This window comes from Methyloferula stellata AR4 (assembly GCF_000385335.1).
GTDB classification, from domain to species: Bacteria; Pseudomonadota; Alphaproteobacteria; order Rhizobiales; family Beijerinckiaceae; genus Methyloferula; species Methyloferula stellata.
Genome location: NZ_ARWA01000001.1, coordinates 3,738,150 through 3,965,063, shown reverse-complemented (window position 1 = coordinate 3,965,063; position 226,914 = coordinate 3,738,150). Strand labels below are relative to the sequence as shown.

The window sequence follows — 226,914 nt, the reverse complement described above, 5'->3', positions numbered from 1 at the left end:
CGCGCCATTCGCTTTTACCAGCGCGAGGGTTTTGTGCGAACCGGCGAAGGCGTAAATGCCTTGTCGGGCCTGAAGACTTTAAGGATGCAATGGCGGCTTGGCCCTACGACTTAGGGCTGGATGCTAAAATTTGCTACTCTTTATGGAGTATGTAAATAGCTGTGCTCGTCGCCAAGCTGCGGGACGTTACATTGCCCTGCGCGGCAGACCAATCGACGGGACGTCATTTCTTGGACTGGCATGCGATCAATTTCGCCTATTCGATCTCGGGTTTCTTCGTCGGAATGCTCGTCGGGCTGACAGGCGTCGGCGGCGGCTCGCTCATGACGCCGCTCTTGGTTTTGTTTTTCGGCATAGCGCCGGCAACCGCCGTCGGCACGGACCTGCTCTATGCATCGATTACCAAATGCGGCGGCACGCTTGTCCATGCGTGGAACCGCACGATCGAATGGGGCGTCGTCGGCAGGCTCGCGGCGGGCAGCGTGCCTGCGACGATCGCAACTCTACTGTTCCTCAATTATCTTGGCACCAAGAGTCATGGCGCGCATGGCTTGATCACCAATGTCCTTGGCTTCGCGCTGATTCTGACGGCCATTACGTTGATCTTTCGCAAATGGATGCTGTCGCATCTCGCGCGCTATTCGGAAGGGCTTTCCGACTGGCACAGGACAGCGCTGACCGTTTTGCTGGGCGTGTTCCTCGGCGTGCTTGTTTCGATCTCATCGGTCGGCGCGGGCGCAATCGGCGTCACCGTGCTGATCTCGCTTTATCCGAACATGCGCATCGCGCATATCGTCGGCTCGGACATCGTCCATGCGGTGCCCTTGGCCTTCATCGCTGGCATCGGCCATTGGTGGTTTTTAGGCTCCGTCGATTGGGCGATGCTGATCTCGCTTCTGATCGGCTCCTTGCCCGGCATTGTCATTGGCAGCCTTTTGGCGGCGCATGTGCCAGACCGCATCCTGCGGCCGCTGCTCGCCGGCACGCTCGCAGTGGTGGGGATCAAACTGTCTTTTTGACCGCCGCAGGGAGCAACCATAGGGGATGTCTGTCAGCGGTTTCGCGCCGATAGGTTAGCCCCGCTCGCGCTGCGACGCTGAACACGCCAGGCAATTAGGGGCTGGCATCCCTTACAATTGGCGCTAAGCGCCGCCATATGAGATTATACTTATCGATCGTCGCCTCCAGTCATCACGCCTGAGATGAAGCAACGACAACGATCATGACCGAGAGCATGATCGCGGACTTGCGCAAGGAAGTCCCCGCCATTGCCGTGGGCGGCATGGATTACTAGACCGGCGTCTCATCCGAGAGCCTGAACCCGTTACGGCCACCGGAGAGGATCGCATGCCCACCCATCGCTTCAAGATCGGATCGGTCGTGACGCTATCTGCCGAAGGGCAGCCAGCCTCCACGGCCAGCCGCTATATCGTCGAAGCGCAGATGCCGCCCGTCGGCACGCAGCTTCAATATCGCATCAAGAGCGAGACGGAGAATTTTCGGCGGGTAGTCGTCGAACATCAGCTGACGTCCTTCTCGCTGTCACCCGTCACGGCGCCGACCGTTGGCCCCGGCTCGGAGGGTGCCTCCTGGCCCAGCGCCGCCGAAGAAAGCTGATCCTTCACCCTTCTTCCTCAGGAGCATTTCACATGGCCCAACTCATGCGCTTCGGGCGCCGAATCGCGCTTCCGTCCGCCCGCCAGATCAGGCACGAGCTTCTCATGATGATGCAGGACGATCAGCGGCGGCTCGCCGTGAAGACGCCCGACGTCGCGGCGCCGATGCCGTTACCCGGTGTGGAACCGCTAGCAGTCGCAGTTTGACGGCCAGTCAGTCCATGCTCATCCGCTACGGTTACGAGATCGCCATCACCTGCGCGCAACCGACGCCGATCATCTGCATGATGTCCGTCCAGGCCGACCGCCTGCAGGATCTCGTGGCGCCGGAAGTCGCGACGACGACGCCGTTCGTGCCGGTCGCCACCTACCATGACAGCTACGGCAACCTCTGCCGGCGCCTCGTAGCGCCGGCAGGCGATTTCGTGCTGATGGGCGATGCCACGATCAACGACTGCGGCGGCAGGGATCCTGTTTACGCCGATGCCAAGGAAATTGCTGTCGCGGAGCTGCCGAACGAGGTGCTGATGTTCCTCATGGGCAGCCGCTACTGTGAGACGGACCTGCTGAACCAGCCCGCCTGGGACCTGTTCGGCGGCCTCGCGCCGGGCTGGGGGCGCGTGCAGGCGATCTGCGACTTCGTTCACAATCACATCGTCTTCGACTATCAGAAGGCCTCCGCGACGCGCTCGGCCTTCGAGGTCTTCGAGGGGCGCGTCGGCGTCTGTCGTGATTTCGCCCATCTCGCGGTCGCTCTGTGCCGTTGCATGAGCATCCCCGCTCGCTACGTGAACGGTCACCTCGGCGATATCGGCGTGCCGGTCGTCGACCCGATGGATTTTAGCGCCTGGATCGAGGTCTATATCGGCGGCGAATGGCGGACCTTCGACCCTCGCAATAATGTGCCGAGAATAGGTCGCGTGGTCGTCGCGCGCGGCCGCGATGCGGCCGACGTCGCTATGATCACGAGTTTCGGGCCTCATCTGTTGAAATCGTTCCGCGTGTGGACCTACGAGGTAGACTCCGCGGCGGGATGAATGTTGCGCCCAAAGCGGACGACACTTCGACCGGCCTCGGCGATTCGGCCGTCTCAAGCAGCCGCCGTGCGCCCATCCTGCAAGGCAACCGCGCCCGTCTCGAATTGCAGCCGCGCGAGTTTCGCGTAAAGCCCGTCTTTGGCAACCAGCGTCTGATGCGTGCCTTCCTCGACGATCTTGCCATTGTCGATGACGAGGATGCGATGCGCTTTGAGCACAGTTGCGAGCCGATGCGCGATGACGAGCGTTGTCCGCTCGGCCATCAGCTTTTCGAGCGCCGCTTGTACGAGGATCTCGTTTTCGGCATCGAGAGCGGAGGTCGCCTCGTCGAGCAGAAGGATCGGTGCATGCTGCAAGATCGCCCGGGCAATCGCGAGCCTTTGCCGCTGGCCGCCCGACAAAGTGATGCCGCGCTCGCCGACCTGCGTGGCATAGCCTTCGGGCAAAGCCCGGATGAATTGATCGGCGGCGGCGCGTTCTGCTGCATCGCGCACGGCGGCTTCGCTCGCCTCCGGCATGCCGTAGCGGATGTTGTCCAAGATACTGATGCCGAAAATCACCGGATCCTGCGGCACGCTGCGGATATGGCGGCGCAGATCGGCCGGATCGACCGTCTTGATATCGACTCCGTCGATCAGAATCCGGCCGGAGGTCGGATCGTAGAAGCGCAGCAGGAGTTGGAAGAGCGTCGATTTGCCGGCGCCCGAAGGACCGACGATCGCGACCGTCTCGCCGCGTGCGACCTCAAAGCTCAGCCCGCGCAAAGCAGCGTCCCGCAGCCGCGACGGGTAGGAGAAACCGACGTCTTCGAAAGTGATCGTTCCCACCGATGGCACGGGCAAGACGGCTGCTGGAACCGGCGCGACGATCTTCGGCTCTATTTTGAGGATTTCGGCGATCCGCTCGGCTGCGCCAGCGGCGGCGGCGAGCTCGCTGCCGACCTCGCTCAATTGCCCGAGCGAGCTTGCGCCCAAAATGGCGTAAAGCACGAATTGCGACAGAAGGCCGCCGGTCATGCGGCCGGCCAACACATCTTGCGAGCCGAGCCACAGCACGGCGACGACGCTCGAAAAGGCCAGGAACAGGATAACGCCGGTCAGAATAGCGCGGGCACCGATGGCTGCACGCGCCGTCTCGAAGGCGTAATCGACGGCGCCTGCGAAACGCTTATTGGTGTCGGCTTGCGCGCCGAAGGATTGCATGACGCGAACCGCGCCGAGATTTTCGGTCGCATAGGCGGTCGCATCGGCCAGAGCATCCTGAGCCGCGCGTGAGCGCTTGCGCACCGTGCGTCCCGAGGCGACGAGCGGCAGCACGATGACCGGGATGGCGACCAGGACCAAGGCGGACAGTTTCGGGCTCGAATAGATCATGAGCCCGATGGCGCCGATAAACAGGAAGAAATTGCGCAGCGCCACGGAAGCTGAAGACCCAAACGCGGATTTCATCTGCGTCGTATCGGCGGTGAGGCGGGAGATAAGTTCGCCGGTACGCACGCTGTCGAAAAAGGTCGCGTCGAGCTTCGTCAGATGCGCGAACACATCGGTGCGCAGATCGGTGACCACCTGTTCGCCAAGCGTCATGACGAAGAAATAACGGAAGGCCGATGACAAAGCCAAAACGGCGACGACAGCGATAAGCGCGAAGAAATATGTATTTATGAGCTTGTCGCTTTGGGCGGAAAAGCCGAAATCGATCATGCGCCGGATTGCGAAAGGCACGACAAGCGTGGCAGCCGACGCAAAGGTCAAAGAGATGAAGGCGCCTGCGATGCGTGACTTGTACCGCAGGACATAGGGTAAAAGCGGAGCCAGGGCGCGGAGCGGCGGCTTGCGGGCGGGTTTTGCAGGTTCGGTCAAAGCTTCGGTTTCTTCGGTCATGGCTGCTTATACAGGCTCTCTTGCGCGGGCTCGATAGGAATTCGGTTTGCTTTGAGGCTTATCTCTCGAACATAAATAGCCCTTTGAGCGCCGAATACCGTCCCCTGGCGATGGGATCGGCCATAGATTTCGGGCGAATTTGAGAAGGTGCTCCCACATTCGCGTGATGGGGCCGGTCTAATTTGCCATCTGCGGGCTGGCCGGTTGCCCAAATCTGAGCAGAAATGATATGCCCATCCGGCGAGGGGGCAATATTTCCCAATTTACGGGTCCGGGGGCGAGGCGGCGTGGCAGGTGACAAGGTATTGGTCACGGGAGCCTCAGGCTTCGTCGGGTCCGCGGTCGTCAAGGCTTTGCTAGCCGCAGATTATTCGGTTCGCGTCTTCTTACGGCGGACGAGCCCGCGCATCAACCTCGCAAATCTCGATGTCGAAATCGCCGAAGGCGACATGTGCGACGCCGTATCCGTCGCGCAGGCGGTGGCTGGCACGAAATTTCTCTTTCATCTGGCCGCCGATTACCGGCTCTGGACCCGCAGGCCCGAAGAGCTGATACAGACTAATCGCGAAGGCACGCGCAATGTGATGAAGGCCGCGCTGGATGCCGGGCTGGAGCGCGTCGTCTATACGAGCAGCGTCGCGACCCTCGCATTGCCGGTTTGCGGCAGCCCCGCGGATGAGACGATGCGGCACACGGAGACCACGGCGATCGGCGCCTATAAGCGCAGCAAGGTGGCGGCCGAGCGGGTTGTCGAGGAGATGATCGCGAACGAGCGCCTGCCGGCGGTGATCGTGCATCCCTCGACCCCCATAGGTCCACGCGATGTCAAACCGACGCCGACCGGCCGCATCATCGTCGAGACGGCATTGGGACATGTGCCGGGCTATGTCGACTCGGGCCTCAATCTCGTCCATGTCGACGACGTGGCGGAAGGGCATATTGCAGCGCTTCGCCGCGGCAAGACGGGCGAGCATTATATCCTCGGTGGACAGAACGTGCCGCTTGCGACCATGCTGTCGGAGATCGCCTGCCTGAGCGACCGCAAGCCGCCGCGGGTCCGTCTGCCGCGGCCTCTCCTTTATCCCTTTGCATTGGTGTCGGAAGCCGCAGCCCATATAACCGGCCGCGAGCCTTTCTTGACCGTGGATGGATTGCGCATGTCGAAGCATCGGATGTTTTTCAGCTCGGCCAAAGCCGAACGGGATCTCGGCTATAGCGCGCGGCCTTATGGCGAGGCGCTGGCTGAAGCCGTGAGCTGGTTTCGCGAACATGGGTATGTGCGATGAGCTTCGTGCCGCCGCCGCCTTCGAAGACGCACAAGGATGAAAATTTCCCTGTTGCCTCGGTTTTGATCGCGCCGGCGCATCGTGCCACGATCATGGCCTTCTATCGCTTCGCTCGCAGCGCCGATGACGTCGCCGACGATCCCGTGCTGACGGCGAAAGAAAAACTATTCGCCCTCGACGATTTCGAGTCGACTTTGAAGGGCAGAACGGATGTCATCTCTGACGCCGTGCCTTTGCGGCTGGCGCTCGCCGAACACAATCTTTCGCCCCACCACGCACTCGATCTCTTGCAGGCGTTCCGCATGGATGCCGTCAAGAAGCGCTACGAGACCTGGGACGAGTTGATGCTTTATTGCGCCTATTCGGCCGCGCCCGTCGGGCGTTTCGTGCTCGACGTCCATGGTGAAAGCGAATCGACCTGGCCGGCGTCGGACGCGCTTTGCGCGGCTCTGCAAATCATCAACCATCTGCAGGATTGCGTCGCCGATTACCATAATATCGATCGCGTCTATATCCCGCTCGATGGCCTGACCCAGGCCGGCTTCGGCGTCGAGGCTTTGGATCTGCCGGCGGCACCTCCGGCGCTGCGCGCCTATCTCAAAAGCCTCGCGGAAAAAACCAACGGGCTCGTGGCGCAAGGCGCCGCTTTGCCGGGGCAGGTGAGGGATTTCCGGCTTTGCCTTGAAACCGCGATCATCGTAAAGCTCGCGCAGACGCTGACGCAGCGTCTCATTGCCTATGATCCATTGAGCGAGCCCGTGCGTTTGACGAAACCCGGTTTCTTGATCTGGACTCTCGCCGGCGTCGCGTCCGGCTTGAGAACCTTCGCGCGCCGCAAGCCGCGCAGCGCGGAGGGCGATCCGTCATGAGCGACGTCGCGGTTTCATCGCCGCCTGATGCGGCGCAGCGCGCCAGCAAAAGCTCGTTTTACACGGCGATGCGCATTCTGCCGAAGGCGGAGCGCGAGGCCATGTTCGAGATCTATTCGTTCTGCCGCGCGGTCGATGATATCGCCGACGATGGCGGGCCGAGGCCGGAGCGCGCGGAGCAATTGAACGTCTGGCGCACGGACATTGACGCGCTGTATGCCGGCACGACACCTCCAGCCCACCTCGCGGCCTTGGCTGAGGCGATCCGGGCGTTCGATCTTCAGCGCGAGGATTTCCATGCCGTCATCGACGGTATGGACATGGATGTCGCTGCCGATATCCAAGCACCGGACTTTGCGACGCTCGATCTTTATTGCGACCGTGTGGCAAGCGCGGTCGGGCGTCTTTCGGTCAATGTCTTCGGGGTGCCCCGCGCGCATGGACGCGATCTTGCGCACCATTTGGGCCGGGCCTTCCAATTGACCAATATTTTGCGCGATGTCGATGAGGATGCCGAAATCGACCGGCTTTATCTGCCGCGCGAAGCGCTCGAAGCTGCCGGCATTCATTCCACATCGCCGAAGGAGGTCGTGGCGGATCCGGCGCTGGGTGCTGCCTGCCAACCCGTCATCGAAAAAGCCAAGGCGCATTTCGCGACGGCCTATGAGGTGATGGCGCTGTGTCCCCGGGTGAGCGTCAAAGCGCCGCGCATCATGGGGATCGGCTATCACGGCATTCTCGACAATCTGATCGCGCGCGGTTTCGCAGCGCCGCGCAAGCGCGTCTCCGTGTCGAAGCTCCGCCTCCTGCTCGCAATAGTGCGATACGGCTTTCTTTGATGCCGCGTCCCAAGGTTCATATTATCGGTGCCGGCCTCGCGGGTCTGGCCGCGGCGGTGCGGCTTGCCGACGGCACCCGCGACATCGTGGTTTATGAAGCCGCGCGCCAAGCCGGTGGCCGCTGCCGGTCTTATTACGAACCGGCGCTCGATCTCACCATCGACAATGGCAATCATCTGCTGTTGTCGGGCAATTATGCGGTGCGCGATTTCTTAAAGCGCATCGGCAGCGAGAACGCGCTCGAGGGGCCGAAGGACGCGCGTTTTCCTTTTGTGGATCTCGCGACCGGCGAAAGCTGGGTCCTGCATCCGAATGCCGGCCCCATCCCATGGTGGATTTTCGTGCCGGGACGGCGCGTGCCGGGCACCAGGGCCAAGGATTATCTCGGCCTGCTTCGCCTCCTCATGGCTCGCGACGGGCAATCGCTCGGCGAAGCGATGACCTGCGAAGGGCTTCTCTATGAGCGCCTGTGGCAGCCTTTTTTCTTGGCCGTGCTCAACACGGAACCGAAGGAGGGGGCGGCTGTATTGGCGGCGGCTGTCACGCGCGAGACCTTGATGAAAGGGGCTGGCGCTTGCCGCCCGCTGGTCGCGGTCAAGGGCCTGACCGCGGCCTTCATAGAGCCCGCCTTGCGCCATCTTGCCGCTCACAAAGCGGACGTCAGGTTCGAACACCGCCTGCGCGCCTTTGCTTTCGCGGACGCTCGTGTGTCGGCGCTGGAACTCGACGAGAAACACATCGCCGTTGAGGCGGAAGACGCGATCATCCTCGCCGTGCCGGCACCCGTCGCAGAAGACCTTATGCCCGGCCTTGTGGTACCTCAGTCCTTCCGGGCCATCGTCAATGCGCATTTCAAGATCGCGCCGCCGCCGTCGCTGCCGCCGATTCTGGGCGTCATCAATGGTCTGACGGAATGGCTTTTTACCTATCCGGACCGGCTTTCGGTAACGATCAGCGGGGCGGACCGGCTGCTCGACGTGGGGCGCGAAGAGCTCGCCGAAAGAATCTGGGCCGACGTGACACAATTGACACATATTGCGGGGCCGCTTCCCGCGTGGCAGATCATCAAGGAAAAACGGGCGACTTTCGCGGCGACGCCGGAGGAAGAAGCCAGGCGACCGGGACCAATAAGCAACTATGCCAATCTTTTCCTTGCCGGGGATTGGACAGCGAATGGTTTGCCAGCCACAATTGAAGGCGCTATCCGCTCGGGAAACCGGGCGGCGGATGAATATCTTCGTACGCGATAGGAATGCCCGTTAACGGGAAACAGCACAGCTCGCCACGTGTTTGTAGAAGCGTTAAGAACCTGTCTGAGGACATGTCGATGTCGGGTGACATTGAACGTCTTCAGAGAACCTAGGCAATGATCGTGAGAGACACGCGTTTTTCGGACATAGCCACAATCGAAGAGGCGCCGGAACCGCGCTTGAGCGATCTCGATCAGAGTATCGCGCAGGCGACGCATGCACTTCTCTCCGAGCAGCGTCCGGACGGGCATTTCGTGTTCGAGCTCGAAGCCGATGTTTCGATTTCGGCCGAATATATTCTCTTCAAACATTATTTCGGCGACGAGCTGGACGCGGCTCTCGAAGCCAAGATCGGTCACTACCTGCGGCGCGAACAGGCAGCGCATGGCGGCTGGCCTTTGTTCAAGGACGGTGGCTTCAATACCAGTTCCAGCGTCAAAGCCTATTTCGCTTTGAAGGTGATCGGCGACGCGCCGGACGCGCCGCATATGGCGCGGGCCCGCGAAGCCATTCTCGCGCATGGCGGCGCCGCCATGACCAATGTATTCACCCGCGCGCTGCTTGCGCTGTTTGGCGAAGTGCCATGGCGCGGCATTCCGGTCATGCCGATCGAAATCATGCATTTGCCGCGCTGGTTTCCGTTTCACCTGACGAAAGTGTCCTATTGGGCGCGCACTGTTCTCGTGCCGCTGATGGTGGTGAACAGCTTGAGGCCCAAGGCGCGCAATCCGCGGGGCATCACCATCTCGGAATTGTTTGTCGAGCCGCCGGAGCTTGTGCGCCATTGGCCGGCGGGGCCGCATCGGACATTTCCCTGGACGGCGATCTTCGCTGCGATCGACAAAGTCTTGCAGCGCGCCGAACCTTATTTTCCGAAGCGCTTGCGCAAGAGCGCCGTCGATAAGGCCGTGGCCTTCGTGGACGAGCGTTTGAACGGAGAGGAGGGGCTTGGCGCCATCTATCCGGCCATGGCCTATTCGGCCATGATGTATGATGCGCTTGGCTTTCCGGCGGACGAGCCGCGCCTTGTCCAGGTCAAGAAGGCGATCGATCGCCTCTTGGTGATCAAGGCGGACGAAGCCTATTGCCAGCCTTGCGTCTCGCCCGTGTGGGATACGGCTCTCGCCTGCCACGCGCTGATCGAAGCCGATGCGGAAAAGACCGCGGCGCCGGTTCGCGCCGGGCTCGACTGGCTGCTGCCTTTGCAGGTTCTTGATGTCGCTGGCGACTGGGCTGCGCAAAAGCCGAAAACCCGTCCGGGCGGCTGGGCGTTTCAATATGCCAATGCCTATTATCCCGATCTCGACGATACCGCTGTCGTCGTGCTCGCCATGGATCGCGCACGTACCCGCCTGCCGGCGCAAACGCACTATGATCAGGCGATCGCACGCGGCCGTGAATGGGTCGAAGGCATGGCCAGCGCCAATGGCGGCTTCGGTGCTTTCGACGCCGACAACGATCACGAATATCTGAACAATATTCCATTCGCCGATCATGGCGCCCTGCTCGATCCGCCGACGGCCGACGTGACCGCACGGTGCATCTCCATGCTGAGTCAGCTCGGTCAGACGCCCGATCGGAACGCGATCGCTGCAAGGGCTGTTGATTACCTGTTGCGGACTCAGGAAAAAGATGGAAGCTGGTACGGCCGTTGGGGCATGAATTACATCTATGGCACTTGGTCGGTGCTTTGCGCCTTGAATGCCGCTGGAGTCGAGGCGCAGCATCCGGCCATATGCAAGGCCGTGTCTTGGTTGAAGTCCATTCAAAACACGGATGGCGGTTGGGGAGAGAGCGGCGAAAGCTATGCTCTCGGCTATGCGGGTTACCAGGTGTCTCCCAGCACGTCGTCACAAACGGCATGGGCGTTGCTTGGATTGATGGCTGCCGGAGAGGTCGATGATTCGGCGGTTGCGCGAGGGGTGTCTTATTTAGCGCGCACACAAGGGGGCGATGGGTTTTGGCAAGAGCAGCTTTTTACAGCGACAGGCTTTCCAAGGGTCTTTTATCTGCGTTACCACGGGTATTCGAAATTCTTCCCGCTCTGGGCTCTGGCACGGTTTCGAAATTTGAAACGCGCCAACCATCGCTCGGTCCCGGTCGGGATGTAACGGCACCTGTGATCGCAGTAACGGGCCTCATTGCGGAAGCGCGGGCCGCCTACGGTCCTGATATCCGCGTGCTGTCGGGGGGCGGCGACGCGGTGCAGCTGGCGTCGGATCTCGAAGAAGCGGTCGCAGGCGAAGCGGCGGCCATCATCAGTTTCGGCATTGCCGGCGGCCTTGCGCCCGGCCTCAAGCCCGGAACCTGCCTCATCGCGCGTTCGGTCCTGACGGCCGAAGGCGAGCGTTATTACGCAGATGCCGCCTGGGCCCGGAAATTATCGCTGGCGGTTGGCGGAGCGCCGATCGTCGATTTCGCCGGTGTCGATACGCCGGTCGTCGGGCCTGCCGCGAAACGCGCGCTGCATGTCAGCACGGGTGCCGTCGCAGTCGACATGGAATCCCATATCGCCGCGCGTATGGCGTCGAAGCATAATCTGCCCTTCGTCGCTTTTCGCGTGGTCGCCGATCCGGCCGAGCGGCAATTGCCGCATGCGGCGCTTGTCGGCATGCGCCGCGACGGCTCGGTGGCGATAGGCGCTGTCTTGAGTTCGATCATTCGCCAGCCGCGGCAGATCCCGCTGCTGGTGCGCACGGCGCTCGATGCGCGGACGGCCTTTTCGGCTCTATTCCGCGGCCGAGAGATGCTGACGGGAAGCTTCGGTTTCGGAGATTTCCGCGAGCTTCTCCTCGACGTGCCGAGAGAAAACATATTCAGCGGGTCTTTGCCCGTCTAACGGAATATCGGGCGCCATCGGACCTTCGGTCCTGATGCCGCCGATCGCGACCGCGAGAGCATGCAGAGGATGCGCGAAAGCATCCTCGACGGCGCTAGCCTCGAAGCCACAATGGACCATGCAGTCGGCGCATTTCTCGTAATTGCCGGTGCCGTATGTGTCCCAATCGGTATCGTCCATCAGCTCCCTGAAGGTCTTCACATAGCCTTCGCCGAGGAGATAGCAGGGGCGCTGCCAGCCGAAAACCGTGCGCGCCGGATTGCCCCAAGGGGTGCATTGATAGGTCTTGTTGCCGGCGAGGAAATCGAGAAAGAGCTGCGACTGGAAAAACGGCCAGGCCTTGCCGCGGCGGCCGAGCCGGAAGATGTCGCGGAACAGATCCTTGACCTTGGTCCGGTTGAGGAAATGCTGCTGGTCGGGCGCCCGCTCATAGGCATAGCCGGGCGAAACCGTGATGCCTTCGATGCCGAGCTTGGTGACGTCGTCGAAGAAGGCTGCGACCCGCGCCGGCTGGGCATCGCTGAAGAGCGTGCAATTCACGGTGACCCGGAAGCCAAGCTCCTTGGCTTTCTTCAACACGGCAATGGCGCGGTCATAGACGCCGGCCTGACAGACCGAACGGTCGTGCATGTCCATGTCGCCGTCGAGATGGATCGACCAGTTGAAATAACGGTTCGGCTTGTAGAGATGCAGGTTCTTCTCAAGCAGAAGCGCATTGGTGCAGACGGTGACGAATTTGCGCCGGGCGATCGCGCCTTCGACGATCTGCGGCAATTCACGATGCAGCAGGGGCTCGCCGCCCGCGATGACCACGACGGGCGCGCCGCATTCGTCGATCGCACCGAGGCAATCTGCAAGCGGCAACCTTTGGTTGAGAATCTCGTCGGGATAGTCGATCTTGCCGCAGCCGGCGCAGGCGAGGTTGCAGCGGAACAAGGGCTCGAGCATGAGGACGAGCGGAAACCGCCTGCGCCCCAATAGTTTCTGCCCCAAGACATAGGCGCCGATCTGCGCCATTTGCAGTAGTGGAATACCCAATACTCGGCCCCCGAGTGAAGATCAGTGCCCGCGACTCATGCTTCGATGAGTTCGGGGGGCAATCTGAATTCTATGTCTTCTTCGACGCCAGGCAACATCGAAACTTCGATGGGCCCGAGGTCACGCAAGGCTTCTATAACATCGTGAACCAGCACCTCCGGTGCCGAGGCGCCGGCCGTGATCCCAATGGCTTTTGCGCCTTTCACCAGACCGAGATCAAGTTCATTTTTATCCGCGATGAGATAGCTCGGTATGTCGGATTCCGCGCCGATTTCGCGCAGGCGATTGGAATTGGAGCTGTTTTTCGCGCCGACCACGAGGATCACATCGACGAGCTTCGACAGTTCACGGACCGCCGACTGGCGGTTTTGCGTCGCATAGCAGATATCTTTTGTATTGGGCCCGATTATGTCCGAAAAACGCCGCTCCAGCGCCGTGATCACGGATTTTGTGTCGTCGACGCTCAGTGTGGTCTGTGTCACGTAAGCCAGGGGCGTATCCTGCCGCAAGGCTAGTTTTTCGACGTCGGCTTCGGATTGGACCAGATGAACGGGACCTGGAATGCGGCCCATCGTGCCTTCGACCTCCGGATGGCCGGCATGGCCGATGAGCACGACGGTGCGGCCTTCCTGGACGTAACGTTCGCCTTGGCCATGCACCTTGGCGACGAGCGGGCAGGTCGCATCGAGGATTGGCAAGCCAAGTTCGGCCGCTTCCTCTTCCACGGAGCGTGCAACGCCGTGAGCGCTGAAAATCGTCCGGGCGCCGCGCGGGACTTCGGAGAGATTCTCGACGAAGCGAGCGCCCTTGGCCTTCAAGGTTTCAACGACATAACCGTTATGAACGATCTCGTGGCGCACGTAGATCGGTGCGCCGTATTTTTCGAGCGCCCGTTCCACGATCTCGATGGCACGGACGACTCCGGCGCAAAACCCCCGCGGCTGAGCCAAGATGACCTTCATCGAAAAGTCCTAGTTAGACCGCTAGTTAAACCGTAGGTGGCCTTTTTCTCTTGCCCCAAGCTTGTAGTGATGACAATGACATTGTCAAACAACAAGGTATGTCGCGCCGCAGGGTTGGTTAAAGGCCCTCCTTGATGGGATGGCGTCGAAAAATTTTTCTTGGAAAAGCCAATAAAACCCTCAACCGGCTACGGTTTTAACAAAGCTTAACTTTGGTGCCACGGCATATGCAGATATCGGACGAAAGCAACAGTGACATTTCTCACGGCGCGCCACGTGGCCCGATTACGCGGGCGATCGTCGCGATCGTCCACGCGAGCAGCCACCACGCCAAGCTTGTCCTGCTTCTGGGCGTTCTGCTTTCCGTGGCCGCGGCCTGGTATGCCGGAAACCATTTCCAGATCACGACCGATACCAATGAATTCATCTCGGCGTCCTTGCCTTGGCGCCAGAGGCTTGCGGCTTTCGATAAGCTGTTTCCGCAACTGACCGACAATATCGTCGTCGTGATCGATGGCAAGTCGCCCGAACTCGCCGAGGCCGCAGCCGCCCAGATCGCCGAAAAGATGCGCGGCAAGCCGGATCTCTACTCTTCGGTCGAGCGGCCGGACGGCGGACCCTATTTCAACAAGAACGGCCTTTTGTTCCTGCCGCCCGAAGAGCTTCAGCAAACCGTCGAGGGGCTCATGCGCGCGCAGCCCTTCCTCGCGGTGATCGCCTCCGATCGCAGCCTGCGCGGGATCATGGATGCGTTTTCCTTCGTCAACCGCGGTGTTCGCGCCAAGGCGGGCACGCTTGACGATTTCGACAGGCCTATGGTTGCCCTTTCAGGCGCTCTGGAAAAAATTCTCGCCGGACAGAATCCTTTCTTTTCATGGCGCGGGCTTTTTACCGGTCAGGCGCCGGATAAGCGCGAGCTGCGGCGCTTCATCAATGCGAAGCCCATTCTTGACTATTCGGCGCTCGAGCCCGGAGAAGTGCCGTCGGAATTCATAAGGCAGACCGCGCACGATCTCGGCTTTACGCCCGCCGATGGCGTGCGCGTGCGGCTGACCGGATTGGTGCCTTTGGCGGATGAGGAATTTGCGACTGTCGCCGATGGTGCTGGCCTCAATGGCGCGATTACCGCGCTGATCGTGCTCTTCATCATCTGGCGCGCCTTGAAATCCATGCGCATCGTGGTGGCCGTCGCGGTCAGCGTCGTCGTCGGCCTTTGCATCACAGCTGCAATCGGCCTGATGATGGTCAGCGCCTTGAATCTGATCTCCGTCGCTTTCGCTGTCCTCTTTGTCGGCATAGGCGTCGATTTCGGGATTCAATTCAGCGTCCGCTATCGCGCCGAACGTTATGAAGAGCCGGATTTTTTCAAAGCCATCGACCTCGCTGCTTCAAAAGCCGGACGTCCGCTGGCGTTGGCCGCCGCCGCGACGACGGCGGGGTTTTATTCCTTCTTGCCGACCGATTACCGCGGCGTCTCGGAATTGGGCCTCATCGCGGGCACCGGCATGATCATCGCCTTTTTCAGCGCGATCACCGTTTTGCCGGCGCTTTTGTCTTTGCTTCGGCCGCCGGCCGAACGCGAGCCGGTTGGTTACACGTTCTTGGCGCCTGTCGATGCGTTTTTATCGAACCATCGCTATGCGATCGTCTTCGGCACTTTGGCGATCGCGCTCGCCGGGACGCCGCTTTTGCGCAACCTCCATTTCGATTTCAATCCGCTCAACTTGCGCAGCAGTAAGGTCGAGTCGGTTGCGACTTTGCTCGATCTCGAAAAGGATCCAAACGGCGATACGAACACGATCAACCTCTTGGCCCCGAATTTCGCGGCGGCGAAGCCGATCGTCGAACGGCTCGAAAAATTGCCCGAGGTCTCGCGCGTCACGACTCTCGAAGATCTGGTCCCGGCGGATCAGGACGCGAAGCTTCCGATCATCCAACATGCCGCTGCGATCTTGTCGCCGCTCTTCGATCCGCAGCGGCGCCTCGATCCGCCGACCGACGCGGATGATGTCGCGGCGATGAACAAGGCGGCCGAGGCTTTCACGACGACTGCCGCCGGTGAGTCTGGGAAGGGCGCCGATGACGCGCGCCATCTTGCCGATCTCATCCGCCAGCTGGCCGCGGCACCGCCGGCGACGCGGGCGGCGGCGCGCACCGATCTGTTGCCGAGCCTGAATGTCACGCTCGATCTGATGGCGGATTCGCTGCAGCCACAAAAGACGACGGTCGATTCTATTCCCGCGGGGCTGCGCGCCGATTGGGTCGCACGTGACGGGCAGGTCCGTATCGAAGCCGTGCCGAAGGGCAATCCCAACGACAATGAGGTGCTCGCCAAATTCACCAAGGCCGTGCAATTGATCGACCCCAATGCGACCGGCGAGCCTGTCGCCATTCAGGAGTCCGGAGCGACCATCGTCAAAGCCTTTGTCGAGGCGGGGCTTTGGGCGCTTCTGTCGATCAGCGTGCTTTTGCTGATCGTCCTGCGGCGGATCAGCGACGTGCTCTTGACGCTCGTGCCCCTGCTGCTCGCAGGGCTTGTGACGCTCGAAATCACCGTCTTGATCGGCTTGCCGCTCAATTTCGCGAATATCATCGCTTTGCCGCTGCTGCTCGGATTGGGCGTCGCCTTCAAGATCTATTTCGTCATGGCTTGGCGCGGCGGCACGACCAATCTGCTCCAATCGAGCCTGACCCGCGCCGTCTTCTTCAGCGCGCTCACGACGGCGACGGCTTTCGGCAGCCTCTGGCTGTCGAACCATCCGGGCACGTCGAGCATGGGCAAGCTGCTGGCGCTGTCGCTCTGCTGCACGCTCGCGGCAGCCGTGCTCTTTCAGCCGGCCTTGATGGGGCCGCCCCGGGTCAAGGAAAAAGACCTAGACGTACATTGACCTCCGAAGCGGGCTTCGGAGGTCATGAGAGCGGGGTCGTTTAGCTGGTAGGCTGGCTGCGGACTGCTTGAGCCTCAGGAGCCGAAACCGGCGCTGCCTTCTTCCAGGCTGATATATTTTTGACCGTAGAGCTGGACGCCGAGCTGCTTGATCAGCTCTTGCTGGGTCTCGAGGAAATCGATGTGTCTTTCCTCGTCCTTCAGGAGATCGTCATAGAGCTCTTTGGACACGCGGTCATGCACCGAGTTGCAATATTCGGCGGCTTCCGTGTAGAGCGCGCGCGCCTCATATTCCGAGGCGAGATCGCAGGCGATGATCTCCTCGACCGTCTGTCCGATCTTCAAGGGATCGAGGACCTGCAGGTTGGGGAAGCCTTCGAGGAAGAGGATGCGATCGGTGAACCGGTCGGCATGGCGCATCTCTTCGATCGATTCCTCGCGCCACTTCTTGCCTAATTCCTTGTAGCCCCAATTGCTCAGGATGCGGAAATGCAGCCAATATTGGTTAATCGTCGTCAATTCACTGCGCAGGCTTCGATTTAAATATTCGAGAACCTTTTCATCACCCTGCATCGGGGAGACTCCAACATTTGAGAGAAAGAGGCAGCCATGAGACCGCCGAATCGGAGACTGGCTATCTAGTTTAGATCAGTTTTAAACAGGATAGGGCGGTGGGGCAAGAAATCAGCCCCGGATGACCATTACCAGACAAATTCACGAAGAAAAGCTGGTCGCACCATTGTTGCCAGCCAAATCACACATGTTGGAATCGAGCACGTTTGCTTCGGCGAGCGCCTGAATAATGATGGTCTGAACCGTCGAAAAGCAACGTCCGCAGTTAGGGCTGCAGCCCATGCATTTATAGAGGGCGCCAGGCGTCTTGGGACAGGTCCCGCCGTTGATGGAAGCGCGGATTTTCGTGTCGGAAAGAACGTTGCAGGAGCATACGATCATCGGGGCACCGAAAGTACGATCCGCGCAGCGAATCGGTGTGAAAGGGTGAGCGCTTAGAACAAAAGCAAAGGCCATGCCATTAGTGTGATCGCGGTCGAGTTGGGCTGTTTGAGAAAACCTGCCGCATCGCAACCGTTGAAGAAGCGATACATCCAATACTTTTATCGGGCAAGTGCAGCCAAGAAAATTACAATCATTCAAAACTAAAAGCTGAGCACTGCTAGATTAAAACAGTTCAAGAATAGATTTGTCTAAAAGGTAAGCAGCCGAGCTAAATGCGATGCAGTCGCAAGTCAGCGGTCGACCTTGAACAATTTCGCACTGACCGAGAGCTGCTGATTGGCTCTCTCCGCCTCCGACAGAATCTGCGGGAGGAGCTTGTCGGCATTGGCGAGCTTGGCGGCATGGAGCGCCGCTACGGGCCTCGTGCTGGCGACGGCCAAGAGGAATTGTGGCTTTCCATCCGCGAGCTCGGGTCCGGGGTGGAGCGAAAACGACAGCTTATCCTCGCCTGTTGTCGGCACCGCGTGCACCGATCCGTCGTCGGCGACCAGCAGAAGATCGACTTGACGGCCATCGAGTTCGGTCAATGTCCCGGAGAGAGGTTGCCCGGATTTCAGCGTCGCGGAGGCAAGCTCGAGGCGCGGCGCTGTTGCCGCATGGGCGCGTAGCTTACCGAGAAACGCGACGACCGGACATTCTCCGCTTGCGACTTGCCGCACGCCGATGTCGGCTTCGAACCCTTGGGTCCGGCGGAACGCGTCGTCCATCACTTGAAACGGCGCTGCCGACGTGGCGTAGCCTTCGAGGACGGCGCCTGACTCGGCCACCTGAACCGGCTTTACGAAGAAGCAATCCCCGCCGTCATATTGATTGATATATTGCGTCACGGCACTGATCTTCTGGCGCCGCGCCGGATCGCCGGATTGATCCAAGAGCGTCTGGATGTCGGCGCCGGGTTGGGTGCCGAGCACCAGCTTGCCGATATCCGCGGGTGCGGCGAGGCCGAACCCGACATGGCTGACCTCGGGTTCGCCGGGAAGGGCCTGCGGGGGTGTCTCCGAATTGGTCAAGGCGGGTGCCTGGTCGGCCTGCAAGACCGGCGCTGCGGGAGGCGCCACATTCGCCGAAGGCCGCAAGACCAGATAGAGCCCGATCGCGACAAGGGTCGCCGCGGCGAAGGCGCCGCCGCCGATCAGCATGGCGCGCTGCGGACCGGCGGTGCCGGGCTCCTGCCTCAGCTTCTGCTTTGGCTTGAACTGCGTGGCAGATTTTTGCCGCAGCTTGAGACCAGTATGCCGCACCGTCGTGCCGGGGCCGGCCACCCACTCGGCGACCTCCGCCATCGAGGCCGGACGGTCATCCGGGTTGGGCTGCAGCATCTGTTCGATGAGCGGCCGCAGACGCGAGTCGATCGGGCCGATGTCAGGAACGGAGCGGCGCTTTTCGATGACGTCGACATGGCTGCCGCCCATATCGACCGGCCCGTGGCGCAAGGCTTCCGCGAGCACGAGGCCGAGACTGTAGATATCTGAGCGCGGCGTCACGTCGCCGCCGAAGAGTCCGAGCTGTTCGGGCGAGACATAATTATATTTGCCGGCAAAGCCGCTGCCGATGACGGTGCCGTCGTCGCCGAGGCGCGTCGAGCGGGCGATGCCGAAATCGATGATCTTCGCGCGGCTCATATCGCCGGCGGGGATGATGATATTGTCGGGCGACACGTCGCGGTGGACGATGCCGCGTTCATGCGCCGCGTTAAGGCCGGCGGCAATCCGCTGCATGAGCCGATAGACGGCCTCGAAGGCCAGGGGGCCGCCGCGCAACATGGCCGACAGGCTCTGCCCGTCGACATATTCCATCGCGAGGTAAGGGCGGTTGAGATTGGGATCGATCGTGAAGACGTAATAGCGCACGATCGCTTCGTGATAGAGATTGTGAAGCGCCGAAGCTTCCTTACGGAACAAGGCGAGGGCCGCTTCGGCCTCGGCCATATCGGAGCGGATCAGTTTGATGGCGACGATGTCGCCCGTCTGAATCGCGTGGCCCTTATAGATTTCGCCCATGCCGCCGGCCGCGATCGGCTCGTCGATCTCGTAGATGCCATTCAGCTGAGTCCCCGGAGGGATGATCGGCCGTGTGGCTCCAAACGAGGCGGCCTGGTTCATTTCTGACCCCATTGCGCGATCGGACCCGTCGTCGCGGGAAAGACCACGGTAGAGCCGCGCGGTGCATAGCGGATGACGACAACCGTGACATTGTCGAGCGCACCGCGCTCCATCGTCAGGGCGACCAGCGCATCTGTCGCGCTTTGCGGCGCGTGAAAGCGCGCGATCTGGAAGATTTCCTCGTCGCTCACATGCGCGGTGAGGCCGTCGCTGCAGATCACGAACGTGTCGCCTTTCTGCAAAACGCCTTGCGTTATTTCGACATCGATCTCGTCGTGAACTCCGATCGCCCGCGTAATGACATTGCGGCGCGGCCAGTTCTGCGCTTCTTCCTGGGTGAGCACGCCTTCGGCGATCAATTCCGCGACTTCGGTATGATCGCGCGAAATTTGCGACATCTGATCGCCGCGCACGAGATAAATGCGGCTGTCGCCCGACCAAAGACAGGCATAATAGCCGTCATGCGCGAGGAAGGCCGCGACCGTCGCGCCGATCACGATGCCGCCTTTCTCGTCGGCGATCTGCAAAAGCTTATGGTTGGCCTGCGACAGTCGATCGTAACAGAGTGTGACGAGATCGGTCACCGAGGTCGGCGTTCTGATCGTCTGCAAGGCATTGACGACCGTTGCGCTGGCGAGCGCGCCCGCCTCATGTCCGCCCATCCCATCGGCGACGGCCCAAACGCCGCTTTCGGGCAAAACGAGAAAAGCATCCTCGTTTTCGTCCCGGACCTTGCCGACGTCGGTCGTTGCCCCGCTATCGAATATACGGACCATTTGACTCATAACGGCTTTACCCCGATCGCAATCGTTTCTGCCCCGCGGGGGTCGAAATGTCCTGTGAGCATATCCGTAAAGACCCGCGTTTCGGGAAAGTGTTTACGCATCAAGCCGACAGGTCTGAAACCTTCGCCGCCGGCCGTCCACCAGAAGGTCGTCGCCGCGACGCTACAATCTTGATAGGCCAGTCTGCAAACCGCGAAAAGCTCGGCCAGCGGCAGAGCCGGCCTATCATTGAGCGGCGTGCCGAATTTCGGTTCTGCAACAGGCTCATGCGCCACCTCGGCGCCGGCATTTTTCAAATTGCCGATTTCTTCCAGAACCGTGTCGAGCGACGTATCCGGTGCGAGCGCTGACAGGAGAATGTCTTCTATTTTTTCAAACCAGGCATGACGCGGATCGACATTCGGCGGCCTGACGACGTCACCGTCAGGCATGGCGATCAGGGTCAAAGGAAAATACCGGCCGACCGCATCCATGGACGGCATGAAGGCGCCGAGAATGGCTTGCCCACAGACGTCCGCGCCGAGCCAGAAACGCCAGATCGGCGCGGACCTGAAGGTCTCTTCCCATGCGCCCGCGCCGAGTTTGGCGCGGCTTTCCGACATGCTCTTTTCCAGCCAGGTCTCCCAAAAGCGCAGAAAGCTCCGTGGCACGGCGTGAGCGATGAAGTCGCGCCTTGCGGGGAGCTTTCCGAAAAGGCCGTATTGCATCGCCGGTCAGGTCCCGCTCGGACAGTGGAATGATCGCAGCAGCGATAAAGCCAGAGGTTTGGTCCCGTTGTTGGGCGTGAAGCGGAATTTGAACTCGCGGCCGGCGAGGGTGAAGCTCGCGAGCGTGCCGTCGGGGGTCACTTGTCCGGTGTCGAGGACGCGGTAAAGCGCCCAAACGCCTGTCTTTTCGATGGTCAGCGGCGGCCGGCCGCCGGGCATTTCGACGCCGAGAACGGCGCGATGCGGCTCGCTCGAGCCCGGCCATTGAACCGTCGTGGAGGCGGTATTGCCTCTTGCGTAAATGGCGGTGCTGTCGATTTCGAGCTTGACGCCGGTCGTCGTCGGCGGTGTCACGGCGACGGTAAAGCCGGGCGTGGGGCCGTCAGCGAAGAATGAATCGCGGATCGCCGCGGCCTTCTGGAAATCAGACAGCGCCGTCGGCGACAATTGCCGCGAGATCGGGGCATCCTCATGCCATTTCCAGTCGCTGCCGGAGGTGTCCGCGGCGGGAATGATGGTCTCGGTCGCGAATTGATCGAGCAATCCCTTCGGCCCGAACATGCGGCGGAAATCGGCCAGCGTGACCTCCTGCTCGGCATTGGCCGAGAAAGGATAACGGCTCGCGATGGTCTCCTGGCATGAGAAGGTCACCTTGTCGCGCAGAACCTGAACGCGGCGTGCCGATGCCGAGTCGGCGATTTCACGCGTCACGTCGTTTGCCGTCGTGTCCATCATCATCGCAAAAGGCGGCGGCATGCGGTCCGTGTCGTTTTTGAGTTTGCCGACTTCCGCATCGAGCCGCGACGAAAGCTGATCCGCCTGCGACGTATTGGTGGCAAGCCGGTTGAGATTCGATCTGATGTCGTTCAGGTCCGACAAAATGAGATCGATCGGCCGGCGGCCGGAATTGCCTTCGACGAGCAATTGGTAGGGACGCAGCGCCTTATCGACCATTTTGGCCGGCGACTCGCCCGAACTGCCGACAAGTGAGGCCGCGGCGCCATTCGGTGTATTGGAGGCGCTGTCGCCGAGACTCTGCGGGACGTCGTGCAGGGAGGTTTCGTCGTGGATCGCTTCAAGCAGGCGCGCGATCGGAGACGTCACGGCGGCGGCGGCCGTCAGCAGCGGATAGGTCGGCCGGTCCTCGGTTAGGCGGCGGATCTGCACCTTGGCGATATTCTCCTGCCAGGCCGCGACGAAGTTCTTTGTGTAGATGTCGACGAGATCGGGCAGCAGCCGCTCGTATTGATCGGCGACGACCGGCTGCTCGCCGAAGCGGCCGAGGATCCAGCGATTGCGATTCATCTCGGTCTGCATGGCCATCAATTGCCCGACGAAGGCATGTTCGAAACCGGCATGCGTGAAGAAATAAGGAATGTGGAACCGGTCGAGGGAATCGTCGAAGACGACGAGTGCGCCGGCGCCTGCGTTTTTCGACGCGATCCAATCGTCGATGAGAGCCGACTTGGCTCTGTCTTCGAGCAGTTCGTAGGCGCGTTGCGCCGGATCAATGCGCGCCAAGGTTGCTTGCGACCGTTCGACAAGCGGTCCGTTCAGCGAGACGAAAGAATTGCGGCCATTGTCGAGGTCGAGCATCGCGACGAGATGCTGCTCGAGTTCTTTGCGTCCATCGGCATTTTTCGGGCCGGCATAGAGATTTTCCGACCAGTCGCGCTCCATCCAGCCGATCAGCAAGGGCCGGTCGACGGTCTTGAGGCCGCCGAGCATCAGATAGACCTTCAGCGCCTCATAGAGGAACTTCGGATCGTTGGCATTGGCTTCGAGCTGTTCTTCGAGGCGATAGATGAGCCTCGGCCGCAAAAGCCGTTCGAGCCCGATCTGATAGGCGGTCTCGGCCGCCGAGCGAAGCCTTGCACTTTGAGCAAGGCCGAAGCCGGCATAGGAAATCACCGGCGTCGTATGGTCCTGATAGCCGCCGGGCATGAAGCGAAGCGCATGCAGGGGCGGCAGGATCTTGCCGAAATCGCGGTCCGAGACGGTGTTCGTCTGGCTGAGACCCGAGGCGAGCGTCTTATACCGGCTGCTCGCATCCTGGCTTTGCGTGATCATGTCGTTGTTATGCGCATAGCTCACCCACCAGGCGCCGACGATGAGCGGCACGACGGCAAGGAGCGCGGCATAGGCCGCGGCCGTCATCAGGCTGTTGGCGCGGACGCGCGTGACCCATCCGGCTTCGCCGATGATGACGATCTTGATGAGATCGGTCAGGAAGAAGCTCTTGCCTTGTCCGGAGAAGGTCGGCGCGGCGACGCCTTGCGCGCCGAAATTCTTTGACAGCGCGCCGAGCAATTGGTCGATCGGCGTGCCTTGCTGCGTGCCCGACGTGAAATAGAGGCCGCGCAGCGCGGCATTTATGGGATAGCGGACCGGATCGAAGATCTGGTCGAGGAAATTCGCGATCGGTTGGCGTAGCGCCGCCATCTGCGCAGGGAAGCCGAAGAGAAGGACCCGGCTCGTCGGGTCTTTCTCGTTTTCGAGCTTTTCCGGCAGGCTCTGGTTGAGGCGCGTGATCAGCGCGTCGAACTCGCCCGGCACTGTGCCGATCATGTTGCGCGTCTTGTCGGCGGTTGGAAATGTCGCGCCCCAGACCTGGCGTCGCGCGCCTTCGCCGAGATCGTTGAAATATTCCATGAAGCCGATCACGAGATCGGCCTTGGTGAAAAGCGCGTAGACGGGAAAGTCGACCTTCAGCCGGTTGTGCAATTCGAGCAGGCGGGCGCGGATCGCGTCGGCGTGCGCGGCGAGTTCCTTGGCGTTCGAGGTCAGGATATCTTCGAGGCTGATCGCGACGATGACGCCGTTGATCGGCTGCCGCGGCCGGCTGCGTTTCAACAAGTCAAGAAAAGCGAACCAGCTTTTCTGATCGGCTTTTGCATCCGAATCCTGCGTCGTATAGCGACCGGCCGTATCGATGAGCACGGCATCGTCGGTAAACCACCAATCGCAGTAGCGCGTGCCGCCGACGCCGGAGACGGCGCCGGGCGTAGCCCCTTGCGCCAGCGGAAATTCGAGGCCGGAATTGACGAGCGCGGTGGTTTTGCCTGAGCCCGGCGGCCCGATCAGGACATACCAGGGCAGATCATAGAGGTAATTGCCGCTGCCGCCGCTGACATCGCGCAAGGTCGCAAGCGCTTCCTTCATGCGCTCGGCCAAAACCGGCGCGTCGCTGTCGTCGGCGCCCATCGTGCGCGCGATCTGCTCCGCGCCTTGCTTGCGTATGTAGAAACGATAGGCCTCGGCACCGCCGACGGCCAGGAAGATCAAAAGAATGATGGTAAGGCGCGGGCCCGCATCCTCGAACGGCTGAAACGAACCGAAGCTCAAAAGCGGTGCGGCGAACCAGATCAAGAGGGCGAGCAGGAAGGCGCTGCCGAAACTGATCGCCAGACGAATCCAGAGTCTCGTTTTGATCAGGCGAATGCCCGATTTAAACCAAGGCTGCCAGCCTTCGCTTTGCCGCTTCATGGGTCGCATCTAACTGTCCCAAACTATACAGAGCCTGATCGCTCGTCTGACTTGCGAATCACGCTCCAATCTTTCGTTTCGACGCATGATCTATTCCGAAGGTCGAGCCGACTTTTCGGGATCACGCTTTAGTCGCTGCGGGCGATGACCATATCGATTCTGCGATTCTTCTCGCGCCCTTGCGGAGTATCGTTGCTGGCAATCGGCGCGTCGCTGCCCTTGCCTTCCGCTTCGACGCGGTCGGGCTGCGACAGCGATTGCCTCAAGACGCTCGCGACAGTGTTGGCAAAGGCCTGAGACACTTCGAAATTCGAGGCAAAGCGCGCGTTCGATACCGGCGTGTTGTCGGAATGGCCGATGACCTTGATTTGTCCTTTCTCATCATCGAGTGCCGAGATGATGGACATCAAGAGCGCTCGCCCGTCTTCGGACAGAGAGGTCTTGCCCGGCTGGAACAGGCCCTTCTCAGGCGCGCGGATGATGATCTGATTGGGAGTCGTCTCGATGCTGATGAGGCCTGCCGCTATATTCGGCTGCAGCACCTTGCGAATATGTTCGAGCTGCGAGATCTGGGTGGCGCTTTGCGGCGCAGGCGCGGGCGGCGGCACGGAACTCCGCCGCGCGAGCGTCACGGGTGACGGCGGATTGAGCGAGACCATGGTCTGCGCCGCTTGTTCCGCGTTGTGCCCGAGCAGAGTTCGAAGCACGATGAACAGGATGAAGAGGCTGAGCGCGACCGCGCCCGCGACGGCCCAAAAAGGCACGTAGAGCCGCACGGCCTGACTCGGAAGCGATTGGCCTTCCCAATGCGGCGAAAGATAACGTGATTGCCTGGCTTTCGCCTTTCCGATGATCTCATAAAGATCGTGCTGGACGTCGCGTTCCAAAGCGTCGGCCGTCGTCGAGGTGCGCGGCGCGCCTTGAAAGCCGAGCGCGAGACAGGCATGCGCCAGTTCGACGACGGGATAGAAGCCAGGCTCCAACTTCACGCGTTCAATTTCGGAGAAGACTTTCTGCCCGGTCATGGCCTCGCCGAAAAAACGGCTCATCAGGCTGCCGCGCGCGGCGGGCGGGCGATCGTCGCCGGGGAGATTGGCGAGAACCTTATCGGCTGTGGCGCATAGAATATATTTGGCCGCGTTAGCCTGTTCCGAAGAAATGCCGGCCTCTTTGAGATGGGTCTCGAATGTCTGGACGGCCTCGGTGATCTGCGGCGTCAGGCTTGAGGCAGGCGCGCGCACGAGCGATGTGCGCAGTCGCCCGAGCAGAAGCAGCAAGGGCAAGGCAGCGCGCAGGATCGGATTGTCGTTCGGCGCCTGAAGTTCGGCGCTCTGTTGGACGGCCTGGCGCGGCGCCGCTTGGAGAGGCGCTGCGGAGGGTTCGGCTATTGGCGGCGGCGCGACGGGCCGGCGGCCGCCGGGATTGGGACGGAAGACCGTCCGATCGTCGTGAATAGCAGGCCCAGCCTTATCGTTTGCCGGCGGTGGCGGCGGAGGCGCCGGTGCCTGCCCTGGCGTCCGGGGTGGCGGCGGCGACCGGAAAACCGTGTTGTCGTCATGCGGCGGAGGCGGCGGTGCGCCGGGCGTGGGCGCCGGAGCGACGGCAACCTTGCGCGGCGCCGGGCTCGGCCGGAAGACAGTGCGGTCGTCCCCACCGGGAACGTTCGGCATCTTGTCCTTGTCGCTCATGGCCTCGGGTCCCGCGCTTTCCGCAAAATCACGCTCAATCCTATTCGCATGGGGAAGGCTGCCGCGTCCAGTTGCGCACATCCCGGATACATGAGCCCGAAAAGTGGAGATTTTCGGATAAGATCATGTGTTGAAAAAGCAAAACCGGAAGCACGCCTCGATTTAGGTCGCCGCGGATCGGCGCTAATCTTTTGTGCGATCGTAACATTCCGCGAAATACAGCATGAAAGCATCGACGAGACCGTCTTCGTGCCGCAATGTCTTGGCCTGCCACCTTGCAAGATAAAGATCCCAAAGCCGCGCCTTGCGCGAGCTGAGCCGAGACATCAGCCCTTGATCGGGGCCCATGGCCGCGTCGATCTCGTCGGGATCGAGATCTTCGACCAGCATTTTGACCGCGTTCTGCATCGCGGAGAAGGTCTTGACCTGATGCGTCTTGAGATCGCCGAAAGCGCCTTCGAGCGTGCGCCGCGCGTCGAGATAGCCGCTGGTCTTAGGACCGAACATGATTTTCAACGCATCTTCCGGCGTCGGCGCAAATTTCAACGGATTATTGTCGAAGGCCTGCACCACGGTCCGGTTCGCGGTACGTGCGAATCGTTTGGCGCTGTCGCGGGCGCTCAGCAATTGCTTCAGGCTCGCGACGACGAAATGAATGAAGAAGCCAAGGTCTTCGGCGGTTTTCAACTTGTCCTGACGGTCGAAGAGCTGCACCGGAATGCCGGCCGCCGTCGCGAATTGCTGAAGAAAATCGTCAAGCGTTACATCGGACTTGCCCTGAGCGGCCGGGGCCGCAGGCGGCAAGTCGGGTGCCTCGGCCTTGGGCATGCGGGGTGATGCTGCGATGCTCTCGGCAAAGACGGGTGCTCGGGCAGGCTCGCGCACAGGTTCGCGGGCCGGCTCGGGTGCAGGTTCCCGGGCTGGTTCATGCACGGGCTCGGTGAAATAGGGCGTTTCCGACACTCGGGGCATGCTGACGAGCGGAGCCGCCGGCTCGAAATCCGCAGCCGGCTGCGCATCCTCGACAGGCTCGCAGGTTGGAATTTCGAACGGAGCCTCGCGCGAGGCCTCATGCGCCTGTTCAGCCTGTGGCACGCCGAAGTCCGCGGCTTCGGCCGCTTCCGGCCGTTCGGCGACGAAAGGGTCTTCGGCAGGGATTGCATGCTCTTCCGCGGGCTCGGGCTCCGCCTCGGCATGCGCCGGTTCCTCGGCTTCGGAGGCCGGCTCGGAATGAACGTCCGCCGCATTGGCCTCGGCTATGAGTTCCGCGATCTCGAACGCGCCCGGCTCGGCAGCGGCGTGCTCTGCGGGAGCGCCCTGCGTCTCAGCCTCGGCGCCTTCCGTCTCGGGCCTCTGCGCGTCTTCTTCGATCGTGACGGCGATAATATAGGATCCGATCGCGAGCCGATCGCCGTCCTGCAGCTTGTGCGGGGTCTGGATCCGCCGCGAATTGTCGTTGAGAAAAGTGCCGTTGGTCGAGACATCGTAGAGCCAATAGGCCTCGTCGCGATAGCGGACCTCGCAATGTTTTCCGGAAATGAAACGCGAGGGATCGGGTAGGGTCCAGTCGAGATGGGCGCCACGCCCGATGTCGAGGTTCCGCTTATCCGTAATTTTGACGCTCACGGGAGCGCCGTTCGGCAAGCTCGTCTCGTTTTCGATCGTCAAGATCAGCGTCATAAAACAACTCCGGTACGCTCATACAGTTTGCCTTATCCCGAGGCCGTCGTCACCGTCTGTGTGAACGGCATGACGCCAAAAGCTTTGCCTACGCTGCAAATCGTCTTGTCGGAAGCCGGCAGGAACGGTTTTACGCTTTCTGTCTCGGGCTCAATTTCAATCGTGATCACATAAATACCGACGGCGATCATATCGCCATGATTGAGAGGCTGCGGGCTTTTGATGCGCGAGGCCATCCCATTCATAAACGTGCCATTGGTCGAAATGTCATAAAGCCAGTAGGTCCCTGCCCGATAGTGTATTTCGCAATGTTTGCCCGAAATAAAGCGCCTTGGATCGGGCAAGGTCCAATCAAGGTTACTGTTGCGGCCTATGTCGAGGCGGCCATGTTTCGGCATGCGAACGGTGGCTGGAACGCCTTTCGGCAGGTTTTCCGTGTTTTCAATTCTGAGGATTAATGTCATCGGACCGCTCCTCTTCCTACAAAAGAACTGTCCCCATAAGAAAGTTTTCGTTCCCGGTTTACCGTGTGAAAGCGCACGAGACATTGGTCCCGACGTCCTAAGACTACGTTGCGCGGTGCTTGGACTTGGGCCTATATTGGCGGCGTGATAATTGATCTGCGCAGCAAGGTCTTTCCGCCGGGAGCAGGTTCGGATCGAAACCGCCCGGCCTGCGAAGACCGCCGGGCCGATGCGGCTCGAACCGCGATAGACATCGGGTCGATCCGGTGCCCAAACCGCTGAAAACGTGATCAAACCTGTAGAGCCGCTTGACCGATGAAGCACTCGCTCTCCATTCTGGGCTTGCTGATCTGGAGCGCCGTCGCGCTGCTTCTCCAGACGGATCTGGCTGCCGCCGAGCGGCGCGTGGCGCTTGTTCTCGGCAATTCCGCCTACCAAAGCGCTTCGCTCAACCTCACCAATCCGAAGAACGATGCCGAGGACGTCGCCGCGGCCTTGAAAGGCTTGGGGTTCGAGGTCGTCGTCGAGACGGACGTGAGTTTGAGCGACACCAATCGCGCTCTGCAAAAATTCGCCCGCATGGCCGCGGAGGCCGACACGGCGCTCTTCTTTTACGCTGGTCACGCTCTGCAATATCAAGGGCATAACTATTTGATGCCCGTCGATGCCGACGTGAAGGACGAGATCAGCCTGCCTTTCGAGACGGTCGCCGTCGAGAATGTGCGGGCGGCGCTCGACCGCTCGAATGGCATCAAGATCATGATCCTCGATGCCTGCCGCAACAATCCCATTGCCGAGAAGCTTGCAAAGCTCGCCGGGTCCGCCACGTCTTCGCCCATGCCGGCGAACGAACGCTCGCGCGGTCTCGAGCGAATCGACAAGACCCAAGGGCTGATCGTCGCCTATGCGACTGGCGCCGACGAGGTCGCGCTCGACGGGCAAGCCCGCAACAGCCCGTTCACCACGGCCTTCCTGAAGCGCTTGAACGAGCCGGGGCTCGAAATCGAGATGATGTTCCGGCGCATCGCCAATGATGTGAATGTCGCAACCGACGGGCGCCAGCGGCCGGAGACCTATGTGTCTTTGGTGAGCGAATATTATCTCAATCAAAATGACCGCGTCGCCTGGGAGCAGATCAAGGAGTCGAACGATCCCGCGGCGTTTCGGGATTTCCTGGCGCATTACCCGTCATCTTATTATTCGATCGAAGCCCGTTATCGCCTGGATGCGCTGTACCGCGCCCTGGAAGAGAGCAAGAAGCGCGCTTTGCAGGAAGCGGAAGACAAACGCCGCGAAACCGAAAAGGCCGAGGAGGAAGCAGCCCTCAAACTCAAGGCAGAGAAAGCCTGTCAGGCCAATCGCACGGCGCTCGATGCGATCGGCGCGCGGGATCAAAACGGTCTTAAGAGCTTCATCGAGGGCAACCCTTGCGACGAGGCGAAACAGGCCGCGCAAAAGCGTCTCGCGACCCTGCAGGATACGCTCGCTGCGGAAGCCGAGGCCTGCCACCGCGACGCCGACGCCTTGGCGGCTTTGGGCCCGCGCGATCTCGCAGGCGTCAAGGCTTTGAACCAGAAAACCACGTGCGCCGACGTCAAGGCCGCAGCACAGGGGAAGATCGCGGCGATCGAAGCCGAGATCAACGCGGAACGGGAGACCTGCAAGCGCGAAGACACTGATCTGAAAGCCTTTACCAAAGCGGGCAACCGGGTGGAAATCGACAATCTGCGCCAGCACGGCCAATGCCCGGCGACGGCCGCCGCCGCCGAGCGGGCGATGCGCGACGTCATTGCCGCCGCGGAGGCGGAAACCTGCAAGCACGAGGACGCCGAGCTGAAGTCGCTCACGAAATCCGCCAATCGCGCGGAGATCGAAAACCTGCGCCAGCGCGCCAAATGTCCGGCGACGGCGGCCGCCGCCGAACAGGCGGTGCGCGATATCATCGCGGCGGCGGATGCCGCTTGTGCCAAGGACAATGCGGCGCTCGCCGCGATTGGGCCGCGCGACGCCGACGCCTTGCGCAATATGGCCAACAAAGCCTCTTGCGACGTGGTCAAGACCTCCGCCCAGCAGCGCTTGGCGGCGCTTGAGCACGACAAGGAAATCTGCAAACGCGACGAAGACCAATGGAAGGGCCTGGCGAAGTCCACCAATCGCGGCGAGGTCGAGGCGCTGCGCCAGCATGTCGAATGTCCGGCGGTGGCGAGCGCCATCGATCAGAAGATCGCCGAGCTTAAAGCCGCCTGCGATCGTGACACTGCGTCTTTGTCTTCGATCGGCGCGAGCGATGCCAGCGCTTTGCGCAGCTTCATCGGCAAAGCGACTTGCGACGATGCCAAGACGAACGCCCAGACACGCCTTGCCACGCTCGAAGCCGACGCGCTTACCCGGGCCAACCATGAAAAAGACATTTGCCGCCGGGACGAAGACAATTGGAAGCAGGCGGGCTCATTCGGCAAACCGGCGGACATCGAAGCTTTGCGTCAGAGGCTTGAATGCCCGGCCATCGTCGCTCTTGCCGATAAGGCGCTCGCCGACCTCAAGGCAGCCTGCGCGCGCGAGACCGCGAGTCTGAATGGATTGGCGGCAGGCGACACGAATGGCGCCCGAGCGCTCGCCGACAAGGCCATTTGCGACGACGTCAGGACGGCTGCCGGGTTGAAACTTGCGGCCATGGAAGCCGATTTCGCGCGCAAAGAAGAAATCTGCCGCAAGGAAGATTTTGAGGCGACGGCATTGGAAATGAAAGGCCCCGACGGGCGCGACGATTTGGCGGCCCTCGAACACAACATGACATGCGATCGTCTGCGTCCGTCCGTCCATGCGGCTCTCGACCGCCTCGCGGCCTTGCCGCCGGCGGACACAGCCAAGCAGGAGCAGCCGAAGCCAGCGAAGGAAAAAGAGATCAACACGCCGGAACTGGTCACTGCCGCGCAAGCCGAATTGCATCGTCTCGGCTGCCTTGATGACAGGCGCGACGGCAAGCTCGATAAGATGACGCGCGTCGGGCTCGACAAATATTACGAAGCCCATAACAAGCCGGTGCCGAACAAGGTCGACATCAAGATCAACGATGAATTTCTGGCGGAGCTCAAAGCCGAAAAAGGCCCCGCCTGCGTGGTTGCTTCGCTGCCGCCGCAACAAGAGGAAAAACATAAGACGCACCCGCCGCTCGATCAACAGCCGGTCGCACGGCATCCGCCGCGCGAGGAGCATCCCCCGGCGCGGGCCGAACGCGCTCCGCCGCCGAGAGAGCATTATACGCCGCATCAATCCGCCGGTGGCGGCGGTGGCTATGGCGGCGGCGGAGGGGGCGGAGGCAGTGGTGGCGGAGGTGGCGGCGGCGGTGCCAGCATGGGCGGCGTCGGCTTCTAAACTTTTCCGTTTGGGTCCAGCCGATGGGCGCGACCTTCCTCCCGTGGAAGAGAGTGCAAGACCCTCAATGCCCGTCCGGCTCGTTGTTTTCCGGCGGGGTGGCGGATTTGGGCCGCAGCCGCGTGACGCGAAGCTCGCCCAGATCCTCAAGGACCGGATAGGCCGCGCCGGTGACGAGCCGGTCGTTGACGCTTTTCAGGTTGCGGATGAGATCGAGATAAAGCGTGCGGGTTTCGACGCCGTCGGTTTTATTGTTCCGCAGATGCTGGAAATGCACGTCCATCGCTTTGGCTTCGATATCGCGAAAGATGGTTTTTTCGCTGGCGAGAACGCGGGCGGCGCGTACGTCTCCCGTCATGAAGATCGTTGCCGCGGCGCGCAGGTTTTGCGACAGCCGGTCGAGCACAGTATCGATCGATGCCTTTCCCTCGGCAGAAAGCGTCTGGCCGCGTTTGAACTGTTTATGCGCCGTCGCCAGCATATTGCGGTCGAGCGTATTGCCGGCGTGATCGAGATTGGTCGTGAAGGCCAGAATGGACGCGAGCTTCTTGTCGTCGTCTTCGGTGAGAGATTCGGGATCGATCACGGTCAGATAGGATTGGATGGCCGTGTTCAGACTGTCGAGATGATCGCCCATGCGCCGTGTTTCGGCGATTTTCTGCCGGTCGTTTTTTTGCAGCGCCGCGCGAGTCTCCTGCAGCATCTCGTCCAGAATATCGACCATGCGCAATGTCTCGCGGGTGGCGCATCCGAGCGCGATGGGCGCCATATCGCGCGCAGCCGGGTCGAGATAGATGGGACGCGATGGGTCCGGCACTTCGAAATAGGCCGGCATCCAATGGCGCAAAAGGCTGGCGAAAGGCGATAGCAGGGGCATGAAAAGCAGGGCCAATGCGAGATTGAAAAATGTATGAAAATTGGCGACGCCGCGTCCGAGGCTCGGTTCGAGATTGACGAGGAGCGGGCCGATCTTCGGGATGAGTGGCAAAACGATGGCAGCCCCGACCAGACGGTTCAGCAAATTGCCGATCGCCGCCTGCTTGCCGGTGCGGTCGCCGCCGCTCGGCGCTTCGAGTACCGGGTTGAATGCGGAGCCGACATTGGCGCCGATGACAAGCGCCAGGGCCGTGTCATAGGAAACGACGCCCTTCGCCGCAAACGACATGATGAGAAGAACGATCGCGACGCTCGAATGCGCCGCCCAGCTCAAAGCGGCGCCAAAGAGAAGTGCGATGAAAGGCGTCGTCGCGATGGCGCCGAGCAGAAGGCGCAGGCTCGGAACATCCTCATAAGGCGTGATGATGACGAGGAGCCGGCCGAGAGCGAGAAGGATCAGGCCGAGACCGATCGCGACGCGTCCGAGATCGCGGGTGCGATTTGCGCCCTGCCGCCGGAACATCATGAAGCCTATCAGGATGAAGATCGGCGAAATCCGCGCCACATCGAATGACAGAAGCTGCACGACCAATGTCGAACCGACATTCGCACCGAGCATCACCGCGAGCGCGGGGACGAGATCGACCCAACCCTCGGCCGCGAAGGCCGAAACCATGAGGCCGGTCGCCGTGCTGCTTTGCAAAAGCGCGGTGACGCCAAGGCCCGCGGCGAATGCCTTCAGGCGATTGTCGAGGGCCCGTGCCAGTCCACGCCTGAGGTTGGGGCCATAGGCGCGCTGGATACCGCTTTGCACCATATGCACGCCCCAAAGGAGCAGAGCGATGGTGCCCAGAAGATCGATCAAGGTCAGTGTCGCGTCATCCATGGGCGCGCATCCTCGAGTAGGACCTGTAGCCCTTCAAGTATAGGCATAAAGCCGTGCTTGTCGCGATCACGTTTTAAGGCGAAATCAAATTTCGGAGGATGCTTTGGCTTCCGATGCGTTGGCTTGGGCCGCCGCGTCTGTCTCCGATACCGCGGCGCGATCGACGAACCAAAGGACCGGGGCGTCCGTCTTGAGACGCGCGGCGGGCAAAGCGAGGTCCTTCGCGAGCACCCCGGCCAGAGCCGCGCGCTTTTCTTCGCCCGCGACGAGAAAGAGAATGGCCGCGCTTGCCTCAATGGCCGGATAGGTCAGCGACACGCGCGCTTCGTCTTTGACGCCGATGACGGCTATCGTCCAGCTCTCGCGTTCGTCGAGCGCTTTGGTGCCGGGAAAGAGCGAGGCCGTGTGGCCGTCGGTGCCGAGGCCAAGCAGCGTGACATCGAACAAGGGCCGCGCCGGATCGAGGCTCTTGGCACCGCCATATCTGGTACCGTAAAAGCGCTGCAAATCCTCTTCGTAAAGCGCCGCGGCTTTCTCCGGTGTCCCGGCCTCGACCGGGACCCGATGGATATGGTCCGGCGGGATCGGAACATGCGCGATCATCGCCTCATGCACCATGCGATAATTGCTGTCTTTATGATCGATGGGCACGAAACGCTCGTCGCCCCAAAAGAGGTGGACCTTGTTCCAGTCGATGTAAGGTTTGAAGGCTGCGCTCGCGAGGAGCTCGTAGACGCGTTTCGGGGTTGAGCCGCCGGCCAGATTGAGGGCGAAAGGCTCCGAGGCCACAACGATACGCGTCGCAAGCCAGAGCGCCGCCCGCATGGCCATGTCTTCCGCGTCGGCGGCAATATCGATGATCGGCTCATGCGTCATGGCCAGCGTGCTATCGTCACTGCAAGGAAAGCCACTCGCGGCCGTCTCTCAATAAGAGCATGTCCGCTGCCGCAGGGCCATTGCTGCCGGCCGGATAGAGGTGCAAGTCGCCCGGCTTGATCGCCCAGGCATCGAGGATCGGCTGCACGCCGGCCCAGCCGGCTTCGACATTGTCGGCACGCTGAAACAGGGTCGCGTCGCCGACGAGACAATCGTAGATCAAGGTCTCATAGCCGGTGCTGGGCGAGGTCTTGAAATAATCGGCGTAGCGGAAATCCATATTCACGTCGGCGAACTGCACTTTCCGGCCAGGCTGCTTGGCGGCGAATTGCAGAGTGATCCCTTCCTCCGGCTGAATATGGAAGATCAGCCGGCAGGACGATAATTTCGAATCGTCTATGTCTCGGAAGAGAACGCCGGGCGCTTTCTTGAACTGGATGACGATCTCGGTGCGCCGCAGGCTCATGGCCTTGCCTGTCCTTATATAGAAGGGCACGTCCATCCAGCGCCAATTGTCGATCCAGAGTTTGAGCGCGATATAGGTTTCGGTCAGGCTGCGCGGGTCGACATTATGCGCGTCGCGATAGGCCGCGACTTTCTCCCCGCCGATGAATCCCGCCACATATTGCCCGCGCACGACGTTCTTCAGTGCGTCCTCCGGCGACAGACGCCGGATCGCCTCGATCACTTTGGCCTTTTCCGCGCGGATCGCATCGGCGTGAAAGGAATTCGGCGCTTCCATCGTCATCATGGCAAGAAGCTGGAACATGTGGTTCGGGACCATGTCGCGCAGAGCGCCGGTCTCGTCGTAGAACCGGCCGCGCTGTTCGACGCCGACTGTTTCCGCCGCGGTGATCTGGACGTGATCGATATGCTGGCGGTTCCAGATCGGCTCGAACATGAAATTCGCAAACCGCAGAACCATGATGTTCTGGACGGTTTCCTTGCCGAGAAAATGGTCGATGCGGTAGATCTGGCTTTCATCGGCAATCTGCAGAACGCGTCTATTCAGCGCTCTGGCAGAAGCAAGATCGTGGCCAAACGGCTTTTCGATCACGACGCGCCGCCAGCCATTGTCGCCTTCCTGTAAGAGCCCGGCTGCCCCCAGCCTCTCAATGATGTCGCCGAAATAATTGGGCGCCGTCGCGAGGTAGAAGATCGCATTGCCGACACCGCCGCCTTCCTTCGACCAGGCTGCGAGCCGTTCTGCGACATGCTCATAGGTTTTCGGGTCGTCGAACTCGCTTGCGATATAGGTGAGACTGTTCATCAATTCATTTAAGGTATTGTCGTCGATCTCGGCCTTGGCGTTTTTGACCCGCGCCCGCAAGGCTTCGGCGATTGAGCCGCGAAATTCCTCGTCGCTGCGTGGATGGTGGCCGATGCCGACAATCGAGAAGCGGCGCGCCAGCAGGCCTTCACTGGCAAGGTTATAGAGCGCCGGCATCAAGAGCCGTTGCGTCAGGTCGCCGGATGCGCCGAAAATGACGAGCATGCAATCGGGCGCCACGGCGGTTTTCGATAGCCGGTCGAAGAAGGGCTGATTCATCACTTGCTCTCTTTCGCTCGTGGTTCTGCATCTGCGTGCGGTTCGATATGACCCCCGAATTTATGGCGCATGGCCGATAGAAGCTTGTCGCCGAACGTATGCTCTTGGCGCGATCGGAAGCGCGCGAAAAGCGAAGCAGCGAGAACATTGGCCGGAACGGCTTCCTCGATCGCAGCCTCGATCGTCCAACGTCCTTCGCCCGAATCATCGACGATGCCGCTGAAATTGGACAGCGTTGCGTTTTCGGCGAGCGCCGTGGCGGTCAGATCGAGAAGCCAGGAGGAGATGACGCTGCCGCGCCGCCAGACCTCGGCAATATCGGTCAAATCGAGTGTGAAACGCTCCGCCTCTGGAAGGTGTTCCGAGGCCTTGGATTTCAGAATGTCGAAGCCTTCGGCATAGGCCTGCATCAGGCCATATTCGATGCCGTTATGGACCATCTTGACGAAATGCCCGGCACCCGCGGGGCCTGCATGAATATAGCCTTGCTCGGCACGCGGATCATGACCGTTGCGGGCAGGCGTCCGCTCTATGTTGCCAGGGCCCGGCGCGAGCGCGCGGAAGATCGGATCGAGATGTTCGACGGCCGCTTTGGCGCCGCCGATCATCATGCAATAGCCGCGCTCCAAACCCCAGATTCCGCCGGACGTACCGACATCGACATAAGTGATGCCGTGCTGGGCCAAGGCAGCGGCGCGGCGGATATCGTCCTTATAAAACGTATTGCCGCCGTCGATCAGAATATCGCCGCCCTTCAGGAGCCCGGCGAATTCGGTGACGGCGGTCTCGGTGACCTGGCCTGCCGGCAGCATGAGCCAGATCGCCCGCGGTGCGTCGAGCTTCGCAACGAGATCGGCGAGGCCCGATGCGCCCGCTATGCCCTCTGCGCCAAGCTCCGCGACGGTTTTCGCATTGGTGTCATAGGCCACGGCTTGATGGCCAAAGCGGTGGAGACGCCGGGCAATGTTGCCACCCATGCGGCCGAGGCCGACAACACCCAATTGCATGAAGTTCTCCTGCGTGATGCAAATCCGCGTAACGCGAACCCTCAGTCTGTCGCAGGCGTGTCATTCAGCCTACGCCAGCCAGCCTGCCCTCGGAAGGTAGAACTCTCGATGGCGCATGCCAGAGCTTTGCCAAAAATGATTTACGCGGACTCGGCCTCGATCGGGACCACCATGCGTAGATGGAACCCCTCGGGTGGAAAGTCGACACTGATGGCCGCGCCGATCTGCTGCGACAGGACGCGGTGCAGGAGGATGGAGCCGAAGCCTTGCCGGGCCGGCGGTATGACGAGCGGACCGTTGCGCTCGCGCCATTCGCAAGAGAGCGCCCGCCGGCCGTCCTTCGCGGCGACAATGTCCCAATTGACCTTGAGGCTGCCGCCTTCCTTGCCCAAGGCGCCATATTTGACGGCATTGGTCGTCAGTTCATGAATTGTCATGCCGAGCGGAACGGCGATTTGCGACGGAAGCTCGACCGCCGGACCGTCAAGCACGATGCTGAATTCCTCCGCATCCGAATAAGGGCCGAGTTCTTGCGTCAAAAGATGGGCGAAGGAGACGAATTGCTGGATCTCCTCGGTCAAGATCGCGTGGGTTCGTGCCAAGGATGCGATGCGGCCTGCGAACGCGTCCTGGTATTCCTCGATCGTCTGCGCTGTCCGTGCAGTGGAATTCATGACGCCCTGAACGGTTGCCAGCGTATTCCTGACGCGATGATGCAATTCGCGGATGAGCAACACTTGCCGTTGCTCGGTTTGAACATGTTCGGTGACGTCGCTGCCTTCGACGAAAATGCCCGTCACCTCGCCTTGCGGATCGAAGATCGGCTGCAGAACGAAATCGAGATAGAGCTCGGTGGGAGGGCTGTTTGGTTCCGCTTGTATGAACAGGCGCATCTTACGGCCGACGAAAGGCTCGCCGGTTTGATAGACCGTGTCGAGCAGTGTCAAAAATTCCTGGTTGGCGCTTTCGGGAACGCCGTCCTTGAAGGTTTTGCCGAGAACGTCGCGATTGCCGATGAGTTTCCAAAATGACAGGTTTAAATATTCGAAGACATGTTGCGGCCCGCTCAATACGCTCATGAAGCTCGGCGCCTTCATGAACAGGCCATGCAGGAGTTTGGTTTCGGCGAGCAGCGTCTGATTCAGGGCCTGGACCGATTCGACCCGCCGCAAGACGTCCCCTTTGAGCGTGGCCTCGACGGCGGCCGGCACCTTTGGCTGGTTCGGTTTGACGCCCTTCAGGTCGGAGACGTCCTGGGCATTCTGGACGATGAAGGTGACCTCGCCTTGTGCATTGTGGATCGGCACATGGGTGCAGCTCCAATAGCGCTCCTCGAATTTGTGTCCGACCGGAATGGCATAGGGCAATAAAGGCAGGACATCGGTCACGCCGCCGTCGCGCACCCGTTCGAAAGAGGCTTGCAGACGTTGGCGGCTTTCGCCTTCGGCCGGAAAGGCTTCGAAAATATAGCGGCCCTTCAGATCCTCGCGCGTGCGTTTCGTGGCGGCGAGATAGGCCTTGTTCATTTCGGCGATTTCGAGATTGGAATTCAGCACTACCAGCGGCATAGGGAGCGAGTCGAAGAGGACTTGGAAGTCGATCGGGTCTTTCGGCTTCAGCATGACATGTCCCAGCCGCAAACATTTCGTGAACACAGGGCCTGCGGAGCCCTGGATGACCTCATCGAAGGTGGAACCTGTCGCGCCGGCTTGCCCGGGCAAGAGAGGTGCATGCGAAAAAGCAGCGGCATTTGGCTTAGGCGATTCTGAGACCAATGCCTATGGATAGGTTTTGATCCAGAATCAATCATGTTAAGCCCCGGACCTGATAAGTTTTGATCGATTCATATCCTTTCCAATGTGGATTGTGGGACAAACCTTGATGAACCGCGCGAATCCGAGTGTGTCTGGAACAGATGATGGCTGCTGAGCTGAGCCGTGTGGCGCGGGCGCTGATCTCCGTGTCCGATAAAACGGGCCTTGTCGAATTCGCGCGGGGCCTCGCGCAATTCGGCATCGAGCTCATTTCGACGGGCGGCACGCGCAAGGCGCTTGCCGAGGCAGGGCTCGCTGTCAAGGACGTCGCCGACCTTACGGGTTTTCCGGAAATGATGGATGGAAGGGTCAAAACCCTGCATCCCAAGGTGCATGGCGGCCTTCTCGCCATCCGGGGAAACCCGGAGCACGAAGCGGCGATGCTCGCGCATGATATCGCGCCGATCGATCTTCTCATCGTCAATCTCTATCCGTTCGAGGCGACGCTCGCAAAAGGCGCCACATTTGAAGAATGTGTCGAGACGATCGATATTGGCGGCCCGGCGATGATCCGTGCCGCCTCGAAGAATTTCAACGATGTAGCCGTAGTTGTGGCGGTCGAGGACTATGCGCTGATTTTGGCGGAATTGCAGGAAAATCATGGCGCGACGCGCCTCACTTTGCGCCGGGCGCTGGCTCAGAAGGCTTATGCGCGGACGGCTGCCTATGATGCGGCGATCTCGAATTGGCTCGCAGACGCCATCGGGGAGCAGGCGCCGCCCTTCCGTGCTTTTGGCGGCCGCTATGCCGGCGATCTGCGCTATGGCGAAAATCCGCACCAGCCCGCCGCGCTTTATGTATCGCCGCCGGCACGCGCGGGCGTTGCCACCGCCCGCCAGCTGCAGGGCAAGCAGTTATCTTATAATAATCTGAACGATACGGACGCGGCCTTCGAGCTCGCCGCAGAATTCGATCCGGCGCAGAGCGCCGCCGTCGCGATCATCAAACATGCCAATCCATGCGGCGTGGCGATGGGCGGCGATTTGCGCGAGGCCTATCTGCGCGCGCTGCGCTGCGATCCGACATCGGCCTTCGGCGGGATCGTCGCCTTGAACCGCAGGCTCGATGCGGCGGCGGCCGAGGAAATCGTCAAGATCTTCACCGAAGTCATTATTGCGCCCGACGCGGACGAGGACGCCATCGCGCTCGTCGCGGCGAAGAAGAATCTGCGGCTTCTCGTGACGGGCAGTTTGCCAGATCCGCGCGCGCCGGGGCTTGCGTTCAAATCGATCGCCGGCGGCTTTCTTGTGCAAGGGCGCGACAATGCCGTCGTCGACGACATGGACCTGAAGGTTGTGACGAAGCGGCAGCCAAGTGAAGCGGAGTTGCGCGATCTCAAATTCGCCTTTCGCGTCGCGAAATATGTGAAGTCGAATGCAATCGTCTATGCCAAGGATGGCGCAACGGTGGGCATCGGCGCGGGCCAGATGAGCCGTGTCGATTCAACTCGCATCGCCGCACGCAAGGCGGAAGACGCCGCTAAAGCCGAGGGCCTGCCGGAGTCGCTCGCCAAAGGCTCGGTCGTTGCTTCCGACGCCTTCTTTCCTTTCGCCGACGGGTTGCTGGTGGCGGTCGAGGCCGGCGCAACGGCGATCATCCAACCGGGCGGTTCGGTGCGCGACGAAGAGGTCATCAGGGCAGCCGACGAGGCCGGCCTCGCCATGGTCTTCACCGGCGTCCGGCATTTCCGGCATTGAACCCTCGCGTTCGAACGCTCATTTATTTCCCGGCTTGGACGAAGGATCGCGTGCGCTGTGACGCAAGGCGATAATGACGATTTCACCTTCGTCTTCGGCGACTTCATAGAAAATAAGATAAGGATATGGTGTCGTCACAATATACCGCAGGCCTGGATCCTCAGTAAGCGGTCCGGCATATGGATGTTGCGAAAGCAACGTAATGATTGTCTTGATCCTTGCCTGGACCTTTCGCGCGCCCGGCGGCGAGTGCTGGGCAATATAATCGAGCAGTTCAGCTAATTCTGCGGTGGCTGTTGGGGTATAACGTACCTCACAGCCCATGCTTCGCCCAGATGGCCCGCACCTGTTCGTCAGTCGCAAAATCTCCGCGAGCCGCTTCTCCGCGCGATTTCGTAAGGGAGGCTTTTTCCTCAGCTGTTAATGTCATAACTGGCTGCTCGTCGCCGGCCAATTGCAGCATCACGCGGGCAATCTCGTCTTGTATTTCGGGTGAGAGGGCCCGAGCCGTTTCGATTGCCTGCTCAAATAGCTTGGTCATGTCGTCACCACCGTGAGGCTTTAAACAATAGGAGCGAATGCGTTTCCAAACAATATCCTTTGTAAGAACCCGGTTTTCGCGGAGGGAGGTAGCTGCTGCACGTATCGCCAAGGCAGCAGCCAGCAAAGATTTTGGCACTGTGTGCTCAATGTCACAGGCCGTCGCACGCGCCCCAATATGAGCCCTGTTCCCCGTGTGCGAAAGCACTTATTCACCAATTAAGATCTGCGACATCTTCAACCGTCAAAGGATCACGGCGCCAGCACAATGCGCCCCAGGTTCGGCCATTAAGTTTGGCGAAACCTTCGATCCCTAAAATTCGAGCGGTTGAGGAGCAAAACAATGCTGATCAGTTCGACAGAGACGATCGAAGGCGGGAAGGTCCTTTATTCGATCGGCACGATCAAGGCGGCCTCTGCGTGGCATGCGCAAGGATCAGTGCCGCACCAGAGCGATTGGCGGGAAGGCGTCATGGCCGATCTGATCCGCAAGGCGGAGGACCTCTTTGCTGACGCCATCATCGAAGTGAACTACCAGGTCGACGGCATTGCCTGCCTGGACGAGGGGTTCGGCGTGAAGCGCCAGCGCATCCTGGCAACCGCCGTCGCCGTCAAGTTATCCTCACAAGCCTGATCCCGGGAAGCCAACGCTTCCCGGATGAGATCATGCCGACGAAGGCATGATCCGCGGTCTCTCAGCCGCTCCCTCTCATCCTTATCGCCGAGATCTTTCGCTTACGCGCTGCGGCGCGCCAGCTCCTCGAGCGTCGCCTGATCGACCTCATCGGTCCAGACGCGGAATTGCGCGAGCCGATGCGGTCCGAACGAGCTCGCAAGCGGGATATCGGTCGCATCTCGGCCGCGCGCGACGGTGATACGTCCGATGCGCGGCTGATTGTGGCGGGCATCGAAGGTGAACCAGCGCCCGTCCAGAAACACTTCGAACCAGGCATTGTAATCCATGGGCGCGGGATCAGGCGGCACGCCGATATCGCCCAAAAACCCGTTGGCATAGCGCGCGGGAATATTCATGCAGCGGCAGAAGGCGACGGCGAGATGAGCGAAATCGCGGCAAACGCCGACCTTCTCTTCGAAGGTCTCATAGGCCGTGCGGGTCGCACGCGCATATTCATAGCCGAACGTCACATGCGCATTGACGAAATCGCAGATGGCCTGAACCCGCCGCCACCCACGCGGCGTCGCGCCGAACAGATCCCAGGCAATCTGGCTCAGCTTATCGGTTTCGCAATAGCGGCTGCCAAGCAGGTAGATAAGATAGCTATCAGGCACGCGATCGAGGGGCATTTCTTGCGCGTCTTCGATGATCGGATCGGGCAGGCCATCGTCCTTGATGATGGAATCGCGATGGATCGTCAGTAGACCCGCAGGCGCCATGAATTTCCGGACCTGATTGCCGAATGTGTCCGTATAGCTCGAAGACCCAATGGCCGGCCATGTCTTGAAGCCGGAATCATGGACGACATGATGCGCGCGGTCTTCATGCGCATCGAGCAGGCACACCATCAAGGTCGGCGCGGGACATTCGAAACTCAGTTCATACCCGTAGCGAATCAGCATCGTTCAAAAATCCACGTGATCGTTTGAAAAGCTCACCGCCTGCCACCCATGCGACGGGCGTCGTGTGTGAGACCTGATTTCAGGAGGATAGCTATGGGGGTTAATGGCTAAGCAATGCTTTGTGTTCCCTCAACCCGGCCAATTTTTCTTTTAAATCAAAAGGCCACGAGGATAGCGCCCAAGGCGATCAAGCCGATTCCGGCCCAGTTCACGCTCGATAGTCTTTCGCCGAGAAAAAGCGCTGCGAAAACAGTGACTAGGTCCACGCTTAATTTGTCGATCGGCGCGACGCGGGAGGCTTCGCCGAGCAAAGCCAGGGATCGGCGGAGAGTTTCAGGAGCGCATCATCCATCATTCGCGGCGAGCTGCGCCGCTTGATAATCGGTCGTGAGCGCGTCGACGACTTCGTCCAGTGCTTCGCCGATCATCACCTTGTCGAGCTTATAGAGCGTCAGATTGATGCGATGATCGGTAAGGCGGCCTTGCGGGAAATTATAGGTGCGGATGCGCTCGGAGCGATCGCCTGAGCCCACTTGCGAGCGGCGGTCCGCGGCGCGTTCCGCATCGAGCTTCTGGCGTTCGGCGTCGTAAATGCGCGAACGCAGCAGAGCCATGGCGCGCGCGCGGTTCTTGTGCTGCGACCGCTCGTCCTGCACGAAGACGATCGTGCCGGTCGGCAGATGCGTGATGCGGATCGCCGATTCCGTCTTGTTGACGTGCTGGCCGCCGGCGCCTTGCGCGCGCATCAGGTCGATCTTCAAATCCCTTTCGTTGATATCGACATCGACGTCTTCGGCCTGCGGCAGCACGGCGACGGTCGCCGCCGACGTATGGATGCGCCCCTGCGTTTCCGTGTCCGGCACACGCTGGACACGGTGAACGCCGGACTCGAACTTCAATTTGGCGAAGACGCCGCGGCCTGTGATCTCGGCAATGACTTCCTTGAAACCGCCGGCTGTGCCTTCGCTCGCTGAAATGATTTCGACGGTCCAGCCTTTCTGCTCCGCATAGCGCTGATACATGCGGAAGAGATCGCCGGCAAAAAGCGCGGCTTCGTCGCCGCCCGTTCCAGCGCGGATCTCGAGTATGGCGCTTTTTTCGTCCGCCGCATCCTTGGGCAAAAGCGCGAGGCGCAATTGATGTTCGAGACCTTCGAGCCGGTCTCGCGCGTCGCGGAGTTCGTCCTCGGCGAGATCGCGCATCTCGCTGTCGGTTGCAGGGTCGACCAGCATGGCCTCAAGGCCGCCGACTTCGTCGACCTGGGTGCGGTAGTCGCGAATGGCGGCGGCGACATCTTCGAGCCCCGCGAGCTCGCGCGACAAGGCCGAATCATGGCCCGCGGCAAGGCGAGCCGAGATTTCCGCATGGCGGCGCAGGATGAGATCGAGTTTATCTTGAGGCAACATGGAGGTCAGGCAAAAGGCCACTGAAAACGAATCTTCCAACTTATATTGGAATGCCGTGGGTTTTCGCAAAGGCGGTCAAATCCCCGCGCAGGGAATGGCCGCCGTCGATGCGGGTGATCAGGTCGATCACATAGGCCTGCGTCTTAGCGAAATCCATGGCCAGGATCGCGGCCTTGACCGGGCCGATCGAGGCGGGCGACATGGAAAGCCCGCGATAGCCGAGCGCGACCAGCACGATGGCCTCGAGCGGCCTGCCGCCCATTTCGCCGCACAGCGTCAGCGGCTTCTTCGCTTCGGCGGCCTTGTCCGCGATCGATTTCAGGGCCCGCAGGATGGGAGCGGACAGATTGTCGAAACGTTTGGCCACGCGGGGATTATCCCGATCCGCCGCGAACATATATTGGACCAGGTCGTTCGAGCCGACCGAGAGAAAATCGGCGCGCGCGCAGATCTCGTCGAGCTGCCAGAGGAGCGACGGCACTTCGACCATGACGCCGATCTTGAGATCCGATGGCGGCTCGTATTTGTGCCGGGTCAGATGCGCGATCTCGCGATCGACGAGGCGCTTCGCCGCTATGAACTCCTCGACGGTCGCGATCATCGGGAACATGATGCGCAATTGGCGCCCGGCACCGGCACGCAGCATGGCACGCAACTGCGAGCGCAACAGGCCGGGGCGATCGAGACCGAGGCGGATCGCGCGCCAGCCGAGCGCCGGATTTTCCTCCTCCACCTTGTCCATATAGGGCAGGACCTTATCCGAGCCTATGTCGAGGGTGCGGAAGGTGATGGGCTTATCCGGGATCGCATCGAAGACGGAGCGGTAGAGCACGATCTGCTCATTCATGCGCGGAAATTGCGAGGCCACCATGAATTGGATTTCGGTGCGAAACAGCCCGATCGACGCGGCGCCGGTCTCAGCCACATGCTGCAGGTCGATGATGAGGCCGGCGTTCATCTGCAGCTCGATCGTTACGCCGTCTTTTGTCGTGGCGGGCAGATCACGCAGCTTATGATATTGCGCCTGGCGGCTGGCCCGCAGGCGCGCCTTTTCGGCGTAGGAATTCTCGACATCGGTCGATGGCCGCACATGGACGTCGCCGGTGCCGCCGTCGATGATGATCGCGTCGCCCTGTTCGACGAAATCGATGATATTGGCAATGTCGCTGACGACCGGGATACCGATCGCGCGCGCAACGATCGCGACATGGCTCGACGCGCCGCCATCTTCGAGCACGAGACCGCGCAGCTTGGTGCGGTCATATTCGAGCAGCGCCGCGGGCCCCATGGCGCGGGCGACGATGATCGAATTGTCGGGCAGGTCCTCGTGCGAGGTGACGAGGCTGCGGCCGGTCAATTGGTGCAGGAGCCGGTTCGCCAATTCGTCGAGATCGTGCCAGCGCTCGCGCATGAAAGGATCGGTTTGGCGATGCAGGCGCGCGCGCGCATCGTTTTGCACGCGCTCGACGGCGGCTTCGGCCGTGAGGCCAGAGCTCACGGCTTCGCGCAGGCGGCGCAGCCAGCCGCGGTCATGCGCGAAGAGGCGGAAGGTCTCAAGCACTTCGCGATGCTCGCCCTGGCCCATGTCACCGCGTTCGATCAGAAGGTCGATCGAATCGCGCATGGCGCGGATCGCCGTGTCGAGCCGTTCGATCTCGTAATTCACGTCTTCGGCGACGATCTGCGTAACGATGACGCGCGACTCGTGCAAGACGACATGGCCAAGCCCTACGCCATCGGCGATGGGCGTGCCCTTGAGATCGATCGGCTGACGGACGGCGATATCGTTTCCGGGCAGCACGAGGGATTGCAACTCGCCGGACGCGATCATTTCGGCAAGCAGCATCGCCGTCGTTTGCAGCGCCTCCATTTCCTCTTCGGAATAGGTGCGCCGCGCCTTGTTCTGAACGACGAGCACGCCGAGCGTATTGCCGCCGCGCAAAATCGGCACGCCGAGGAAGGATGTATAGATTTCTTCGCCCGTTTCAGGCCGGTAGGAGAAGGCCGGATGATGCTGCGCGTCGGACAGCGCCAAAGGTTCCGCGGTTGCCGCGATGAGGCCGACGAGGCCTTCTCCGCTGCGCATCGTGGTCAAATGGACCGCTTCGCGATTGAGACCTTCGGTTGCGTAAAGTTCGAGCCGTCCGTCGGCGCGCAGCACATAGACCGAGCACACTTCGGCGACCATATTGGCCGCGATATGGATGACGATTTTATCGAGACGAACCTGAGGACTGACCGGCTCGGCCATGACCTCGCGCAGACGCCGCAGCAGAAGACGCGGCCCGCCGCCCAGCGTTCCGCGCGTCACCGTGTCTTTGTCTGGGGGCCCAAAGACCTCGAACTCGTGCATCGGCAAGCCTAGTCAATCGAAGGTGGGTGCTTTGCGGCCCGATGCCATCCTTCCCCGCGTCCTTCGGCTCTAAAACTGCCCTTGCTCTATAACTAAAGCAAAGTCCGGGCCGCAAGCTGGGGAAACGACTCTATCAGCAACTGTACGCAGGGTCCGCAGCTTGGATAAATCTCTTTTCTCCAATCTGCCGCGACTCAGAGCAACGGACTGAATTATAAGCAATTTTAGAAAGGCAAAAATTTGTCCAGCGGGCGATTTGGAACGGCTAAAAGAAACGCGCGAAGCGCTTGTCCGATACATTAAAGTTTATAGCGATTCCGTAAAATTTATCCGCGCATTCCGCTCTAAATCATAAGAATCGATCACCTTCACGACTTTCATGGATTAAATCCAAATTCATCGCGATCTTGCGTGCAGTGCAAGACGGCGCTTCAGACTTTGTCGAGACCATAAAGCGAATGCAGCGTGCGGACCGCCAATTCGGTATAGGCCGCCTCTATCAATACCGAGAACTTGATCTCGGATGTGGTAATCGCGCGAATATTAATGCCTTTTTCGGCGAGGGCTTTGAAAGCCCGCGCGGCGACGCCTGGATGGCTGCGCATGCCGACGCCGATCGCCGAAATTTTCACGACGTCGCTTGCGCCTTGCAGCGTGCCATAGCCGATCTGCGGCTGCGCCTTTTCGAGGATCGCTCGTGCCCGCTCGAAATCGACGACGGGCACCGTGAAGGTAATATCGGTCGCAACCGTATTATCCGAGACGACCTGAATGATCATGTCGACGTTGATATTGGCCTCGGCGAGCGGCATGAAGATCGCGGCGGCGACGCCGGGATTATCGGCGACGCGGCGCAAGGTGATCTGCGCTTCTTCCCGGGAAAAGGCGATCCCGGTGACGACCTGCTGTTCCAAGATATCCTCCTCGTCGCAAATCAGAGTGCCGGGCTTCGGATCCAAAGGATCGTCGAAGGATGAGCGCACGAATGTCTTGACCTTATAGACCATGGCGAGTTCGACCGAACGCACCTGCAGGACCTTGGCGCCGAGCGAGGCCATTTCCAGCATTTCCTCGAAGGCGACGCGATCGAGCCGCCTTGCCTTGGCGACGATGCGCGGATCGGTCGTGTAGACGCCGTCGACATCCGTATAAATATCGCAGCGCTCGGCCTTGATGGCCGCGGCAATAGCCACGGCGCTCGTGTCGGACCCGCCGCGCCCCAGGGTCGAGATGCGGCCGGTTTCCTGGTGCAGGCCCTGGAAGCCGGCGATGACTGCCACCTCCTTGCGCTCCTCGAAGGCCTTGAAGATCGCCGAACCGTCGATATCGGCGATGCGGGCCGATCCATGCGCGTCGGAGGTCAGGATCGGCACCTGCCAGCCCTGCCAGGAGCGCGCCGGAATGCCCATATCCTGCAATACGATCGCCAAAAGCCCGGCGGTCACCTGTTCGCCGGCCGCGACCACCGCATCATATTCGCGCGGATCGTAAAAGCGCGAGGCGACTCGGCACCAATCCACCAGTTCATTGGTCTTGCCGGACATGGCGGAGACGACGACGGCTATGTCATAGCCCGCTTCGACCTCGCGCTGCACATGCCTCGCCACATTGCGGATGCGATCGACGTCGGCGACTGAGGTGCCGCCAAATTTCATCACGAGACGGGCCATTGGGTCCGGACAGGTCTTTCGGGGTTGCGGGGAGGGCGTGGCGCGCCTCGCGCCGAGCTGCAAGGGCGGCTATACATGACGAGGGCCGAAAGTGAAGTCAATCTTGGCCGTTCGGCACCATATAGGATCTTGAAAACATGGTTGAACCGGGTGCAGGCTCCAAACCGGCGATTCCCAGGGGCCGGTCCGTCGATGAGGCCGAGGTTTCGAACTTCGACCGGCTGGGCGCCGACTGGTGGCGCCCGGACGGGCCGATGCGGGCCTTGCATAAGTTCAACCCCGCCCGCGTCGCCTGGCTGAAAAGCGTGCTGACGCGGGAATTACTCGCCGATACGGCGGCCGACCCGGAAAAGCCGCTCGCCGGCCTCAAGCTCCTCGATATCGGCTGCGGCGGCGGCGTTTTGTCGGAAGCGCTGGCCGGACTCGGCGCCGATGTGACGGCGATCGACCCGGCGCCGCGCAATATCGAGATCGCAAAAGCGCATGCCGAAAAATCCGGCCTCACGATCGATTATCGCTGCGCGAGCGTCGAGGCGCTGGCAGCCGGCGAGACAAAATTCGACGCCGTTCTGGCCATGGAGGTCATCGAACATGTGCGCGATCTGCGCGGCTTCATGAAGGCCTCGGCAAGTCTGGTGCGGCCGGGCGGGCTTTTATTCGCCGCCACATTGAACCGGACCTTGAAAAGTTATGCGCTGGCCATTGTCGGCGCCGAATATGTGCTGCGCTGGGTCGCGCGCGGCACGCATGATTGGCAGAAATTCGTGACGCCGGCCGAATTGACCGAGGCGCTGCATCGCAGCGGCCTTGAGGTCTTCGACAGGACCGGGATCGCCTATGATCTCATTTCGGATCATTGGAAGCTCAGCGCGGACATGGACGTGAATTACATGCTGGCGGCGCGGCGGAATATAGTCGGCGGAGCAAAACCTAATTATTGCAGAAGTGGATCGGAAAGAAATTTAGCGGCTTTGACTCGAAAGTTTTGCGGCCCTGCCTCGTTCATTTCACAGCCGAGGAGTGTCGTAGCGTTCAAAGGATAGAGCGTAGCGGCGACGTCGCTTGTGTGGTTCACTTTTACTTCGACCTGAATCACTCTATTCGGATTGAAACTGACGAGTCGTACATTACGACCACTTTGTCCTTGTGGACACGCGGTTGAGTAGTCCAGCAGAAATCCGACATTGTCGACGGCTTGCTCCATGGCGTGCTCAACCGAAAGTCCCTTATATCGGTTTATGCTAGAAATATAGCGAGCAGAAATCAGGCTAAAATTAAGCTCCGAATACTGCTGTGCTTTTGGTATCTTTTGACTAACCCAATTCCTTGTGCATCCGAGAACCTCAGACTCACCCTTATCGAGAGAAATGTACTTTTGCCGGGCGATATCGTAGGTTCGATAATTTCCGTTATTATTGATGTAGTAAAATGTGCTTCCAGATAGAGGCTCAATGCGGAAATTCGCAGTGACCGGTTGAGATTCGTTTTTATTTTGCAAGGTGACAAGCTTCGCGCCGTCTGGTGCTGAACCTACATTTTCCGGAGATGAAAAGCATGCGCCTTCTATTTTGATGACCAAATCGGGTTTGGCGTCCTTTTCGTCGGCGATGGCGGCTAAAGGGCAGATCAAGGCAACGATCACAACCGCGGTCGCTCGCACCTTGAGATTTTTAAGCCATCGCTGCTGAGGGAAAGTCATAGGCCTACTCGTTTGGCGCCGGCTTCGCGACAGATCGGTTCCAAATCCATTCGGTCGTTCCGGGTATGCGCGCAACGACCACGTCTTGTGTCATAGGCGCATCGCCTGAGTTGAACGAAGCTTGCAATGAAATGTGTTCGTTATCGATCCATTTAACGAAGGACCAGTTTTCTTCGTCGGGCCAGTAAGCGCATGCTGTCTCATGGGACTCCTTGCCAATATAGCCGATCGTGATGTTGCAGATGACAAGATTTTCTACATCCTCGTCGATCGCTACAAAAGTGGACTGATCTGGGGAGAAACGAGGGATACCTCTGAAAGAAATTGTCTTTCCGTCGCGTCCGTCTACGAATTGCGAAGAGAAACCCTCATAATGGTATTCGATTATAAAAAAGCCGTGAACCTGTGATTGATAGCTTGCTAGACGATAAGTAATGCACTTATCCGCATTGTCGTCGCATGCTTTTTGATTGTCCTTGTAAATCTTTTTATGGCCGTTTTCGAGATTGATCACTAGGGACAGGCCTGTCCGCTTCACTTGGCTCGAAAGCTCCGACAGACAAGCTTTTTCATATTTGAGGGTTTTGTCATCAAACGGATCCGCTTTAAAGTCGGCATCTATGCAGGTTTTTGGCGATTTGGGCAGCGAGGTTGAATCTTGCGCTGCTGCGATCTGGGAGACGAACAGGCTTGCTATGAGAACTGTAAGAAAACGCCACATGCCATCGCCATAAGAGACATAAATTTACGAGCTAAGAATTCAGTTGAATGTATTTTAACACCGGGAAGCGTCAAAGACCACTGCTGGCCCTTAATTCAACTCTTTAGGCGCTGTCTGCACGGCAATGCTCGTGCGGCCGTCCCCGGCCATCGGCTTTGCCTCTACGACCGGATAGGCCAGCTTCGACAGCGCTGGCTGCCGGGAAATGAACATCATTTGGTTTCGATAGGAAATCCATAATTTGTGGGTTTTGAAATAGTCCAATCCGAGATTGGCGGTGCCTGTCGAAAGATCGACATCGACGATACCGATCGTCTTTTTGTAAAAGGTTTCGTCGCCGATCTTGAATGTATCGAATGTATAGTTCCTGATGGGCTTGGATGTTCCGCCATTCAATGGGCTTGTTGAAACTGCCTTTGTATTTACGAATTGGTCATCCGGCACGTTCCATAGAGCCGACGATTTGCGCGAAACGAATGAAACATTGTTTCCCGTATCGACAATGGCCCGCGTTCTTTCATCGTTGAGAACAATATCGACGACAATTTTTACGTCATGATGATCGAAAGGCACTTTCGCATAAGGCCCGGTCCATGGCAGGAAAGTGTCGTAGCAATTTTGCGCGCGGTAAAAGCTCAGCTGCTTAGACGCAAAGTCAAACTCAACATCATATTGGGAGAGAATGTCATCGCCGATCAGACCGATGGATGCGCTTTCCCGGAGTTTCTGTTCAAAGCCCATATCGGCGACGGCGGTGCTGCGGTTGCGATAGACGAGATCGCCAAGCCCGAACATGGCGGGAATAACGTTCAGATATAATTTGGCTGCCGTCTGACCGATGCCGACCACGGGTCTCAAATGACCAATTGACGCCATATCCGGCGTCAGATCGAGCTTATCTGCCGCGCTTGCGTTAAGCGTCGTGATTTCCGCTCCGGTGTCCACGATCATGGGACGCATGACATCGTTGATTTTGACCATCACGGCATAATGATTGCCGAGCTCGACCAAAGGCATTTGCGTGATTTTCAGCAGGCTGCAATCGGCAAAGGCCGGCGCGCCGAGGGTGATCGAAAAACAGAGATGGAGAGCGACGAGAATCGCAAGTTTCATCGAAGGTCTGCGTCAAAAAATTTGAGAAAGGCAACGCGGCGAAGAACGAGCCGGCGCATGACCGAGCCGGGGCTCCGAATGAAACGATCTTGCCTTGCCAAGCTGGTTCGGAGCTGGCCGCAGCGGCAGCGATTGGATGCCGCCGTGTCATTGCGAGCAAAGCGAAGCAATCCAGGGGCAGCAGCTCAAACGGTGGCATGGATTGCTTCGGAGCATAGCTCCTCGCAATGACGGCTTATCGATTGAATCGCAACCTTAATTCAGCTCATCCGGCGCGGCCGGCACGGCCATGATCTTGATGCCGTCTTCGATCAGGGCGTGAGCTTCCTCGACCGTGGCTTCGCCGCGGATCGGACGCTCGGGGCTTTCGCCCTCGTGCATCTTGCGGGCTTCTTCGGGGAAGTCTTTGCCGACGTCGATCGTGTCAGTAAGAATTTTCGCCCGCATGGCGCCGATCATCGCGCGGACGGCGTGCTGCTGTTCATCGAGCAAAGCGGGCGGCAGGGCATTCGTCCCCGCGGGCTGCGGCGGAATGATTTCGCCCTCGATCACGCGGCTTTCGGCGGCGCGGGTTTCGAATCCTCGCCCGAGATGGCTCGCGATCGCCGGCGCCATGATCGCCTTCGTCACTCTGGCGGAGCCGCAGATCGGGCAATGCACAAAGCCGCCCTCGGCCTGCTGGTCATAGGCCGCGCCATTGGCAAACCAGCTTTCGAAGCTGTGGCCGCTGTCACAAACGAGGGAGAATTTGATCATCGCTCCGCAAGATCGGCGAGCAGGAGATCGAGCTTGCCGCCCCAATGCAATTCCTGAAGATCGTCGCAACCGCCGATATGCGTCTCGTTGAAGAAGATCTGCGGCACGGTGGTGCGGCCATTGGCGCGCTCGGTCATTTTCTGGCGGCCGTCCGGATCGCCATCGACGGAAATCTCGTTAAAGGCGAGATTCTTCTTCTTCAGAAGGTCTTTGGCGGCGCGGCAATAGGGGCAGGTGCTTGTCGTATAGATCGTGATTTCGACTGGCGTGGACATTTAGTTTCCCTCTGGACCTTGCCCGCGGCGCAGCGCCGGGCCGATCCGAACCGGCTATTCGCCCGTTTATATGGGCATTTAGGCGCCCGTCACAACCCGGGCAAAGACGAGCGCATCGACGCGGGCGGCACCCGCCCGCAAAAGCACCCGCGCCGCAGCGTTGAGCGTCGCGCCGGAGGTAAGCACGTCGTCGATCAGGACAAGGGCGCGGCCCTCGATCTTGATCTTTTCCGCCTCCGGCACGGCGAAGGCGCCATGCATGTTTTCGGCCCGTTGCACCTTGGTCAGCCCGACTTGCGAGGGCGTCGCCTTGGTCCTTTCGAGGACGAAGGGATCGTTTTGGACTTTGCTCGCCTTGGAGATCACCTCGGCAAGCGCATTGGCCTGGTTGAAGCGCCGCCAGAAGAGCCTGCCCCGGTGGAGCGGGATTGGCACGAGCAGATCGGCCTCGGCCAAAAGCTCGCGTCCGGCCCGCGCCATCTGCCGGCCGAGCGGCAAAGCCAGTTCGAGCCTGTCGCCATATTTCAGCCGGTGGATCAAATGGCGCACCGGCCCATCCTCGAATCTCGCGACCGCGCGGGCGCGTGCATAGACGGGCGGATGGGCGATGGCTTCCGGCGACAGCAGGCCCTCGGCGCCGAGATCGGCGGCAAAGGGGGTGCCGAGCCGGTCGCAAAAAGGCCGCTCGATGAAGCGCACCTGGCCCCAGCAGGCGGGGCAAAGCGCGCCATGCGCCGCGATCGCCTCGCGGCAGGAGATGCAGGCCGGCGGGAAGATGAGATCGAGCGCGGCGCGGCTCAGATGCCTCGCCGCCGCGCCCAAATGCGTGGCGGCGCGCAAGGCCGCATGGGGTTTGGAGGTTTCGGTTAGGTCATCGCCGTGCATGGGGCGAGCTTAGCTGGGATTGCTGTACCCGCAAGGCTTGCCTCACTGCTAGGCCACCTTATAGCTCATCGTGTTTTGCTCGAAAGCATAATGGGCAAGGTCAGGTTTCGCCATTCATCCAACGGCGGCATTATCGGCGAGTCGGGTCTGCTTTTGTCAATGATCGCTTCGCGACCGCCTTACGGCGGCGACCCGGAGGGTCGTCATTGACTAAAGTGACCCGCTCGCCATGCTCGCCGCCAAGAGATGAATGGCCTTTATATGAACGGAAAGCCAAAAGTGGGCGACGGCTCCCCCCAAGCGCCGATCCGCATCTTCGAGCGTGGCTTGCAGCGCCGCAGGCTCTTGCGCGCGCTCGCCAAAAGCCCTGCCGATTTTCTGCTCACCCGCGCGGCCGAGGATTTGGTCGAGCGGCTGGCGACGGTCAACCGCAGCTTTGCGGCATGCCTCGATCTCGGCACGCCGGGACCAGAGCTGGCACAAAGGCTGGCCGCCGTCCCCAATATACACGTGGTTCGGCTCGCGCCTTTGCCTCAAACCATAGCGCCTATTCCGATCCTCAATCTGATCGGCGATGAAGAGGCACTGCCTTTCGCGCCGGGGAGTTTCGATCTTGTTGTTTCGGCCTTGGCGCTGCATGCGGTCAACGATCTGCCCGGCGCTCTGGTGCAGATCCGCCAGGCCCTGAAACCCGACGGGCTCTTGCTGGCCTGCCTCGCAGGCGGCCGGACGCTGCATGAGCTGCGCACGGCTTTCGCCCTGGCCGAGACCGAGATCTTGGGAGGCATCAGCCCGCGCATTGCGCCCTTCGTCGATGTGCGCGACATGGGCGGTCTTTTGCAGCGCGCCGGCTTTGCGCTGCCGGTCGCGGATATCGAACCTCTGACCGTGCGCTACGATACGATGTTCGATCTTATGGCGGATCTTCGCGCCATGGGTGCGACGAACACGATGAGCGAGCGGGCGCGCCGGCCCTTGCGGCCCGCGATCCTGATCCGCGCGGCGGAAGTCTATGCCGAGCGGTTCAGCGATCCCGACGGCCGGGTGCGCGCCACTTTCGAATTGCTCTTTATCTCCGGCTGGGCGCCGCATGAGAGCCAGCAAAAGCCCTTGCCGCCCGGCTCGGCAAAAATAAGTCTCGCCGAGGCCTTGGGCACGACCGAGACCAAATTGAAACCGTGACGCCTCTTGGGTTAAAAAGCATGAAAGCGAGTCGGCTGGCCGTTTTGGAGAGATGTGATGAGGATCGTCTTGGTGAGCTTGATGACCGCGGCTTCGCTGCTGATTGCTTCGCAGGTCATGGCTCAAAGCCCGCCGCATTCCGAGGGACAATGCGGCGGCGCGATGCGGGGTTATGACGGCCGCGAATATCCATGCGGACCGATTCGCAAACCCGCTTGCGACACGAACAACACTCGGTGTGTCTGCGTCGAAAGGACGGAGTGCGGCGGCAGGACGAACGAGCCTTATTAGCGCGAGGCGCGTAAACCCTCTTCCTGTGGGAGAGGGTGGCTGCGCAGCAGCCGGGTGAAGGGTTACGTGCCATCATTGAATGATCGTAACCCCTCATCCGCCGCCTCCGGCGGCACCTTCTCCCACAGGGAGAAGGTTGTCGAGCGCCGTTACTGCACCAGTTCCCAAGTCACGCTGACCGAGGTCGCCAAAGTCTCGAAGCCGGGTTCGATCGGGATCGCGGCAGCAGCGCCAGCTTCGGGCGGGGCGGGCATAGCTGCTGCGAATTTCGCGCGCGGCGCGGCCGGATAAGGCGTTCCTTCACCTGGCGGCGCGATTTCGATGACACGCCCGAGCTTCAAACCGAGCGCATCGACATAGCTCTGGGCGCGGGCCAAGGCATCTTTCGTTGCCTCCGTTTGCAGCGATCGGAGTTTCGGCTCCGGATGTTCGACTTCGAAACTGATGCCGCCGAAATTATTCGCGCCCTTTTCGATCAATTGCCGGGCGAGCGCCCCGGCCTTGTCGATCGCATGCACGCGGACTTCCAAGCCGTTGCGGGCGGAATAAGCGCGCAAGGTACGCTTGACGAGGTGCCCGCTGGCATCGCGGCTTTCGTCATAGACGGGCGAGAGAGTCACCGACACCGTGCGGATATCCTTGGGGTCGATCCCTTGCGCCTTGACCTCGCCGACGACGGCCTGCGCAGCTGCTGCATTATCGCTCGAAGCCGCCGAAGCCGTGGGTCGCTCCGTCACGACGGCGAAAGAGATGATGGCGAGGTCGGGCATCACATTGGCATGGGCGGAGCCTGTCGTGGTGATATGCGGAAGCTGGTCTCTGAGGGGGACATCCTGGGCATGGGCCGCGATGGGCAGCATGACGAGACAAGCGAGGGATAGACGGAGGAATGACATTAATAAGATCCTAAAGCGCTGAAGAACCGGCTCGAACAGGTCGGGATAAACAACAAAGTAAGTTCACGAATTCATGATGACGATTTCGCGGCGCTTCTCCGCTCAATTCAAGGCCTGTTCGAGCGTCTCGAAGGCGCGGTCGACGACCACGGCAAGCAGCGAGACGACGATGGCACCCTCGATGACATAGGCCGGATTCGACGCCGACAGGCCTTCGAGAATGGGCGAGCCGAGCGACAAAGCCCCGACGCTCGAACCGATGGTCGCCGTCCCGATATTGATGATCGTGGCGTTGCGCAGCCCGGCGAAAATGAAGGGGGCGGCGAGCGGAAGCTCGATGTGAAACAAAAGCCCGCCCGGCGAAAAGCCCAGGCCCAAAGCGGCATCGCGCGCAGAACCCGGTACGGCATAGAGGCCTGCGATCGTCGCTTCCAAAATCGGCAGGGTCGAATAGAGGACCAGAGCCAGAACGGTTGGCGCCGCGCCATAGCCGAGCAGGGGAATGGCCAGCGCCAGGACCGCGACCGGCGGAAAGGTCTGGCCGATCGCGGCGAGCGCGCTGACCAGGGGCAGAAATTCTTTCCCGCTTTGGCGCGTGACGTAAACCGCGGTGCCTATGCCGATCAAAGCGGCGACCGCCGTCGAGGCGAAGACCAATTCGCAATGCGCCAATGTCAGTTCGAAAAAACTTGCCCGCGTATAAACCGGACGCAGCAGGTCCGGAAAAAGCCAGCGAAACAGCGGCGCCGTCAAAGGCATGAGAAAGACGGTTGCCAGGAAAACTGCCAACAGCAGAAGCAAAGGCCGATAGGACAGGGCGCGGGTTTGGCGCAATTGCACTTCAGCTTCCATGCGGCGGCTCGATTAGATCGGCGATCGTCAGCGTGCCGACGCGCTGGCCATTGCGGTCTTGGACCGCAAGCGTGGTGCAGCTCTCGCTTAGCATCAGGTTCAAGGCATCTTTCAGGCTCGCATCGGCGAAGATCAATGGTGCTTGCCCGGTGGTTTCGGGCCGCATGCGGCTTGCGACCTGCTCCAGATCGAGCAATCGCAAGCGCGGCGCCGTGCCGCCGATGAAATTTTCCACGAATTCGTCTTTGGGCCGCGCCAGGATCTCTTGCGGCGTGCCTGTCTGCGCGATCCGGCCTTTGTTCAGAAGGGTGATCTGCGTGCCGAGCTTCAAGGCTTCGTCTATGTCATGGGTGACGAAGATGATGGTCTTTTTGCTTTGCGCATGAATGCGCCGCATGGAGGCCTGCAGGCTCGCGCGGCTCGGCGGATCGAGCGCGGAGAAGGGCTCGTCCATGAGGATAATGTCGGGGTCGGCCGCGAGCGCGCGGGCGACGCCGACGCGCTGCTGCTGGCCGCCCGACAATTGCCGCGGATAGCGGGGGAGCCAGCTTGGATCGACTTCGGTCAAAGCGACGATCTCGTCGAGCCGCTTGGCGTATTTTTCCTTGGGCCAGTGCAACAGGCGCGGCACGGTCAGAATATTGTCGGCGACGGTCCAATGCGGAAACAGCCCGACCGATTGGATGACGTAGCCGATGCCGCGCCGCAATTGATCGGGCGGCAACGTGCCGATATCGGTGCCGCGCAAACAAATGCGCCCCGCGTCGGGGGCGATCATCGCATTGATCATGCGCAGCAAAGTGGATTTGCCGCAGCCGGACGGTCCGACCAGCGTGCAGAAGACGCCTTCTTCGACCCTGAGCGACAGATCGTCGATCGCTTTAAGCGCGCCGAAGCTTTTGCTGATGCCTTCGAGGTCGATCACACGCGTGCCCTCACCATCGAGAGGAGAAGCTGGAAGGTGAGATCGGCGCCAAGCGCCAGCAGAATGATCGGGATCGCGCCGACGAGCACGAGATCGAGCGCATATTGGCCAATGCCCTGAAAGACGAACGTGCCAAGGCCGCCCGCGCCGATCAAGGCGGCCACGGCGGCAAGGCCGATCGCCTGCACCGTGACGACCCTCATGCCGGAGAGGAGCGCCGGCATGGCAAGCGGCAGATCGACCTTCAAGACGCGCGCTCCGGCGCTGAAGCCAAGGCCTTTTGCTGCGTCTCTCACGTCGGGCGACACGGCATCGAGGCCGGTCATGCCGTTTCGCACGAGCGGCAGCAATGCGTAGAGCACGAGCGCGATGATCGCCGGCGTCCGCCCCGTGCCGCTGATGCCGAATTGCGCGAGGACAGGCACATGCGCCACGAGCGCCGAAAGCGGCGCGATCAAAAGCCCGAAAAGCGCGATCGACGGCACGGCTTGAATGACGCCAAGGCTGGCATAGACGAGGTTTTGCAGGCCCGATTTCTGCCTTATCGCGAATATGATCGGGATCGCGATGAGAAGCGCCACGCCGAGCGACAGGACGACCAAGAGCAGATGATCGACGAGCGCCTGAATGAAAACGGCCTGGTGATTTTCGAATTCCTTCGCGAGCGAGAGAGAGTCGAAAAACCCGGCGCCCGCCAAAAGCGCGAAGGGCAGACACAGAAGAATAAAGCAGCCGGCGCGCGAGACGAGGCCGAATTGCATCCTCTGCATGGCATCAAGAAAGGCGAAGAGCGCGCAGGCTGTCGGAATCCAGAAGGCGCTACCGAGCGAGAGACGCAAGGCTGGCGTCTCGGGCGAGGCGAGAGATCTCGCTAAAAGCCCGGCGTCGATGAGGCAGGCGTAGAAAAGCAGGGACGCGGAGACCAAAGTTGCAATTGATCGCAGGTTTACGGACCGCCCTCGTCCTTCGAGACGCTTGCTTTGCGATCTCGCTGTTGCGATAGATCGCCAGCGATGCAAGTTCCTCAGGATGAGGGCTAATTTAGGCCAAGTCTTCAATCCCCTCATCCTGAGGAGACGCATCAAGTCGCGCCAGCGCGACTTGGAATGCGGTGTCTCGAAGGACGAGGGATTATCTAGCTCGCTGCTTCGACTTCCCTCGGAAGGCCCAGTGACAAAAGCAAGGAGAATGAAAGCTGCGAGCGGCGCGGCGAGGGCAAGCCCCGCGCCAAGCGACTGGCCGAAGACCGGCAAATCCACGCCGCGCGCAAGCCGGTTCGGCGCCATGTCGAGGAAGCCGCCGAAAGCCAGTGCGATTGCGCCAGCGATGCCGAGGAGCAGCAGCACGCGATTATGGATCTGCGGCAAGCGACGCCCTTTCACTTCAAAAGCCTCTCATTTCAAAAGACCTTGGCTTTCGAGATAGGTCTCCGCCACTTTCGCCGCTTCTTGCCCGTCGACGGCGATCTTCGCATTCAAACGCCGCAAGGTCGAAAGATCGAGACCTGCGAAGACCGGTGCGAGCAAAGGCGCGATCTGCGGATATTGCGCCAAGGTGCTTTCGCGTACGACCGGGGCAGGGGCATAGACCGGCTGCACATGCTTATCGTCGTCGAGCGCGATCAGATCGAGCGCTATGAGTGCGCCGTCGGTGCCATAGGCCATGGCGGCGTTGACGCCGGAAATGCCGTCGGCCGCGGCTTTGCACGTCGCCGAAGTCTCGCCGCCCGAGAGAACCAAAAGCTGCATTGCGTTCAGCTTGAATCCATAGGCCTCCTCGAAAGCCGGCAGACCGGCCGGGCTTTCGACGAATTCGGCGCTGGCCGCGAGCTTGATCGGGCCGTCTGCGTTCACCCAGCGCGCGAAATCGGCCAATGAGGTGAGATGCAGCGATGCCGCGAGGGCGCGCGGCATGGCGATCACCCAATTATTGTCGGCGGGCGCCGGCGTCAGCCAGACGAGATGGTTTCGGGCAAGATCGAGGCTGGCGGCGCGCTCATAGCCCTTCTTGGCGTTGCGCCAGACCGGATCGGCGTCATCGTTGAAGAAGAAGGCGGCGTTGCCGGTATATTCGGGATAGAGGTCGATCGCGCCTGACAAAAGCGCCTGCCGCAAGATGGCGGTCGGGCCGAGCAGCAGCCGGTTCTCGACCGGGAGGCCGGCGCGCGACAGCGCGATGAGGATCATCCGGCCGAGCAGCGCGCCTTCGATGTCGAGCTTCGAACTGACGATGATCGGGGTCTCCGCCCGCGCCGACGCCACCAATGCGCAGACCGCCGCGCCGGTGAGAAAGCTGCGGCGTGTCGTGCGAAAGGCGGCCTCCATCACATCACGACCGTGATGGCCTCGGCCGCGCGGGTGAGGCCCGTATAGAGCCAGCGGGCGCGATAGTCGGGAAAGGCGCCGCTCTCATCGAAGAGCACGACATTGTCCCATTGCGAGCCTTGGGCTTTGTGCACGGTCAGCGCATAGCCGTAATCGAAAGCATCCGAGTCGAGCCGCTGTTTCATGGAGAGGCTGTCCTCCGTGCCTTCGAAAAATTCCGGCAGAATGCCGATCCGCAGCGGCTTGCGGGCAGAATCTTCCTCCGGCACGACGGTGAATTTCAGCTTGCGGCCGCGGCCCGTGGCCTTGGTGCGGACGATCCAGAGGCCGCCGTTCAAAAGCCCCTTGGTCTTATCGTTGCGCAGGCAGACGAGCTTGTCGCCGACCTCCGGAAACGGGTCTTCATAGCCGAAGAGTTCGCGCATCCGTCTATTATAAGAGCGCCGCGTCTTGTTGAGCCCGACCAGAACCTGATCGGCCTTGGTCACGAGCCCGGCATCGATCTCATGGCGCGAGATGATCCGGCTCTCGCCATAGCTGCCTGGCGAAAGCCTTCCGCCTTCGCGCACCTGCATGGAGAGCCTTATGATCGGATTATCCGCCGCCTGCCGGTGGACTTCGGTGAGCATCATGTCGGGCTCGCCGTCCGTGAAAAACCCGCCGCCCTTGATCGGCGGAAGCTGCGCCGGATCGCCCAGGACGAGCACCGGCTTGCCGAAGGACAAGAGATCGCGACCAAGATCGGCGTCGACCATCGAACATTCGTCGATAATGATGAGAGCCGCGCGTGCCGCCGCGGCATCCTCATTCAAGGTAAAGGACGGTTCCTCGGTGTCGGTGTCGCGGGCTTTATAGATGGTGCTGTGGATCGTCCTTGCGTTCTTGCAGCCCTTCGAGCGGAGAACGAGGGCGGCTTTGCCGGTAAAGGCGGCAAAGGCGACTTCGCCGTCGGCGTCCTCGGCCAGCTTTTTCGCAAGCGTCGTCTTGCCGGTGCCGGCATAGCCGAACAGGCGGAACACCTGCCGGTCCTTTTCGTTCAGCCATCGCGCGACAGCTTTGAGTGCGGCATCTTGCTGCGGCGACCAGGCCATGAATCACACGATTGGAGGCGCATTTGACATGCGAGGGAAGGGACGACATGTCGCTCATGCGAGGGAGCCAATGCAACAGGTTCTTTGTTGCACGGGGGTCCAAGGGCGTTTTAGACCCTTTCCAAACGGCTAAAATGGCCGTTTGCGCTATGTCCGGGTTGCGACGAACAACGGACATAGCCTTGGATCAGAGTCTGATTTTGGAACCAAGAAGGGCCGCCGGGCTTGATTGATGGTAAGGATAATGACGCTACCTTGCTCAGTTGCAGGTATTCATCGGAAGAATTGGAGCGTATAGTTACGTTCACTTCCAATCATAGCGAAGCAAAATGCCTTAAATCAGGCAGTTTGGACTTTTGACAGGCAAGATGCCGAGAAGTTTCGCAAGTGAATGCACAAATTTTATCAGCGACAGTTCCAAGGGGGAAGCATAGAGTGGTTACGTCAGATTTTCGACATACCGCCCTGTTTGGAAAACGACATTTTCTTCCCGCCACCAGCACTCAATCGGAGGCCGCGTAATGGATGATCGCGCCGCAACTGAGGCTGACACTGTAGCTGTGGGCAAACAGAATCCTGCCCATCGCGTGCAGTTGAGCGAAATCGCCCTGATAGGCGTCTATGAAATCTCCAAAATCCTGACGGCGCCGACGAAGCTCGAAACGACGCTGGCGAGTGTCGTCAATCTTCTCTCGTCCTTCTTGCAGATGCGGCACGGGACCATCGTGCTCGTCGATGATGACGGCGTGCCGGAAGTGTCCGTCGATGCGGATTGGAGCGAGGGCGCGCCGGAGCGGGCACATCGGTTTCCCGATCGCGCGATCCGTCAGATCATCGCGACCGCTGTTCCGCTCGTCGTTCAAAATATCGCCGATCATGAGCTTTTCGATGCGGCGGATCTGACAGCGCTTGGTGCCGATGGCGTCAATGGCGCCAAAGTTTCCTTCATCGGCGTGCCGATCCGTGCCGGCGACCGCGTGGTGGGCACGCTCACGGTCGACCGCATCTGGGACGGCGACAGCGTGTTTCGCTTCGATTCCGACGTCCGTTTCCTGGTGATGATTGCCAATCTCATCGGCCAGACGGTGAAATTGCATCGCGTCGTCGCCCGCGACCGCGACCGGCTGATCGAAGAAAGCCACCGCCTGCAGAAGGAGGTTGCGAAGCTGCAGCCTTCGTCACCGGCCAAAGCCAAGATCTCCGGCATCATCGGAGAAAGCCCGCAGATCCGTGCGGTCATGGACAAGATCGCGATCGTCGCGCGCTCCAACGCCACCATGCTTTTGCGCGGCGAGTCCGGCACCGGCAAGGAGCTCTTCGCCCGCGCCCTGCATGAAATGTCGCCGCGCGCGGCGCATCCCTTTATCAAGGTCAATTGCGCGGCGCTCGCCGAAAGCGTGCTTGAATCGGAATTGTTCGGCCACGAGAAGGGCGCCTTTACCGGAGCCATCGGCCTGCGCAAGGGCCGTTTCGAACTGGCCGACGGGGGGACTTTGTTCCTCGACGAAATCGGCGAAATCTCGCTCGCTTTCCAGGCCAAGCTTCTGCGCGTTCTGCAAAATGGCGAGTTCGAGCGCGTCGGCGGCGTGCGCACGCTGAAGGCCGATGTACGGCTCATCACGGCCACCAATAAAAACCTCGAAGAGGCGGTGCGCAAAGGCGAGTTCCGCGCCGATCTCTATTACCGCATCAGCGTAGTGCCGGTGTTGCTGCCGCCCTTGCGCGACCGCTCCAGCGACATTCCGCTGCTGGCCGCGCATTTCCTCGAGCAGTTTAACGAGGAAAACGGCCGCCAGCTTTCGTTCTCGAAGCAGGCGACGCAGATTCTGAAATCCTGCTATTTCCCCGGCAATGTGCGCGAGCTCGAAAATTGCGTGCAGCGCACGGCGACTTTCGCAACCGGCGACACGGTCGCGGCTGCCGATTTCGCCTGCGAACAGGATCAATGCCTCTCCGCGACGCTGTGGAAGGGCAAGACGGCCGGCGGCGATGGCTGGGGCAGCCATAATCATAGTAAGGCCACCGGTGGGCTTGGGTCTTTGCCGGGCGTGCCGCCGGAAGCCACCCGCGCCGAGGCGCGCCGGCCGGCGGAGGCGCCGGTCTGGAGCCGGGAGCCAGAGCGGCCGGCGCCGACCGCGCCGGCGGAGTCTTCCACAGCTCCAGCCGAGGATTATGAGCCCCAATCGTCGGCCGATGACGCAAGCGAACGGGCGAGACTGCTCGACGCCATGGAAAAGACCGGGTGGGTCCAGGCCAAGGCTGCCCGGATGATGGGGCTGACGCCGCGCCAGATCGGTTATGCGCTGCGCAAACACGCCATCGAGATCAAAAAATTCTGAAACTTTTCGCTCACCGGCTGTACCGGGGATGACGGTCTGCGGGCGAGCAGGCCCTCATTCATGCGTCAACTTGTCCGTGAGCGGGTGCGTTGCAGCAAACCTGCCTGCCACATTGTCAGAGGTACGACATTATTGGCGTGGTTTTGCACGGTTGACGCTTGAAGTCCCCTCGGTAGATCAACCTGTTACCCCGTTGGTATAGGATTTGCTCCCATCACGCGAGACATTCATTGGCGGATGGCCGTGTCCCATCCTTCCAATCGATTGGTTCCGCTTGTGATCGACAGGCCGGGACCGGCGGTGGCGGATGTCTGAGGTTTTTTGCGGTTGGTCTGGAGACACGAGACCGGTCTCTCTGGACCCTTTGTTAGGGAACGCTACCATGGCCTATAAGATCATCGCTTCTCAGTGCACTGTTTGCGGTGCTTGCGAATTCGAATGCCCCACGGCTTCGATTTCGTTCAAGAACGAGACCTACGTCATTAATGCCAAAACGTGCACGGAATGCGCAGATCAATTCGAGCATCCGCAATGCGATACGGTTTGCCCGGTTCCTCAGACCTGCGTTCCCGCTGCCTAATGAGGTAAGCGGTAAGATGGCGAGGTATCCATTGGCAGGGCGGTGATGTTCAAACCCTTCCATCTGTTGATCTAAGCTTAGAGAACATAAAGGTCTCTCCGGCTGTTTCTATAAGGGAGCGCTATCATGTCCTACAAAATCATCGCTTCTCAGTGCACAGTTTGCGGCGCTTGCGAATTCGAATGCCCGAACACGGCGATCTCGTTCAAGAACGAGACCTATGTGATCGACCCCAAGAAGTGCACCGAATGCGAAGGTGATTTCGATCATCCGCAATGCGACACCGTCTGCCCGGTTCCGCAGACCTGCGTTCCGGCCTAATCGGCAGATCGCAAAAGGCGCCGTCCGATGGACGATGTGGGCGATGTTTACGATTGGCAAGGACAGCTCGTCGATTGCAAACAATGCCCGCATGAGCCGCTTCTAAGCGACGGTCGATGCCGCAAGGGCTATGCCTGCGCACTCGATCGTCGCATTAAACATATGGACCGGTTTTTTCGCGCCAATCCCGAATTGGCCGATGCCCACCTCGAGCATCCCTATTTCGAGCTGCGGGCCGTCGCGGTCAAATATGCCAGCCTCTTTCGCATAGCCTCGATGATCAACGATCCCGAACCCGAGGTTCGGTCGATGGCGGTCACGCGTCTGCCGCCGGAGCGCGTCAAAGGGCTCGCCAAGGATCCCGACCGCCGGGTGCGGATCGGCGTCGCCTGCAAAATGGAAGGCCAGGCGCTGGTCGCCATGCTCGACGATGCCGATCATCATGTGCGGGTCGTCGTCATCCGCCGCATGCCTGCCGATATCGTCTTCATGGCCATGCACGATCCGGAGCCCGTCGTGCGCCGCTGGGTGGCGCGCCGGCTCGATCCTTCCCGCCTTCCCGATATGTGCCAGGACAAAGACCCGATGGTGCGCGTCGAAGTCGCTGAACGGCTGGCGCCCGAGCGGCTCGACGTTTTCGCGGCCGACCCGGATTTGCGGGTGCGCTTTACTGCCGCCGAACGGATCGATCCCGAGCATCTGCCCCTCTTCCAAGAGGATGCGGACGCGCTGGTACGTGACATGGCGACGCAGCGCATGCTGGAATTGGGCATTGCGGCCCAGCCGCGCGAGCCCGAGCCAGGGCCGCTGCCGTCCAGCAATGTCATCTCTCTTTTCGGCAGGCCGCATTCGGCGCAGTAGATCACGATGATTTTGGGCTCGTCAAAGTCGGGCCTGCCCGACTTTGACCTTTCAAATGCCCAACTGGGGCTTGCCCGAGTTGGGTTAGTCCAAAATCATGAAACGTGGTCGATTCAATAAATTAGAGCGGGATAGCGCAGATAAGTATACGCAATCTGCGTAAACTGGATTGCGCCGCAAAACCGCTTACACTTTTGCTCATCCCGCTCTAGCGCCGGGGCATCATCCGGAAAAAGCCGCCAAGGTTTCGGGTCGGGCGTCGCGGTGAGCCGCAAGCATTGGCGAAGATCAAGCGCGGCTTTCCTCGCAAGGCAAATCGCGGGCTTGTCCGACACCAAAGTTAAATGCGGGATCACGAAATATCGTTATGAATTTTGAAGTCATAACGGTGGGCCAAGGCTCAGCAATTGCCGAGGTTGGTTGCTCTATATTTAGCGTCGGCTCCTGTCTCTGCTGCAAGTGTCGTATTTCGAACAGCCTGATGCGGGTTTTAGCGGAGGGGTTGTCGGCATCGTGACAGCCGGTTCAATTTAGAAATCTTCTTCGATTCAATGAATTAGAAGTCCGTTTATTTTGGCATGGGAGTTGCTCTCCCCTTGCCAGGCGATCTTGCCTCAACGGGATCGTAATTGAGCTTATCGGCGGGTGGCGTGCAGACGCTTCCTTAAAACCAATAGGTTCCAGCCATAAAGCGAGGATCGAACATGGAATTGACAGAACGCGAAGTCGCGGAAGCGGCTGTGGCCGCCGGCAAGAACGCCGACGAAATCATGAAGATGATGGCCGAGCACAAAGGCTGCGAAACCGACAGCGACGGCGGCAAGAAAGCCAGCTGCGGTACGGCTGCTGCCGAGAACGATCTTCCCCCGGAAATCTGGGAAAAGGTCAAGAACCACCCCTGCTACAGCGAAGAGGCGCATCACCACTACGCCCGTATGCACGTCGCGGTGGCCCCGGCTTGCAACATTCAGTGCAATTACTGCAATCGCAAATATGATTGCGCCAACGAATCTCGTCCGGGCGTCGTCTCGGAGCGTCTGACGCCTGAGCAGGCTGCGAAGAAGGTTCTGGCGGTCGCCTCAACCATCCCGCAAATGACCGTGCTCGGCATTGCCGGCCCTGGCGATCCGCTCGCCAACCCGGAGAAGACCTTCAAGACCTTCGAGCTCATCGCCAAGACCGCCCCGGACATCAAGCTCTGCTTGTCGACCAACGGCCTGACGCTTCCCGACCACGTCGACACCATTGCCAAGTACAATGTCGACCACGTCACGATCACTGTGAACATGGTTGATCCGGAAGTCGGCGCGAAGATCTATCCCTGGATCTTCTACAAGCATAAACGCTACACCGGCCTCGAAGGCGCCAAGATCCTGACCGAGCGTCAGATGCAAGGCCTCGAGATGCTCACCGAGCGTGGCATTCTCTCCAAGATCAACTCGGTCATGATCCCCGGTGTCAACGACAAGCATCTTGTCGAAGTCAACAAGGCTGTTAAGGGCCGCGGTGCGTTCCTTCACAACATCATGCCGCTGATCTCGGCTGCTGAGCACGGCACCGTGTTCGGTCTGACCGGCCAGCGTGGCCCGACGGCTCAGGAACTGAAGAAGCTTCAGGATTCCTGCGAAGGTGAAATGAACATGATGCGTCACTGCCGTCAGTGCCGCGCCGACGCCGTTGGTCTTCTTGGTGAAGATCGTTCGGCCGAGTTCACCACCGAAAAGATCATGGAAATGGACGTCAACTACGATCTGGCTACCCGCCAGGCCTACCAGGCCAAGGTCGAAGACGAGCGTAATGCGGTTGCCGGCGCCAAGGCCAGCGAGCTGCAGATCCTCGCCGGCGTCGACAGCGAGATCAAGATCCTCGCCGCTGTCGCCACGAAGGGTTCGGGCCGCATCAACGAGCATTTCGGTCATGCTTCCGAATTCCAGATCTACGAACTGAGCACGGGTAAGGGCGCTCACTTCATCGGCCATCGTCGCGTCGACCTGTACTGCCAGGGCGGCTACGGCGAGGAAGATGCTCTTGAGACCGTCATCCGCGCCATCAAGGATTGCCATGCGGTCTTCGTTGCGAAGATCGGTGGTTGCCCGAAGAACACCCTCAAGGAAGCCGGTATCGAGCCGATCGACGAATTCGCTCACGAGTTCATCGAGAAGTCCGCGATCACCTACTTCAAGCGCTATCTCGAAGGCGTGAAGGATGGTTCCATCATCCACGTCGAAAAGGGTGACGCTGAAATTCGCCCCGGCGAAATTGCCAACTCCTTGGACGCCGTGACCGAACCTGCTGAATAATCTTTCAGCGATCTGGTCATAGAATAAATGATCGGGGCGCGAGAAGTTCGCGCCCCGATTTCGTAAATAGAACCTCTCTATCCAGGAGCAGGCAAATGGCACTACTCATCGCAGCCTCTTGTGTGAACTGCTCGGCCTGTGAGGCTGAGTGTCCCAATGAAGCCATCAGCGCAGGCGAAGGCATTTATGTCATCGACCCTGCCAAGTGCACCGAATGCATTGGTTTCCATGACGATCCGCAATGTGCTCTGATCTGCCCGGTCGAAGAGACCTGCGTCGTTGACGAGAGTTATCCGCGCTATCAGGCGGCTTGAGCATGAACGACTTGAATCTGACGATCACGCCTGCAGCGGACAAGTTTGTCCGCCGCTTGCTGCGCTTCGATGGTGGCCCGACGAGCGGTTTGCGTCTGTCGGTATCGCCTGGCGGCAGTTCCGGCCTTGCGGCGGAATTCGTGATCGCAGATTCACCCGCGGCGGGTGAAACCACGCTTGACCTGAATGGCTTGCGCTTCTTCCTGCCGGCTCAAAGCCGTCTGCTGCTGCAAGGCGTGACGATGGATTTCCAGGAAACGGCGACGACCTCGGGTTTCGAGTTCCACGATCCGAGCCACGTATCCACACGCGGCACGCACAGCCATGATGCGGCGAGCTTGCCAGAACACGTGCGCGAGCATTAAATCGGCTCAGGCGTTCATGCCTCAGCACGGAGAGTAAAATGGGGGTCCCGGCAACCGGAACCGGATTGAGCACCGGCGGCGGCATACAGGATGTCGAAGTCCTTTTGGGCGCTGGGCTGCCGCTGGAGGCGAAAAAGTGCCTCGATCAAGCAGCGACGGTCTATGCCGACGGCGATCTCGCCTTACAGCTTTTGCGTGAAGCCGAGACCATTGCTCCAGCTCATCCGGCTGTCCTGATCGGCCTTTACCGGTTCTTTTTTTACAAAGGCCGGCTCGAAGAATGTCTCGAGGTCTGCCACGTCTGCCTCGCAGAAGCCGCGTATCATAATAATCTGCCGGACGATTGGCACCAGGTCCAAAGCTCGGACGCGGATTTCAGCTCTTATGAGATGATGCCGCGTTTCTTCCTGTTTGTGCTCAAGGGCTATGCTTACCTGCAGATGCGCCTGGGCAATCTGGAAGAGGGCCTCTCGGCAACGATGAAGCTTCTCGAACTCGACGCAAGCGACAAGATTGGCGCGACCCTGCTGCTCGAAGTCTATCAGCGCAAGAAGGAGAGGGACGCCGACAATGCGTAACGACATTGACGAGGCGCGGGACTGGCAAGGCCAGGAGCTCAGCTGCGAAGGATGTCGCTATGAGGTCTTCCTGGCCGAAGGCAAGTGCCAGCTCAAGCAGGCCTGCGTCTTCGACCGCTACGCGCGCCGTATCGACCGGTTCTTCTATTGGAACCCGACGCTCGCCAACGAGCATCTGAACGATCCCTATTTCGAGACGCGGGCGGTCGCGGCCAAGCATGCCGATGTCTTCCGGCTGCCGCCCTTGCTCGAAGATCCCGACGAGACCGTGCGCTGGGCGGCGGCGGCGCGCCTGCCGCAGAATTATCTTTTGAAGCTCATTAACGACCCGCATCGCGAGGTTCGCATTCGCGTCGCCTCGCATCTCGATGACGCAAATCTCGTCTCGATGATCAAGGATCCTGATTATTATGTGCGCACCATGGTCGCGCGGCGGCTGTCGCCCTCGACCTTGCCGTTAATGATTCACGATCCCGAGCCGGAGGTGCGGCGTACGATTGTGCGGCGGATCGATCCGGCATGGTTGATGCGTCTGGCTCAGGACAAGGACCCGAGCGTCCGGCTCGAAGTGGTGCAAAGACTGACGAACGAGCAGCTCGTTGCCTTGTATTCGGACGCGGATTGGCGGGTTCGCTATGAAGTGGCGGGGCGGATCGACGATCTGCAGCGCTTGACGCAGATGACTGTGGACGAGGACCCCTTGGTCCGCGAGCTGGCGGTGCAGCGGCTTGGCGACTTGCAGGCCAGTGGCAGCGGGGCGCCGGAGGCAAGAATTAGTTGAGCGGGCAACGCCGGCGTAGCTAGAGATGTGATGATTGTGATGAATGAACCGAGTGATCGGGCCGACGTCACGAAGATTGCTGAGGAGAGACGGAAATGACCAGTATCAGCCGGGAAGACCCATCGGTATGCGAGCTCAATGAGCCGCCGCGTTTCCTTTATGGCCAGCGCGTTCGCACCAAGCGCACCATTCGTAACGATGGAACGTTCTGCGGCAAGGATGTCGGCGACGTCTTGGCGAAGAAGGGCGAAGAAGGCTACGTCTGCAACATCGGCACGTTTTTGCAGCAATATTATATCTTTGGCGTCGAATTTATGCTCACCGGCAACAAAGTCGGCATGAAGGCCAAGGAACTCGAGGCCGTGGACGGCGACGAGGATGAAGACGCCAAGAAGAAAAAGAAGGCGGCACCCAAGGGAGACGAGGAATGATCGATCCAGACGGGGGAGCGCGGCCGCCCAAATATCAATGGGGTCAGCGCGTCCAGGTTGTCGAAGATCTCTTCAATGATGGATCCTACCCAGATCAACCCGTCGATGCCTTGCTGGCCAAATCGGGCGAGATGGGCGAAATCGTCAATATAGGAACCATCGAAGAGACGAAGAAGCCGCTTTATCTGGTCGAATTCGAGGGCAGCCGCTTCGTCGTCGGCTGCCTGGAAGAAGAGCTGCTTCCAGTCTGATTTCCGAGAACGCCCGTGGTATTGCCGCGCTGATCGCAGGCTTGCAAGCCGCGGGTTTCAATCGTAAAAGAAATCGCGTGCGGCGCGCGCGGTTTGGCCCGCCGAAACGAATGGAAGTCAAGTCTTCGCAGATTGGACTTCCACAGGGGCGACAGCGATCGGGCTTGGCCTGATCGTTTTCACGGCTTTGTTGACAATTGAACGGCACGGCTTTCGCTGCCCCATTCGCCTGGATGGACGCACCGAAACATATGCCTTTGCATGAATTTTGCTGTGCCCGGTTCACGGCCCGCGCCCTCAGGCAAAGCGGGGCGCGCTGGCTGGCAAACGAGAGTGAAACACATGATCTATCTCGATAATAATGCGACGACGGCAGTTGCATTGGAAGCGATAGAGGCGATGACCTCTTGCATGCAGAGCGGCCCGACCAATCCGTCGAGCAAGCACAAGGCGGGCGAATGCAGCAAGGAAACCGTGATGCAGGCGCGTGGCGAACTTGCCCGCCTGCTCAACTGCACGCCGCCTGAAATCGTCTATACGAGCTGCGGCACGGAATCGAACCATCTCGCCGTCTATGGCGCTCTGGCCGCGGCGCCCGAGCGCAAGCACATCGTCGCCAGCAGCGTCGAGCACCCGTCCTGCATGGAATTGTACAAGCACCTCGCGACGCAAGGCTATAGCGTCACCTATCTGCCGGTTGACGCAAAGGGCACGCTCGATCCGGCGACGGTCGAGGCCGCGATCCGGCCGGATACGGCGCTCGTCTCCGTAATGTGGGCGAATAATGAAACCGGCGTGATTTTCCCGATCGAAGCGATCGCCGCTTTGACGCGCGGCAAGGGGCTCTTGTTCCATACCGATGCCGTGCAGGCGGTCGGCAAGATCGCCGTCGATCTGAAAAAAATCCCGGTCGATCTTCTTTCTTTGTCCGGCCATAAGATTCACGCGCCGACAGGCATTGGTGCTCTTTTCGTGCGCAAGGGCGTGAAGATCCCGCCGCAATTGTTCGGGCATCAGGAACGCGCGCGGCGCGGCGGTACTGAAAACGTTCCTGGCATCGTCGGCCTAGGCAAGGCCGCGCTCGTCGCGCAAAAGGAATTGCAAGCCGAGACCGAACGCCTGGCCGCTTTGCGCGACAAGCTTGAAGCCGGGGTGCTGTCTCGGGTTTCCTTGGCGAGCGTCCATAGCGCCGGCGCCGAGCGCGTCAGCAATACGACGATGATCAGGTTCGGTGATCTTGAGGCCGAGTTGATCCTGGAGCGGCTCGATCGCGCCGGGATTTGCGCCTCGGCCGGTGCCGCCTGCACGTCCTCGAAGACGGAGCCGTCGCACGTGCTTCTGGCGATGGGCGTCGACGAGCGCGGTGCCTTGTCGTCGGTTCGCTTTTCTCTCGGCCGTGAAAATACGGCCGCCGATATTGACACGCTCCTTGATGTTCTGCCCGGGATCGTGAATGAAGCGGCGGCAATCGCCGCTTGATGAGGGCGCTAGGATTTTGGGTACATCAGTGGGGTCTCGATGAGAATTATGATACGCAAGGACGGCGCGGGCATTTTGACGGTCTACGTGCCGAAGAAGGACCTCGAAGAGCCCATCGTCTCGATGGAAAAAGAGAATATGTGGGGCGGGATCGTCACCCTCGCCAACGGTTGGCAATTGGAATTGCCGCCGGAGAGCGCCGCGACAGTGTTGCCTTGCACGGTTGAAGCGCGGAAATTGAACGAAGAATGAGATTTCAGCCATGAGCAGTCTCACGAGCGAAAACCTTGCGAAGATCGAAACCATGCTGGATGGTCCGGACGCGAATGATTCCGTGTTCAAGGACTTCCGGCAGAATTTTCCGGGTGTGTCGCTGACGCGGTGCGACCCGAGCGACGTCGACGGCGAGAATCCCTACAAGGAATTCCCGAAGTTCACACTTTATCTGATCAGCGCGGTCGATCACTGCGTGACGATGACAAGAGATCCCGGCGTCGCGACCGGGATCATCGTCGTGAACAAGGTGGCGTGATGGCCCATAGTTCGAGTTGGATCCCGATTTCGGACCCTGACATCTCGCAAGCCGAGCTCGATGCCGTCGCCGATGTTTTGCAGAGCCCGAATATTTCCTCGGGCGAAGCGGTCGAGGCTTTCGAGGCGGCTTTCGCACAATATTCCGGGCGCAAATATGCGATCGCGGTTGCAAGCGGCACCATCGGTCTGATGCTCGTGCTCGATGCCTATGGAATCGGCGCCGGCGATGAGGTGATCTGTTCGCCGCATTCCTACCGCGAGATCACCCATGCGATCGGTCTGCGCGGCGCTTTTCCGATCTTTGCCGATATCGACTATTGGTCTGGCTGCCTCGTGCCTGAAAAGGCCGAGAACAAGATTTCTGAAAAGACCAAGGCGATCGTCGTCGGCAATGTCAACGGACATCCGGCGCCGTGGACGTCGTTCCGCGATGTCGCGACCCGCAACAACTTGATCCTCATCGAGGATTCAAGCGAGGCCATCGGTTCGACCTATAAAAATCAAATGGTCGGAACATTCGGCGATTGTTCGATTTTCGACTTCTCCCAGCCGGGCCCGCTGGTCTGCGGCGAAGGCGGCATGGTCGTCACCGACAGTCAGGACGTTGCTATGGCGCTCCGCCGCTGGCGGTCGCACCGGGTCGAGGAACGCGCCTCGGTCGTCGTCGGCATGGCGGCGGCCTATAAGGCTTCGATGAGCAATCTGGCCGCGGCACTGGGTCTCGTTCAATTGCAGCGGCTCGAACTGATTCTTGAGCGCCGCAAGCGGACGGAATATTGGTATTTCGACTATGTGAAGTCCTTCGAGGGGATCAAGGATCCCTACATCGGGCCGGATGTCACGAGCGTCAATTGGTTCCTCTACATCGTTCATCTCGGGACGCGCTTTACGCGGTCGAGCCGGGACTCGATCATCGACGATATGAGGAAGGAAGATATCGAGGCGGCAGCCTATTCGGTGCCGCTGCATCAGCAGCCCTATTATTTTGAATTGGGCTATCGCAAGAAGGATTTTCTGGTGACAGAAAAAGTGGCGGATCGGGCTGTTTTGCTGCCGTTTCACGCGCACCTCACCGAGAACCAGATCGCCTTCATCGTGGGCACGATGAAGGATGCGTCGATCAACATCGGTGCGGGTGCGGAAATCACGCTTTAGAAGTCAGTAGAAAAATTCGGGAAGTCAGCTAAAACACCAACGCTTAAGACAGGGGTTCAATTGAAATGCCGACAGTAACGATCATGCCCTCGGGAAAAACGCAGGAAGTCCCGGAGGGGTCGACCCTCCTGGCCGCCATTCAGGCGGCTGGATTTCCGATGGAATGCAAGTGCAATACAGGGAAATTTGACAGCTGCCATATCTTCCTTCTCGAAGGAAAGAAGGGCTTGGCCAAAATGACCAAGGAAGAAAACGAGCGCCTCGAAAACATGATTGGCGTCGCGACCAAGTCGCGCTTCGCCTGTCTCGCCACGCTGGGCACCGAGGACGCCAAGATCGAGCTGCTCGGTGCGCTTTCCGGCTAAGACGGCCGTCGCACCTAACTTAGAAAGAAAGGATATGTCGCATGCCTATCGCTGAAGTCGTTCTCCAAGTCCGCTATGACCCCAAGGGGCTTTGCACCTCCTGTGGTGAAGCGCCCGAAGGTGTCGGTGCTCAGGAATGGTACGACTACCTCTCGTATCGTCTGCCCGTTCACTCGCTGTCCGGGGGGCGTGCTGCCTTCTACATGTCGCATGACGAGTTGGCGCGCTTCAAGACAATGGCTCCGGATGAAAAGGCAAATGCATGACCTCCGAAGCCATCGCTGCTATCAGGACGACCCTCAATGAGGGTCGTCTTATTCCCTATCTCGGGCCGGGTACCCTGGCTCTAGCCGGGGAAAATCTGCCATTGCCCGCGGGTCCCGAGCCGCTGGTTGCCAAACTCACGGCGAAGGCGACCGTGCCGCATAAGATCCGCAAGAATCTGTCGGCCGCCGCGCAATATATCGAGAACTTCAAGCACCGGAAAACGATCAGCTCGGTCATGACCGATGCGTTCAAGGCGCAAGTCCCTCCGACCGCCTTGCACACCTATCTCGCGGCGCAGGAGAAGATCCCGCTCGTCGTCTACGCCTGGTACGACAATCTGATGCTGCAGGCCATGCAGGCCTCGCGCACCAATAAATGGGGTCACGTGCAGGGCGTCAGCCATGCCGAACACCTTGCGACCTGGGTGCAATATTTCAATGCCGACAATAGCCTCATCGACAAGGAAGCCGAACTGGCGACGGCGCAGGCTTGGGAGTCGGTGCTCTATTATCCCTGGGGTTGCGTGACGCCTGGAAGCAATTTTCTTGTCTCCGACTCGGATTATGTCGAGGTCCTGACCGAAATCGACATTCAGACGCCGATCCCGGAAAAGGTGATGGAAATCCGGACGGGCCGCAATTTCCTGTTCCTCGGCTGCCGCTTCTCGAGCCAGGTCGAACGGATTTTCGCGTTCCAGATCATGAAGCGCTCGTCCGAAAAGCATTGGGCGGTGCTGCCCGAAGAGCCGACAAAGAACGAATTGAAGTTCTTCAAGCGATATAATATCGAACGTATCGACATGCCGTTGGCCGATTTCGTCGCCGAATTCGTGCAGCAAAAAGAAGCGGCGCTTGCGTGAGTTGGAGTTCAGTTAGAGCGGGCTTCGACATTCCCCAGTTGGAGCCCGCCTCAAAAGTGTCTGTAAGCCGGTGAATATTTCTGTAACACCCACGACAACTCCTTTCGTCGCGATAGGCGGACAAGCGGCCGTAGATGCCCTTGTCGATGCCTTTTATCTTCGCATGGACACTTTGCCCGAGGCGCGCGCGATCCGTGCGATGCATGCCAAGGATCTGACCTCGGTAAAGAAAATTCTCAAAAACTATCTCGGCGAATGGATGGGCGGACCCGCGCTCTATTCGCAGGAGCGCGGCCATCCGCGCTTGCGGATGCGGCATATGCCCTTTCGCATCGGCGAGGCCGAGCGAGATGCCTGGATGCTCTGTATGACCGGCGCCCTCGAAGAAGTCGTCGAGGATGCGTCTCTGCGGGCGCAATTACACCAATCTTTCTTCAAATTGGCGGACTGGCTCCGCAATGACGATGGGAATCCTCATGACGCTAACCATAGATAAAACACCTCTCGCGCGGCTTGAGGCAGAGAGCCGTCTCACACACGCGATCATCAAGGAAGAGATCAGCCCCGGCCGCTTCGGCTTCCGCGGCGAGATCGCGCTGAAGTTCCAGCAGCAGATGGCCGACGAGAAGCGGCCGCCGGAACTGTCGGTGTGGCAGGTGTTTACCTCCACCAAAGAGCCGGATGACAAGCACCTTGAGATGTTCATGTGCTATCTTTTGTCGTTCGAATATCTCGGGACGATCATGGAAGTCTTCGGCGACTTGTTTAAGCCGGGGAACAAATACTTCATCTATTCAAATAACCAGGATCTGCTGGCTAAGTATCGCATCTATATGGGCGATGTGATGTTCTATTGCTTGGCGATCGGCGAAGCCACTGCCTATAACGAATTCTTGGAGCTGCTGTTCATCGATAAGAACGACATCAAAAAGCTCAATACGGGCGGCAAGATGGATTATATTATCGAAGAAGCTGTGAAATTCGACTCCGACTGGGAAGTCATCACCTATGAAGAAGGTTTGAAGCGTATGGGCCCGGTCCGCAATCCGAACGAGAACCGTCCGGTCTGAAATATTCCTTAACTTCTCGAAAGTTGAAATGGCCGGGTATAGACCCGGCCATATTCGTTTCGACCGCATCCAGCTTGGCTGTGCTGCGAGCTACGCTTGTTTTACTTGGTAAATCCCGCGAATAAGCAGGTCTTTCGCGGCCGGATGAGATAGATTGAACAGATGGTCGATTCGCTGACAAAGCTTTATGCGTCCGTTCTCGAAGCCCGCGCTCGCGATCCGGCTTCGTCGCGCACGTCTAAGCTTTTTTCGAACGGCGTCGCCAAAATGGCGAAGAAACTGGCCGAAGAGGCCGTGGAAGTCGGTCTCGACGCCGTGCAAAAGCACAATGACAATGTCGTGTTGGAAAGCGTCGACCTGCTCTACCACCTCTGCGTCATTTGGGCGGAATGCAATGTCACGCCCGAAGACGTCGCCGCCGAAATAACGCGCCGCGAACGGCTTTACGGAGCGATCGAAAAACTCCCGAAGAAGCAGGCCGCGCGGATGCCGACCGACAAGGTTGCCTTTTTGCGTCCGCGGCGGAACAAGGCCGAGCGGCACTGATCCAGCCGATTTGTGGCCGGCGCGAGAGCGGCTGGTCGAGACCGTCCTGGCACGGCTCTGCTTAAAAATGCGGCTCTCTGCTTCAAACCACGCCTCTCGTGACTCTCGCGGAAACCCCAAGCGCTTCGCAAGGTTTGCGACAATAAAAATGGCGGCTTCGCCACCCCGTCCATGAAATGACGGGCCTTTCTTTATTCTCTTTTAAATATTGAAAAGACTTGCGCCGGGATTTGGGGCGGCCCGTAAAGAAAACGCCCAGATCTCGGCCGAATGGCGTGGCGATTTTACGTCGGATGCGTGCATTCGCGGGCTTTTCCCGTTGGCGTACTGTCGCAGCGGCGGCATGGCCTTGACTTTAAAGCCTTTGTACCGCCATCTTTCCTGTCGGCGTTACGACGCGTGTCGTGATTGCGACACGCCCGTATGACATAGAATAATCGCTTTAAAACAAAGCCTTACCCCTGGCATACGGTTTGCTACCAGTGGAGTAAGTTTCCGTGACGGAGGTTCCTGATGATTTCCCTGACCGATAGCGCCTTGCACGCGGTTAAATCCGCGCTCGAAAGATCCGGCAAAGAAGGCGCAGGTTTTCGCGTCAAGGCCGAAACGGGCGGCTGCGCGGGCTACAAATATGCAATTGGCCTCGACTCGCAGACGCATGAAGGCGACGAGGTGATCGACGCTGGTGATGACGTCCGTGTGTTCGTCGATTCCGCCTCTCAGGTTCTCCTGGCTGGCATGCAGATCGACTTCGTCGAAAGCCTCGAAGGTGCAGGCTTCGTGTTCGAAAATCCGAATGCGCAGAGCAGCTGCTCTTGCGGCAAGTCGTTCAGCTAAGGAGCCATGATGTTGGATTCGGCTCAAAACGCTCAACCCAAGGTCGTCGATGATGTTGGGGCGCCTGTCGCTGCGCCGCCTCCGAAGGCGGCTGAGGAGAGTCCGGCGGCTGCCGCTCATCGCAAGGTTATTTCCGATGCGCTCGACGCCATCCGTCCAAACCTGAAACGCGATGGCGGCGATTGCGAGCTCATCGATGTGCAGGGCGACAAAGTTTATGTGAAGATGGTTGGCGCCTGTTCCGGCTGCCAATTGTCCAACATGACCCTGAATGGCGTGCAAGCCAAGCTGGTCGAGGCGACCGGCCGCATGATCCGCTTGATCCCGATCACCACGCCTCAGGCGCCCATTCCGTTGAAGCTCAAATAGGCGGATTCGTTCGACGCGCTTTTCGGCAGAGTGTCGCATTGATTGAGAGATGATCGGCGGCCAGATAGAGCTTCATGCGGAAAATCTGCATGAAGCGATCCTGTGAAACAGCGGAGCGTTCGTCTATGAGCAGCGGAAATGCGTCGGCGCGGTCAGGGTTGCGGACGCCGGTTTTCCTCAATGATACGACGTTGCGCGACGGCGAACAGGCCCCGGGCGTCGCATTCACCATCGACGAGAAAGTCGCGATCGCCGAGGCTCTGGCCACGGCTGGCGTCCCCGAGATCGAGGCTGGAACGCCGGCGATGGGGGCGGAGGAAATCGCCGCCATCAATGCCATCGTCGGTCAAAATCTGCCGCTGACGCCGATCGCCTGGTGCCGCATGCTGCGTGCCGATATCGACGCCGCCGTTGCGACCGGGGTGCGGATGGTCAATGCCTCCGTGCCGGTCTCCGACATCCAATTGAAAGCCAAGTTCGGCGCTGGCCGCGCGCATGCTTTGGCGTTGATCGAAAATGTTGTGCCTTATGCCCGCGATTGCGGACTCGAAGTGGCTGTCGGCGGCGAGGACGCGTCCCGCGCGGATCCGGGTTTTCTCGCCGAAGTGCTCGATGCCGTGGCGCGCGCCGGGGCAAGGCGCTTCCGGTTTGCCGATACACTTGGCGTCCTCGATCCCTTTGCGACTTACGCAATGGTCGAGCATTTGCGCCGCCACAGCGATCTCGAAATCGAGATCCATGCGCATGACGATCTCGGTCTTGCGACCGCCAATACGCTGGCGGCTTTGCGTGCCGGCGCGAGCCATGCGAGCGTGACTGTCGTGGGGCTTGGCGAACGGGCCGGCAATGCGCCGCTGGAGGAAGTGGCGGTCGCTGTCTCCGCGCTTTATGGGCTTGAGACGGGCATCGACCTGCGTTCGCTCTCAGCCGTTGCGCAGACTGTGATGAAGGCTGCCGGGCGGGCCATTCCCGAGGCTAAAGCCATCGTCGGCGACGCCGTCTTCACGCATGAGTCAGGCATCCATGTCGACGGCCTGCTGAAGGATCGCAAATGCTACGAGGCGCTTGATCCGGCCGTGCTCGGGCGTACGCACCGGCTGGTGCTCGGCAAGCATTCGGGCCTCGGCGCCGTCGTGAACGCGTTCAAGGAATTGGGCATCGATGTCCAATCCGACGAAGCGAAGGCCATTTTGGCGCTGGTCCGCGCTTATGCGGAACGCACCAAAGCGGCGGTGCCGGCCAGCATGCTGATGACCTTCTACAATGAAATGGGTGCACAAGGCTTCGGCCCGCGTCAGCGCGTGCTCCCGGTTTTGGCGAATTAGGAATGGCCGAGATGAGCGATGCGGCCACGGCGGATCTGGTCTCGGAAAAAAATCGGCCGCAATCTCTGTGGAGCCTTCTGAGCGAAGATCTGCATTGTGTCCGCGCCCGCGATCCGGCCGCGCGCAACAATCTCGAGACGCTGCTCACCTATCCGGGCGTGCATGCGATCATCTGGTTTCGGATCGCGAACCGGCTCTGGCTGCGGAATTTGCGGTTTCCGGCGCGGTTCCTGTCCTGGTTCGGACGCTTCGTCTCGAATGTCGACATCCACCCGGGCGCGACCATCGGTCATCGTTTCTTTATTGATCACGGCGCTTCTGTCGTGATAGGGGAAACAGCCGTCATCGGAGATGACGTGACGCTTTATCATGGCGTAACGCTTGGTGGGACGTCATGGAAGCCTGGGAAGCGTCATCCGACTCTTGAAGATGGCGTGCTTGTCGGATGCGGTGCCAAGATTCTTGGGCCGATCACCGTCGGAGCAGGCGCAAGGGTCGGCGCGAATTCCGTCGTTATCTCGGATGTTCCGCCCGGCGTGACCGTCGTCGGAATTCCGGGGCGGATCGTTCGCGATGCGCATGAGCGGCGCCGGTTGGCCCGAGGGCGGATCGATCTCGAGCATCATCTGATGCCTGATCCAGTCGGCGAAGCGATAAGCTCGCTTCTGGATCGCATCGAGTTTCTCGAGGCGAGGCTGTCGCATTTTCAAGGCGAGTTCAACGGTCATGTCCGTTTAACCTCCGCCGTCTCGATCCGAGAGCCGGGACTATCTACTGAGGATTTGAAGTCATGAGTGGTTTTCTGAAAAACTTGCAGACGCTTTCTTCTGCCGAAGAGTTCTTCAAGGCCTTGGACGTTCCTTATGACGAGACCAAGGTGAATGTCCTGCGCATGCATATCATGAAGCGCATGGGCCAATATTTGGCTGGCGAAGATTTCGAGGGCGCGACGGACGATGAGGTCAAGGAGCGCTGCCGTGCGACGCTTGAAAAGGCCTATGAGGATTTCCAAAAATCCGATCCGATGAAAGAGCGCGTCTTCAAGGTCCTGAAGGAAGCGGTGCAGGAGAAGGTCGTTGCGCCGCCGCCGATGGTGCCTTTCTCTGATCTCTTGAAATAGAGATCCGAACGCACCTGCGGATCATGGCGCGGCCTTAAGGCTGCTCGTTTTAAGAATCGGTCCAAACAAGCTAGAGCGGATGGTTAATCCGCGGCTGGTCTGGAATTTGCTTTTGCTATGTGGAGAAGGGTGATCTCATGCATATCGTGGTATGCGTCAAACAGGTTCCGGACTCGGGGCAGATCCGCGTTCACCCCGTGACGAACACGATCATGCGGCAAGGCGTGCCGACGATCATCAATCCTTACGATCTGTTTTCCCTCGAAGAAGCTCTGCGGCTGCGCGACAAGCATGGCGGCGAAGTCACCATCGTCACGATGGGACCGCCCATGGCCGATCAGGCTTTGCGCAAATGCCTTACCTTCGGGGCGGACCGCGCGGTGCTTCTCACCGATCGTTTCTTCGCCGGCTCCGATACGCTGGCGACCTCCTATGCTCTGGGTCTGCTCATCGAGAAGGTCGCGGCCACTTGGGGCGCGCCCGACATCATCTTCTGCGGCAAGCAGACGATCGACGGCGATACGGCGCAGGTCGGGCCTGGCATAGCCAAGCGCTTGAACCTCCTGCAGCTCACCTACGTCCAGAAGATCGAAGAGTTCGATATCGACAAGAAAGAGATCACCGTCCACCGCCGCGCCGAAGGCGGCATTCAAGTGCTGAAGACCAAGCTGCCCTGCCTCGTCACCATGCTTGAAGGCACCAATGAAATGCGCCGCGGAACCATGGCCGACGCGCTGCGCGCTGCGCGTGCCGGCATCATCACCTGGAGCGCCGCTGACGCCGGCATCACCAATCTCGCACTCTGCGGTTTGAAGGGCTCGCCGACGATCGTCAAAAAGGTCTTCGCGCCGCCGGCGCGCGCGGAAAAAGCATTTCAGATCGAGGTCGCCGATAAGTCCTATGAGGACATTTGCGATGCTCTGCTAGGCGAAGTCTACAAGAGGCAGCCTGCCTTGGAACAAGACATGGTCAAAATGGCTCCCAGCTACTGAACGCGAACGAACGAGGGAAGTGGTAACAATGGTTGAAAAGCCTAAAGCGCCCGCAGCCGGAGCCGGCAACAGCCGCGCCAATACGAAGAAAGAGCTGCCGGAGCACCTCAAGGCCTATAAGCATATTTGGGTGCTGCTCGAACTCGAGCGCGGCGTCGTTCATCCCGTTTCCTGGGAGCTCATGGGCGAGGGGCGCAAGCTCGCCGACAAGCTCAAAGTCGACGTTTGTGGCGTCGTGCTCGGCGCACCTGGCACGACGGACGCAGCGGTCGCCGATTGCTTCGGCTATGGCGGCGACGTCTGCTATGTGGTCGAACATCCGTCCCTCTCCGATTATCGCAACGAGCCCTACACCAAGGTGATGACGGAGCTCGTCAATAAATATCAGCCGGAAATCCTGCTGCTTGGCGCAACCAATCTCGGCCGCGATCTTGCCGGCTCGGTTGCCACGACTTTGCTCACCGGCCTCACCGCCGATTGCACCGAACTCGATGTCGATGCCGAGGGCTCGCTTGCCGCGACGCGGCCGACCTTCGGCGGTTCGCTGCTCTGCACGATCTTCACGCTGAACTACCGGCCGCAGATGGCGACCATGCGTCCGCGCGTCGCCTCTGTGCCGCTGCTGACGCCTGGCCGTACCGGCCGCGTGATCCGGCATGAAGTATCGCTGCCGGAAGAAGATATCATCACAAAAATTCTGGCCTTCTTGCCGGACGGCACGACGAACAAGTCCAATCTCGCCTATGCCGACATTGTCGTCTCCGGCGGTCTCGGCATGCAGAATGCCGATAATTACCAGCTTGTGCGCGACCTTGCGGGCGTGCTCGGCGGGGAGTGGGGCGGCTCGCGTCCGCTCGTCCAAAAGGGCTGGATCCCGACGGACCGGCAGATCGGTCAGACGGGCAAGACGATTAGGCCGCGTCTCTACATCGCGGCGGGTATTTCGGGGGCCATTCAACATCGTGTCGGTGTCGAAGGCGCGGATCTGATCGTGGCGATCAACACCGATAAAAATGCACCGATCTTCGACTTCGCGCATGTCGGCATCGTCGCCGATGCGACGAAGGTTTTGCCGGCGCTGACGGAAACGTTCCGCAAGCGTCTTGCGCTCGCGGCGACGCGTTCCGCGGCTGAATAGGAGGCCCCAATGGCAGAAGAAAAATTCGACGTCATCGTCGTCGGGGCTGGGCCGTCGGGCAATGCCTGCGCCTATACGCTTGCGACCAAGGGCCTCAAGGTCCTGCAGCTCGAACGCGGAGAATATCCGGGTTCGAAAAATGTGCAGGGCGCCATTCTTTATTCCGATGCGCTCGAAAAGCTCATTCCGGATTTCCGCGAGGATGCGCCGCTCGAACGCCATATCATCGAACAGCGTATCTGGATGATGGACGACCGCTCTTATTGCGGCGCGCATTATCGTTCGGAAGATTTCAACGAAGAAAAACCGAACCGCTACACCATCATCCGCGCGCCTTTCGACAAATGGTTTTCGCGCAAGGTCGCGGCTGCCGGCGCGCTGGTGATCTGCGAGACGACCGTCACCGAACTGGTGCGCGATGCGCATGATGCCGTCATCGGCGTGCGTACCGATCGCGACGACAGCATCATTTACGCCGATGTCGTTGTGCTCGCCGAAGGCGTCAGCGGCCTCGTCGGCACGCGCGCCGGACTGCGCTCGATCCCGAAGCCCGATACGGTTGCGCTCGCGGTGAAGGAAATGCACTTCATGCCGGCCGAGACGATCGCGGCCAGGTTCAACCTGCAAGGCGACGAAGGCGTCGTCATCGAGACGGCCGGCACGATCACCAAAGGCATGACCGGCACTGGCTTCATCTACACCAATAAGGAATGTCTCTCGATTGGCATCGGCTGCCTGATTTCGGATTTCACCGAAACATCGCAGACGCCCTATGGCCTTTTGGAAGCCTTCAAGAACCATCCTGCCGTGCGGCCATTGCTCGCTGGCTCCGAGGTCAAGGAATATGCGGCCCATATGATCCCAGAGGGCGGCTACAAGGCCATTCCGCAATTGTTCGGCAATGGCTGGGTGATCGTCGGCGATGCCGGCCAATTCGTGAATGCGGTGCATCGCGAAGGCTCGAACTTGGCCATGACCACCGGACGGATCGCGGCCGAAACCATCTTCGATCTGAAGAGCCATAACCAGCCGATGACGGCGGGCAATCTCTCCATGTACAAGGCGCGGCTCGATGATTCCTTCGTCATGAAGGATCTCAAGAAATACAAGAACCTGCCGCGTACGCTCGAGAACAAGCATCTGTTCACGACCTACCCGAAGCTCTTGTCGAACGCGGCGCAGACCTATTTCCGCGTCGATGGCGTGGACAAGAAGTCCAAGGAAAACGCCATTGTTAAGTCGTTCTTTACGACGCGCCGGGTGAAGGGCCTGCTGGGAGATGTTCTCGGCATGGCTCGTGCATGGCGGTAAATTACATTGGCGGGACAGGCCCGCAAAATCTGCATGAGGTGGGAGCAAGGGCATGAGCGAGGAACCTGCAGTCCGTGTCGAGGACAAGCTTTTCCAAAATCGCTATCTGGTCGATGCTGGACGTCCCCATATCACGGTGACCCCGCATGAGGTGCCGTCGCCGCGCCTCGTCGCCCTGACGCGCATCTGCCCCGCGGGCTGCTACGCTAAGAACGACTCGGGCCAGGTCGAGATCACGACGGACGGCTGCGTCGAATGCGGGACCTGCCGGGTCGTGGCGGAGCCCTATGGCGAGATCACCTGGAACTATCCGCGCGGCGGCTTCGGCGTGCTGTTCAAATTCGGCTAGTTTTTGCACAGCTTGCTTGGCTAAAGTGAAGGCCGAGGTGTTGGAAACAAACGGCGGCATCTGCGGATGGCGCCGTTTTTTGTTGGATTGCATCCCGCTCCCGGTTGATTTTCCGACAGCCTGACCCTGGCTGAAATGACGCGTCTTTTTCGGCGCGGGCTTCTATACGGCACGATTATTCCGGCACAATGGATCCGTCTCGAAGCGCCTCTTGCATCGTGGAATAGTTCTAAATCTCAGAAATATATAGCACCCGGTATCAAACTTGCTTTAATTTTTGATGTCCGCAACGGGAACAGCGGGGCTATCATGTATAGAGTGGAACAAGAACCTCTTGACGGGCAGCAAGTGCAGCCCCCGACTCAAGAGGGCCGTACGCTTCTAGAGCGCTACGGCTTACGCGCGACGCGTCAGCGTCTCGGCTTGGCCAAACTGCTTTTCAGCAAGGGCGACCGGCATGTCACGGCCGATGCTCTGGCTGCGGAAGCGCAAGCGGTCAGAATGTCCGCCTCATTGGCGACCGTCTATAATGTCCTCAATCTTTTCGCTCAGGTCGGCTTGGTGCGCGGTCTGGCGATTGAAGGGACCAAGACGGTCTTCGATACGAACACCAGCGATCATTGCCATTTCTACTTCGAAGAAACCGGCGATATCGAAGACATCGTTGTCCAAGGCATGAAGTTCGCCGACAATTTCGAAGCCCCCGAAGGCTATGAAATCGTCAAAGTGGACGTCGTGGTGCGGCTGCGCAAAAAAGATCAGAACGTCTGAACAAGCGGCTGCGTCTTCGGACAAGGCTCACATAAACTCACCTAGAAAAGTAGCTCACGCTTTTCGACTCAAGACCGAGCTTTTCCTAGGCCTTGAGGAACGGGCATATCACGTGATCTGAGCCTTGCGGCGAAGTCAGACGGAGAAGCCCCGCATTCCGGCAGCCCGCGCCACACGCCTCATTTCCCCATTACAGTCATCCTTCACGCGTTGGGCGGAAGCTCTTTCTTCGTCCTTTGGCCGGGCGTGAAACGGCGCCATTGACCGGCGCGTACGACGGCTTGGATCTGCGCCGCCCATTCGAGCAGCACGCCGCGGATCGGCGCGGCATTATGGCTTTCGAGATCGAAGGTTCCTGCGACGGCGCCCCGCCGGATGCGTTTCAAATAGCGCTTGCCGTCGGCAGTCCTGACCGCCGCTTCCCAACCGATCACCTCTTCGGCGTCGGTGCCTTCCCGCCAGCATAAGATGATGTCGCCTGGATCGTAGCGCGGCCACATGCTGTCACCCTCCACTTCGAAGGCGATCGAGGTCTCGGGGATGGGGAAAGGCACTTCGACTTCGAACAGACCTTCCGGTGGAATCTGTTCGACTTCCGGTAGAATCTCGGCGCCGGCCCCGATGCGTCCGACCACGCGGACATGCGTATTTGGGTCAGCCTCACCGACTCCGCCCAAAAGCCAGGCGGCTGTCGTTTGCAGCACCGGGGCCAGGGCGCTCAGCGTCTCGGTCGTGATCCCACGCCGGTCGCCGCTCTTAACTGCCCGTTTTAAATTGCGAATCGCGTCCGGTTTGCGGGCAGCGAGCGACGCGCCGTGGGCAGACAGACCCAGCGCCGCGAGCCTCTGTTCGATCCGGGCGAGCACATCTTCAAGATCCATACTCGGTAGAATGACCGAAGGTATGGCGCTGTGCATCCGGTAAAATAACCGTTGACGAAGTCGGTAATTATACCTAAGAACATATCATGAACACAGAAGAGCTCATCCCCAAAACCCGCTGGACGGCCGAGCGCATCGCCCGCCTCGGCTTTCTCATCGGCCTCGGCTGGGAGGCCAAACGTGTCGCAGAGGATCCTCTGATCGTCTCGACGCCAAACAATGTTCATCGGCAGGCGCAGCGCTTCGGCCTTGCCTTCCGGGCCGTGCCTGCCTCGCCCTTACGCCTGCCGCCCGAAGCGGCGGAGCTTTATGACGCCGCGGCCGCGAAACGCGGCCTGACGCGCGAGGCTTTGATCCGCTTGCTGCTCGTCGTCGCGGCCGAGGATCAAACGCTCCTCGACAATATTCTGGATGACGGAGCCTGACCATGGAAGACGCCAAGCCCGAAGGGTTCGAAGGATTTTATATTTCGCAGGCGGAGCCTGTTCCCTCGCGATGGACGCCGGAGCATGTGGGCGAAAGCCTCGTAAAGGCATTCCGCACGCTCGATCGCTTGCCGCCAGTGCGCGGCCCGCGCGAGCCAGGGGGCCATTGGGTGCGCCATGCAATCGAATGGGCTGATCAATTGGCACAAGCCGAATTGCCGGAGGATGAGAGACGCGAAAGAGCAGAGCGCCAGAACGAGCGCCTGCTGCGTCCGACCGGCGCCGAGATCAAGGAAATGGATCTCGTCTTGGAATGGCTGCGAGAATTGCGTGATGCCGATCCCGGCATGGCGCTTGTTACAAGCCTTTGGGCCTTGCGCGCGGCGCGGCATCGTTCGATGAAGGCGCTCTGCAAGGAACGCCATTGGGCGCCCCACACATTCTATCGCAAGCGCGCCAAAGCGCTGGAGCATTTGGCGGCACTGCTCAATGCGCGCGGCATATCTGTGTTTTAGAGTCACGACTCAATCAATGAGCCGTCATTGCGAGGAGAGAAGCGACGAAGCAATCCATGCTCCCTCGTTAGCGGTGACCACTGGATTGCTTCGCTGCGCTCGCAATGACGGTTCTTTGATCGCGCAATTCTGATGCAGGAACAGACTCACCTGATGAACAAAAAGGTAATCGCTACAAAGAGCGGGATCAAAATCATCCCAGACCAAACCAGATAGCCGAAAAAGCCCGGCATATCGACGCGCTGGCGCCGCGCGATCGCATAGACCATGAAATTCGGCGCGTTGCCTATATAGGTCATTGCGCCCATGAAGACTGCGCCGAGCGAAATGGCCGCGAGTGTTGTGGCCTGCGGCCCCATCAATTGCGCCGGATCGCCGCCGGCGAGCTGGAAGAAGACGAGATAGGTCGGCGCATTGTCGAGAAACGACGACAATAGTCCCGTCGCCCAGAAATAGACGGCGTTGCGTGGTGCGCCAGAAGCATCGGTCAAAAACGCGAGGACAGGCGCGAAATGTCCGTCGTCGCCAGCCTGCATGATCGCCATGACCGGAATGATGCAGATGAAAATACCGGCGAAGAGCTGGGCGACTTCTTTCAAAGGCTCCCATTCGAATCGATTGGCCTTGCGATCGGCCTCGCCGGTCAAGGCAAGCGAGGCGAGGCCGACGGCGATCATCACGCCGTCGCGCAGAATATTCTGCGCCTCGATCTTCGTGCCCATCCAGGTCAGCGTCAGACCCGGATGCCACAGTCCGCTGATGATGATGGCCGCGATCGCGACGGCGAGCAGAAGAATATTGATGCGGCCGGTGATATGCAAAGGCTCGGGCGGTTTCGCCCGGTGCAGCGGCGCAAGCCCTTTTTCGCTGAAATAGAACCTGCGGTCCACGAGGAAAAACAGGGCGAGAAGCATATCGACGGCAAAGAGCGTCTCGGGCCACAAATGCCGCGCCGTCCAGAAGAAATCCACGCCGTGCAGAAAGCCCAAAAACAGCGGCGGGTCGCCGAGCGGCGTCAGCGCGCCGCCGATATTCGAGACGAGAAAAATAAAGAAGATCACGATATGGGCCTTAGCCCGCCGGTCTTCATTGGCGCGCAGCAAGGGCCGGATCAGGATCAAGGACGCGCCTGTCGTGCCGATCAGGCTCGCGAGCCCCGCGCCGATCGCCAGGATCGCCGTATTCACAAGCGGCGTGCCGGGCAACGTGCCTCTCACCGCGATACCGCCGGCCGCCGTGAACAAAGCAAAGAGCATCAGGATGAAGGGCAGATAGTCGAGGACCATGTTGTGGACGAAGGCGGCGGCGGTCACCGGCCAGCCTTCGACGAAAACCATCATGGCGAGCGCGAGCAAAGCCCAGAAGGCCGAGGCCTTGCCATAATGGATGTGCCAGAGCCGCCTCGCGAACAAAGGCCCCAAGGCGATTGACAGAAGAATGCCGAGAAAAGGCAGGCCGAGCCACAAAGGCAGATGCGCCCCGTCGATCGTCTCCGCCGCCGCGGCGGGTTGGCTGAGTACGGCGAAGGCGAGGGCGCCGGTACCGGCCGCGCGCACACATTTTTTTATGGTCTTGAACATGCCGTCTGTTAGCACATTCGCGGCGCCGGCGAGATGTAGAAATGGCAAAAATCGTCCTGCCGGATCGGATTGACCTGCAACGATTTGTGAGGCCTATATACGCGCATGCACCGCCCGACCTGTGCCTGTCGCCGTGCTGCTCACCCAAACAGTCTTTCTCATTGCTGACGCGGCAAAGCCGCGCGCCGATGCGCGCGTTTTCGTGTCTCTTTCAAGGAACATTCATGGTTCTATTCAGCGCCGCGCAGGATGCGGCGCGCATCCTTCTCGAAGGGCGGCAGCGTTTCACCTGTCTTGCCGGCGGGACGCGATCAGGCAAAACCTTTCTCATCGTCCGCGCCATTGTGGCCCGCGCGCTCAAAGCCAAGCATTCGCGCCATGCGATCTTGCGGTTCCATGCGAACGCTGCCCGCGCCTCCATCGCACTCGATACTTTGCCGAATGTGATGCGGCTCTGCTATCCGCGGATTGCGATCAAGGAACATCGCCAGGACGGATTTTTCGAATTGCCGAACGGCGCTCGGATCTGGATCGGCGGCCTCGACGATAAAGAGCGCGTCGAGAAAATCCTGGGCCTCGAATATGCGACGGTCTTTCTGAACGAAGCGTCGCAGATTCCTTATTCCTCCGCGCTCATTGCCTTCACGCGCCTGGCGCAGGTCGTGCCCGGCTTACATCAATGCGGCTTCGTCGATCTGAACCCGGTCGGCAAGACGCATTGGACCAACATGCTCTTTGGCGAAAAGCGCGAGCCCGTCTCGCGGCGGCCCTTGAGCGACCCCGATAATTACAAGCGGGCTTTTTTAAATCCGCCGGACAATGCCGCCAATCTCTCGAAGGCGTTTCTGGCGAGCCTCGCCGATCTGCCGGAAAAGCAGCGCAAGCGCTTCTATGAAGGGATCTATGTCGACGATGTCGATGCGGCGCTGTGGACCTACGAGATTATCGATGCCGCGCGCTGCACGCTTGAGGACATTCCGGAAGAAGAGCGTGTGTCGGTTGTCGTCGCGCTCGATCCCTCGGGCGCCGCGGGCCATGACGATCTTGGCGCCGATGAAATCGGCATCGTCGTGGCAGCAAGGGGCACGGATGGCGATTGCTATATTCTGGCCGACCGCTCGTGCCGAGAGGCGCCCGCTGCCTGGGGCCGCCGCGCGGTTGTCGCCTATCACGAATATAAGGCCGATTGCATCGTGGCTGAATCGAATTTCGGCGGCGAAATGGTACGCGCCACGATCCATGCCGCCGATCCCAATGTGCCGGTGCATCTTGTGACTGCGAGCCGGGGCAAGGCGGTACGCGCGGAACCCATCTCTGTGCGTTATGCGCAAAAACAGGTTCATCACGCAGGCCGGTTCGGCAAGCTCGAAGATCAACTCTGCGCCTTCTCGGCCGCGGGCTATGGCGGGCAGGGCAGCCCCGATCACGCGGACGCGGCGATCTGGGCTTTGACGCATTTGTTCGGCCATGACGATGGCACGGCCATCATCGAATTCTACCGGCGCGAAGCGCAGGAGCGCGGCGGTGCATGACGAAGTGTGCGTGACGCTTCATTCTCTCTTTTAGCTCCTTTGAGGACGTTGAATGCCATCACTTGCCTCTCTCGGAGCGCTGGAGCGATCTCGCACGCTTGTTGCCCAAGATGGCGCGATCTGGATTTGGCCGGGCATTCTTCTCACGCTCAAGCGTGGCGGCGGCGGTGAGATCGTTCCGGTTTCGGATGAAGTCATGCGCTTCTGGATCACGCGGCTCCATGGGCCGGAGGCGCTTTATAAAGACATTCCGTCGGCAATGTTCCGCGCCTCATCACTTCTGACGCAGGGGAATGCCGCCAAAGCGCAAGATGCGCTCGACAGGCTTGGTCTCTTCGCGCTGTCGCGCGACGGCGCGGGTTTGATGAAGGCCGTCGCAGGCGAACTTGTTGTCGATGCTTTGAACCTGCCGATTCATGACGGGCCACGGACATGGGATGCCCGAGATATTGCTCAACACATCGTCTTCTTCAAGGAGGCGCTGCTTGCTTCGCGTCCTTTGGCGAAAGGTGCGATCCCGGTCTTCGATCCAGCCAAACATCCGCGCTGGCCGGCGGGCGCGGCGGACAGTCAGGGCGGGTGGTTTGCTCCGGGAGATGAGGCAGGCATTGCGCGACTTCAGCCCATAGCCGATGATGAACCTATCAAGCCACTAGGAGCTGCGGAGGTCCCACTCGAAGGAGAAAACCTGCTTGATCCGAAAGGATTAAATGGGTTTCCTTCTCCCGGAGAGCTTGAGGCTATCGCGGATACGCTGAATACTCGAGAAGGGAATTGCATCCGAGATAGCAGCCCTAGGACCTCACCCGTATGAGAACCGGCCGCACCACATAACTGGCGCCATATTGCCACCAAGCGTGGGAGGTTACACGTCCTATACGGTTCCCTCGGGCGCTCGCGGACGCGGCAACTCACGACTGATCATAGATAATGTATCGGGCTTCGTGTATTATACGAACACCCATTACAGAAGCTTTTATCGTGCGGCGCCGCTAGTCCCTAATAAGTGAGGTACCGTGCGTGTGATTGAACTCAATGCTGCGAATTGGAAAACGGTAGGCGATTTTTATGCCGCGCTTTTACCTGAGCTTGGCGCGCCGGAATGGCATGGCGACAGTGTCAATGCGTTGGTCGATTCGATGATTTGGGGCGAAATAAATCAAATTGATCCACCCTACCGAATTATTGTCCGTAATGTTCGGGATCTACCTAGAGACGTCGCCAATGAACTTAATTGGGTGAAGCATGGATTGGCCAAAGGCAGAGCCGATTTTCAAGCCCGCAAGAACTATGATGTCGTCGTGGAATTCGAAATCCTAGATTAACCCGTCTTGTTTGGACCGAGATGCCCATGCGCGTGATAGAACTCGATGCTACGAATTGGAAAACGTGGGAAGATTTTTATGTCGCGCTTTTGGGCGCGCTCGGCGCACCAGAATGGCATGGTGACAGTGTAAACGCTTTGGTCGATTCGATGATTTGGGGTGGCATCAATGAGATCGATCCACCCTATAAATTTGTTGTACGTAATCTGCGGCAGGCGCCAAGCGATGTCGCCGAAGCGGTCGAGGACGCCAAAGCTGCCCTTGCGAGAGGCCGAGCCGATTTTCGGACCCGCAAAGGCCGTGACATCATTGTGGACTTCGAAATCATAGACTAAGCGCGGCGCATATGCGTCGCGTCATCGCAAAGAAGAGCCGTCACGCGATCTTTGAGCGGCCAGCGGCGCAGGACGTGGCTGCACTCGGCTGCCCACACAAATAGCAAGAGACCTCATCCATGACCGACCGCGCTGCCGGGCAGAGAAGCTGGACGCTCTCGCCGACCGATCTTTATGTGAGCTATGGCTCCTCCGGCCTGGGCGCCGACTGGTTCGGCCCGCTCGAGCCGATGAAGCCCTTGGCGCCGCCGGAAGTCGCCGGCCGACAATGGGATTATCCGGCTGGCTACAACCTCACCACGATCGCGCGCCCCTATGAGCCGATCTCCTTCAACATGCTGCGCGGCTTGGCCGACAGTTACGATCTGTTGCGGCTCGTCATCGAGACGCGCAAGGATCAGGTCGCGCGGCTCTGCTGGCACATTCGCAAACGCGATAAGAAAGCCAATCGAACAATGGATGCCGATCGCGTCGCTGCGATCACGTCCTTCTTCCGGCGCCCCGACGGCCAGCACGGCTTTACCGACTGGCTGCGGCTGATCCTCGAAGATCTCTTCGTCATCGACGCGCCAGCGCTCTACATGCAGCGTGATCGCGGCGGACGGCTGAAGGCGCTGCTGCCGCTCGATGGCGCGACCATCAAGCCCGTCATCGACGATTGGGGCCGCACGCCGCAGCCTTATATAGAAGGCGGGCAGGCGATCTATCCTGCCGCCTATCAGCAGATCCTCAAGGGCTATCCCGCTGTCGATTACACGACGACGGATTTGATCTACCGGCCGCGCAACATCAGGACCAATCGCGTCTACGGCTTCGGCCCGGTCGAGCAGATCGTGACGACCGTCAATATCGCCTTGCGGCGGCAGATTTTCCTGCTCGATTATTTCACCGAGGGCAATATTCCAGACAGTCTCATCGGCGTGCCGGAGAATTGGACGCCGGATCAGATCGCGACCTATCAGAAATATTGGGACGCCTATTTCGACGGCGATCTCGGCCGCCGCCGCAAGGCCAAATTCGTGCCGGGCGGCGTCGCCAAAACCTTTTTGCAGACGAAGGAGCCGTCGCTGACGGGGCCCTTCGACGAATGGCTGGCGCGGGTCATTTGCTTTGCCTTTTCGATCTCACCGCAAGGCCTCGTGCAGCAGAACAATCGCGCCACGGCGGAAACGCAAAAAGAGCTTTCGGAAGAAGAAGGCCTTCTGCCAGTGTTGGGTTGGGTGAAAGGACTCATCGACGATGTGATCGCGACGGAGTTCGATGCGCCCGATCTCGAATTCGCCTGGCAGTCGGACCCAGAGCTCGATCCGGCGGTGCAGGAAGCGATCCTGACCGGCTACACATCCAATGGCATTCTCACGATCAACGAGGCCCGCGCCATCCTCGGCCACGCGCCGCTGAATGAGCCCGCCGCCGACACGCCGATGGCGCTGACAGGCACGGGCTATGTGGCGCTGCCGAACGTCGCGACATCGCGCGAATAGGCGCGTATGGGCCATTGGCCGGTGAATGCCCAAGCTGCTTAGGCGGCAAGTAAATCTCATAAATCGAGATCTGAATGAACTCTCTTCCCTTTTGTGGGACGCGAGATCGCATCCGCACGCTCGTTGCATGTAACGGCGTGGTTTGGGTGTGGCCTGGCATTCCGCTCACGATTCGGCGTGGCACGGAGATCGTGCCGATTGCTGGCGAGATAATCAACTTCTGGATCACGCGCCTGCATGGCCCGGATGCGCTTTACGTGGATAGTCTCTCGACGGTCTCTCGCGCCGCTCGCGTTCTGACGATGGGCGATGCGGTCAAAGCGCAGCACATACTCGATGCGCTGAAGCTGACCGCTTTATCCGCCGACGGCGCGGTATTGATGAAAGTCGTTGCAGGTGAACTCGGCATGGCAGCAATGAACCTGCCGGTCCACGCTGGACCGCGAACGTGGAACGTGCGGGACATCGCTCTGCATTGCTTGCTCTTCAAAGACCATGTTGAGGCGGCGCGCACACTGGCGAAGGGTGGGGGCGGTCCATGGGATGAAGCAAAGCATCCGCGCTGGCAGCGAGGCGCGCCGGATAGCCAGGGCGGGCGCTTTGCACCTGGCACAGAATCGGGCGGCTTCTCGACGGAGCTGCCGGACGCGGCTGAACCACTACAGACGGGACGCTCCGTTTGGCGTTTTAAAATCTCAAATGTGAGGCCACTGGGCCGTTTAGCTTATGCGGCCGTGAAGGAGATTTCGAGATGGGCGCAGGCAGCGCTCGAACTTGGCGAGAAAATCGAAGTCCATAATCTCCTTCTTACCGTGGAAGCAATCCAATGGCTGAATGGCAAGCCGGATTATTATAGCGATAAGATAAAAGCGTCCCTGGATGAACCGAAGATGTTAAAAGAGCTTCAGGATGCAGTTGACGATCCAAAGCCAGGCTATGAGATTCATCACATCGTCGAGCAGAAAGGGGCAGAAGATGATGGCTTCTCTCGAGAAGAGATTGATGCGAGAAGCAATCTTGTTAGAATTCCGGCGATGAAGCATCGCGAAATCACTGGTTGGTATCAGACCGGGAATAAAGATTTTGGCGGTCTGTCGCCGCGCGAATATCTTCGCGGTAAAGATTGGGATAAACGCGACAAGGTCGGCATTCAAGCTCTCATCAAATTTGGGGTCCTTAAGCCATGAAACCCAGGCTGGCAGATATGTCTAACGAGGCACTCGTGCAGCATTTTGCCGAAATTTGTATTGAGGAAGACCAAGCCTTGTTTGAAGAAAAAATATCAAAATTCAATAAACTTTTTAAGCAACAAATGGAAGTCGAGGCGGAACTGGAAAACCGAGGTGTTGAGGCGCGTTTGGGCCTGTTAAAGCTCTACGAACATCCCAACATGCAGGTTAAGTTGCAAGCGGCGAGGGAGACTTTGGCAGTAGCTCCGAAAGAAGCTCGCCACGTCATCGAATCTATTGCCAAAAGCGGCTGGATGCCGCAAGCGGGCGATGCGGGGATGTGCCTTTGGGCTTTAGACGAAGGTATATTTAAGCCGACTTGATTTCGCTTTGTTCGACTTGGGGCGGGGCTAAACGGTGAAAGCGGCGCTTAAAGGTATGTCTGTAGGCGATCTGGTCGCGCTTTTCGAGAAAAACGCTCTCGAACAGGACGACGCCATATTCAAGGAGCGGATATTCAAGTTCAAGAAACTATATCCGCTAATGCTGGCAATTCGAGCTGAGCTGAGTCGCCGTGGATCTCGTGCTTCTTTGACCAAGCTTTATGATCACGAAAACATGCAGGTTAAACTGCAAGCTGCAATGGCAACGCTCATTGTTGCTCCGGTGGAAGCTCGCCGTGTCATAGAAGCCATTAGTAAAACCGGATGGATGCCACAAGCCGCTGATGCGAAAGAGACGATTCGGCTTCTTGACAGCGGTTTTTTCAAACCGAGCTGATGCCGCGATTTTCTGAGTATCATCCCACGATGACCACCGCCAAGCGTCCGCGCGGCGGTTTTTTTGTGCCCAAAATTCAAACCAACAGGAGCCTTCATGTCTCACTTCGGCATGTTCATACCCATCACAAAAGTCGATGCGATGCAGCGGCTCGTCTATGGCCTGGCCACAGCCGAGATCGCGGATCGCAGCGGCGAGATCTGCGACTATGAATCGACCAAGCCGCATTATGAAAAATGGTCGGACGAGATTGCGCAATCCTCCGGCGGCAAATCGCTCGGCAATCTGCGCGCCATGCATGGCGCCGTCGCCGCCGGCAAAGTGACGGCGCTCACCTTCAACGATGACGAGAAGCAGATCGAGATTTGCGCCAAGGTTGTCGATGATGAGGAATGGCGCAAAGTCCAGGAGGGCGTCTATACCGGCTTCTCGCAAGGCGGCACTTACGTGCGCCGCTGGATGGATGCGGATGGGTTGACGCGCTATACCGCCGCGCCGAGCGAAATCTCACTGGTCGATCTGCCCTGCCTGCCGCAGGCGCATTTCGAAATGATCAAAGGTGATGGCACGCGCGAATGGCGCGGCTTCACGCCTGAGGTCTCGAAGCTCGGCGCCCGCAACAGCGAGGCCGATCTCGCGCGTATCCAGGCCATGCACGACACATCGGTCGAGCTTGGCGCGACATGTGAGAGCGCGCCGCAGAAAATGGCGCATGCGGATCATCACGCGCTCGAAAAGCGCTTCGATGCTTTGTCCTCCATGCTCGCCGATGTTCTGGCGCGAGTGAAGAAGATCGAAGACCAGCCCTTGCCACTGCCGCTCTCGGGGCGCACGCGGACCATTTCGAAACAGGAAGACGGCCGCTTCGATAGCGATGAAAGCGACGCCATCGAAAAAATGCTCGCCGACCCGCAAGCTCTGTCGCTGCTCGCGATCAAGCTCGCGCAAAGGCGAGGACGGACACTTTAGGCCCAGACCTAATTCACCATGAGCCGACCCTCTCCCCTTGCGGGAGAGGGTGGTCAGCGGAGCTGACCGGGTGAGGGGTCACTCCACCCCCCTCATCCGGCTTGCTTCGCAAGCCACCTTCTCCCGCAAGGGGAGAAGGAGAGCGCTCGGCTATTGTCGTTTCAATACGACCTATGCCGTTCAGCCCGGACCTTGGAAATCCTTCATTCACTCTAACGCGCTGCGGCCGGACTCATGTCCGGCCGTTTTTCTTTTGGCACTCGCTTTTAGGAGCAACACATGATGATCAACCAGACAGCCGATAATGACGTTCTAGACCGGCTGAAAACAGCTCAGCAAAAGCCGCTCGGCGATCCGCGGTTCAGAGGCCTGCTCGGTCTCGAGAAGAGCACCTTCACCGAATCCGCCAGCGCGACCTCCGGCCTCACCTTTTACGATCTCGATCTCGGCGCGAAATTTCTCTATCCGGTGCTGACGCCGCTGCGCAACATGATCCCGCGTGTGTCGGGCAAGGGTGGCATACAGGCGGCCTGGCGCGCGATCACCGCGATCAATACGTCGGGTCTGCGCTTTGGCGTGTCGTCTGCCAATCGCGGCGGCGTGCTCGCGGTCGCAACGCAGGATTATACCGCGACCTATAAAGGCATCGGCATCGAAACCAGCGTCGATTTCGAGGCGCAATATGCCGGCCAGGGTTTTGACGATATCCGTGCGATTGGCGCCAAGACCGGGCTCGAAGCCTTGATGCTCGGCGAAGAAGCCATGATCCTCGGCGGGAATGGGTCTTCCGCGCTCGGCACGACGCCGACGCCGACGCTCAGCGATGTCGGAACCGGCGGCACGCTTTCAGCCAATACGGCCTATAGCGTGATCTGCGTCGCGCTGACGCATGATGGCATCATGAACGCGACTTTGACGGGCGGCATCCAGGGCCAGATCACGCGCAGCAATGCCGATGGATCGTCGGATACGTTCGGCGGCGGCGCCGCGAAGAAATCCAATAATGCGGCGATCACCACCGCCAATGACGGCAATGCCACGCATAGTCTCAAGGCGACGGTCGCGGCCGTAACGGGCGCTTTGGGCTATGCCTGGTTCTGGGGCGCGGCCGGCTCGGAAGTGCTGGGCGCGATCACGACGATCGATTCGCTCGTCATTACCGCGGCGGCGGCGGGAACGCAGACGGCGGCCTCGCTCGGCACGTCGGATAATTCGCAAAACGCGCTGGCCTTCGACGGCCTAATCTATCAGGCCGCGAAGTCCGGCTCCGGCGCTACTGTCTATACAATGGCGCCGGGAAGCGCCGGCGCGGGCACGCCGCTTACCTCGGACTCGGCCGGCGGCATCGTCGAGATCGATGCCGTCTTGAAAACCATGTGGGACACATATCGCCTGTCTCCAGACACGATCTGGGTCAGCTCGCAAGAGGCGCTGAACATCTCGAAAAAGATCATCGCGGGGTCGGCGACGGCGGCGCAGCGCTTCGTGTTCGAAACGGCGCAGGATCTTGTCGGCGGCGGCATCATGGTGCGCACCTATCTCAACCGCTTCTCGATGCAGGGCGGCAGTGTGCTCGACATCAAGGTGCATCCCAATATGCCGGCCGGCACTTTGCTGATGACGACGAGAATGCTGCCCTATCCTTTGGCCGGCGTCGGCAACGTCATGCAGATCCGCACGCGACAGGATTATTACCAGATCGAATGGCCGCTGCGGTCGCGCCGTTATGAATATGGCATCTATGCAGATGAAGTGCTGCAGAACTACTTCCCGCCGTCTCTCGCAATGATCACCAATATCGGCAACGGTTGAGGAGCTCGCGTCATGAAGCTTCGTGCTCCACCAGGTTGCGGCGCGGCCTCGCATGGCGGCGAGCGAATCGAGATCGACACCGAAGGCTGCGTCATTGTCGAAGATCCTGCCGCGCATGCGCTGCGCGCGCATGGCTTCCTACCGCTGAGCGAGGCTGAGGCGAGGTGCGACGCGCCTCCACGGCTTCCTCACACAGAGCTGTCGTCCGAAAAGCACGATTCGCCGGGCGACGAAATCGAAGGGCTCAATCGCCGCGGCCTCTTTGCCTTCTTGAAGGCGAAGGGTGTCGGCGTGACGCTCCCTGTCACCAATGACGAGCTGCGGGCGCTGGCGCGGCGTGCAAATGAAGGACCGCAATGACATGGCGTCTTCATTCGATCTCGTGACATTGGCCGATCTGAAGACCTGGCTCGGCGTCGAAGGGACACAAGATGACGATCTTCTGTCGCTTCTCGTTTCACAGGTCAGCCGCGCGATCCTGACCTTCCTCGATCGCCCGTCGATCCTGCCGACAACCTATACGGATATCATCGACGGCGGCAATGATACGTCGGTGATGCTGCGCTATTGGCCTGTCAATGCGATCGCCTCCTGCGTTGTCGACGGCGTGGCGATGCCGGCCGCGCCGCCGCTTGTCTCAGGCGCACCGGCGCAAAGAGGCTATATTCTGGATTCCGTCGATGCCACGCCGCCTGGCCGCATGCAACGTCTCTCGCTGCGTTACGGGCTTTTCAATCAAGGCCTGCAAAACGTCATCATCTCCTATTTTGCAGGCTATCAGGTAGCCAATGAGGCCGCGGCCATCCCCTCCGCGGCGCCTTTCACAATCGCGGCTCAGGCGCCTTACGGCGCTTTTGCGAGTGACGGCGGCGTGGCCTATGCCGACGGCTCTTTCCTCACGTCCGTCGCATCCAATCCGAGCGCCGGGCAATATGCCGTCTCAGCCGGGCTCTATACATTCGCCACGGGCGATGCGGGTGCCGCCGTCACTTTGACCTATGGTTATATCCCGCACGATCTCGCGCTTGCCGCCAAGGAATGGGCGGCGGAGCGCTACGTCTATCATGCCCGCATCGGGCAGGCATCGAAGTCCTTGGGCGGACAAGAGACGGTCAGCTTTATCGTAAAAGACATACCGGAGTTCGTCGCCTGCATCTTGCAACCCTATCGCCGGGTGGTGATGCCATGATCGATGTTGATGCCATAGAGCGGGTTCTTGCGGACCGCGTCGTGGATCTCGCGCAGCAATTGCAAGCCCGCGTCAAAGACAATCTATCCGGCGCGATTTTAAATCAGCGCTCTGGACGTTTGGCGGCGTCGCTCGTCTCGGGCACGAATGAGGATGGCACGGATGTCGAAGGCTTCGTGTCAAGCGAAGGCGTGCCCTATGCCGCCATTCAGGAATATGGCGGCAAGACCGCCGCGCATGACATTATCGCGGTCAAGGCGAAAGCCCTGGCTTTCGCGGGAGGCGGCGGCACGGTCTTCGCGAAAAGCGTGCATCATCCTGGCTCGCTCATCCCGGCGCATGGCTATCTCGCGCATGCGCTGGCCGACATGCAGGACGCGATCACGGCGGATTTGAAGCAATCCGTCCTCGACGCGCTGACGCAAACCTAAAATACCAGGAAAACGCCATGTCAGTGACCACGCGCGACGATGCTCTCGAAGCGCTCGCGAACCTTCTTGCGTCTTCTTACGATTGGACGACAGGGCCGCTGCGCCGCTTGAAACTTTGGACCGATGTGTCCATGGCCAACCGGCCCGCCTGTTTCATCTTCGAAGGCGGTTTCGAGACCTACTCCTGGAGCCAAGGCGCAATCGCCAAACGCGTCATCGAGCCCAAGGTCTTTATCTATCTCAATGCCAAAGACCCCAATGTGAACGGCGCATCGCTCTTGAACGAGGTGATGGATGCGCTTGACGCCGCCTTTGCTCTTTCGGGTGATGATCTGCTCACCGGACGCAAGACGCTCGGCGGTCTCGTCTCGCATTGCCGCATCGACGGCAAGCTCATGAAAGATCCGGGCGATCTTGATGGAGATGCCGTGATGATCGTGCCCGTCAAAATGATCCTGCCTTGATAGGCCTCTCGCATGAAGGAGATCTGAATCCATGTATACATTCGGTTCTGGCATATTGATCGGTACGCGCACCGATATTGCCGAGGCGACGCCCGTCAATTTCGGCCTCGTGCAGGAAGTGACAATCGAGGAAAGCGCAAGCGTCAAAGAGGTCTATGGCCAATATCAATATCCGCTTGTCGCTGCACGCGGCACGGTCAAAACCACAGGCAAGGCGAAGGTCGCTCGAATCTCCGGCCTCGCCTTCGCGAATCTTTTTTATGGCGTGACGCCGTCTTCGGGGCAGCTTGCGACCTCTTTCGCAGAAGCGGGCTCGGTCCCCGCGAGCTCGCCTTACACCGTCACGGTGGTGAATTCCGCGACCGCGGCCGATGATGATGGCGTCACCTATGCCGCGACCGGATTGCCGCTGACCAAGGTCGCGTCTTCGCCCGCTAGCGGGCAATATTCCGTCGCCGCCGGCGTCTATACATTTGCTTCGGCGGATGCGGGAAAGGCCGTGCTGATCAGCTACACTTATGGCGTGACCGGCAGCGGCCAGAAGCTCGCAATCACCAATCCGCTGCTCGGCACGACGCCGACATTCCAGGCGCTCTTCTATACGACCTTCCAAGGCCAAGCCGTTTCGTTGAAACTCAATAATTGCGTGTCGAGCAAATTGAGCTTTCAGACGAAACTCGAAGACTTCACCATGCCGGAATTCGATTTCTCGTGTTTTGCCGATTCCGCCGGCAATATCATGACCTGGTCCTTCGCGGAGGCTTCGTAATGCGTCCGCAACCGGAAGTGATCCATCTCGGTGCGCATGAATGGCGCATCCGCCCTCTCACTTTGGCTCAGGTCCAGGCGATCGAGCCGATCCTGATGGCAACGCAGGACAAGACAGGCAATGTAGCGGCGGCGATCGCCATCGTCTCGATCGCGCTGTCGCGGGATCATGCCTCGGCAGCCGAATCTTTGGCCGAGATCGAGGCGACGGCCACGGAGATCGCCGCGGCGATGACAAGCGTCCTGCGGCTCGGCGGCTTTATCGAAACGGGAGCCGGAGCATCGCACAGTTTGGGGGAAGCCTGAGCGGATGCGATTCTGCAAAAGGATCCATCCGCATAGATTTCGACTTTCTCTACGCCCGGCTGATGACCTCCTGCGGCTTCACGCCGGCCGATATCGACGACATGACCCTCTTCGACATTCAGGCGCTGTTTTCCTATTGGCGCGACTTTCCGCCGGCGCACGAAATCCTGAAGCTTGCCTACGGCATTGAGCGCAAACCCGCGTCAAAGCCATCGATCGGCGGTCACGACCCAAGCGGTATAGGCGGCCTGATTGCGCGCTTTCCAGATGGAAAAGTACATGCATCCTAAATTGAAAGCAGAATAAATCTCCATGGCTGATGACGTCACGATCCGGTTTACGGCCGATATTTCCGATCTGCAAAGCGGGATACAACAGGCGAATTCCGCTATTCAATCTGGCAGCACGACATTGCGCGGTGGCGCGGCGCAGGTCTCATCTGCGTTTGATTCGCTCGGTCAGGCCTTTTCAAACAGCCTGACGCAGCGGGCCAATGCGGCGCGCGCCTCGGGCGATGAAGTGCTCGCGATCGCGCGGGTCAATGCGCGCGAGCAATATGATATCGCTTTGAACGGCGTCAAAGAGCAAGAATCATCCGTTCGTGAACAGGCGCAGACGTCGCAGATCTCGCATGAGCAGGAGCTGACAAGCCTTCTCGCGCTCGAACAGCAACGCGAAGAGATCGAAACGCGCTATCTGACCGCGGTACGGGCGACTTACGAGCAAGGCACGAGCGCCTTTGCTGACGCGCAGCGCAAGATCGAAGAGCTCGAAAGCCAAAGCGCCTTGCGCCGCCAGCAGATCGAGACCAGCGTCAATCGCGAGATCTATAATGATTACCGCCGGACATTCGATCAAGTCGGGTCGAGCATCTCGAATTCGATCATGCAAATGATCCGGGGCCATCAGACGTTGCAGCAGGCCGTGCAGAATGTCGCTCTTTCGATCGTGCAGAGCTTCATTCAGGCGCGTATCCGGATGGTCGCCGATTGGCTCGCCGGACAGGCGACGAAAGTCGCAGCAACCCACGCAGCGGAAGCCGCAGAGACGGCCGCCACGACCGCGGGCGTCACCGCGCGCACGAGCGTTGAAGGCGCCGGCGCGGCCGCGGCCCAGACGGCCAATTTCAGCAGCATGATTTCGCAGATTCTAGCGTCGTCGAAAGAGGCTTTCGCGGGGATCTTCGGCTTCCTGTCGCCGCTCATGGGCCCGGCGGCCGCTGGACCGGCTGCGGCGGGAGAAGCCACTGTCGCAGCCATGGCAAGCTTCGATACGGGCGCATGGCAATTGCCCTCCGATATGATCGCGCAAGTCCATCAAGGTGAGATGATCGTGCCTGCCGCGCAAACGCCCTGGGCGCAATCACTGATGGCCAATGCGGTCGGCGGCGGCGGATCCTCCAGCGTGACCGTCAATCACGCCACGCATTTCAATATTTCGGCGCTGGACTCAGGCGATGTGAAACGCTGGATCAGAGGCAATGGCAAGGAGATCCTGCGCACGATCAACGAAGGCGTGCGTCTTGGCACGCATCTGGGCTTGAAGAAGCTGCAAGCCTGAATGTCGTTTATCAAAGGCATCAATCTTCTCCCGTCAACCGGAGAATTTACCTATGACACCGTCGCCTATCTCGGTCAGCGCGTTGGCTCCGCGGGCCTCCAGCCGATCAATCTCTACGCTTCCGCTGGCGGTGGCACGGTCACGGATTACGCGATCGCGCTCGATCAGCTTCAGGCGCAGTTTCCAGACTGCGAAACCGTGGCGCTCGTCGTCGCCTGGTTCGGTAATTCTCTCGATGTCTCCGCCTGTCAGATCTATCCGTCGACCACTTACATCGGGGGCTCATTTCAAAAGGCTGTAGGCGGCAGCGATCTTTGGCGCTGCTCGGGACTGACGCAGTTTTCGGCCGGCCTTAGTCCGATTCCGCAGAACGGCTCATCCTTCGTCTATGGCGGGACACCATCCGATCAATCGATCGTTCGTTGCATCCAGGACTTGAAGACGCGCGGGTTTCGCGTCGTCTTCTATCCATTCATCTTGATGACGGCCGCGGGATTTCCCTGGCGCGGCCGGATCACTTATACGGGCGCTGACGTTTCAAGCGGCGCCACGGCGGCGGTGAGTGCCTTCCTCGGATCGGCGACGCCAGCGCAATTTGCGCGCGATGCGACCAATCTCACCGTCGCCTATTCGGGCCCGACGACGGATTATTCCTTCCGCCGCATGATCTTGCATTATGCCAATCTTTGCGTTGTCGCGGGGGGCGTCGATCTTTTCCTGCTCGGCTCGGAGTTGCGCGGCCTCGAAGCGATCCGTGGGCCAGGCTGGACCAAGGCGGGCACGACAGGCGGCGACGGTAAGGTCATATGGGACTATCCCTTTGTCGCCGGGCTTATGCAGCTTTCCGACGATGTGCGGACGATCTTCGACAGTGCGGGCCTCGTCAAGGATCCGACCGGCCTTCACAACCTCATTTCCTATTCGGCCGATTGGTCGGATTGGATGGGCTTTCAGCATCCAGGCGAGAACGGGCAATGGCCGCATCTCGATCAGCTCTATGCGCATGACAATATCGACCTCATCTCGATCGACAATTATCTGCCGCTCTCCGATTGGACGACGGGCACAGGCGGGCTCGACGTGATCCATTGGAGCGATCCGGCGCCGGACGCGGCGGCTTGGCCGCCTTCCGCGAGCACGATGAACGCCCTGGGGCTTTCCGGTCAGCCGACGATCTATTCGAAGCCCTATCTCAAGGCCAACATCGAAGGCGGCGAAAAATTCAATTGGTTCTATGCCGACAGCGCCAATGATGGATTGGGCTTCGATCCCTATGGATCGGATTTGCGCGTTTCGCTGCCGGAAGGCGACAGGCTCGCGCAAAATCGTCAGCCATATTTCGCCAATCAGCAATTGTTGGCGAATAAGCAATTGCGCTGGTGGTGGAACAATCCGCATCAGGCGATCTATGACGCCGCCGACGGGCAGGGCTTCGCGCCGCATGGTCCACCGACCGAATGGATCGCGCAATCGAAGCCGATCACATTCGCGGAATATGGTTTTCCGTCCTGCGATCGCGGCCCAAACCAGCCGAATGTTTTCTTTGATCCGAAATCGAGCGAAAGCTTCACGCCTTATTGGTCGATTTGGGACCCGCAGGCGGGGGGCGGCTTCAGGCCGCGCCAGGATGAAGAGATCCAGCTTCTCGCTTTGCAGGCGATCTATGAATATTGGATCACGGACGGTCACAACGCCGTGTCCGCGACGGACGTGAAGATGATCGAGCCGGCATTCATGTCGGTTTGGAACTGGGACGCGCGGCCGTTTCCCGCCTTTCCGGTCCGCGGTGATGTCTGGGGCGATGCCGGCAATTGGCGCGCCGGACAATGGCTCGACGGAAAGGGGCCTTATCTCGTGCCGCCGGTGCCGGACGCCGTACCGGTGACAACGAGCTACTCGGTCTTTCCGGCTCTCGGCGGGCAGGGCTGGTCGATCCACTATCGGCCGGGCTTTGCCACGGGCGTGGCCGAGCATGTCTCCGGGCGGCAAAGCCGGACAGCCAAAATGTCCACGCCGCTCTATGAGATCGAACTCAGCTTCGACGTCTTGCGCGAGGATATCACGCAGGATTTGCAAGCGATCATCGCCTTCTTCGACGCGCAGCAGGGACGAAACGGTGCTTTTATTTTTGCCTCGCCTGTAGCCTCATGTTTTGCCGCGGGCGAGACATTTTTGTGCCGCTTCGAAAATGATCAGCAGGATCTCGAAGAATTCATGACCCGTTTGTTCACGCTGCAATCCGTGAAGCTCCGATCGGTCAAAACAGGTTAGCCGAGCTTCCTCTGCCAGACGTTTGCGCAAATCCTATCCGGCCGCGAGGCTGGTTGCGGGATCGCATCCGGCCCGACGGTTCTTCTCATCTATCTTGGACTTGCATCCCATGACGGCGCCGCCTTCCTTTCCTATTCTACCTGGCCAAAGCTGGTCGGTGCATAAGCGTCCGACCTTTTCGACGCGGGTCGTAAGCCATGTGTCCGGCCGCGAAGTCCGCAGCCCGCTCTATGCCGATACGCTCTATGAATTCGAGCTGACCTATGACGGATTGTCGTCAGGTGTATCGTATGCCGGCCTCACCGATCATTCCTTGCAGAGCCTCATGGGTTTCTATCTGCAATGCCAAGGCCAATATGGCACTTTTCTCTATAGCGACCCATCCGACAACGCGGTGACGGGCCAGGTCATCGGCGTCGGTGATGGTGCAACGGAAGGTTTTGCGTTTCGACGCACGCTTGGCGCTTTTACGGAGCCGGTCTCTTGGGTGGCCTCAGTCGCGCAGATCTATTTGAACGGAACCGGGCAAGCGAGCGGCTGGAGCCTGGTTCAACCGAACACGCTCACCTTCACCACGGCGCCAGGATCCGGCGTCGCGATCACGGCCGATTTTTCCTATGCCTTCGTCTGCCGCTTTATCGATGACCAGGAAGATTTCGAAAATTTCATGAATGGGCTTTGGAAGGTCAACGCATTGAAGTTTCGGAGCGTGAAACCATGAGAGCTGCTTCGACGGCGCTCGTCAATCTGCTCAACGCGACACGGGCGGCACGCGATGCGCAAGTGCTGATGGCGGATTGCTACACGTTCAGTTTGCGCACCGGCCTGATCCTGACCTACACCAATGCCGATGTGCCGATCCTGCTCAACGGTTATACCTATCTGAGTAATTCCGTTCTCGTCGATGGCCTCAGATTCAAATGTGCCGTCGGCCTCGACGTCGATCAGCAGCAGATCACGATCGGCGCCAGGCCGGTGGACACGATCGACGGCGTGCCGTTTTTGGAAGCGATTCGTAATGGCGTCTTCGATGGATGCGAGATACAGCGCGAGAAAGCCTTCCTGACGAGCTGGACCGCGGCGCCCGTCGGCAGCGTGATCCTGTTCAAGGGACGTGTCGGGACGATCGACTCGGTCGGACGCACGACGGCGCAAATCACCGTCAATTCCGACCTCGTCTTGCTCGACCTCAATATGCCGCGCAATCTCTATTCGCCGCAATGCGTGCATGTTCTTTATGATTCGGGCTGCAGGCTTGTGAAGAACGCGTTCGGATCGAATGGAACGGTCGGCTCTAGCTCCACAGCGATAGAGATCAATTGGGGATCGTCCGCTTCCGTCTTTGCGCAGGGCACGATTTTATTTTCGTCCGGCGTCAATGCCGGCGTCTCGGCCAATATCAAATCGGCTTCGCCGGGCGCGCTTGTGCTGAGTTCGGCCTTGCCCAATGTGCCCGCAACCGGCGACGCCTTCACAGCCTTTCAAGGCTGCGATCACACATTGTCGACCTGCCGGTCGCAATTCAATAATCTCGGCAATTTTCGCGGCTTTCCTTTCGTGCCGCCGCCGACCGCGGCCTATTGAGTTCAGCTTTCATGAACCAAGAGCAAGAACAGCGCGGCGCCGTCATCGCCGAGGCGCGACGATGGATCGGCACGCCCTATCATCACGCGGCCGACGTGCGCGGCGCGGGCATCGATTGCGGCATGCTGATCGTGCGTGTCTTCGTCGATACCGGGCTTTGCGCGTCCTTCGACCCGCGGCCCTATACGCCGGATTGGCATTTGCACAGAAGCGAAGAGCGCTATCTCGGCTTTGTCTTCGATCGGTGCTGCGAGGTCGAAGACCCGCAAGCAGGCGACATTGTCGTGTTTCGCTACGGCCGCTGTTACAGCCACGGAGGGATCATCACGCTCCCGCGGCCTTTGACCTTCGTTCATGCCTATCTTCCCGCACGCTGCGTTGTCGAAGAGGCTTTGGCGCAAAATCTCGACCTTTCGTCGCCAAAACGCAAATTGAAGTTCTTCTCTTATTGGCGGGTATCGCATCCATGAGCGGGTCGCATTCGAGCCCGGCACCAACGGTCCAGCCGAGCTACACAGGTCTTCAGATCCAGACCTCCAGCAATGCGCTGCCGGTTCCGATCGCCTACGGACAGAATGTTCTCGCTCCGAATATCGTCTGGGAAGCCGATTTCACTTCGATCCCGCAATATACGTCTACGCCGAGCAGCGGTAAGGGCGGTGGCGGCTCGAGCCTGCAGATGAATGGCTATCTTTATGTGATCGCCATCATCATGGGTCTCTGTGAAGGGCCGATCAGCGCGATCGGGACGATCTGGAAGGGCCAGAGCAGCTATTCGCTATCGACGGTCAACCCGCCGATTAACTCGATCGCAGCCGCTTTGTCGAACGCGGCCGTCAAGGACGCGTCCATGTCCTTGTTCAGCGGCACGGTGCCGCAAAGCATCTGGGGCTATTTATCGAGTAAGCACGCGGACCAAGCCATCGCTTACCCCGGTCTCGCCTATCTCGCGGCACCCAATTACAACTTAGGGTCCAGCGGCTCGCTCGATATCACCAATGTCGAGATTTTCGGCGTCTTAAGCGGATCGACCGGCGTTTCCGGCCTGAGCGATGGCGACCCGGCGCAGATCATCCAGGACTTTCTGACCAATGCGCAATATGGAGTCGGATTTCCATCGGCCGGCATTGATGCGACAACATTGTTCAGCGGCGCAGCCAGCTATCAGGCCTATTGCCGGACCACCGGCATAGCGCTCTCACCAATGCTGACAAATCAGGAAGCGGCGAACAGCATTTTGGCACGCTGGCTCCAGCTCACGAACACGGCGGCGATCTGGTCGGGAGGCAAGCTCAAATTCATTCCCTATGGCGATGCGGCGGCCACTGGCAATGGCGCGACCTTCACGCCGGATCTGACCCCAGTCTACAATCTGACCGATGATGATTTCATCTATACGGATGGCGACGATCCCGTGCAGGTCGCGCGGACCGATCCCTATGCTGCCTATAACATGCAGCCGATCGAGATCCTTGACCGCTCGAATGCCTATGCCGCGACGCCGCTTACAGCCTTCGATCAAAATGCGATCGATCTTTATGGGCTGCGCATTGCCTCGACGGTGACGGCGCATGAAATTTGCGATGCCAATGTGGCGATGACATCGGCCCAGCTCATCCTGCAGCGTGGGCTTTATATTCGCAACACATATGCGTTCAAGCTCTCTTGGGAATATTGCCTGCTCGAGCCGATGGATCTTGTCACGATCACCGACGCGGGCCTTGGGCTTTACGACAGTGCGGTGCGCATCATCGAAATCGACGAGGATGAAAACGGGCTTCTTGCCGTAACGGCGGAAGAGTTTCCCGCCGGTACCGCGACGGCCGCCACCTATCCTGTCCAAACCTCCGGAGGGAACAGCGTCAATCGCAATATGGCGCCTGCTTCCGTCAATCCGCCTTTGATTATGGAACCGCCGGCGGCATTGACGGCGAATGGCGAAGCGGAAGTGTGGATCGGTCTGTCCGGTGGAACGTCCGGCGTCGCCGATCCCAATTGGGGCGGCGCGGTCATTTGGATCTCGAAAGACAATACGACCTATACGGCCATTGGAACGGTCGCGGCTCCGGCGCGGCAAGGCGTTCTCGCGGCGCCGCTTGCATCGTCGTCTGGTCAGACTTCCAATGCGGCGCCGTTCGGTACGATCGATATGGTCGATGCGCTCGCCGTGAATATGGCAGAGAGCAACGGCGTTTTGAATTCGGCCACGACAAGCGACGCGGAAAACGGTGTCACGCTTTGCGTCATCGATCAGGAACTCCTGACCTATACGACGGCGGCGCTCACCGGACCGAACACCTATGCGCTGACGGGTCTTGCCCGCGGCATCTATGGATCGTCGCCGGCCTCTCATGCGAGCGGCGCGGTCTTTACGCGTCTCGACAATGCGATCTTCAAATATGCTCTGCCGATTCTCTATATCGGAACAAGCTTTTTTCTGAAGTTTCAGAGCTTCAATGTCTTCGGCAATGCCGTGCAATCGCTCGCCGATTGCACGGCCTATGATTTCAAGCCGGTCGGGTCGAGCCTGCTTGGCCCTGTCGCGCAAGCGCTCGCGGTCGGCACCAATGTCGATTGTGGCCTGGCGAGCGGAACGCCGGCCGAATATGACGACTTCGGCTTCGCCTCCGATCCATTTCCGAATTTCATCGATCTCGGACTTGCATCATCATGAGCACTTTCAGCAAAAGTGGATACCGGTTTTGCGCTCGAAAATGCGATAAAATAGGAAGCATGCTTGCATGAGCATCAGACTTCAACATCTTCGCGAAGCCTTCTCTTTCCTTTCGACCTTTGTCGGCAGGGTCGGCGAGATTACCGTCGACACGACGAACAATCGCATCCAGGTTCACGACGGTGTGACAGCCGGGGGCTGGCCAACGGCGAAGCTCTCTGAGGTCATCACCAATGCGCGGACCGCCGTCGCGGATGCCAATTACACCGCTCTCGTATCTGACCGCACGATTGCCTATAGCGCGATCACGGCGGCGCGCATCGTGACTTTGCCGGCCGCAAACGCCTATCCGGCGGGGACGGCGCTCACCGTCCTGGACGAGTCGGGGTCCTGTTCGGCGACAGATACGATCACCATCGGCCGCGCGGGCTCGGATATGATCGATGGTGCTACGAGCGCCGTCATTTCGATGGCCTATGGCTATCTGGCTTTGCAGAGCAATGGCGCCGGCAGATGGACGGTGATCGATCAAGCGACGAGCAATCTGCCGCCGGTCGGCATAGGTACGCCGGCCGATCCGAATAATCCGCTCTCGGTCTTCGGCACGAGCGCGCTCTTCAACAGCGCCGGCAGTTTCAACTTCACCATCAATAAGGCAGCTTCGTCGAACACAGCGTCGACGATCTATGAAGATGGATTCTCAGGCCGCGCGCAAGTCGGGCTTTGCGGCGACGATAATTTTCACTTCAAGGTCTCGCCAGATGGTACGACCTGGCACGACGCGCTCGATATTACGAATTCATCAGGCCTCGTCACGGCGAATTTCGGAATAGCACTCTCCGCCGCAATGATAAACAATGGAATATCCGGCAATACCCCTGGGGGATTAGCGTCGCTTTATGCGTCCCAATCAGGCGGCAGCATCGCACCTGCCATGTTCGAATATTACGCCGGTGGAAACTCCAATCCGAACGTAGCGAACCTCGTCTTTCGAAATGCCCGCGGTACTCCAACGTCTCCAGCAGCGCTGCAATCGGGTGATTTCCTCGGCCAGTTCGGCGCGCGCGGATATGGCGCGACAGCATTTTCATCAGCCAACAAGGCAGCCGTACGGTTTACCGCCGCCGAGAATTGGAGCGATACAGCACAGGGAACGAACGTCACCATCGGCGTGACGGCGCCGGGTACGACCACTCTAACGGTTCGATTGGAAGTATTCGGCACGGGTCAGATCGGCTTCCAAGGCGCCCAGGCCGACCAAAGCAAAACAGCCCAAACTCCGGCGGCGGGGTTCTCGATCACGATAAGCAATTCATCCACGACGCTGCTGCTGACTCCCGCCGGCACGCTTGCTACCGGAACAGTCATCATGCCCGCCGCGCCTATCGATGGACATATCGTGCGCGTGTTGTCGTCGCAGACCGTAACGGCTTTAACGGTCTCGCCGAACGCCGGCCAGTCGATCAGCGGTGCACCGTCGGCGATAGGTCCGGCGACTCCCTTTGCGATGATCTACGATCTCGCCAGCACAACTTGGTATCGGATGGGATGAGGGAGGCGAGTGCGCCGCCAAGGTTTGAAGGCCGATCTCACGTCGGCTACGCGTGCCGTAGCCGTCAGGCCGGAACCTTAGGCATCTGGAATTGCGATGAATGACTCAAGCGCCGGTCAACGTCGCGAGCCAAATCAAGCATCATTTCGCTATCGATTGCCAATTTTATCTTCAGGTCAGCCTTTTCATTAACAACCTCGGTCTGCCGCTGCAGAACTTCGCTATCTTGCAGCGGCGCGGCGTTGCTTGCTAAGAATTCTGTCATGTCATGAAGACCTTTTTGGGTCGCCAGGGCTTCGATCGATGTTGCGATGACCCGGCCGCCATGCTGCTCTACGAGCTTGGCGTAAATTTTCATTCGGCGCTCGATCTCGCGACAATACCAAAAGCAAAGAGCCCAATCGTGTAGATCCTGCCAACCTTCGAGCGGACTAACGTTTGGATCATCTGGCCGCAGCAAAAACTTCTCGCCTAAAGAGGTTCGGGCAGGGACTGTGTCCAAGAGATAAAGACTGGTTGCGACCAGGAACGGGTCACGTTCAAGAATAATCAAGTCCGGCACCAGGTGATTGTCTAAAAGCGGTTCGATGAAGCCCTTGCACGCCAGATGACTCGTCTCGACATATGTATTTTCTGAGCTACGCCGGATCGCCGGAAGCTTTTGGGTAAGCCAAAACCTTTTGGCAGCTCCTTGGTCATGTTGGGCTAGACGCATCACGTCGGAAAATTTTGGCTCGGGTTCATGTAAGGCATCAATTCCCGGAATGGCATTCACAAGGGCGGCGAGGTAGCCGGTACCGCTTCGGCCAGGAGTAACGGTAAGTACGAGTCTTTTACCGTCAAGCGACCAATCGGGCGCCAATTTTCGGCCGTCACGCCATCCTTCCGTGCGATAGTGCTCTGCTGCATCCAGCTCTCCAACTGCCAGATCGGGATTGGCGTCGAGGTACGATGCAGCGGAAAAGCCGCGTGGAAGCCCACGCAGCACCCCGCCCATTTTTGGTTGTGCCGGTTTCAGCACTTGTCCAACAAAGAGACCTCTCGGCGTCTCGAAGAACATGCCTTCGAGAAGTCCCATTGTCTTCAAGTCGATAACGTTGTCTGCCGAACCTGGATGTTGCTCGGCAGTATCATGAAACACGACCGTCGCCCCCGGTTCCAAACGGTCATAAAACTTTCTGAATTCCTCGGCCCGAATCGAAATTTCAGAATCGAACAAAGCAAATTGAAAACGCGTCTCCCCCGCATCGAACTCCAAGCTGTTCGCGATGTGAATTTCGACGAATGTGTTCAATTGGGCATTATCGATGAGCTGACGGGCGATTGAAACGGTTTGCTCATTGTGTTCGATCGTGAAAAGGCGGCCAAATCCATTGTCTCGCATGCCTGAAGCGATTGCGGCTGCGGACCGTCCAAGCCAGGTTCCGGTCTCAATGGCGTTTTCAGGCTTTACCATGCGAATGAGCGCGTAAAGAAAATCGAGCACCTCTGTTTCAGCAGTGAATCCATCAAACATGGACCAGAATTGTGCAGGCTTGGTAGCGACCTGTCTCTGGGTTTTTTCCGGTTGAACATGCGCTTGCGGGAACACGATCGAGTGCCGTCTTATATTGCGGCGCGCTTGCGCGGTGGCGATCCGCTTTTGCCAGCCGTCTAGTCCGAGCCATGATTTCGATTGGTAGTTTTCCCGATAATAGTCGGGGTCACGTGCGAACTCTTCCAGTTCATGACCTAGATTCCTGACATAATATCTTTCGGACCACGCACACCAATATCCTGTCTGTTTGATCTCGTCGGACAGCCGCCCGTCATCTGGGAATTTGAATGCGTCCGGATGTTCGGTGGGAATATTATATATGCGAATATGAGCGTCACGGATCAGAGACGATCTGATGATAGATGACGTCCCCACATTGCCCTGCGCTTCATATAGTATTTTGCCATTCGCAAACCGGAGATGCGCCGATTTGATCGCCCAGGCCTCTTCATCGGGCGGAGAGATGCCATGGAGAGACAATTGGCCCAAATCCGGGAAGCAGAGAAAAGCGTGCCTGGCATGTTCGGACCAACCTTCACCGAAGAGCTGGTCGTTTTCGCTAATATGTATGAGGTCTCCCGCCGCTTTATCGAGAGCCACGTTGATAGCCTCGCCTCCGAGATTTTCAGGCAGGAAGATCGATTTCAGCTTAGGGATAAGGTGGCGCAGGCTCTCAATGACGGTGCGAGAATTATCCGTACTGCCGTTGTCGACAACGACGATCTCGTAAGGCTCGCGCGCGGTGGCGGCATAGCTGCGCAGCGTCTGCTCGAGTAATAAGGCGCGATTCCAGTTAAGAATTATCGTACTGATCAGCATCACGATCTCACCAACGAACGACGCGTTTGAACGTTAAATAACGGCCAATTGGGCTCAAGTCTAATCTCGCTGATGCAAGCTTGCATATCGGTCCTCATGCGATCTTCCAAGGCCGATTTAGAAATCGCCCCATTCCGCTGCCTCCGCCGCCTCTGGGCGGCTTTTTTGTGAGCTTTTTTTGATGATTTATCCGAGCGCCAAAGACCTGCGGATGCTCGCACCTTTCGCCAAGCAAGACATCATCGAGCCCTTTTGCGAAAACCTCAAAAGGATCGGGCCGCGTTATGGCTTCGCTACCATTAATCGCGCCGCGCATTTCATCGGTCAATGCGCGCATGAAAGCGACGGCTTTCACACCCGCATCGAATATGCGAGCGGGCGTGAATATGAACGCCGCAAGGACCTCGGCAACACGCGGCCCGGCGACGGCATGCGCTTCAAAGGCGAGGGCGAGATCGAGCTGACGGGCCGCGCCAATTACGCCCGTGCCACGCCCTTCGTGCGCGCCGCGCTCGATGATTCCTCGATTGATCTCGTCGCGCATCCCGAGCTTGTCGCCGCGCGTGCCGACATTTCCTTCGCGGTCGATTGCTGGTTTTGGCATCAGGGCTCAGGCAAGGGCGATCTCAATCTTTGGGCCGATCGGGATCATGACGATCGCTTGAGTTTTCAATTTGCTTCGACCGAAATCACACGCGCGATCAACGGCGGCGTCAATGGTCTTAAAAAGCGCCAGAACCTGACGCTGATCGCCAAACGCATCTTGCGCGGATTGAACCGCGGCACCGGGCTCGCCTGACCCCTCTCCGTGCGCGGCGGTTCCGCGCAAATCTCAAAGGTGCATCATGTTTGACATGTTCAAATCGCCTGGCGTCCGCGCCGGGCTGTTGGCGCTTGCGGCCAGCGGTTCGATCGCGCTCGGCAAACCGGCGCTTGGCGCTTTCTTCGCAGATCCCGTGACCGCGAATGCGCTCACAGCTTTGCTCGGCGCAGCCACGGGCCTCGTCGCAGGCTTTCTGAAAGGCGTCGGGGAATGAATCTCCTCTCCGACATCATCACATTGGTTGTCGAGGTCGCGGGAAGACTCGTTCCGCCGACGACAAAACTTACGCTCGCCGGAACGACCGTGACCGCTGGCCAGTTCGAGGCCGCAAGCGGATCGCTCGCGGCATTTTTCGCAAAGCTGTCCACAGCGATCAAAGCCAAGAGCTATGCGAGCGAAGCCGAGATCGCGATCGAGGAGGCGGTCGTCATCGCCGCCGACCTCGGGTTGGGCGAACCGATCACCGGCATCGTGTCCACGCTTCTTCCTTATGTTTTCGGCGAGCTGAACAAGATCGGCTCGCAACCGCTGATCCCGGTCGCAGGCGGCGCGGGCGGCTTTGTGACCAAGCAATGGGCGGATGATCCGCGCCACCAGCTCAATCCCGATGGATCATTCAAATATTAGGAGCTTCTCATGAAAAGAAACACGTTGGCGTCCGTATTGATTGCGAGCGCGGCACTCGGACTCGGCGGCTGCGCGGAGGTTGAAAAGGTCGAGGATTTTCTGACCAATCCAAAGACCGTGCAGGCCGTCGCCACTTTGAAGGCCGGTGCCTCGGCTTTCGTCTGTTCGGTCGCCGACGCTGCGCTTGTCGCGCAGCAAGTCGAAGCGGCGATTTCAGCCGGCCAATCGGTGCAAGGTACCGATGGCAAGCTCTATGTGTCGTCGTCGATCGTCTGCGCCTCGCTCGGCGGCACGGTAACCGGCACGGGTGTCGTGCAATGATCGCGGCCTGGATCATCGTCTCCGCGCTCGGCGCACCCGCGCCCTTTATCGAAAAAGAGATCCGTGTCGAGCAGGCCGCCTGTCGCCTGCCGCAGGTGCGCGGCGAATATCCGATCGGCGGCGCCTGGCATCGCGTAACGATCCGCATCGCCTGCAAGCGCTGATCTGCAAACGACAACCCCACAATTTCTCGAACATTATCGGAAAGGACGAGCCTTGATCGAGGCCATGATTCTCATTTGCGCTTTGAGTGTCTCAGCCGACGGCTGCACGGAACAATCTGCGGATGACGTCATCCGCGTGAAGGTCGAAGCGATCGCTTGCGCCATGGCGTCGGAATCCGTCATCGCCGGGATGCCGGGCGATCGCGCAGAAGGGCGGCTCGTCAAGATCATCTGTGGGCGAAAGGAATGAGCCGTGTCGAACTCGGTTTGGATAACGCTCAGCGCCGGCGTCGTCGGCGCCTTGATCGGCGCGGCGGCGACGATCGCAGCCGCGATGATCAGCCGCCAGCCGACCCTGACGGCCGTGGTCGACGACCGTATCCGGGTTCTTCTCGAACATTACGAGAGAACCATCCGGGAATTGCGGGGCGAAATCGCGCAGCTTGAAAGCAAAGTCGATTTTCTCACCAGCGAACTGAACAAGGTGCGGTCGGAGCAGAGTTCGGGCTAGTCCTGCGAGGCGGTAGCCGACGTCGGACAAAGACCGGCCCGGAAGCCGGACGATGCGTCTTCCGGTTGAAGATTTCTTTTGAAATCATATATTTGTTGGTGTTCGCCTGTCGCGCGTCACAGGTCCTTCCGATGTCATGCTTGCGCAGTAAACGGGTTCGGCTTTACTGAGTGGTGGCGGGGAGCGGAAAATGGGCACGATCTACGATTTTTCGGCCAAGGCACTGGACGGACAGGATAAATCGCTTGCGGGTTTCTCCGGCCAGGTCCTGCTGATCGTGAACGTGGCGAGCAAATGCGGCTTCACGTCGCAATATACTGGCCTCGAAGCGCTCTATCGCAAATATGGCCCGCGCGGTTTCGCGGTTCTCGGCTTTCCGTGCAATCAATTCGGCTCGCAGGAGCCGGGCGATGCCGCGGAGATCGCAAAATTCTGCCAGGCGACCTATGATGTGACCTTCCCGATGTTCGCCAAGATCGATGTCAATGGTGCGGCCGCGCATCCGCTTTACGGTTTTCTCAAGGGCGAGCAAAAAGGCGTGCTCGGGACGGAAGCGATCAAATGGAATTTCACCAAGTTCCTGATCGATCGTTCGGGGAAGGTGACGGCGCGCTTTGCGCCGACGACCGCGCCTGTCGAGCTTGAGGGAGAAATCGAGCAGCTTTTATAGCCGATGTGCTATGTGAAGCTCCTCTTCTCGCAATAAGGAATGATGCCATGCCGCTGCGGCTCGATATGCGCAGCCCCGATTTCAAATCCGCCTTCGACTCACTTCTCGCAATGAAGAGGGAGGCCTCCGAGGACGTCGATCACACGGTCCAGGCGATCATCGCGGCCGTCGTCGCGCGCGGCGACGAGGCGCTGATCGAGTTTTCGAAGAAATTCGACCGCGTCGATCTCGAGGCGCTGGGCTTGCGCGTCACGCCGGCCGAAGTGGACGCCGCGGTTGCGATTGCGCCGGCCGATGCCGTCGCTGCTCTGCGCCTGGCGCATGAGCGCATCATCGCTTTCCATGAGCGGCAAAAGCCGCAGGATTTGCGCTTCACCGATCCGCTCGGTGTCGAACTCGGCTGGCGTTGGCTGCCGGTCGAGGCGGTCGGCCTTTATGTGCCCGGCGGCACGGCTTCCTATCCGTCCTCGGTTTTGATGAATGCGGCGCCGGCCAAGGTCGCCGGCGTCTCGCGCCTCGTGATGGTCGTGCCGGCGCCTGACGGCAAGATCAATCCGCTGGTTCTCGCGGCGGCGCATCTTGCCGGCGTCGACGAGATCTATCGCGTCGGCGGCGCACATGCGGTCGCGGCTTTGGCCTATGGCACGAAGACCATCGCGCCGGTTGCGAAGATCGTCGGTCCCGGCAATGCCTATGTGGCCGCGGCCAAGCGCCGGGTCTTCGGCACCGTCGGCATCGACATGATCGCGGGGCCCTCCGAGGTCCTGATCCTGGCCGACAAGAGTGCCAATCCAGAGTGGATCGCGGCCGATCTTCTGGCCCAGGCCGAGCACGACAGTGCGGCGCAATCGATCCTTATCACCGATGATGCGGCACTCGCCTCGGCGGTCGAGGCCGCCGTCGAGCGCCAATTGGCCAACCTGCCGCGCAAGGAAATTGCCGCGCCGAGCTGGCGCGATTTCGGCGCGATCATCGAGGTCGCGAGCCTGATGGACGCCATTCCGCTTGCCGACAGGCTCGCGCCGGAACATCTCGAAATCATGGCCGAGGATGCAGAGGGCATTGCGAGCCACGTTCGCAACGCAGGCGCGATCTTCATCGGCGCCTATACGCCGGAGGCGATCGGCGATTACGTCGGCGGCTCCAATCACGTATTGCCGACGGCGCGCTCGGCACGGTTTTCGTCCGGCCTCAACGTGCTCGATTTCATGAAGAAGACATCGATTTTGAAATGCGATTCCGCGAGCCTTGCGGTGCTCGGGCCGGCCGCCGTCGCGCTTGGAAAAGCCGAAGGATTGGATGCGCATGCCCGCTCGGTTCAAATGCGACTCGATCCACAAGCCTCATGAGCGAAGCCGATCCGCAAGGACGCAATCGTCTCGTCGCGGTCACGCTCGATGAAGCCTCGATCGGCCGTGGCACGGCCGATCAGGAACACGAACGGCAGGTCGCGATCTACGATCTCCTTGAGGAGAATACGTTCGGCCTGCCGGAGCATGATGCCGGCCCCTATCGGCTGAACATCGCCTTGCACGATTCGAAGCTCGCCTTCGAAATCTGCAATGAAGATGGCGCAACGCTCATCGTTCATATCCTGTCACTGACGCCGTTTCGCAGCGTCTTGAAGGATTATTTCATGATTTGCGAAAGCTATTACCACGCCATCCGCACCGCGACTTCGAGCCAGATCGAAGCGATCGACATGGGCCGGCGCGGCCTGCACAATGAGGCATCGACCCTTTTGATGGAGCGGCTGCAAGGCAAGATTGCTTGCGATCATGATACGGCGCGCCGTCTTTTCACGCTCATCACAGCCTTGCATTGGAAGGGTTGAGATCATGGCGCGGCTCCCAGGGACGCCGTTGCCATGACGGATCTTGTCCCTGCGCGTCGGCCGCAATCGATCCTCTTTGCCTGCACGACGAATACGGTGCGCTCGCCGATGGCGGAAGCTTTGGGGCGGCATTATTTCGGCAAGCAGATCTTCTTCGCCTCGGCCGGACTGAAGCGCGGCACGCGTGACGATTTCGCCGTGGCCGTCATGGACGAGATCGGTCTCGATATGTCCAAACATCGAGCGCAGACTTTCGAAGATCTGGAAGATACGAGCTTCGATCTCATCATCAGCCTGTCGCCGGAAGCGCACCATCATGCGCTCGAATTCACCCGCACCATGGCCATCGATACGCTCTATTGGCCGACGATCGACGCGACGGCCTTCGAGGGTTCACGTGAGCGCATTCTGGATGAATATCGCAATGTCCGCGACGGGTTGAAAAAGCGCATTTTGAACCTTTTGGAGTTTAGGCCGATCGGGACGCTGTGATTAGCGACGTACTGTGACGCGCTCCGGAAACGCCTTGGCCAAAGCCTCCTTCGTCGCGGCCACGACGCCGCGCTCGGTGATGAGGCCCGTCACCAGCCGGGCAGGGGTCACGTCGAAGGCATAATTGAGCGCCGGGCTTGACGGCGGCGTGATCCGCACCGTCTCGATGCGGCCGTCGGCCGTTGCGCCCGACATATGCGTCACCTCCTCGGAGCCGCGCGTTTCGATCGGGATTTCGGCGACGCCGTCGTCGAGCGAAAAATCGATCGAGGGCGAGGGCGCGGCGACGTAAAACGGCACGCCATTATCCTTCGCGGCGAGCGCCTTTAGGTAAGTGCCGATCTTGTTGCAGACATCGCCCGAGGCCGTCGTGCGGTCGGTGCCGACGATGACGAGATCGACGCCGCCATGCTGCATCACATGGCCGCCGGCATTGTCGACGATCACCGTATGCGGCACGCCATGCTGGCCGAGTTCGAAGGCCGTCAACGAGGCGCCTTGATTGCGCGGCCGCGTTTCGTCGACGAAGACATGAACTGCGATGCCCGCGTCATGCGCCTTATAGATCGGCGCCGTGGCCGTGCCCCAATCCACCGTCGCAAGCCAGCCCGCGTTGCAATGGGTGAGAATATTGACGGGTTTTCCGCCTTTCTTCGCCTGCGCGTCTCCGATCAGCGCCAAGCCGTGATCGCCGATCGACGCGCAAAGCGCGATATCGTCCGCTGCCAGCTCGGCCGCCCGCGCGAAGGCCTTGGCGGCGCGATCCTGCGGCTTCACCGCCAAGAGATGCTGACGCATGTCTTTCAGCGCCCAGGCGAGGTTGACAGCGGTCGGCCGGGTCGCGAGCAGAGTTTGCGCGGCCGCCTCAAGATTGCCATCCGACGGATCGGCGCGCATCGCAAGCGCCAGTCCATAGGCCGCGGTCACGCCGATCAAAGGCGCGCCACGCACGTGCATATCTTTGATGGCGCGGGCGGCATCGGCGACGTCAACGAGCGTCAGCGTTGCGAATTGATGCGGAAGCTTGGTCTGATCGATGATTTCGACCGCTTTCAAATCCGTATGCGGCCAGATGGACGTGAAGGGCTTGCCGTCGATACGCATAATCTCTCCCGCTTTGCGCGGGAGACATAAGCGCAAAGAAACGGCGGATCAAATCCTGATTCAGCGCGGAGGATAAGGGCTTCAGCAACCCTTGCAGATGCTGTTCTGGATCTTGTCGTCCAAACGTTGGATGTCGTGGTCGAGCGGCGTCGGCCCCGAGCCCTGAGGCACACCCGGACGCGGTACGGTTGCTCCGGTCGAGGTTATGTTATTTTCCCGCAACAGCGTTGCGCTTTCGGTTTCGGGCGCCTGTCCGTCGTTCTGCGCCAGCAGCAATAGACGCGGGGCAGCGGAACTGGCGTGACTGGCCAAGATCGGGCCGGCAGACACAGCGACAGCTAATGCCACACCGGTCATGCAGAACTTTTTCATCGGATCCTCCCCTCTATGCTTCATACCAAATTAACGCCGGAAACCGCGCTAAGTTCTGATGCACGTCAAAAGGTCAGGTTTCCTGCCGGATATCTAGGGAGGTGAATCGCCCAATAAAACCCCGCCAAAGTCGTTTTCGTGCCGCACTCTCTTAATAGAGATTTAAGAGAAGCTGCGCACAAATATTACCGGGTTTTTACCCTTGTGGCGGGAGACGTATCGTGGACATTTCATCGGCTGAGCCAGGCTCTGATGCCGGCGAACCTAAATCCGTGGACGCGGCGAAAGCAGCGGATCACATCTCTGAGAGCTCGGACAATCCCGAGAGCAAGGAGCTGACCAAAGTCCTGGCCTATGGTCCCGCCGAACGCGAGGCCGAGGCACCTGAGGTCAAAGCCCACCAGACGCCGGAAAGCGGTGACGCGCCCGAAATCAAAGCCGACAAAATACCACCGTTGGGTACGCCCGACGACGCGACGAGAAAGGTCGCCAGCCTCGGCTCGGCTCTCGTTCCATTCACGGTCGCCAAGGAAAAGGAAAACCTTGGCGCGAAGCCCGGTGCCAAAACACCTCCCCCACGCTCCGGCAGACTTCAATCCTATGGCATGACGGCGGCGGCCTTCGCGGCCTTCGCCGGAATTGCCTGGGCGGCGGCTGGGTCTTTCTATAGCCCGCACGTTATCAAGCCAGCCGTCACGCAGACGGCGGCTGCCGTGCCGGCAGCGCCCGACACTAGCGAAACGCGCCGTCTCACCGAAGAAATCCGGGTCTTGAAAAAGGAACTCGACGGTCTGCGCACGGCGGTCGCCCAAAACCCGGCTCCCGAAGAGCTGAAGGCCCTGAAGAAGAACCTCGATGCCGTGAGAAACAGTCTCGAGGCGACGAAATCCGAGGTCGCGACGAAACTCGAACGGGCCCAGCACGACCCGGCGAAATTGCGCGAGATCAGCGATCGCCTCGATCACATGGAACGTGCGGCGCTTCTTCCCACGACAACCGCATCCGTTGCGGCGCCGTCTGCGCAAGAGAGCGTGACGAAGCAAGCGCAAACGCCTTTGCCTCCGGTCAAGGCCCAGACCCCCGCCCAGCCGCAGGTTGTGGCGAGCCGGCAAACGCCGGCTTCGATCCCTGCGGCGCCGGTATCTTCCGAGAAATGGCAGCCCATCGCGAATTGGGTCGTGCGCGACGTCTATGACGGGATCGCGCTCGTTGAAGGTCCGCACGGCGCTATCGAAGTCATCGAAGGCGAAACCATTCCAGGCGTCGGAACGGTGAAATCCATCGAACGGCGCGGCTCTGGCTGGATCGTGGTGACGAGCCGCGGCCAGCTCGATTCGGCGCGCGACTAGATCAGGCTCCAGAAAAGTGCAGACTTTTTCGGATCATGCGTCAAAACAGGCGATTAAAACGCGGTGATTCAACTTGAATCGATCGCGTTCTAATCTGCGACCCTCGTCCGTTTTCTGGCAGGACCAAGATGTAAAGCGCCAGGTCTTAGGACTTCGCGGCCGCGGCCAGCGTTTTTGCCGGTCTCACGAACGCGGAGAATGGTACAAAACCCCCAAAGTGCGGGTGAATCAGAAAGATAGACGCATACAACAGATTTTACGCATCGTCTCTTTTGGACGCTGAGGGAAAAGCGTCAACGTAAGTATATCAAGCACCCGCGATCGTCTTAACAAAATGGCAAGCGGCGAAGCCTAATCTCTTTGATGTGGATCAAACCGATGCTCGGCCGGGCAAAGAGGGGTTCGTTCCGACTGTCATCGTTTCGGTGGCTTCGGCGCCGTTTTGGAGATGTAAATGATCACCGATCTTTCCGTACCTATCCTCGTTGTCGACGACTATCAGACGATGATCCGCATCATCCGGAATCTGCTCCGTCAGATTGGTTTCGAAAACGTCGATGAAGCGTCCAGCGGCCAGCAGGCCTATGAGATGATCAGCCAGAAGCACTATGGCTTGATTATTTCCGACTGGAATATGGAGCCGATGACCGGCTACCAGCTTCTTCAAAAGGTCCGGGCGGACAGCGCGCAATCAGACGTTCCCTTCATCATGGTGACTGCGGAATCGAAGACCGACAATGTCGTCGCGGCGCGCCATGCGGGCGTCAGCCATTACATCGTCAAACCGTTCAATGCGGCGATCTTGAAGGCGAAAATCGACTCCGTCTTCTCGTCCGTGGCGGCGTAAGACAAAGCCCTACCAGGCGAGGCGCAGCGAAACGGCAGTGGGGGCAAAACCGGCTGCTTGAACGAACTCCGCGAAAGACACGGCATCAAGACTTCCCCCGGTGCCCGATGTCAGGATCTCGCCCTGATGAATTCCCGCGACGATGAAAAGTGAATCGAACGATTGCGCGATGGCGCCTTTGATATCGGTTCGCATCGCATCCCCGATCACCAGGATCCGAGACCGTTGTGTCGGCTGGCCGAGTAGCGCTTCCGCCACGCCGAGCGCGCGTTCATAGATCGGCGGGTATGGCTTTCCGCCTTGAATCACCGTGCCGCCCATCGCTTCATAGCGCTCGGCGATCGCGCCGGCGCAATAGATGAGACTTGGCCCGACGTGCACGACGAGATCTGGATTGGCACAGAGAAAGTCGAGCCTGCGCTCTAGCATCTGCGCCAGTGAGGCATCGTAATCTTCGGGCGTCTCGGTGTCCGGATCGAAAAGTCCGGTGCAGACGACATAGGCCGCGTCTTTCAGCTTGCTGAGGCGCGGGCTCCGGCCGGTAAGCTTGCGGACTTCCCGGTAGAGCGAGCGGTCGTAGATTGGCCCGATATTGTAGAGCGGCGCGTCGCCGCGCGCGGCGATCAGGGACGCGATGATGTCGCCCGAGGTTACGATCGCGTCGTAAGCCTTGCGTGGAACCTTGAGCCGATCGAGGCGATGCCGGACGGCACCGGCCGGTGCCGGGGCATTGCTGACGAGAACGACTTTGCCGCCTTGGCCGCGAAACCGCAGTAGGGCATCCACGGCTGCCGGATGCAGCGCGAGGCCATTATGAACAACGCCCCAGATGTCGCACAAAAGCACGTCATAGTGAGGGCTGAGTTCGCTCAAACCTGAGACGAGGCGCGGCGCGGGGATGATGGGGGTTTTTAGATCGTGCACCAGAGGGCGGCTAGAGCCAGGGCTGGCGTCTGTCAAGGGAAGGAAGGCGGCTTTGCGCATAGGTCCTATATGGTGTGCGTGCGTGTCGCGGACGCGACGCTTCTATCGTTCACGCAAGACGAATCCCCTGGACATGCCGGAACGATGGTTGCTCGCATGTTAATTAGCGTAACATTCGCCTCCGGAACGGCTTTTGCCTGCGATCTGACGGACCTTCTTCATCTTGCCGCATGACGCGGCTAGCTTCGCCCGGCCTTTCCCAGGAGCACCGCATGTCCGCTCAAGCCGCCGTCACGCATCCGAACGATCTCGAAGCCTATTGGATGCCGTTTTCCTCCAACCGGGCCTTCAAGCAAAGCCCGCGCATGGTGACCCGCGCCAAGGACATGCATTATTTCACCGGCGACGGCCGCGCCATTCTAGACGGAACCGCGGGGCTTTGGTGCGCCAATGCCGGGCATAGCCGCGGGCCTATCGTTGAAGCCATCCAGCAGCAGGCGGCCGAACTCGACTTCTCGCCGCCTTTCCAATTCGGTCATCCCAAAGTTTTCGCCTTGGCGTCGAGGGTCGCGGCTTTGGCGCCCGGCGATCTCGATCACGTCTTCTTTGCCAATTCCGGGTCGGAGGCGGTCGATACTGCGCTCAAGATCGCGCTCGGCTATCATAATGTCTGCGGCAATGCCTCAAGGACGCGCCTGATCGGCCGCGAGCGCGGCTATCATGGCGTCGGCTTCGGCGGCACCGCCGTCGGCGGCATGGTCGCCAACCGCAAAATCTTCGGCAATCTCCTCGCCGGCGTCGATCATCTGCCGACGACCTACAACCGCAGCGAGCAAGCCTTCACCAAGGGCGAGCCCGAATGGGGCGCGCATTTGGCCGATGAGCTTGAGCGGCTCGTCGGGCTGCACGATGCCTCGACGATCGCCGCCGTGATCGTCGAGCCCATGGCGGGCTCGACCGGCGTGTTGCCGCCGCCCAAGGGCTATTTGCAGAAGTTGCGCGCCATCTGCGACAAATTCGGCATTCTGTTGATCTTCGATGAAGTCATCTCAGGCTTCGGGCGTCTCGGTTATGCCTTCGCGGCGGAACGCTACGGTGTCATTCCGGACATGATCACCTTCGCCAAGGGCATCACGTCGGGCACGGTGCCGATGGGCGGCGTGCTGGTCCGCAAAGGCATCTATGATGCCTTCATGAAGGGGCCGGAGCACGCTGTCGAATTATGCCACGGCTATACTTATTCCGGCCATCCGCTCGCCTGCGCGGCGGGATTGGCCACGCTCGATCTCTATGTTGCCGAGGGGCTTTTCGAACGCGCGCGGGCGCTCGAGCCGGTCTGGGCCGATGCCGTTCATAGCCTCAAAGGCACGCCAAACATTCTCGATATCCGCAATTGCGGCCTGACCGCCTGTTTCGATCTCGCCTCGCGCCCGGACGCCGTCGGCAAACGGGCCTTCGAGGTGATGGACAAGGCCTTCCACGAATTCGATCTTCTGGTCCGGCAGGCGGGCGAAGCGATCGTTTTGACGCCGCCTTTGATCGTCAGCGAAGCGCAGATCGGCGAGATCGTCGAGAAGCTCGGCAAGGCCATCAAGGCTGTGGCTTGACCGAGGCGGCTAAGGGGCGCGCCGAGGGCGCTTCCCTTGCGCGGTCAAATCGGTCTTTATGAAGCCATGTCCGAAGCTCAGGTGACCAATGTCCCGGAAATCAGCGTCAGCGAATTATCCGGAGCCCTCAAGCGAACGATCGAGGATCGGTTCGGATTTGTGCGTGTGCGCGGCGAGATTTCGAATTATCGGGGCCCGCATTCGTCCGGCCACGCCTATTTCTGCCTGAAGGACGAAAACGCCCGTATCGACGCCGTCGTCTGGAAAAGTTCGTTCCTGCGCATGCGGGTCAAGCCGCAGGAGGGGCTCGAAGTCATTGCGACGGGCAAAGTCTCGACCTTTCCGGGCAAATCCTCCTATCAGATCATCATTGAATCGATCGAGCCGGCCGGCATCGGCGCGCTCATGGCTTTGTTCGAAGAGCGCCGCAGGCGGCTCGCGGCCGAAGGCCTCTTCGACGAAGCGCGCAAGCAGCTTCTGCCGTTTTTGCCCGAGCGCATCGGCGTCGTGACCTCGCCGACCGGCGCGGTTATCCGCGATATTTTGCATCGGATCGAAGATCGCTTTCCCGTCCACGTTCTCGTCTGGCCGGTGCGCGTGCAGGGCGAGACCTCGGCCGCCGAGGTGACGGCGGCGATCGAAGGCTTCAATCTTCTGCCGGAAGAGGGGCCTTTGCGGCGGCCCGATCTCATCATCGTCGCGCGCGGCGGCGGCTCACTCGAAGATCTTTGGAGCTTCAACGAGGAAACGGTCGTGCGTGCCGCGGCTTCGAGCCTGCTGCCGCTGATTTCCGCGATCGGCCATGAGACCGATTGGACGCTGATCGACTATGCCGCCGATCTGCGCGCGCCGACGCCGACGGGTGCCGCCGAAAAGGCCGTGCCGGTACGTCTCGAACTTCTGGCCTCCATGGCCGATCTCGACCGCCGTCATCAAGGCGCAATGCTGCGCCTTATGGATCGGCAGCGGGCCGAGCTGCGCGCGCTGACGCGGGCGCTCCCGCAGGGCGAGGCGATCATCTCATTTCCGCGCCAGAGATTGGATCGCGCCGGGTCTGGCCTTGCGGGCGCTTTGATGCGCGGGCACGATCAACATAGAATCGCGCTTGCGCGCCTGTCGCATCGGCTGGCGAGCCAATCGCCGCATGCGAAAATGGCCCGCGCCGGGCAAAGGCTCGAGGCGCTCGATGCGCGCATGCTGCGCTGTCTCGAGGTCGGCTTCGAGCGGCGGACGCAAAGGCTCACCCATGCCGCGGCGCGGCTCACGACGGCACGGGCGACGCGCCTGCGCGCGGAAAAGGAGCGGATTTCCTCGGCCACAAAAACATTGGAAGCGCTCGCGCAACGCCAAAGGCGTGCCTTTGGCGCGGGGCTCTCTCTTCGGGCCGCGCATCTGCGCTCGCTCGGCCAATTGCTGCAATCGCTCGGCTATCGCCAGGTTCTGGCGCGCGGTTTTGCCCTTATTCGCGACGCCGAAGGCCGGCCGCTGCGGCTTGCGTCCCAGGTGGAAGACGGCGCTCAGCTCAATATTGAATTCGCCGACGGCAGCAAGACCGCGGTCGCTGGAGCAATGGGAGCTTCGGCCGGAGGCGCGACGAAACGCCTCGCCGACAGGCCCGCCGGCAAAGACGCTAAAAAGAGCGGCCAAGGATCGCTTTTTTGAAATCCGACATAACGATAATTTTGGATCGAATCGATCCAAAATTATCGTTATTGATCTTCTAGAATGGAGCGGGGTAGCGCAGATAAGCGTGCGCAATCTGCGTAATCTCGCTCTTCGCGGGGTGGTTTAGATTGCCGCTTCGCCGAATGTTTCGATCTTGCCAGGAAAGATCACGTGCCCAGGATTCATTTGATTTGCCGCAATCCGCTTTATCTGACCGCGGTCCAACCTCCCGAATATGAGAGTGGCTATTGGACCTTGTATGAATCGGAGGCCGAGCGCCTCGTGAACGGAAACCTCTATTTGCACCAGAAGAAGTCCGAGCCTTCTTATTTTGGCGGAACGATTGTCGGCTTCCGCCTGTCGACCGAGGTCGAGCCCTATCCGGGCAAGATCGTCTTCAAGGTCGCGGCGCAAGATGGCTGCAAAGACATTCCGTGGGAGGGCGATAAACATCCCATGGCTTGGATGGGAGGTATTCTCGATTGATCGAACTTTCTTGCGGCGGTTTTAGCTCTTCATGATCCTGGCGCTTCTCTCGGATATTCACGGCAATCGCGAGGCCCTGCAGGCCTGCCTGATCGACGCGGCCTCGCGCGGGGCGGAGCAATATGCCTTCCTCGGCGATCTCGTCGGCTATGGCGCCGATCCGTCCTATGTGGTCGAGACGGTGGCGCGTTTCGCTGCGAATGGCGCAATCGTCATCAAGGGCAATCATGATGTCGCGGTGACATCGCCGCTGCGCGATATGAATGGTCATGCGCGCCACGCGATCGAATGGACGAAGAACAATTTAAGCGAGGCCGAAATCGCCTTCCTCGAGGCGCTGCCTCTGTCGGCAAGCCATGGAGACGTGCTTTTCGTGCATGGCGATGCGTCCGATCCCGCCGGCTGGATCTACGTCATGGGGCCGCGCGAGGCGGAGCGCTCCATGCGAGCGACGCAGCATCGCGTGACGTTCAGCGGCCATGTGCATCGGCCGCAATTGGCGCGCATGCCGCTGAAAGCGGAATCGGACCTTGGCTCGACGCGGTCGGCTATTCCTGTCGCACGTCTCACTCATCTTCTCGAACGCGACATGAAATGGCACGCGGTTCTGGGCTCCGTTGGGCAGCCGCGCGACGAAAACCCTGAAGCCTCCTACGCGCTTTATGACGACACGACGGCGGCGCTGACTTTCATGCGGGTTTCCTACGACATTGCCAGGGCGGCGGAGAAGATCCGGGCGGCGGGCCTGCCTTCGGTGCTCGCAGATCGTTTATTCGTCGGACATTGACAGCGGGAGATGGGGAGTGGAAAAGCGGTGCTATCTGCATTATGTTGAGGCATTCTACCCCCGCACGAGTTCCGATTCGCCATGAACCGCTACGAACGCCGTCCCGTTTCAGTCGGAGAAGCCGAAGTCGTCTATCTCGACGGCGATATTCGTGTGGTCCGGCCGGGCACTTTCGTGCGCTGCGCTGTCACCGGCGCGCCGATTCCGCTCGAGGATCTGCGTTATTGGAACGTCGATCTGCAGGAACCCTATGCTACGCCTGAGGCCAAGCTTCAGCGGCTCGGCATCAAGCTGAAATCTTAAACAGCTTGGATCTTCGCCCGCGCGTCATGCAGGGCTTTTGTCAAAAGATCGTCAAGCGCCTGCGTGTCATCGAAAATGAGCGCTCCCGGCAAGGCAAGCGGTCGCGGCAGATCCGGGTCAAGTGCGGCGAGAAGCGGTGCGATCCGGACGTAATCCTTTTCCGTCGTGACCAGCGCGGCCAGCCTTTGCGCGGCATCGCTTTGCAAGCGCCGCAATTCTTCCGCTGAATAGACATGGTGATCCGGGAAACTCCGCCATCCGGCAATCGTGGCGCCCACATCCAAAACGGTGGCCTTGAATTTTTCCGGTAGGCCGATCCCCGCGAAAGCGACGACGGGCTTTCCCGCCAACTGGCTCGCCATATCTTCTTCGGCGACAAATCTCGCGGTCAGGATGGGTTTCTTCGACGCGCGGATCGCTTTGTTCGATGTTGCCGCGCCTTCTCCGACAATCAGTATGGCTGAGATGGATGCCAATTGCCCGGAAAGCGGTGCGCGCAAGGGGCCGGCCGGGATGCAAAGCCCATTTCCGATGCCAGCCGTGCCATCGACCACGGCGAGACGCAGATCCTGCGCGAGAGACGGGTTTTGCAGCCCGTCATCGAGGATGACGACGCTCGCACCGGTCTTGACGGCGAGGGCTGCCGAGGCGACGCGATCGGCGCCGACGATTGTCGGTGCGACGCGCGCCAAAAGCAAAGCTTCGTCCCCGACATCTTCTGCGGTGTGACGCGCCGCATCGACGAGGACCGGCCCAGGCCCGGCCTTTCCGCCATAGCCGCGCGATAGAAACGCTGGCTTTTCCCCTTGCGCCTGCAAGCGGTGCGCGATGGCGATCGCGGTCGGCGTCTTGCCTGCCCCGCCTGCGACGAAATTCCCGACGCAAAAGACGGGTACGCCTGTGCGCGCCCCGCCGCGGCTCATGCGCTGCACGGTGACGGCCCCATAGGCCCATCCGAGAGGGGCGAGCAGCCGCGCCATAAAATTTGGCCTAGGCTGCCACCAGAAGTCAGGCGCGCGCATGATTGGTCAATGAGTTTCAGCTTCCCTCCGATGAAAGCGGACGTCGCCGCCTTCATCTCGTGCACTATAAACAGAAGCCGTGCATATTGAAGGTGCGTTGAACCAAGGACCGCTTTGTGACCCGCCTGAAGACAGATCTCGTCACCTATGAGCTTGAGGCGGATATCGCCCTGATCGGCCTCAACCGGGCGGCAAAGCGCAATGCGATCGACGACGATCTCCTGAATGCGCTGACAGAAGCGATTGCAAAAGCCACGAAGGAGGCCAAGGCTGCGATCCTTTTTGGCCATGGCGAGCATTTCTGCGCCGGTCTCGATCTTGCCAAGCACGCGCGCAAAACGCCGGTCGAGGCGCTGAAAACATCGCGGCATTGGCATGCGGCTTTCGATCTCATCGGGCGCGGCGACATTCCTTTTATCGCGGTGTTGCATGGCGGCGTGATCGGCGGCGGGCTTGAGCTCGCGGCATCGGCCCATATCAGAATCGCCGATGAGAGCGCCTTCTTCGCTTTGCCGGAAGGCAGCCGCGGGCTTTTTGTCGGCGGCGGCGGCTCCGTGCGGGTTGCGCGGCTGATGGGCGTCGCGCGCATGACCGACATGATGTTGACGGGCCGTCTGCTTTCGGCGCGTGAGGGCTGCGAGGCTAATCTCGTTCAATATAGCGTCGAAAAAGGGCAGGGGCTCGCCAAGGCCAAAGAGCTTGCCGCACGCATGGCCGGCAATGCGCCTTTGTCCAATTTCGCGATATTGCACGCCTTGCCGCGCATTCAGGATATGGCGCAGGAGGACGGGCTCTTCGTCGAAAGCCTGATGAGCGCCTTCACGCAGACAAGTCCGGAAGCAAAGTCCCGTATCGAGGATTTTCTCAACAAACGCGTGGTGCCCGTCTCGGGCAAAAAGCCTAAGCCTATTCGTAGCAAATGATCTCGCGCTCTCCGCGCCGGACGGTGGCAAGATTGTCGTGATTGCCGGGTTTGCGACGTATAATGCGGCGGGGACGGCGCTTGGCGACAGTGGTCATGCAGCGCCGGCGGGGCTTCGAAGGGCTTGGCTTTTCATCCGCCGATGCGACCAAAGCAAGAGGGCTTTCGCGATCCGGCCGGACGAAAAAATCCGTCCATTGCCGCCGCAGATCCTCCGCCTGCTGCCTGTCTTTCGAAGCTTCCAGAAAGACGCTGAGATCTGGATCTTGATGCGCCAATTTGATCTCGTAAACATCGCCGTCTTGCCGCGTGCGGGCCTGAAGCGTGACGCCGCAATAGGCTTGTGCTGGAACATGAATGCGCATTTTCACGCCCTTCAACACACGCTCGATCCGGATCATGTCATTGGCGAGCGTGATGAGCCGCATGCCTTCATCCGCACGCGAGTCGAGCGCGAGGCGCTTGTTGGTTTCGATGCGGGCGATATGTTGTGTGCAAGCCATTGAGGCGGTCCTTGCGGCTGGAAATCGATGCGCAAGAATTGCCGCCACGGGCCTGTCGATTTGCTAATGAGGCTGGTGAAGAAGCCGTGAATCGGCTTTTCTGCCAAGGGTTTATCCAGGCATGGCTGAGAAGGCTTTTTTTAAATTGATCGAATTTTACATAAGTGCGTGAAGCCGCTGCAACACATCGCCTTCTGAAAGGGTGTCCATGTTTCAGAAACCATGTCTGTCCCTCACGGATGCGAAGGCCGTTGCCGCCGCGGCGGTAGCCGAAGTGGTCAGGAATGGCTGGACGGTCGTCGTCGCCGTTGTCGATGACGGCGGTCATCTTCTCTATCTCGAACGTATGGACGGAGCACCCAAGATTTCCGCCGTTATCGCCCCCGAAAAGGCCAAAACGGCCATCCTCTTCAAACGTCCGTCTGTGGCGCTGGAAAATGTCGTGGCAGGCGGCCGGATCGCGATCCTGTCGCTTCCAGGCGCCACGATGGTCGAGGGCGGGCTGCCGATCGTCGTCGAGGGCGAGTTCATCGGCGCGGTCGGCGTCTCGGGAATGCAGTTGGCACAGGACGGAATCGTTGCCGCGGCGGGGCTTTCGGCGCTGAACCTTGGCTGAAGCCGGTGCCTTGCGACATTCAAGCGCTTGAATCCCGTGGTCCACAAGGATAAGGCAAGCCTCATTCCTTTATCCTAGAGACCGGTCATCGATTTGGATTCGATCGTGCTTGGGGACGCCCTCGCCACTTCATTCACCGATATTATGCACCATGCCGGTGAGCTTGCTCTCGGCTATTTCAATCAGGGTGCCAAAACCAGCGCGGAAGTCACGACCAAACCCGGCGGTTCGCCCGTGACCGAGGCGGATTTTCTGGTCGACCGCTATCTCAAGGAAAAGCTCGAAGCGCTCGTGCCGCAGGCCGCCTGGCTTTCCGAGGAAACCGCCGACACGGATGCGCGGCTTTCAAACGGCCTGGTTTTGATCGTCGATCCGATCGACGGCACGCGCGGCTTCGTCAATGGCGATGCGACCTGGGCCATCGCGGTCGGATTGATCGCGGATGGGCGCCCCATTCTGGGCGTCATCCATGCGCCGGCGCTGAAAGAAACCTATGTTGCCATGAAAGACCAAGGGGCTTTTCTGAATGGCCGGCGAATCGCCGTCTCGAAACGCCCATCGCTCGATGCCGAGGCACGGGTTTCCGGCCCCTCTGGGCTTGCGTCAATGCTCAAATCGGCCGGCGTCGAATTCAATCTGCAGCCGAAAATCCCTTCGCTCGCCATGCGGATCGCCCGCGTCGCTTCCGGCGATCTCGATGCCGCTTTTGCGTCGGAACATGCGCATGACTGGGATATCGCGGCGGCCGATCTCATTCTCCACGAAGCCGGAGGCGTCTTGTCCGGTCTTGCCGATGGCCCGCTCATCTACAATCGGAGCGATACGCGCCATGGCCTTCTGACGGCCGCGCCGGAGCAGATTCATGCAGAGCTCAATGGCGCGTTTCGCCGGGCCAAGGCGGCGGCGCACTAGGGCATGATCCCAAAAAGTCGCAGACTTTTTGGATCGGATTATGCCTCAGAAACAAAAGATTAGAGCGTGATGATAACCCAACTTAAGGCGATCACGTTCTAATCACAATTATAGGAAGACAGTTCGATGTCTCAGGAGGCTCCAGCCCAATTGCTTCACCTCGTCTTCGGGGGCGAACTCGAAAATCTTGAGGGCGCGACGTTCAAGGATCTGTCAAAAGTCGATCTCGTCGGCATGTTTCCGGATTATGCATCGGCCTATGCCGCCTGGAAAAGCAGAGCGCAGGCGACCGTCGACAATGCCCAGATACGTTATTTCATCGTTCATCTGCATCGCCTGATGGACCCTGCCAAAGGCGAATGAGGCGGCTTTTCAATATTCCGCCTAGCCTTCCGTGTGCGCTGAATGATAATCATGCGGCCCGGGTTTTGAGTTTTACGCGATCGTTCGATATTTAATCCGGCGCTGCAAGGCGTTATCATTTTACCTCTTCTCCCGCTCGACCATCGACCTTAGCCGCATCGGCAACACCATTTGGCTTTGCCGGTAAAGACATGTTCAAATCCCCCATTCTAAAGTGCTTCGGGCGATCCGGTGATGAAAGGCACATTTCTCCTTCTGATTTACCGGGCCGCCAGCGCCGCTTTCGCACCCTTCGCACCACTCTTTCTCTACTGGCGCCAACGGCAGGGCCTTGAGGATAAGCAGCGTGTCAAGGAGCGCCTCGGGATTTCGCGCCAAATGCGTCCGGCCGGACCGCTCGCATGGCTGCATGGCGTGAGTGTGGGTGAAAGCCTCGCGCTTTTGCCCTTGCTCGAGAGGCTTGCTGCGCGCGGCTTTCATATTCTTCTCACGACTGCGACCGTTACTTCGGCCGCCGTCATGGCGCAGCGCCTGCCGCCCGGCGCCCTTCATCAATATATTCCGCTCGACGTGCCGCGCTTCATGGCGCGTTTCCTCGATCATTGGCACCCGGATTTCGTGTTCATCGCCGAGTCCGAAATCTGGCCCAATCTTTTTCGTGAAATTCACCGCCGCGACATTCCGTTGGTTCTGGTGAATGCGCGCATGTCGGAGCGGTCGTTCCGGCGCTGGCGGCATTTGCCGCGCTCGGCGCAGGCTTTGATGGAAAAAACCGAATTCTGTCTGGCCCAATCTTTGACGGATGCCGAACGCCTGACCCAGCTCGGTGTACCCCGCGTTTATGTCGCCGGTAATCTCAAATATGATGTCGCGCCGCCGCCGGCCGATCCGCAATCCCTTGCCGATCTGAAGGCGAGGGTCGGAGGCCGTCCCGTCTGGCTGGCCGCCGCGACGCATGCGGGCGAAGAACAGATCGTCTTCGACGTGCATCGCAGGCTCTTGCCGCATTTCCCCAACCTGCTCACGATTATCGTGCCGCGTCACCCGCGCCGCGGCGCCGAGATCAAACATCTCGCGGAAAGCCGCGGCCTGCGATGTCAGCTTCGCTCGGAGGATCGCAGAGGGCAGCCGCTCGAGGGCCTTTATATCGGCGATACGATCGGCGAGACGGGGCTTTTCTACCGGCTGAGCGGCATTGCCTTTGTCGGCAAGTCCTTGACGGGGGCCGGCGGGCAAAGCCCCATCGAGGCGGCGAAGCTCGGCTGCGCCATTCTGCACGGGCCGAATGTCGCCAATTTCACCGATGTCTATGAACGTCTCGACGCGACACATGGCGCGGCGACGGTCGTTGATGCCGAGACGCTGGCGCGGGCGCTCGCCTATCTTCTCGCCGATGCGGCGAAAATGCGGGACATGGCGCGCGCGGCGGCCGAGGTCGTCGAGAGCCTCGGCGGCGCCTCCGACTTCATCATGAAGGCGATCGAGCCGCATATCGCCCAGATGATGGTCGAGCAGCGCGTCGCGCGATCCTAGGGGCATGGCTCAATCAATGAGTTATCGTTGCCGTTGAGCATTGCAGCGTAAGGCCGGTCGCAGGTTGGAGACCATTGTCGGTCAGGACAGTGTGGACCTTATAAAATGCGACCTCGACAAGGAGCTTGAGAAAGGCTGCCGCCGTAGACGGATGTTGGCGCTTTCTTCGAGCTTTGTGCAGAAGACTCTCGAAGTTCCGTGGATGGCGACGAAGAGGGCGATTTGTCTTCGCCGGTCTTGGCTCTGTGATGCGGATATGAAAGCGCTTGGCCAAGCGCGCTCAGGCTCCCCAGACAATTTGTACGGTTCGCTGGACCGGCTTCCCTTGTGACGCCGCCCGCGGCGCGGCGCTCGTCCCATAGCGCATCCCTTTAGTCTTGCGGCGAGAATGCAGCATCAAAGCCTGGGATCAAGCGCATAGGCGATTGGAAAGAAACAGTTCGAAACAACTTACAATGGAACTGACACAAGTTCAGTGATTCCAGCCACGGAATAAACTTCGGCCCACGGTACGTATCGGCAGCTGTAATTCTCTGTGTCTTCAAGACTGGCGCCGAAAATTTCTTATTTTCGGCAAGCATTATCCATTTTTGTAGATGCGGAGGTCGGTTCAGAGCGGTCCGGTGAACGGCGTTTTACACGGCGTGACAAGGGTAATCGAATGAAGAAAATGGCGTGGATGTCGGCAATATTGGCAATTGCTGTAATGGGTTTCGTAGGTGCCAGACAAGTTCATCCGTCAAATGATGTTTGGTTTCTGCCTAAACGACATATCCCAACCTATGATCCGCTTTCGGACCAGCTCTACATCAAAATGACTCAGCTTTTCGCACAGGAGGCAGCCAAGTCTGTGGTGATGCTGGGCGACTCTTTGACCGAATCCGCTAATTGGCCAACACTTTTGCAATATCCCGATGTCGCCAATCGCGGCATATCGGGCGATACTTCGGTCGGCGTACTTCAACGCCTGCAGGACTCGGTCAAATCTGCAAAGATCGTCTTTCTTTTAATAGGCATCAACGACCAGTTCCGATTCATTCCGGAAACCGAAACGCAGCGCAATATCGCAAAAATCGTCGACGAGCTCGGCAAGACAAGCAAGGTGGTTGTCCAATCCGTTCTGCTGACGCGCGATAAAAAAATAAACGCCTACGTCATGGACATGGATCGATTTGAAAAAGGCCTGTGCGAAACCGGTAAATGCAAATATGTAGATTTGAATGCCGGGCTTTCCGAAAACGGTCTCTTAAAGGAGAGCTTCGCGCGTGATAACATCCATATCAATGCGGATGGTTACGCTGCCTGGGCGTCGATTATCAAACCTATACTCGATCAGGAACTCCATGCGAGTTTACGGCGAGATTTATCATTCCAAACCGGCGAGTTTGTAAATTCTGGAGCGGACGATCGACATCCAGCTCGGTAAAAGAGTTGCGAATGGGCAGCAAGCTAGCCTCAGAGCGCCGTCGAGTTGTTTCGACTGGGCTCAAGATCTCATGAGGCCTTGGGCTGCAGCGTTTCGGCCAATTCGCGGAAGGCGTCCTCGCTGGCTTTGTCCGAAGGCGACTGCATCATGGCTTCGTAGATCTTCGGGACAAGCGAAACGGCTTGGTCGAGATCGGCGTCTTGGCCCGGCTGATAGCCGCCCATGAGCCGCAGATCGCGCGTATCTTCGAAGCGGGCGATCAGGGCGCGGAGCTTCATGACGAGATTTTGCTGTTCCTTCGACCAGGCGTGATTGGCGAGTCGAGAGATCGAAGACAAGACATTCACGGCCGGGAAGCGGCCTTGGTCGGCGATGCTCCGGTCGAGCACGATATGACCGTCGAGCGTGCCTCTGATGCAATCGGCGACGGGATCGTTGTGATCGTCGCCGTCGACGAGCACCGAGAAAATGCCGGTAATGGCACCATCGCCTTCTTTCCCAGGCCCGGCTCTTTCGAGAAGTTTCGGCAGGTCGCTGAAGACCGATGGCGTATAGCCGCGCGCCACGGGCGGCTCGCCGGCGGCAAGCGCCACATCGCGCGCCGCATGCGCGAAGCGTGTCACCGAATCGACGATCAAAAGCACGGAATCGCCGCGGTCGCGAAAAAACTCGGCTATGGTCATCGCGGTCTTCGGTGCCAGCCGCCGCATCATGGGGCTTTCGTCACCTGTCGAAACCACCGTGACCGCGACCTTGCGATTGGCCGCCAATGCATCGTCGAGAAACTCGCGGACCTCGCGCCCGCGTTCGCCGACAAGCGCGATCACCACCGTGTCGAAACCTTTCGAACCCGCGAGCATCGCAAGCAGAGTCGACTTGCCGACGCCTGAGCCTGCAAAAATGCCGATCCGCTGACCGGCGCAGATAGGGGTAAAGAGGTCGATGACGCGCACGCCGCTTCTCAGCGGGCGCTTGACGCGCGTGCGTTCCATCGCGGCGGGCGGTGCGGACTCGACTGAAACCATATGCTCGCCGCGCGGCATGGGACCGGCGCTATCGATCGGGCGGCCGAGCGCATCGATCACGCGGCCTTTCCAATTCGGATGCGGCGCCAGCCGCAGCGGACCGACCCGGTAGGCAAACTCGCCGAGGCCGGTTTCGACATTCGGTTCGAAGGTTTTGACCGTCGTCCCAAGATCGTCGAGACGGACGACTTCCCCATATTGGAGACGTTCGCTATTTCCGAAGCTGACGCATTCGCCGAGCTTGAGGAAACGCGACAGGCCTGAGACGCGATAATGCGTCGGCGTCACCTCCGTCACGATGCCGCCGACGCGGACCTTCGGCAGTTCCTCGCAGGCGAGATTGACGATGTGCTCTAGCCGGCCAAGAGCATTCATCAAACGGCGTCCCAGCGGCAATCAAGAGGCAGGTGCAACGCGATCAAGAATTGCTGCCGAGCGTCTTGATGGCGTCTTTATGAGAGGCTTCGGTGGAGGCTATCGCGGAAGAGACACTATCGAAGTCCCGCGAAATCATCATCATCTTCGCCATTTCCAAAACCGGATTGATATTGGCGTTTTCAACAAAGCCTTGGGCGATACCGCTTGTATTGAAATCGAGCACGGGCGTACCGGGCTTGTCCGACATGACGCCCGAATTGTCATGGCGTGTGAGCTTGGCGGTCGAGTCGAGGGTGAAGAGTCCAATGGCTCCAACCTGCCTGCCGGACTGGGTGATCATTCCGTCCTGCGAAATTGTCGGCGGTCCGCCATTGGCGTCGAGCAGCATCGCGCTATTGCCTGCGTCGAGAACCGGATAGCCGTCGAGCGTCTGCAGTGAACCGTCGGATTGCATGCGCATCCGGCCGTCGCGTGTGTAGACGGTTCCGCTGGGTGTCTGCACGGCGAGCCAGGCATCGCCTTGCACGGCGATATCGAGCGGGTTGCCGGTGCGAACCATGCTGCCGCTATTGCGCATGATATGCGGCGTTCCGGTCGAAGCGTAGGCAACCGGCGTATCGCCTTTCTTGGAAAGAAAGGTCTCGAAGCTGATGGTTCCGGCGCGATACCCGACCGTGTTCATATTGGCGAGATTATTGGCGACGGTCGTCAGCCGCTGTTCGAGCGCGACTTGGGCGGATAAGGTGACATAATAATTGGATTGCACCTGTTACGACCCTCCCATTCTCAGATTTGCAAGGCTGAGCAGCAGACTGCTGCTGACGCCTGGCGTCGACGACGAGGTGACCATCAGCGCATTCATGGGCGTCGGCGTCGTCGTGTTGTTCAAATCGTAATTGGCGGTAAACCGCTCGATAAAACTCTGCAGCTTGGCCGGATTTTGAAAATCGCTGATATTGACCAGATTGCTGAGCTGCTTCGCCTGCATGTCGATATTCTCAAGCCCCATATTCGACGAGAGGCCGAGCGCGGTTTGAACGACGCTCAAAAGCTGCTTGTCTGCGAGAATGCCGTAGGTGCTTGAGATGGTCGGCGCGACGCGCTGAAAATAAAGGGCAAGCTGCGTGCCGGGACTCTGCTTGCCGACATTGTTTTCCAATGTCTGCTCGACATAATTGTTGACGGTCGTTTGAACCGTCGTCGAACTCGACGTCGTCGCTGTTCCATTCGCAGCGAAATTGAAAGCCGTCGCCAGCGCTTTATAGCGCGGATCGTTCAACGTATTGGCAAGCGCCGTGCTGCTGGAAACGCCGCCTTCCAGCACCTTGGTGATCAAGCCCTTGGCATAGGTCATGTCGCTGAGGCCGAAGGCCGTCATGACGTAATTATAGAGCTTGCTGTTGCTCAAAAGATCGGAAACGCTTTTCACCTTTCCGATATTCGCTTCGAAATACTGCGTGGCGGTCGCAACCTGGGGTTCCGCAGCCGTTGTCGCCTGCGACTTGGTGAGGTTCTTGGCGACGGATAGATAATAGGCGGTGGTGCTGAGCATAGGTGCCATCCAGTTCGGACGGCCTGATCCTTTCGGTATGAGCTTGCCCGAAGCTGGCGTCAGCCTCCGTGTGTGGCAGAGATGAGACGCGATCGATGATTCCGCATACCGGCAATCGGCCCGCGCCTGGACTCGAAGGAACGCTGCCAAAACAGCTGCTTGCTTAATCAGTTTCGGGCAAGCCTTCGCCATTAGCCCATTAAGGGTATTCTACGTGTGTAACGTCTTGAGAGCAGGCTCCTCGCCCTGCCTTATGCCGTTAGAACCGATTTGCGCAGGAGCTGGCCTTGGGTTTCATCATAGGCACCATTATCGCGCTTGGCTGCATCATGGGCGGTTTCGCCGGGATGGGCGGGCATATGGCCGTGATCTGGCAGCCCATGGAATTCATTATTATCGGCGGATCGGCGCTGGGCACATTCATCGTCGCAAATTCGATGACGACGATCAAAGATACCGGCCGTGCCATCATGGAAGGCGTGAAGGGGGCAGGGCCGCTCGAACGCGATTATCTCGACGTCCTCGGCGTACTCTATTCCCTGATGCGCGAATTGCGCGGCAAGGGACGCAACGAAGTCGAAGAGCATGTCGATAATCCGGAAGAATCATCGATCTTCAAAAGCTTCCCGCGCGTGCTCCTGGATAAGGAGCTCACGCATTTCATCTGCGACTATTGCCGGTTGATCATCATCGGCAATGCCCGCACGCACGAAATCGAAGCCCTGATGGACGAAGAGATTCAAACCGTCACTCGCGACAAGCTGAAACCCTATCACGGTCTGGTAAATGTCAGCGACTCCTTGCCCGCGCTGGGCATTGTCGCCGCAGTGCTGGGCGTTATCCATGCAATGGGTGCGCTCGACCAATCGCCGGAACTCCTCGGCCATCTGATCGGCGCGGCCCTTGTCGGTACTTTCGCGGGCATTTTCATGTCTTACGGGTTGCTTGGGCCGCTGGCCAACAAGATCAAAGTTCTGCGTGAGAAGCGCTGTCGTCTCTACATCATTGTCAAACAGACGCTGCTGGCCTTCATGAACGGAGCCATGCCGCAGATAGCGCTCGAACATGGACGCAAGACCATTTCGGCGCATGACCGCCCGTCGATCGATACGGTCGAAAATGAGACTGTATCCGGCGGCTCGCAATCCGCCCAGGCGGCGTGATCGGCATGTCTGAGCTGCGCCGTCAGGCCAATGTTTTGAAAGACGGTCCTGAACGCCTGCTTGACGCCGGCGGCATTTCGGTCGAGCGCATGCCGCTCCTGCATGCGATCTTCGACCGGATGCTAACGCAATGTTCGGAAAGCCTGCGCGCTTTGTGCTCGACACCCGCGATCTTTACCGTCGCGTCGACGCAGACCGAGCGGATGGGAGATATTCTTTCAAATTTCGAAGGCCGCGTCGTTGTTGCGATCTTTCAGGCGCCGGCCTGGGACTCGCGGATCATTCTCGGCTTCGATCATAATTTCCTTTTTTCGATGGCTGAGGCTCTTTTTGGTGGCGACGGCACTGAGCCGGCGGTTCAAGAGGATCGCCCCCCTTCGAATATCGAGATGCGTGTCGGGCAGGCGATTTTCGATCGCGTCGCCAAATCCATGCAAGCCTCTTTTTCAACAGTCATCGAAACCACCCTGAAATTCGAAACTCTCGAAACGAGGATGGATTTCGCGGTGATCGTGCCGCGCGGCACATTCGCCATCATTACGACGGTCAATCTCCAGATCCTGGATCGCATCGGCGAAATGTATGTGGTGCTGCCGCAGCCGGCGCTCAATGCCATTCGTCAGGGCCTTGCCCATGACGCAACGAAGGACACGGTGGCGCGCGATCCGCGTTGGGTCCGCCAAATGCAAAACGAGATCACGCGTTCCGAAGTGAAGGTCAAGGGAATGATCGAAGAGCGTCAATTCACGCTCGGCGATATCGCCGATCTGAAAGTCGGACAGATCCTGCAATTGCAAGCGACCGCGAAGAGCCGCGTGAAGCTCGAGTGCAATTCCCAGGCATTGTTCTGGTGTCAACTTGGGCAGGCTGATGGGCACTATACGCTGCGCGTCGATGATGTCGTCGACAAGGAGCAGGAATTCATGGACGATATCTTGCCGCACTAAATGGTGATGGATTCGCGGGCAAGGGGTCAGTCACGGGATTAAACGACGGTTGCGCATTATCTCCTGCATTGCTTGACGGAGCGGCAAACACTATGGACCAAGACGAAGATCTACTTGCAGAAAAAGCTGGAATGCAAAACCCGCGTCCCAAGCCGCGGGACCCGTCCGAAGCGAATTTCGATACGATCCTCAAGATTCCCGTCCTCGTTCAAGTGGTGCTCGGCGCGGCGAGCATGCCCGTTTCGAACCTGTTGAAACTTGGACGCGGCGCCGTCATTCCGCTCGACCACCGGGTTGGCGAGCCCGTCGACGTGGTGGTTAACGGGCGCGTCGTTGCGCGCGGCGAAGTCGTGGTGGTCGAAGAAGACAGTTCGCGATTTGGCGTCACGTTAACGGAGATCGTAGGCTCCGGTGGATCCGATTCTGTTAGCTGATATCAAATGGTAAAAGATCCTCCGGCTTGTTCTGGCCCGGACGCGTTTATGCAATGGTCCAAGCGCTGATTGTCTGAGACGAAATGAAACAAGCAAATAAGATTTTGCGTGGACCAGACAAAGTCGCAGCTCTCCTGCTGGCGATGGGAAAGCCGCTTGCCGGACGGCTTTTGAAGCATTTCGATCCTGAAGAACTCAAGCTTATTACACGCTCCGTCGCCAATCTCGGGGCGATCCGGATGCATTCCCTCGAAGGCGTGATCGAGGAATTTGCCGGGCAATTCCTGAACGGTGTCGATCTTTTGGGCTCGGCCACCGAAGTCGAGCAATTGCTCACCGGCGTTTTGACGCCGTCCCAGATCGCGGAACTCATGGCCGAGGTCAGCGATGGTTCGACGCAACCCATGTGGGAGCGCCTGTCGACAGTCCCTGACAATGCCTTTGCCAATTATCTGCTCAAGGAACATCCACAGACCGCGGCTTTGATCTTGTCGAAGGTGAGTCCGACCTGCGCGGCCAGAGCCATGGCTTTGTTTCCGCGTGACCGGCGCAACGCGCTGATGCGGCGGATGCTCAGCATGTCCTCGGTCACCGAGCCGGCGATGCGCGTCTTGGAGGCCACCTTGCGTGAGGATCTCCTGTTGAAGGCCTCGCGAAACAATGGCGACGATCAGAACGCTCGCATGGCCGATATCATCAATAAGATGGAACGCGAGCAGATGGAGGACGTGCTTCAGAGCCTGGCCGAGACGCGTCCAAAAACGGCGGAAACCCTGCGTGGCCTCCTGTTCACGTTCGATGACGTAATCAAGCTCCAGCCCAGGGCGCGCATGTTGCTTTTCGACGCGATTCCCACCGAGCGCGTCGTTCTTGCGCTCAAGGGCAGCGACATCGGGTTGCGCGATGCCATTCTTTCGTCTCTCGCGTCACGCGCGCGCCGCATGGTGGAACAAGAGCTTTCAAACAGCGAACCCGCCTCGCACCGTGATGTCCTCAAGGCGCGCCGGATGATAGCGGATGCGGCGCTATCTATGGCCGAGCGTGGCGAGATCGAATTGAATTCCACAGGTGAAGACGAAGAGGTTTATTGAGCCGAATCATTATATGCTGAGGCGGTCCGAAGATCCGCGTGTCCAGTAACGTCACCGGGCTTGATTCGAATGCTTTCATCGTCGCAAGCGGCCTATGTGCGGTGAGATGAACAGGTCCGGCCAGGCGATTTAGAGCTATGGCTGATTCAGCCGACAAAGACAGCAAAACAGAAGAGCCGTCGGAAAAGCGCATTCGCGACGAGATCGAGCGCGGTCAGGTTCCGGTTTCGCGCGAGCTTTCGATCTTTGCCTCTTTCGCCGCGCTTTTGCTGGTTGCCGCATTCGTATTGAGAAGCGGTGCAATCGCGATGACCGCGGCGCTTCAGCCCTTTTTTGACGATGCCAATGGTCTGCGTCTCGAAGATGGTTTCGATGCAGTGGGCGTTTTAGGCTTGTTGATGATGCCGCTTCTTCAATTTGCGCTCCCGATCTTTGCGATCCTCTGCGTCTCGGGCGTTATCGCTTCATTCGTGCAAAATCCGTTTCAAATTAATTTTCAACGCATTCAACCAGACTTTTCACGTGTCTCTCCGGCTCAAGGCTGGAGCCGCATTTTTGGATCGCAGGGTCAGATCGAATTTCTGAAAAGCGTTCTCAAGTTTTTGGGCGTAGCCTTGGTGGTGTTCGCCTTGCTCCAGGCGCAACGCGATCATGTCGTCAACGCCATGTTTCTTGAGCCGGACGCGATCCCCGACATGATTTTGGGTTTCGCGATGCGGCTTTTGGCTGCGATCGCAATTGCCACGGCTCTGCTGACATGCGCGGATTGGTTTTGGACGCGCCATCATTGGCGTCAACGTTTGCGTATGACGCGCCAAGAGGTGAAAGACGAAGCGAAGCAGGCCGAGGGTGATCCCCTGGTCAAGTCGAGACTGCGGTCATTGGCACTTGATCGTCATCGTAAGCGTATGATGGCCTCGGTGCCGCGCGCGACCTTGGTAGTCGCCAACCCGACCCACTATGCAATTGCCCTACGTTACGTACGCGAGGAGGGCGGTGCGCCTATGGTTCTTGCCAAGGGCAAGGATATTATAGCGCTCAAGATACGCGAAATAGCGGAAGAAAACGGGATACCGGTCGTGGAAGATAAGGCTTTGGCAAGGTCCATGTACGACAGTGTCGAAGTGGATCATCCGATTCCCCCCGAATTCTACCGGGCGGTAGCCGAGCTAATCCATTTCCTATATGCTCACGATAAGCGGCGAACGATAGGAAAATGAGAGCCATTTCATGTTGTTGAGACAAAGGGATAGCCAGGTGTTGCTACGCACCAAGGCTTTGGCGGAAAGCCTGAAGGATGTTGCGGCGGAGCTGCGACTCATCGACTTGGCTGATTTCGTCACCTTTATCCACAGAGAACAATTCGCCAATATTCAAGACCTCGTCAATTCGTCCGTCGAGCTGTTTTTCAAGCATGGGACGCTGACCTATGGCGCCATGGCTGCTTTTGAACTCGAATGGGATCGGCCGCCGGCCGTCACGCTCGGCATGGAGTTTCACCATAAGTCGGTGACGATCCTCTTCGATCTGATGCTCCAGACTTATGATGCCGGCGTGGAGATTCGGGCGATGACCTTCGACGATGCGCTCGCGAGCCCCGAAGAAGAAACCAAAGCCTTTATCCAGGCGATCGCTGCGGCCAGACTTGCGAAGCCAAATAAGAGCCGCCATTAGGCCGCTTCTTATAAATTCGCCGATTCCAACACGAGAGCGGCGGCCGGCGGATAAATCCGCGATTCGCGCAAATGCAACACCCTGAAATGGTCCTTCGCCCAGGCCTCACGCGCCAGCCTGGGGCAAGATTTCATACGTAATTTTACGTGAAGGGGTTAGAGCCGATCTTCGATGTCGAAAGACCACGGAAATTGACTCTGAATGGGGCTTTGCGTGGGACCAGTTTATCTTTTCGATCTCGCTTCGCAGCAGGCACGCTGGCTGACGGTCCGTCAGGCCGTCATCGCGGAGAACGTCGCGAATGCGAATACGCCAGGCTATGTCGCCAAAGACATCGGCGAGTTCCAAGACGTCTTCGACGGAGCGCAATTGCAGTTGGCGGCGACGAATCCAGCCCATCTCGGCACGGATCCATTGGATCCGGCTTCCGCAGCGCAAAGCGAAGAAGCGCCTTGGGAAGTCGTTCATTCCGGCAATTCGGTCGGTACTGAAAAGGAGATGATGAAGGCTGGTCAAATCAATCGAGAATATTCGCTGAATACGTCCGTTGTGAAGGCTTTCAACCAAATGCTGTCGGCGAGCGTGAAGGGATAAGAGATGATCGATCCACTCGAAGCATCTATCAAGATCGCAGGGTCAGGTATTGAAGTCCAATCCAGCCGCCTGCGCGTCGTCGCTGAAAATATGGCCAATGCAAATTCGACAGGACGCGTGCCGGGATCCAATCCTTATCGCCGTAAAACCATAACCTTCGACAACGAACTTGATCGGGCGACAGGCATGGAACTCGTCAAGGTTAGAGAAGTCGGCGTCGATCGCGCCGCCTTCCGAAGTGAATATGACCCGGGCAATCCGGCCGCCGACGCCAAGGGCGTAGTCAAGATGCCTAATGTCAACATGATCATGGAAATGGCGGATATGCGAGAGGCCAACCGGTCTTACGAAGCCAATCTCCAGGTCGTCAAAGAAGCCCGGGATCTATACACGATGACACTCGATCTATTGAAGAGCTCATAAAATGATAAGCGCGATTCCTCTCGTCGGTTCAGTTCTCGGCGCTTCCGCGGCCGATTCCATTCAGGCGGTCGGCAAGTCGTCTGTCACGACGGCTGCGAACGCCATCGGGGATTTCGGTCAAATGCTGACGCAAGTCGCCAATGATGCGGTAGGCAATCTGAAAACCGGGGAAGCCACCGCCATCTCCGGTCTGCAAGGCAAGGCGACGGTTCAACAGGTCGTCGAAGCCGTATCCGATGCGCAGAGCAGTCTGCAAACCGCGCTGGCCGTCCGCGACAAGGCTGTGTCCGCGTATCAGGACATTACGCGCATGACGATCTAGGCTCTCGCTTCGAAAAATGAGAGCGGCGGCATCAAAGTGGAAGTCGCCAGATTGAATATGAAATGATCACGCTGTGAAGGAAAACGGATGAGAGTTTTGTCGATCGCGGCGACTGGCATGGCTGCCCAGCAGTTGAATGTCGAGGTCATTGCCAATAACATCGCCAATATAAACACCACCGGTTTCAAGCGCGCGCGCGCTGAATTCACGGATCTCATTTATCAGGCCGAGCGCCTTCAAGGCGTCTCCAGCCGAGGCCAGGATAATACGGTGCCAGAAGGCGCGCAGCTCGGTCTTGGTGTCCGCACTGCCTCCATTCGCAACCTGATGACTCAAGGGTCGTTGACGACGACAGGCAATCAGCTCGACCTTGCGCTCAACGGCCGCGGCTGGTTTCAGGTGACGGGCCCGAATGGCGATACGCTCTATACCCGCGCCGGATCCTTCAATACGAATGCGACGGGTCAAATCGTGACCGGCGACGGTTATCTCTTGCAGCCGACCATGCTCATTCCGACCAATGCGGTGAGTGTGTCGGTGAACCAATCCGGCCAGGTTGCGGTGACTTTAAGCGGTCAGACCCAGCCGCAGCAGCTAGGTCAATTGACGATAGCGAATTTCCCTAATGAAGCGGGTCTCAATCCCTTAGGCGGCAATCTTTATCAGCAGACGGAAGCATCCGGCACGCCGGTGGCGGGCGTTCCCGGCGATCCCGGTTTTGCGACGGTCAGCCAAGGCTATCTGGAAGCCTCGAATGTCGACCCGGTCAAGGAAATTACCGATCTGATCGCGGCTCAACGCGCCTATGAAATGAATTCCAAGGTCATCACGGCTGCGGACGAAATGGAAAGCACCGTGTCGAAAAACATGGGGTCGTGATGCTGATCGCGGTTTTCAGGCGCGCTGTCCTTTGTCTGGTCATGGCAGGCTTTGCGTCGCTCGAGGCGCAGGTGGTGGCGGCAGACGAGTTTCTTTTGCCGGTGCCGAACGTGACGATTTATCCGAACGATATCATTCGCGAAAGCTGGATCGTCGAGCACGATTTTTCCACGAGTCCGTTCCCGCCCAAGGGCGGTGTCATCGACTCGCGTGCCGCGCTTGTCGGCAAAATCGCTCGGCGTACTTTGCTGCCGGGCATGCCCATCCCAGTCACTGCCATAGGCGAGCCCCGGCTCGTCATAAATGGAGAAAGGGTGCGCGTCGTTTACAGCGAAGCCGGCTTGACCATTACGACCTATGGGTCGGCTCTCCAGGCTGGCGGAGCCGGCGATGTCGTTTCGGTTCGCAATCTCGATAGCGGCCTGACCATTTCGGGTGTCGTGCAGCCTGATGGATCAGTTAGCGTGAGCGGCGGCTGATGTTCCGTTTTTTTCTTGTGTTCTCTCTATGCCTTGCTGGGTTCGGCGCCGATGCCGCGGTGAGGATCAAGGATATTTCCCAACTCGAGGGCGTGCGCGACAATCAGTTGCTCGGCTACGGCCTTGTGGTCGGCCTGCAAAGCACAGGCGACACGCTGCGCAATTCGACGTTCACGGAACAATCGATCCAATCCATGTTGGACCGCATGGGGATCAACGTACGTGGGACGTCTCTCAGGACGCGCAACGTGGCGGCCGTCATCGTGACGGCGGATCTGCCGCCTTACGTGAGTGCCGGTTCGAGGATCGATGTCACGGTCTCGTCGATGGGCGATGCAACATCGCTTCTCGGCGGCACCTTGCTTATGACCTCTCTGAACGGTCTTGATGGACAGACTTACGCCGTCGCACAAGGTTCGCTTGCCGTCACCGGCTTCGCTGCGACCGGACAGGCGGAAAGCGTTACGCAAAATGTGCCGACCACCGGACGCATTCCGAATGGGGCTTTGATCGAGCGCGAGGTGCCTGGAACATTGCAGGACATCGCCAAACTGACGCTCGATCTGAAAAATCCGGATTTCAACACGGCCGTCCGGATCGCCGATGCGATCAATGGCTATTCGGTCGAACATTACGGAATGCGCGTTGCACGCGAACAGGATCAGAAATCGGTCGCGTTGGAAAAGCCACCGCATGTCACAACGGCGCGTTTCATGGCCGAAATCGGGGATCTCACGGTTCAAGCCGATTCGCCGGCCCGTGTCGTCATGGATTCGCGCAGCGGCACGATCGTGATCGGTCAGGACGTGCAAATTTCAACGGTCGCCGTCACGCATGGAAACCTGACCGTGCGGATTACCGAAACCCCTGTCGTCTCTCAGCCGGCACCGTTCTCGCGAGGAAAAACCGTCGTCGTGCCGCGGACGGATATCGAGGCGTCGCAACAGGGTGGTCCAGTGGTGATCTTGAATGGGACGAGCCTGCGGATTCTGGTCGCAGGGCTCAACCGGATCGGATTGAAACCATCGGGAATTATCTCGATCCTGCAGGCGATCAAAACCTCGGGCGCGTTGCAGGCTGATCTCGTCGTTCAATAATCGGTCCGCGCGCCGCGTCAGCCCAGCCCGGCGCAAGCTTATTTTGCAACGTTCCGCAATGCGTTTTCAGCATTGCGGCCAGGCAGAAACTTCAAATCACTGTCCGCTTTGTTCCATGCGCTTTGAAGCGGATTAAGTGAAGTCGATATGAACCTGGCTCAATTTCATTCGACGCTGTTTGGGATCCTGCTGGCGCTGGCTGCGATGGGTTTCGGCAATGCCGGGCTTTGTCTTGAGCCAAAGAAAGCCGAGCAGGCTTTGAAGCCACCCGAGCCGAAAAATCTCGCGTTGCCATCTTCAATCGATAGCAAGTCCCCAATGACGGATATCCAACGGTTCTGTTCGAACAATGCTGCGACGGCCGGCGATGCGCGAGCGGCGTGGCAGGCAGCGAAGCTCATCGAACTTGAAGAGCAGGTCAAGCAACGCATCGCAGAACTCGAAGCCAAGCGCGCCGAATATGAGCAATGGCTGAAAAAGCGCGAAGAGGTCATGAAGAAGGCCGAAGACGGTGTTGTGGCGATCTATTCGCGCATGCGCCCCGAAGCGGCCGCCTTGCAGCTTTCGGCCATGGACGACGATATGGCAGCGACTTTATTGACGAAGCTGCCGCCGCGGACGGCGAGTGCCATTCTCAACGAGATCGAACCTGGCCGTGCGGCCCGCCTGACGAATACGATGGCGGGTGTCACGGCGCAGGACGGAAAGAAGTCTTAGATGCGATATCTCTTGTCTATCTTCCTTGCCATTTCGCTCGGGGGATGTGCAGGCGATATCCGGGAAATCGGAACAGAGCCGAAAATGACGCCTGTCGGCACGGGGCTTGCGGTCGATATGCAGCCGACGGCCAGCGCACTTTTCGTTGCGAGTCCGAAACACAAATCAGCATCCATATGGGACGGCAACAAGTCCAATATTTTCAGCGATCCGCGCGCCACGCAAATCGGCGATGTCGTGACCATCAATATTGCGATCAACGACAGCGCTACTTTCGGCAATGCCACGGACCGCTCTTTGGACTCGGTCATCAACACGGGCTTCGACTGGAAGTTGCAGCAGAACAATACGCAGAGCGAGTTCAAGCCGACTGTCACCTCCGAATCGCTGTCGTCGACGAAGGGCCAGGGAAATATCGACCGGTCTGAAAAGATCCAATTGTCGGTCGCGGCGGTTGTGTCCGACGTCTTGCCTAATGGCAATTTGGTCGTCAGCGGGTCGCAGGAAGTGCGCGTGAACTTCGAGCTCAGGCTTTTGAATGTCGCGGGCATTATCCGGCCGCGCGATATCTCGCGCAACAATACGATCTCCTATGACAAGGTCGCGGAGGCCCGCATCTCCTATGGCGGCCGTGGGCGGATCATGGAGGTTCAACAACCGGCTCTGTTGCAGCAGATCTACGATCGTTTGAAACCCTTTTAGAGCGGGACGAGGGCTCCGGCATCATGGCTTCGGATGAGGCGAGCGTAACGGGATCTGCTGCCACCGGGAAAATGACGGTGACGGTTTGGTTTGCCATGATGGTCGCCTTGACGCTTGTCGCCGGCGGCCTCGGGGCGGCGTTCGGCCTTTATCTGACGTCGCAGGCGAAGGAAATGCTGGGTCCGGTTGCCAAGGAGGTCGCCGAGGTTCCGAATCCAGCCCGCATCGAGAATACGAATATGCGCGATCTGCCGCCGATCGTGACCAATATAGGCCAGACTTCGGACACGTGGGTCAGGTTGCAGGCAGCGATCGTTTTTGATCCGGCATCGGTCGAAAAGCCGGATGTGATGGCGGCGGAAATTTCGGCGGATATTTTGGGCTTTCTGCAGACTCTATCGATTCTGCAACTTAGCGGCCCAAGCGGCTTGCAGCATCTTCGAGAGGATTTGAACGACCGCGCGATCGTGAGATCGGATGGCCGCGTGCGTGAACTCGTGATCGAAAGCCTTGTGGTGCAATGAAGGCTTGGATCATCGCCTTGGTTCTAATCCTCGCCGGTGCGACCGGCGTGGCGGCTCAAACACCCGATCTCAATAGCTTGCTTCCGGCGGGTGGAGGTACGGCGGCCGGGCGGATCATCCAGCTCGTCGCGCTGCTCACGGTTTTGTCAGTGGCGCCGGGCCTCCTCGTCATGGTGACGAGTTTTACGCGTTTCGTCGTTGCATTGTCGTTTTTGCGCTCTGGCCTTGGCCTGCAAAGCACGCCGGCCAATCTCGTCCTGATCAGTCTGTCTTTATTCATGACATTCTTTGTCATGGCGCCGACCTTCGATGCGGCGTGGCAAAACGGCGTCAGGCCATTGATGGAGAATACACTCACCGAACAGGAGGCATTTCCGAAAATCGTCGAGCCGTTTCGCGAGTTCATGCTGAGTCAGGTGCGCGACAAGGATCTGAAGCTTTTCGAAGACCTCGCCAAAGATTCGCTCAAACCGGCGGACCGGACCGTCGTCGATCTTCGGATTCTGATTCCGGCCTTCATGATCTCAGAATTGCGGCGCGGCTTCGAGATGGGCTTTCTGATCGCGCTCCCGTTTCTAGTCATCGACATGATCGTATCGACTTTAACCATGTCGATGGGCATGATGATGCTGCCGCCGTCAGTCATTTCGCTGCCCGTTAAGATTTTATTCTTCATATTGATTGACGGTTGGAACATGTTGATTGGGAGTCTCGTGAGGTCTTACTCTTAAAAGCTTGCGTTAATACCGCGGTAAATCTTTCGGGCTAAGGTCGCGATACGTCAGATTAGACCGCCATCCGTCTAAAGGCATCATGCCGCTCTGCCGTACCGGCGAAAATCCGGTATGTCCCCCGTATTTTTCAGTCAACCTTAGGGACATACGCTATGTCGAGCAGCATACTCGTTAACGCGTCAGCTTTGACAGCCCTTCAGGCGCTTAGTCAGACGCAACAAAATCTGCAGACCACGGAAAGCCAGGTTTCCACCGGTCTGAAAATTTCGACGGCCGCGGATAACGCCGCTTATTGGTCAATCGGAACCAAGATGTCCTCGCAAAATTCCGCTTTGGGCGCGGTCTCCGACGCGCTCAACGAAAGCGGCTCCTTGCTGTCGACCATGACCACGGCGCTGAACAGCACCCTCTCGATCATGACCAAGATCCAGAACGATCTGATCTCGGCCGAGCAGCCCGGCGCCGACTCGTCGTCGATCCAAACCGATATCCAGTCGCAGCAGCAGGCGCTGTTGAGCATTGGCAACGCGGCGAACTTCAACGGCCAGAACTTCCTCAATACGTCGACGCCGGGAACGGTCGGGCTCGTCGCCTCCTATGACCCGACGAACGGTGTTTCGACCATCAACATCGACACGACCAAAACCCAGCTTTTCAACGGTACGCTGGCGGCTGGTGGCGGCATTCTGGATACCGCCGGAACGGCTTCCGGTGTTTCGATTCTGTCGCTCAACATCTCCGGCGTGACCTCCGGTGCCATTCAAAGCATGTTGACGGATCTTCAGACGGCGGTCAGCTCGATCACCACGGCCTCTTCGACGCTGGGCGCCACCACGACCAACATCACCAACCAGCAGACCTTCGTCACCGCGCTTTCGAATTCTTTGACGAATGGCGTTGCCTCGCTGGTCGATGCTGACATGAACCAGGCATCGACGAAGCTTTCGGCTCTCCAGGTCCAGCAGCAGCTCGGTATTCAGGCGCTCAGCATCGCCAACAGCAATACCCAGCTCATCCTGAAGCTCTTCCAGTAAGGCAAGAGATCCTTCTCACCGGCCGCGCTTTCTGAAGGGGCGCGGCCGGTCTTTGTCTAAAATGCTCAAGCAAATTTTTCCGCGTGCCGGTCATTGCTGGCTAAGATTTTGTTTTTCGTATTGATTGACGGTTTGGGACAGGCTTGTCGGTAGTCGGCCGCGTCCAGCTTCCTGAAGGCTTGCGTTAACGGCCCGGCCGCCGGCGTTAACGTTTTGGTAAGTCTTTCGCGTTATGGTTAACGCACGTCAGATTAGACTGCTAATCCGTCTAAAGGCATTAAGCCGCTCTGCCGTACCGGCGAAAATCCGGTATGTCCCCGCACTTTTCGGTCAACTTTAGGGACATACACTATGTCGAGCAGCATTCTCGTTAACGCATCGGCTTTGACGGCACTCCAAGCTCTCAATATGACGCAGCAAAATCTGCAGACCACGGAAAGCCAGGTTTCCACCGGTCTGAAAATTTCGACGGCCGCGGATAATGCCGCTTATTGGTCGATCGGGACGAAGATGTCGTCGCAGAATTCGGCCTTGGGCGCAGTCTCCGACGCGCTTAACGAAAGCGGCTCCTTGCTGTCGACCATGACCACGGCGCTGAACAGCACCCTGTCGATCATGACCAAGATCCAGAACGATCTGATCAGTGCGGAGCAGCCCGGCGCCGATCAGGCGTCGATCCAAACCGATATCCAGTCGCAGCAGCAGGCGCTGTTGAGCATCGGCAACGCGGCGAACTTCAACGGCCAGAACTTCCTTAATACGACCACCCCTGGAACGGTCGGGCTCGTCGCCTCCTATGACCCGGCAAACGGCGTTTCGACCATCAATATCGACACGACCACAACCCAGCTTTTCAACGGTACGCTGGCGATCGGCGGCGGCATTCTGGATAGCGCCGGAACGGCTTCCGGCGTTTCGATTCTCACGCTCAACATCAACGGCGTGACCTCCGGCGCCATTCAAAACATGTTGACGGATCTTCAGACGGCGGTCAGCTCGATCACCACGGCCTCTTCGACGCTGGGCGCCACCACGACCAACATCACCAACCAGCAGACCTTCGTCACCGCGCTTTCGAATTCTTTGACGAATGGCGTTGCCTCGCTGGTCGATGCCGACATGAACCAGGCCTCGACACGGCTTTCGGCTCTCCAGGTCCAGCAGCAACTCGGTATTCAGGCGCTCAGCATCGCCAACACCAATACCCAGCTTATCCTGAAGCTCTTCCAGTAAGGCAGGATGCTCTTTTCACTGGCCGCGCTTTCTGAAGGGGCGCGGCCGGTCTTTTCTGCAATGCTCACGCAAGCTTTCTAGCCCAGATTGCCACTTTGAAGTGGCGTGACAGAGGCTAGGAAATGACCGGGCGAGAACATGCGGAACGGCTTTGGGCCAATCTGCTTAATCTCGGGCCACGACGGCTGATCGCTTTGGCGATTGTAGGCGTGACCGTTTTCGCGGTGACGGGGCTTGCTGGCTATTACATGAGCCGCCCGGCGCTCGAGGTTCTTTACTCGGGATTGGACCGGCAGGACGTCACCCGGATCGCCTCCGCTTTGAAGGAGGCCAATATTCCCTTCGACGTCAATTCCGAGAGCAATACGGTCCTTGTCCGCTATGGCGAAACCGCCCAGGCGCGCATGTTGCTGGCCGAAAAAAGCCTGCCGACCAGTCCGAGCGCCGGAAACGAACTCTACGACAAGCTCGGATCGCTCGGCTTGACGTCCTTCATGCAGGAAGTGACGCGCGTGCGCGCGCTTGAGGGCGAACTCGCGCGCACCATCCAATTGATGCGGGGGATCAAGGCCGCTCGCGTTCATATCGTCATGCCCGATCAAGGCTCATTCCGCCGGACCCAGCAGCCGCCCTCCGCTTCCGTCGTCATCCGCACCGAATCGGCCGATGACAGCACCTCGGCCAAGGCGATCCGCCATCTCGTCGCGGCGGCGGTGCCTGGCCTCGCGCTTGAAGGCGTCACCGTCCTCAACACAGACGGCATTCTCTTGGCGTCCGGAGCCGATCTTGCCGACTCCGCACCAAGCGGGACGCTCAGCCTCGAAAAAACCGTCTCGCAGGAAATCGCCGACAATATCCGCAAGACCTTGATGCCCTATTTCGGGCTTCGCAACTTTCAGATCAGCGTCGCGGCCCGGCTGAATACGGATAAGAAACAGACCAGCGAAACGATCTTCGATCCGGAATCGCGGGTCGAGCGATCGGTGCGCGTCGTCAAGCAGAATCAGACGTCGCAAAATTCCAGCAGTCAGCCGCCGACGACGGTCGGCACCAATCTTCCGCAGGAAAACACCCGCTCGGACGACGGCAAGCAATCCAACGAAGAGAACCAGAAGCGGGAAGAAGTCACCAATTACGAGGTGTCGTCGAAAACCATCAGCACGACCAGCAACGGCTACACGATCGATAATCTTTCGATTGCCGTGCTGGTTAACCGCGCAAGCCTCATAGCCGCGCTCGGCGAAAAAGTAACACCCGAAGCGATCGACCGGCAGCTCGGCGAAATCGAGCAAGTGATCGCGTCCTCCGCCGGCGTCCGCAAGGAACGCGGCGACAGGGTTAAGGTGTCCGCCGTCGATTTCGTCGACGGCGGCCACGATCTTGAGCCTGTTCCGCCGCCCTCCTGGTCCGAGCTTTTGTTGCGGCAGGCTGGCAACATGACCAATGCCGCGACCGTTCTCATCGTTGCCTTGCTGCTGACGTGGTTTGGGCTGCGTCCGGCGGCCAAAGCGATTTTGGCGCCGCCGCAGGTTGCAACAAATCTCGCCTTGCCGAATGCGGCGGGTGTCCCGGGCGCCGTGGCTTTGCCGCCGGGCGCTGGCCAGGAGGCGATCGGCGCCGACGAGATGGCGCAACTCGAAGGCGAAGAAGAACCCAATCTGATCGAAGACCTGACGGCCAGCAGCCGTCGCTCGCCGCAAAAGCGGCTTGAACAGATTGTCGAATTTAACGAGGTACAGGCGGCAACCATTCTGAAATTGTGGATCCACCAGGGTGAGCAGGCATGATCGCTCATCCCGTCGCCCGCTATCTCGTCCAATTCGGGCTTGAGGAAGAGGCCGCGCCCGCGGAGGCGTTCGACGGCATTTTACAGCCTCTGGCTTCGAGAATCGAAGAACCGGAGGAGAACCGTGAAGCATTGCTCGAAGCTGCGCGGGAAGAAGGGCGGGCCGAGGGCCGGGCCGCCGCGCAAGCCTTTTTTGAGACGATCCTCGCCAATCAAAAGCGCGATTACGAAAAACGCCTTGGCGAAGAGCGCAATTCATGGACGGGCGAAGAAGGTGCCAAATTGAGCCTTTCTTTGACGAATGCCGTCGCGCAATTCGAAGAACGGCTTGCCGAATGCGTCGACGCGGTTTTGCGGCCGTTCCTGATCGAATCCTTGCGCCGTCAGATGATCGACGAACTCGTCAGCGATATCGGCGTGCTTTTGGCGAGCGACGAAAATCCGGTCATTGAAATATCCGGCGCGGCCGATCTGCTTGCGGCGTTGCAAGCGAGGCTTTCGTCGACGCTGGCTGCCATCGATTACAAGCCGAATGATTCAATCGATGTCCGGATCGTCGCACATAATACGATCATCGAGTCGCAATTGCGCGCATGGGTCGAGCGTTTCGATCCATCAAAGGAGTAAGACCGTATGGCAAATGAGCCGCATCCGGAGCTGGTCATCATCAGGCGCCATGGTGGCCATGAAGATGACCATCACGGCGGTGCTTGGAAAATCGCCTTTGCCGATTTCATGACTGCGATGATGGCGCTTTTTCTGGTTCTTTGGCTCATCAGCGCGACGAATCCGAAACAGCGTGTCGTGATCTCGCGCTATTTCAATCCCGTCAAACTGGCCGAGGCAACCAGCAATAAAAAAGGTTTGAACGATCCCGACGACAGCGGCGGGCCGTCCAAGGCGCCGCCGAAAAGCGAGAAAGAGAAAAAGCTTGAACTGCCGCCGGCGCCCGACAAGCGGAGCCTGTACGATCTTGGTGCCACGCCCAAGCACGATGAAGCCGCTCTATTTCGCGATCCTTATGCCGTCTTGTCCGAAATCGCGGGACATTCGGACCAGGGCACAAAAGGACAGGCGTCGGGAAATGGCGACGGCGAGTCAAAGGTGACGGCCGAGACCACCGATGGTTTTCGCGATCCGTTCACGACCATTCCGCAAGAAGAGGCCCAGCGCACGGCGTCAAATCAAAATGCCGCCGCAAGCATTCAAGCGCCTGACGCGTCCGAAGATATGAAAGCAGCGGCTTTGGACGCAACGGCCGGCGCGCCGGGACCAGACAGCCGCCAATCGGCTCTTACCGCTCCCGCGAATCCCTCCGTCGAATCAGAAGCGCCCCCAAAAGCGCCAAACGCGCCGCAAGCCGTGAATCCCCCTTCGCCTCCTTCGCCCTCATCGCCTCCTCAAGCGGCGATGAAGGAAAAAGCACCCTTGCCGTCAAAAGATGCCTCGAAAACGCAGAGCCAGACTCACGCCGGAGCGGATCAGCCGCTGTCCCAACAGGCCGCGGCCGAGGCGCGCGCCCAACTGGCCGCCGCCGATACGCATGCCAACGAGGCCGAGACAGGCAAACTGCAGAGCGAAATCGTCGCCGCCTTGCATAAGGATTCTGCCTCGCAGACGGCGCCGAACGTCGAGGTCAAAAGTACCTCCGAGGGTGTTCTCATCAGTCTGACCGATGAGGCCAATTACGCGATGTTCGCGGTCGGCTCGGCAGAGCCGCAGAAGAAGACCATCGAGGTGATGGAGAAACTCGCGCGATTGCTGCAAAGCCATCCGGGCATGATCATCATTCGCGGACATACGGACGGCCGGCCCTACAAGTCGGGGACTTACGACAACTGGCAGCTTTCCGCGGCGCGGGCGCAAATGGCGCATTACATGCTGGTGCGTGGCGGCCTGGACGAGAAGCGGATCGAACGGATCGAAGGCTACGCGGATCATCGATTGAAAATAGCGAATAATCCGTTGGCTGCCGAGAATCGGCGCATTGAGATTCTGGTGCGAAAGGACAAGCCGTGATCAGATCAGGCGCGATAGGATTTGCGCTTTGCCTCCTGATGCCAGGGCTTGCCTTGGCGGCGGAGGCTGAACAAGCCGTGACCGAGCCTCCGACGGACATCAGGCCTCCGGCCTTGGCAAAAGCTCCGGCGCCGACCAAGTCCCCCTTTGAAATTGTCCGTTCCCTGGATGCGCTCCAGGATGAGGTCGTAACGGGCAATCTCGCCGCGCAAAATGCGTTGCCGCACGTCATCGCGCAAATGGGCGACCGGCTTTTTGCCGCTGACCCGCAGAATTGGCGGCAGGCGAAGAACGCGAGAGCGGTCGTATCCTATACGCTCAGCGGCGGTCAGGTGCGCGTCATTCGCAAGGTTCTCAAAATCGGAAACAGCCCAGAGCTCGAAAAGAAATTGATGGAAGGCTCGCTTGCCTACGTCGAGGGACACGAAGCAAAGGCGCGGCAAATCTTGATGGATGTCGATGCGAGATCATTGCCGCCGACGGTTGCCGGACATGTGGCACTCGTTCAAGCTTCGCTGATCAGCCATGACGATCCGAATAAAGGCAACGAGCTTCTCGATCTGGCCCGCGTCTTGGCGCCGGGTACATTGGTCGAAGAGACGGCGTTGCGCCGGGAAATCTTCAACCTGGGCGAAGGTACGGAGCTCAATAAATTCGTGCTTCTATCGAGCCAATATTTGCGGCGGTTTCGCAATTCCGTCTATGCCGACAATTTCAGGCAACGGTTTTCCGCCACTGTCACCCGTCTCGGCCTGATCAGCGAGCCGGAACAATTCTCCAAGATCGTAAAGCCGATAGGCGATCTTGAAGCCGATGATCAGCTTCGCCTCTATATGCTGCTTGCGCAGGCGGCCATCCTCAATGGAAATGCTCCCGTCGCGCGCCTTTCCGCCGAAAAGGCGATGGCCGTCACTAAAGAGGGCAGTCCGGATGAGATGCGCGCGAAGCTTTATGACGCCGCGGCGCTGATCTTGACTAATAACTACGATCAGGGATTGGCCAAGCTCAAAGAGCTCGATGGTTCGACATTGTCGAAACGGGATACCGAACTGAAAGCCGCGATCCTTTCGATCGCGAAGCAAATCCGGGAGTGGCCGGATATGTCGGCCGACCCCGACGATGCGGAGCCGAACCCGAACCCGCAAGCCCCTGGGCGCGACGGAACGGCGACAGCCGCGGCAGGACCAGTGATCGATCTCGCGCAGAAGGCGATTTCCGACGCGGACCGGCTTCTCAAGGAGCACGCACATTGACCAGAATCAGCAGTGCGCAGGCCAGTCCCAGTCCATTGCTCGACCAAATCGGTTCGCAAGCCGGTGCGGCGAAGGATAATGGAGACACGGCGGCTTTCGATTCCCATCTCGCGCGTTTTAGTCAGGACGCGAACGGCGAGCCCGCTGCCAAAGACGCCAATTCCATGCCTTCCTCGTCCGCATCGAACGATCAGTCTGCGCCTGGAAAAGACCAGTCCAATTCCGTTTCAGCCTTGTTCGCGGCGCTGACCGGAGATGCGCAAGGAAAAGCGGGTCCAGCGAGCTCGTCCAAGGATAATGGAAGCAAAACAGGTTTCGATTCTCAGCTCGCGCGCTTGAACGCGGATATGAACGGTCAACAGACGGCCGAAAGTTCAGATGCGGCATCGTCGGCGATCGAGACCGGCGCTCAATCTGGAAGAGAGTCGTCCACCGCCGTTTCGACGCTGTTTGCGACTCTGGCCGGCAATACACAGAGCAATGAGGCCGAGACCTCGGCGCTCGCAGCAAAGCAGACGTCAGAGGCCGCGGCAAATTCCGGGGCCGGTTCCAATTCGGGCATGGGTCATAAGGGTCAGGTCGGCGCTTCGGTGCCGCAGACTTCGATCGCCTTTGCCAATGATACGGCGGCGGACATGGCGTTGGCGCAAATGCAAGGCAAGACGCCAGGCGGTGTCTTGCCCAGAGCCAATGTGCAATCGCCGGTGCAAGCGAAACCGGCTTCCCGGAGTTCGGATGCGCCCGCCATAGCGGACACGACTCAACCGGCGAATGCGTCTTTGGACCCTGCCTCGGCAGCCGCGGCCATGATGGCAATGCCGCTGAGCGCTCAAAATACGGTGGCAACGCAAACCTCGGGCAAGCTTGCCGGGGCGGCCGGGTCCGGATCGAACGTCCTGCAATCCCCAGCGCCACTCTCGAACGGCTCTCCGGCTCGGGCTGCTCATTCGTTTACGGCGCCTGCGGGCGGCGTTCAATCGCAGCAGGATTCTCTGCCGTCCGCAACGCAAACAGACGCGTTTAACCTGTCGACGGATTCGTCCGAAGGCGACGGAGCATCTTCGCAGACCATCAAGATGAAGATATCTTCGATCGAGGCGCAAACCCATCTCGCGCCGGTTCAACATCTCTCCCCAACGGTGCAAATTGCCGACTTTATCGCCTCGGCGGCGGGGACTGCGGCAGCTCCTTTAGCCAGCGCGGATTCGCCCGGCAGCGCGCCTGCCGCGGCGAGCAGCCAGAGCCCGGATGCGGGCGCCGTTGCGACATCGCAGCCATCGACGTCCATGATCAAGACACTCACCTTGTCGCTTGAGCCGGATTCGCTTGGCACCGTGACGGTCACCATGCGGCTTGCCGATTCCGGCCTCGATCTTCAGCTCGAAGCTGCGAAGTCCGAAACCACATCTTTGATCGAAAAGGACAAAGGCAGCCTATCGGACAGGCTCCAAACGCTCGGCTATTCGGTCGATTCCCTTGTGGTGAAGACCGCCGCAATGCAAGGGGCCCAGCAAGATCCTTCAAATGGTCAGTCAACAATGGGGCAGGGCCAGCAACAAGCCGGCAGTGATGCTTCGGCTTCCGGCCTGTCTCAGAACGGGGGCCGCAATGGCAATGATCAGTCTCCAACACAAAGGGGTCGTGAGACCGCGGCTGGTCTCAATCGGGAGAGCGGCTCCGATTCTTCTGGCACTCGGACTGTCGGCGACGGCGTTTACGTCTAAGGCCGCGCAGCAGGCGAGCACCGAACCTTCGAATATCTGCGAACGCGAGATGAGCCGCGCGGCCAAAAAATATGATGTGCCGCTGGGTGTGCTCTATGCCGTCGGCCTGACAGAGACGGGCCAGAAGGGCTCGCTGCACCCTTACGCCTTGAATATCGAAGGGCCGTCCTTTTTTGCAGCCAATGTTCAAGAAGCGATCCAGCGCTTCGAAGAAGCCCGCAAAACCGGCGCCAAACTCATCGACATCGGCTGCATGCAGATCAATCATTTTTATCATGCGAGCCACTTCCACTCGATCGACGAGATGTTCGACCCCCATCTCAATGTCGATTATGCCGCGCAGTTCTTGCGCGACCTTAAGACCCGCGAGGGGAGCTGGACCTTGGCGGCCGCGCGCTATCATGCGGGGCCGAACAATGACCCGGCGCAGAAGCGATATGTCTGCGCGGTGATCACCAATATGGTCGCCACCGGCTTCGGCGAATGGACCGCAAACGCGCGATCTTTTTGTCAGTGACTCATAATCGAGCAAATTGAATCACTTGCTGTGTTGCAGCCATGCAATGACAGCTAACTCCTCATTTCGTCTGAGGAAATTTTGGGTGGTAACATTTGACGAATGAACAGACGTTGCTAAAACATTAAACCACCGAGACAAACTGATTCGGGGGGGCAGTCCGGTGCTGGTGATCGTTGACGAACGCGAAATTGTTACGGCGGGTTATGCCTGCCGGTTCGGAAGTGAAGGCGTTTCTTCGGCGGTCTTTTGCCCGGAGGATTTTCGTGAATGGGTTGCAACGGTCGGTGACGGGGACATCTTCGCCGTCGAAGCTTTTCTTCTCGGCGATTGCCGCGACCGCGTAGGTCTGCCCAAGATGATCCGGGAACGCTCACGCGCTCCCGTTATCGCGATGAATGAAACGCCATCGCTCGAACAGACTCTTGATCTCTTTGCTGCCGGCGTCGATGACGTCGTGCGCAAACCGATCCATGTCAGAGAAATTCTGGCGCGCGTCGGCGCGATCCGCCGCCGGTTGGAAACCGAGAAAGATCACGCCGTCGTTGGCGAGATGCGGGTCTTTTTCGATGGCCGCGATCCTGAAGTGCAGGGCTCGGTGTTGCCTTTGCCGCGGCGCGAGCGCCGTATTCTCGAATATCTCGTAAGCAATCGCGGACGGCGCGTCAGCAAGGCGCAGATCTTCAATGCGATCTATGGAATCTTCGACGAGAATGTTGAAGAGAATGTCGTCGAAAGCCACATCAGCAAGCTGCGTAAAAAGCTTCGGCGGCAGCTCGGCTACGATCCGATTAATTCCGTTCGCTATCTCGGATATCGGTTGGGTGACATCACCGGCTGAGCGATGGCCGGTTAGCGCAAGCACGAAAACTGATCGCGCGTTATGTCCAGGCTTGTTCTCGCCACAGGCACTGCGCGCGGTCAATACGATAGCTCGCCTGCCTTGTCTGAGAACCGGCCGCTAGGTCTCGTCCCGACACGGCCGGCAAGACCAGGCCAATAAGCAGGCGCCGATAAGCACGCGCCGGGCCGTAACGGACACGAAGCCTGCTTCCAACACGCTTACATCGCGTGCCGGTTTGACGGAGCGACCGATCCGCGCGGGCTCGACTATGAGCCGATTGCGGCTTCACTTGCCTTGAGATTGAAACAGGGCTTGAACGCGTCGCTTGGGCGCGCTTCCGCCTGTTGCTCGCCCATGAACTTAACGTCGTGCGCGCGAAAAAATCGCGTCGCCGACTTTTTACGAAGTTATTAATATTTCGTTTGTTTTCCAACCGGAAGCTTGACCCCTTCGCGCAAGCTCCACACAAGCTCTTCCGCCTTTACTCTGCGTACTTAGACGCGGAGAAATGGTGATGGGCCTCTTCAGTGCATTGAACTCAAGCGTGTCCGGGATGGCCGCTCAATCGAACACACTGACGGCCATTTCCCAAAATATCGCGAATTCCAATACGACCGGCTACAAAGACGTCGAGGCTCAATTCGCTGACGTTGTCAGCAGCGCCAGCCCGACCAGTTTCAATGGTGCCGGAGTCACGACGAATTTCGCTTATCTCAATTCCGAGCAGGGCGGTTTCTCGTCGACGAATACGAACACCGATCTCGCCGTCAGCGGAAACGGGTTCTTCGCCGTTCAAGATGCGGCCGGCAATAAATTCTTGACGCGCGACGGTTCGTTCACACCGGATTCCTCGGGCAATCTCGTCAACTCCGCCGGCTATACGCTCTTGGGCTATAGCCTCGCGGCGGGAGCGGCGGGCGCTGTGGCGAATGGTTCGGCCGGCCTTGTCCCAGTCAATGTCGGTTCGGCGGCTCTGACGGCAACGCCGACGACGTCTGGAACATTCTCCGCAAACCTTCCGGCGTCGTCCACTCCGGTCGTGGCGCCGGCCAATTTGCCATCGAGCAATACGGCCCCGGTGACCTACACGGATAAAACTTCGGTCGTCACTTATAATGAACTTGGGACGCCTGTTACGCTCGACATCTATATGACGAATACAGGCACCGATGGCGCCGGAAACCCGACCTGGGAAATGTCTGTCTACAATCAGGCCGATGCGGCTTCTGGCGGTGGGTTCCCCTATACCAATGGCGGCGTCCCCGATACGCCGCTGGCGACACAGACCTTGACCTTCGATCCCACGACTGGCGCTCTTACGACCCCGTCTTCTGTTGCGATTCCCATTCCGAATAGCGGTACGGGCACTCAGACGCTCAACTTGAATATCGCCGGGATGACGCAGCTCGATGCGGCCTACACGCCTACGACGGCGACTGTGAATGGCAATGCTCCAAGCGGCGTCACCGGGGTGAGCATCTCTGCCGATGGCACGATGTCGGCCGTTTATGCCAACGGAGCGACAGTCCCTATTTTCGATATTCCGCTTGGCAATGTGCCGAGCCCCGACAGTCTGGTCCCCATCTCGGGAAATGTCTGGCAGGCGAACGCCCTCTCCGGCGACGTGGTCTATGGAACGCCGGGACAGGGAGGTCTCGGTTCGCTGAAGTCTTCAACTTTGGAATTGTCGACCACCGATCTTGCAACCCAGTTGACCAATATGATCCAGGCGCAGAGCGGGTATGAAGCGAACTCGAAAGTGTTCCAAACGAGTTCCAGCCTTCTAAGTGAGCTCGTCAATATGTTGAAGTGATGCTGTCTACCATCTCTTCGTATCTATAGAGCCCGTACCATGAGCCTCGCAACAGCTACAAATATCGCTCAATCCGCTTTGAATGCGGTCACTGCCCAAACGCAGGTTCTGACGCGCAATATAGCGAATGCGAACGATACTGGAACTTTTAACACCAAAACCGCCAATGTCGCGACGACGACCAATGGCGGCGCGCAAGTCGTCTCGGTCACGCGCGTCCAAAATCAGACGCTCTTCGACAATATGCTGAATGCGACCGCGTCTTCGGCGACACAAACTGCGATTTCGAACGGTCTGACACAGCTCGAGGCAACTGTCGGCGCGACGAGTGACGGGTCGGCTTCTCAATCGCCATCGACACTGCTGAGCAATTTCACGAATGCGCTGCAATCTTACCAGGCATCGCCGAGCGACTCAGCCTTGGCGGATGCGGCCGTCAGTTCGGCGCAGACGCTCGCGCAATCTTTAAACAGCGCCACTTCGACCGTGCAAGGCGTTCGCGAACAAGCGGATGCCAGCATGAGTCAGTCGGTCAGTCAGATCAACTCGTTGTTGCAGCAATTTCAAACCGTGAACGCGCAGATCACGAGCGGGACTTTGGCTGGCACCGACGTGACGGACGCGGAGGACAGCCGCGATTCGATCCTGACGCAACTCTCTCAGCAGATCGGCATTACGACGGTCGGCGGTCCGAACAACAGCATGAATATCTATACCGACAGCGGCGTCACCTTGTTTCAAGGAACGGCCCGCACGGTGACATTCAATCCAACTGCCGCCTATACGTCTTCGACCACCGGCAATGCAGTATTCGTCGACGGCGTTCCGATCACTGGAAGTGGCTCGACGATGCCGATCCAATCCGGGGCTCTCGCAGGCCTTGCGAATTTGCGGGACAATGTCGCAGTCACTTATCAGTCTCAATTGGACTCGATCGCGGGCAATTTGATCGGCGCCTTCGCCGAGACCGACCAGAGCGGAGGCGGCGGGGCGACGCAGCCGGGTCTGTTTACGACTCCAGGCGCAACCGGGATGCCCGCGAGCGACACGGGACTGGCCGGCACGATCGAAGTGAATGCGAGCGTTGATCCAAACCAAGGCGGAAATGCCTTGCTCTTGCGCGATGGCGGCATTTCCGATCCGTCGGGCACGGCCTACACTTATAATACATCCGGTGATGCCAGTTACAACGGCAGGCTCAATCAGCTCTTGAGCAATCTTTCGGCGACGGCGACATTTGATCCTGCTGGAGGCATCGGAACGAGCAATACATTGAGCAACTATGCGACCGCTTCCGTAAGCTGGCTCGAAGGCCAAAGATCGGATGCGTCCTCTGCCGGCACATATCAGAGCACCTTGCTGAGCCAGGCAACTACGGCTCTTTCGAATACGACCGGCGTCAATATCGACAGTCAAATGTCGCAAATGCTGCAATTGGAAAACTCTTACCAAGCGTCCGCCAAATTGATGTCGACCATTCACACCATGTTTGGCACGCTTTTGTATTCGATGGGGGTTAGCTCTACGTCATGACGATATCTTCGATCTCGACCGCGTCGCTCGCATCGTTCTTGAGCCAGTCGGTCAATACGATGCAATCGCAGCTCGCCAATGCCGAAATAGAGCTCTCAACGGGACAAGATGCGGACGTGGGTCTTTCCCTCGGCGCGTCGACAGGCGGCGCCATTTCGTTGCAGCAGCAGCAATCATTCATGCAAACGCTGACGACGACGAATAACACGGCGGCCACGCGTCTCAGCACCACACAAAGCACTTTGAGCAATATGCAGACGACGGCTCAAAGCTTTCTGAATTCACTGATTGCCAATCAGGGCACTCAATCCAATTCGTCCATTCTGCAGACATCCGCGACGTCCGGTCTCCAATCCCTGACCTCGGATTTGAACTCGACGCTGGGCGGTAGCTATCTCTTCGCAGGCACGAACACGTCGAATCCGCCGATCACCGATTTTTTTGCCAGTGGTGCTCCGAACGCAGCCGCGGTGAACAATGCTATTCAGGCCCAATTCGGAAATCCACCGGACTTCTCGACGACCACAGGCGCTCAAATGTCGAGCTTTCTTGCCCCAGGCGGAGCTTTCGACAGCCTGTTCTCGGGCGATTGGTCGACGTCGACCGGTTCAGGCTGGTCGTCCGCGTCCGACCAGACGCTGACTAGCCAGATTTCGAATAGCAATACCGAGAACACGTCGGTCAGTGCAAACCAGACCGCATTTCGACAGCTCGCCGAGGCCTACACGATGGTTTCGGCCCTTGGCAGTCAAAATCTCGGCTCCGACGCTTATCAAGCGATGACGACCCAAGCGCAATCCTTGCTGTCGAGCGCAGTCACGGGATTGACCAATATCCAATCCAACGTCGGCCTTGTGCAATCTTCGATCACGACCTCCAACAATCAGATGTCGGCTCAGATGACCATTCTGTCGACGCAGGTCAATAATCTTGAAAGTGCCGACGCCTACAATGCGGCCACGAAGGTCAACACTTTGCAGACGCAGATCCAGACGGCCTATTCGCTGACGTCTCAACTGCACAAGCTTAGCCTCGTGAACTATCTCTAGAACAATGTCGGCGGATCAGGGCGCGAATAAATCCATGTATCAATTCTCCTATGCCGAAGTTTTGGAAGATGATCCTCAAAGTTCCCGCAATCGGGAACGCGAAGCGCTCGATCATGCGCTCGAGCTGTTGACGGCTGCGAAGCAGAAAGGCCGGACTTCGCGTGAATCCATCGAAGCCCTCCATTATGTCCGCAAACTATGGATGGTTCTGATCGAAGATCTCGTAAATCCGGAAAACGATCTGCCCGATGTGCTTAAGGCCGACCTCATCAATGTCGGGATTTGGGTTACGAAAGAGGCGGACATGATCAGCCTCGGCAAATCCGATAATTTTGAAGGTTTGATCGATATCTGCGGCATCATCCGCGATGGTTTGAAGTGAGATGAACCTATGCATATTTCGCTGCGTGCGGGCGAAAAGCTTTATATCAACGGGGCGGTTTTACGCGTCGACCGAAAGGTATCGCTTGAGCTTTTGAATGATGCGACCTTCCTTTTGGAAGCGCATGTGATGCGTGTTGAAGAGGCAAATACGCCGCTGCGTCAGCTTTATTTTATCGTCCAGGTCATTTTGATGAATCCGGGCGATGCGGCGGCGGCGCATGAGATGTTCAACGAGTCCATTCGCAGAACCACGGAAACATTCGAGCAAGAAGAAGTCGTAAACGGGTTGAGGAATGTTGCGCAGCTCGTTCAAATGAACCGAATCTTCGAAGCTTTGAAATGCATTCGGGGCTTATTTTCAATAGAAGCCGAAATCATGAGTGGAATGGCCGTTTCACCCAACCAAGCAGCTTAAAGGTGCCATCATGACAGTGAGCCCAGTCAACTCGTCAACGTCAAGTACGTCTTCGTCGTCGAGTTCCTCGACAGCATCGACGCCCACTGTCAATTATAATGAGTTTTTGCAACTGCTGATCGCCGAGCTGAAAAATCAGGATCCGACCCAGCCAACCGATCCGACTCAATATATGAGCCAGCTCGCATCGTTTTCGCAGGTTGAGCAGCAGGTGCAGACCAATACGACGCTGAGCGCCATGCTCACCTCTTCGACGCTGTCTCAAGCCGACAGCCTCATCGGAAAAAATGTGGCGTCGGCGGATGGCAAGACGAGCGGCACTGTCGCATCGGTGACGATCGCAAGCGACGGAACGGCGACGGCGACACTGACGAACGGAAGCACGATGTCGCTTGCCAATGGCATAACGATCAGCAATCCGACGGCGTCTCAATGAACGAAGCCGACGCTCTCGAAATTATCCGCTCCGCGGTTTGGACGATCATTCTAGGCTCCGGGCCGGCGGTCGGGACCGCCATGGGCGTCGGCGTGGTCATCGCGCTGTTTCAGGCTTTGACGCAAATCCAAGAGATGACGCTGACCTTCGTTCCGAAAATTCTGGCGATTTTCGTCGTCATGACTTTGGCCGCGCCATTTATTGGTGGGCAAGTTTATGCTTTTACCGAGCAGGTCTATTCCCGGATTGAAAAGGGCTATTGAGCCCTGGTCTGGTGGCGCCTCGCCGAACCGCCACCTTGGCACAAGCTTCAACTTGCACAAAGGCTCATGAACCGCGGCGTTGGGCGACAGCCCTCGCCGGCCGAAAGTGGACTTTGGTCTTCCCGCCCGGCACATCGCGCCGGAGGGATTCGGCCGGGGCTTTGACGCCGCGGCGTGAATAGAGCAAAGCGCGGGAGACCATGGCGGAAGCCTTATTGACCAGCTCCGCCGTCGCGGATCCAAAGAGCCGGCGCGATATCGGCTTTGCCATCGGCATTGTCGCGATCCTGTCCATCTTCTTCCTGCCGGTCCCGGCCTTTCTGATCGATCTCGGTCTGGCGTTTTCGATCGCTATGTCCGTGCTGGTCCTGATGGTCGCCTTGTGGATCCAGCGGCCGCTCGATTTTTCCGCGTTCCCGACGATCCTGCTGGTCGTGACTCTCTTGCGTCTTGCGCTCAATATCGCGACGACGCGTCTCATCCTCTCGCACGGACCGGAGGGCGTGACGGCGGCCGGCTATATCATCGGCGGCTTTTCAAAGCTCGTGATGAGCGGCGATTTCGTGATCGGTCTGATCGTCTTCGCGATCTTGATGACCGTCAATTTCGTCGTGATCACCAAGGGTGCCACGCGTATCGCCGAGGTTGGAGCGAGGTTTACGCTCGACGCCATACCCGGCAAGCAGATGGCCATCGATGCGGATCTGAACGCCGGTCTGATCGACGACAAGGAAGCACAGCGCCGCCGGCGGGAGCTTGAAGAAGAAAGCTCCTTCTTCGGTTCGATGGACGGCGCTTCCAAATTCGTGCGCGGCGATGCGATCGCCGGCATCATCATTCTGGCCGTGAATATTTTTGGCGGCATCGTCATCGGCACGACCCGCCACAACATGCCGCTTAGCGAAGCGGCCGATGTGTTCACCAAGCTTTCGGTCGGCGACGGTCTCGTATCGCAGGTGCCGGCCCTGATCGTTTCGTTGGCCGCCGCCTTGCTCGTGTCAAAGGGCGGAACCCGCGGCTCGACAGAGCAGGCGGTTCTGAGCCAGCTCATCAAATATCCGCGTGCGCTCTTCGTCGCAGCTCTGCTGATGGTGCTTCTGGCACTCATCCCAGGGCTGCCGTTTCTGCCTTTCGCCTTGCTTGGCGGCGTCTTCGCTTCGCTCGGCTATGTGGTCCCGCTTCGCCGGATGCGGGCCGAGGCGGAAGAATCTTCGAAGATCGCCGAGGTCGAAGCACGTGTGCAAAAAGAAGCAAAGGAATCCGTCAAAGAATCCTTGAAAACGTCGGAGATCGAACTTTGCCTCGGCAAACAGCTCGCGGGGAGGCTGCTGACCAGCCAGAGCGAGCTCGCGCATCGCGTCGCAAAGATGCGCCGCAAATTCGCCAAGCAATATGGCTTCGTCGTTCCCGAAATCAAACTGTCGGACAGCCTTACGATCCCCTCGAAGTCCTATCAGATCAAAATTCACGGAACTATCGTCGCCATGCAGGAGATGCGAATCGGCGATCTGATGGTCATCATCGGCGACGGTCATGAGCCGGATGTGCCTGGTGACCCGGTGCGCGAACCGGCGTTCGGCATGAAGGCCGTCTGGGTTTCGGAAGCCTTCACCGGCGAGCTCAAGCGCAATGGCTTCAATCCGATCGATAATCTCTCGGTGATGCTCACGCATCTCAGCGAAGTCATCCGCAATAACCTGTCGCAGCTTCTCTCTTACAAGGACATGCGCGCGCTGTTTGACCGTCTCGGTCCGGAATATAAGCGGCTGATCGACGATATATGCCCCGGACAGATTTCCTACTCTGGCTTGCAGGCCGTTTTAAAGCTTCTGCTCGCCGAGCGCGTTTCCATTCGAAACCTGCATTTGATTCTCGAAGCGATCGCGGAGATCGCGCCGCATGTGCGGCGGGCGGAACAGGTCGCCGAACATGTCCGCATGCGCATCGCGCAGCAGATCTGCGGCGATTTGATGGATAATAATGTGCTGAAAGTTCTGCGTCTCGGCAATCGATGGGATCTGACCTTTCATCAAAGCCTGAAGCGGGATGCGAAAGGCGACATCATCGAATTCGACCTCGATCCGGCCATGGTCGAGCAATTCGGCACGGAAGCCTCGGCGGCGATCCGCGAGCGGATGGATCAGGGTCATAATTTTGTGCTCGTCGCGACCCCGGAAGCGCGGCCTTATGTGCGCATGGTGGTAGAACGCCTCTTTGCGACGCTTCCGGTTCTGTCGCATCTTGAAATCGCGCGGGGAATCGAGATCAAATCGCTCGGCTCCATCTCATGACGGATATTGGTTCCAACGCGGTTTTGTCGGTTTTCGTCCTGTTCTGCCGCATCGGCTCTTGTCTCATGCTGATGCCGGGATTTTCCAGCGACCGTGTTCCGGTCAATGTCAGACTCTTCGTGGCTTTGTCGATCACCTTGGCCTTGACGCCCTTGCTGGGCCCGGAAGTTCAGCCTTCTTTCATTCATGCTTCGGCCATCGAACTCATCAAGCTTCTTCTATCGGAAGTGTTGATCGGCATTTTGATCGGCTTTCTCGGGCGGATTTTTTTCGCGGCGCTCGAAACTTTGGCGACTTCGATCGCGATGGGCATTGGCCTTTCGAGCGCGCTTGGCGCGCCGATCGACGAGATGGAGCCTTTGCCTGCCATTTCGACCCTGATTACATTGACGGCGACGGTCTTGCTGTTTGTGATGGATCTGCATTGGGAGATCCTGCATGGCATCGTCGCGTCATATCAGGCCCTTCCGGTGTCCACCGGATTCGGAGCGCAATTCGGTCTCATTCAGATCGCCGATTGCCTGTCTAAAGCCTTCTTTCTTTCGTTGCGGGTGAGTTCGCCCTTCATCGCCTTCGCGATCATCGTGAACCTCTCGGTGGGACTGACGAACAAGCTCACGCCGCAGATTCCGATTTTCTTCATATCGGCGCCTTTCATCGTCGCCGGCGGCCTTTTTCTTTTCTACTTCAGCTTCAAGCAATTTATCGAATTGTTCATGGCGGGCTTTGAGACCTGGCTTCGGACGGGGTGACGTCAAGTGGCGAATCGTCTTCGCGCCGTGCAGCGCATCCTTTCGGTGCAAGCCCAGCTCCATCGCCTGGCGCAATGGAAGCTTGCCGGGCTTGAACGGCGGGAAGACGCCTTGCAGGCACGCCACGAGAGCCTGCTTCGCTTCGTCGATGAGGATGGGGCCTATGCGGCTTTGTTTGGCAATGCCCTGATGCGGCGGCTGCGCAGCATCAGCGAGGAAAAAGCCCAGGTCTCGACGGCGAAACAAGAGCAAGCGGACAAGACTCTCGAGGAGTTGCGCCGCGTCGGCCAGATGCAGCGTATGGGCGACGAGCTTGAAGACGAGGCGCGGCAAGAGCGCGAACGCCAGGAGCTCCGAGAAATTCTCGAACTACTTGGCCACCGCCGCCACGCAAGCCCCCGGTAAGCTTGGTCCGTCACCCTGAGCAGTACTACTTACGCCTGTGAGGGATCGTCTTTGTCCATTCAGCCGCCTTCAGATATTGTTCTCGATGTGGCGCAAGCGGCGGATCCGGTGAAATCCATGGCCGCTTCGCAACGGCTCGTACAGATGGGCGCCCCCGACGCGGCCGGCGGCGATTTCTCCGGCGTTCTCGAGAATCTGTCCCCGCCCTTGGAGAATACGGCCGATCTGCGGACGCGATTGGGCATGATGGGCGGCTCGCCGGGCATCGGCCACGCAGATCCGACGGATGCGCGGACGAGGGCTTATAAAGGCCTTGAGGCGCTCGTCTTCCAGAATCTGTTCGAGACGACCTTGCCGCATGACGCGACTCTGGGCAGCGGCATGGCTGGCGATGTCTGGAGATCCATGCTGGCCGAGCAATTGGGCAAGCAGACGGCGAAGATGATTGATCTCGGCCTTGTGCCGAAGTCCAAAGCGGCACACGCGCCCCAGATAAGCAATGGCCTGCCGCATAACAATATGATCGCGCCATTGCCCGTAGCCGATCCGCAAACGCCTGAGTCCTCCTCATGACCGCTATGCTCGACGCCTTTCTGAATACGATCGAACGTCTCGAATGTGTCCTTGATGCCGAAACGGCAGCCTTGCAACAGCATACGGGTGTGGATCTTTCCGAGTTCAATCACAAGAAACGCCATGGCGTGCTTGAATTGAGCCGGACCATGCGCGTCCTTGACGAGGAGGCGCTCGAATTCGCGCAAGGCCCTCTGCATCGCCTGCGGGGCAAGTTGGAGAAGAACCTTTCGATTCTCGAAATCCATATGCGGGCGGTGCACGCGGTGTCCGACATAATCGCGTATGCGATTCAGGAACGCGACTCCGACGGCACTTATTCAAAGCGGATGAGCCAGGATAGAGGATGATGGCAAGGCTTGTCATAAGCTGCCTCTGGATTTGCGCCGTCACGCTCTTGTCCGCCTATACGATGATTAACGTGAAGATGCATCACGCCGAGGCGGCCGCCCAGGCGGCGATCGATAAGACGGATTACGAGAAGACGCGCCCGATCAACGTGCCGATGATCGCGAATGGCGCTGTACAAGGCTATGTGATCGCCCAGTTCGCCTATACGTCCAATACCGACAACAAGAAGCAGGCGACCGTTCCGATAGAAGCCTTCCTTCTCGATGAGGCTTTCAAAACGCTTTACGCCGACGACAAGTTGGATTTCAGGCATCTCGAAAAATATGACATTGCCACATTGACCAAAAATCTCGTCGACAAGGTCAATGTCCGGTTGAATAGCCCCATGGTGAAAGACGTGCTCGTGGAAGAATTCAACTACATATCCAAAGAGGACATTTCGCGGTGACATTTTTCTCATCCACCGGCAATCCCTCCAGCCGAAAGGCGCGGACCTTGCAATTCGGCAAACTGACGTGGATCGGTTTGATCATCGTGACGTTCGGCTGGACGCTGCTTTTTTCGGGCGTCTCACTCGCCGATATCGTCACCCGTGTTGCGGGCCATGTGTCTCCAGCTGTCATGTCCATCAGCACGGCCGTCGTCGCGCAGTGCACGATTTTGACGGGCTTCGGACTTGCCATCCTTGGTCTGTTGCAAACGGGCTTCAGCGCGCTCAATCGCTTTTTCGATTCCGTGCTTGAGAGGACGGCTAAGCGCCAGGACTTCGATCGTTCTCTTGCGCAAGCCGAGACGGCGCCGCGTGTCGCCACGCCGGCGCAAACCTATAGATCAGTTTCTAGCCCGGCCGTTTCCAATTCGGCCGCAGCGCAGGCGCCGAAACCCGCTCCGGCCGCCGGCGCCAAGCCGCGCGGCAAGATCGTCGAACGCGGCTTGTTGAAGGATCGCGCTTATGTGCTTTTCGGCGACGGAAGCATCGAGATCGAGACATTACTGGGACTGCGCCGCTTCCCGTCTCTTCGCGAGGCGGCCGAGTTTATCGGGTAGCCGACAGATTGGGGCCTCCGTCGAGGTTTAAGTCACAATGCCGCGCAACATGACACCGGACTATTTGATACCGGACTATACGATACCGGATTTGGATCCGCCGCTCATGAGCACCGCGAGCGCCGATCAGGGCAAACGGCTGGTGCAGTGGCGTACGTCCTACGGCATGCGCAGGCGCGCATTGCGGCGCATAGCCGATTTCGGCCTCGGCGCGACCGGCGCCGGCATGGCATTGGCCTCGGTGGTCTTCGCCTTCGCAATGATGAGGGCAGATATTCCCGATCCGACCTTCGGCGGCTCCGAATATCTATTATTGTTTACGCGGCCGCTGCATCCGCTTGGAGCGCCCAATGGAGCCCCAGGCAACCAGACGGCCGACCGTTCTCCCCATCCCAACATCGATTTTATGGCGACGGGAACGGTCAGGCCATTGGCGCGCCCGGCCGATAGTGCCGGCGATGTGCCGCAAGGGCCGCGCCTCCCGCTGAAGGATTATGTGTTGCGCAGCGTGCGCGGCGGCATAGCGACCATCTCAGGCCCGACCGGACATTTTATCGTTGAAAGCGGAAGTCTCATGCCGAATGGCGATCAGGTTCTCTCGATCGACCGGCGCGGCGGGCATTGGGTGGTCGTGACGTCGGCCGGCATCATCGAAGATCAATAAATGGCTAAGACAGCGTCCCGCTTTCGGGTTCGCTTCTTCAGGTCACAGCGTAATATTTGCCGCCGAGCGTGCTGCGAAGCCCTGACCGGGTGGTCTGCCCGTTCAACTTCGTCCAAAACTGAATGCCGACCTCACCCTTTTTGCGCCAGATCACGTCGGCGTCCAGAACGACGCCTTGCTCGTCATCGAAGAACTTGATGTGGCGGGGCAGGCCGATCGGCTTTATGAGGCGCAGATGCGCGCCCACCGCCGTCCGGTCGTGGACTTGGCATTCGATCAGAAACTTGCCGTGCTGATCCAGAATCTTGCCGCAGCGCAGCCGCGTCCGTTTCCGAGGCGGGTCGCGCCGGTCCTGGCCGTTCGGCTTGGGCGGACTATCGGTCACTGTATAAGTGACCGCGCCGCTGCGCGCTGAAAGCCTATCGACCTTTTGAGCCTCCAGGATCGATTGCGGCCTTTCCGGATAGGCGAACTGCGGCTTCGACCCCCGTAGAGAAAGAGGCTCGTCCAGGCGATCGAAAGGGCGGGACATGCGTGTTACTCGTAGCGAAACTGGCCACAGTCTAGCGCAATCTGCCCTAAAAGAGGCGGGCCTTTGTTTTTATTGGTAAATAAGCGCCTGCGAATATCATTCAAAACAACTCATAGCGTTATATAAAATACTTGTCGTCCTGTATAAGCTGAGACATAAGAGTGTATAAAAATAAGTTTACAGCTTCCGCGCTAACCCGCGCCGAGTTGCAGCTTCTGGCGCTATCTGCGGTCTTTTCCATTAGGTAAGCCGCTTCAAACATAGGTGCACATCACTATGCTCGATTGGACACGCCGTCAGGGTCTTGTACCCTTGGTCTTTGCCTTCCTTGCCCTCGTCGCCCCGGGCGCATTCGCGGAACAGCCGGCTGGGACGGTGGCTCCCGCCGCCGCTGCCGGGGACGGCCCAGTCGTCTTCGCCGCCGCCAGCATGAAAACGGCGCTCGATGCGGTCGCGGCTACATGGAAAACCCAAAATGGCAAAAGCGTTCCGATCTCCTATGCCTCTTCGGCGGTCCTCGCCAAGCAGATCGAACAGGGTGCCCCGGCCGATATTTTCATTTCCGCCGATCTCGTCTGGATGGATTATCTCGACAAGGCAAAACTGCTGAAACCCGGAACGCGCTTAAATCTTCTCGGCAATACGCTTGTGCTGATCGAGCCCGCCGACGGCACATCGACGCTTAAGATCGCCCCCAATTTCGATCTCGCGGGCGCGGTGGGCGACGGCAAGATCGCCGTCTGCACGATCGCCTCATGCCCCGGCGGTATCTACGCCAAGGCGGCTTTCGAAAAGCTCGGGATCTGGTCGGCCGTCGAGCCGAAGCTCGCGCAAGCCGATAATATCCGCAATGCACTGACCCTCGTTGCGCGCGGCGAAGCCAAATTCGGCGTGGTCTATGGCACCGACGCGAAGGCCGAACCCAAGGTCAAAGTGGTCGATACATTCCCCGAATCGAGCCATGGGCCGATCGTCTATCCGGCGGCGATCATCGCGGGTTCTAAAAACCCGGATGCAACGGCCTTCCTTGCCTATATGCGCTCGCAGGCCGCCACCAAGATATTTCTCGACCAGGGCTTTGCCATTCTGGACAAATAAGAGGCTGGAGCATCGGACCCAAAAGCCGGTATTGGTTTGGGGCGATCCGATGTTCGGATAAGGAATAGAGCGGTGGCGCATCTTGGGAACGCCGCCGCTCCAAACAATCAGCGGCGATAAAAGACGAATGGGCACGTTCACTGATCTATCGCCGGAAGAATGGACGGCGATCTGGCTGTCGCTTCGCATCGCAACTGTTGCGATGCTGGCGAGCCTCCCCTTCGGCGTGCTTTGCGCCTATGCCTTGGCGCGCTGGAATTTCCCCGGCAAGATGATCTTCAACGGGATCATCCATATGCCGCTCGTGCTGCCGCCTGTCGTCACCGGCTTTATTCTGCTTTTGCTCTTCGGACGCAGAGGCACGTTCGGGCCTTTTCTGGCCGATCTCGGCATTGTCTTGTCGTTTCGCTGGACCGGCGCCGCCTTGGCATGCGCGGTCATGGGGTTTCCCCTGATGGTCCGCGCGATCCGCTTGTCCTTCGAATCCATCGACAAGCGCTTGGAACATGCCGCCGGCTCGCTCGGCGCCGGGCCGTTCTGGACCTTCATTCTGATCAGTCTGCCCTTGGCAATGCCCGGCATCGTGGTCGGGGCCATTCTGTCTTTTGCACGCTCGCTCGGCGAGTTCGGTGCGACGATCACATTCGTTTCAAACATACCGGGGCAGACGCAAACCATTTCTGCCGCGATCTATACCTATACCCAGGTTCCGGGCGGCGATCTCGGCGCCATGCGGTTGACCGTGGTTTCGATCATCATCGCGCTCTCCACCTTGATCGCGTCCGAATTGATCCAGCAGCGCGCCAACCAACGTGTCGCGAGTTTCGAATGATCGAGGTCGATGTCACGCGAACGGTCGGCGCGTTCGTGCTGAAGGTGGCTTTCTCCAATAATAACGGGATTACGGCTTTGTTCGGCCAGTCGGGTTCGGGCAAATCCCTAACGATCAGTCTCATCGCGGGCCTCAGCCGGCCGGATGAAGGCCGCATTGTTCTCGATGGCCGCGTGCTCGTCGATACAAAAGCTCGCATTTTCGTTCCGCCCCATCGCCGCCACATCGGCCTTGTCTTTCAGGATTCGCATCTCTTCCCGCATTTGTCGGTGCAGCAAAATCTCTTGTTCGGCCGCTGGTTCGCGCCGCGCCGGGAACGCGGCATCACCTTCGGGTCCGTCGTCGAGACTTTGGGGATAGGGCATCTTTTGAAGCGCCGCCCGGCACTCCTGTCGGGTGGCGAGCGCCAGCGCGTCGCGATTGGCCGCGCTTTGCTCGCTTGTCCGCGACTGCTTCTGATGGATGAGCCTTTCGCCGCGCTCGATCTCCAGCGCCGGTTGCAGATTCTACCGCTCATCGAACGGCTGCGCGACGAATTCAAAATCCCGATCGTCTATGTCTCGCATGCGCTTGAAGAAGTCGTGCGGCTCGCAGGCTATGTCGTCGTTCTCGAAGGCGGAACGGTGAAGGCCGCGGGCGATCCCGGCGAAGTGTTCGGACCTTCGGCCGTGCAAGCCGCGGAATCGCGTTTCGATCGATCGAGCGTGCTTACCATGCAAGTCGGCGGTGAGGACAAGGGCTATGGCCTGACCGAGCTATTGCATCCGGCCGGCACCATCTGGCTCGCGGGCCCGGCGGGTGACAGAGGCAGCAAGGTTAGGATCATGGTGCGTGCGACCGATGTCACGCTTTCCGCCGTCCAGCCGCGCAATCTCAGCGTGCGCAGCGTGCTCGAAGGCCAGATTCGCGAGATAGAGAGGGAGGGCGCGCTGGCCTCGGTCGAAATCGCGCTCAACGGCGGCGGACGGCTTTTTGGCATGGCGACGCGCCGCGCCATCGACGATCTTGGCCTTAGTCTCGGCGATCAGGTTTTCGCGCTCATCAAGACGGTCGCGCTCGACGAACGCACGGTCGGCCGATTTCCAGCTTAATCTCGAGCGCCGGGTCTGGAGCTGCTTAGCTCTTGGCGTCAAAATGACGTGAGCCGACCTCTCGCGGCATCAGATCAAAGAGCCTGTCAGCGGCCTTGCGCACGATCAGAAAACGCGCGACCCTGTCGTTAGTTACGGTGTCGGTCGAGGCACAATTTCAAGACTTCTCGGTTAGTAAATCAAAGGATTTTCCGTGTCGCCCCTCTTCACCAAACTAAAAAAAGACAGCCACAATTGGGCGAACGAAGAAGAGGTTCGTAAGAGCTGGTTAAAGCACATCGAGAACGAACTCGGGATAGCGTTCCATGCTGAGCGCGGACGGAACGATGCGTCTTACAACCAAGTGATTATTGAATTTAAGGACAAGGGACTATTCAGGGGCAGCACGGCGAGCCCAGCTTTCAGGGAAGCGATTTATGACAGGCTTCATAAATACATTCCACGGCGGGCGAAAGAAGAAGGGCTTGCCCCTGAGGACTATATTGGTATAGCGACAGACGGCGATCATATATGCTTCGCCTTTTACAAGGACGGCCAGATCGTCGCCAGAAATTTGCTTCCGTTTAACGCAGCGTCTATTTCTCTCGTCGCCCAAGCCTGCGCCGACTCTAAACGCCGCGCTGTTACCGCCGATAATCTTGTCGAGGATTTCGGTCATGAGGCGGAAATCGGCCACGGCATGATGCAGGTGCTTAGCGCGGAGCTGGCGGCGCACGTTAAAGCGGGCGGAAACAACAAAATTAAAATGCTTTTTGAGGAATGGCGGACTTTGTTCGGCCAGGTAGCGGATTTATCGGCTGCACAAGCCACCGCCATCCAACGGCAGATACCTATGATGGCAGATTTGCCGAACAATGACGCGGTCGCCGCCCTGCTTTTTACAATTCACACCTATAACGCGTTTTTGATGAAGTTGCTCGCTGCCGAGATCGTGGCGGAATATAAGCTCACAGCTCACCCGGACTTTTGCGAACACTTACTCGGTTACGAAGACGATGAACTTCTCAGATCGCTCGATAGAGAAGTGGAAAGAAGCGCCTATTTTGAAGGGGCGCGAATAAAGGGATTTGTGGAGGAGGCTGTATTTTCTTGGTACGCAGATGCGTCGCTATCGGCCAGCGGTCGCAGAGCGATTTGTAGCGGCATACGCGGACTCCTTACGCAGCTTTCATTATACAGAATGGATGACCTGAACGCGGCGCGCTCACGAGATGTCTTGAAAGCCTTCTATCAGTCGCTGATACCTGAGGTTCTTCGCAAGGCACTTGGAGAGTTTTATACGCCGGATTGGCTCGTCGATGTGGCGTGTGATCGTGCCTCGGTCAAAGACTGGTTTTCTATACGAGTGCTCGATCCAACATGCGGCTCCGGGTCTTTTTTGCTAGAGGCCATTCGTCGGAAAAGAAAAGCGGCAGAAGCCGCGAAACTAGATGCGAAAGCGACTCTCGCAAATATCCTCGCCAATGTCTGGGGATTCGATTTGAATCCGCTCGCGGTACAGGCGTCGCGGGTCAATTTTCTTATCGCAATCGCCGACCTCGTTGCAGCGGCGAAGATCGAAATTGAGCTGCCCATCCTTTTGGCGGATGCTGTGTACTCTCCGGCGCATGTGCCGGAGGATCACAACGGTGATGTGAAATATCGCATCGGTAGCTCGCAATCAGACCTTTTAGTGGTTTTGCCCGCGACCTTGGCTTTCGACCGTTCGCGCCTTGATGATGCGTTCTTAGTAATGGGTGACTCTGTTGAAGATCAGGCGCCGTATGAGCTTGTCGAAAGGGTTCTGATCGCCAAAAACATAATCACGGCGATCGAAGCGGAGAAATGGCGTGACGCGCTTGCTGAAACCTATGGCCAAGTCCTTGTGCTGCATCAGCAGGCCTGGAACGGGATATGGTTTCGAATTGTAAGAAACTTTTTTTGGTCTGCCGTTGCGGGACAGTTTGATTTGATTATCGGCAATCCGCCATGGGTTCGTTGGTCAAATCTTCCAGAAATATATCGCGACCGCATTAAGCCTACGTGCGAGCAATACGCGATCTTTTCTGAAACGCCTTTCCATGGTGGCAATGAACTCGATATCTCCGGCATGATAACTTACACGGTCGGAGACAAGTGGCTGAAGGACGGCGGAACGCTTGTATTCGTCATTACACAAACACATTTTCAGTCGCCGTCGTCCCAAGGTTTCCGTAGCTTTTCGATCACCAAGAATGCCAGCTTTATTCCGGTTGAAGTTGATGACCTTAGGAAGCTTAAGCCGTTCGCTAAAGTGGCAAATAGGTCGGCAATCATGCGCTTGCAAAAGGTTGCCGCCACCAAGAAGCCGAGTTACCCGATCCCCTATCGAATATGGGAGAAAGCAGGATCAGCTAGTGCGGTTATCCCTGAATCATTGCTAAAAAACGATGTTGAAAAGCGTGTGGCCATTAAAAATTGGGAGGCAATACCGGTCGAAGGAGGAAATTCGCCTTGGGCGGTTTTGCCGAAAGGCCGGTTCAAGGACATGGCCAAGATCCAAGGCCGAAGCGATTGGATCGCGGGCCGTAAAGGCGTTACCACTGACTTGAATGGCGTCTATATGGTGCGCATCGTTGACACGGATAAAGCGCAGAATCTTTTTCAAATTGAGACACGTCCAGAAGCGGGGAGAACCGATATTGGCCCAGCTCGCAAATTTTGGGTCGAGCCGGATTTTTTATATCCCTTGATAAAGGGAGCTGGCGACTTTTCCGCATGCCACTTGCACATCGAGGACGATCTCTACATGTTCATTCCGAACAAAGGAATCCAGCAAGCGGACTATGCGAGCGCTATGGCCAAGATGGCCACGCTGAAATTGACAGAGAAATACTTCAAGGCCTTTAAGACCAAACTTAGCACCCGAGCAACCTATAAACAGCGCCAACCAACGGCTCCATACTATGTCGTTTACAATTCAGGGGCTTACACTTTTGCCCCCTATAAAGTGATGTGGGCGGAACAGTCATCGACGTTTGAAGCCGTTGTCGTCGAAAACACAAAGATGCCGTTAAATGGCAAGCGCCCTTATGTGCCAGACCATAAGGTCTTTTTTGCTGACTTTACTGATGCGGACACAGCCTATTTTGTGTGCGGGATTTTAAATTCTGCGTTGGTTCGTGAATATGTCGAGAGCCACACGATCCAAATTCAGGTCAGTAATATTTTTAAGCATCTCAGCATTCCACGCTTTGACCCCAAGAACGTCGGCCATCGCAAGGTCATAGAATTATGCCGCCAAGCGCATGCGGCGACAACGGACACGGCTCGAAAAAGTCTTCTCGCTGATATGGACATAAAGACGGAAGCTTTGTTGAAGGCATGAGCAGCGGAGTTCGTTGGCGTCTACGCATTTCGGCTCTGTCGTTAAACAATGTAATTTACAGCGCCGATTTTGATTGTAGTCTGTAAGTTTGCGAATTAAATCGTTACACAAATTTGGAGCAGGGCACTTCTGTGGAAAAAGGCTGCTCCGGCGTGAAGCTGCTGCCTCTTTGGCCATGACAGGGCGGTAAGTCGTGGACTGCAGGCCCATACGGGGGTATGCCCATTGCCGTTTAGCATCCCTGAGTCTAGCTAGTTTCAGTCATTTGCACCGGCACCCATTGGAGGGGCTTTTGAATCGGCGCCATTTTCTGATCTCGTCAGCCGCCGTTTTGGCCGAAGCCGGCTTTGCCGCGCGCGCTTTCGCCGATGTGCCCGTCCCCTATAATTGGGATCTCACGCCGCCGATGGACAATCGAGAGGCCTTCATTGCCTGGGGCGTGAAGAACCGCGGCGAGGATCCGAAATATCTTGGCGAGCGTTTCGACCGCTACCGTGTCCTCGTCGCCAATAAAGACGTTTGGGACAAGCGCGACGATCGCGCCTTTCTGCTCGTGCCGCGCGAGGACTTTGTTCTCAAGCAGAACTTGGGCCGCGCCTATGACCACGCCTTTCTCGATATCGGCTATGGTGTCACGATCTCCGGCCCGCATGTCGTCGCGCGCATGACGAGCACGATCGACGTCAAGATGGGCGACAAGGTTTTGGAGATCGGCACAGGCTCCGGCTATCAATCGGCCTATCTCGCCAATCTCACCGACAAGGTCTGGACGATCGAGATCATCAAGCCGCTCGCCGAGCGCACGCGCGGCGTCTATGACGCGCTGATCGGGCGCGGCTATACCGAATATAAGTCGATCACCAGCAAGAATGCCGACGGATATTATGGCTGGGAAGAAAACGCGCCTTTCGACAAGATCATCGTAACCTGCGGCATCGATCACGTGCCGCCGCCTTTGCTGCAGCAATTGAAGCCGGGCGGCATCATGGTGATCCCCGTCGGTCCGCCCGGTGCTCAGCGGCTTTTGAAGATCGTCAAGGAACAGGCGGCTGACGGCACCATCAATGTCGCGCGCTCGGACATTTACAATGGCCGCGTCGTGCCCTTCGTGCCTTTCACCAAGCTTGAAGGCGACGCGATTTCTGGCACGCATAACAAGTGACCGCACAAGCCCGGACGAATGCGCCTCTCTACATTGCCGTCGGCCTCGTCGCCGGCGCGGTGATCGCGCTGCAGATCTGCATCATGCGGATCTTTGCGATCGGTTCCTGGGCGCATTTCGGCTCTTTCGTCGTCAGCCTCGCCATGCTCGGCTTCGGCCTGACGAGCGCCATCATGTGCGTGGCAAAAAATTGGTTCGAGCGCCACGCACTGGGAGTCATTACGGCCTCGCTGCTTTTATTCGGGCCGCTTGCGGTTGCCTCCAATCTTTTGGCCCAGCAGGTTCCGTTCAACGCGATTTTTCTGGTGTCCGACCCGGCGCAGAAATGGCGGCTGCTCGCCAATTTCCTTCTCTATCTTCTGCCCTTTCTCGCAGGCGCCACTTTTCTCGGAACGGTTTTTCTGCAGCAGGCGAAGACCTTCAATCGCGTCTATTTCGCCGATCTCGCGGGCGCCGGCTTCGGCGGCCTGATCTTCCTGCTTGCCATGTATGTCTTCGCGCCGCAGGACCTGATCGTCGCGCCGCTGATCCTTTGGCTGCTCGGCAGCCTCGCCTTCTTTTTTGCCTATGCCAAAAAGCAGGTGACGGTTTTATTGGGCGTTGTCGCGGCGCTGACCTTGGCTGCGCATTTCACCGTGCCGCTCTGGCTCAACGTCGCGAAACTCGCGGTCTCCGATTATAAGGGCGTCGCCTATGCGCGGAAATTCCCGGATTCGCAGCGCGTCTATGAACGCGACACGCCCTTCGGCTATCTCGAAGTCTATGGAAGTTCCTATCTTCATTTCGCGCCGGGCCTTTCGGACAATGCCGCCTTCAATCTGAAGGACATGCCGGCCAATGCCTATTTAGGCCTTTATATCGACGGCGAGGGGCCGTCGGGCATCATCCGCGATCTGCCTAAGGATCAAACGGATTATTATCGCTTCTTGCCGATGATCTATCCCTATGTGGTGAAGGATCAGCCGCAGACTTTCGTCGTGCAATTCGGCGGCGGCCTTTCGACCTCGATCGCGCTCGACCGGTCGAGACATGTCACGGTTGCAGAAGGCAATCCCGCGGTGCTCGCGGCGTTTCGTAACGATCCCACGCTGAAGGCTTTTACAGGCGACATTCTCGCCAATCCGCGGCTCGATGTCGTCGATTATGACGGACGGCTCTTTCTCGCCCATACGCCGCGGCGTTTCGATGTCATCGATCTGAGCCTTGCCGATTCTGCCGGCCTGTCGAGCCCCGGCGGTTTCTCCGTCGTCGAGAAATTTTCCTACGCGCGGGAATCAATGCAGAACTATATGCGGGCTCTCGCGCCGGGCGGCATTCTCTCGGTCACGCTCTGGAACAAGGAAGAGCCGCCGAAATCGATCATCAAGCTTTATGCGACCATGGCGGAAGCAGCCAAGCAGAATGGCGAGCCCGACATCGCCCAGGATTTCTTCGTCGTCTCAAGCTATCTCTCGACAGCGACCGTACTTTATAAGAAGGGCGGTTTCACCGATGAAGAGATCGCCAAATTGCGCGCTCATACGCGCGCCATGTCGTTTGACGAAATCTATTATCCGGGCTTCGTCTTCGACCCGGCGCAGACGCGATCGGTTCTCGACGGCTATAAGAACCAGGTGTTCTTCGAGGCCGACACAGCGCCCGGCACGGTCGATATCCAGCCTGGGGCCGAGCCCGAGATCGAAGCGGCGGCTCCTGAATCATCGGTTCTGCCCTCAACGCTGATGGGCCGTCTGACCTGGCATTATCTGATCCATGGCGGCTGGCCGGAGATCGCCAGTCAATATGTGTTCGACGCGCGCCCGCTGACCAATAACCGGCCTTATTTCGCCGCCTATATCAAGCCGTTCGATCTGCCGAAAATTCTCGACCGGCTCGAACTCGTGCAGGACGAATGGGGCTATCTGCTTTTATGGGCGACGCTCTTGGTCGCCGTCGCGCTGGCTTCGACCTTGGTGCTGATCCCTGTCATCTTCGGCTGGCGCACGATCTTTTCGCGCTATCCCGGCAAATTGCGCACGATCCTTTATTTCGCCTGTCTTGGCGCGGGCTATATCATGGTCGAAGTCGGCCTCATCGCCGAATTCGTTTTGGCCTTGAGCAATGCGACGGTCTCGGCCTCCGTGATGATCACGGGCATGTTGATTTTCTCCGGGCTCGGCAGCCTCGCCTCGGAGCGCTATCTCGACCGCTCGAAGATTTTCATGCCGAGGATTTTTATAGGCATAGCGGCTTTCCTCATCGCCTATGGACTATGGCTGCACTTTCCACTCGATTGGATCGGCCAATATCCCTATGGGCTGCGGCTTCTCTTATGCTTCGGCCTCATCGCACCGCCGGCTTTTCTAATGGGCTTTCCCATGCCGACGGCCATGGACACGTTGGCGCGGCTCGGCAAGGACCATATGTTCTTATGGGCCTGGGGCATCAACGGATGTTTTTCGGTGGTCGGCGCCGCCGCCGTCCCCTTGGTTGCGACGGCCTTCGGTCTCTCGTCCGTGCTCTTCGTCGCGGCTGGTGCCTATCTTCTCGCTCTGCCGGCCTTTTATGCCGTGCTTCTGCCGGTCGGCGAAAAGCGCGTGGCGACATCCGCAGCTTGAGCTTTTATTTCAAATAAAGCTGCCGCTTTTGGAACCGCGCATGGCTAAGGCTGTTATGCCACGGAATATCCAGGTTTCGAGGAGTGGCTATGAATTTCGGAAATCTCTTGCACTGGGCGCTTGTCTTTCTGATCGTCGCCCTTGTCGCGGGCGTACTCGGATTCGGCGGTGTCGCGGGCACCGCGATGGAAGGCGCACGCCTCCTGTTCTGGGTCGCGATAGTCCTGCTTTTGATCTCGTTGATCTTCGGTTTCGCCAGACGGCGAGGTTAGGGCGGCGAACGTTCCGACTATCCCAAGACCGTCTTGCGCTTTGGGGTCCGATACCGTTAAACATATCGAAAGAATAGAAAGCGGGCATTTCGATGCCCGCTTTCTTGTTTTTGTCTCGCAACTGCGCAGCGACCATTGACCGCTGGCGGCGCTTGGCGTTTTGATGAGATCGCGCACGCTTCCATGCTCTTGTCCTGCTAGTTTGATCTCATGCTTCGCCTTGCTCTCCTGCGCCATTCCGAGGCCCATCCGCATGCTCAAGGCGGCGACAAGGAAAGGTCGCTGACGAAGGCAGGTCGCAAGATGGCGACTCGCATGGGTAAATATTGCCGCGACATGGGGCTCGTGCCCGATCTTTCCCTTGTCTCACCGGCGCTGCGCGCGAAAGAGACCTATGAGATCGTCGCCGAGGAGATCGGCCAGGATTTGAAAGTCACGTTCGATCCGGCGCTCTATAATGCGACCTCGACCACGATCAAGATGCTGGTCGCGCAAGTGACCTCCGACCACAAGCTCATCCTCGTCGTCGGTCATAATCCCGGCATTGCCGAAAGTGCGATCGCACTCTCGGGCCAGGGCGATCCCGGCATGCTCGCTGAGATGCGCGCGCATTTTCCGGCGCCGGCTTTGGCCGTCATCGACTTTGCGATCGATAGCTGGGCCGAGATCGCGGCCGGGCAGGGCGTCCTGGACCGTTTCGTGACAAAGACTCTGCTGTCCGGTTAACCTTTCGGTCCGGGCGAGTTTCGGGTGACCGGCTGAAAAAGCCGAATTGGCGCATAGGTATGACTTATGCTGCCGGAGTTTCTCGGACTTTATCTGTCGCTCGCGATGAGCGCGTTTCACGCGGCTGAAAAGGCGCCGGTCCCGCCGGCTTGGCCGATGCGGCTCTATTCTCTGGCTATCGCAAAACCTGAACCGCCGAGCTTTCGCCCGATCGAGCGGGCGGTTTCCAATTGGCGCATGGAAGCCGTTTGGAATGTGGCTCTTGCGCCGCTTCCAGCCGCGCATCTCCTGATCGGCAAGGAAAGCGGCGCTCTGCCGCGATGCGTCAAGCTCAATAATTATTGGTGCATCAAGAAGGCCGGCTGGAATGGCGAGATAGCATCGGACGGCGAAGGCCATGTCGCCTTTGCTTCCGCGCTGGAAGGGTCTGCGGTCGCAGCCTTGCTGTTGCGCCATTATTATGTCGATTTGAAGCGTCATTCGGCTCTGTCGATCATCGCGCGCTGGGCGCCCGCGCAATGCAGCCTTCAAACTGCCATGCCGACGAAACTCCCCGCGCCGGCGAAGGTGCTCGCTCTACCGGCCAAGACGCGCGTGAAGCTCGCGAGCACGGCGATGGTGATTCCCTCCTTGAGCGAGCTCTCCGTGCATGATTTCGCTCCGGCTCTGCCTCAAAAGGAGAGCCTGCATGTTCGCCACGAGCATCTGCGCGTTCCTCAGGAGCGTCTGCATGGGCATGCGGCCGGCCGTAGCCTCCGGCTTGCCTCGGCGCCACAGCGGCCTGCGCGGACGAAGGCGGTACTGCGCCATTCGATCGTGCGCAGCCATATGCCGGCCATGATGCCGGCGCCCGAAATCGCCGTCGGCATGGGCGAGCGCGATATCAAACTGAACCCGGTCGAATATACGGCGCTCGGCTTTGGCAAGCCCCTCGCTTCGCCGATAGTCTCCTGCACCGACGACGGCCCGCGCATCGCGGCCTATGCGCACCATGCGATCGACGGCGTCGTGACCGGGATCAATGACGATCTGAGGCTTTTTGCCGAAGATGGATCGCCGACGCCAAATCTCGCCCGGGTCATGCGGAATATGGCAAGTGTCGAGATCGGGCCGCTTTCAGTGCAGGCACGGCTCATCGATGCGGGCATTGCGGCCTTGGCTGACCGCCTGCATGACGAAAAGGCCCGTCAAGCGGCGGGACCCGCCATGCAGCCATGATTTTTCATCGATAAGTGATTACATTCTTGTCCAAGCCTCTCATCCGTTCCCTCTCGAGTCCCAAGCTTGCCTTTTCTTTCCGATCTTTTATTCGAAGCGCAGATCGCGGCGCAAAGCCTCGCCGATTATGTCGGCGGCCCCAGCTTGCGTCTCGGCGTCACCGGCCTGTCGCGCTCGGGCAAGACGGTTTTTCTGACGGCCCTGATCCATCATCTCGTTCGGGCCGCGAGCCCCACCCTGCGGGACAAAAAAAATCCCTTGCCGGTGTTTCGCGTCCTTGCCGAAGGCAGGCTGACGGGCGGCCATCTCGAACCGCAGCCAGACGATCAAGTGCCGCGCTTTGCCTTCGAGGATCATCTGGCGGCTTTGACGGGGCCTGGTGGGGATGCCGATGCGCGCCATTGGCCGGAATCGACAAGGCGGATTTCCGAATTGCGGCTGCGGCTCGATTTCGAAAGGGTGCGGTCTCGCGGGACGCCGCGGAGCTTGACGATCGACATCGTCGATTATCCAGGCGAATGGCTGCTCGATCTGCCGCTGCTCGGCAAGTCATTCGCGCAATGGTCGCGCGAAACTTTGGAGACGGCTGCTTCGCCCGCGCGGCAAAAAATTTCAGATGCTTGGCGGCATTTTACGCTGGCCGAAGCGCCAGGCACGGCCGCCGATGAAGACAAGGCCCGCCGCGCCGCCGATCTTTTCACCGCCTATCTGCGGGCTTGCCGGACGGAGGATTTCGGATTTTCGACCTTGCCGCCCGGCCGGTTTTTGATGCCGGGCGATCTCGAGGGTTCGCCCGCTCTGACTTTCGCGCCGCTCGCGGTGGAAGAGGGCGTGACCTATGAGCCGGGGTCTTTCGCGGCCATGATGGAGCGCCGCTATGAATCCTATAAGGCGCATGTGGTGCGGCCCTTCTTCCGCGATCATTTCGCGCGGCTCGACCGGCAGATCGTGCTTGTCGATGCGCTGGCCGCGCTCAACGCCGGGCCGGCGGCGGTGCGCGATCTCGAAACCGCGATGACGGAAGTGCTGATGGCTTTCCGCACCGGCCGGCGTTCGTTTTTGTCGACATTGTTCAGGCCGCATATCGACAAGATCCTGTTCGCTGCGACAAAGGCCGATCATCTGCATCATGAAAGCCATGACCGGTTGGAGGCCATTTTGCGCCATCTGACGGCGCGCGCGATCATGCGGGCGGAAGACGTCGGCGCGGCGATCGACGTGATCGCGCTCGCGTCTGTGCGGGCGACGCGCGAGGGCCGCGTCGGCGGCCGCGGCGAAAAAGGGCTCGATGCCGTCATCGGCACGCCCATGGCGGGTGAGAAGATCGGCACTGAGATTTTTGACGGCCGCGCGGAGGCGGCGATCTTTCCGGGCGAATTGCCGGCCGATCCGAAAGCCGTCTTTCGCGACAGCGGACATGTTTTGACGCCGGAAGAATTGGACTATCGTTTCGTGCGGTTCCGGCCGCCGGTAGCCGTTCGCGACAGCACGGGTGCGCCCTTGCCTTTGCCGCATATAAGGCTCGATCGCGCCTTGCAATTTCTGATCGGAGACAGGTTGTAGAGCATGATCCCAAAAAGTTGCAGACTTTTTGGATTGAGATCATGCGGTAAAGGGATGAGAGGGAGCAGATGGTTCACCCCAAATTGACCATGCGCCGATGAGTGCCGATCGCAAACCGCGTGCGTTCCGTCTCGATGAGGCAGAGGCAGCGAAATCACCGGACGCACCCATCATCGAGCTGACGCCCGATCCTTACGAGGCCGAGGCCTTGGCCGCGATGGCCTCGGCCGATCCGCAGGAGCAGGCGGTCGAAGTCGCGCAAAAGCGCGGCGTCGTCGCGCGCTCGCTTTTCTCCTGGGGCGGTCTGTTCTGGTCGGCTGTCGGCGGACTCGCATCGCTCGCCATCGGCCTCTGGCTGACGAAACTCGTCGATGATCTCTTCGCCCGCTCGCTGACCTTTGGCGTGATCGGGGTGGTCCTTGCGGCATTGGCCGTGATCGCGCTTCTGGTGATGGCCGGACGCGAATTCTTCGGCATTGCGCGGCAACGCCGCATCGCCGAATTGCACATCGCCTTTGCCGAGGCACGAACAGCCGATGATACGGTCAAAGCCCGCAAGCTCATCAAGGAACTTGTGGCGCTTTATTCCACGCGGCCGGAAAGCGCACTGGCCCGCGCGCATCTCGCCGAACTCAGCCAGGACATTGTCGATGGCCGCGACCTGATCGACATTGCGGAGCGCACTTTGATCGAACCGCTCGACCGTGAAGCGCAGCGCGAGATCGCGCAGGCCGCCAAGCGCGTCTCGGTCGTCACGACGATCGCACCGCGCGCCATCATCGACGTGCTTTTCGTCGCTGCGCAAGCGATCCGCCTCATGCGGCGCATCGCCGAGATCTATGGCGGGCGGCCGGGGCTTCTGGGTTTTCTGAAGCTCGCGCGCTCGGTCGGCGCGCATCTCACGATCACCGGCGGCATGGCGGCGGGCGACAGCCTGTTGCAGCAGGTGGTTGGCCACGGCCTTGCCGCGAAAGTCTCGGCGCGGCTCGGCGAAGGCGTTTTGAACGGGCTCCTGACGACGCGGGTGGGGCTTTCCGCCATGGCGGTCTGCCGGCCCGTGCCTTTTGCAACCACGCGCGCACCGGGCGTTCGCGATGTCGCGCCATTTTTATTTTCGATGGACAAAAAGGTTTGAAGGCAGATCGCCGAGGCCGCCCTATGTGATGTCACGAGGCCGGCGTAGACGGTCGGGAACAATACAAGGGCCTGAGTCATAGCAGGCAGGTTAAAAACCCTCATCCTGAGGAGGGTCCAAAGGACCCGTCTCGAAGGACGAGGGTTTTAGCCACGCAAACGATACCGATCCCTCGTCCTTCGAGACGCCCGCTTCGCGGGCTCCTCAGGATGAGGGATCGGTCGATGAGGTCATGATTCTAGCATTATCATTTTTGAGGAGGCGAAGATGGCTGCTTATACGATCAAACCGCTTGTGACGGCGACGGCGACCAACACCGGCGGACGCAACGGCCATTCCGAGACGACCGACCATTCGGTCTCGGTCGATCTCTCCGTCCGCAAGGAAATGGGCGGTCCTGGCCTGCCGAACACGACGACGCCGGAGCATCTTTTCGCGGCCGGCTATGCGGCCTGCTTCGGTGGCGCTCTGGAGTTCGTGGCGCATCAGCACAAGAAAGACGTGTCGGGCACGGTCGTCACCTGCGAGACTTCGGTCGGTCCGCGCGAGGGCGGCGGTTTCGGCATCGCCGTCAAGATGCATGTGAAAGTGCCGAAGCTGTCCGCGGACGAAGCACGCCCCTTGGTGGAAGAGACGCACGAGAAAGTTTGCCCCTATAGCCATGCGACGCGCGGCAATATCGATTTCGCGCTTGAGGTCGAAGGCGCGTAACGAGGTCCAGACTCATGATCGCGCGCGCTGCGGCGTGCGCGATCGCGGCCTAGGATAATTTGCCGAGCTTCTGAAGCTTGATGAGATCGAGCGCCAGCGTTGGGATCTCGACCGGCAGGCGCGTGAAACCGTGATGAAGATAGAAGGCTTCAGCCGCTGCGGAGATCGCGTGAACGATGACGAGCCGCGCCGAAATTTCGTGCGAAGCATGTAGGGAACGCCGGACGGCATCAGCGAGAAGGGCGCGGCCTAATCCTTGGCCTTGCCAGGTTCGGTCGATGGCAAGCCGCCCGAGTATGACTGCCGGTATATGGTTTGGCATATTTCGCCGCATTGAGCCTGTTGCGTCCTGCGCGAGGATTTGTCCCATGCTCAGGGCAAAATAGCCGGCGATTTTAGGCGAGCCGATAGGGCAGGCGACGTAAGTCCGGCTCGCTGCGATTTGCAGATTGTTCCATGCGCGCCGGCGCAGCCAGTCGTCGAGCGCAGGTTCGCCGGAGTCGAAAGCCGAACTGTCGTGAGCTTCCGTCAAAAGAACAGGAGGGTCGAAGAGAGGTGACCTCTCAGTCACGTCGCCAAGGCGCTTTGGATTTAAGGATGCGCTTCATGCCGGCGGCTTCGGCGGGAGTCGCTGGGCTATCCATCCAATCCATCACCTTTTGAAAGGCTTTGGCATCGGCATGAATGGTCGATTGATCGAGAAGAATGTTTTTGGCTTCTTTCAGAGCAGAGGCCAGCATGAATTGCGAGCGATTCGCGCCGACTAGCTCTGCCGCTTGGTCAATGAGTTCCTTATCCTGCGCGCGGGCGCGCAGATGAATATTGACCTCGGCGAGTGACGGCTGCTCCTTCATTCCACGAATATGGTTTGATGTGTTGCGATTGTCAACACATCAAACTTCGCGATCATTTTCCATAAAGCTCTAATTCACCCCGAGCTTCTTCTGCAGACTCGACGATGACGTCGTGTATTGGAAGGTGAGCTTCTTATCCGGATAGACGTAGCGATGGATTCTTTGCGCGGCGAGCGCGCCCTCGTGGAAGCCGCACAAAATGAGCTTCAACTTTCCAGGATAGGTATTGATGTCGCCGATCGCAAAAATGCCCGGCACATTGGTCTCGAATTTTTCCGTGTCGACGGGGATCAGGTTCTCGTTGAGGTTCAAGCCCCACTCGCCGATCGGTCCGAGCTTCATGGTGAGGCCGAAAAAGGGGATCAGCCGCTCGCAGGCGATTTCGGTTTTGGTTTTGTCCGCGCCGAGCAAGGTCGCGCCCGACAAAACTCCGTCGGCTCCGGTCAAAGCCTCGATCTGGCCGATCTTCAAATCCATTTTCCCGGCGGCGACAAGCTCGCGCATCGCATTGACCGAATGCGGCGCGGCGCGGAAGTCGTCGCGGCGATGGACGAGCGTGATGCGTTTGGCCAGCGGATGCAGGTTCAAGGTCCAGTCGAGGGCGGAATCGCCGCCGCCGACGATCACGACATGTTTATCGCGGAAATCTTCCATCTTGCGCACGGCATAGAAGACCGATTTGCCTTCATAGGCTTCGATGCCGTCGATCGGCGGCTTCTTGGGCTGGAAACAGCCGCCGCCTGCCGCGACGATCACAGTCTTGCATTCGAAGCTCTGGCCATTGTCGGTGCGCACCCGAAAAGACGGCGCCTCCGGCGTGCCGAGAACCTCGAGCGCCTCGACCATCTCGCCATAATGAAGGGTCGGCCGGAAAGGCTCGATCTGCTTCATGAGATTATCGACGAGGCCCTGGCCGCTCACATTCGGATGGCCGGGAATGTCGTAGATGGGCTTTTCCGGATAGAGCTCGGCGCATTGGCCGCCGGGCTTCGGCAGAATATCGATCAAATGGCATCTGACATCGAGGAGTCCCAATTCGAACACGGCGAAAAGCCCGACCGGCCCGGCCCCGACAATGACGACGTCGGTTTGAATGCTCTCTGCCATCACGCGATCTCCAAACATGCCGGCGCGTCCGGCTTCTTTAGCTTTTGTTTCGAGGCATGATCTTATCCAGAGAGTCTGCAACTTTTTGGGATCATGCTTTAACGATGCAAGTTTCAGCCCTGCCGGCTGGGTGTGGTCACGACGAGGCCATCGAGCTCCGGCGTGACCTTGATCTGGCACGACAGGCGGGAATTCGGCTGGACCTTATAAGCGAAATCGAGCATGTCCTCTTCCTTCGTCGAAGGCTGGCCCGTCAGCGGATACCAAGCCTCGTCGACATAGACGTGGCAGGTCGCGCAAGCGCAGCCCCCGCCGCATTCGGCGACGATCTCGGGGATCGAATTGCGGATGGCATTTTCCATGACCGTCGTGCCTTCCTCGGCCTCGACGGATCGAGATTCACCATAAGAATCAATGTAAGTGATTTTGACCATGGAGGGGTATGACCTCTCGATGCGGCATTTCGCGGAGAAAAAGCGCGGTTTGTTTTGAGAAAGGCGCGTTGGCGCCGATCAGGCGCCTTCTTTACTGAAGAGCGCCAGCGAAGAACAGCATCTTTGCTGTCGCGCCTTTTTGGCTCAGGGACCGATGCGCCGGTCGATCGCGGCGAGCACGTCCGCGACGGCCTTTGCCAGAGCGTCGAGAACGACAGATGCCGGGCCAGCATCATGTGGGGATGCGGCGAGATTTTCGTAAGCGCCGGCCATGGCGGCGACGCGGGTGGCGCCGATCGCAAGAGCGGAGCCCTTGAGCAGATGCGCGAAATCGGCACCGACCTTGGGCGATTTAAAAGTACCGTTTTGAAGCTCGAACAGGATTTGCCTGGCTTGCACGCGAAACAAGGCCAAGAGCTGCCGCTCCAAGGCCTCGTCGCCTAGGGTTTGAGCCTCGAGATGGCCGAGATCGAGCGCTGGCATTTGCATTGCCTGATTTTCCATGCTCAACCCATTGTGACGGATGGAGTTTCCCGAACTTGGCAAGCTGGAGCTCGGGCCTAGATCAGGTTTATCCAAAACCATAAACGTGATCGATTGTCGTAAATTAGAGCGGGATGAGGAAAAGTGTCGCGCGTATTTTCATCCCGCTCTAGGCTTCGCCTGCGTGCTCCTGCTGTGGTGTGCCATTTTAAAGAGGCGGGAAAGGGCTCTGTCCACTTATGGTAACGGTTCGGTTAACGACGTTTGGAAAGAAACGACGCGGCTAGTTTTAATCCCTTGTTCTGCGCGGTAGAGTGGCGCGTGGTTAACAGAGACCGACAGATTGCGGAGCGCCGCGACGTCGGAAGCGCTGGACCTTTATAAAAAGGGGCATCGAATGGCCAATCCCGGCAAAGCTCAAGATCCTGCCGCCGCGGCTTTGTCGGCGATCGAGGAGGCTTTGAACCTCGTTGGGCCGCCTGGAGAGGCCGAGTCCGCGGTCAATCCGGTCGAAACGGCTGACAAGAACACGTCCGAATTGCGCAAATGGGTCCCGGATAAGGTCATCGCCAAAAATCCGGGCAAATCCGCCGCGCCGCCGGTCAAGCCGCCGGTCTTGAGTGCTTCCGACGAGGCTTCCGCAGGCGCCAAAAATACGCCGCGCCTGCCGGAGATCGAAAAGGCGCCTGCCTTCGGCACGGCTGTGCCCGTATCCTCTCCAGTTACGCCGCCGGCCGGAGCCGAACCGCATGCGCCGGTCGGCGGCGTCGTACCCTCTGCGATGCCGGCGAATGACGATCGCCATTCGGTCGGCCAGATCCTGCGTGCGCTTCAGGTCCGGCCAAGCCGCACGCCGACCATTGTCGCGGCTGTCCTCTCGGCCCTCTGGATCGGCCTGTGGGGTGTCTACGCCTGGACGAATTGGGCGAGTTTCTTCGGCGAAAGCGCGGATGTTCCGCGTTCGCAAATGGCGCTTTATCTTCTCGCTATCGTCGGACCGGTGATCTTCTTCTTCGTCACGGCAACCATGGCGAGACGGGCGCAGGAAATGCGTCAGACCGCGCGCTCCATGACGGAAGTTGCTTTGCGCCTGGCCGAACCCGAAGGGTCGGCGACCGAGCAAATGGTGACTTTGTCGCAAGCGATCCGCCGTGAGGTCGCCTCCATGGGCGACGGCATCGAGCGCGCGCTGGCGCGTGCCGGCGAACTCGAAACGCTCGTGCGTTCCGAAGTGTCCAATATGGAACGCTCTTATGGCGATAATGAACGCCGCATTCGGGCGTTGATCGATGAATTGTCCTCCGAGCGTGAATCGCTTCTTGTGAATGCCGACCGGGTGCGCAACGCGATTTCGGGCGCACACGAGTCGTTTTCGCGGGAACTCGACACGGCTTCGGCGAAGCTCGCGGAAAGCGTTGGCGACGCCGGCGGCCGCGTGATGGCTTCCCTCGGCGCCAAAGGCGAGGAAATCCGCATCGCCATGAGCCGGTCCGGCACTGAGCTTGCCGAGCAATTGTCGGCGCGCGGCGAGGATATTCTCAACCGGCTGGCCCATACTGGCAACGAAGTTGCCGCCAGTCTGGCGCAGACCAGCGATGTGCTGGCAACCGATCTCAGCATGCGCGGCAATGAGGTGGCGCAACGGCTGGATGAAACCGGCGCGCATATTGCCGATACGATCTCTTCGCGCGGCGAAAGCCTGACGGCACAGCTCGCCGAAGTCGGCGAAAGGCTGCATGAAATCGTGACGGTTCACGGCCCGAACCTGCATGCCAATTTGTCGGAGGTGGGCACCCAGATCGCCGGCACGTTCGAAGAGCGCACCGCCGCCGCGCGCGAGATGTTCGACACATCCGCCGCCAGCCTTTCGGCGCTCATCGATGAAAGCCATGCGCATCTGCAATCGCAGTTCGAGCTGCATGGCGAAGGCTTGCAGCAAAGATTTGCCGCCGTCGCCGAAGAGACGGCTGCCGCGCTCGCCAGCCATGCCGGCGCGATGCAGGAAACATTCGAGACGAGCGCCGGACAGGCGATCGAGGCCATCAGCTTCCAAACCCGCGACCTCAATGACAAGCTGAACGATTTGCAGACGCAATTCGTGCAGCATGGCGAAGCATTGCACCAGAGATTCTCCACCGTCGCCGAAGAGACCGCGGCCGCTCTGGCAAGCCACGCCGGCGCGATGCAGGAAACATTCGAGACGAGCGCCGGGCAGGCAATCGAAGCGATCGCCTATCAGACCCGCGACCTCAACGAGAGGTTCGGCGAGGTCGCGCACGAGGCGATCAGCGCACTCGCGATGCATAGCGACAGAATCAACGAACATCTGGCCGACCGCCTCACAGGGTTCCAAGAAACCTTCGTCAATGGCGGCAATGCGCTGGCTGAAAATCTCGATGCCCATACGGAATATTTGACGTCGTCCCTGACCACCTTGTTTGTTCGGGCTGAAGAGATATTCGGCGGCCAGGGCGGTTCGGTTGTCGAGCGTATCGATTCCCACAGCGAGCGGTTCATGTCGGCGCTGTCGGAGGCGTTTGCGCGCGTCGAAGGTCTCTTCGACGAGCGGCAGCGCGCCTTGATTTCCGGACTTGATACTCACACCGACCGGCTGACCTCGACGCTGACCGATCATTCGCAGCATATGGACGACGTGTTCAAGGCAACGGGTAACGCGGTCGCCGACAATCTCGATGTGCACGCGCGAGGTCTCTCGTCGACGCTGTCGCATTATTTCGACCGTATTGACCAATTGTTCGGTTCCCAGAGCGGTTCGGTTACGCAGGCACTCGACGCCCACACCGAGCAACTCGCGGCGACTCTGACCGACCATTTCAGCCGGGTCCAAGAATTGTTCGGTGCGCAGGGGAACGGCGTCCTCGCCAATCTCGACGCCTATACGGAACAGCTCACGGCCAATCTGTCCGACCTTTTCGGCCGCGCGGAGGAAATGTTCACCGTGCAGGGCGCCGGCGCCGTCAACGATTTCGGCGCCCATGCCGAGCGCTTTACGGCGACGCTCGCCGACCGGCTCGAAGCGATCGAAAATGTGCTGACCGTGCATGGCGATGCGCTGAACACGAAGCTCGGCGAGCGCGCCGAAGAAACCGCGCATGTGTTCACGACGCAGATCGACGCCTTCGACGACAAGACTTCGGCCAAGACTCAAGAAATCGCTCAGCTCCTCGAGACTTTGGTGGCGCGGATCGACACCGGACTCGAGACGCGCGCCCGCGCGCTCAACGAGGCTTTGGCAAGCCGTGCGATCGAAATCGCCAAAGTTCTGGGCGACGGCGGCCGGGACGTGACCCAAGCCCTCGATATGAAGGCGGCGGAAATCGGAGCCATTCTCACCAGCCGCTCGACGGCTCTGACGGCGACATTGTCCGACAAGGCCGACGAGGTGAACCAGGTGCTGGGCGACCGGGCGATCGAGATCGCCGATACGCTCGACAATCGTATTTCGCTCTTCGAAGACCGGGTCGTCAGCAGGCTCGATACGGTCTCGGGCGAACTCGACGCCCGCGGCCATGCCGTCGCCGACAGTCTCGTCGCGCGGGCAACCGAACTCAATCAAACTCTCGGCGATCATGCGGCCAATATGCGCGCCGTTCTCGATCGCGAGACCGGCGAACTGGGTCAATTGCTGTCTGGCCGTACCGAGGAGGTCAGGAACGCGCTTGCTCAGGCGATCCTCGATCTCGACTCGACTCTGGCCGGCCGGACGAGCGAAATCGGCAGCGTATTAACGGGCCGCGTCAACGAGATCGCGACGGCGCTCGCCAACCGCCTGGTGGAGCTCGATGGGTCGCTTGGCGAACGCGGCCGCCAATTGCACGAATTGCTGGCCGGTCATACGGGTGCCCTGCATACGCTGTTCGACACGAAAGGCACCGGGCTTGTCGAAATCCTGACCGCGCGTGGCGGCGAAATCGCCAGGGAAATGACCAGCGTCGGTGAAATCGTCACGCACACCCTGGAAAACCGCGGCAGCGCGATCCTCCAGCATCTCGGCCAGAAACAGACAGAACTCACGGCGGCGATCGATCAATCCTCGGCACAATTGCGCGATGCGCTCGTGAATGGCGCCGGCGCCTCCGTCGGCACCTTGGCCGAAACCGGCAACAGGCTTCGCACTGAGCTGGTCGATCTCATCGACAAGCTCCATCTCAGCGGCCAATCGCTGCAACGGATGATCGGCGATACCAGCGCTAATTTCATCGCGATCGAGCGGACCTTGTCTGAGCGGCTGCAGGATTTCCAAAGCGCCTTCAGCCGCGTCTCGACCGATGTCGGCCATTTGAACATGACCGCCGACAAGACGATGAACGATGCGCAGGCGCTTGCCGAGACGATCGCGCGGCATCAGCAATCCTTAAGCTACTCGGCCGGCGAGCTCGCTCGTTCGCAGCGCGAACTCGACCAGATGCTCGACGAACGCCGCACCGCGCTCGAAAACCTGCTGTCGCAGGTCAATGCGAAGAGCGAGGATTTCGAAAACGTCATGCAGTCCTTCGGCGCTCTGGTGGACGAATCCTTTCAGCAGGCGGAGACTCGGGCGAGGGAGATCGGGACTTTCCTGACCGAAGCCACGCAGGCGACGGCTGGTCTGATCGAGCAGCAGTTCGGCGAGATCCGCACCAATACCGGTAAAGAGCGCGAGCGCACGGCTTCGGCTTTGCGGGGAGCCTATGAGCAGGCCAACACCGAATTGAACACGATCATGCGGCAGGCGACGGACCGTTTCCAGGCCGCGGCTTCCGAAATGCGCGGCATGGCCCGCACCATTCAGGAAGAGCTCGATGCGACGCGCGACGAAGTTCGCCGCAGCGTGACGGATCTTCCGCAGGAGACGGCGGAGCAGGCCGCCGCCATGCGCCGCATCGTCTTCGATCAGGTCCGGGCTCTGAACGAATTGACCGAGATCGTGACGAGATCCGGCCGCTCCTTCGATGTCGCCGAACAGTCGGCCGCACCGGTTCTTTCCGAGCGGTCTTCGACCGGGTTCAGAAAGCCGGAGGCCGCGACGCGCGCACCGGCACCTCTGCCGCTTCCCGAAGCGCCCGCACCGCGCCGCGACCCGCCGCCGCAACGTGTGCCGGTGTTGCCGCCCGCTGCTGCGGCGCGTCCGCAGGCCGCTCCTGCTGATCGCGGTGGCGGATGGTTGTCTGATCTTCTCGCCCGTGCCTCGCGCGACGAGCCGGCGTCAGCGCCAGCGCGTGTGGAGGACAATCGCGCCGGCATTCCGCGCGGACCGGCGCGTCATGCGCCGCCGGCCAGCGTCGAGCTCGAAACCATCTCTCTCGACATTACCCGGATGATCGATGCGGATGCCGCGGCCGACGCCTGGGACCGCTATCGGAGAGGCGAGCCCGACGCGTTTTCGCCGCATCTCTATACCGCGCGCGGCCAGCAGACATTTGATGAAATCCGCCGCCGCTACCGTACCGATACGGAATTCCATAAAACCGTTGATCGCTACGTGAAGGAATTCGAACGGCTTTTGTCGGATGTGAATCGCGACGACCGCGACGATACGGTCACGCGATCCTATCTCGCGTCGGAAACGGGCAAAGTCTATACGATGCTCGCCCATGCGGCAGGGCGCTTGGTCTGAGCCTTTTAGGCGAGATCAAGCGTCGGCGGTGACGGCCGATATTTTAAATTGCGCCAGCCGGCCTGTAAGCCGGGTTCTGTATGGCTTGCGGCGGTACCGCAAGCGTGATGGCCATTCCTCTGGGACGGCCGTTACCGGCCGCCTCAAGCAACCAACCCGGGCGACGATCCGGAGACGGACCCAAGGCGCGTTCTCTTCCGAAAAGCCCTTATGTCGCCCCTATTCGGTTTTGCTCCCGGTGGGGCTTGCCGTGCCGCTGATGTTACCATCCGCGCGGTGCGCTCTTACCGCACCGTTTCACCCTTACCGGCGGAGAACCGCCGGCGGTTTGTTTTCTGTGGCGCTTTCCCTAGGGTCACCCCCGCCGGACGTTATCCGGCACCGTGTCTCCATGGAGCCCGGACTTTCCTCCGCTTCAAGAGAAGCGACGGCCATCCGGCCGGCTGGCATCAAGCGGCATAGGAGGGATGCACCCGCGGGTCAATCATCAAGCGTTAAGGTGATATGTCGAAAATGCCGCGAATTGACGCAAAGATGCGGCGCCACCTGATCTTGTCTTGACCTTATCGGTCGGTTTGGGCCTCTGGGGAGCTGCGGAAACAACAGGGTTCTTCCATGCGAAAAGTGCTGGCTTCAATAGGGGTTTTCACCGCCGCGCTGGCTGTGGCCGCATGCGGCTATACGCCGGAGCAACGCGCGGTCAGTGGTGCTGCCATCGGCGCGGGGACAGGCGCGGCGCTTGGCGCCGCGACCGGCGGCGGCGTCGGTGCCGTTCTCGCCGGCTCGGCACTGGGTGCCGCGACCGGCGGAATCATCGGCGCCAATACGCGGCCAGCTCCTCCCCCTCCGCCCCCGCCGGGTTATTATCCGCCGCCTCCTCCGCCCGGGCCGGCCTGCGCGCGTTGGGGCTATGATCCGGCCGGCAATCCTTTCTGCGTGCGCTATTACGGCTATTGATGAGTTTTTCCGCGAATAGTCTGCTTGTCGGCGATGTCCGCCCGTCGCCGAACCATGGGGACCGCAAAAGCGGCCGGGTCGATGCCGTCATTTTGCATTACACGGGCATGGCTTCGGGCGAGGCCGCGCTGCAATGGCTCTGCGATCCGGCATCCCAGGTTTCCGCGCATTATGTGATCGCGGAAGACGGGCAGGTGATTCAGCTTGTGCCGGAATTGCGGCGGGCCTGGCACGCCGGCCAATCGATCTGGGCCGGCGAACGCGACATGAATTCGGCCTCGATCGGAATCGAGATCGTCAATCTCGGCCATGACGGCGGCGCGCCCGCATTTCCGCAAGCGCAGATCGAGGCGGTGATTGCACTCTGCAAGGACGTCGCGGCGCGCCATCAGATTCCGGCGGCGCGCATTCTCGCCCATTCGGACGTCGCACCCGACCGCAAGGCCGATCCCGGCGAATATTTTCCATGGGATTTGCTCGCCGCGAGCGGCGTCGGCCATTATGTCAAGCCACATCCGATCGAAGAGGGCCCCCGCCTTGAGCGCGGCATGCATGGGGTCGAAGTCGAGAAGCTGCAGGCGCTGCTCTCCATGTATGGCTACGGCCTGCGCGTTTCCAATCTTTATGGGCCCAAAACCGAAAATGTCGTGCGGGCCTTCCAGCGCCATTTCCGGCCGGCGCTTGTCGATGGTATTGCCGATCAATCGACGATCGAAACGCTGCGCGCGCTTCTCGCGAGTCTGCCGCGATAAAGCGTTTTCGAGCGAAGTCGGTACCGGTGGGTGTGAAGAAAACGCGTCAAACAAAATCATGGAGCCTCGCTTCTGATCTATCAGAAGCGAAATGGCTTTATGTATGATCTGAAAAGTTGAAGGCTTTTTGGAACGGCCATGCGCGAAATCAAAGTATCATTCCAAAAAATCCCCGACCTTTTAAACGAGATCGTGCGTTGAAGCGGGTGCCGCGATGACGCATGACTTTGGTTTGATTGGAGGGGCTTATGGCAATGTCTTGCTTGCAGCGGGTTGGCGTGATTGCGTTTCTTATGGCGTTGCCCGCGGCGGCGGCGGCGGCGCGCGCCGATACGCAGGAGCTCGAGCAGAGAGGCGCCTATCTCGTCCAGATCACCGGCTGTGCCGGCTGCCATTCGCCGAGGGACTCGGAGGGCGAGATCATCGCGGACAAACGCTTGACCGGCGGTGACCGCGCGCTGCCAGTGACCGATATCGGCCGATTCTATCCGCCGAATATCACACCCGACGAGGAGACGGGTATCGGCGATTGGAGTGCCGAGGATATTGTCAAGGCCTTGAAGAGCGGCGAGACCCCTCTGGGCCGCGTCCTGTTGCCCGCCATGCCATGGCGGACGCAATTTAAAGACCTGACCCAAGACGACGCCTTGGCGATTGCGACCTATCTCAAATCGCTCCCGCCGGTCCGCCATCGAACCCCGGCGCCGCTGGCGCCGTTGAAGGGGTCGGCTCCCCAGCCTTAAAAATTATTCCGCCGCCTTCACGACATGCTCGGACGGCGTGAAGAGCCCGGTGGTGCCCGCCGGGTGCATGTCGAGATAGCGCTTGTGGAACCGCACGAGGCTGGTGCGATGGCCGATCGAAACCACGGTCGTATTGGGTAAGCGCTCGGCGATGATCTCATAGACCTTGGCTTCCATGGTTTCTTCCATGGCGGCTGTCGCTTCGTCCAGAAACAGCCAATCCGGCTTTGCGAGTAAGGCGCGGGCGAGAGAGACGCGCTGCTGTTCGCCGCCCGACAGGCATTGCGACCACCGATCCTCGTCGTGGATTCTGTCGATGAAGTGATCGAGCTGAGCCGCGGTCAGAACCTCGCGGATGGCCTCGTCGTGAAAATCATCCGGTTGCGATGGATAAGTGACCGCCGCCTTAAGGCTGCCGTTTGGAATATAGGGTTTTTGCGGCAGGAGCATCACGCGGACATTGGCAGGCAGGGTGATCGTACCCTCGCCGAAGGGCCAGATGCCAGAGATTGCGCGAAACAGTGTGGATTTGCCGGAGCCGGACGGCCCGGTAAGAAGCACGGGTTCGTTCGCGGCAAATTGCAGATCGCTGCTTTGAACGATCACGCGACCGTCCGGCAGCTCCAAAGTGAAAGCGGCTAAATCGAGATTTTTTTCCTCGCTCGAAGCCTCGGGAACCTTGCGCAGGCCCGTGCCATAGGCATGGGCGCGTTCGAGCGCGGCATCGAAGGAGGTCAGACGATCGAGGACCGATTTGAATTCCGCGAGCGACACATAATAGGTCACGAAGAATGTCAGCGCGTCGTTGACGCTTCCAAAGGCGCGCGCCGTCTGCGTCATGATGCCGAGGGTGATCTTGCCGGCGAAATAGAATGGCGCCGCCACGATATAGGGAATGAACGGGCTGAGCTGGCCGTAGGAAGCCGTAAAAGAGATCAGTCGTTTGCGGCAGCCGATGATGTCGAAATAATTTCGGACGATGAACGAAAAGGATTTCAACAGGGATTTTTGTTCGGCATTTTCGCCGGAAAGAAGCGCAACCTGCTCGGCATATTCGCGCAGCCGTGCGAGCTGAAAGCGGAAATCGGCTTCATAGCGCTGCCGCACGAAGGATAGGGCGACGAGAGGCCGTCCGATCAGATGCGTGAACAAAGTGCCGACGCCCGCATAGATCAAGGCGACCCAGAAGAGAAAACCAGGGACCGCGATGGCCGTGTAGGGAAGCGTGAAATTTGCCGACAGATCCCACAAAAGAATGGCGAAGGAGACGAGCGATGTCAGTTTGGCGATCAAAAGGATCGCAAAGGAATAGATGCCGGAGCCGACCTGTCCGCCATCGATGAAGCGCGCTATATCCTCGGAGATACGTTGATCTGGATTATCGGCGCCGGCGCCCGTGAGTGACATGCGGTAATGCGTATGTCCCGCGAGCCAGCGGGTGACATAATAATCCGTAAGCCAGCGCCGCCAGCGGATGACGAGGGTCGATTGGACGACCAGTTCGACGACGGCCGATGCGATGTAACAAAAAGCCCAGGGGCAAAAAACCGTGAAGAGCTGATACCAGAAAGTTGCTTCGTCCTTGTTCTGGATCGCATTGAACCAATCGCGTGAGAAAAACGACAGGCGCACGTCGATACCGACCTGCGCCTGGTTGATCAGCACCAGAAGAACGACCATGCTGGTCGCTATATGCCGCTCGCGTCCCGTGAAAGACGGCAGAGGCCAGATGCGCGCCGGGTTTTTCTCATCCGTGTTGAAATAGCGGTCGGCTATTTTCGTCATCGCGCGGACGACCGGGATGAAGGACAGCAGATAAACCAGGATCGCAAAAATGGCGACGGTCACCGGCATGCTTTCCGGCGGCAGGTAATCCTCATATCCTTGCGGCCAGAGGTCCAACTTCGCGAGGAGAAAGGCGCTCCCGAAAACGATCGTCTCGGTTGCGAAAATCGCCGCGAAGATTTTCAAAAAACTCGAAATCGCATGGGCGCGATAGGTCGTGACGGCGCAAATGAAGCCGACGGCGGCCATGAAGGTGACCAGCGGTTCGCCGGTCTTTTGGGCGATGATCGCGGCGGCGACGGAAAAAAGAGCGACGGCGAGGGCGAGGAATTTCATAAAGACCCGATCACTGCATTTAAACGGAAGCGGCAGTTCGATTGCGGAGCGCGTTTATATCCCCAAGCCATCGCGTCCCAAGCAATCGCCCAGGTCATCCTGTCCCGAGAAAATCTATCCAAGGGACAGCCGAGCTTCGGTGGCCGCTTCATCTTGGCCGGTTTTGGCGATTTCGAGCTGACCAACCGCACGGAAAATGCGTCACATTCAAGGCTTGCAGGGTCAAGCGCTGATTTCTTAAAAATACGCAAGTTTAGGTGCAAAATGGGCAAGCCTAAGCTCTGGAATGGCTCAAACGGGGCAGGAGCCGCCGCTCGCCACCTTGCGTGAGCATCGGATTATCCGATCAAATCGAGCCTGCCCGACGTGCTCATTCAAAACCGGATCCCGGCAACAGCGGGGATCAGTACCGGTCCCCAGTTTTGGGTCCTATGTCCAAATCTTTATTCCGCGTCGGCTTCCGCCTCTTGCGGCAGGGCTGTCCCATTGATGCTCGCGGTTAAAACCGGAGAAGGTTTGAACGTCAGCACGCGTCTCGGCGTGATCGGCACTTCAACGCCTGTGCGTGGATTGCGCCCGATTCGCTCGCGTTTGCTACGGACCGCGAAAAGACCGAATGAACGGAGTTTGACGCTTTCGCCGCGAACCAAAGCATCTGAAATTTCTTCAAGCGCGATTTCAAAAATTTCGCGTGCCTGTGCGCGAGAGAGAACGGGACTCGAACTATAGACAGCCTCCAGAAGATCCGCGCGCGTCGTAGTTTTTCGAATCTTTGACGATTTCGACGATTGCTGCACTTTCCGCTTCTCCCCCCGGAGCCCTTTAAAAACAGGTGCGGAAGCTTAGACCGAAAATGTGCAAGGGCGGTTGCAAAAAAACCTCAGGCGCCGATTAAAATGTTGATGCCTTTGATGACAGTTTGCCTTGGTCCAAAAGATTGGCGCGAACCGGGCGCGTCAAGACAGAACAATTCTCTTCAATAAAAGTTGAAATTCATCCGGCAATGCGAGGCGCTGCTCAAGCCTACGGTTGTAGAATACCAGAGACGGCCCTTAAACGAACTCCGCGCGCAGGTGACTGCGCGCGGAGCGGTTTCTTTATCGGAAAGGCGGAGCTTTCCAGCAGACGTGGATTTAGAAGTCCATGCCGCCCATGCCGCCCATGCCGCCACCGCCCATCGGCATCGCAGGGGCATCCTTCTTCGGCGCTTCCGTGATGGTTGCTTCGGTGGTGATCAAAAGACCGGCGACCGAAGCGGCATCTTGCAGAGCCGTCCGGACGACCTTGGTCGGGTCGATGATGCCGAGTTTCACCATGTCCCCATATTCCCCGGTCTGCGCGTCATAACCAAAGGAATAAGACGGGTTCTCAATGAGCTTGCCGACGACCACGGCGCCATCGCCGCCGGAATTGTCGACGATCTGTCGGGCCGGGGTCTGGATCGCCTTGCGGACGATGTCGATACCGGTCTTTTGATCGGGATTGGCAACCTTGAGGTTATCGAGCGCCTTGATGGCGCGCAGAAGCGCGACGCCACCGCCGGGAGACACACCTTCTTCGACCGCCGCGCGCGTCGCATTGAGAGCGTCGTCCACGCGATCCTTCTTTTCCTTCACTTCGACTTCGGTCGCGCCGCCGACGCGAATGACCGCGACGCCGCCCGCGAGCTTGGCGAGACGTTCCTGCGCCTTTTCGCGATCGTAATCGGAGGTGGTCTCGGCGATCAGGTTCTTGATCTGGCCGATACGGGCCTCGATCTCAGCCTTGGCGCCGGCGCCGTCGATGATCGTCGTATTCTCCTTGTCGATGCGAATCCGCTTGGCGCGGCCGAGCATCTGCAGGGTCACGTTTTCGAGCTTGATGCCGAGATCCTCGGAGATCAGCTGACCAGCCGTCAGGATGGCGATGTCTTCGAGCATGGCCTTGCGGCGATCGCCGAAGCCCGGCGCCTTGACGGCCGCGACCTTGAGGCCACCGCGCAGCTTGTTGACGACGAGGGTCGCGAGTGCTTCGCCTTCGACGTCCTCGGCGATGATCACGAGCGGCTTGCCGGTTTGAACGACGGCTTCGAGCACAGGCAGCATGGCCTGGAGCGACGAAAGCTTCTTCTCATGCACGAGGATGTAGGGCTCCTCGAGTTCCGCCACCATCTTGTCGGGATTGGTGATGAAGTAGGGCGAGAGATAGCCGCGGTCGAACTGCATGCCCTCGACGACATCGAGCTCGGTGTCGAGGCTCTTCGCCTCTTCGACCGTGATCACGCCCTCGTTGCCGACCTTTTGCATGGCGGTCGAGATCATCGTGCCGACAGATACGTCGCCATTGGCTGAAATCGTGCCGACTTGGGCGATCTCGTCGTTCGACGTGACCTTCTTGGAATTGGCCTTGAGATCGGCGACGACGGCTTCGACCGCGAGGTCAACACCGCGCTTCAGATCCATCGGGTTGAGGCCGGCGGCCACTGCCTTGGCACCTTCGCGGACGATGGAGGCGGCGAGGATCGTCGCCGTGGTCGTGCCGTCACCGGCAACGTCGTTCTGCTTGGAAGCGACTTCACGGACAAGCTGGGCGCCGAGGTTCTCGAACTTGTCGGCAAGTTCGATTTCCTTGGCGACAGTCACGCCGTCCTTGGTGATGCGCGGTGCACCATATGACTTCTCGATGACTACGTTACGGCCCTTGGGACCGAGGGTCACACGCACCGCATTGGCGAGAATGTCCACGCCGCGCAACATGCGATCACGCGCATCGGACGAAAAACGTACGTCTTTGGCTGCCATTTTTTCAAACTCCTGAAAAGGTTTCTAGTGTCGGTCGGAGAGAAGGCTCGCCTTAGGCGATGACACCCATGATGTCGCTCTCCTTCATGATGAGGAGGTCTTGGCCGTCGATCTTGACTTCGGTGCCGGACCATTTGCCGAACAGCACCTTGTCGCCGGCCTTGACATCGAGGGGAGTGATTTTGCCGGTCTCATCGCGGCCGCCAGGACCAACGGCGATGATTTCGCCTTCCTGGGGTTTCTCTTTCGCGTTGTCGGGAATGATGATCCCGCCCTTGGTCTTTTCCTGACCTTCAAGACGCTTGACGACCACACGGTCATGCAGGGGACGAAAATTCATGGTCTGCTTCCTCTAAAATGATGATGGGTCCCTGCTCTCGAAGGGGACACCTCGCGAAGCTTCGGCCGGTCCAACCCAGGCCTCGTTAGCACTCGGTAACATAGAGTGCTAACAAGGCGCGAAATAAGCCATCGCGCCCCAAATTGTCAAGGAAGAAGTTATTTTTGAGCATTAATCGCTTATATATGAAGCATAATGTTTAATTTTAAAGCAAAATAGAAAGCTGGCAGCTACGGCAAGGCCGCAGACCGGGAAACTGTCCTATGGAGCTTGAAATTGTGAGGAGGCCTACCTCCCGCAAGGGCGGGGCGCGAAAATTTCGCCCCGGCCATGCGATCGGATTTCGAGACATTCTGCCTATTGCATTGAGAGCGCGACGAAGCGCACCTCGCCTTGCGTATTGGCGATGAGGAACAGCGCCGATTTCTTGCCGCCCTCCTTCAGGGCTTTGATCTTGGCCGATACCTCGGACGGGTCCTTCACGGGGATCTGATTGATTTCCAGGATCACCTCGCCGGGCTGAATATTTTTCTCGGCGGCCGGCGACTCCGGATCGACATCGGTGACGACGACGCCTGTGGCCACGCTCTCGCCGATGGAGAATTTTTGCCGCGCGGCGCTGCTGAGGCTCGAAAACTCCATGCCGAAAGCTTTTTCGACCGGCGTCGGAGGCAAGGCCTTGCTGGTTTCAGGGGCCTTCGTTTCGAGCGAGGCAAGCTTCTCATTGTCTTCGAGGCGGCCGAGTTTGACGGTTTTGGTCAGTTCTTTGCCCTGGCGCATGACGACGACGGCAACGTCCTTGCCGACCGGCGCGGAGGCGACGACCTTCGGCAGGTCGCGCGATTCCTTGATGTCGGTCCCGTCGAATTTGACGATGACGTCGCCGGCCTGGATGCCTGCCGCCTTCGCAGGGCCCTTGTCGTCGGTGCCGGCGACAAGCGCGCCGTGAACCGGGCCGAGGTTGAGGCTTTCCGCGATGCTCTCATCGACGTTTTGAATGCGGACACCGAGCCAGCCGCGCCGCGTCTCGCCAAATTTCTGCAATTGGTCGATGACCGGCATGACGGTCGCGGCAGGCGTGGCGAAACCAATGCCGATCGAGCCGCCCGAAGGAGACAGGATCGCCGTATTGATGCCGATCACCTCGCCGTCCATGTTGAACAGAGGCCCGCCGGAATTGCCTTTATTGATCGCCGCGTCGGTCTGAATGTAATTGTCGTAGGGACCCGATTCGATATTGCGGTGATGCGCCGAGATGATGCCGGCCGTCACCGTGCCGCCGAGGCCGAATGGATTGCCGACCGCCAGCACCCAATCGCCGACGCGCATTTTCTCGCTGTCGCCAAATTTGACGGATTTCAGCGGCTTTTCGGGTTTCACGCGAAGGACCGCGACATCGACCTTGGAATCCTTGCCGATGATTTGTGCCTTCAGCTTTTGGCCGTCGGTGAAGATGACGGTGATATCATTGGCGTCGGCGATGACGTGATTATTGGTGATGATGATCCCGGAGGGATCGATCACGAAGCCTGAGCCAAGCGAATTCGACTTGCGCTCGCGCGGACGCGGCAATGGCGTATCATTATTGCCGCCGCTGCCGCCGCCTTGCTGACGGCGGCGGAAGAATTCTTCGAAGAGATCGTCAAAAGGCGTACCCGGTTCGAGCTGCGGCGCGGCCGAGGCATGTTTGTCTTCCATCGTCTGCGTCGCCGAAATATTCACGACCGCATCGCTGACTTGATCGGAGAGATCGGCGAGAGAATCGGGTCCTTTGGCAAAGGCGGGCGCGACAAGAGCGGCCGGCGAGGCAATAAGCGACAGACCGAGCGCGCAGGCGAAGGCCAAGTTCGCGCGGCGCAGTCGGCCAGCCAAGGCATGTTTTGATGGCGTGACGACCCGCAGCTCTGAAAAGGCAAACAAACCCATGAAGTGATCTCCTGCGACCGGACGCGCGGCATGGCTTAAGAAGCGCGCCAATCGAACGATAAATTAGGGCGGAAAATCGGCGGCGTCGCGCTTTTTGCCAGGCTCGCCGAAAGCTCCGTTTCCCTTATCTTTCATATAGCCATAGCCCGGCAAATTGCCGCTCGCACCTCAAAATTGCAGGGCAAGAATTTGCCCGAGTAAGTTAACGTGCGGCGGACGGCGCGCCCGCGGCGGGTTCGGGATGAGACGTTCCAAAGAAGCGGAAGAAATCCGACTTCGGGCTCAAAATCATGCGCGTGTCCGAGGCTTTGAGCCCATTCTCATAGGCCTGCATCGACCGGTAGAAGGCAAAGAAATCCGGATCTTTGCCATAAGCGTCGGCAAAGATCTTGTTGCGCGTCGCGTCGCCTTCGCCGCGGACCTGATCGGCTTGCTTTTGCGCATCGCCGCGCAGAACCACCACGTCGCGATCCGCCTTCGCGCGAATCTTCTGTGCCTGTTCGGAGCCCTGCGCCCGATATTCGGCAGCCTCGCGGGCGCGCTCGGTCTGCATGCGCCTGAACACCTGTTCCGAGATCTGGCGAGGCAGGTCGGCGCGCCTGATGCGGACATCCGTGGCGACGACGCCGAGACGGCCGGCCTCCTGGTTCACCTGGTCGCGGATCTTCAGCATGAGCGCGGAGCGGTTGTCGCGCACGATCTGCGTCAGGTCGGCTTCGCCGAGCACGCGGCGCACCGCCGAATTGAGCACGAAGCCCAATTGGTTCCTCGCCCGCTCGATCGTGCCGACGGTTTGGTAGAACTTCAAGGGATCGACGATCTTGTAGCGCAGGAACGCATCGACTTCGATGCGCGTATTATCGGAGGCGAGCACCTCCTGCTTCGGCGCTTCGAGATCGAGAATGCGATTGTCGATCGGAATATAGTCCTCGATGAACGGAATCTTGAAATGCAGCCCCGGCTGTGTGATCAGCCCGCGTCCGGCGACAGGTTCGCCGAAACGCAGCAGCAGACCTTGATCCGTCTGCTGAACCTGAAAGGTCGAGGCCGCGGCTACGACCAGGATAACAACGAGCGCGATCAGCGCGACAAAGCCATAGGCGCCTCTCATTTGCGGCTCCCATCGCTGGCGCGCGGTGCCAGTTGCGGCAGCGGCAGATAAGGCACGACGCCGTTTCCGTTCCCGGCGGCCTCGTCGACGATCACTTTGTCGGCACCGCCCAACACACGCTCCATGGTTTCGAGATAGATGCGCTCGCGAGTGACTTCGGGCGCGTTTTTATATTGATCGTAGATCTGGGTGAAACGCGCCGCCTGACCTTGCGCTTCGGCGACGGTCTGCAGGCGGTAGCCTTCGGCCTCTTGAATGATGGCGGCCGCCTTGCCGCGCGCTTCCGGCACGACGCTATTGGCATAGGCTTCGGCTTCGTTGCGCAAGCGGTCCTGATCCTGCTGCGCCGCGGTCACGTCGCGGAAGGCGGCAATGACCTGCTCGGGCGGATCGACCGATTGCAATTGCACCTGAAGGATGAGCACGCCGGCTTTATAGTCGTTCAAGACTTTCTGCATGAGATCCTGCACGGCAGGTTCGATCACCTTGCGTTCGGCGGTCAGGATCTTTTGAATCTGGCTGCGGCCGATCACTTCGCGCATCGCGCTTTCCGCGACGGCTTTCACGGTTTCTTCCTGATTGGCGACGTTGAAGGCGTAATCTTCCGGATGAACCGGATCGATCTGCCAGATCACCACGAATTTGACGTCGGCGATATTTTCATCGGCCGTCAGCATCAGGCTTTCTTCCGGCAGATCGATGGGCGGCTGCCCGTTCGGACGGAAGATGAAGCCGATATTGGTGGCCTTGCGGTTGGTCACCGGAAGCTTCAGCACCGAGCCCACCGGATAGGGCCAATTGTAATTGAGGCCGGGCGTGGTCCTGCCAGTATAGCCACCGAAGACTTTGTTGAGGCCGACCTCGTTCGGGCCGACCGTGTAAAAGCCGGTTAGAAGCCAGATGAGAAGGCCGATCAGCACCAGGGCGATGATGCCGCGCGAACTCACGCCGCCGCCGGGCATCCATTGCCGCAGTCTTTGCTGGACCCGGCTCAGCATTTCCTCGAGGTCTGGCGGCGTCGATCCGCTGGGTCCTTGTCCCCACGGGCCGGGATTGCCGGGTTTCCAGCTTCCGCCGCCATTGCCGTTACTGGTCCAAGGCATAAAAGACCTTTCAAAAGTTCAGCCGGGGTGCCGATCGTCCGATATCACGCGGTTTATCGGCCGGTAGTCTTATAGAACAAGTTCCAGCAAATGTAGGTGTCTTTTGCAAAATCGCTTGGCGGTTTTGTCTATGGTGAAGATATCGCTTGGGAGTATCCCAAGCGATTTTCCATTAACCGGCCAATCTCATTTATAGAATTTCCGCATATAAATGCCGTAGGCGTTCGAGACATCATCGCCGACGATAATCGACAAACGAAAATGTCGCATCGTCCTTCGCGTCTTTTGGCGGGCGCACGCGGCTTTCTTCCCCCCATTGCGACCAATTGATGGCAGGAAAAAACGTATCGCCTTCCGGCGCGAGATCGACGAAAGTGATCTTCATCCTATCCACGTCGTCGATCATGGCCGAATAAAGTTCGGCTCCGCCGGCGAGAATAATCTCTTGCGCCTGCATGGCGCTGGCGCGTTCCGCGGCGCAGGCGAGCGCATCCTCGATCGAATAGACGATATGCACGCCCTCGGCGGTGAAATCGCGGTCGCGCGTGACGACGATGGTTTCGCGCCCCGGCAAGGGTCTTCCGATTGATTGGAAGTTCTTGCGTCCCATGATCATCGGCTTTCCCATCGTCAGCGCGCGAAATCGCTTGAGGTCGCTGGTCAAATGCCAGGGGAGGCTATTGTCCCTGCCGATGACGCCATTTTCGGCGATGGCGGCGATGAGGATCAGCGGCGGATTCATATGCGGACAGGATCAGCCTTGCCGGCTGCAAGCGCCGCGAGGCTGGAAAGCGCGCCGCCCTCGCAGCGGCAATTGGTCCATTCGTCCATCAGCACCGCACCCATAGCCTTGTAGAAGGCAATCGATGGCGTATTCCAATCGAGCACAGACCATTCGAGCCTTGCAAGATTTTCTCTGACGCAACGCGCCGCGAGGCCGGCGAGAAGCGCCTTGCCGGTGCCGCGCCCGCGAAAGGCTGGACGCACATAGAGGTCTTCGAGCCAAATGCCGTGGCGGCCGCGAAAGGTCGAGAACGTATAGAACCAGACGGCGAGGCCGATAGGCTCGCCATCCTGCTCTGCCATGTCGCAGAAAACCCGCGGCGCAGTGCCAAAAAGCGCCTGCGCCAGCGTTTCGGCTGTGGCATCGACCGCAGCGCTGAGCTTTTCATAGGCTGCGAGTTCGGTGACAAGCGCGAAGATCTGAGCCGCATCGGCGGGCACCGCGGAGCGAATGTGAAAAGGCACTCTGTTTTCGTTATGTCCCATAAACCTCTATCCGGCGCCTTGCGTAAGCGCTAAAAGCCTATCCGGCGTCGATTCCAGGCGCTAAAAAGCGATTTATGACACTATATCAGGCGTCGTGGAGAGCGACACTTAGCTCCTTTCTCGAATTCGCGTTTTGCCAGCGTTTCTAAGATCACGCGAATTCGAGAGTGGAGCAGGCGGCCATTTCTGGGACCTGATATAAGATGCGAAACAGACTTCAAAGGAAAACCGTATGCCTGAGCCACTAACGCTTCTCGCAGATTCTTTCATTGGACGGCATTTGGAGGTCACGCTTGAAAAGCGGGATGGTGACACGGCCTGGATGCGCCTGCAAATCTGGAACAGCAGCCTTGATTTTCGCCGGGATGATCCAACCAAGGACGATGTGATTAATCTTTACGACGTCCGTTTCGATAAGGCGAGACGGCTTCTCTTCAGAGGCAAGATGAATGGCTCATATCCCCTGATCACCATCGGCTTGAATCCGGCGGTTCCAGCCGAGGATAAGAAAGCCTTCATCCGCGTTGTCGTTGTGGATTCGTTTGGATATCTGGCGGATGCATCGGTCGATTACACGCTGGAAAATGACAATTACGCGGCGCTGTTCAAATTCCTGCTTGACTGCGATTTTCCCGATATCGAGGCCAGTGTCATCAGAAACGAGAAAGCCGTTGTCAAGGCCGGTTTCTCCGGCGCGATGTCGGGCGCCGACAAAAGGTAATCCAGGGACAATTGCTTAGATAATGGCATGGATCTTCGGCATGGATTCGTCATCGCTCCTCTCCTCGCAATGACGGTTCGACGATCGAGTCCTGACTCTAGAGTGGTGTCCGATCCATGAGCTACGTGAATCAAATATTGCAGCCCGGCGAAAAAGTGCTCGTCGTCGGCCGGATTCATTGGATCATCTATATGCCGGGGATCCTGTGGCTCATTTGTGCCGCGGCGGCCTTTGGCCTCTCTGTCCATTTCAAATATACGCATTATCAATGGCCAGCCCTCGCGCTGGCCTTTGTGTTTCTTATCCTCGGTCTGGCCGGAGTTCTGCGCGCCTGGTGGAAGAGCTTCACGACCGAGATCGCGGTCACGACTACGCGGGTCGTCCATAAGAGGGGTTTCATCAATCGTTATACGAACGAAATGAACATGGACAAGGTCGAGTCGGTCATCGTCGACCAATCGATTCTTGGTCGCCTTCTTGATTACGGCACGATTGCGATCCTCGGCACGGGGCAGGGCTTTGAGAAGCTCAAGTTCATCTCGCATGCGATCGAGCTGCGCAATGCGATCACGTCGCGATAGATCCTTCATCATCGATGTAGGTGAGGCGACAAGCGCGGCGCAAATCTAAACCGCCACTTCCGCCTTGATCGCCGGATGCGGATCGTAATCCTCGATCACGATATCCTCAAAGCGGAAATCGAAGATCGATTTCACCTCTGGATTGAGCTTGAGCCGCGGCAAGGCGCGCGGCGTGCGGGAGAGTTGCTCGCGCGCCTGGTCGAGATGATTGAGATAAAGATGCGCGTCGCCGAACGTATGCACGAAGTCGCCGGGTGCGAGCCCCGTGACCTGCGCGACCATATGGGTCAAGAGCGCATAACTCGCGATGTTGAAGGGCACGCCTAAAAACACATCGCCCGAACGCTGATAGAGCTGGCACGACAGGCGCTTTGTGCCGGTCTTGTCTTCCGCCACATGGAATTGGAAGAGGCAATGGCAGGGCGCCAAAGCCATGTCGCCGAGGTCCGCGGGATTCCACGCCGACACGATATGGCGGCGCGAAAACGGGTTGCGCTTCAAATCCTCGATCACGTTTGAAATCTGATCGATCGTCCTGCCGTCCGGTGCGCGCCACGAGCGCCATTGCTGGCCGTAGACAGGGCCGAGATTGCCGTTTTCATCGGCCCATTCGTCCCAGATGCCGACACCGTTCTCCTTGAGATAGGCGATATTCGTGTCACCTTTCAAAAACCAGAGCAGCTCGTGCACGATCGATTTCAGATGCAGCTTTTTCGTCGTGACGAGCGGAAAGCCTTTGCTGAGATCGAAGCGCATCTGATGGCCGAAAAGCGACAGAGTGCCGGTGCCGGTTCTGTCGGCCTTTTCTTGGCCTTCGTCGAGGATTTTGGCGAGCAGATCGAGATAGGCGCGCATGTCCGCTCTACCCTATGTCGAAGAGCGCGAGGCCAAAAGCGATCGCGTTGTAAAATGCGTGAAAGCTGATGGATGCCTTGAGGGTGCCTGTTGCTTCGCGCATGCCGCCGAGCGCGAGGCCGATGGGGAATACAACCAGGGCATAGATATGGCTGCTTTCATAATGGGCGCCCGCAAAAAGGGCGGCGCTGACGAGGAGCGCCGTCCATAGACCGAAACTGGCGCGCAGGCTCGTATAGATCCAGCCGCGAAACAGAAGCTCTTCCGTCAGCGGCGCGAATACGACGGCCAGGACGAAAAGCATGAAGGCCGCGAGGCCTTCCTTCGGCACCGTGAACCAGTCTTTGGACGGTGGATAGTAAAGCCCGACGAGCAAGTTCGCCGCGATTCCATAGATAAGCGCTGCGCCCACTATGAACCAAAAGGCCCGGCGCGTCTTCAACACCGGCCATGGCCGCCATCCGATGATTTGGCGCCAGGCGCTGCCGCCGCGCAGCCGGGCCAGCGTCAGGACCGCGAGGCTCAGCGCAAGATAGACGGCGAGCGAAATGCCGAGACCGAGATGCAGCGCCAATGCCGGATTGCTGGCGCTCTCCGCCTCGAGCTGCCGCACGCGATCGAGCGGCGGCGTCCAGCCGAAGGAGAGGCCATCGACGAGCAGGGCAAGGCCGCCTGCGAGCGCCGCGTAGACGATTGTGACAAAAAGAATGGCGAACAGGCTTAGACACAATCCGAGAAGCCCATAGGGCTGTGCACTGCCGGAACCGGCAATTGCACCGCTCGGGTGGGGGATCGGAGTGGTCTCTAAGCGCGCCATTTCGGGCGGCGGCGTCTGGTCGTCGTCGATGGTGGGATCGATGTTATGCATCCGTCATAAATGCCCCGGCGGGTTCCGGGGGCTCTGATCGCATCAATTTGATCGAAACAGAAATTGCCTGATTCGATCCGGGCTCGGCCATCAACTCTTTCTTATTCCGCAAGGCGCGCCTATATTGTTTTTGCTGGTTCTCCGGCTATGGCGATAAACGACTTCGAAATAAGCTCTTCGGACCCGGGGGCGGTACCCGGCGCCTCCACCAAATTCAGTCTGTGCGAAAACGCACATACTGAATTTGACGGGGGCGAAATAGGTTCGACGGGGAGTGTAAAGGATGTTCTTTCGCTCGGCATGGCTCCACCGTTATCGGGCTAAACTTATAGTTGCCAATGACAACTATGCTCCGGTGGCCGTTGCTGCGTAATGCGGTAAAGGTACCGATTTAAAGTCCTTAGGGGTAGCACTTTAAGGCGGGGTTCGGAGGCACCTGGCAACAGAAGCCTCCACACACTCCCCCGGCAAGGTTTTCAGGTTCGTTCAATTTTGAACGGCCAAGGTAACCCTGCGGGAGTAATTGGTTACCTAAATAACCATGCCAGCCATCGGGGGATTGCGGCATGTGCGCAGAGGCAGGCTTATAGATGGCAACAGATCTGATCCGTTACGATCTCCTGGTTCAGGAGGCCTTGCGCAGCGTGGTCCGCAAAGTCCTAACGGACGCGGCGCGCGACGGGCTTCAGGGCGAGCATCATTTCTATATCACCTTCAAAACGCACGCTCCCGGCGTGCGGCTCTCGGCGCGCATGCGCAACCAATATCCGACCGAAATGACGATCATCCTCCAGCATCAGTTCTGGGGGTTGAACGTGTTGGAGCAAGGCTTCGAAGTCGGCCTGTCGTTTCAAAAAATCCCGGAGACGCTTTTCATCCCGTTCGAAGCCTTGACGGGTTTCTTCGATCCGTCGGTCCAGTTCGGATTGAAATTCGAGAGCGAGATCGGCGCCAATGACGTCGAAGGGCCGATTGGTCTGGAGGCGAGGGCCGCCGAACCGCAGGATCTCGCGGCCGTTTCGTCGGATGCGGCCCATCCTGGCGGCCGCGCGGCTGCTGCCTTTCTGCCTGGCGAACATGCCGACGAAGGCGCGGGGGATGCGCCTCAATCGGAAGAGGCCAAAGTCATTTCCATCGACGCGTTTCGCAAGAAGCCGTGATGGCGGAGATCGTCAATTTGCGCCGCGTCCGCAAGGCCAAGGCCCGTGCGGAAGCGGAGCAGAAAGCGGCTGAAAACCGCACCCAGTTCGGGCGCAGCAAGGCAGAGCGCGAAAACGCAAAAGCCAATACTGCGCTTGATGAGCACAGGCTCGATGCACATAAGCGACGCTCTTGTGATGAGCCTGAGGACTGATCGGATTGAAAAGGGGGGGCCCCAAATGACGATGACTATCATCAAACATTCGCTTGCAATCGCCGGTCATCGCACCAGCGTTTCGCTTGAGGAAGACTTTTGGGAAGGTCTGAAGAGCATCGCTTCGCAGCGCGGCCTTTCGATCTCGGCTTTGGTGGCGGAGATCGATTCCGAACGCGGCGAGGCCAATCTATCCTCGGCTCTGCGTGTCTTCGTGTTGAAGGCCATGCGCCATCATGAGCCCGTGCCGGAAAGCGTTCACACCGCTTGAAGCACATTCTGGAAAACGACCTCGAAAAGCTGGGGAGCTTTTCGAGCTCGGGTTCTAGTAACGACCAAGCGACGACGGATCGGCCGGTGTAACCGGCCGCTGCGATTGCGTTGCATTGGATTGCGGATCTTGTGCCGGCTGCGCCTCAGGCGGCGCGTTGGTGCGCAAGGGCTCTTCGGCCTTCTTGCGCGCCTCCTCGGCTTTCTTGAGACGCTCGAGCCGCGTCGCTTCGGCGGCTTTGCGTTCGGCTTCCGCACGCCGCGCGTCGTCCTCGGCCTTCTGCCGCTCCTGTTCGCGGCGGCGTTCATACTGCAGACGCTGATTGAAGAACGCTCGTTCATGCAGGTCGAATTCATAGGATTGGATGCGCGCCGCTTCGCGTGCGATCGCGCGCGCCGCGAGCGCATTGACGAAGCTCGCAGCCTCGATCGTGCGCGCCGGATTGGTGAGAGCGCCTTTAAAGTTCAAAACGACGCGCGGTGGCGAGCCTTGCCAATCCTTGGGCAAAGCGAGAAGCGCGAGCCCGAGCCGTTCGTCGATGGCGGCCGTGCGTAAATCGAGAGACAGCGAAAACTCGTCGAGCGAGACGGGATTGCCTTCGGTCTCTTTCACCGGCGCGGGCGTAAGGCGCAAGACGCCGCCGACCACGGCAAGATCGAAAGGCCTCGCGCCGGCGTTCAGCCCGGCGCGATCGAATTCGCGGCCCAGCGCCCGCTCGACTTCGGCTTCGTCGACCGTAAGCTTGTCATGTTCGACATCGGCGAAGACGCGGGCGACAGCAGCGGGATCGGCGCGCCGCACCATCAGATCGGTGAAGCTCGTATGTCCTGAACCGGCAAGGTTCGACATCAGCGCGAGGGGGTTTTGTCCGCTGCCTGAAATATCGAGCGCGGCCGAGGCACGGCCATGCAGGCTCGGAAGATCGAGCCCGTAATTTTCAAGATTGATATGTCCGGCAACCGCCGCCGTTGCGCCGTCGCGGCGCAGGGTGAGGGTGCCGGCCGCCATGCCGCCGCCCATCTTCATCGTGAAGTCGCGAAACGTAAAAACGTCCGGCGCGATTTCGAGCTGGAGGGCGGCGTCTTCGCCCGACAATCCAGGCAGAATGTCGAAGGTCTTCGCCCGCAGCGTGACGTTTACAGGCGGTGGATCGGGCAGGCCGGATCCGAACGAAAGGTTCGACCAGAGCGTGCCGCCTTTCGCCGGTTGCGGCGGACCGAGCGGCAATTCGAGCAGAGCCGCTGCCGAGGTTTTGTCGAGGTCGAGCGCGCCGGTCAATTTCTTCACGCCGGCCTGGGGCGCGTAAGTGAGGCGCCCGGATAGCGCACGGCCGGCGAAGGTACCCCTGAGATTACGCAGATCGAGCCGTGACGCGCGCCAGTCGATGTCCGTTGCGACATCGGCCGGGATACGTGCGGTCAGATCGGGAAAAGCGAGGCCGGTGGCCTGCAGGAAAGGCGAAAGATCTGTCGCGGCCACGGTCAATTGGCCGTTGGCCGCGAGCGTTTCCTGGCCGGGGCTCGTTGGCCGTTCGATCCGGCCATGGAAATTGACGTTGAGGCCAGCAAATGTCACTTGCAGCGCCATATCAGGCGAGCCGCTCAGCGGCCCTTGGGTCTTGATCTCGATACGCCCGTGTCCCAATCCGTTCAGCGGCAAGACCTGTGCGCCCAATTGGCGGAGCAGGGCTGAGCCGTCAGGCGCGTCGATCGTCGCCGATGCGGTGCCGAGACTCGGGTTCTTCGGGTTGGATTTGATATTGGCCGAAACGCGCGTCGCTCCCGCCGTGCCCGTGAGGGTCAAAGCGGTCAGCGCCGGCGCCGAGGATGACACGGCGCTGCCCGCCTCTGCGTGGAGATCGAGCTGGATCGGCGACAAGGCCGTTGCGCGCTCGGCCACCATGTCGAGCGCGGCGCTCGGAACCACACGCTGCAGGAAGGCCGTCAGATCGGCAAGCCGTGGCGCATTGAGCTTGGCATCGAGACCGCCGCTCTGTCCGTTCCATTGGCCTTTGGCGTTGACGTTGGCGCCGCCGACGCCGTTCAAGCTCAGCTCTTCGAGATTTGTATTGGCGCCTGTCTTGGTCAGTTTCAGCCGGATCTCGCCGGTATCGACCGTGCCCTTGCGAAGGCCGCCGAGTTTCACGGCATGCGCATCGAAGCGGATCGCGAGATCGGTTGCCTCAACGAGATGAGCGGCATCTTTCAGATCGGGCCAGCCGTCGAGATCGAGCGAGGGCGCGCTCATATCGACGAAGAAACGCGCGGGCTCCGAACCGACCGCCTGCGTATAGGACAGATTGCCGGTGAGGTTCGAGCGGTCGAGGTGCAGGCTGAGGCCGCGGCCGGAAAAGCCGACGCGCGACAGGCTCGCTTCGCCGCTGACTTCGAGCGTGCGAAATGGCAGCTTGCGTGTTTCTTCGGCCCAATGCGGCAGCACGCCCGCGAGCCATGCATTCACGCGCCCGAAATCGCCGAAGCCAGCCTCGATCCGGCCGTCGAACTGCATCGCGGCGCCCGCTTCAAGACGTCCATCGAGATGGACGTGCGAACGGCCGGGCAGGCTCGTTTCAAAGCGCACCCAGACCGGCTGGTTCTGATTGAGGACCAATGCGCCGGAGAGATCGGCAAGCGTTTCGCCGTTCACCGTCGCCGTCTCGACGGTGGCGTCCAAGGTCAATGGGATGGGGAAGGTCGAAAGACGCGATTCATTCATCAAACCCGTGAGGCTTTGTTCGAGAGTCTCGGGGGTTTGCGGCTTTGCCGGATCGGCCAACAGGCGGTCTATATCGATCTGTTTGGCGCGGAGATTGACGCTGGCTTTGGGCGTTGTCGCGAAATCGAGTTCGGCCGTGCCGGCCGTATTCACGCCATGGTCTTCGTCGCCGAGACGCAGATCGAGCGTGTCCATCGTGGCCTTGCGCTCTGCTATGCGAAGAGGACCGCTGAGATGCCAGGGGATGGCAATGTCGCTTGTCTCGGAGGCGCCGCGCCAAAGGCCGGAGAATCCGGCATTGCCGGCGAAGGAGGCCGCGAGGCGGCCGTTCCTGCGATGTTCGAACGTGAGCGTGCCGTCGAAATCGGCGCGCGGATGCGTCTTGCTTTTGTCGACGACGAGTTTCAGCCGCAGGCTGTCGCCTTCGCGCTGGCCGGTCGAAAAGCGGAAGCCGGTTTTCTCGCCGAGGACCATCCCGCTTCCATCGCCCTTGAATGGCCCGGCCAGCGAGTTTGCTTCGGCGCTGAGATCGAGATGATCCAGAACCAATGTATTGGCTTGCGCCGGATCTTCGATTTCGATTCTGCCGTCTTCTATGGCGATCCGCTCGAAACGGGCTTGCCCCGAAAAGCCTCCCGGTTGCGGCGCCTTCAGCGTGCCGTCCGTGCCTTGGATCAGCTTCAGACGCGGGCTTTTCACCCGTGCCTCGATGAAATCGACCTCGCCGCGCAGAAGCGGCGGGATGGCGATTTCGAGCAGGACATCGTCGGCCGTGAAACTCGCCGAGGCGGCCTCATCCAAAATTTCGATCTTTTGGAGATGCAGATAGGGCGTCGGCAGGAGCTTCAGATCGAGATTGCCGCGAATAGTCACTTTTTCGCCGAGGGCCTGCGAGAGCTTGGTTTCGATCAAGCCGCGCTGCGCGTTCCAATCGACGAAATATGGTGCCGCCAAAGCGATGCTGAGGCAGAGAATGAGTAAGCCGGCAAGTACGGTTAAGCTTTCACGCAAGGTCTAGGTCGATCTCTCGTCCGCCGTCGAGCTCGAAACGGCGCGCCGCGCTTATATCATGAAGCTGCTGTCCTTTGACGACAGGTAGGCGTGGCATGGCTCGGAAGAAAGCTAACCGCTCCAGCCGCCGGCATGGAGGTAGGCCTGTTCGCCCGGGGTCATTTCCCGGCCCAAAACCCCGTTGCGGTGCGGAAACCGGCCGAAACGGGCGATCAGCATCAAATGGATGCGGCTTGCACCTATGCCGCCTTGGTCACCGCAGGCAAGGCAGAGTTCGAGACAGCGTTTCTGGTCGGCCAGATTTTCCGAATGCATGAAGGGCAGATAGAAAAACCGCCGCCAGGGATTTTTGAATTTCTGGTCGAAGCCTTGTGCAAGCGCGTGCGCGGCGACCTCATAGGCAAGAGGGTCGGTTGCAAAGGCGCGTGGCGTTCCGCGAAACATATTGCGGGGGAATTGATCCAGAAGCAGGAGAAGCGCCAAAGCGCCTTCGGGACCGTCCTTCCAACCGTCGTAGTCGCCGCGCGCCGCCATCTCATGCGCGGCAAGCCATTTGGCCGTGACCTCGACGTCGAACTCAGGCGTCGCGTCGTACCAGCGATAGGGTCCGGCCTCATACCAGAAGGCGATGATGTCTTTGGGCAGATGCGTCATGCGGCCTTATAAGCAAGCCGCATTCCTCATGACAGGCCCCGACCCCGAGACATAGACCGTTCCGGTCTCATCCCAGGGTGAGGCTTTATGTCGATCCGGAAGGGTTTACGCCGCCCGATAGACTGGCGGCTCGGCGTTGAGCCCCGCTTTGACATTGCGGGAAACCTCGTCGGCCAGCACTTCCTCTTCGCCGTTTTCGAGCGCCGTCAGAACACGCGCGACGATATCCTCCGGGCTCGTTTTCGGCGCGTTGAACGCGCTGACAAGATCGGTATCGATAAAGCCGGCATGAACGCCGATCACCTGCGTGCCGTCTTTCTTCAATTCATTCCGAAGCGCGTTGGTCAAAGACCATTCGGCCGATTTCGACGCGCTATAGGATTGGAGCGGAGCCAGCGACCTCCACGATGCCACGGAGAGAATATTAATGAGCGCTCCACCACCATTCTTGACCAGGATCGGCGCAAAGGCGCTGCTCACGCGCCACGTGCCGAAATAATTCGTCTCCATTTCGCGATGCGCTATTTCGGCGACGTCCCCGCCGAGGAGCGGCACGGGCGCCGCGATGCCGGCATTGTTGATGAGGATCGTGACATCGCCGCAAGCGGCAGCCGCGGCCTTCACGTCGTCCGAATTTGTGATGTCGAGCTTGATGGGCACGACGCCGGGAATCGCGACCTTCATCGGATCGCGTGCGCCGGCATAGACTTTACGCGCGCCCGCGGCGAGCAGCTTTTCAGCGAAGACCTTGCCCAATCCACGATTGGCGCCGGTCACGAGTGCGACAGAACCTTCGATTTTCATGATCTAACTCCATGTCTTAAAGTGTGAAGCAGGTTTCCGGGCCGCGCTTAATCTTCGCGGGGGATCAGGGATACGACCCGATTGAGGGTCGTGCGTAACGTGAGAGCCTCGGCGGTGCCGAAGGCCGTTTCGAACTCGTCCTGCGCCGCCTGCCAAAGCGGCAGAGCCTGAGCGAGCTTTTTGCGGCCAGCCGCAGTCAGCTTCAAAGATTTAGTGCGGCCGTCCGGCCCGTCACCTATCTCGATCAGACCATCGCGTTCCAGGGGCCGAATACCCCGGCCCAAGGTTGTGCGGTCCATCACAAGGTTCGCAGCCAATTCATGGATCGACTGCGGGCCATTGCGGCTCAGATTGGCGAGGAGGCTCAACTGCGAGGTGCGGAGCCCCGCCGGCGCCAAATGTCCGTCGTAGAGCTGTGTGACCTGGCGCGCGGCCTGCCGGATCGCCTGACAGTTGCAAACCGGGCAGTCGCCCTGTTGTTGCGATCGTTCACTCATTGCAAATCACCGTGAAAGGAGCATATACACGTGTCAATAACGCGTATATGCGCGTATGGTTCCAAACCGTCAAGAGAACCTGGCCGTCAAGAGAGCTTGCCATGGACGCGAAGACCAAACTCCTGCTGGAAGGGCCGATCGGATGGACCCTGTTGCGGCTCTCTATGCCGAATATCGCCGTCATGGCGGCGCAAGCTCTCGTCGGCCTCATCGAGACCTATTTCATCGCCTGGCTCGGCACCGACGCGCTCGCTGGGATCGCGATCGTCTTTCCGGTCTTCATGCTGTTTCAGATGATCTCCGCCGGCGCCATGGGCGGCGGGATCTTATCCGCCGTCGCGCGTGCGCTCGGCGCCGGACGCAAGGATGAAGCCGATCTTTTGGTTTGGCATGCCGTCGCGCTGGCGCTCGGTCTCGGCGTTCTCACGACGCTTGTGATGTTGCCCGCGGGCCCGAGCCTCTATGGTTTGATGGGCGGGCGCGAGGCTTCGCTCGCCGCGGCCATCGTCTATGCCAATCTGGTTTTCGGCGGCGCGATCCTGCTCTGGCTCTTCAACTCGCTGGCCGCCGTCATCCGCGGCACCGGCAATATGATTTTGCCGGCCCTTGTCGTGCTCGGCGGCGTCGTTGTGCTCATACCGCTGTCGCCGTTGCTGATCTTTGGGTTCGGGCCTCTGCCGCGCCTCGGCATCATCGGCGGCGCCACCGCCGTGCTCATCTATTACGCCGTCGGCTCGGCGATCTTTGTGGGCTACATCTGGTCCGGACGCGGGATCTTGCATCCGAGCTGGAAGATTCCGGCGCTGTCCTTTGCCAGATTGGCGGATATTTTGCGGGTCGGTGCACCCGCTTCGCTCGTCGCGACCACGACCAATGTGACGATTGCGACGGCGACGGCCTTCGTCGGCGTCTACGGACCGCAGGCGGTCGCGGGCTATGGCACCGGCGCGCGGCTCGAATATCTGCTTGTGCCTTTGGTCTTCGGCCTTGGTGCGCCGCTCGGCGCGATGGTCGGCACGGCCGTCGGCGCGGGCGAATTCCAACGCGCCGCGAAAGCCGCCTGGACCGGCGCCTTCATGGCCGGCTTCCTGACGGAAGCGGTCGGCGTCGCAGCGGCACTCTGGCCGCGGTCCTGGCTCGATCTTTATGGCAACGATCCGGTGATGATGGATTTCGGCATCCGCTATTTGCGGATCGTTGGTCCCTTCTACGGCTTCTTTGGATTTGGCCTTGCGCTTTATTTCGCGGCGCAAGGGACGGGCCGCATGATTTGGCCCTTGGCCGCGGGTGTCGCCCGCCTCGCTGTGGCGGCGGGCGGCGGTTTTCTCGCGACGCGCCTCGTTGCAGGAACCACCGGCGTCTATGTCGCCCTGGCCGCCGGGATGATCCTGTTTTGGGGGATCAATGCCTTCGCCGTTTTCTCCGGCGCATGGCTGCGCCATGTGCCGCTGCGGAGGGCGGAAGCGCCGGTCATCCTGGCCGTCGCCGAATGAGCTGTGAATATTTCGGTTACGCCGCGCCGGCCTTGTCGGCGACTGCCTTGAGAATACAGTCGCGGGTTTCCTTCGGCTTCTGACCCGCCGTGTAGATCACGATCTTCGCGAGGTCGTGATTGCAGTGATATCGGACGAAATGTTCATTGACGCCCGGCGGCAGGTCGGGTCTGCGTTTGAGGAGGACCCTGACGGACTCGTCCAGATCCGGCGATGGTAACAATAGAACGACATTCGGATAGGGCATCAGGGCCTTTTGGACCCGGGCAAACAGGTCGTCTGCCTCAAAGACGGAATGCCCCGCGCCGAAATCGATCACGCAGTCATGATGCTCCGCCAGCAACCGCTCGACCGCATGGGCCTCGAAAGGTTTCCAGTAACGCAAGACGGCTCCGAGGCCTTCTTTCTCCGTGATCTCGCGCTGTTTTTCCTCATCAAAGCCTATTTCGCGATAATAGTCCCAGCGCAGATCGTCCATGGAGCATTGCGGCAGACAAAGCGTCCTCGCCAGCAGTTTCCCTTGCGTGCTTTTGCCGGCACCACTCGGCCCGATCAGGATAATCTCATCTCCCAAATCTCGCTCCTTCGCGCATCATTGAGGTGATGCGGTGCCGGCCTTATCCAATAGAGCGAGAGCCTCGGCATCGAGCCTGATCTCGATCGATTTTGCGACCTCGTTCCATTGCGCGAGGCTCGTGGCGCTGACGATCGGCGCCGTGATACCTGGCTGCGCCAGGGCCCAGGCGATCGAGATCTGCGCCGGCGTCGCATTAAAGCGCGCGGCCACCTCATCGATTGCCTTCAAAATATCGAAGCAACGCTCCGTCGCATATTTCTTCACATAGAAATCGCGCGGCTTGCCGATGATGTCGGCTTCGGACCGATATTTGCCCGTGAGAAAACCGCCCGCCAGAACATAATAGGGAATGACCGCGAGTCCCTCGTCGATGCAGAGCTTCTGCAAGGCACTCTCAAACCGGGTGCGATAGGCGACATTGTAATGCGGCTGCAGGCAGGCGTAGCGTGGCAAATGACGCGCCTCGCTCACCCTCAGCGCCTCAGCCAGGCGCGGCGCTTCATAGTTCGAGGCGCCGATCGCCCGGACTTTGCCGGCTTGCACGAGGCCCGCGAAAGCCTCCAGCGTTTCTTCGAGGGGCGTTTCTGGAAGGTCGCGATGCGCCTGATAGAGATCGATATGATCGGTGTTGAGCCGCCGCAGCGAATCTTCGATCGAACTCACGATATGCGCCTTGCCGAGGCCCTTTCCGGCCGCGCCCATGTCCATGCCGACTTTGGTCGCGATGATGATCTTGTCGCGCTTGCCGGTGCGCTTCAGCCATTTGCCGATGATGGTTTCGGATTCGCCGCCCGTATGACCTTCGGCCCAGCGGGAATAGACATCCGCCGTATCGATGAAATTGAAGCCGCAATCGACGAAGGCATCGAGGAGCGCGAAGGAGGTCGGCTCGTCCGTGGTCCAGCCGAAAACATTGCCGCCGAAGACGAGCGGGGCCGTCTCAAGGCCGGAATTGCCGAGGGGACGTTTATTCATCTAAAGCGATATGATCTGGGCGGCCAAGACAGGGAAGGGAGAGGCTTCAATCTCCTAAAGCTTCCCTTGGAGCAACCGAAAACTTTTCGCTTCTATGGGCTCGGGCAAGCCTGCCGAGCTTACGGCGCGCTGGCATTTCAAGTGGCCGGTTCTCACGGCGAAGTGTTGCTCGCGATTTGAACCGGCCGGAGGCGCCGTCCGTTAGACCTTCGGAAACGAAGGAGACCGTCATGAACAGAAGTTCGACTTTGGCTGCGTTCGCTTGCGCCTTCGCGCTCATCTCGACTGGCGCGATGGCGCAAATGAGGGACCCGACGATCCCGGCGGGAGCCGCCATCCTGTCGGGAACGCCGAGCGGCGGGTTAACCGCAGGAGGCCTATCGGCGCGGTCGGTCCCGCCCGTGACCACCACATCGCCCATAACCGGCAGAAGCTCGTCTTGCGGCGCAGGGCCTGGATGCGGCGGGCCGATCATCGTCGAGCCGAGGGTTCGCGGCCGCCGCTAGAAGCGGAGCCAATGCGGCTCCGGTCACGCTGAACGCTGCCAATCCGAAGTTTGTGGCGGCTTTTTTCAAGGCAGCTGCGATTCTTACGGGCGGGGCGGGCGTGTTTCTGCGTTTGGCATGAGAATATATTAAATTCTTCCGGCCACTTTGAAGCGATGTTTAGACGACGTCGCCTCACGGCCTTGGATAACCGGGTGAATGTGCTCACGGGCGGCTTGGGCCGTCAGACGCGGGCTATGGCCTTTTTCGGCGGCGGCCAGGCGAGCCCCTCGGCGCAATCATTTTCGACAGTCAGCACGGGACGCCTGTTCAAAATGGATTCCGGAAGCCTCGGGCTGGGCCTGGTCATCATCCTGATTGCCCTGACCATCGGTGCCTATGGATATCAGGGTATCTCGCCTCAAATGGCTGGCAAGACCCCACAGCTGGAATCCGAACCGCGTGTGACCTTTGTCGCGGCTTCGCCGCCGCCGGTGCCTGCTGCCTCGGCGGTTTCTGTCCCGGCTGTCCCCACAGCCCAGTCGCAGCCCTCCGTCCCCCCCGGCCGAGGCCAGAAATCCTCGCCGTGCCCTGGCGAGGTTCGAGGCGGATTTTGCGTTCTGAATTAGGCTGCGACGCAGGTGTGGGCCGCGCGAGGCGTCAATCTTCGCCGAAACACGCCTAACCTGTTTTGAATGCGCCATGATAATGGCGAGAGAGACGGGACTCGAACCCGCGACCTCCGGCGTGACAGGCCGGCGCTCTAACCAACTGAGCTACTCCCCCGCGCGGCGGCGAGTGGCATACCGCGGAGATGAGCCGGATAAGATAGGCCCGTCTTCAAGTCAAGCGTGAAGCCCGTCGCACCGTGCGTGCCGCGAAAGTGATTTCCGCGCCATCTCAGATGTTTCTACAGCGGAATGCCCATCCAAAGCGACAAAAATCGGCGCCGGTTTGGGCGAGGCCGAGCCCCGGTTTTCAACGCATTTCCCCGGATGGAAGCGGCTGGCGGGTGCGTTTTGCTCAAACGCCAACGGCATCGAGCGCATTCTGCCAGGACATGGTCCGGGCTGAATGCGCTTTAAATGCGATGTTGAAAAGCGGCTACCCTGGCAATTTTCGGCACCTGAAAAGGGAGTATTTTCCAAAAATCTCCTCTCGCACAAGGCGAGAGGAGAGAGTTGGTGCCATCCAAGAAACGCCCAAGCTTTTCCAAACGCGGAGCCATGGCGCAACCCTCATATGCGGTATGCCTGGCGTTAAATTTACGTAAGTTTTTCCACGGAAACGTGCGGGTTTCCATCTGCCCTAACGGAACTTTGGAGTGGGGCAGGATCGATCGGCAGGATGTGACAGTTGCATTACATCGGCATCGAAGATCGGCGTCCGATGTCGTGATTGATTCTAATAACTTAGAGCGGGATACGCAGATCAGGTTGCGCAATCTGCGTAAACTTGATTGCGCCCGCAAAACCGCTGCACGGTTTCCCCATCCGGCTCTAGTGTTTTTCGGGCCTTCGAAGCCTGCTGTGCTCGCCGAGGATACATGTTCCCATCTCATCGCAGGCCGCATGGTTCAATTGAACATTGACGGCTCTCGCCATGGCCCGCAAGGAGTGATGTTCGAGGCCGGCCGCGACAAGGATCGGAAACAGCATCAAAACAGGCGGCAAAACGAGATAGAAAAAGCCCGCCATGCGGCGCGATAGAAACGGGCTCGAACGTGAGGATGTAAAAGAGGCCGGTAGAGTTGTTGGCATTAAATCAACCAGTCTTGCGGAGAAGCGTCACGCTTCCCGTACTTTCGCACGCATGATTGAAGGCATATTGGCAAGTCCGGTGCCAAGACCAGCCAGGCCGCAGGGCGCCTCTTTTTCATACGCTTGCGCTTCCGCGCGATCGCCTGAAATCCAATTCATCTTTTTCGGTCAGGCCGATGCGCGTCCGGCGCCGGCTTGTGCCGCCGGCGGAGGGCCATCGCAAATTCCTGTGATCCTTATCCGGATGATCCGGCACGAACGCGAAAAGGCGGCGACAGCCAGCGGCGCAGACCGCCCGGCAGAAATTGGCCGAGTCTTGCTGCAAAGGCGAGAGGGAAGGGAAAGGCAATGATCGCCCGGCCGCGTTCGAGGTTGCGCGCGATGCGTTTGGCCGCATCATCGGCCGAGATTTGAAAAGGTTTGCTGCTGGCCACGCTGTTGGACATCGGCGTTTCGACGAAGCCGGGGCAGATGACGCTGACCTTTATGCCGCGCGGATGCAAGGCGTCGCCAAGCGCAAGGCCATAAGCCATGATCGCCGATTTGCTGGCGCAATAGCTGGGCGAGTCGGCAAGCGGCACGAAACCGGCGAGAGAACCGATCAAGGCGATCTGCCCATGACCGCGGGCGATCATGGCTGGCAGAATCGCATGAACGCTGCTGAAAGTGCCAAACACATTGGTCTCGATCAGCCTGAGACTGAGTTCGTTCGGTTCGAACGCGCCGTCGGCCGTCGTGCCGCCGGTCACACCTGCATTGGCGAATAAAAGATCGACCGGAGCGGTTTGATCGAAATCCGCGATCCAGCTCATGAGCTCTGCGCGGGCGCGGACGTCGATGACGCCCGTCTTGACACCTTGCGCGCCCGCGGCCTGGCACCGGGCTGCGACGGCGTCGAGGCGCTCCTTGTTGCGGCCGATCAGACCGAGGGTGGCGCCAAGTCTGGCGTAATGAAGGGCGAGGGCCGTGCCGATTCCGCTTGAGGCACCGGTGATGACGACGTTTTTGGGGCCGGTTTTTGGGGTCGGTGTCACGCCGCCGGTCTTACCGGCGGGGCCGTCTATGCGCGAGACTGTCGATCGCGATTGAGACGCGCTCCTCGTCGATCGGCGACAATGGCACTCTGCCGGACTCGTAATCCCGGATCTTTTTGACCGACCATCCGATCAAGGCGGCTACTTCGCTTTCGAGAAGCCCAAGGCTTTCTCTGCGGGCCTTATTGGCATGCGGCGCCGGTGCGTCACCTTCGCTCATAGCGATGTCTATCCTTTATAGAGGCAAGCGGCTCTGCCGCTTCGTCCCCTTCCATAAGCCGATCCTCTGGCTCCGATCAAGGACATAGGGACGGCAGGCTGCCGATCCCTCCGCCAAATCTAGGAAAATAAAGGCATTCTTACCTCAGGAGGACCTTTGGCACGCCTTCGACATTCATCGAGGAGAAGATGACCACGCCTGTCCATATGAGGACGG

235 protein-coding genes, 1 tRNA gene, 2 other RNA genes and 2 pseudogenes (2 of these 240 running past the window's edge) are annotated in these 226,914 nt (G+C 59.3%); 165 read left to right on the top strand and 75 right to left on the bottom strand.

Annotation, left to right across the window (positions count from 1 at the left end):
* The 5 genes from A3OQ_RS0119690 to A3OQ_RS0119665 form a co-directional block, all read left to right on the top strand.
* On the top strand, positions 1–114 hold the 3' end of the coding sequence (locus tag A3OQ_RS0119690; RefSeq protein ID WP_083931629.1) for a GNAT family N-acetyltransferase. Its footprint begins 369 nt before the window's first position; the window shows 114 of its 483 coding nt (coding positions 370–483); the start codon falls outside the window, past its left edge; its stop codon occupies positions 112–114.
* Between the two features lie 131 nt (positions 115–245).
* Positions 246–1,019, top strand: coding sequence for a sulfite exporter TauE/SafE family protein (locus A3OQ_RS0119685; RefSeq protein WP_026596040.1), 774 nt, complete (start codon positions 246–248; stop codon positions 1,017–1,019).
* A 328-nt stretch (positions 1,020–1,347) separates the two neighbouring features.
* Positions 1,348–1,617 carry a hypothetical protein gene (locus A3OQ_RS23110; protein ID WP_020177161.1) on the top strand — a complete coding sequence of 90 codons (270 nt, stop codon included), beginning with the start codon at positions 1,348–1,350 and terminating at the stop codon, positions 1,615–1,617.
* A 32-nt stretch (positions 1,618–1,649) separates the two neighbouring features.
* Positions 1,650–1,823: a hypothetical protein gene (locus A3OQ_RS24750; RefSeq protein WP_020177160.1), complete on the top strand. Its 174-nt coding sequence runs from the start codon at positions 1,650–1,652 to the stop codon at positions 1,821–1,823.
* A 14-nt stretch (positions 1,824–1,837) separates the two neighbouring features.
* Positions 1,838–2,653 (top strand): transglutaminase-like domain-containing protein, encoded by an 816-nt coding sequence (locus tag A3OQ_RS0119665; protein WP_020177159.1) that lies wholly within the window; start codon positions 1,838–1,840, stop codon positions 2,651–2,653.
* Positions 2,654–2,706: 53 nt separating this feature from the next.
* Here the strand turns inward: A3OQ_RS0119665 and A3OQ_RS0119660 are convergent, their stop codons facing one another.
* A complete protein-coding gene (locus A3OQ_RS0119660) occupies positions 2,707–4,533 on the bottom strand; it encodes an ABC transporter transmembrane domain-containing protein (RefSeq protein WP_020177158.1) in 1,827 nt (608 codons plus the stop codon).
* Between the two features lie 287 nt (positions 4,534–4,820).
* Between A3OQ_RS0119660 and hpnA the strand changes: the two genes are divergently transcribed.
* The 6 genes from hpnA (at position 4,821) to A3OQ_RS24170 (ending at position 11,616) form a co-directional block, all read left to right on the top strand.
* Positions 4,821–5,819 (top strand): hopanoid-associated sugar epimerase, encoded by a 999-nt coding sequence (hpnA, locus tag A3OQ_RS0119655; RefSeq protein ID WP_026596039.1) that lies wholly within the window; start codon positions 4,821–4,823, stop codon positions 5,817–5,819.
* Positions 5,816–6,688, top strand: a complete 873-nt coding sequence (hpnC, locus tag A3OQ_RS0119650) for a squalene synthase HpnC (protein WP_020177156.1) — start codon at positions 5,816–5,818, stop codon at positions 6,686–6,688. The genes hpnA and hpnC overlap by 4 nt, the downstream gene beginning before the upstream one ends.
* The gene (hpnD, locus tag A3OQ_RS0119645) at positions 6,685–7,527 is read left to right on the top strand and encodes a presqualene diphosphate synthase HpnD (RefSeq protein ID WP_020177155.1); all 843 of its coding nucleotides are present in this window, start codon (positions 6,685–6,687) and stop codon (positions 7,525–7,527) included. The genes hpnC and hpnD overlap by 4 nt, the downstream gene beginning before the upstream one ends.
* Complete coding sequence (hpnE, locus tag A3OQ_RS0119640) at positions 7,527–8,777, top strand: hydroxysqualene dehydroxylase HpnE (RefSeq protein WP_020177154.1); 1,251 nt, start codon at positions 7,527–7,529, stop codon at positions 8,775–8,777. The genes hpnD and hpnE overlap by 1 nt, the downstream gene beginning before the upstream one ends.
* 116 nt (positions 8,778–8,893) lie before the next feature.
* Entirely contained in the window at positions 8,894–10,888 is a 1,995-nt protein-coding gene (gene shc / locus A3OQ_RS0119635; protein WP_020177153.1) for a squalene--hopene cyclase, read from the top strand.
* 8 nt (positions 10,889–10,896) lie between these two features.
* Entirely contained in the window at positions 10,897–11,616 is a 720-nt protein-coding gene (locus A3OQ_RS24170; protein WP_083931627.1) for a phosphorylase family protein, read from the top strand.
* Here the strand turns inward: A3OQ_RS24170 and hpnH are convergent.
* Together hpnH and ispH are read right to left on the bottom strand one after the other, a co-directional pair.
* On the bottom strand, positions 11,506–12,654 hold the full coding sequence (gene hpnH, locus A3OQ_RS0119625; protein WP_026596036.1) for an adenosyl-hopene transferase HpnH: 1,149 nt from the start codon (positions 12,652–12,654) through the stop codon (positions 11,506–11,508). The two genes, A3OQ_RS24170 and hpnH, sit on opposite strands and share 111 nt — an antisense overlap.
* Before the next feature lie 35 nt (positions 12,655–12,689).
* Entirely contained in the window at positions 12,690–13,616 is a 927-nt protein-coding gene (gene ispH, locus A3OQ_RS0119620; protein WP_026596035.1) for a 4-hydroxy-3-methylbut-2-enyl diphosphate reductase, read from the bottom strand.
* A gap of 227 nt (positions 13,617–13,843) precedes the next feature.
* On the opposite strand from ispH, the gene hpnN reads away from it, so the two are divergent.
* Positions 13,844–16,504 (top strand): hopanoid transporter HpnN, encoded by a 2,661-nt coding sequence (gene hpnN / locus A3OQ_RS0119615; protein WP_020177149.1) that lies wholly within the window; start codon positions 13,844–13,846, stop codon positions 16,502–16,504.
* A 74-nt stretch (positions 16,505–16,578) separates the two neighbouring features.
* Here the strand turns inward: hpnN and bfr are convergent, their stop codons facing one another.
* The 9 genes from bfr to A3OQ_RS0119565 form a co-directional block, all read right to left on the bottom strand.
* A complete protein-coding gene (bfr, locus tag A3OQ_RS0119610) occupies positions 16,579–17,076 on the bottom strand; it encodes a bacterioferritin (RefSeq protein ID WP_020177148.1) in 498 nt (165 codons plus the stop codon).
* 141 nt (positions 17,077–17,217) lie between these two features.
* The gene (locus A3OQ_RS24940) at positions 17,218–17,613 is read right to left on the bottom strand and encodes a (2Fe-2S)-binding protein (protein WP_200860013.1); all 396 of its coding nucleotides are present in this window, start codon (positions 17,611–17,613) and stop codon (positions 17,218–17,220) included.
* Between the two features lie 137 nt (positions 17,614–17,750).
* Positions 17,751–19,622, bottom strand: coding sequence for a serine/threonine-protein kinase (locus A3OQ_RS0119595; protein ID WP_020177145.1), 1,872 nt, complete (start codon positions 19,620–19,622; stop codon positions 17,751–17,753).
* Entirely contained in the window at positions 19,619–20,398 is a 780-nt protein-coding gene (locus A3OQ_RS0119590; RefSeq protein WP_244427197.1) for a PP2C family protein-serine/threonine phosphatase, read from the bottom strand. Before A3OQ_RS0119590 ends, A3OQ_RS0119595 begins: the two co-directional genes overlap by 4 nt.
* A gap of 5 nt (positions 20,399–20,403) precedes the next feature.
* Complete coding sequence (gene tagF, locus A3OQ_RS0119585; RefSeq protein WP_020177143.1) at positions 20,404–21,114, bottom strand: type VI secretion system-associated protein TagF; 711 nt, start codon at positions 21,112–21,114, stop codon at positions 20,404–20,406.
* A 6-nt stretch (positions 21,115–21,120) separates the two neighbouring features.
* Positions 21,121–24,600: a type VI secretion system membrane subunit TssM gene (gene tssM / locus A3OQ_RS0119580; RefSeq protein ID WP_020177142.1), complete on the bottom strand. Its 3,480-nt coding sequence runs from the start codon at positions 24,598–24,600 to the stop codon at positions 21,121–21,123.
* 128 nt (positions 24,601–24,728) lie between these two features.
* Positions 24,729–26,288: a type IVB secretion system protein IcmH/DotU gene (icmH, locus tag A3OQ_RS0119575; RefSeq protein ID WP_020177141.1), complete on the bottom strand. Its 1,560-nt coding sequence runs from the start codon at positions 26,286–26,288 to the stop codon at positions 24,729–24,731.
* A gap of 183 nt (positions 26,289–26,471) precedes the next feature.
* Positions 26,472–27,968 carry a type VI secretion system-associated FHA domain protein TagH gene (tagH, locus tag A3OQ_RS24165; protein WP_020177140.1) on the bottom strand — a complete coding sequence of 499 codons (1,497 nt, stop codon included), beginning with the start codon at positions 27,966–27,968 and terminating at the stop codon, positions 26,472–26,474.
* 32 nt (positions 27,969–28,000) lie between these two features.
* Complete coding sequence (locus tag A3OQ_RS0119565; RefSeq protein ID WP_083931626.1) at positions 28,001–28,516, bottom strand: type VI secretion system-associated FHA domain protein; 516 nt, start codon at positions 28,514–28,516, stop codon at positions 28,001–28,003.
* Positions 28,517–28,747: 231 nt separating this feature from the next.
* Here A3OQ_RS0119565 and A3OQ_RS25235 point away from each other — a divergent pair, with 231 nt between their 5' ends.
* Positions 28,748–31,807, top strand: coding sequence for a caspase family protein (locus tag A3OQ_RS25235; protein ID WP_020177138.1), 3,060 nt, complete (start codon positions 28,748–28,750; stop codon positions 31,805–31,807).
* Between the two features lie 64 nt (positions 31,808–31,871).
* On the opposite strand, the gene A3OQ_RS0119555 is transcribed toward A3OQ_RS25235, so the two are convergent.
* The 5 genes from A3OQ_RS0119555 to A3OQ_RS0119535 all read right to left on the bottom strand — a co-directional run bounded on the left by A3OQ_RS0119555 (position 31,872) and on the right by A3OQ_RS0119535 (position 38,623).
* Positions 31,872–33,569, bottom strand: a complete 1,698-nt coding sequence (locus A3OQ_RS0119555; protein WP_020177137.1) for a Na/Pi cotransporter family protein — start codon at positions 33,567–33,569, stop codon at positions 31,872–31,874.
* Positions 33,570–33,653: 84 nt separating this feature from the next.
* Positions 33,654–34,445: a 6-phosphogluconolactonase gene (gene pgl, locus A3OQ_RS0119550; RefSeq protein WP_020177136.1), complete on the bottom strand. Its 792-nt coding sequence runs from the start codon at positions 34,443–34,445 to the stop codon at positions 33,654–33,656.
* 16 nt (positions 34,446–34,461) lie between these two features.
* Positions 34,462–35,994, bottom strand: coding sequence for a glucose-6-phosphate dehydrogenase (gene zwf / locus A3OQ_RS0119545; RefSeq protein WP_020177135.1), 1,533 nt, complete (start codon positions 35,992–35,994; stop codon positions 34,462–34,464).
* Positions 35,994–37,001, bottom strand: a complete 1,008-nt coding sequence (gene gnd / locus A3OQ_RS0119540) for a phosphogluconate dehydrogenase (NAD(+)-dependent, decarboxylating) (RefSeq protein WP_020177134.1) — start codon at positions 36,999–37,001, stop codon at positions 35,994–35,996. Before gnd ends, zwf begins: the two co-directional genes overlap by 1 nt.
* Before the next feature lie 140 nt (positions 37,002–37,141).
* Positions 37,142–38,623: a PAS domain-containing protein gene (locus A3OQ_RS0119535; protein ID WP_040581519.1), complete on the bottom strand. Its 1,482-nt coding sequence runs from the start codon at positions 38,621–38,623 to the stop codon at positions 37,142–37,144.
* 296 nt (positions 38,624–38,919) lie between these two features.
* On the opposite strand from A3OQ_RS0119535, the gene purH reads away from it, so the two are divergent.
* Positions 38,920–40,512 (top strand): bifunctional phosphoribosylaminoimidazolecarboxamide formyltransferase/IMP cyclohydrolase, encoded by a 1,593-nt coding sequence (gene purH, locus A3OQ_RS0119530; protein ID WP_020177132.1) that lies wholly within the window; start codon positions 38,920–38,922, stop codon positions 40,510–40,512.
* A gap of 18 nt (positions 40,513–40,530) precedes the next feature.
* On the opposite strand, the gene A3OQ_RS0119525 is transcribed toward purH, so the two are convergent.
* Together A3OQ_RS0119525 and A3OQ_RS25305 are read right to left on the bottom strand one after the other, a co-directional pair.
* A complete protein-coding gene (locus tag A3OQ_RS0119525) occupies positions 40,531–40,836 on the bottom strand; it encodes a type II toxin-antitoxin system RelE/ParE family toxin (protein WP_026596031.1) in 306 nt (101 codons plus the stop codon).
* Complete coding sequence (locus A3OQ_RS25305; protein ID WP_341872087.1) at positions 40,826–41,191, bottom strand: hypothetical protein; 366 nt, start codon at positions 41,189–41,191, stop codon at positions 40,826–40,828. The genes A3OQ_RS0119525 and A3OQ_RS25305 overlap by 11 nt, the downstream gene beginning before the upstream one ends.
* 204 nt (positions 41,192–41,395) lie before the next feature.
* Between A3OQ_RS25305 and A3OQ_RS0119515 the strand changes: the two genes are divergently transcribed.
* Entirely contained in the window at positions 41,396–41,686 is a 291-nt protein-coding gene (locus tag A3OQ_RS0119515) for a hypothetical protein (protein ID WP_020177129.1), read from the top strand.
* 101 nt (positions 41,687–41,787) lie between these two features.
* Here A3OQ_RS0119515 and A3OQ_RS0119510 read toward each other — a convergent pair whose 3' ends face one another.
* From A3OQ_RS0119510 to A3OQ_RS0119490, 5 genes and pseudogenes are all read right to left on the bottom strand, one after another.
* Entirely contained in the window at positions 41,788–42,630 is an 843-nt protein-coding gene (locus tag A3OQ_RS0119510) for a transglutaminase-like domain-containing protein (protein WP_020177128.1), read from the bottom strand.
* A gap of 155 nt (positions 42,631–42,785) precedes the next feature.
* A pseudogene (locus A3OQ_RS23090) lies at positions 42,786–42,938 on the bottom strand (EamA family transporter); the annotation flags it as partial.
* 36 nt (positions 42,939–42,974) lie between these two features.
* Entirely contained in the window at positions 42,975–44,036 is a 1,062-nt protein-coding gene (prfA, locus tag A3OQ_RS0119500; protein ID WP_020177126.1) for a peptide chain release factor 1, read from the bottom strand.
* 40 nt (positions 44,037–44,076) lie between these two features.
* Positions 44,077–46,287 carry a phosphoenolpyruvate--protein phosphotransferase gene (ptsP, locus tag A3OQ_RS0119495; RefSeq protein ID WP_152428686.1) on the bottom strand — a complete coding sequence of 737 codons (2,211 nt, stop codon included), beginning with the start codon at positions 46,285–46,287 and terminating at the stop codon, positions 44,077–44,079.
* A gap of 533 nt (positions 46,288–46,820) precedes the next feature.
* Positions 46,821–48,059 carry an aspartate kinase gene (locus A3OQ_RS0119490; protein WP_020177124.1) on the bottom strand — a complete coding sequence of 413 codons (1,239 nt, stop codon included), beginning with the start codon at positions 48,057–48,059 and terminating at the stop codon, positions 46,821–46,823.
* A 137-nt stretch (positions 48,060–48,196) separates the two neighbouring features.
* On the opposite strand from A3OQ_RS0119490, the pseudogene ubiG reads away from it, so the two are divergent.
* A pseudogene (gene ubiG, locus A3OQ_RS23085) lies at positions 48,197–48,967 on the top strand (bifunctional 2-polyprenyl-6-hydroxyphenol methylase/3-demethylubiquinol 3-O-methyltransferase UbiG); the annotation flags it as partial.
* 26 nt (positions 48,968–48,993) lie between these two features.
* Here ubiG and A3OQ_RS24555 read toward each other — a convergent pair.
* From A3OQ_RS24555 to A3OQ_RS0119455, 6 genes are all read right to left on the bottom strand, one after another.
* Positions 48,994–49,758, bottom strand: coding sequence for a hypothetical protein (locus A3OQ_RS24555; protein ID WP_152428538.1), 765 nt, complete (start codon positions 49,756–49,758; stop codon positions 48,994–48,996).
* Between the two features lie 4 nt (positions 49,759–49,762).
* Complete coding sequence (locus A3OQ_RS0119475; RefSeq protein ID WP_020177121.1) at positions 49,763–50,479, bottom strand: hypothetical protein; 717 nt, start codon at positions 50,477–50,479, stop codon at positions 49,763–49,765.
* Positions 50,480–50,569: 90 nt separating this feature from the next.
* A complete protein-coding gene (locus A3OQ_RS0119470; RefSeq protein ID WP_020177120.1) occupies positions 50,570–51,592 on the bottom strand; it encodes an aspartyl protease family protein in 1,023 nt (340 codons plus the stop codon).
* A 255-nt stretch (positions 51,593–51,847) separates the two neighbouring features.
* Positions 51,848–52,348, bottom strand: coding sequence for a DUF1178 family protein (locus tag A3OQ_RS0119465; RefSeq protein WP_020177119.1), 501 nt, complete (start codon positions 52,346–52,348; stop codon positions 51,848–51,850).
* Positions 52,345–52,623 (bottom strand): glutaredoxin 3, encoded by a 279-nt coding sequence (gene grxC / locus A3OQ_RS0119460; RefSeq protein ID WP_020177118.1) that lies wholly within the window; start codon positions 52,621–52,623, stop codon positions 52,345–52,347. Before grxC ends, A3OQ_RS0119465 begins: the two co-directional genes overlap by 4 nt.
* 78 nt (positions 52,624–52,701) lie before the next feature.
* Positions 52,702–53,508, bottom strand: a complete 807-nt coding sequence (locus A3OQ_RS0119455; protein WP_020177117.1) for a ComF family protein — start codon at positions 53,506–53,508, stop codon at positions 52,702–52,704.
* A gap of 246 nt (positions 53,509–53,754) precedes the next feature.
* On the opposite strand from A3OQ_RS0119455, the gene A3OQ_RS0119445 reads away from it, so the two are divergent.
* Complete coding sequence (locus tag A3OQ_RS0119445; RefSeq protein WP_020177115.1) at positions 53,755–54,690, top strand: methyltransferase domain-containing protein; 936 nt, start codon at positions 53,755–53,757, stop codon at positions 54,688–54,690.
* A gap of 440 nt (positions 54,691–55,130) precedes the next feature.
* Here A3OQ_RS0119445 and A3OQ_RS0119435 read toward each other — a convergent pair whose 3' ends face one another.
* The 6 genes from A3OQ_RS0119435 to A3OQ_RS0119410 form a co-directional block, all read right to left on the bottom strand.
* A complete protein-coding gene (locus A3OQ_RS0119435; protein ID WP_026596028.1) occupies positions 55,131–55,877 on the bottom strand; it encodes an SIMPL domain-containing protein in 747 nt (248 codons plus the stop codon).
* Between the two features lie 102 nt (positions 55,878–55,979).
* Complete coding sequence (locus tag A3OQ_RS0119430) at positions 55,980–56,729, bottom strand: ABC transporter permease (protein WP_020177112.1); 750 nt, start codon at positions 56,727–56,729, stop codon at positions 55,980–55,982.
* Positions 56,719–57,654 (bottom strand): ABC transporter ATP-binding protein, encoded by a 936-nt coding sequence (locus tag A3OQ_RS0119425; protein ID WP_020177111.1) that lies wholly within the window; start codon positions 57,652–57,654, stop codon positions 56,719–56,721. The genes A3OQ_RS0119430 and A3OQ_RS0119425 overlap by 11 nt, the downstream gene beginning before the upstream one ends.
* Positions 57,651–59,036 carry an ABC transporter permease gene (locus A3OQ_RS23075; RefSeq protein ID WP_152428537.1) on the bottom strand — a complete coding sequence of 462 codons (1,386 nt, stop codon included), beginning with the start codon at positions 59,034–59,036 and terminating at the stop codon, positions 57,651–57,653. Before A3OQ_RS23075 ends, A3OQ_RS0119425 begins: the two co-directional genes overlap by 4 nt.
* Before the next feature lie 12 nt (positions 59,037–59,048).
* Entirely contained in the window at positions 59,049–59,978 is a 930-nt protein-coding gene (osmF, locus tag A3OQ_RS0119415; RefSeq protein WP_020177109.1) for a glycine betaine ABC transporter substrate-binding protein OsmF, read from the bottom strand.
* Positions 59,978–61,069: an ATP-dependent DNA helicase gene (locus tag A3OQ_RS0119410; protein WP_020177108.1), complete on the bottom strand. Its 1,092-nt coding sequence runs from the start codon at positions 61,067–61,069 to the stop codon at positions 59,978–59,980. Before A3OQ_RS0119410 ends, osmF begins: the two co-directional genes overlap by 1 nt.
* Before the next feature lie 521 nt (positions 61,070–61,590).
* Here A3OQ_RS0119410 and nifA point away from each other — a divergent pair.
* The 31 genes from nifA (at position 61,591) to irrA (ending at position 84,677) form a co-directional block, all read left to right on the top strand.
* Positions 61,591–63,408, top strand: coding sequence for a nif-specific transcriptional activator NifA (nifA, locus tag A3OQ_RS0119405; protein WP_051116056.1), 1,818 nt, complete (start codon positions 61,591–61,593; stop codon positions 63,406–63,408).
* A 382-nt stretch (positions 63,409–63,790) separates the two neighbouring features.
* Positions 63,791–63,988, top strand: a complete 198-nt coding sequence (locus A3OQ_RS0119400) for a 4Fe-4S binding protein (protein WP_020177106.1) — start codon at positions 63,791–63,793, stop codon at positions 63,986–63,988.
* Positions 63,989–64,114: 126 nt separating this feature from the next.
* Entirely contained in the window at positions 64,115–64,309 is a 195-nt protein-coding gene (locus A3OQ_RS0119395; protein ID WP_020177105.1) for a 4Fe-4S dicluster domain-containing protein, read from the top strand.
* A 27-nt stretch (positions 64,310–64,336) separates the two neighbouring features.
* Positions 64,337–65,170: a 4Fe4S-binding leucine-rich repeat protein gene (locus tag A3OQ_RS0119390; protein WP_020177104.1), complete on the top strand. Its 834-nt coding sequence runs from the start codon at positions 64,337–64,339 to the stop codon at positions 65,168–65,170.
* 770 nt (positions 65,171–65,940) lie between these two features.
* A complete protein-coding gene (nifB, locus tag A3OQ_RS0119380) occupies positions 65,941–67,470 on the top strand; it encodes a nitrogenase cofactor biosynthesis protein NifB (protein WP_425280308.1) in 1,530 nt (509 codons plus the stop codon).
* Between the two features lie 95 nt (positions 67,471–67,565).
* Positions 67,566–67,784: a YfhL family 4Fe-4S dicluster ferredoxin gene (locus tag A3OQ_RS0119375; RefSeq protein WP_026596025.1), complete on the top strand. Its 219-nt coding sequence runs from the start codon at positions 67,566–67,568 to the stop codon at positions 67,782–67,784.
* A gap of 2 nt (positions 67,785–67,786) precedes the next feature.
* Positions 67,787–68,149: an iron-sulfur cluster biosynthesis family protein gene (locus A3OQ_RS0119370; protein ID WP_020177100.1), complete on the top strand. Its 363-nt coding sequence runs from the start codon at positions 67,787–67,789 to the stop codon at positions 68,147–68,149.
* A 38-nt stretch (positions 68,150–68,187) separates the two neighbouring features.
* Positions 68,188–68,727 (top strand): hypothetical protein, encoded by a 540-nt coding sequence (locus A3OQ_RS0119365; RefSeq protein WP_020177099.1) that lies wholly within the window; start codon positions 68,188–68,190, stop codon positions 68,725–68,727.
* Positions 68,720–69,508, top strand: coding sequence for a 4Fe4S-binding leucine-rich repeat protein (locus tag A3OQ_RS0119360; protein ID WP_020177098.1), 789 nt, complete (start codon positions 68,720–68,722; stop codon positions 69,506–69,508). Before A3OQ_RS0119365 ends, A3OQ_RS0119360 begins: the two co-directional genes overlap by 8 nt.
* A gap of 95 nt (positions 69,509–69,603) precedes the next feature.
* Positions 69,604–69,939, top strand: coding sequence for a nitrogen fixation protein NifZ (locus tag A3OQ_RS0119355; protein WP_020177097.1), 336 nt, complete (start codon positions 69,604–69,606; stop codon positions 69,937–69,939).
* Entirely contained in the window at positions 69,936–70,190 is a 255-nt protein-coding gene (locus tag A3OQ_RS0119350; RefSeq protein WP_020177096.1) for a nitrogen fixation protein NifZ, read from the top strand. The genes A3OQ_RS0119355 and A3OQ_RS0119350 overlap by 4 nt, the downstream gene beginning before the upstream one ends.
* Before the next feature lie 342 nt (positions 70,191–70,532).
* Entirely contained in the window at positions 70,533–71,669 is a 1,137-nt protein-coding gene (locus A3OQ_RS0119345; protein WP_020177095.1) for a cysteine desulfurase family protein, read from the top strand.
* Positions 71,670–71,708: 39 nt separating this feature from the next.
* Entirely contained in the window at positions 71,709–71,921 is a 213-nt protein-coding gene (gene nifT / locus A3OQ_RS0119340; RefSeq protein ID WP_026596023.1) for a putative nitrogen fixation protein NifT, read from the top strand.
* 10 nt (positions 71,922–71,931) lie between these two features.
* Positions 71,932–72,201 (top strand): hypothetical protein, encoded by a 270-nt coding sequence (locus tag A3OQ_RS0119335; protein WP_020177093.1) that lies wholly within the window; start codon positions 71,932–71,934, stop codon positions 72,199–72,201.
* Positions 72,201–73,358, top strand: a complete 1,158-nt coding sequence (locus A3OQ_RS0119330) for a DegT/DnrJ/EryC1/StrS family aminotransferase (RefSeq protein WP_020177092.1) — start codon at positions 72,201–72,203, stop codon at positions 73,356–73,358. Before A3OQ_RS0119335 ends, A3OQ_RS0119330 begins: the two co-directional genes overlap by 1 nt.
* 65 nt (positions 73,359–73,423) lie before the next feature.
* Positions 73,424–73,723 carry a 2Fe-2S iron-sulfur cluster-binding protein gene (locus A3OQ_RS0119325; RefSeq protein ID WP_026596022.1) on the top strand — a complete coding sequence of 100 codons (300 nt, stop codon included), beginning with the start codon at positions 73,424–73,426 and terminating at the stop codon, positions 73,721–73,723.
* Positions 73,724–73,764: 41 nt separating this feature from the next.
* The gene (locus tag A3OQ_RS0119320) at positions 73,765–73,989 is read left to right on the top strand and encodes a hypothetical protein (protein ID WP_020177090.1); all 225 of its coding nucleotides are present in this window, start codon (positions 73,765–73,767) and stop codon (positions 73,987–73,989) included.
* Positions 73,986–74,849, top strand: coding sequence for an SIR2 family NAD-dependent protein deacylase (locus A3OQ_RS0119315; RefSeq protein WP_020177089.1), 864 nt, complete (start codon positions 73,986–73,988; stop codon positions 74,847–74,849). Before A3OQ_RS0119320 ends, A3OQ_RS0119315 begins: the two co-directional genes overlap by 4 nt.
* Positions 74,850–74,919: 70 nt before the next feature.
* On the top strand, positions 74,920–75,345 hold the full coding sequence (locus tag A3OQ_RS0119310; protein WP_020177088.1) for a group II truncated hemoglobin: 426 nt from the start codon (positions 74,920–74,922) through the stop codon (positions 75,343–75,345).
* Positions 75,326–75,919 (top strand): hypothetical protein, encoded by a 594-nt coding sequence (locus A3OQ_RS0119305; RefSeq protein ID WP_020177087.1) that lies wholly within the window; start codon positions 75,326–75,328, stop codon positions 75,917–75,919. The genes A3OQ_RS0119310 and A3OQ_RS0119305 overlap by 20 nt, the downstream gene beginning before the upstream one ends.
* 162 nt (positions 75,920–76,081) lie before the next feature.
* Entirely contained in the window at positions 76,082–76,465 is a 384-nt protein-coding gene (hisE, locus tag A3OQ_RS0119300) for a phosphoribosyl-ATP diphosphatase (RefSeq protein ID WP_020177086.1), read from the top strand.
* Positions 76,466–76,978: 513 nt separating this feature from the next.
* Positions 76,979–77,302, top strand: a complete 324-nt coding sequence (locus A3OQ_RS0119295; protein WP_020177085.1) for a HesB/IscA family protein — start codon at positions 76,979–76,981, stop codon at positions 77,300–77,302.
* 9 nt (positions 77,303–77,311) lie between these two features.
* Positions 77,312–77,671, top strand: a complete 360-nt coding sequence (locus tag A3OQ_RS0119290; RefSeq protein WP_152428536.1) for a NifU family protein — start codon at positions 77,312–77,314, stop codon at positions 77,669–77,671.
* 125 nt (positions 77,672–77,796) lie between these two features.
* Positions 77,797–78,996, top strand: a complete 1,200-nt coding sequence (gene nifV / locus A3OQ_RS0119280; RefSeq protein ID WP_020177082.1) for a homocitrate synthase — start codon at positions 77,797–77,799, stop codon at positions 78,994–78,996.
* A 2-nt stretch (positions 78,997–78,998) separates the two neighbouring features.
* On the top strand, positions 78,999–79,790 hold the full coding sequence (gene cysE / locus A3OQ_RS0119275; RefSeq protein WP_020177081.1) for a serine O-acetyltransferase: 792 nt from the start codon (positions 78,999–79,001) through the stop codon (positions 79,788–79,790).
* Complete coding sequence (nifW, locus tag A3OQ_RS0119270; protein ID WP_020177080.1) at positions 79,787–80,116, top strand: nitrogenase stabilizing/protective protein NifW; 330 nt, start codon at positions 79,787–79,789, stop codon at positions 80,114–80,116. The genes cysE and nifW overlap by 4 nt, the downstream gene beginning before the upstream one ends.
* A 137-nt stretch (positions 80,117–80,253) precedes the next feature.
* The gene (locus A3OQ_RS0119265; protein ID WP_020177079.1) at positions 80,254–81,108 is read left to right on the top strand and encodes an electron transfer flavoprotein subunit beta/FixA family protein; all 855 of its coding nucleotides are present in this window, start codon (positions 80,254–80,256) and stop codon (positions 81,106–81,108) included.
* A 28-nt stretch (positions 81,109–81,136) separates the two neighbouring features.
* The gene (locus A3OQ_RS0119260) at positions 81,137–82,246 is read left to right on the top strand and encodes an electron transfer flavoprotein subunit alpha/FixB family protein (RefSeq protein ID WP_020177078.1); all 1,110 of its coding nucleotides are present in this window, start codon (positions 81,137–81,139) and stop codon (positions 82,244–82,246) included.
* A gap of 9 nt (positions 82,247–82,255) precedes the next feature.
* Positions 82,256–83,557 (top strand): FAD-dependent oxidoreductase, encoded by a 1,302-nt coding sequence (locus A3OQ_RS0119255; protein WP_020177077.1) that lies wholly within the window; start codon positions 82,256–82,258, stop codon positions 83,555–83,557.
* 52 nt (positions 83,558–83,609) lie between these two features.
* Positions 83,610–83,906 carry a ferredoxin family protein gene (locus A3OQ_RS0119250; RefSeq protein ID WP_020177076.1) on the top strand — a complete coding sequence of 99 codons (297 nt, stop codon included), beginning with the start codon at positions 83,610–83,612 and terminating at the stop codon, positions 83,904–83,906.
* Between the two features lie 318 nt (positions 83,907–84,224).
* Positions 84,225–84,677, top strand: coding sequence for an iron response transcriptional regulator IrrA (gene irrA, locus A3OQ_RS0119240; protein ID WP_020177075.1), 453 nt, complete (start codon positions 84,225–84,227; stop codon positions 84,675–84,677).
* A gap of 203 nt (positions 84,678–84,880) precedes the next feature.
* Here irrA and A3OQ_RS0119235 read toward each other — a convergent pair whose 3' ends face one another.
* The gene (locus A3OQ_RS0119235; protein ID WP_020177074.1) at positions 84,881–85,558 is read right to left on the bottom strand and encodes a S24 family peptidase; all 678 of its coding nucleotides are present in this window, start codon (positions 85,556–85,558) and stop codon (positions 84,881–84,883) included.
* An 86-nt stretch (positions 85,559–85,644) separates the two neighbouring features.
* Between A3OQ_RS0119235 and A3OQ_RS0119230 the strand changes: the two genes are divergently transcribed.
* Complete coding sequence (locus A3OQ_RS0119230; RefSeq protein WP_020177073.1) at positions 85,645–85,983, top strand: hypothetical protein; 339 nt, start codon at positions 85,645–85,647, stop codon at positions 85,981–85,983.
* A 2-nt stretch (positions 85,984–85,985) separates the two neighbouring features.
* Entirely contained in the window at positions 85,986–86,498 is a 513-nt protein-coding gene (locus A3OQ_RS0119225; protein WP_020177072.1) for a hypothetical protein, read from the top strand.
* Between the two features lie 146 nt (positions 86,499–86,644).
* On the opposite strand, the gene A3OQ_RS0119220 is transcribed toward A3OQ_RS0119225, so the two are convergent.
* The gene (locus A3OQ_RS0119220; protein WP_020177071.1) at positions 86,645–88,126 is read right to left on the bottom strand and encodes a sodium:proton antiporter; all 1,482 of its coding nucleotides are present in this window, start codon (positions 88,124–88,126) and stop codon (positions 86,645–86,647) included.
* Between the two features lie 176 nt (positions 88,127–88,302).
* Between A3OQ_RS0119220 and A3OQ_RS0119215 the strand changes: the two genes are divergently transcribed.
* From A3OQ_RS0119215 to A3OQ_RS23795, 25 genes are all read left to right on the top strand, one after another.
* Positions 88,303–89,610 carry a phage terminase large subunit gene (locus A3OQ_RS0119215; RefSeq protein WP_040581487.1) on the top strand — a complete coding sequence of 436 codons (1,308 nt, stop codon included), beginning with the start codon at positions 88,303–88,305 and terminating at the stop codon, positions 89,608–89,610.
* Positions 89,611–89,662: 52 nt separating this feature from the next.
* A complete protein-coding gene (locus tag A3OQ_RS0119210) occupies positions 89,663–90,424 on the top strand; it encodes a hypothetical protein (RefSeq protein WP_020177069.1) in 762 nt (253 codons plus the stop codon).
* Positions 90,425–90,467: 43 nt separating this feature from the next.
* A complete protein-coding gene (locus A3OQ_RS25375; RefSeq protein WP_425280307.1) occupies positions 90,468–90,620 on the top strand; it encodes a hypothetical protein in 153 nt (50 codons plus the stop codon).
* Between the two features lie 6 nt (positions 90,621–90,626).
* Positions 90,627–90,935 carry a barstar family protein gene (locus tag A3OQ_RS0119205; RefSeq protein ID WP_152428535.1) on the top strand — a complete coding sequence of 103 codons (309 nt, stop codon included), beginning with the start codon at positions 90,627–90,629 and terminating at the stop codon, positions 90,933–90,935.
* 26 nt (positions 90,936–90,961) lie between these two features.
* Positions 90,962–91,270 carry a barstar family protein gene (locus A3OQ_RS0119200; protein ID WP_244427195.1) on the top strand — a complete coding sequence of 103 codons (309 nt, stop codon included), beginning with the start codon at positions 90,962–90,964 and terminating at the stop codon, positions 91,268–91,270.
* A 119-nt stretch (positions 91,271–91,389) separates the two neighbouring features.
* A complete protein-coding gene (locus tag A3OQ_RS0119195) occupies positions 91,390–92,754 on the top strand; it encodes a phage portal protein (RefSeq protein ID WP_020177066.1) in 1,365 nt (454 codons plus the stop codon).
* A 74-nt stretch (positions 92,755–92,828) separates the two neighbouring features.
* On the top strand, positions 92,829–93,941 hold the full coding sequence (locus A3OQ_RS23800) for a hypothetical protein (protein ID WP_152428534.1): 1,113 nt from the start codon (positions 92,829–92,831) through the stop codon (positions 93,939–93,941).
* Entirely contained in the window at positions 93,938–94,306 is a 369-nt protein-coding gene (locus tag A3OQ_RS0119185) for a DUF2019 domain-containing protein (protein ID WP_020177064.1), read from the top strand. The genes A3OQ_RS23800 and A3OQ_RS0119185 overlap by 4 nt, the downstream gene beginning before the upstream one ends.
* Before the next feature lie 34 nt (positions 94,307–94,340).
* Positions 94,341–94,703, top strand: a complete 363-nt coding sequence (locus tag A3OQ_RS0119180; RefSeq protein ID WP_152428533.1) for a DUF2019 domain-containing protein — start codon at positions 94,341–94,343, stop codon at positions 94,701–94,703.
* Positions 94,704–94,799: 96 nt separating this feature from the next.
* Entirely contained in the window at positions 94,800–95,672 is an 873-nt protein-coding gene (locus tag A3OQ_RS24935; protein WP_200860012.1) for a hypothetical protein, read from the top strand.
* 279 nt (positions 95,673–95,951) lie between these two features.
* Complete coding sequence (locus tag A3OQ_RS0119170; protein ID WP_020177061.1) at positions 95,952–97,484, top strand: hypothetical protein; 1,533 nt, start codon at positions 95,952–95,954, stop codon at positions 97,482–97,484.
* Positions 97,485–97,496: 12 nt separating this feature from the next.
* On the top strand, positions 97,497–97,844 hold the full coding sequence (locus A3OQ_RS0119165; RefSeq protein WP_020177060.1) for a hypothetical protein: 348 nt from the start codon (positions 97,497–97,499) through the stop codon (positions 97,842–97,844).
* On the top strand, positions 97,828–98,673 hold the full coding sequence (locus A3OQ_RS0119160) for a phage head-tail connector protein (RefSeq protein ID WP_244427193.1): 846 nt from the start codon (positions 97,828–97,830) through the stop codon (positions 98,671–98,673). Before A3OQ_RS0119165 ends, A3OQ_RS0119160 begins: the two co-directional genes overlap by 17 nt.
* A complete protein-coding gene (locus A3OQ_RS23065; protein WP_020177058.1) occupies positions 98,670–99,104 on the top strand; it encodes a hypothetical protein in 435 nt (144 codons plus the stop codon). Before A3OQ_RS0119160 ends, A3OQ_RS23065 begins: the two co-directional genes overlap by 4 nt.
* Before the next feature lie 17 nt (positions 99,105–99,121).
* Entirely contained in the window at positions 99,122–99,568 is a 447-nt protein-coding gene (locus A3OQ_RS0119145; protein ID WP_020177057.1) for a hypothetical protein, read from the top strand.
* 31 nt (positions 99,569–99,599) lie between these two features.
* Complete coding sequence (locus tag A3OQ_RS0119140) at positions 99,600–100,337, top strand: hypothetical protein (RefSeq protein WP_020177056.1); 738 nt, start codon at positions 99,600–99,602, stop codon at positions 100,335–100,337.
* A complete protein-coding gene (locus tag A3OQ_RS0119135; protein ID WP_020177055.1) occupies positions 100,337–100,642 on the top strand; it encodes a hypothetical protein in 306 nt (101 codons plus the stop codon). Before A3OQ_RS0119140 ends, A3OQ_RS0119135 begins: the two co-directional genes overlap by 1 nt.
* Positions 100,643–100,704: 62 nt before the next feature.
* Positions 100,705–100,932, top strand: a complete 228-nt coding sequence (locus tag A3OQ_RS0119130) for a hypothetical protein (RefSeq protein WP_020177054.1) — start codon at positions 100,705–100,707, stop codon at positions 100,930–100,932.
* A 22-nt stretch (positions 100,933–100,954) separates the two neighbouring features.
* Positions 100,955–102,202: a hypothetical protein gene (locus A3OQ_RS0119125; protein WP_020177053.1), complete on the top strand. Its 1,248-nt coding sequence runs from the start codon at positions 100,955–100,957 to the stop codon at positions 102,200–102,202.
* Positions 102,203–104,473, top strand: coding sequence for a baseplate megatron protein TIM-barrel domain-containing protein (locus A3OQ_RS0119120; protein WP_020177052.1), 2,271 nt, complete (start codon positions 102,203–102,205; stop codon positions 104,471–104,473).
* Between the two features lie 109 nt (positions 104,474–104,582).
* Positions 104,583–105,194, top strand: a complete 612-nt coding sequence (locus A3OQ_RS0119115; protein WP_152428532.1) for a DUF2460 domain-containing protein — start codon at positions 104,583–104,585, stop codon at positions 105,192–105,194.
* Positions 105,191–106,057 carry a DUF2163 domain-containing protein gene (locus A3OQ_RS0119110; protein ID WP_020177050.1) on the top strand — a complete coding sequence of 289 codons (867 nt, stop codon included), beginning with the start codon at positions 105,191–105,193 and terminating at the stop codon, positions 106,055–106,057. The genes A3OQ_RS0119115 and A3OQ_RS0119110 overlap by 4 nt, the downstream gene beginning before the upstream one ends.
* 11 nt (positions 106,058–106,068) lie before the next feature.
* A complete protein-coding gene (locus tag A3OQ_RS0119105; RefSeq protein WP_020177049.1) occupies positions 106,069–106,527 on the top strand; it encodes a C40 family peptidase in 459 nt (152 codons plus the stop codon).
* On the top strand, positions 106,524–108,731 hold the full coding sequence (locus tag A3OQ_RS0119100; RefSeq protein WP_020177048.1) for a phage tail protein: 2,208 nt from the start codon (positions 106,524–106,526) through the stop codon (positions 108,729–108,731). Before A3OQ_RS0119105 ends, A3OQ_RS0119100 begins: the two co-directional genes overlap by 4 nt.
* A gap of 67 nt (positions 108,732–108,798) precedes the next feature.
* Positions 108,799–110,283, top strand: coding sequence for a hyaluronate lyase N-terminal domain-containing protein (locus A3OQ_RS23795; RefSeq protein ID WP_020177047.1), 1,485 nt, complete (start codon positions 108,799–108,801; stop codon positions 110,281–110,283).
* Between the two features lie 64 nt (positions 110,284–110,347).
* On the opposite strand, the gene A3OQ_RS23790 is transcribed toward A3OQ_RS23795, so the two are convergent.
* Positions 110,348–112,639 (bottom strand): glycosyltransferase, encoded by a 2,292-nt coding sequence (locus A3OQ_RS23790; protein ID WP_020177046.1) that lies wholly within the window; start codon positions 112,637–112,639, stop codon positions 110,348–110,350.
* Between the two features lie 181 nt (positions 112,640–112,820).
* On the opposite strand from A3OQ_RS23790, the gene A3OQ_RS23050 reads away from it, so the two are divergent.
* From A3OQ_RS23050 to A3OQ_RS0119040, 11 genes are all read left to right on the top strand, one after another.
* Positions 112,821–113,438, top strand: coding sequence for a glycoside hydrolase family 19 protein (locus A3OQ_RS23050; RefSeq protein ID WP_020177045.1), 618 nt, complete (start codon positions 112,821–112,823; stop codon positions 113,436–113,438).
* 46 nt (positions 113,439–113,484) lie between these two features.
* Entirely contained in the window at positions 113,485–113,676 is a 192-nt protein-coding gene (locus tag A3OQ_RS0119080; RefSeq protein ID WP_020177044.1) for a hypothetical protein, read from the top strand.
* Positions 113,673–114,089 (top strand): hypothetical protein, encoded by a 417-nt coding sequence (locus A3OQ_RS0119075; protein ID WP_020177043.1) that lies wholly within the window; start codon positions 113,673–113,675, stop codon positions 114,087–114,089. Before A3OQ_RS0119080 ends, A3OQ_RS0119075 begins: the two co-directional genes overlap by 4 nt.
* 9 nt (positions 114,090–114,098) lie before the next feature.
* Complete coding sequence (locus tag A3OQ_RS23785; RefSeq protein WP_152428531.1) at positions 114,099–114,410, top strand: hypothetical protein; 312 nt, start codon at positions 114,099–114,101, stop codon at positions 114,408–114,410.
* A complete protein-coding gene (locus tag A3OQ_RS24740; RefSeq protein ID WP_020177041.1) occupies positions 114,407–114,574 on the top strand; it encodes a hypothetical protein in 168 nt (55 codons plus the stop codon). Before A3OQ_RS23785 ends, A3OQ_RS24740 begins: the two co-directional genes overlap by 4 nt.
* A 52-nt stretch (positions 114,575–114,626) precedes the next feature.
* Positions 114,627–114,824: a hypothetical protein gene (locus A3OQ_RS0119065; RefSeq protein WP_020177040.1), complete on the top strand. Its 198-nt coding sequence runs from the start codon at positions 114,627–114,629 to the stop codon at positions 114,822–114,824.
* Between the two features lie 3 nt (positions 114,825–114,827).
* Positions 114,828–115,085, top strand: coding sequence for a hypothetical protein (locus tag A3OQ_RS0119060; protein ID WP_020177039.1), 258 nt, complete (start codon positions 114,828–114,830; stop codon positions 115,083–115,085).
* A gap of 190 nt (positions 115,086–115,275) precedes the next feature.
* On the top strand, positions 115,276–115,755 hold the full coding sequence (locus A3OQ_RS0119055; protein ID WP_020177038.1) for a glutathione peroxidase: 480 nt from the start codon (positions 115,276–115,278) through the stop codon (positions 115,753–115,755).
* Between the two features lie 47 nt (positions 115,756–115,802).
* Positions 115,803–117,104 carry a histidinol dehydrogenase gene (hisD, locus tag A3OQ_RS0119050; RefSeq protein WP_020177037.1) on the top strand — a complete coding sequence of 434 codons (1,302 nt, stop codon included), beginning with the start codon at positions 115,803–115,805 and terminating at the stop codon, positions 117,102–117,104.
* A complete protein-coding gene (locus tag A3OQ_RS0119045) occupies positions 117,101–117,589 on the top strand; it encodes a UPF0262 family protein (protein WP_020177036.1) in 489 nt (162 codons plus the stop codon). Before hisD ends, A3OQ_RS0119045 begins: the two co-directional genes overlap by 4 nt.
* A gap of 33 nt (positions 117,590–117,622) precedes the next feature.
* Positions 117,623–118,081 (top strand): arsenate-mycothiol transferase ArsC, encoded by a 459-nt coding sequence (locus A3OQ_RS0119040; protein ID WP_020177035.1) that lies wholly within the window; start codon positions 117,623–117,625, stop codon positions 118,079–118,081.
* On the opposite strand, the gene mtnA is transcribed toward A3OQ_RS0119040, so the two are convergent.
* Both mtnA and A3OQ_RS0119030 read right to left on the bottom strand, forming a co-directional pair.
* The gene (gene mtnA, locus A3OQ_RS0119035; protein ID WP_020177034.1) at positions 118,082–119,185 is read right to left on the bottom strand and encodes an S-methyl-5-thioribose-1-phosphate isomerase; all 1,104 of its coding nucleotides are present in this window, start codon (positions 119,183–119,185) and stop codon (positions 118,082–118,084) included.
* An 81-nt stretch (positions 119,186–119,266) separates the two neighbouring features.
* On the bottom strand, positions 119,267–119,557 hold the full coding sequence (locus A3OQ_RS0119030) for a hypothetical protein (protein ID WP_152428530.1): 291 nt from the start codon (positions 119,555–119,557) through the stop codon (positions 119,267–119,269).
* 221 nt (positions 119,558–119,778) lie between these two features.
* On the opposite strand from A3OQ_RS0119030, the gene A3OQ_RS0119025 reads away from it, so the two are divergent.
* Together A3OQ_RS0119025 and A3OQ_RS0119020 are read left to right on the top strand one after the other, a co-directional pair.
* Positions 119,779–120,906 (top strand): coiled-coil domain-containing protein, encoded by a 1,128-nt coding sequence (locus A3OQ_RS0119025; protein WP_152428529.1) that lies wholly within the window; start codon positions 119,779–119,781, stop codon positions 120,904–120,906.
* A 454-nt stretch (positions 120,907–121,360) separates the two neighbouring features.
* Positions 121,361–121,753 (top strand): response regulator, encoded by a 393-nt coding sequence (locus tag A3OQ_RS0119020; RefSeq protein WP_020177031.1) that lies wholly within the window; start codon positions 121,361–121,363, stop codon positions 121,751–121,753.
* A 9-nt stretch (positions 121,754–121,762) separates the two neighbouring features.
* Here A3OQ_RS0119020 and A3OQ_RS0119015 read toward each other — a convergent pair whose 3' ends face one another.
* The gene (locus tag A3OQ_RS0119015) at positions 121,763–122,677 is read right to left on the bottom strand and encodes a TIGR01459 family HAD-type hydrolase (RefSeq protein ID WP_244427191.1); all 915 of its coding nucleotides are present in this window, start codon (positions 122,675–122,677) and stop codon (positions 121,763–121,765) included.
* 272 nt (positions 122,678–122,949) lie between these two features.
* Here A3OQ_RS0119015 and aptA point away from each other — a divergent pair, with 272 nt between their 5' ends.
* The 5 genes from aptA to A3OQ_RS0118990 all read left to right on the top strand — a co-directional run bounded on the left by aptA (position 122,950) and on the right by A3OQ_RS0118990 (position 127,525).
* On the top strand, positions 122,950–124,284 hold the full coding sequence (gene aptA, locus A3OQ_RS0119010) for an omega-aminotransferase AptA (RefSeq protein ID WP_020177029.1): 1,335 nt from the start codon (positions 122,950–122,952) through the stop codon (positions 124,282–124,284).
* A gap of 66 nt (positions 124,285–124,350) precedes the next feature.
* Positions 124,351–125,946 (top strand): exodeoxyribonuclease VII large subunit, encoded by a 1,596-nt coding sequence (gene xseA, locus A3OQ_RS0119005; RefSeq protein ID WP_040581471.1) that lies wholly within the window; start codon positions 124,351–124,353, stop codon positions 125,944–125,946.
* A gap of 174 nt (positions 125,947–126,120) precedes the next feature.
* Complete coding sequence (locus A3OQ_RS0119000; RefSeq protein WP_026596021.1) at positions 126,121–126,435, top strand: hypothetical protein; 315 nt, start codon at positions 126,121–126,123, stop codon at positions 126,433–126,435.
* 31 nt (positions 126,436–126,466) lie between these two features.
* Positions 126,467–127,222 (top strand): metallophosphoesterase family protein, encoded by a 756-nt coding sequence (locus A3OQ_RS0118995; protein ID WP_020177026.1) that lies wholly within the window; start codon positions 126,467–126,469, stop codon positions 127,220–127,222.
* Positions 127,223–127,303: 81 nt separating this feature from the next.
* Positions 127,304–127,525, top strand: coding sequence for a DUF2093 domain-containing protein (locus tag A3OQ_RS0118990; RefSeq protein ID WP_020177025.1), 222 nt, complete (start codon positions 127,304–127,306; stop codon positions 127,523–127,525).
* Here the strand turns inward: A3OQ_RS0118990 and lpxK are convergent.
* Entirely contained in the window at positions 127,522–128,505 is a 984-nt protein-coding gene (gene lpxK / locus A3OQ_RS0118985; RefSeq protein WP_020177024.1) for a tetraacyldisaccharide 4'-kinase, read from the bottom strand. The genes A3OQ_RS0118990 and lpxK overlap by 4 nt on opposite strands.
* 158 nt (positions 128,506–128,663) lie before the next feature.
* Here lpxK and A3OQ_RS0118980 point away from each other — a divergent pair, with 158 nt between their 5' ends.
* Positions 128,664–129,470, top strand: a complete 807-nt coding sequence (locus A3OQ_RS0118980) for a crotonase/enoyl-CoA hydratase family protein (RefSeq protein ID WP_020177023.1) — start codon at positions 128,664–128,666, stop codon at positions 129,468–129,470.
* Here the strand turns inward: A3OQ_RS0118980 and A3OQ_RS23040 are convergent.
* Positions 129,454–129,972, bottom strand: coding sequence for a DUF6101 family protein (locus tag A3OQ_RS23040; RefSeq protein WP_020177022.1), 519 nt, complete (start codon positions 129,970–129,972; stop codon positions 129,454–129,456). The genes A3OQ_RS0118980 and A3OQ_RS23040 overlap by 17 nt on opposite strands.
* 208 nt (positions 129,973–130,180) lie before the next feature.
* Here A3OQ_RS23040 and A3OQ_RS0118970 point away from each other — a divergent pair, with 208 nt between their 5' ends.
* The 5 genes from A3OQ_RS0118970 (at position 130,181) to A3OQ_RS0118945 (ending at position 134,822) form a co-directional block, all read left to right on the top strand.
* Complete coding sequence (locus A3OQ_RS0118970; RefSeq protein WP_020177021.1) at positions 130,181–130,588, top strand: GlcG/HbpS family heme-binding protein; 408 nt, start codon at positions 130,181–130,183, stop codon at positions 130,586–130,588.
* Between the two features lie 105 nt (positions 130,589–130,693).
* On the top strand, positions 130,694–131,500 hold the full coding sequence (locus tag A3OQ_RS0118965; protein WP_244427189.1) for a 3'(2'),5'-bisphosphate nucleotidase CysQ: 807 nt from the start codon (positions 130,694–130,696) through the stop codon (positions 131,498–131,500).
* Between the two features lie 126 nt (positions 131,501–131,626).
* Positions 131,627–131,863, top strand: coding sequence for a DUF4170 domain-containing protein (locus tag A3OQ_RS0118960; protein WP_020177019.1), 237 nt, complete (start codon positions 131,627–131,629; stop codon positions 131,861–131,863).
* A gap of 234 nt (positions 131,864–132,097) precedes the next feature.
* Positions 132,098–133,396 (top strand): 3-deoxy-D-manno-octulosonic acid transferase, encoded by a 1,299-nt coding sequence (locus A3OQ_RS0118955; RefSeq protein ID WP_020177018.1) that lies wholly within the window; start codon positions 132,098–132,100, stop codon positions 133,394–133,396.
* 661 nt (positions 133,397–134,057) lie between these two features.
* The gene (locus tag A3OQ_RS0118945) at positions 134,058–134,822 is read left to right on the top strand and encodes a GDSL-type esterase/lipase family protein (RefSeq protein WP_083931623.1); all 765 of its coding nucleotides are present in this window, start codon (positions 134,058–134,060) and stop codon (positions 134,820–134,822) included.
* 68 nt (positions 134,823–134,890) lie between these two features.
* On the opposite strand, the gene fliI is transcribed toward A3OQ_RS0118945, so the two are convergent.
* Genes fliI through A3OQ_RS0118930 form a run of 3 tightly spaced genes read right to left on the bottom strand, consistent with a single transcriptional unit; the run spans position 134,891 to position 137,777 of the window.
* Positions 134,891–136,222, bottom strand: a complete 1,332-nt coding sequence (fliI, locus tag A3OQ_RS0118940) for a flagellar protein export ATPase FliI (RefSeq protein WP_020177015.1) — start codon at positions 136,220–136,222, stop codon at positions 134,891–134,893.
* Positions 136,223–136,265: 43 nt separating this feature from the next.
* Complete coding sequence (gene flgF / locus A3OQ_RS0118935) at positions 136,266–136,991, bottom strand: flagellar basal-body rod protein FlgF (protein ID WP_020177014.1); 726 nt, start codon at positions 136,989–136,991, stop codon at positions 136,266–136,268.
* Between the two features lie 3 nt (positions 136,992–136,994).
* Positions 136,995–137,777: a DUF1217 domain-containing protein gene (locus tag A3OQ_RS0118930; RefSeq protein WP_020177013.1), complete on the bottom strand. Its 783-nt coding sequence runs from the start codon at positions 137,775–137,777 to the stop codon at positions 136,995–136,997.
* A 287-nt stretch (positions 137,778–138,064) separates the two neighbouring features.
* On the opposite strand from A3OQ_RS0118930, the gene motA reads away from it, so the two are divergent.
* The 40 genes from motA to A3OQ_RS23780 all read left to right on the top strand — a co-directional run bounded on the left by motA (position 138,065) and on the right by A3OQ_RS23780 (position 171,943).
* The gene (gene motA / locus A3OQ_RS0118925; protein ID WP_020177012.1) at positions 138,065–138,940 is read left to right on the top strand and encodes a flagellar motor stator protein MotA; all 876 of its coding nucleotides are present in this window, start codon (positions 138,065–138,067) and stop codon (positions 138,938–138,940) included.
* Between the two features lie 5 nt (positions 138,941–138,945).
* Positions 138,946–139,887 (top strand): flagellar motor switch protein FliM, encoded by a 942-nt coding sequence (locus A3OQ_RS0118920; protein WP_051116139.1) that lies wholly within the window; start codon positions 138,946–138,948, stop codon positions 139,885–139,887.
* A gap of 131 nt (positions 139,888–140,018) precedes the next feature.
* On the top strand, positions 140,019–140,321 hold the full coding sequence (fliN, locus tag A3OQ_RS0118915; protein WP_040581466.1) for a flagellar motor switch protein FliN: 303 nt from the start codon (positions 140,019–140,021) through the stop codon (positions 140,319–140,321).
* 83 nt (positions 140,322–140,404) lie between these two features.
* Positions 140,405–141,412, top strand: coding sequence for a flagellar motor switch protein FliG (locus A3OQ_RS0118910; RefSeq protein ID WP_020177009.1), 1,008 nt, complete (start codon positions 140,405–140,407; stop codon positions 141,410–141,412).
* 137 nt (positions 141,413–141,549) lie between these two features.
* The gene (flhB, locus tag A3OQ_RS0118905; protein ID WP_020177008.1) at positions 141,550–142,632 is read left to right on the top strand and encodes a flagellar biosynthesis protein FlhB; all 1,083 of its coding nucleotides are present in this window, start codon (positions 141,550–141,552) and stop codon (positions 142,630–142,632) included.
* A 37-nt stretch (positions 142,633–142,669) separates the two neighbouring features.
* A complete protein-coding gene (locus tag A3OQ_RS0118900; RefSeq protein ID WP_026596018.1) occupies positions 142,670–143,086 on the top strand; it encodes a hypothetical protein in 417 nt (138 codons plus the stop codon).
* A gap of 213 nt (positions 143,087–143,299) precedes the next feature.
* On the top strand, positions 143,300–143,680 hold the full coding sequence (gene flgB / locus A3OQ_RS0118890; protein ID WP_026596017.1) for a flagellar basal body rod protein FlgB: 381 nt from the start codon (positions 143,300–143,302) through the stop codon (positions 143,678–143,680).
* 6 nt (positions 143,681–143,686) lie between these two features.
* Complete coding sequence (gene flgC, locus A3OQ_RS0118885; RefSeq protein WP_026596016.1) at positions 143,687–144,103, top strand: flagellar basal body rod protein FlgC; 417 nt, start codon at positions 143,687–143,689, stop codon at positions 144,101–144,103.
* Position 144,104: 1 nt separating this feature from the next.
* Positions 144,105–144,425: a flagellar hook-basal body complex protein FliE gene (fliE, locus tag A3OQ_RS0118880; RefSeq protein ID WP_020177003.1), complete on the top strand. Its 321-nt coding sequence runs from the start codon at positions 144,105–144,107 to the stop codon at positions 144,423–144,425.
* An 87-nt stretch (positions 144,426–144,512) separates the two neighbouring features.
* Complete coding sequence (flgG, locus tag A3OQ_RS0118875) at positions 144,513–145,304, top strand: flagellar basal-body rod protein FlgG (RefSeq protein ID WP_026596015.1); 792 nt, start codon at positions 144,513–144,515, stop codon at positions 145,302–145,304.
* On the top strand, positions 145,304–145,783 hold the full coding sequence (flgA, locus tag A3OQ_RS0118870; RefSeq protein WP_020177000.1) for a flagellar basal body P-ring formation chaperone FlgA: 480 nt from the start codon (positions 145,304–145,306) through the stop codon (positions 145,781–145,783). The genes flgG and flgA overlap by 1 nt, the downstream gene beginning before the upstream one ends.
* Positions 145,783–146,880: a flagellar basal body P-ring protein FlgI gene (flgI, locus tag A3OQ_RS0118865; protein ID WP_020176999.1), complete on the top strand. Its 1,098-nt coding sequence runs from the start codon at positions 145,783–145,785 to the stop codon at positions 146,878–146,880. The genes flgA and flgI overlap by 1 nt, the downstream gene beginning before the upstream one ends.
* Positions 146,881–147,027: 147 nt before the next feature.
* Complete coding sequence (locus A3OQ_RS23035; protein WP_020176998.1) at positions 147,028–147,597, top strand: MotE family protein; 570 nt, start codon at positions 147,028–147,030, stop codon at positions 147,595–147,597.
* Positions 147,598–148,299, top strand: a complete 702-nt coding sequence (gene flgH / locus A3OQ_RS0118855) for a flagellar basal body L-ring protein FlgH (protein ID WP_020176997.1) — start codon at positions 147,598–147,600, stop codon at positions 148,297–148,299. It abuts the gene before it with no gap.
* A 23-nt stretch (positions 148,300–148,322) separates the two neighbouring features.
* Complete coding sequence (locus tag A3OQ_RS0118850) at positions 148,323–148,823, top strand: flagellar basal body-associated FliL family protein (RefSeq protein ID WP_020176996.1); 501 nt, start codon at positions 148,323–148,325, stop codon at positions 148,821–148,823.
* Positions 148,820–149,554: a flagellar type III secretion system pore protein FliP gene (gene fliP, locus A3OQ_RS0118845; RefSeq protein ID WP_020176995.1), complete on the top strand. Its 735-nt coding sequence runs from the start codon at positions 148,820–148,822 to the stop codon at positions 149,552–149,554. Before A3OQ_RS0118850 ends, fliP begins: the two co-directional genes overlap by 4 nt.
* Positions 149,555–149,709: 155 nt before the next feature.
* Positions 149,710–150,591, top strand: a complete 882-nt coding sequence (locus tag A3OQ_RS0118840; RefSeq protein ID WP_040580211.1) for a flagellin N-terminal helical domain-containing protein — start codon at positions 149,710–149,712, stop codon at positions 150,589–150,591.
* A gap of 351 nt (positions 150,592–150,942) precedes the next feature.
* Complete coding sequence (locus A3OQ_RS0118835) at positions 150,943–151,824, top strand: flagellin N-terminal helical domain-containing protein (protein WP_020176993.1); 882 nt, start codon at positions 150,943–150,945, stop codon at positions 151,822–151,824.
* A gap of 122 nt (positions 151,825–151,946) precedes the next feature.
* Positions 151,947–153,611, top strand: coding sequence for a flagellar basal-body MS-ring/collar protein FliF (fliF, locus tag A3OQ_RS0118830; protein WP_020176992.1), 1,665 nt, complete (start codon positions 151,947–151,949; stop codon positions 153,609–153,611).
* Positions 153,608–154,237: a hypothetical protein gene (locus tag A3OQ_RS0118825; protein WP_020176991.1), complete on the top strand. Its 630-nt coding sequence runs from the start codon at positions 153,608–153,610 to the stop codon at positions 154,235–154,237. The genes fliF and A3OQ_RS0118825 overlap by 4 nt, the downstream gene beginning before the upstream one ends.
* A gap of 6 nt (positions 154,238–154,243) precedes the next feature.
* Positions 154,244–155,629, top strand: a complete 1,386-nt coding sequence (locus A3OQ_RS0118820) for a MotB family protein (RefSeq protein ID WP_020176990.1) — start codon at positions 154,244–154,246, stop codon at positions 155,627–155,629.
* Positions 155,626–156,882 carry a hypothetical protein gene (locus A3OQ_RS23030; RefSeq protein ID WP_020176989.1) on the top strand — a complete coding sequence of 419 codons (1,257 nt, stop codon included), beginning with the start codon at positions 155,626–155,628 and terminating at the stop codon, positions 156,880–156,882. The genes A3OQ_RS0118820 and A3OQ_RS23030 overlap by 4 nt, the downstream gene beginning before the upstream one ends.
* A complete protein-coding gene (gene fliK / locus A3OQ_RS0118810; RefSeq protein WP_152428528.1) occupies positions 156,879–158,606 on the top strand; it encodes a flagellar hook-length control protein FliK in 1,728 nt (575 codons plus the stop codon). Before A3OQ_RS23030 ends, fliK begins: the two co-directional genes overlap by 4 nt.
* Before the next feature lie 49 nt (positions 158,607–158,655).
* Positions 158,656–159,123 carry a transglycosylase SLT domain-containing protein gene (locus A3OQ_RS0118805; protein ID WP_020176987.1) on the top strand — a complete coding sequence of 156 codons (468 nt, stop codon included), beginning with the start codon at positions 158,656–158,658 and terminating at the stop codon, positions 159,121–159,123.
* 163 nt (positions 159,124–159,286) lie between these two features.
* Complete coding sequence (locus A3OQ_RS0118800; protein ID WP_020176986.1) at positions 159,287–159,964, top strand: response regulator transcription factor; 678 nt, start codon at positions 159,287–159,289, stop codon at positions 159,962–159,964.
* A gap of 517 nt (positions 159,965–160,481) precedes the next feature.
* Positions 160,482–161,780: a flagellar hook protein FlgE gene (locus A3OQ_RS0118790; protein ID WP_026596013.1), complete on the top strand. Its 1,299-nt coding sequence runs from the start codon at positions 160,482–160,484 to the stop codon at positions 161,778–161,780.
* Between the two features lie 39 nt (positions 161,781–161,819).
* Positions 161,820–163,313, top strand: a complete 1,494-nt coding sequence (flgK, locus tag A3OQ_RS0118785) for a flagellar hook-associated protein FlgK (RefSeq protein WP_026596012.1) — start codon at positions 161,820–161,822, stop codon at positions 163,311–163,313.
* Positions 163,310–164,362, top strand: a complete 1,053-nt coding sequence (locus A3OQ_RS0118780; protein ID WP_020176983.1) for a flagellar hook-associated family protein — start codon at positions 163,310–163,312, stop codon at positions 164,360–164,362. Before flgK ends, A3OQ_RS0118780 begins: the two co-directional genes overlap by 4 nt.
* 4 nt (positions 164,363–164,366) lie before the next feature.
* Positions 164,367–164,744 carry a flagellar biosynthesis regulator FlaF gene (gene flaF / locus A3OQ_RS0118775; RefSeq protein ID WP_020176982.1) on the top strand — a complete coding sequence of 126 codons (378 nt, stop codon included), beginning with the start codon at positions 164,367–164,369 and terminating at the stop codon, positions 164,742–164,744.
* 9 nt (positions 164,745–164,753) lie between these two features.
* Positions 164,754–165,161 (top strand): flagellar biosynthesis repressor FlbT, encoded by a 408-nt coding sequence (gene flbT / locus A3OQ_RS0118770; protein ID WP_020176981.1) that lies wholly within the window; start codon positions 164,754–164,756, stop codon positions 165,159–165,161.
* Between the two features lie 10 nt (positions 165,162–165,171).
* The gene (gene flgD, locus A3OQ_RS0118765) at positions 165,172–165,597 is read left to right on the top strand and encodes a flagellar hook assembly protein FlgD (protein ID WP_026596010.1); all 426 of its coding nucleotides are present in this window, start codon (positions 165,172–165,174) and stop codon (positions 165,595–165,597) included.
* The gene (gene fliQ / locus A3OQ_RS0118760) at positions 165,594–165,860 is read left to right on the top strand and encodes a flagellar biosynthesis protein FliQ (protein ID WP_020176979.1); all 267 of its coding nucleotides are present in this window, start codon (positions 165,594–165,596) and stop codon (positions 165,858–165,860) included. Before flgD ends, fliQ begins: the two co-directional genes overlap by 4 nt.
* Positions 165,861–166,060: 200 nt before the next feature.
* Positions 166,061–168,151, top strand: a complete 2,091-nt coding sequence (gene flhA, locus A3OQ_RS0118755) for a flagellar biosynthesis protein FlhA (RefSeq protein WP_020176978.1) — start codon at positions 166,061–166,063, stop codon at positions 168,149–168,151.
* Positions 168,148–168,903: a flagellar biosynthesis protein FliR gene (fliR, locus tag A3OQ_RS0118750; RefSeq protein WP_020176977.1), complete on the top strand. Its 756-nt coding sequence runs from the start codon at positions 168,148–168,150 to the stop codon at positions 168,901–168,903. Before flhA ends, fliR begins: the two co-directional genes overlap by 4 nt.
* Before the next feature lie 6 nt (positions 168,904–168,909).
* The gene (locus tag A3OQ_RS0118745) at positions 168,910–169,308 is read left to right on the top strand and encodes a hypothetical protein (RefSeq protein ID WP_020176976.1); all 399 of its coding nucleotides are present in this window, start codon (positions 168,910–168,912) and stop codon (positions 169,306–169,308) included.
* A gap of 51 nt (positions 169,309–169,359) precedes the next feature.
* Positions 169,360–169,881, top strand: a complete 522-nt coding sequence (locus A3OQ_RS0118740; protein WP_020176975.1) for a rod-binding protein — start codon at positions 169,360–169,362, stop codon at positions 169,879–169,881.
* Positions 169,878–170,231: a hypothetical protein gene (locus tag A3OQ_RS23025; RefSeq protein ID WP_020176974.1), complete on the top strand. Its 354-nt coding sequence runs from the start codon at positions 169,878–169,880 to the stop codon at positions 170,229–170,231. The genes A3OQ_RS0118740 and A3OQ_RS23025 overlap by 4 nt, the downstream gene beginning before the upstream one ends.
* On the top strand, positions 170,231–170,680 hold the full coding sequence (locus tag A3OQ_RS0118730; RefSeq protein ID WP_020176973.1) for a hypothetical protein: 450 nt from the start codon (positions 170,231–170,233) through the stop codon (positions 170,678–170,680). The genes A3OQ_RS23025 and A3OQ_RS0118730 overlap by 1 nt, the downstream gene beginning before the upstream one ends.
* Positions 170,677–171,279: a hypothetical protein gene (locus tag A3OQ_RS0118725; RefSeq protein ID WP_020176972.1), complete on the top strand. Its 603-nt coding sequence runs from the start codon at positions 170,677–170,679 to the stop codon at positions 171,277–171,279. The genes A3OQ_RS0118730 and A3OQ_RS0118725 overlap by 4 nt, the downstream gene beginning before the upstream one ends.
* Before the next feature lie 106 nt (positions 171,280–171,385).
* Entirely contained in the window at positions 171,386–171,943 is a 558-nt protein-coding gene (locus tag A3OQ_RS23780) for a hypothetical protein (RefSeq protein ID WP_152428526.1), read from the top strand.
* Between the two features lie 37 nt (positions 171,944–171,980).
* Here A3OQ_RS23780 and A3OQ_RS23775 read toward each other — a convergent pair whose 3' ends face one another.
* Positions 171,981–172,475 carry a hypothetical protein gene (locus tag A3OQ_RS23775; protein ID WP_020176970.1) on the bottom strand — a complete coding sequence of 165 codons (495 nt, stop codon included), beginning with the start codon at positions 172,473–172,475 and terminating at the stop codon, positions 171,981–171,983.
* 276 nt (positions 172,476–172,751) lie between these two features.
* Here A3OQ_RS23775 and modA point away from each other — a divergent pair, with 276 nt between their 5' ends.
* The 12 genes from modA to A3OQ_RS0118650 all read left to right on the top strand — a co-directional run bounded on the left by modA (position 172,752) and on the right by A3OQ_RS0118650 (position 188,226).
* Entirely contained in the window at positions 172,752–173,573 is an 822-nt protein-coding gene (modA, locus tag A3OQ_RS0118705) for a molybdate ABC transporter substrate-binding protein (protein ID WP_020176968.1), read from the top strand.
* A 127-nt stretch (positions 173,574–173,700) separates the two neighbouring features.
* Positions 173,701–174,405, top strand: coding sequence for a molybdate ABC transporter permease subunit (gene modB, locus A3OQ_RS0118700; protein WP_020176967.1), 705 nt, complete (start codon positions 173,701–173,703; stop codon positions 174,403–174,405).
* The gene (modC, locus tag A3OQ_RS0118695) at positions 174,402–175,496 is read left to right on the top strand and encodes a molybdenum ABC transporter ATP-binding protein (RefSeq protein WP_020176966.1); all 1,095 of its coding nucleotides are present in this window, start codon (positions 174,402–174,404) and stop codon (positions 175,494–175,496) included. The genes modB and modC overlap by 4 nt, the downstream gene beginning before the upstream one ends.
* A 193-nt stretch (positions 175,497–175,689) precedes the next feature.
* The gene (locus A3OQ_RS0118690; protein ID WP_020176965.1) at positions 175,690–178,842 is read left to right on the top strand and encodes an Eco57I restriction-modification methylase domain-containing protein; all 3,153 of its coding nucleotides are present in this window, start codon (positions 175,690–175,692) and stop codon (positions 178,840–178,842) included.
* Between the two features lie 292 nt (positions 178,843–179,134).
* Positions 179,135–180,004 (top strand): protein-L-isoaspartate O-methyltransferase family protein, encoded by an 870-nt coding sequence (locus tag A3OQ_RS0118685; RefSeq protein WP_020176964.1) that lies wholly within the window; start codon positions 179,135–179,137, stop codon positions 180,002–180,004.
* Positions 180,001–182,601, top strand: coding sequence for a hypothetical protein (locus A3OQ_RS0118680; protein WP_020176963.1), 2,601 nt, complete (start codon positions 180,001–180,003; stop codon positions 182,599–182,601). Before A3OQ_RS0118685 ends, A3OQ_RS0118680 begins: the two co-directional genes overlap by 4 nt.
* A gap of 89 nt (positions 182,602–182,690) precedes the next feature.
* Positions 182,691–182,873 carry a DUF1328 domain-containing protein gene (locus A3OQ_RS0118675; RefSeq protein ID WP_020176962.1) on the top strand — a complete coding sequence of 61 codons (183 nt, stop codon included), beginning with the start codon at positions 182,691–182,693 and terminating at the stop codon, positions 182,871–182,873.
* Positions 182,874–183,083: 210 nt separating this feature from the next.
* Positions 183,084–183,599, top strand: coding sequence for a SixA phosphatase family protein (locus A3OQ_RS0118670; RefSeq protein ID WP_020176960.1), 516 nt, complete (start codon positions 183,084–183,086; stop codon positions 183,597–183,599).
* 66 nt (positions 183,600–183,665) lie between these two features.
* Positions 183,666–184,817 (top strand): hypothetical protein, encoded by a 1,152-nt coding sequence (locus A3OQ_RS23010; protein ID WP_020176959.1) that lies wholly within the window; start codon positions 183,666–183,668, stop codon positions 184,815–184,817.
* A gap of 66 nt (positions 184,818–184,883) precedes the next feature.
* Positions 184,884–186,380 carry a YcjX family GTP-binding protein gene (locus tag A3OQ_RS0118660; protein ID WP_020176958.1) on the top strand — a complete coding sequence of 499 codons (1,497 nt, stop codon included), beginning with the start codon at positions 184,884–184,886 and terminating at the stop codon, positions 186,378–186,380.
* Positions 186,381–186,477: 97 nt separating this feature from the next.
* Positions 186,478–187,515, top strand: coding sequence for a YcjF family protein (locus A3OQ_RS0118655; RefSeq protein ID WP_020176957.1), 1,038 nt, complete (start codon positions 186,478–186,480; stop codon positions 187,513–187,515).
* Positions 187,516–187,782: 267 nt separating this feature from the next.
* Positions 187,783–188,226, top strand: coding sequence for an organic hydroperoxide resistance protein (locus tag A3OQ_RS0118650; protein ID WP_020176956.1), 444 nt, complete (start codon positions 187,783–187,785; stop codon positions 188,224–188,226).
* Positions 188,227–188,275: 49 nt separating this feature from the next.
* Here A3OQ_RS0118650 and A3OQ_RS0118645 read toward each other — a convergent pair whose 3' ends face one another.
* The 5 genes from A3OQ_RS0118645 to A3OQ_RS0118625 all read right to left on the bottom strand — a co-directional run bounded on the left by A3OQ_RS0118645 (position 188,276) and on the right by A3OQ_RS0118625 (position 191,110).
* Positions 188,276–188,797: a GNAT family N-acetyltransferase gene (locus A3OQ_RS0118645; protein WP_026596009.1), complete on the bottom strand. Its 522-nt coding sequence runs from the start codon at positions 188,795–188,797 to the stop codon at positions 188,276–188,278.
* Entirely contained in the window at positions 188,790–189,080 is a 291-nt protein-coding gene (locus A3OQ_RS0118640; protein ID WP_020176954.1) for a type II toxin-antitoxin system TacA family antitoxin, read from the bottom strand. Before A3OQ_RS0118640 ends, A3OQ_RS0118645 begins: the two co-directional genes overlap by 8 nt.
* A gap of 69 nt (positions 189,081–189,149) precedes the next feature.
* Entirely contained in the window at positions 189,150–190,187 is a 1,038-nt protein-coding gene (locus A3OQ_RS0118635; protein ID WP_026596008.1) for an NAD(P)/FAD-dependent oxidoreductase, read from the bottom strand.
* 113 nt (positions 190,188–190,300) lie between these two features.
* A complete protein-coding gene (locus tag A3OQ_RS0118630) occupies positions 190,301–190,621 on the bottom strand; it encodes a 2Fe-2S iron-sulfur cluster-binding protein (protein ID WP_020176952.1) in 321 nt (106 codons plus the stop codon).
* A 144-nt stretch (positions 190,622–190,765) separates the two neighbouring features.
* On the bottom strand, positions 190,766–191,110 hold the full coding sequence (locus A3OQ_RS0118625; protein WP_244427187.1) for an Hpt domain-containing protein: 345 nt from the start codon (positions 191,108–191,110) through the stop codon (positions 190,766–190,768).
* Positions 191,111–191,501: 391 nt separating this feature from the next.
* Between A3OQ_RS0118625 and A3OQ_RS0118620 the strand changes: the two genes are divergently transcribed.
* Positions 191,502–196,721, top strand: coding sequence for an apolipoprotein A-IV repeat region-like domain-containing protein (locus A3OQ_RS0118620; RefSeq protein ID WP_020176950.1), 5,220 nt, complete (start codon positions 191,502–191,504; stop codon positions 196,719–196,721).
* A gap of 49 nt (positions 196,722–196,770) precedes the next feature.
* Here A3OQ_RS0118620 and rnpB read toward each other — a convergent pair.
* An RNA gene (rnpB, locus tag A3OQ_RS23845) (RNase P RNA component class A) lies at positions 196,771–197,168 on the bottom strand.
* Between the two features lie 168 nt (positions 197,169–197,336).
* Between rnpB and A3OQ_RS0118615 the strand changes: the two genes are divergently transcribed.
* The 3 genes from A3OQ_RS0118615 to A3OQ_RS23005 all read left to right on the top strand — a co-directional run bounded on the left by A3OQ_RS0118615 (position 197,337) and on the right by A3OQ_RS23005 (position 199,173).
* Complete coding sequence (locus A3OQ_RS0118615; protein ID WP_020176949.1) at positions 197,337–197,678, top strand: hypothetical protein; 342 nt, start codon at positions 197,337–197,339, stop codon at positions 197,676–197,678.
* The gene (locus tag A3OQ_RS0118610; RefSeq protein WP_020176948.1) at positions 197,678–198,430 is read left to right on the top strand and encodes a peptidoglycan recognition protein family protein; all 753 of its coding nucleotides are present in this window, start codon (positions 197,678–197,680) and stop codon (positions 198,428–198,430) included. Before A3OQ_RS0118615 ends, A3OQ_RS0118610 begins: the two co-directional genes overlap by 1 nt.
* A 248-nt stretch (positions 198,431–198,678) precedes the next feature.
* Entirely contained in the window at positions 198,679–199,173 is a 495-nt protein-coding gene (locus A3OQ_RS23005; protein WP_020176947.1) for a c-type cytochrome, read from the top strand.
* 3 nt (positions 199,174–199,176) lie between these two features.
* On the opposite strand, the gene A3OQ_RS0118600 is transcribed toward A3OQ_RS23005, so the two are convergent.
* The 9 genes from A3OQ_RS0118600 to A3OQ_RS0118555 form a co-directional block, all read right to left on the bottom strand.
* Positions 199,177–201,294 carry an ABC transporter ATP-binding protein/permease gene (locus A3OQ_RS0118600; RefSeq protein WP_020176946.1) on the bottom strand — a complete coding sequence of 706 codons (2,118 nt, stop codon included), beginning with the start codon at positions 201,292–201,294 and terminating at the stop codon, positions 199,177–199,179.
* Positions 201,295–201,737: 443 nt separating this feature from the next.
* Complete coding sequence (locus A3OQ_RS0118595; protein WP_020176945.1) at positions 201,738–202,091, bottom strand: integration host factor subunit alpha; 354 nt, start codon at positions 202,089–202,091, stop codon at positions 201,738–201,740.
* A gap of 336 nt (positions 202,092–202,427) precedes the next feature.
* Complete coding sequence (gene groL / locus A3OQ_RS0118590) at positions 202,428–204,074, bottom strand: chaperonin GroEL (protein ID WP_020176944.1); 1,647 nt, start codon at positions 204,072–204,074, stop codon at positions 202,428–202,430.
* 52 nt (positions 204,075–204,126) lie between these two features.
* Entirely contained in the window at positions 204,127–204,414 is a 288-nt protein-coding gene (gene groES / locus A3OQ_RS0118585) for a co-chaperone GroES (protein ID WP_020176943.1), read from the bottom strand.
* Between the two features lie 357 nt (positions 204,415–204,771).
* Positions 204,772–206,340, bottom strand: coding sequence for a Do family serine endopeptidase (locus A3OQ_RS0118580; RefSeq protein ID WP_020176942.1), 1,569 nt, complete (start codon positions 206,338–206,340; stop codon positions 204,772–204,774).
* Between the two features lie 202 nt (positions 206,341–206,542).
* Positions 206,543–207,451 carry a protease modulator HflC gene (hflC, locus tag A3OQ_RS0118570; RefSeq protein ID WP_020176940.1) on the bottom strand — a complete coding sequence of 303 codons (909 nt, stop codon included), beginning with the start codon at positions 207,449–207,451 and terminating at the stop codon, positions 206,543–206,545.
* Positions 207,448–208,554: an FtsH protease activity modulator HflK gene (gene hflK / locus A3OQ_RS0118565; protein ID WP_020176939.1), complete on the bottom strand. Its 1,107-nt coding sequence runs from the start codon at positions 208,552–208,554 to the stop codon at positions 207,448–207,450. The genes hflC and hflK overlap by 4 nt, the downstream gene beginning before the upstream one ends.
* Positions 208,555–208,786: 232 nt before the next feature.
* Positions 208,787–209,296 (bottom strand): dihydrofolate reductase, encoded by a 510-nt coding sequence (locus A3OQ_RS0118560; RefSeq protein WP_020176938.1) that lies wholly within the window; start codon positions 209,294–209,296, stop codon positions 208,787–208,789.
* Positions 209,293–209,823, bottom strand: a complete 531-nt coding sequence (locus A3OQ_RS0118555; protein WP_040580206.1) for a GNAT family N-acetyltransferase — start codon at positions 209,821–209,823, stop codon at positions 209,293–209,295. The genes A3OQ_RS0118560 and A3OQ_RS0118555 overlap by 4 nt, the downstream gene beginning before the upstream one ends.
* A gap of 232 nt (positions 209,824–210,055) precedes the next feature.
* Between A3OQ_RS0118555 and A3OQ_RS0118550 the strand changes: the two genes are divergently transcribed.
* Both A3OQ_RS0118550 and A3OQ_RS0118545 read left to right on the top strand, forming a co-directional pair.
* Entirely contained in the window at positions 210,056–210,544 is a 489-nt protein-coding gene (locus A3OQ_RS0118550; protein WP_020176936.1) for a hypothetical protein, read from the top strand.
* Between the two features lie 116 nt (positions 210,545–210,660).
* Positions 210,661–211,125, top strand: coding sequence for a PH domain-containing protein (locus tag A3OQ_RS0118545; protein WP_020176935.1), 465 nt, complete (start codon positions 210,661–210,663; stop codon positions 211,123–211,125).
* 45 nt (positions 211,126–211,170) lie between these two features.
* On the opposite strand, the gene A3OQ_RS0118540 is transcribed toward A3OQ_RS0118545, so the two are convergent.
* Complete coding sequence (locus A3OQ_RS0118540; RefSeq protein WP_020176934.1) at positions 211,171–211,980, bottom strand: thymidylate synthase; 810 nt, start codon at positions 211,978–211,980, stop codon at positions 211,171–211,173.
* 7 nt (positions 211,981–211,987) lie between these two features.
* Positions 211,988–212,848 carry a CPBP family intramembrane glutamic endopeptidase gene (locus A3OQ_RS23770; RefSeq protein ID WP_020176933.1) on the bottom strand — a complete coding sequence of 287 codons (861 nt, stop codon included), beginning with the start codon at positions 212,846–212,848 and terminating at the stop codon, positions 211,988–211,990.
* A gap of 93 nt (positions 212,849–212,941) precedes the next feature.
* On the opposite strand from A3OQ_RS23770, the gene ssrA reads away from it, so the two are divergent.
* The 4 genes from ssrA (at position 212,942) to A3OQ_RS0118520 (ending at position 214,473) form a co-directional block, all read left to right on the top strand.
* Positions 212,942–213,305: a transfer-messenger RNA gene (ssrA, locus tag A3OQ_RS24155) on the top strand.
* Between the two features lie 133 nt (positions 213,306–213,438).
* Complete coding sequence (locus A3OQ_RS0118530) at positions 213,439–214,008, top strand: SspB family protein (protein WP_020176932.1); 570 nt, start codon at positions 213,439–213,441, stop codon at positions 214,006–214,008.
* Positions 214,008–214,202, top strand: a complete 195-nt coding sequence (locus tag A3OQ_RS0118525) for a DUF4169 family protein (protein ID WP_020176931.1) — start codon at positions 214,008–214,010, stop codon at positions 214,200–214,202. Before A3OQ_RS0118530 ends, A3OQ_RS0118525 begins: the two co-directional genes overlap by 1 nt.
* A gap of 25 nt (positions 214,203–214,227) precedes the next feature.
* A complete protein-coding gene (locus A3OQ_RS0118520) occupies positions 214,228–214,473 on the top strand; it encodes a ribbon-helix-helix domain-containing protein (protein ID WP_020176930.1) in 246 nt (81 codons plus the stop codon).
* Between the two features lie 54 nt (positions 214,474–214,527).
* Here the strand turns inward: A3OQ_RS0118520 and A3OQ_RS0118515 are convergent, their stop codons facing one another.
* From A3OQ_RS0118515 to A3OQ_RS0118500, 4 genes are all read right to left on the bottom strand, one after another.
* Entirely contained in the window at positions 214,528–218,199 is a 3,672-nt protein-coding gene (locus A3OQ_RS0118515; RefSeq protein ID WP_020176929.1) for an AsmA family protein, read from the bottom strand.
* A gap of 111 nt (positions 218,200–218,310) precedes the next feature.
* Positions 218,311–218,853, bottom strand: coding sequence for a DUF924 family protein (locus A3OQ_RS0118510; protein ID WP_020176928.1), 543 nt, complete (start codon positions 218,851–218,853; stop codon positions 218,311–218,313).
* A 105-nt stretch (positions 218,854–218,958) separates the two neighbouring features.
* Positions 218,959–219,657 (bottom strand): SDR family oxidoreductase, encoded by a 699-nt coding sequence (locus A3OQ_RS0118505; RefSeq protein ID WP_020176927.1) that lies wholly within the window; start codon positions 219,655–219,657, stop codon positions 218,959–218,961.
* 47 nt (positions 219,658–219,704) lie between these two features.
* A complete protein-coding gene (locus A3OQ_RS0118500) occupies positions 219,705–220,154 on the bottom strand; it encodes a MarR family winged helix-turn-helix transcriptional regulator (protein ID WP_020176926.1) in 450 nt (149 codons plus the stop codon).
* A 101-nt stretch (positions 220,155–220,255) separates the two neighbouring features.
* Here A3OQ_RS0118500 and A3OQ_RS0118495 point away from each other — a divergent pair, with 101 nt between their 5' ends.
* A complete protein-coding gene (locus A3OQ_RS0118495) occupies positions 220,256–221,647 on the top strand; it encodes an MATE family efflux transporter (RefSeq protein WP_020176925.1) in 1,392 nt (463 codons plus the stop codon).
* Between the two features lie 16 nt (positions 221,648–221,663).
* Here the strand turns inward: A3OQ_RS0118495 and A3OQ_RS0118490 are convergent, their stop codons facing one another.
* Positions 221,664–222,221 carry a shikimate kinase gene (locus A3OQ_RS0118490; protein WP_020176924.1) on the bottom strand — a complete coding sequence of 186 codons (558 nt, stop codon included), beginning with the start codon at positions 222,219–222,221 and terminating at the stop codon, positions 221,664–221,666.
* An 18-nt stretch (positions 222,222–222,239) separates the two neighbouring features.
* Complete coding sequence (locus A3OQ_RS0118485; RefSeq protein ID WP_020176923.1) at positions 222,240–223,199, bottom strand: aldo/keto reductase; 960 nt, start codon at positions 223,197–223,199, stop codon at positions 222,240–222,242.
* Between the two features lie 230 nt (positions 223,200–223,429).
* On the opposite strand from A3OQ_RS0118485, the gene A3OQ_RS24545 reads away from it, so the two are divergent.
* Together A3OQ_RS24545 and A3OQ_RS0118475 are read left to right on the top strand one after the other, a co-directional pair.
* Entirely contained in the window at positions 223,430–223,705 is a 276-nt protein-coding gene (locus A3OQ_RS24545) for a hypothetical protein (RefSeq protein WP_152428525.1), read from the top strand.
* A gap of 194 nt (positions 223,706–223,899) precedes the next feature.
* Positions 223,900–224,313, top strand: a complete 414-nt coding sequence (locus A3OQ_RS0118475) for a hypothetical protein (protein WP_020176921.1) — start codon at positions 223,900–223,902, stop codon at positions 224,311–224,313.
* Positions 224,314–224,393: 80 nt separating this feature from the next.
* Here A3OQ_RS0118475 and A3OQ_RS0118470 read toward each other — a convergent pair.
* Positions 224,394–224,470: transfer RNA gene (locus A3OQ_RS0118470), tRNA-Asp, on the bottom strand.
* 398 nt (positions 224,471–224,868) lie between these two features.
* On the opposite strand from A3OQ_RS0118470, the gene A3OQ_RS24540 reads away from it, so the two are divergent.
* Complete coding sequence (locus A3OQ_RS24540) at positions 224,869–225,393, top strand: hypothetical protein (RefSeq protein ID WP_152428524.1); 525 nt, start codon at positions 224,869–224,871, stop codon at positions 225,391–225,393.
* Between the two features lie 287 nt (positions 225,394–225,680).
* Here the strand turns inward: A3OQ_RS24540 and A3OQ_RS22995 are convergent, their stop codons facing one another.
* From A3OQ_RS22995 to A3OQ_RS0118445, 3 genes are all read right to left on the bottom strand, one after another.
* Positions 225,681–226,478, bottom strand: a complete 798-nt coding sequence (locus A3OQ_RS22995; protein ID WP_020176918.1) for an SDR family NAD(P)-dependent oxidoreductase — start codon at positions 226,476–226,478, stop codon at positions 225,681–225,683.
* A 10-nt stretch (positions 226,479–226,488) separates the two neighbouring features.
* Complete coding sequence (locus A3OQ_RS0118450) at positions 226,489–226,698, bottom strand: helix-turn-helix domain-containing protein (RefSeq protein ID WP_020176917.1); 210 nt, start codon at positions 226,696–226,698, stop codon at positions 226,489–226,491.
* A 139-nt stretch (positions 226,699–226,837) separates the two neighbouring features.
* Positions 226,838–226,914, bottom strand: the 3' end of a protein-coding gene (locus A3OQ_RS0118445) for a hypothetical protein (RefSeq protein ID WP_020176916.1). 445 nt of this gene lie beyond the right edge of the window; only the last 77 of its 522 coding nucleotides appear in the window; its start codon lies beyond the right edge, outside the window; it ends in the stop codon at positions 226,838–226,840.

Bases quoted from the DNA above. Each gene is read 5' to 3' on its own strand.
- A3OQ_RS23110 (WP_020177161.1), top strand. From the start codon at position 1,348: ATGCCCACCCATCGCTTCAAGATCGGATCGGTCGTGACGCTATCTGCC.
- A3OQ_RS24750 (WP_020177160.1), top strand. From the start codon at position 1,650: ATGGCCCAACTCATGCGCTTCGGGCGCCGAATCGCGCTTCCGTCCGCC.
- A3OQ_RS0119665 (WP_020177159.1), top strand. From the start codon at position 1,838: ATGCTCATCCGCTACGGTTACGAGATCGCCATCACCTGCGCGCAACCG.
- A3OQ_RS0119660 (WP_020177158.1), bottom strand. From the start codon at position 4,533: ATGACCGAAGAAACCGAAGCTTTGACCGAACCTGCAAAACCCGCCCGC.
- hpnC (WP_020177156.1), top strand. From the start codon at position 5,816: ATGAGCTTCGTGCCGCCGCCGCCTTCGAAGACGCACAAGGATGAAAAT.
- hpnD (WP_020177155.1), top strand. From the start codon at position 6,685: ATGAGCGACGTCGCGGTTTCATCGCCGCCTGATGCGGCGCAGCGCGCC.
- hpnE (WP_020177154.1), top strand. From the start codon at position 7,527: ATGCCGCGTCCCAAGGTTCATATTATCGGTGCCGGCCTCGCGGGTCTG.
- shc (WP_020177153.1), top strand. From the start codon at position 8,894: ATGATCGTGAGAGACACGCGTTTTTCGGACATAGCCACAATCGAAGAG.
- ispH (WP_026596035.1), bottom strand. From the start codon at position 13,616: ATGAAGGTCATCTTGGCTCAGCCGCGGGGGTTTTGCGCCGGAGTCGTC.
- hpnN (WP_020177149.1), top strand. From the start codon at position 13,844: ATGCAGATATCGGACGAAAGCAACAGTGACATTTCTCACGGCGCGCCA.
- bfr (WP_020177148.1), bottom strand. From the start codon at position 17,076: ATGCAGGGTGATGAAAAGGTTCTCGAATATTTAAATCGAAGCCTGCGC.
- A3OQ_RS0119595 (WP_020177145.1), bottom strand. From the start codon at position 19,622: ATGAACCAGGCCGCCTCGTTTGGAGCCACACGGCCGATCATCCCTCCG.
- A3OQ_RS0119590 (WP_244427197.1), bottom strand. From the start codon at position 20,398: ATGGTCCGTATATTCGATAGCGGGGCAACGACCGACGTCGGCAAGGTC.
- tagF (WP_020177143.1), bottom strand. From the start codon at position 21,114: ATGCAATACGGCCTTTTCGGAAAGCTCCCCGCAAGGCGCGACTTCATC.
- tssM (WP_020177142.1), bottom strand. From the start codon at position 24,600: ATGAAGCGGCAAAGCGAAGGCTGGCAGCCTTGGTTTAAATCGGGCATT.
- icmH (WP_020177141.1), bottom strand. From the start codon at position 26,288: ATGAGCGACAAGGACAAGATGCCGAACGTTCCCGGTGGGGACGACCGC.
- tagH (WP_020177140.1), bottom strand. From the start codon at position 27,968: ATGACGCTGATCTTGACGATCGAAAACGAGACGAGCTTGCCGAACGGC.
- A3OQ_RS0119565 (WP_083931626.1), bottom strand. From the start codon at position 28,516: ATGTCTCGTGCGCTTTCACACGGTAAACCGGGAACGAAAACTTTCTTA.
- A3OQ_RS25235 (WP_020177138.1), top strand. From the start codon at position 28,748: ATGAAGCACTCGCTCTCCATTCTGGGCTTGCTGATCTGGAGCGCCGTC.
- A3OQ_RS0119555 (WP_020177137.1), bottom strand. From the start codon at position 33,569: ATGGATGACGCGACACTGACCTTGATCGATCTTCTGGGCACCATCGCT.
- pgl (WP_020177136.1), bottom strand. From the start codon at position 34,445: ATGACGCATGAGCCGATCATCGATATTGCCGCCGACGCGGAAGACATG.
- zwf (WP_020177135.1), bottom strand. From the start codon at position 35,994: ATGAATCAGCCCTTCTTCGACCGGCTATCGAAAACCGCCGTGGCGCCC.
- gnd (WP_020177134.1), bottom strand. From the start codon at position 37,001: ATGCAATTGGGTGTTGTCGGCCTCGGCCGCATGGGTGGCAACATTGCC.
- A3OQ_RS0119535 (WP_040581519.1), bottom strand. From the start codon at position 38,623: ATGCTGAAGCCGAAAGACCCGATCGACTTCCAAGTCCTCTTCGACTCG.
- purH (WP_020177132.1), top strand. From the start codon at position 38,920: ATGGCTGCTGAGCTGAGCCGTGTGGCGCGGGCGCTGATCTCCGTGTCC.
- A3OQ_RS0119525 (WP_026596031.1), bottom strand. From the start codon at position 40,836: ATGGGCTGTGAGGTACGTTATACCCCAACAGCCACCGCAGAATTAGCT.
- A3OQ_RS0119515 (WP_020177129.1), top strand. From the start codon at position 41,396: ATGCTGATCAGTTCGACAGAGACGATCGAAGGCGGGAAGGTCCTTTAT.
- A3OQ_RS0119510 (WP_020177128.1), bottom strand. From the start codon at position 42,630: ATGCTGATTCGCTACGGGTATGAACTGAGTTTCGAATGTCCCGCGCCG.
- prfA (WP_020177126.1), bottom strand. From the start codon at position 44,036: ATGTTGCCTCAAGATAAACTCGATCTCATCCTGCGCCGCCATGCGGAA.
- ptsP (WP_152428686.1), bottom strand. From the start codon at position 46,287: ATGGCCGAGCCGGTCAGTCCTCAGGTTCGTCTCGATAAAATCGTCATC.
- A3OQ_RS0119490 (WP_020177124.1), bottom strand. From the start codon at position 48,059: ATGGCCCGTCTCGTGATGAAATTTGGCGGCACCTCAGTCGCCGACGTC.
- A3OQ_RS24555 (WP_152428538.1), bottom strand. From the start codon at position 49,758: ATGACTTTCCCTCAGCAGCGATGGCTTAAAAATCTCAAGGTGCGAGCG.
- A3OQ_RS0119475 (WP_020177121.1), bottom strand. From the start codon at position 50,479: ATGTGGCGTTTTCTTACAGTTCTCATAGCAAGCCTGTTCGTCTCCCAG.
- A3OQ_RS0119470 (WP_020177120.1), bottom strand. From the start codon at position 51,592: ATGAAACTTGCGATTCTCGTCGCTCTCCATCTCTGTTTTTCGATCACC.
- A3OQ_RS0119465 (WP_020177119.1), bottom strand. From the start codon at position 52,348: ATGATCAAATTCTCCCTCGTTTGTGACAGCGGCCACAGCTTCGAAAGC.
- grxC (WP_020177118.1), bottom strand. From the start codon at position 52,623: ATGTCCACGCCAGTCGAAATCACGATCTATACGACAAGCACCTGCCCC.
- A3OQ_RS0119455 (WP_020177117.1), bottom strand. From the start codon at position 53,508: ATGCACGGCGATGACCTAACCGAAACCTCCAAACCCCATGCGGCCTTG.
- A3OQ_RS0119445 (WP_020177115.1), top strand. From the start codon at position 53,755: ATGAATGGCCTTTATATGAACGGAAAGCCAAAAGTGGGCGACGGCTCC.
- A3OQ_RS0119435 (WP_026596028.1), bottom strand. From the start codon at position 55,877: ATGTCATTCCTCCGTCTATCCCTCGCTTGTCTCGTCATGCTGCCCATC.
- A3OQ_RS0119430 (WP_020177112.1), bottom strand. From the start codon at position 56,729: ATGGAAGCTGAAGTGCAATTGCGCCAAACCCGCGCCCTGTCCTATCGG.
- osmF (WP_020177109.1), bottom strand. From the start codon at position 59,978: ATGGAGGCCGCCTTTCGCACGACACGCCGCAGCTTTCTCACCGGCGCG.
- A3OQ_RS0119410 (WP_020177108.1), bottom strand. From the start codon at position 61,069: ATGGCCTGGTCGCCGCAGCAAGATGCCGCACTCAAAGCTGTCGCGCGA.
- nifA (WP_051116056.1), top strand. From the start codon at position 61,591: ATGGATGATCGCGCCGCAACTGAGGCTGACACTGTAGCTGTGGGCAAA.
- A3OQ_RS0119400 (WP_020177106.1), top strand. From the start codon at position 63,791: ATGGCCTATAAGATCATCGCTTCTCAGTGCACTGTTTGCGGTGCTTGC.
- A3OQ_RS0119395 (WP_020177105.1), top strand. From the start codon at position 64,115: ATGTCCTACAAAATCATCGCTTCTCAGTGCACAGTTTGCGGCGCTTGC.
- A3OQ_RS0119390 (WP_020177104.1), top strand. From the start codon at position 64,337: ATGGACGATGTGGGCGATGTTTACGATTGGCAAGGACAGCTCGTCGAT.
- nifB (WP_425280308.1), top strand. From the start codon at position 65,941: ATGAAGATGATGGCCGAGCACAAAGGCTGCGAAACCGACAGCGACGGC.
- A3OQ_RS0119375 (WP_026596025.1), top strand. From the start codon at position 67,566: ATGGCACTACTCATCGCAGCCTCTTGTGTGAACTGCTCGGCCTGTGAG.
- A3OQ_RS0119370 (WP_020177100.1), top strand. From the start codon at position 67,787: ATGAACGACTTGAATCTGACGATCACGCCTGCAGCGGACAAGTTTGTC.
- A3OQ_RS0119365 (WP_020177099.1), top strand. From the start codon at position 68,188: ATGGGGGTCCCGGCAACCGGAACCGGATTGAGCACCGGCGGCGGCATA.
- A3OQ_RS0119360 (WP_020177098.1), top strand. From the start codon at position 68,720: ATGCGTAACGACATTGACGAGGCGCGGGACTGGCAAGGCCAGGAGCTC.
- A3OQ_RS0119355 (WP_020177097.1), top strand. From the start codon at position 69,604: ATGACCAGTATCAGCCGGGAAGACCCATCGGTATGCGAGCTCAATGAG.
- A3OQ_RS0119350 (WP_020177096.1), top strand. From the start codon at position 69,936: ATGATCGATCCAGACGGGGGAGCGCGGCCGCCCAAATATCAATGGGGT.
- A3OQ_RS0119345 (WP_020177095.1), top strand. From the start codon at position 70,533: ATGATCTATCTCGATAATAATGCGACGACGGCAGTTGCATTGGAAGCG.
- nifT (WP_026596023.1), top strand. From the start codon at position 71,709: ATGAGAATTATGATACGCAAGGACGGCGCGGGCATTTTGACGGTCTAC.
- A3OQ_RS0119335 (WP_020177093.1), top strand. From the start codon at position 71,932: ATGAGCAGTCTCACGAGCGAAAACCTTGCGAAGATCGAAACCATGCTG.
- A3OQ_RS0119330 (WP_020177092.1), top strand. From the start codon at position 72,201: ATGGCCCATAGTTCGAGTTGGATCCCGATTTCGGACCCTGACATCTCG.
- A3OQ_RS0119325 (WP_026596022.1), top strand. From the start codon at position 73,424: ATGCCGACAGTAACGATCATGCCCTCGGGAAAAACGCAGGAAGTCCCG.
- A3OQ_RS0119320 (WP_020177090.1), top strand. From the start codon at position 73,765: ATGCCTATCGCTGAAGTCGTTCTCCAAGTCCGCTATGACCCCAAGGGG.
- A3OQ_RS0119315 (WP_020177089.1), top strand. From the start codon at position 73,986: ATGACCTCCGAAGCCATCGCTGCTATCAGGACGACCCTCAATGAGGGT.
- A3OQ_RS0119305 (WP_020177087.1), top strand. From the start codon at position 75,326: ATGACGCTAACCATAGATAAAACACCTCTCGCGCGGCTTGAGGCAGAG.
- hisE (WP_020177086.1), top strand. From the start codon at position 76,082: ATGGTCGATTCGCTGACAAAGCTTTATGCGTCCGTTCTCGAAGCCCGC.
- A3OQ_RS0119295 (WP_020177085.1), top strand. From the start codon at position 76,979: ATGATTTCCCTGACCGATAGCGCCTTGCACGCGGTTAAATCCGCGCTC.
- A3OQ_RS0119290 (WP_152428536.1), top strand. From the start codon at position 77,312: ATGTTGGATTCGGCTCAAAACGCTCAACCCAAGGTCGTCGATGATGTT.
- nifV (WP_020177082.1), top strand. From the start codon at position 77,797: ATGAGCAGCGGAAATGCGTCGGCGCGGTCAGGGTTGCGGACGCCGGTT.
- cysE (WP_020177081.1), top strand. From the start codon at position 78,999: ATGGCCGAGATGAGCGATGCGGCCACGGCGGATCTGGTCTCGGAAAAA.
- nifW (WP_020177080.1), top strand. From the start codon at position 79,787: ATGAGTGGTTTTCTGAAAAACTTGCAGACGCTTTCTTCTGCCGAAGAG.
- A3OQ_RS0119265 (WP_020177079.1), top strand. From the start codon at position 80,254: ATGCATATCGTGGTATGCGTCAAACAGGTTCCGGACTCGGGGCAGATC.
- A3OQ_RS0119260 (WP_020177078.1), top strand. From the start codon at position 81,137: ATGGTTGAAAAGCCTAAAGCGCCCGCAGCCGGAGCCGGCAACAGCCGC.
- A3OQ_RS0119255 (WP_020177077.1), top strand. From the start codon at position 82,256: ATGGCAGAAGAAAAATTCGACGTCATCGTCGTCGGGGCTGGGCCGTCG.
- A3OQ_RS0119250 (WP_020177076.1), top strand. From the start codon at position 83,610: ATGAGCGAGGAACCTGCAGTCCGTGTCGAGGACAAGCTTTTCCAAAAT.
- A3OQ_RS0119235 (WP_020177074.1), bottom strand. From the start codon at position 85,558: ATGGATCTTGAAGATGTGCTCGCCCGGATCGAACAGAGGCTCGCGGCG.
- A3OQ_RS0119230 (WP_020177073.1), top strand. From the start codon at position 85,645: ATGAACACAGAAGAGCTCATCCCCAAAACCCGCTGGACGGCCGAGCGC.
- A3OQ_RS0119225 (WP_020177072.1), top strand. From the start codon at position 85,986: ATGGAAGACGCCAAGCCCGAAGGGTTCGAAGGATTTTATATTTCGCAG.
- A3OQ_RS0119215 (WP_040581487.1), top strand. From the start codon at position 88,303: ATGGTTCTATTCAGCGCCGCGCAGGATGCGGCGCGCATCCTTCTCGAA.
- A3OQ_RS0119210 (WP_020177069.1), top strand. From the start codon at position 89,663: ATGCCATCACTTGCCTCTCTCGGAGCGCTGGAGCGATCTCGCACGCTT.
- A3OQ_RS0119200 (WP_244427195.1), top strand. From the start codon at position 90,962: ATGCGCGTGATAGAACTCGATGCTACGAATTGGAAAACGTGGGAAGAT.
- A3OQ_RS0119195 (WP_020177066.1), top strand. From the start codon at position 91,390: ATGACCGACCGCGCTGCCGGGCAGAGAAGCTGGACGCTCTCGCCGACC.
- A3OQ_RS23800 (WP_152428534.1), top strand. From the start codon at position 92,829: ATGAACTCTCTTCCCTTTTGTGGGACGCGAGATCGCATCCGCACGCTC.
- A3OQ_RS0119185 (WP_020177064.1), top strand. From the start codon at position 93,938: ATGAAACCCAGGCTGGCAGATATGTCTAACGAGGCACTCGTGCAGCAT.
- A3OQ_RS24935 (WP_200860012.1), top strand. From the start codon at position 94,800: ATGTCTCACTTCGGCATGTTCATACCCATCACAAAAGTCGATGCGATG.
- A3OQ_RS0119170 (WP_020177061.1), top strand. From the start codon at position 95,952: ATGATGATCAACCAGACAGCCGATAATGACGTTCTAGACCGGCTGAAA.
- A3OQ_RS0119165 (WP_020177060.1), top strand. From the start codon at position 97,497: ATGAAGCTTCGTGCTCCACCAGGTTGCGGCGCGGCCTCGCATGGCGGC.
- A3OQ_RS0119160 (WP_244427193.1), top strand. From the start codon at position 97,828: ATGAAGGACCGCAATGACATGGCGTCTTCATTCGATCTCGTGACATTG.
- A3OQ_RS23065 (WP_020177058.1), top strand. From the start codon at position 98,670: ATGATCGATGTTGATGCCATAGAGCGGGTTCTTGCGGACCGCGTCGTG.
- A3OQ_RS0119145 (WP_020177057.1), top strand. From the start codon at position 99,122: ATGTCAGTGACCACGCGCGACGATGCTCTCGAAGCGCTCGCGAACCTT.
- A3OQ_RS0119140 (WP_020177056.1), top strand. From the start codon at position 99,600: ATGTATACATTCGGTTCTGGCATATTGATCGGTACGCGCACCGATATT.
- A3OQ_RS0119135 (WP_020177055.1), top strand. From the start codon at position 100,337: ATGCGTCCGCAACCGGAAGTGATCCATCTCGGTGCGCATGAATGGCGC.
- A3OQ_RS0119130 (WP_020177054.1), top strand. From the start codon at position 100,705: ATGACCTCCTGCGGCTTCACGCCGGCCGATATCGACGACATGACCCTC.
- A3OQ_RS0119125 (WP_020177053.1), top strand. From the start codon at position 100,955: ATGGCTGATGACGTCACGATCCGGTTTACGGCCGATATTTCCGATCTG.
- A3OQ_RS0119120 (WP_020177052.1), top strand. From the start codon at position 102,203: ATGTCGTTTATCAAAGGCATCAATCTTCTCCCGTCAACCGGAGAATTT.
- A3OQ_RS0119115 (WP_152428532.1), top strand. From the start codon at position 104,583: ATGACGGCGCCGCCTTCCTTTCCTATTCTACCTGGCCAAAGCTGGTCG.
- A3OQ_RS0119110 (WP_020177050.1), top strand. From the start codon at position 105,191: ATGAGAGCTGCTTCGACGGCGCTCGTCAATCTGCTCAACGCGACACGG.
- A3OQ_RS0119105 (WP_020177049.1), top strand. From the start codon at position 106,069: ATGAACCAAGAGCAAGAACAGCGCGGCGCCGTCATCGCCGAGGCGCGA.
- A3OQ_RS0119100 (WP_020177048.1), top strand. From the start codon at position 106,524: ATGAGCGGGTCGCATTCGAGCCCGGCACCAACGGTCCAGCCGAGCTAC.
- A3OQ_RS23795 (WP_020177047.1), top strand. From the start codon at position 108,799: ATGAGCATCAGACTTCAACATCTTCGCGAAGCCTTCTCTTTCCTTTCG.
- A3OQ_RS23790 (WP_020177046.1), bottom strand. From the start codon at position 112,639: ATGCTGATCAGTACGATAATTCTTAACTGGAATCGCGCCTTATTACTC.
- A3OQ_RS23050 (WP_020177045.1), top strand. From the start codon at position 112,821: ATGATTTATCCGAGCGCCAAAGACCTGCGGATGCTCGCACCTTTCGCC.
- A3OQ_RS0119080 (WP_020177044.1), top strand. From the start codon at position 113,485: ATGTTTGACATGTTCAAATCGCCTGGCGTCCGCGCCGGGCTGTTGGCG.
- A3OQ_RS0119075 (WP_020177043.1), top strand. From the start codon at position 113,673: ATGAATCTCCTCTCCGACATCATCACATTGGTTGTCGAGGTCGCGGGA.
- A3OQ_RS23785 (WP_152428531.1), top strand. From the start codon at position 114,099: ATGAAAAGAAACACGTTGGCGTCCGTATTGATTGCGAGCGCGGCACTC.
- A3OQ_RS24740 (WP_020177041.1), top strand. From the start codon at position 114,407: ATGATCGCGGCCTGGATCATCGTCTCCGCGCTCGGCGCACCCGCGCCC.
- A3OQ_RS0119055 (WP_020177038.1), top strand. From the start codon at position 115,276: ATGGGCACGATCTACGATTTTTCGGCCAAGGCACTGGACGGACAGGAT.
- hisD (WP_020177037.1), top strand. From the start codon at position 115,803: ATGCCGCTGCGGCTCGATATGCGCAGCCCCGATTTCAAATCCGCCTTC.
- A3OQ_RS0119045 (WP_020177036.1), top strand. From the start codon at position 117,101: ATGAGCGAAGCCGATCCGCAAGGACGCAATCGTCTCGTCGCGGTCACG.
- A3OQ_RS0119040 (WP_020177035.1), top strand. From the start codon at position 117,623: ATGACGGATCTTGTCCCTGCGCGTCGGCCGCAATCGATCCTCTTTGCC.
- mtnA (WP_020177034.1), bottom strand. From the start codon at position 119,185: ATGCGTATCGACGGCAAGCCCTTCACGTCCATCTGGCCGCATACGGAT.
- A3OQ_RS0119030 (WP_152428530.1), bottom strand. From the start codon at position 119,557: ATGAAAAAGTTCTGCATGACCGGTGTGGCATTAGCTGTCGCTGTGTCT.
- A3OQ_RS0119020 (WP_020177031.1), top strand. From the start codon at position 121,361: ATGATCACCGATCTTTCCGTACCTATCCTCGTTGTCGACGACTATCAG.
- aptA (WP_020177029.1), top strand. From the start codon at position 122,950: ATGTCCGCTCAAGCCGCCGTCACGCATCCGAACGATCTCGAAGCCTAT.
- xseA (WP_040581471.1), top strand. From the start codon at position 124,351: ATGTCCGAAGCTCAGGTGACCAATGTCCCGGAAATCAGCGTCAGCGAA.
- A3OQ_RS0118995 (WP_020177026.1), top strand. From the start codon at position 126,467: ATGATCCTGGCGCTTCTCTCGGATATTCACGGCAATCGCGAGGCCCTG.
- A3OQ_RS0118990 (WP_020177025.1), top strand. From the start codon at position 127,304: ATGAACCGCTACGAACGCCGTCCCGTTTCAGTCGGAGAAGCCGAAGTC.
- lpxK (WP_020177024.1), bottom strand. From the start codon at position 128,505: ATGGCGCGGCTGCTCGCCCCTCTCGGATGGGCCTATGGGGCCGTCACC.
- A3OQ_RS23040 (WP_020177022.1), bottom strand. From the start codon at position 129,972: ATGGCTTGCACACAACATATCGCCCGCATCGAAACCAACAAGCGCCTC.
- A3OQ_RS0118970 (WP_020177021.1), top strand. From the start codon at position 130,181: ATGTTTCAGAAACCATGTCTGTCCCTCACGGATGCGAAGGCCGTTGCC.
- A3OQ_RS0118960 (WP_020177019.1), top strand. From the start codon at position 131,627: ATGTCTCAGGAGGCTCCAGCCCAATTGCTTCACCTCGTCTTCGGGGGC.
- A3OQ_RS0118955 (WP_020177018.1), top strand. From the start codon at position 132,098: ATGAAAGGCACATTTCTCCTTCTGATTTACCGGGCCGCCAGCGCCGCT.
- A3OQ_RS0118945 (WP_083931623.1), top strand. From the start codon at position 134,058: ATGAAGAAAATGGCGTGGATGTCGGCAATATTGGCAATTGCTGTAATG.
- fliI (WP_020177015.1), bottom strand. From the start codon at position 136,222: ATGAATGCTCTTGGCCGGCTAGAGCACATCGTCAATCTCGCCTGCGAG.
- A3OQ_RS0118930 (WP_020177013.1), bottom strand. From the start codon at position 137,777: ATGCTCAGCACCACCGCCTATTATCTATCCGTCGCCAAGAACCTCACC.
- A3OQ_RS0118920 (WP_051116139.1), top strand. From the start codon at position 138,946: ATGTCTGAGCTGCGCCGTCAGGCCAATGTTTTGAAAGACGGTCCTGAA.
- fliN (WP_040581466.1), top strand. From the start codon at position 140,019: ATGCAAAACCCGCGTCCCAAGCCGCGGGACCCGTCCGAAGCGAATTTC.
- A3OQ_RS0118910 (WP_020177009.1), top strand. From the start codon at position 140,405: ATGAAACAAGCAAATAAGATTTTGCGTGGACCAGACAAAGTCGCAGCT.
- flhB (WP_020177008.1), top strand. From the start codon at position 141,550: ATGGCTGATTCAGCCGACAAAGACAGCAAAACAGAAGAGCCGTCGGAA.
- fliE (WP_020177003.1), top strand. From the start codon at position 144,105: ATGATAAGCGCGATTCCTCTCGTCGGTTCAGTTCTCGGCGCTTCCGCG.
- flgG (WP_026596015.1), top strand. From the start codon at position 144,513: ATGAGAGTTTTGTCGATCGCGGCGACTGGCATGGCTGCCCAGCAGTTG.
- flgA (WP_020177000.1), top strand. From the start codon at position 145,304: ATGCTGATCGCGGTTTTCAGGCGCGCTGTCCTTTGTCTGGTCATGGCA.
- flgI (WP_020176999.1), top strand. From the start codon at position 145,783: ATGTTCCGTTTTTTTCTTGTGTTCTCTCTATGCCTTGCTGGGTTCGGC.
- A3OQ_RS23035 (WP_020176998.1), top strand. From the start codon at position 147,028: ATGAACCTGGCTCAATTTCATTCGACGCTGTTTGGGATCCTGCTGGCG.
- flgH (WP_020176997.1), top strand. From the start codon at position 147,598: ATGCGATATCTCTTGTCTATCTTCCTTGCCATTTCGCTCGGGGGATGT.
- A3OQ_RS0118850 (WP_020176996.1), top strand. From the start codon at position 148,323: ATGGCTTCGGATGAGGCGAGCGTAACGGGATCTGCTGCCACCGGGAAA.
- fliP (WP_020176995.1), top strand. From the start codon at position 148,820: ATGAAGGCTTGGATCATCGCCTTGGTTCTAATCCTCGCCGGTGCGACC.
- A3OQ_RS0118840 (WP_040580211.1), top strand. From the start codon at position 149,710: ATGTCGAGCAGCATACTCGTTAACGCGTCAGCTTTGACAGCCCTTCAG.
- A3OQ_RS0118835 (WP_020176993.1), top strand. From the start codon at position 150,943: ATGTCGAGCAGCATTCTCGTTAACGCATCGGCTTTGACGGCACTCCAA.
- fliF (WP_020176992.1), top strand. From the start codon at position 151,947: ATGACCGGGCGAGAACATGCGGAACGGCTTTGGGCCAATCTGCTTAAT.
- A3OQ_RS0118825 (WP_020176991.1), top strand. From the start codon at position 153,608: ATGATCGCTCATCCCGTCGCCCGCTATCTCGTCCAATTCGGGCTTGAG.
- A3OQ_RS0118820 (WP_020176990.1), top strand. From the start codon at position 154,244: ATGGCAAATGAGCCGCATCCGGAGCTGGTCATCATCAGGCGCCATGGT.
- A3OQ_RS0118805 (WP_020176987.1), top strand. From the start codon at position 158,656: ATGAGCCGCGCGGCCAAAAAATATGATGTGCCGCTGGGTGTGCTCTAT.
- A3OQ_RS0118790 (WP_026596013.1), top strand. From the start codon at position 160,482: ATGGGCCTCTTCAGTGCATTGAACTCAAGCGTGTCCGGGATGGCCGCT.
- flgK (WP_026596012.1), top strand. From the start codon at position 161,820: ATGAGCCTCGCAACAGCTACAAATATCGCTCAATCCGCTTTGAATGCG.
- A3OQ_RS0118780 (WP_020176983.1), top strand. From the start codon at position 163,310: ATGACGATATCTTCGATCTCGACCGCGTCGCTCGCATCGTTCTTGAGC.
- flaF (WP_020176982.1), top strand. From the start codon at position 164,367: ATGTCGGCGGATCAGGGCGCGAATAAATCCATGTATCAATTCTCCTAT.
- flbT (WP_020176981.1), top strand. From the start codon at position 164,754: ATGCATATTTCGCTGCGTGCGGGCGAAAAGCTTTATATCAACGGGGCG.
- flgD (WP_026596010.1), top strand. From the start codon at position 165,172: ATGACAGTGAGCCCAGTCAACTCGTCAACGTCAAGTACGTCTTCGTCG.
- fliQ (WP_020176979.1), top strand. From the start codon at position 165,594: ATGAACGAAGCCGACGCTCTCGAAATTATCCGCTCCGCGGTTTGGACG.
- flhA (WP_020176978.1), top strand. From the start codon at position 166,061: ATGGCGGAAGCCTTATTGACCAGCTCCGCCGTCGCGGATCCAAAGAGC.
- fliR (WP_020176977.1), top strand. From the start codon at position 168,148: ATGACGGATATTGGTTCCAACGCGGTTTTGTCGGTTTTCGTCCTGTTC.
- A3OQ_RS23025 (WP_020176974.1), top strand. From the start codon at position 169,878: ATGACCGCTATGCTCGACGCCTTTCTGAATACGATCGAACGTCTCGAA.
- A3OQ_RS0118730 (WP_020176973.1), top strand. From the start codon at position 170,231: ATGGCAAGGCTTGTCATAAGCTGCCTCTGGATTTGCGCCGTCACGCTC.
- A3OQ_RS23780 (WP_152428526.1), top strand. From the start codon at position 171,386: ATGAGCACCGCGAGCGCCGATCAGGGCAAACGGCTGGTGCAGTGGCGT.
- A3OQ_RS23775 (WP_020176970.1), bottom strand. From the start codon at position 172,475: ATGTCCCGCCCTTTCGATCGCCTGGACGAGCCTCTTTCTCTACGGGGG.
- modA (WP_020176968.1), top strand. From the start codon at position 172,752: ATGCTCGATTGGACACGCCGTCAGGGTCTTGTACCCTTGGTCTTTGCC.
- modB (WP_020176967.1), top strand. From the start codon at position 173,701: ATGGGCACGTTCACTGATCTATCGCCGGAAGAATGGACGGCGATCTGG.
- modC (WP_020176966.1), top strand. From the start codon at position 174,402: ATGATCGAGGTCGATGTCACGCGAACGGTCGGCGCGTTCGTGCTGAAG.
- A3OQ_RS0118675 (WP_020176962.1), top strand. From the start codon at position 182,691: ATGAATTTCGGAAATCTCTTGCACTGGGCGCTTGTCTTTCTGATCGTC.
- A3OQ_RS0118670 (WP_020176960.1), top strand. From the start codon at position 183,084: ATGCTTCGCCTTGCTCTCCTGCGCCATTCCGAGGCCCATCCGCATGCT.
- A3OQ_RS23010 (WP_020176959.1), top strand. From the start codon at position 183,666: ATGCTGCCGGAGTTTCTCGGACTTTATCTGTCGCTCGCGATGAGCGCG.
- A3OQ_RS0118655 (WP_020176957.1), top strand. From the start codon at position 186,478: ATGAGTGCCGATCGCAAACCGCGTGCGTTCCGTCTCGATGAGGCAGAG.
- A3OQ_RS0118650 (WP_020176956.1), top strand. From the start codon at position 187,783: ATGGCTGCTTATACGATCAAACCGCTTGTGACGGCGACGGCGACCAAC.
- A3OQ_RS0118640 (WP_020176954.1), bottom strand. From the start codon at position 189,080: ATGAAGGAGCAGCCGTCACTCGCCGAGGTCAATATTCATCTGCGCGCC.
- A3OQ_RS0118635 (WP_026596008.1), bottom strand. From the start codon at position 190,187: ATGGCAGAGAGCATTCAAACCGACGTCGTCATTGTCGGGGCCGGGCCG.
- A3OQ_RS0118630 (WP_020176952.1), bottom strand. From the start codon at position 190,621: ATGGTCAAAATCACTTACATTGATTCTTATGGTGAATCTCGATCCGTC.
- A3OQ_RS0118625 (WP_244427187.1), bottom strand. From the start codon at position 191,110: ATGCAAATGCCAGCGCTCGATCTCGGCCATCTCGAGGCTCAAACCCTA.
- A3OQ_RS0118620 (WP_020176950.1), top strand. From the start codon at position 191,502: ATGGCCAATCCCGGCAAAGCTCAAGATCCTGCCGCCGCGGCTTTGTCG.
- A3OQ_RS0118615 (WP_020176949.1), top strand. From the start codon at position 197,337: ATGCGAAAAGTGCTGGCTTCAATAGGGGTTTTCACCGCCGCGCTGGCT.
- A3OQ_RS0118610 (WP_020176948.1), top strand. From the start codon at position 197,678: ATGAGTTTTTCCGCGAATAGTCTGCTTGTCGGCGATGTCCGCCCGTCG.
- A3OQ_RS23005 (WP_020176947.1), top strand. From the start codon at position 198,679: ATGGCAATGTCTTGCTTGCAGCGGGTTGGCGTGATTGCGTTTCTTATG.
- A3OQ_RS0118600 (WP_020176946.1), bottom strand. From the start codon at position 201,294: ATGAAATTCCTCGCCCTCGCCGTCGCTCTTTTTTCCGTCGCCGCCGCG.
- groL (WP_020176944.1), bottom strand. From the start codon at position 204,074: ATGGCAGCCAAAGACGTACGTTTTTCGTCCGATGCGCGTGATCGCATG.
- groES (WP_020176943.1), bottom strand. From the start codon at position 204,414: ATGAATTTTCGTCCCCTGCATGACCGTGTGGTCGTCAAGCGTCTTGAA.
- A3OQ_RS0118580 (WP_020176942.1), bottom strand. From the start codon at position 206,340: ATGGGTTTGTTTGCCTTTTCAGAGCTGCGGGTCGTCACGCCATCAAAA.
- hflC (WP_020176940.1), bottom strand. From the start codon at position 207,451: ATGAGAGGCGCCTATGGCTTTGTCGCGCTGATCGCGCTCGTTGTTATC.
- hflK (WP_020176939.1), bottom strand. From the start codon at position 208,554: ATGCCTTGGACCAGTAACGGCAATGGCGGCGGAAGCTGGAAACCCGGC.
- A3OQ_RS0118560 (WP_020176938.1), bottom strand. From the start codon at position 209,296: ATGAATCCGCCGCTGATCCTCATCGCCGCCATCGCCGAAAATGGCGTC.
- A3OQ_RS0118555 (WP_040580206.1), bottom strand. From the start codon at position 209,823: ATGGGACATAACGAAAACAGAGTGCCTTTTCACATTCGCTCCGCGGTG.
- A3OQ_RS0118550 (WP_020176936.1), top strand. From the start codon at position 210,056: ATGCCTGAGCCACTAACGCTTCTCGCAGATTCTTTCATTGGACGGCAT.
- A3OQ_RS0118545 (WP_020176935.1), top strand. From the start codon at position 210,661: ATGAGCTACGTGAATCAAATATTGCAGCCCGGCGAAAAAGTGCTCGTC.
- A3OQ_RS0118540 (WP_020176934.1), bottom strand. From the start codon at position 211,980: ATGCGCGCCTATCTCGATCTGCTCGCCAAAATCCTCGACGAAGGCCAA.
- A3OQ_RS23770 (WP_020176933.1), bottom strand. From the start codon at position 212,848: ATGCATAACATCGATCCCACCATCGACGACGACCAGACGCCGCCGCCC.
- A3OQ_RS0118530 (WP_020176932.1), top strand. From the start codon at position 213,439: ATGGCAACAGATCTGATCCGTTACGATCTCCTGGTTCAGGAGGCCTTG.
- A3OQ_RS0118525 (WP_020176931.1), top strand. From the start codon at position 214,008: ATGGCGGAGATCGTCAATTTGCGCCGCGTCCGCAAGGCCAAGGCCCGT.
- A3OQ_RS0118520 (WP_020176930.1), top strand. From the start codon at position 214,228: ATGACGATGACTATCATCAAACATTCGCTTGCAATCGCCGGTCATCGC.
- A3OQ_RS0118510 (WP_020176928.1), bottom strand. From the start codon at position 218,853: ATGACGCATCTGCCCAAAGACATCATCGCCTTCTGGTATGAGGCCGGA.
- A3OQ_RS0118505 (WP_020176927.1), bottom strand. From the start codon at position 219,657: ATGAAAATCGAAGGTTCTGTCGCACTCGTGACCGGCGCCAATCGTGGA.
- A3OQ_RS0118500 (WP_020176926.1), bottom strand. From the start codon at position 220,154: ATGAGTGAACGATCGCAACAACAGGGCGACTGCCCGGTTTGCAACTGT.
- A3OQ_RS0118495 (WP_020176925.1), top strand. From the start codon at position 220,256: ATGGACGCGAAGACCAAACTCCTGCTGGAAGGGCCGATCGGATGGACC.
- A3OQ_RS0118485 (WP_020176923.1), bottom strand. From the start codon at position 223,199: ATGAATAAACGTCCCCTCGGCAATTCCGGCCTTGAGACGGCCCCGCTC.
- A3OQ_RS24545 (WP_152428525.1), top strand. From the start codon at position 223,430: ATGAACAGAAGTTCGACTTTGGCTGCGTTCGCTTGCGCCTTCGCGCTC.
- A3OQ_RS0118450 (WP_020176917.1), bottom strand. From the start codon at position 226,698: ATGAGCGAAGGTGACGCACCGGCGCCGCATGCCAATAAGGCCCGCAGA.